The sequence below is a fragment of the Flavobacterium sp. ST-158 genome, from assembly GCF_058309975.1.
The window spans coordinates 173,015-403,700 of sequence record NZ_JBZEEN010000002.1 but is presented as its reverse complement, the minus strand read 5'-3'; the positions used below and the strand labels follow the sequence as shown (position 1 = coordinate 403,700).

Annotated in this window: 150 protein-coding genes, 1 tRNA gene and 1 other RNA gene; 56 read left to right on the top strand and 96 right to left on the bottom strand. The window is 33.8% G+C overall.

Annotation, left to right across the window (positions count from 1 at the left end):
* Positions 1–223 precede the first annotated feature (223 nt).
* The 25 genes from lacZ to AC4FRF_RS05855 all read right to left on the bottom strand — a co-directional run bounded on the left by lacZ (position 224) and on the right by AC4FRF_RS05855 (position 55,423).
* Positions 224–3,481, bottom strand: coding sequence for a beta-galactosidase, LacZ type (lacZ, locus tag AC4FRF_RS05975; protein ID WP_491158578.1), 3,258 nt, complete (start codon positions 3,479–3,481; stop codon positions 224–226).
* Between the two features lie 158 nt (positions 3,482–3,639).
* Positions 3,640–5,214, bottom strand: coding sequence for a glycoside hydrolase family 43 protein (locus AC4FRF_RS05970; RefSeq protein WP_491158577.1), 1,575 nt, complete (start codon positions 5,212–5,214; stop codon positions 3,640–3,642).
* 28 nt (positions 5,215–5,242) lie between these two features.
* Positions 5,243–7,444, bottom strand: coding sequence for a glycoside hydrolase family 3 C-terminal domain-containing protein (locus AC4FRF_RS05965; protein ID WP_491158576.1), 2,202 nt, complete (start codon positions 7,442–7,444; stop codon positions 5,243–5,245).
* A 46-nt stretch (positions 7,445–7,490) separates the two neighbouring features.
* Positions 7,491–9,569: a discoidin domain-containing protein gene (locus AC4FRF_RS05960; RefSeq protein ID WP_491158575.1), complete on the bottom strand. Its 2,079-nt coding sequence runs from the start codon at positions 9,567–9,569 to the stop codon at positions 7,491–7,493.
* 53 nt (positions 9,570–9,622) lie between these two features.
* Complete coding sequence (locus AC4FRF_RS05955; protein ID WP_491158574.1) at positions 9,623–11,608, bottom strand: retaining alpha-galactosidase; 1,986 nt, start codon at positions 11,606–11,608, stop codon at positions 9,623–9,625.
* A gap of 7 nt (positions 11,609–11,615) precedes the next feature.
* Positions 11,616–14,051 carry a glycoside hydrolase family 2 TIM barrel-domain containing protein gene (locus AC4FRF_RS05950; RefSeq protein WP_491158573.1) on the bottom strand — a complete coding sequence of 812 codons (2,436 nt, stop codon included), beginning with the start codon at positions 14,049–14,051 and terminating at the stop codon, positions 11,616–11,618.
* A 215-nt stretch (positions 14,052–14,266) separates the two neighbouring features.
* Positions 14,267–16,153, bottom strand: a complete 1,887-nt coding sequence (locus tag AC4FRF_RS05945; RefSeq protein ID WP_491158572.1) for a beta-L-arabinofuranosidase domain-containing protein — start codon at positions 16,151–16,153, stop codon at positions 14,267–14,269.
* 128 nt (positions 16,154–16,281) lie between these two features.
* The gene (locus AC4FRF_RS05940) at positions 16,282–17,907 is read right to left on the bottom strand and encodes an alpha-L-fucosidase (RefSeq protein ID WP_491158571.1); all 1,626 of its coding nucleotides are present in this window, start codon (positions 17,905–17,907) and stop codon (positions 16,282–16,284) included.
* A 43-nt stretch (positions 17,908–17,950) separates the two neighbouring features.
* Entirely contained in the window at positions 17,951–20,407 is a 2,457-nt protein-coding gene (gene galA / locus AC4FRF_RS05935; protein WP_491158570.1) for a beta-galactosidase GalA, read from the bottom strand.
* Positions 20,408–20,417: 10 nt separating this feature from the next.
* Positions 20,418–20,771 (bottom strand): L-rhamnose mutarotase, encoded by a 354-nt coding sequence (locus AC4FRF_RS05930; RefSeq protein ID WP_491158569.1) that lies wholly within the window; start codon positions 20,769–20,771, stop codon positions 20,418–20,420.
* Between the two features lie 11 nt (positions 20,772–20,782).
* A complete protein-coding gene (xyl3A, locus tag AC4FRF_RS05925) occupies positions 20,783–23,377 on the bottom strand; it encodes a xylan 1,4-beta-xylosidase (protein WP_491158568.1) in 2,595 nt (864 codons plus the stop codon).
* A gap of 490 nt (positions 23,378–23,867) precedes the next feature.
* A complete protein-coding gene (locus tag AC4FRF_RS05920; RefSeq protein WP_491158567.1) occupies positions 23,868–26,189 on the bottom strand; it encodes a glycoside hydrolase family 44 protein in 2,322 nt (773 codons plus the stop codon).
* Between the two features lie 305 nt (positions 26,190–26,494).
* Positions 26,495–27,748, bottom strand: coding sequence for a glycoside hydrolase family 5 protein (locus tag AC4FRF_RS05915; protein ID WP_491158566.1), 1,254 nt, complete (start codon positions 27,746–27,748; stop codon positions 26,495–26,497).
* Between the two features lie 363 nt (positions 27,749–28,111).
* Positions 28,112–29,605, bottom strand: coding sequence for a cellulase family glycosylhydrolase (locus AC4FRF_RS05910; RefSeq protein WP_491158565.1), 1,494 nt, complete (start codon positions 29,603–29,605; stop codon positions 28,112–28,114).
* Between the two features lie 103 nt (positions 29,606–29,708).
* Positions 29,709–31,229, bottom strand: coding sequence for a glycan-binding surface protein (locus AC4FRF_RS05905; RefSeq protein ID WP_491158564.1), 1,521 nt, complete (start codon positions 31,227–31,229; stop codon positions 29,709–29,711).
* A gap of 15 nt (positions 31,230–31,244) precedes the next feature.
* Positions 31,245–32,828, bottom strand: coding sequence for a RagB/SusD family nutrient uptake outer membrane protein (locus tag AC4FRF_RS05900; protein ID WP_491158563.1), 1,584 nt, complete (start codon positions 32,826–32,828; stop codon positions 31,245–31,247).
* A gap of 11 nt (positions 32,829–32,839) precedes the next feature.
* A complete protein-coding gene (locus tag AC4FRF_RS05895; RefSeq protein ID WP_491158562.1) occupies positions 32,840–36,115 on the bottom strand; it encodes a SusC/RagA family TonB-linked outer membrane protein in 3,276 nt (1,091 codons plus the stop codon).
* Between the two features lie 974 nt (positions 36,116–37,089).
* Positions 37,090–41,112, bottom strand: a complete 4,023-nt coding sequence (locus tag AC4FRF_RS05890) for a hybrid sensor histidine kinase/response regulator transcription factor (RefSeq protein ID WP_491158561.1) — start codon at positions 41,110–41,112, stop codon at positions 37,090–37,092.
* Positions 41,113–41,277: 165 nt separating this feature from the next.
* Complete coding sequence (locus AC4FRF_RS05885) at positions 41,278–43,296, bottom strand: beta-galactosidase (protein WP_491158560.1); 2,019 nt, start codon at positions 43,294–43,296, stop codon at positions 41,278–41,280.
* Between the two features lie 87 nt (positions 43,297–43,383).
* Positions 43,384–45,333, bottom strand: coding sequence for a sialate O-acetylesterase (locus AC4FRF_RS05880; protein WP_491158559.1), 1,950 nt, complete (start codon positions 45,331–45,333; stop codon positions 43,384–43,386).
* 85 nt (positions 45,334–45,418) lie between these two features.
* Positions 45,419–47,827 (bottom strand): glycoside hydrolase family 95 protein, encoded by a 2,409-nt coding sequence (locus AC4FRF_RS05875; protein WP_491158558.1) that lies wholly within the window; start codon positions 47,825–47,827, stop codon positions 45,419–45,421.
* Positions 47,828–47,919: 92 nt separating this feature from the next.
* On the bottom strand, positions 47,920–48,357 hold the full coding sequence (gene tnpA / locus AC4FRF_RS05870) for an IS200/IS605 family transposase (RefSeq protein ID WP_491158557.1): 438 nt from the start codon (positions 48,355–48,357) through the stop codon (positions 47,920–47,922).
* Between the two features lie 138 nt (positions 48,358–48,495).
* Positions 48,496–50,730 (bottom strand): glycoside hydrolase family 3 C-terminal domain-containing protein, encoded by a 2,235-nt coding sequence (locus tag AC4FRF_RS05865; RefSeq protein ID WP_491158556.1) that lies wholly within the window; start codon positions 50,728–50,730, stop codon positions 48,496–48,498.
* Between the two features lie 31 nt (positions 50,731–50,761).
* The gene (locus AC4FRF_RS05860) at positions 50,762–53,629 is read right to left on the bottom strand and encodes a TIM-barrel domain-containing protein (RefSeq protein ID WP_491158555.1); all 2,868 of its coding nucleotides are present in this window, start codon (positions 53,627–53,629) and stop codon (positions 50,762–50,764) included.
* A gap of 144 nt (positions 53,630–53,773) precedes the next feature.
* On the bottom strand, positions 53,774–55,423 hold the full coding sequence (locus AC4FRF_RS05855; RefSeq protein ID WP_491158554.1) for a GH39 family glycosyl hydrolase: 1,650 nt from the start codon (positions 55,421–55,423) through the stop codon (positions 53,774–53,776).
* A 492-nt stretch (positions 55,424–55,915) separates the two neighbouring features.
* Here AC4FRF_RS05855 and AC4FRF_RS05850 point away from each other — a divergent pair, with 492 nt between their 5' ends.
* Positions 55,916–56,071 carry an ATP-binding protein gene (locus tag AC4FRF_RS05850; protein WP_491158590.1) on the top strand — a complete coding sequence of 52 codons (156 nt, stop codon included), beginning with the start codon at positions 55,916–55,918 and terminating at the stop codon, positions 56,069–56,071.
* Between the two features lie 488 nt (positions 56,072–56,559).
* On the opposite strand, the gene AC4FRF_RS05845 is transcribed toward AC4FRF_RS05850, so the two are convergent.
* The 36 genes from AC4FRF_RS05845 to AC4FRF_RS05670 form a co-directional block, all read right to left on the bottom strand.
* Positions 56,560–59,775, bottom strand: a complete 3,216-nt coding sequence (locus AC4FRF_RS05845; protein ID WP_491158553.1) for an FIDD domain-containing protein — start codon at positions 59,773–59,775, stop codon at positions 56,560–56,562.
* Positions 59,776–59,875: 100 nt separating this feature from the next.
* Entirely contained in the window at positions 59,876–60,391 is a 516-nt protein-coding gene (locus AC4FRF_RS05840; RefSeq protein WP_491158552.1) for a cupin domain-containing protein, read from the bottom strand.
* Between the two features lie 2 nt (positions 60,392–60,393).
* Complete coding sequence (locus AC4FRF_RS05835) at positions 60,394–61,179, bottom strand: gluconate 5-dehydrogenase (protein WP_491158551.1); 786 nt, start codon at positions 61,177–61,179, stop codon at positions 60,394–60,396.
* 32 nt (positions 61,180–61,211) lie between these two features.
* Positions 61,212–62,537 carry a sugar porter family MFS transporter gene (locus AC4FRF_RS05830; RefSeq protein WP_491158550.1) on the bottom strand — a complete coding sequence of 442 codons (1,326 nt, stop codon included), beginning with the start codon at positions 62,535–62,537 and terminating at the stop codon, positions 61,212–61,214.
* Positions 62,538–62,567: 30 nt separating this feature from the next.
* Positions 62,568–63,812 carry a glycoside hydrolase family 88 protein gene (locus AC4FRF_RS05825; RefSeq protein ID WP_491158549.1) on the bottom strand — a complete coding sequence of 415 codons (1,245 nt, stop codon included), beginning with the start codon at positions 63,810–63,812 and terminating at the stop codon, positions 62,568–62,570.
* Between the two features lie 240 nt (positions 63,813–64,052).
* The gene (locus tag AC4FRF_RS05820; RefSeq protein WP_491158548.1) at positions 64,053–65,654 is read right to left on the bottom strand and encodes a hypothetical protein; all 1,602 of its coding nucleotides are present in this window, start codon (positions 65,652–65,654) and stop codon (positions 64,053–64,055) included.
* 11 nt (positions 65,655–65,665) lie between these two features.
* Entirely contained in the window at positions 65,666–67,615 is a 1,950-nt protein-coding gene (locus tag AC4FRF_RS05815; protein WP_491158547.1) for a glycoside hydrolase family 97 protein, read from the bottom strand.
* A 178-nt stretch (positions 67,616–67,793) separates the two neighbouring features.
* Positions 67,794–68,639 (bottom strand): hypothetical protein, encoded by an 846-nt coding sequence (locus AC4FRF_RS05810; protein ID WP_491158546.1) that lies wholly within the window; start codon positions 68,637–68,639, stop codon positions 67,794–67,796.
* Between the two features lie 26 nt (positions 68,640–68,665).
* Positions 68,666–69,217 carry a hypothetical protein gene (locus AC4FRF_RS05805; protein WP_491158545.1) on the bottom strand — a complete coding sequence of 184 codons (552 nt, stop codon included), beginning with the start codon at positions 69,215–69,217 and terminating at the stop codon, positions 68,666–68,668.
* A 10-nt stretch (positions 69,218–69,227) separates the two neighbouring features.
* Complete coding sequence (locus tag AC4FRF_RS05800; RefSeq protein WP_491158543.1) at positions 69,228–70,883, bottom strand: glycoside hydrolase family 43 protein; 1,656 nt, start codon at positions 70,881–70,883, stop codon at positions 69,228–69,230.
* A 27-nt stretch (positions 70,884–70,910) separates the two neighbouring features.
* Positions 70,911–72,113, bottom strand: a complete 1,203-nt coding sequence (locus AC4FRF_RS05795) for a BT3233 family polysaccharide utilization protein (protein ID WP_491158542.1) — start codon at positions 72,111–72,113, stop codon at positions 70,911–70,913.
* A gap of 10 nt (positions 72,114–72,123) precedes the next feature.
* Positions 72,124–73,566 carry a glycoside hydrolase family protein gene (locus tag AC4FRF_RS05790; protein ID WP_491158541.1) on the bottom strand — a complete coding sequence of 481 codons (1,443 nt, stop codon included), beginning with the start codon at positions 73,564–73,566 and terminating at the stop codon, positions 72,124–72,126.
* The gene (locus AC4FRF_RS05785) at positions 73,563–75,506 is read right to left on the bottom strand and encodes an alpha/beta fold hydrolase (RefSeq protein WP_491158540.1); all 1,944 of its coding nucleotides are present in this window, start codon (positions 75,504–75,506) and stop codon (positions 73,563–73,565) included. Before AC4FRF_RS05785 ends, AC4FRF_RS05790 begins: the two co-directional genes overlap by 4 nt.
* A complete protein-coding gene (locus tag AC4FRF_RS05780) occupies positions 75,503–78,292 on the bottom strand; it encodes an endo-acting ulvan lysase-like protein (RefSeq protein WP_491158539.1) in 2,790 nt (929 codons plus the stop codon). Before AC4FRF_RS05780 ends, AC4FRF_RS05785 begins: the two co-directional genes overlap by 4 nt.
* A 354-nt stretch (positions 78,293–78,646) precedes the next feature.
* On the bottom strand, positions 78,647–80,044 hold the full coding sequence (locus AC4FRF_RS05775) for a glycosyl hydrolase family 28 protein (protein ID WP_491158538.1): 1,398 nt from the start codon (positions 80,042–80,044) through the stop codon (positions 78,647–78,649).
* Positions 80,045–80,049: 5 nt separating this feature from the next.
* Positions 80,050–82,512 carry a glycoside hydrolase family 95 protein gene (locus AC4FRF_RS05770; protein ID WP_491158537.1) on the bottom strand — a complete coding sequence of 821 codons (2,463 nt, stop codon included), beginning with the start codon at positions 82,510–82,512 and terminating at the stop codon, positions 80,050–80,052.
* A 19-nt stretch (positions 82,513–82,531) separates the two neighbouring features.
* A complete protein-coding gene (locus AC4FRF_RS05765; protein ID WP_491158536.1) occupies positions 82,532–85,096 on the bottom strand; it encodes a glycoside hydrolase family 2 protein in 2,565 nt (854 codons plus the stop codon).
* Positions 85,097–85,262: 166 nt separating this feature from the next.
* A complete protein-coding gene (locus AC4FRF_RS05760) occupies positions 85,263–86,573 on the bottom strand; it encodes an alginate lyase family protein (protein WP_491158535.1) in 1,311 nt (436 codons plus the stop codon).
* A 260-nt stretch (positions 86,574–86,833) separates the two neighbouring features.
* On the bottom strand, positions 86,834–88,087 hold the full coding sequence (locus tag AC4FRF_RS05755; protein ID WP_491158534.1) for a DUF5013 domain-containing protein: 1,254 nt from the start codon (positions 88,085–88,087) through the stop codon (positions 86,834–86,836).
* 17 nt (positions 88,088–88,104) lie between these two features.
* Complete coding sequence (locus AC4FRF_RS05750; RefSeq protein ID WP_491158532.1) at positions 88,105–89,880, bottom strand: RagB/SusD family nutrient uptake outer membrane protein; 1,776 nt, start codon at positions 89,878–89,880, stop codon at positions 88,105–88,107.
* Between the two features lie 20 nt (positions 89,881–89,900).
* Positions 89,901–93,143 carry a SusC/RagA family TonB-linked outer membrane protein gene (locus AC4FRF_RS05745; protein ID WP_491158531.1) on the bottom strand — a complete coding sequence of 1,081 codons (3,243 nt, stop codon included), beginning with the start codon at positions 93,141–93,143 and terminating at the stop codon, positions 89,901–89,903.
* Positions 93,144–93,591: 448 nt separating this feature from the next.
* The gene (locus tag AC4FRF_RS05740) at positions 93,592–97,776 is read right to left on the bottom strand and encodes a two-component regulator propeller domain-containing protein (protein ID WP_491158530.1); all 4,185 of its coding nucleotides are present in this window, start codon (positions 97,774–97,776) and stop codon (positions 93,592–93,594) included.
* A gap of 1,183 nt (positions 97,777–98,959) precedes the next feature.
* A complete protein-coding gene (locus AC4FRF_RS05735; RefSeq protein ID WP_491158529.1) occupies positions 98,960–101,140 on the bottom strand; it encodes a glycoside hydrolase family 32 protein in 2,181 nt (726 codons plus the stop codon).
* Between the two features lie 31 nt (positions 101,141–101,171).
* Positions 101,172–102,068 (bottom strand): carbohydrate kinase family protein, encoded by an 897-nt coding sequence (locus AC4FRF_RS05730; protein ID WP_491158528.1) that lies wholly within the window; start codon positions 102,066–102,068, stop codon positions 101,172–101,174.
* 59 nt (positions 102,069–102,127) lie between these two features.
* On the bottom strand, positions 102,128–103,231 hold the full coding sequence (locus AC4FRF_RS05725; RefSeq protein ID WP_491158527.1) for an SGBP N-terminal domain-containing protein: 1,104 nt from the start codon (positions 103,229–103,231) through the stop codon (positions 102,128–102,130).
* Between the two features lie 10 nt (positions 103,232–103,241).
* Entirely contained in the window at positions 103,242–104,981 is a 1,740-nt protein-coding gene (locus AC4FRF_RS05720) for an SGBP N-terminal domain-containing protein (protein WP_491158526.1), read from the bottom strand.
* Positions 104,982–105,027: 46 nt separating this feature from the next.
* Positions 105,028–106,728 (bottom strand): RagB/SusD family nutrient uptake outer membrane protein, encoded by a 1,701-nt coding sequence (locus tag AC4FRF_RS05715; protein WP_491158525.1) that lies wholly within the window; start codon positions 106,726–106,728, stop codon positions 105,028–105,030.
* Positions 106,729–106,732: 4 nt separating this feature from the next.
* Positions 106,733–109,828 (bottom strand): SusC/RagA family TonB-linked outer membrane protein, encoded by a 3,096-nt coding sequence (locus AC4FRF_RS05710; RefSeq protein WP_491158524.1) that lies wholly within the window; start codon positions 109,826–109,828, stop codon positions 106,733–106,735.
* Between the two features lie 73 nt (positions 109,829–109,901).
* Positions 109,902–111,449: a glycoside hydrolase family 32 protein gene (locus AC4FRF_RS05705; RefSeq protein ID WP_491158523.1), complete on the bottom strand. Its 1,548-nt coding sequence runs from the start codon at positions 111,447–111,449 to the stop codon at positions 109,902–109,904.
* 50 nt (positions 111,450–111,499) lie between these two features.
* Positions 111,500–112,819 carry a sugar porter family MFS transporter gene (locus tag AC4FRF_RS05700; protein ID WP_491158522.1) on the bottom strand — a complete coding sequence of 440 codons (1,320 nt, stop codon included), beginning with the start codon at positions 112,817–112,819 and terminating at the stop codon, positions 111,500–111,502.
* Positions 112,820–113,353: 534 nt separating this feature from the next.
* A complete protein-coding gene (locus AC4FRF_RS05695) occupies positions 113,354–115,891 on the bottom strand; it encodes a glycoside hydrolase family 32 protein (protein WP_491158521.1) in 2,538 nt (845 codons plus the stop codon).
* 179 nt (positions 115,892–116,070) lie between these two features.
* A complete protein-coding gene (locus AC4FRF_RS05690) occupies positions 116,071–118,800 on the bottom strand; it encodes a substrate-binding domain-containing protein (RefSeq protein WP_491158520.1) in 2,730 nt (909 codons plus the stop codon).
* Positions 118,801–119,975: 1,175 nt separating this feature from the next.
* A complete protein-coding gene (locus AC4FRF_RS05685) occupies positions 119,976–120,428 on the bottom strand; it encodes an Lrp/AsnC family transcriptional regulator (RefSeq protein ID WP_491158519.1) in 453 nt (150 codons plus the stop codon).
* Between the two features lie 230 nt (positions 120,429–120,658).
* Positions 120,659–121,651, bottom strand: coding sequence for a bile acid:sodium symporter family protein (locus tag AC4FRF_RS05680; RefSeq protein WP_491158518.1), 993 nt, complete (start codon positions 121,649–121,651; stop codon positions 120,659–120,661).
* A gap of 59 nt (positions 121,652–121,710) precedes the next feature.
* Positions 121,711–122,742 (bottom strand): methionine synthase, encoded by a 1,032-nt coding sequence (locus tag AC4FRF_RS05675; RefSeq protein WP_491158517.1) that lies wholly within the window; start codon positions 122,740–122,742, stop codon positions 121,711–121,713.
* 30 nt (positions 122,743–122,772) lie between these two features.
* Positions 122,773–123,825 (bottom strand): DUF1852 domain-containing protein, encoded by a 1,053-nt coding sequence (locus AC4FRF_RS05670; RefSeq protein WP_491158516.1) that lies wholly within the window; start codon positions 123,823–123,825, stop codon positions 122,773–122,775.
* A gap of 268 nt (positions 123,826–124,093) precedes the next feature.
* On the opposite strand from AC4FRF_RS05670, the gene AC4FRF_RS05665 reads away from it, so the two are divergent.
* Positions 124,094–124,723, top strand: a complete 630-nt coding sequence (locus AC4FRF_RS05665) for a nitroreductase family protein (RefSeq protein ID WP_491158515.1) — start codon at positions 124,094–124,096, stop codon at positions 124,721–124,723.
* Between the two features lie 294 nt (positions 124,724–125,017).
* On the opposite strand, the gene lpdA is transcribed toward AC4FRF_RS05665, so the two are convergent.
* Together lpdA and AC4FRF_RS05655 are read right to left on the bottom strand one after the other, a co-directional pair.
* Entirely contained in the window at positions 125,018–126,421 is a 1,404-nt protein-coding gene (gene lpdA / locus AC4FRF_RS05660) for a dihydrolipoyl dehydrogenase (protein WP_491158514.1), read from the bottom strand.
* A 108-nt stretch (positions 126,422–126,529) separates the two neighbouring features.
* Complete coding sequence (locus AC4FRF_RS05655; RefSeq protein WP_491158589.1) at positions 126,530–127,129, bottom strand: murein L,D-transpeptidase catalytic domain-containing protein; 600 nt, start codon at positions 127,127–127,129, stop codon at positions 126,530–126,532.
* 177 nt (positions 127,130–127,306) lie between these two features.
* Here AC4FRF_RS05655 and AC4FRF_RS05650 point away from each other — a divergent pair, with 177 nt between their 5' ends.
* A complete protein-coding gene (locus AC4FRF_RS05650; protein ID WP_491158513.1) occupies positions 127,307–128,155 on the top strand; it encodes a tetratricopeptide repeat protein in 849 nt (282 codons plus the stop codon).
* A gap of 490 nt (positions 128,156–128,645) precedes the next feature.
* Here AC4FRF_RS05650 and AC4FRF_RS05645 read toward each other — a convergent pair whose 3' ends face one another.
* The 5 genes from AC4FRF_RS05645 to AC4FRF_RS05625 all read right to left on the bottom strand — a co-directional run bounded on the left by AC4FRF_RS05645 (position 128,646) and on the right by AC4FRF_RS05625 (position 135,514).
* Positions 128,646–128,909 carry a hypothetical protein gene (locus tag AC4FRF_RS05645; RefSeq protein ID WP_491158512.1) on the bottom strand — a complete coding sequence of 88 codons (264 nt, stop codon included), beginning with the start codon at positions 128,907–128,909 and terminating at the stop codon, positions 128,646–128,648.
* Positions 128,910–129,013: 104 nt separating this feature from the next.
* On the bottom strand, positions 129,014–129,505 hold the full coding sequence (locus AC4FRF_RS05640; protein ID WP_491158511.1) for a hypothetical protein: 492 nt from the start codon (positions 129,503–129,505) through the stop codon (positions 129,014–129,016).
* Positions 129,506–129,735: 230 nt separating this feature from the next.
* Positions 129,736–132,660, bottom strand: a complete 2,925-nt coding sequence (locus AC4FRF_RS05635; RefSeq protein WP_491158510.1) for an FAD-binding and (Fe-S)-binding domain-containing protein — start codon at positions 132,658–132,660, stop codon at positions 129,736–129,738.
* Between the two features lie 77 nt (positions 132,661–132,737).
* Positions 132,738–134,648 carry a glucosamine-6-phosphate deaminase gene (gene nagB, locus AC4FRF_RS05630; RefSeq protein ID WP_491158509.1) on the bottom strand — a complete coding sequence of 637 codons (1,911 nt, stop codon included), beginning with the start codon at positions 134,646–134,648 and terminating at the stop codon, positions 132,738–132,740.
* Between the two features lie 116 nt (positions 134,649–134,764).
* Positions 134,765–135,514 (bottom strand): DeoR/GlpR family DNA-binding transcription regulator, encoded by a 750-nt coding sequence (locus tag AC4FRF_RS05625; RefSeq protein WP_491158508.1) that lies wholly within the window; start codon positions 135,512–135,514, stop codon positions 134,765–134,767.
* 460 nt (positions 135,515–135,974) lie between these two features.
* Between AC4FRF_RS05625 and AC4FRF_RS05620 the strand changes: the two genes are divergently transcribed.
* From AC4FRF_RS05620 to AC4FRF_RS05520, 21 genes are all read left to right on the top strand, one after another.
* A complete protein-coding gene (locus tag AC4FRF_RS05620; protein ID WP_491158507.1) occupies positions 135,975–139,154 on the top strand; it encodes a SusC/RagA family TonB-linked outer membrane protein in 3,180 nt (1,059 codons plus the stop codon).
* Between the two features lie 13 nt (positions 139,155–139,167).
* Positions 139,168–140,658 (top strand): SusD/RagB family nutrient-binding outer membrane lipoprotein, encoded by a 1,491-nt coding sequence (locus AC4FRF_RS05615; protein WP_491158506.1) that lies wholly within the window; start codon positions 139,168–139,170, stop codon positions 140,656–140,658.
* Between the two features lie 181 nt (positions 140,659–140,839).
* Positions 140,840–142,033 carry an exo-beta-N-acetylmuramidase NamZ family protein gene (locus AC4FRF_RS05610; protein ID WP_491158505.1) on the top strand — a complete coding sequence of 398 codons (1,194 nt, stop codon included), beginning with the start codon at positions 140,840–140,842 and terminating at the stop codon, positions 142,031–142,033.
* Between the two features lie 52 nt (positions 142,034–142,085).
* Positions 142,086–142,907: an N-acetylmuramic acid 6-phosphate etherase gene (gene murQ, locus AC4FRF_RS05605; RefSeq protein WP_491158504.1), complete on the top strand. Its 822-nt coding sequence runs from the start codon at positions 142,086–142,088 to the stop codon at positions 142,905–142,907.
* A 23-nt stretch (positions 142,908–142,930) separates the two neighbouring features.
* Positions 142,931–144,436, top strand: a complete 1,506-nt coding sequence (locus AC4FRF_RS05600) for a sodium:solute symporter (protein ID WP_491158503.1) — start codon at positions 142,931–142,933, stop codon at positions 144,434–144,436.
* A gap of 71 nt (positions 144,437–144,507) precedes the next feature.
* Positions 144,508–147,507: a serine hydrolase domain-containing protein gene (locus AC4FRF_RS05595; RefSeq protein ID WP_491158502.1), complete on the top strand. Its 3,000-nt coding sequence runs from the start codon at positions 144,508–144,510 to the stop codon at positions 147,505–147,507.
* 33 nt (positions 147,508–147,540) lie between these two features.
* A complete protein-coding gene (locus AC4FRF_RS05590) occupies positions 147,541–148,749 on the top strand; it encodes an anhydro-N-acetylmuramic acid kinase (RefSeq protein WP_491158501.1) in 1,209 nt (402 codons plus the stop codon).
* Between the two features lie 46 nt (positions 148,750–148,795).
* Positions 148,796–150,067 (top strand): acyltransferase family protein, encoded by a 1,272-nt coding sequence (locus tag AC4FRF_RS05585; RefSeq protein ID WP_491158500.1) that lies wholly within the window; start codon positions 148,796–148,798, stop codon positions 150,065–150,067.
* 142 nt (positions 150,068–150,209) lie between these two features.
* On the top strand, positions 150,210–151,775 hold the full coding sequence (locus AC4FRF_RS05580) for a glycoside hydrolase family 10-like protein (RefSeq protein WP_491158499.1): 1,566 nt from the start codon (positions 150,210–150,212) through the stop codon (positions 151,773–151,775).
* Entirely contained in the window at positions 151,759–153,018 is a 1,260-nt protein-coding gene (locus AC4FRF_RS05575) for an MFS transporter (protein WP_491158498.1), read from the top strand. Before AC4FRF_RS05580 ends, AC4FRF_RS05575 begins: the two co-directional genes overlap by 17 nt.
* An 89-nt stretch (positions 153,019–153,107) precedes the next feature.
* On the top strand, positions 153,108–154,706 hold the full coding sequence (locus AC4FRF_RS05570; RefSeq protein ID WP_491158497.1) for a glycoside hydrolase family 3 protein: 1,599 nt from the start codon (positions 153,108–153,110) through the stop codon (positions 154,704–154,706).
* A gap of 133 nt (positions 154,707–154,839) precedes the next feature.
* Positions 154,840–155,478 carry a peroxiredoxin gene (locus AC4FRF_RS05565; protein WP_491158496.1) on the top strand — a complete coding sequence of 213 codons (639 nt, stop codon included), beginning with the start codon at positions 154,840–154,842 and terminating at the stop codon, positions 155,476–155,478.
* A 153-nt stretch (positions 155,479–155,631) separates the two neighbouring features.
* A complete protein-coding gene (locus AC4FRF_RS05560; RefSeq protein ID WP_491158495.1) occupies positions 155,632–155,940 on the top strand; it encodes a thioredoxin family protein in 309 nt (102 codons plus the stop codon).
* A 92-nt stretch (positions 155,941–156,032) separates the two neighbouring features.
* Positions 156,033–156,290 carry a DUF6952 family protein gene (locus tag AC4FRF_RS05555; protein ID WP_161644780.1) on the top strand — a complete coding sequence of 86 codons (258 nt, stop codon included), beginning with the start codon at positions 156,033–156,035 and terminating at the stop codon, positions 156,288–156,290.
* A 182-nt stretch (positions 156,291–156,472) separates the two neighbouring features.
* Positions 156,473–156,970, top strand: a complete 498-nt coding sequence (gene tpx / locus AC4FRF_RS05550; RefSeq protein ID WP_491158494.1) for a thiol peroxidase — start codon at positions 156,473–156,475, stop codon at positions 156,968–156,970.
* A 10-nt stretch (positions 156,971–156,980) separates the two neighbouring features.
* A complete protein-coding gene (locus AC4FRF_RS05545; RefSeq protein WP_491158493.1) occupies positions 156,981–157,355 on the top strand; it encodes a diacylglycerol kinase family protein in 375 nt (124 codons plus the stop codon).
* A 21-nt stretch (positions 157,356–157,376) separates the two neighbouring features.
* Positions 157,377–159,818, top strand: coding sequence for a DNA translocase FtsK (locus AC4FRF_RS05540; RefSeq protein WP_491158492.1), 2,442 nt, complete (start codon positions 157,377–157,379; stop codon positions 159,816–159,818).
* 4 nt (positions 159,819–159,822) lie between these two features.
* Complete coding sequence (lolA1, locus tag AC4FRF_RS05535; protein ID WP_491158491.1) at positions 159,823–160,464, top strand: outer membrane lipoprotein periplasmic chaperone LolA1; 642 nt, start codon at positions 159,823–159,825, stop codon at positions 160,462–160,464.
* Positions 160,465–160,472: 8 nt separating this feature from the next.
* The gene (locus AC4FRF_RS05530; protein ID WP_491158490.1) at positions 160,473–161,945 is read left to right on the top strand and encodes an LptF/LptG family permease; all 1,473 of its coding nucleotides are present in this window, start codon (positions 160,473–160,475) and stop codon (positions 161,943–161,945) included.
* Positions 161,932–163,065: a 3,4-dihydroxy-2-butanone-4-phosphate synthase gene (gene ribB, locus AC4FRF_RS05525; protein WP_491158489.1), complete on the top strand. Its 1,134-nt coding sequence runs from the start codon at positions 161,932–161,934 to the stop codon at positions 163,063–163,065. The genes AC4FRF_RS05530 and ribB overlap by 14 nt, the downstream gene beginning before the upstream one ends.
* Positions 163,066–163,231: 166 nt before the next feature.
* A tRNA-Ser gene (locus AC4FRF_RS05520) sits at positions 163,232–163,316 on the top strand.
* Positions 163,317–163,541: 225 nt separating this feature from the next.
* Here AC4FRF_RS05520 and AC4FRF_RS05515 read toward each other — a convergent pair.
* The gene (locus AC4FRF_RS05515) at positions 163,542–165,833 is read right to left on the bottom strand and encodes a DNA topoisomerase 3 (RefSeq protein WP_491158488.1); all 2,292 of its coding nucleotides are present in this window, start codon (positions 165,831–165,833) and stop codon (positions 163,542–163,544) included.
* Between the two features lie 222 nt (positions 165,834–166,055).
* On the opposite strand from AC4FRF_RS05515, the gene AC4FRF_RS05510 reads away from it, so the two are divergent.
* The 4 genes from AC4FRF_RS05510 (at position 166,056) to AC4FRF_RS05495 (ending at position 170,493) form a co-directional block, all read left to right on the top strand.
* Positions 166,056–166,532 carry a nuclear transport factor 2 family protein gene (locus AC4FRF_RS05510; RefSeq protein WP_491158487.1) on the top strand — a complete coding sequence of 159 codons (477 nt, stop codon included), beginning with the start codon at positions 166,056–166,058 and terminating at the stop codon, positions 166,530–166,532.
* Between the two features lie 130 nt (positions 166,533–166,662).
* The gene (locus AC4FRF_RS05505) at positions 166,663–168,405 is read left to right on the top strand and encodes an APC family permease (RefSeq protein WP_491158485.1); all 1,743 of its coding nucleotides are present in this window, start codon (positions 166,663–166,665) and stop codon (positions 168,403–168,405) included.
* 34 nt (positions 168,406–168,439) lie between these two features.
* Positions 168,440–169,258 (top strand): mechanosensitive ion channel family protein, encoded by an 819-nt coding sequence (locus AC4FRF_RS05500; protein ID WP_491158484.1) that lies wholly within the window; start codon positions 168,440–168,442, stop codon positions 169,256–169,258.
* A gap of 2 nt (positions 169,259–169,260) precedes the next feature.
* A complete protein-coding gene (locus AC4FRF_RS05495; protein ID WP_491158483.1) occupies positions 169,261–170,493 on the top strand; it encodes a cation:proton antiporter in 1,233 nt (410 codons plus the stop codon).
* Between the two features lie 14 nt (positions 170,494–170,507).
* Here the strand turns inward: AC4FRF_RS05495 and AC4FRF_RS05490 are convergent, their stop codons facing one another.
* A complete protein-coding gene (locus AC4FRF_RS05490; RefSeq protein WP_491158482.1) occupies positions 170,508–171,485 on the bottom strand; it encodes a GlxA family transcriptional regulator in 978 nt (325 codons plus the stop codon).
* Between the two features lie 191 nt (positions 171,486–171,676).
* Here AC4FRF_RS05490 and AC4FRF_RS05485 point away from each other — a divergent pair, with 191 nt between their 5' ends.
* From AC4FRF_RS05485 to AC4FRF_RS05460, 6 genes are all read left to right on the top strand, one after another.
* Positions 171,677–171,928, top strand: coding sequence for a hypothetical protein (locus AC4FRF_RS05485; RefSeq protein ID WP_491158480.1), 252 nt, complete (start codon positions 171,677–171,679; stop codon positions 171,926–171,928).
* 247 nt (positions 171,929–172,175) lie between these two features.
* The gene (locus tag AC4FRF_RS05480; RefSeq protein WP_491158479.1) at positions 172,176–172,613 is read left to right on the top strand and encodes a VOC family protein; all 438 of its coding nucleotides are present in this window, start codon (positions 172,176–172,178) and stop codon (positions 172,611–172,613) included.
* A 101-nt stretch (positions 172,614–172,714) separates the two neighbouring features.
* Positions 172,715–173,134, top strand: a complete 420-nt coding sequence (locus AC4FRF_RS05475; protein WP_491158478.1) for a VOC family protein — start codon at positions 172,715–172,717, stop codon at positions 173,132–173,134.
* Between the two features lie 3 nt (positions 173,135–173,137).
* Positions 173,138–173,689, top strand: coding sequence for a dihydrofolate reductase family protein (locus AC4FRF_RS05470; RefSeq protein ID WP_491158477.1), 552 nt, complete (start codon positions 173,138–173,140; stop codon positions 173,687–173,689).
* A 1-nt stretch (position 173,690) separates the two neighbouring features.
* The gene (locus AC4FRF_RS05465) at positions 173,691–174,071 is read left to right on the top strand and encodes a DoxX family protein (RefSeq protein WP_491158476.1); all 381 of its coding nucleotides are present in this window, start codon (positions 173,691–173,693) and stop codon (positions 174,069–174,071) included.
* A gap of 25 nt (positions 174,072–174,096) precedes the next feature.
* Positions 174,097–174,318, top strand: coding sequence for a hypothetical protein (locus AC4FRF_RS05460; RefSeq protein WP_491158475.1), 222 nt, complete (start codon positions 174,097–174,099; stop codon positions 174,316–174,318).
* An 11-nt stretch (positions 174,319–174,329) separates the two neighbouring features.
* On the opposite strand, the gene AC4FRF_RS05455 is transcribed toward AC4FRF_RS05460, so the two are convergent.
* The 6 genes from AC4FRF_RS05455 to AC4FRF_RS05430 form a co-directional block, all read right to left on the bottom strand.
* A complete protein-coding gene (locus AC4FRF_RS05455; RefSeq protein ID WP_491158474.1) occupies positions 174,330–175,376 on the bottom strand; it encodes an o-succinylbenzoate synthase in 1,047 nt (348 codons plus the stop codon).
* 105 nt (positions 175,377–175,481) lie between these two features.
* The gene (locus tag AC4FRF_RS05450; protein WP_491158473.1) at positions 175,482–176,078 is read right to left on the bottom strand and encodes a hypothetical protein; all 597 of its coding nucleotides are present in this window, start codon (positions 176,076–176,078) and stop codon (positions 175,482–175,484) included.
* Between the two features lie 110 nt (positions 176,079–176,188).
* Complete coding sequence (locus tag AC4FRF_RS05445; RefSeq protein ID WP_491158472.1) at positions 176,189–177,388, bottom strand: tetratricopeptide repeat protein; 1,200 nt, start codon at positions 177,386–177,388, stop codon at positions 176,189–176,191.
* Positions 177,389–177,511: 123 nt separating this feature from the next.
* On the bottom strand, positions 177,512–178,189 hold the full coding sequence (locus AC4FRF_RS05440; RefSeq protein ID WP_491158471.1) for a metal-dependent hydrolase: 678 nt from the start codon (positions 178,187–178,189) through the stop codon (positions 177,512–177,514).
* A gap of 90 nt (positions 178,190–178,279) precedes the next feature.
* Positions 178,280–179,242: a 1,4-dihydroxy-2-naphthoate octaprenyltransferase gene (menA, locus tag AC4FRF_RS05435; protein ID WP_491158470.1), complete on the bottom strand. Its 963-nt coding sequence runs from the start codon at positions 179,240–179,242 to the stop codon at positions 178,280–178,282.
* 112 nt (positions 179,243–179,354) lie between these two features.
* Positions 179,355–180,185, bottom strand: coding sequence for a 1,4-dihydroxy-2-naphthoyl-CoA synthase (locus AC4FRF_RS05430; RefSeq protein WP_439228843.1), 831 nt, complete (start codon positions 180,183–180,185; stop codon positions 179,355–179,357).
* A gap of 219 nt (positions 180,186–180,404) precedes the next feature.
* Here AC4FRF_RS05430 and AC4FRF_RS05425 point away from each other — a divergent pair, with 219 nt between their 5' ends.
* Positions 180,405–181,241: a hypothetical protein gene (locus tag AC4FRF_RS05425; RefSeq protein WP_491158469.1), complete on the top strand. Its 837-nt coding sequence runs from the start codon at positions 180,405–180,407 to the stop codon at positions 181,239–181,241.
* 644 nt (positions 181,242–181,885) lie between these two features.
* Here the strand turns inward: AC4FRF_RS05425 and AC4FRF_RS05420 are convergent.
* The 5 genes from AC4FRF_RS05420 to menD all read right to left on the bottom strand — a co-directional run bounded on the left by AC4FRF_RS05420 (position 181,886) and on the right by menD (position 189,593).
* Positions 181,886–182,740, bottom strand: coding sequence for a CvfB family protein (locus AC4FRF_RS05420; protein WP_491158468.1), 855 nt, complete (start codon positions 182,738–182,740; stop codon positions 181,886–181,888).
* 226 nt (positions 182,741–182,966) lie between these two features.
* Positions 182,967–184,574, bottom strand: coding sequence for a family 43 glycosylhydrolase (locus AC4FRF_RS05415; RefSeq protein WP_491158467.1), 1,608 nt, complete (start codon positions 184,572–184,574; stop codon positions 182,967–182,969).
* A gap of 160 nt (positions 184,575–184,734) precedes the next feature.
* Positions 184,735–185,076: a DUF2853 family protein gene (locus tag AC4FRF_RS05410; RefSeq protein ID WP_491158466.1), complete on the bottom strand. Its 342-nt coding sequence runs from the start codon at positions 185,074–185,076 to the stop codon at positions 184,735–184,737.
* A gap of 120 nt (positions 185,077–185,196) precedes the next feature.
* Entirely contained in the window at positions 185,197–187,632 is a 2,436-nt protein-coding gene (locus AC4FRF_RS05405; RefSeq protein ID WP_491158465.1) for a TonB-dependent receptor plug domain-containing protein, read from the bottom strand.
* A 299-nt stretch (positions 187,633–187,931) separates the two neighbouring features.
* Positions 187,932–189,593, bottom strand: a complete 1,662-nt coding sequence (gene menD, locus AC4FRF_RS05400) for a 2-succinyl-5-enolpyruvyl-6-hydroxy-3-cyclohexene-1-carboxylic-acid synthase (protein ID WP_491158464.1) — start codon at positions 189,591–189,593, stop codon at positions 187,932–187,934.
* Between the two features lie 114 nt (positions 189,594–189,707).
* Here menD and AC4FRF_RS05395 point away from each other — a divergent pair, with 114 nt between their 5' ends.
* Entirely contained in the window at positions 189,708–190,883 is a 1,176-nt protein-coding gene (locus AC4FRF_RS05395; RefSeq protein WP_491158463.1) for a thioredoxin family protein, read from the top strand.
* Positions 190,884–190,965: 82 nt separating this feature from the next.
* Here AC4FRF_RS05395 and AC4FRF_RS05390 read toward each other — a convergent pair whose 3' ends face one another.
* Positions 190,966–191,538: a glutathione peroxidase gene (locus tag AC4FRF_RS05390; RefSeq protein WP_491158462.1), complete on the bottom strand. Its 573-nt coding sequence runs from the start codon at positions 191,536–191,538 to the stop codon at positions 190,966–190,968.
* Positions 191,539–191,650: 112 nt separating this feature from the next.
* Positions 191,651–193,864, bottom strand: a complete 2,214-nt coding sequence (locus AC4FRF_RS05385) for a TonB-dependent receptor (protein ID WP_491158461.1) — start codon at positions 193,862–193,864, stop codon at positions 191,651–191,653.
* 242 nt (positions 193,865–194,106) lie between these two features.
* Here AC4FRF_RS05385 and AC4FRF_RS05380 point away from each other — a divergent pair, with 242 nt between their 5' ends.
* From AC4FRF_RS05380 to AC4FRF_RS05355, 6 genes are all read left to right on the top strand, one after another.
* The gene (locus AC4FRF_RS05380; protein ID WP_491158460.1) at positions 194,107–194,637 is read left to right on the top strand and encodes an RNA polymerase sigma factor; all 531 of its coding nucleotides are present in this window, start codon (positions 194,107–194,109) and stop codon (positions 194,635–194,637) included.
* 4 nt (positions 194,638–194,641) lie between these two features.
* Positions 194,642–195,427 carry an anti-sigma factor gene (locus tag AC4FRF_RS05375; protein WP_491158459.1) on the top strand — a complete coding sequence of 262 codons (786 nt, stop codon included), beginning with the start codon at positions 194,642–194,644 and terminating at the stop codon, positions 195,425–195,427.
* Positions 195,428–195,715: 288 nt separating this feature from the next.
* Positions 195,716–196,660: a tRNA dihydrouridine synthase gene (locus AC4FRF_RS05370; RefSeq protein WP_491158458.1), complete on the top strand. Its 945-nt coding sequence runs from the start codon at positions 195,716–195,718 to the stop codon at positions 196,658–196,660.
* Between the two features lie 461 nt (positions 196,661–197,121).
* Positions 197,122–200,640 (top strand): molybdopterin-dependent oxidoreductase, encoded by a 3,519-nt coding sequence (locus AC4FRF_RS05365; RefSeq protein WP_491158457.1) that lies wholly within the window; start codon positions 197,122–197,124, stop codon positions 200,638–200,640.
* Between the two features lie 86 nt (positions 200,641–200,726).
* On the top strand, positions 200,727–202,172 hold the full coding sequence (locus tag AC4FRF_RS05360; RefSeq protein ID WP_491158456.1) for a rubredoxin: 1,446 nt from the start codon (positions 200,727–200,729) through the stop codon (positions 202,170–202,172).
* Between the two features lie 28 nt (positions 202,173–202,200).
* Positions 202,201–202,752 carry an acyl-CoA thioesterase gene (locus AC4FRF_RS05355; RefSeq protein ID WP_491158455.1) on the top strand — a complete coding sequence of 184 codons (552 nt, stop codon included), beginning with the start codon at positions 202,201–202,203 and terminating at the stop codon, positions 202,750–202,752.
* 660 nt (positions 202,753–203,412) lie between these two features.
* Here AC4FRF_RS05355 and moaA read toward each other — a convergent pair.
* The 10 genes from moaA to rocD all read right to left on the bottom strand — a co-directional run bounded on the left by moaA (position 203,413) and on the right by rocD (position 212,135).
* Positions 203,413–204,420 (bottom strand): GTP 3',8-cyclase MoaA, encoded by a 1,008-nt coding sequence (gene moaA, locus AC4FRF_RS05350; protein WP_491158454.1) that lies wholly within the window; start codon positions 204,418–204,420, stop codon positions 203,413–203,415.
* Positions 204,407–205,321, bottom strand: a complete 915-nt coding sequence (gene moaCB / locus AC4FRF_RS05345) for a bifunctional molybdenum cofactor biosynthesis protein MoaC/MoaB (RefSeq protein WP_491158453.1) — start codon at positions 205,319–205,321, stop codon at positions 204,407–204,409. Before moaCB ends, moaA begins: the two co-directional genes overlap by 14 nt.
* Before the next feature lie 2 nt (positions 205,322–205,323).
* Entirely contained in the window at positions 205,324–205,755 is a 432-nt protein-coding gene (locus tag AC4FRF_RS05340) for a molybdenum cofactor biosynthesis protein MoaE (protein ID WP_439228846.1), read from the bottom strand.
* A gap of 56 nt (positions 205,756–205,811) precedes the next feature.
* Complete coding sequence (gene moeB, locus AC4FRF_RS05335; RefSeq protein WP_491158452.1) at positions 205,812–206,864, bottom strand: molybdopterin-synthase adenylyltransferase MoeB; 1,053 nt, start codon at positions 206,862–206,864, stop codon at positions 205,812–205,814.
* Positions 206,865–206,894: 30 nt separating this feature from the next.
* The gene (locus AC4FRF_RS05330) at positions 206,895–207,131 is read right to left on the bottom strand and encodes a MoaD/ThiS family protein (protein WP_439228848.1); all 237 of its coding nucleotides are present in this window, start codon (positions 207,129–207,131) and stop codon (positions 206,895–206,897) included.
* Positions 207,131–207,931 (bottom strand): uroporphyrinogen-III C-methyltransferase, encoded by an 801-nt coding sequence (gene cobA, locus AC4FRF_RS05325; RefSeq protein WP_491158451.1) that lies wholly within the window; start codon positions 207,929–207,931, stop codon positions 207,131–207,133. The genes AC4FRF_RS05330 and cobA overlap by 1 nt, the downstream gene beginning before the upstream one ends.
* Positions 207,932–207,936: 5 nt before the next feature.
* Positions 207,937–208,506, bottom strand: coding sequence for a molybdenum cofactor guanylyltransferase (locus AC4FRF_RS05320; RefSeq protein ID WP_491158450.1), 570 nt, complete (start codon positions 208,504–208,506; stop codon positions 207,937–207,939).
* A 7-nt stretch (positions 208,507–208,513) separates the two neighbouring features.
* On the bottom strand, positions 208,514–209,686 hold the full coding sequence (locus AC4FRF_RS05315) for a molybdopterin molybdotransferase MoeA (protein WP_491158449.1): 1,173 nt from the start codon (positions 209,684–209,686) through the stop codon (positions 208,514–208,516).
* A 229-nt stretch (positions 209,687–209,915) separates the two neighbouring features.
* On the bottom strand, positions 209,916–210,878 hold the full coding sequence (locus AC4FRF_RS05310) for an arginase (RefSeq protein ID WP_491158448.1): 963 nt from the start codon (positions 210,876–210,878) through the stop codon (positions 209,916–209,918).
* 6 nt (positions 210,879–210,884) lie between these two features.
* Positions 210,885–212,135, bottom strand: a complete 1,251-nt coding sequence (rocD, locus tag AC4FRF_RS05305; protein ID WP_491158447.1) for an ornithine--oxo-acid transaminase — start codon at positions 212,133–212,135, stop codon at positions 210,885–210,887.
* 227 nt (positions 212,136–212,362) lie between these two features.
* Between rocD and AC4FRF_RS05300 the strand changes: the two genes are divergently transcribed.
* From AC4FRF_RS05300 to AC4FRF_RS05280, 5 genes are all read left to right on the top strand, one after another.
* On the top strand, positions 212,363–213,379 hold the full coding sequence (locus AC4FRF_RS05300) for a M28 family peptidase (RefSeq protein WP_491158446.1): 1,017 nt from the start codon (positions 212,363–212,365) through the stop codon (positions 213,377–213,379).
* A 203-nt stretch (positions 213,380–213,582) separates the two neighbouring features.
* On the top strand, positions 213,583–214,230 hold the full coding sequence (locus tag AC4FRF_RS05295; RefSeq protein WP_491158445.1) for an HAD family hydrolase: 648 nt from the start codon (positions 213,583–213,585) through the stop codon (positions 214,228–214,230).
* Between the two features lie 16 nt (positions 214,231–214,246).
* Positions 214,247–214,882, top strand: a complete 636-nt coding sequence (locus AC4FRF_RS05290; protein WP_491158444.1) for an HAD family hydrolase — start codon at positions 214,247–214,249, stop codon at positions 214,880–214,882.
* Between the two features lie 16 nt (positions 214,883–214,898).
* A complete protein-coding gene (locus AC4FRF_RS05285) occupies positions 214,899–215,447 on the top strand; it encodes a DUF1697 domain-containing protein (protein WP_491158443.1) in 549 nt (182 codons plus the stop codon).
* Between the two features lie 200 nt (positions 215,448–215,647).
* Positions 215,648–216,346: a Crp/Fnr family transcriptional regulator gene (locus AC4FRF_RS05280; RefSeq protein WP_491158442.1), complete on the top strand. Its 699-nt coding sequence runs from the start codon at positions 215,648–215,650 to the stop codon at positions 216,344–216,346.
* 3 nt (positions 216,347–216,349) lie between these two features.
* Here the strand turns inward: AC4FRF_RS05280 and AC4FRF_RS05275 are convergent, their stop codons facing one another.
* Both AC4FRF_RS05275 and AC4FRF_RS05270 read right to left on the bottom strand, forming a co-directional pair.
* Positions 216,350–217,399 (bottom strand): AMP-binding protein, encoded by a 1,050-nt coding sequence (locus tag AC4FRF_RS05275; protein WP_491158441.1) that lies wholly within the window; start codon positions 217,397–217,399, stop codon positions 216,350–216,352.
* Between the two features lie 4 nt (positions 217,400–217,403).
* Positions 217,404–218,327 carry a CPBP family intramembrane glutamic endopeptidase gene (locus AC4FRF_RS05270; protein ID WP_491158440.1) on the bottom strand — a complete coding sequence of 308 codons (924 nt, stop codon included), beginning with the start codon at positions 218,325–218,327 and terminating at the stop codon, positions 217,404–217,406.
* Positions 218,328–218,424: 97 nt separating this feature from the next.
* Between AC4FRF_RS05270 and arsC the strand changes: the two genes are divergently transcribed.
* The 3 genes from arsC (at position 218,425) to fumC (ending at position 223,480) form a co-directional block, all read left to right on the top strand.
* Positions 218,425–218,775, top strand: a complete 351-nt coding sequence (gene arsC / locus AC4FRF_RS05265; protein ID WP_491158439.1) for an arsenate reductase (glutaredoxin) — start codon at positions 218,425–218,427, stop codon at positions 218,773–218,775.
* Positions 218,776–218,857: 82 nt separating this feature from the next.
* A complete protein-coding gene (locus AC4FRF_RS05260; protein ID WP_491158438.1) occupies positions 218,858–221,431 on the top strand; it encodes a TonB-dependent receptor in 2,574 nt (857 codons plus the stop codon).
* Between the two features lie 663 nt (positions 221,432–222,094).
* On the top strand, positions 222,095–223,480 hold the full coding sequence (gene fumC / locus AC4FRF_RS05255; RefSeq protein WP_491158437.1) for a class II fumarate hydratase: 1,386 nt from the start codon (positions 222,095–222,097) through the stop codon (positions 223,478–223,480).
* Between the two features lie 52 nt (positions 223,481–223,532).
* Here fumC and AC4FRF_RS05250 read toward each other — a convergent pair whose 3' ends face one another.
* Complete coding sequence (locus AC4FRF_RS05250; RefSeq protein ID WP_491158436.1) at positions 223,533–224,735, bottom strand: NAD(P)-dependent oxidoreductase; 1,203 nt, start codon at positions 224,733–224,735, stop codon at positions 223,533–223,535.
* A gap of 220 nt (positions 224,736–224,955) precedes the next feature.
* Here AC4FRF_RS05250 and AC4FRF_RS05245 point away from each other — a divergent pair, with 220 nt between their 5' ends.
* The 6 genes from AC4FRF_RS05245 to AC4FRF_RS05220 all read left to right on the top strand — a co-directional run bounded on the left by AC4FRF_RS05245 (position 224,956) and on the right by AC4FRF_RS05220 (position 230,625).
* Positions 224,956–226,167, top strand: a complete 1,212-nt coding sequence (locus AC4FRF_RS05245; protein WP_491158435.1) for a serine hydrolase domain-containing protein — start codon at positions 224,956–224,958, stop codon at positions 226,165–226,167.
* A gap of 97 nt (positions 226,168–226,264) precedes the next feature.
* Positions 226,265–226,662: a transfer-messenger RNA gene (gene ssrA, locus AC4FRF_RS05240) on the top strand.
* Positions 226,663–226,920: 258 nt separating this feature from the next.
* On the top strand, positions 226,921–228,141 hold the full coding sequence (locus AC4FRF_RS05235; RefSeq protein WP_491158433.1) for a site-specific integrase: 1,221 nt from the start codon (positions 226,921–226,923) through the stop codon (positions 228,139–228,141).
* Between the two features lie 81 nt (positions 228,142–228,222).
* Positions 228,223–229,080 (top strand): helix-turn-helix domain-containing protein, encoded by an 858-nt coding sequence (locus tag AC4FRF_RS05230; RefSeq protein WP_491158432.1) that lies wholly within the window; start codon positions 228,223–228,225, stop codon positions 229,078–229,080.
* Between the two features lie 89 nt (positions 229,081–229,169).
* A complete protein-coding gene (locus AC4FRF_RS05225) occupies positions 229,170–229,394 on the top strand; it encodes a hypothetical protein (RefSeq protein WP_491158431.1) in 225 nt (74 codons plus the stop codon).
* A gap of 319 nt (positions 229,395–229,713) precedes the next feature.
* Complete coding sequence (locus tag AC4FRF_RS05220) at positions 229,714–230,625, top strand: NAD(P)/FAD-dependent oxidoreductase (protein ID WP_491158430.1); 912 nt, start codon at positions 229,714–229,716, stop codon at positions 230,623–230,625.
* Positions 230,626–230,686: the final 61 nt, after the last annotated feature.

The window sequence follows — 230,686 nt, the reverse complement described above, 5'->3', positions numbered from 1 at the left end:
GTATTATTTTACTTAAAAATACAGTTGTCTGTATTTAATAGTTTATGCTTATACAATTATTTTAATGTAAAACAAATTAGACCGCTGTTGAAATAGAATTGATAACTTCAAAAAAAAACAACTCTAATACTACTGTATCAAAGTTGTTTTTATTTATCCTGAACGGTACTTTCTTATGGAAGTTCTATTATTTGAAATGAACCGATGTATTTTTAGTTGGTCACTAATTCCCCAGCTTCATTTTGGCTACATCGCCCATATCTCCGATATTACCAACATAAGGACGAATAGAAAACTTGAACGTAGCTTTTTCGGTTTTCAGCAAATATTTATCCATTGGACCCGGACCGCAACTACCACCGCCTAAGCCGTTGTGTTGCCAATCGACTGTCAATATTGTCTGCTTTCTACGGCTTAGTTCATAAGGATGGTTTGCTTTTTCTAAATCAAACGGCGTGTAATGCAACGCACTAAAATTCATCTTGCTGTCAGCCACAACCATCATTCCCACACCTTCATGATTACTGACGGCAAACCAATTCACATCGGAACGATTACCGCAATCCTGCGTACGCAAATAGGGTTCAAACATAGCGTCAACAGTGGTTTCATAACGACCAATAGCTGCCGAACGTAATCTATCGCGATAGTTTTCGTGTGGCCCTGCTCCATAGAAAGTCACGTCTTCAAAACCTTCTGGCATTTGTAACAGGAATCCGAGTTTAGGTAATGGATAATCCAGTTTATCAGGGTCAAAATCAGTAGTAACATCGATAAAGCCGTTTCCATAAATTTTCCAGATGCTATGTTGCCCAACGGCATAACCTTTGGGCGATTTCGAATTAAGAGTTACCTCAATTACAAGGGCATCTCCTTCTTTTTTTACCGAAATATTTTTTACTGTCGGTTTCATACTGTATAAAGCCGCTTCTCGCCATTTAGGCCCATAACCACCACCAAAAAAGTAATCATTATCCACCTGCGCACGGAACACATTCAGCATAGGTCCAGCCACACGAGCATTATTTGTAGTGTCTGTATAAATTGTTCTTGTTTCCACACGAACGCCATTTATAGCTTCCGGATTGGTTTGTAAAACAGCTGTACCAAAATAATCCAAATCGGTAATTGTACCTACTTTTTTATTGAACTTTAAGTTAAATGCTTTTCCTGAAACTTGGATCCAATCCTGATATTCACTATAAGTAAGTGAAGATAAAGTTTGCGGATGAACAGGTACAACGGCAGGTACTTTAAATGGTACAGCCATTTGTTCCCAAGCCACAACGTGACCAATTGACGCCCATTTTTCATCCGTATGCAGTTTGAAAATTACTTTCAGAAAATAGTCACCACCCGCTTTTAATTGCGGTTTAGCAAACGGAATGCTTACTTCTGTAGCTTTTCCTGGCTCAAGATTAAGTGGATTCATCATTCCCGCTTCAATCACGCTACCATCACAACTCAATTCCCAAACCAGATCAAACTGTTCCAGATTGATAAATTGGTATTTATTTTTAATGTTGACTCTTCCATTCAGTATATCCTGAGGTGTAATAGCAATGTACTGATACACTTTTTTTACTTCTTCTAATTTAGGTGTAATGGCACGATCGGGTGTAGTTAATCCGTTGGCACAGAAATTCCAATCGGTAGGACGATCTCCAAAATCGCCTCCATAAGCATAAAAATATTCTCCGGGTTTTCCTGGTATTTCTTTTTGCAATCCCTGATCTACCCAATCCCAGATGCAACCACCAATAAGACGTTTGTGTTTTTCAATTACATCCCAATATTCCTGCAGGTTTCCCACGGCATTTCCCATCGCGTGTGCATATTCGCACATTAAAAAGGGTTTTGGGTCGTTTCGGCTACCAATTTCATCAATATATTCTACACTTGGGTACATATTCGATTCGATATCGGCTACTTCATAGTAACCCTGATAATGAATGGGACGTGTTTTATCTAAATTAAGAACTGCCTTACGACAGGCTTCAAAGTTAACACCTTGCCCGGCTTCATTTCCGAGTGACCAAATGATGATGGCCGGATGATTTTTGAAAGCTTCGACCATTGAAACATTCCTGCTAACGTGTGCTTTCTCCCAACGAACATCATGACCGAGTCCTTCTTTTCCAAAGCCCATACCATGTGACTCCAAATCGGCTTCACTTATCATATAAATGCCGTAGCGATCACATAATTTGTAAAAATCAGGATGATTCGGGTAATGACTGGTACGAACGGTATTGATATTAAATTGTTTGAATAGCTTTACATCCTTTTCCATCATTTCATAGGAAACAGTACGTCCGTTTACTGGGTCAAGGTCATGACGGTTGACTCCTTTGAGCAACACACTTTTGCCGTTTACCCAAAGCTGTGAATCCTTGATCTCAATTTTGCGAAAACCAAATGGCGTGGCAAGTACTTCGAGAATTTCGCCCGAAGCGTTTTTCAAAACAAATACGCTCTGATATAAATTAGGTGTTTCTGCCGACCATAAAGCGGGATGATCCACTTTAGTATTGATAGACAGTTCAGATGTTTTTTTACTAACTTCGGAAGCAGTAAGTTGTTTTACGAAAATGGGTTTTTCACCTTGGTAATGGTGACCGTCTTTCAATAAATAACCTTCTACAGAAACAGCTCCTTTGTATCCTTTATTTGCAAAAGAAAGAACTGTATTAAGTGATGCCGAAGTAAAATCAGGATTCAAATCGGATTTTACAAAAAAATCGCTGATTTGAAATTTTGGTGTCGCATACAAAGCTACATCCCTGAAAATACCAGCCAAACGCCAGAAATCCTGATCTTCCAGATAACTGCCATCACTCCATTGATAGACCTCAACTGCCAATGTATTATTCCCTTTTTGGATGTAAGGAGAGATGTCAAATTCGGCAGGAGTCATTCCTTCCTGACTATAGCCTACTTTTTTACCATTTACCCAAACATACATTGCTGATTGTACTCCAGCAAAATTTAGAAAAATCTGGCGATCCTTCCAATTATCAGGAATTACAAAATTGCGTTTATAGGATCCTACCGGATTTGGCATTTCACTATTGGTCCAACCAGCGTATCCTGATCCCATGATATAAGGTGGATTTTTAGCAAAAGGATAGGTTATGTTGGTATAAATGGGTTTGCCGTAGCCTTTCATTTGCCAGTTAGACGGTACTTCAATATTGTCCCAATAATTAGTATCAAAATCATTTTTATAAAAATCTATTGGTCGCATTTCAGGCGATTTTACCCAGTTAAATTTCCATTTTCCGTTTAATGAGAGATAATATGGTGATTCAATAGCATAACCAGTCAGTGCCTGATTAATAGTAGCATAAGGTATGTAAACTGAATGTGCTGCTTCCTTGTTAATACCTATCACCTGCTCGTTTTCCCAGTCGTGCTGTTGCGCAGATATAGAGGTAATAGATAAAAATAGTATGCAAATTAAAAATTGTTTTGTGGTCATTATGTTTTTTTGTGGGTGGTTATTTGTTGATAGTTTTTTCCTTAAAGCTGCAAGTTTTAAAGTATAAACCTTGATAATAGTGACAATAGTCTTTTTGTAGCTATTAAATAAACTGTACTACTCATATTTTTTGACTTTATACTTGCTACTTATTAGGACTACTCTAAATTACCAGATTTATAAACAAACTGGTCAAAATCGGCATAGGCTTTTGTATTTTTACTTTGGGAGGCTGCATATAATCCTATATAAGTTCCTGTAAAACCTCCATTGGTCTCAGGACTCAAAAACCAGACATTTATCTTGTTTAAAAAATTAAATTGCTTACCATCTGTTGAATAATAAAAAGAATAAAAATCTTTATCACCTACCACTTTTAAATACATTTTATCACTGGAAATTTCAATTTCTTTAGCGATGTGATTTAAATTTCCCATATGGTAATTGACTACCAGTTTTTGTCTGCCTTTTTCTGCCTGTTTTAAAAAGATGTCATAATGCGCCTGACTGGTATAGAAAATGGTCATTCCCGCTTCGTCACTTTCCGTGGCATCATTTAATGACAACATAGTGGTGGTCGAAAAATTGATATGTTCTTGTCTTCTTCCTACAAAAGTAGGCGAATCATTATCACTCAAAGAAACAGGACTGGCTTTCAATCGTAAAGAACCTTTCTTTTCCGTTAGCGAATAATTGTTCATAAATGGGTTTCGAAGATAGTTCCAATCAACACCTAACTTCGTTTCATCAAAATCAGTAATAGGATTTTGTTGTTTTGCAGGTTGCAAAGGTAAAGTAGGTACATTCATATCTATATTCACTGTACCATTACCGTTAATCACAGGCCAGGCATTGGCATCCCACCTTACCGGAGCTAAAAATGTTTCACGACCCAAGAGGTGATGCAACAAACTTTGCGGACGGAAACCTAGGAAAACTACCCACCATGAACCGTCATGTGCCTGAACAAAATCGCCATGCCCAGTGGCCTGGATCGGATTGCTTTGTGCGTTTTCATTCATGTGTGTCAGAATCGGATTAGCAGGATTCGCTTCATAAGGTCCGTAAATAGATTTACTTCGGGCAATAGTCATTTTATGTCCATACTCTGTACCACCTTCAGAAATGAGCAAATAATACCATCCATCTTTTTTATAAATATGCGGTGCTTCCGGGTAGCGTCCTCCTGTACCACCCCACACAATTTTGCTTTCGGTAAGTTTTTTCCCTGTCTTTACATCTATTTCACAAATAGTAATACCTGCCCCATTAGACATAAAATAACATTTACCATCTTCAAAATACAAAGTAGGATCGATACCTCCCTGTTGTACAAAAATAGGTTCCGACCATTCCCCGGCAGGATTATCTGTAGAAACATAAAAATTTCCGCCACCGGATACATTTGTCGTAACCATATAAAAACGCCCCTCATGATAACGGATTGTAGGTGCATAAATACCCGAAGAAGGTTTGCATTTGTCCAGTTTAAGTTGGGAAGGACGCGTCAGACAATGTCCAATTTTTGTCCAGTTAATTAAGTCTTTACTGTGAAAGACCGGAACACCTGGAAAATATTCGAAACTACTGGTTACCAAATAATAATCATCACCCACTCTACACACACTTGGATCCGGATGAAAACCGGAAATAACAGGATTTTTATATCCCTGAGCATTTGAGTTGAGGGAAAACCCCAAAATGCAAGCTAAAAGAATAATTATTTTTTTCATATTTTTATTTAAAATCATTTATAATGTCTTATTTCAAAATAAAATCAACCGTGCCCTTGATATCCGTGGCTGAAGCTCCAATCATCACTTTGAATTTTCCCAGTTCAGCAATCCAGGCGCTTTTTTTGTCATCATAATACGAAAGATCCTCTTTTGTTAAGGTAAAACGCAGCATTTTTTCCTCTCCTGGCTCTAAATAAATTTTCTCAAATCCTTTCAATTCTTTAACTGGGCGAGGTAAACTCGATTTTTCATCGTTAAGATAGAGTTGAACCACTTCCTTTCCTGCCACTTTTCCTGTGTTTTTTACTGGAATTGTCACCACTACTGAATCGGCTGTTGTAATTGATTTTGAAGAAACTGTAGGTTTTCCATATTGGAATGTGGTATAACTCAATCCATATCCAAATGGGAAAAGCACAGGAATTTTTTTAGTGTCAAACCAACGGTATCCCACCAATATATCCTCTTTGTAATTCACGTTGACACCATCACCTGGATAACAGAGTTTGTCAAAGGCATGTGCCCCAACATCTTCCAGTTTTTTAGGAAATGAGATTGGGAGTTTCCCTGAAGGGTTTACGTCTCCAGAAATAATATCTGCCAAAGCATTTCCAGCCTCTGAGCCAAGATACCATCCTTGTACAACAGCCGGTACTTTATCCAACCAAGGCATCAAAACCGCATTTCCGCTTAGTAAAACTACGGCAACATTTTTATTGACTTTTTGTATCGCTTCAATTAATTTATCTTGTCCGAATGGTAAACTAAGTGATTTACGGTCACCACTTTCACAATCCTGAAAATAATTTTTATTCAAACCACCAACAAACAGCACCACATCGGCATGACGGGCAACGGCAACAGCTGCAGTTTGCAAGGAGTCTAAATTTAATTTAGAAGGTTCTTCAGCCCCATATAACGACGGACCCGAAGCATATCCCATACTGTATACAATATGATTTTCACCGTATTTTTTCTTTAATCCCTCTAATGGTGAAATTTCATAAGCAGCTTTCAACGACGTAGAACCTCCACCCACAACCAGACTACGGGAAGCATTTTCGCCTATCACGGCAATCGTTTTGTATTTGCCTTCAGGAATGGGTAAAAACTGTTTGTTATTTTTAAGGAGTACAATACCTTCATCTGCAATTTTTCGTGCTGCGGTACTGTGTTCGGGCGATACAAAACGTCCAAACGGACGATTAGCACTCATGGTAGTGCGAAAAATCATTCGCAAAATTCGGCTCGCTTTATCATCAAGCTTCGACATTTCGTATTTCCCAGATTTAATTCCTTTCAGGAACGGATTAGCCAAGAAATAGCTGGAAAAAGGAAAATGACCTTGTGTTGTCAATCCATTGGTATAGGTTCCCATCTCAATATCAAGTCCACCATTGACCGCTTCATCGGTATTATGAACACCGCCCCAGTCACTGACCACCACGCCATCGAACTTCCAATCATTTTTCAGAATTTTATTCAACAAAATGTCGTTGTGACAGCAATGTACACCCCATATTTTGTTATAGGCTCCCATGATTGACCATGCTTTTCCTTCCTGAACGGCAGCTTTAAAGGCAGGAAGATAAATCTCGTGCAATGCCCGGTCACTTACATTTACATTAATTTCGCCACGGGAAATTTCCTGATTGTTCAATGCAAAGTGCTTTACGCAAGCAGCAACTCCATTGGACTGTACTCCCTGAATGTATGGAACCACTATGCGTGAAGCCAAAAATGGATCTTCACCCATATATTCAAAATTCCGACCATTGAGTGGTGTACGATAAATATTAACTCCCGGTCCTAGTAACATGGTTTTGTTTCGGTATCGGGCTTCTTCTCCAATAGATTTACCGTAAAGCAACGATATATCTCGATTGAATGTTGCCGCAAGACAGGTCAATGCAGGAAAAGCGGTGCAAGAGTCATTCGTCCATTGCGCCCCACTCCATTCATCCCATAATTTCTCATCGCTCACACCATGAGATCCATCGGCAGACCATACATCTGGAATACCTAGACGAGGAACTCCCTTGGAACTGAATTTTGATTGGGCATGGCAAAGTGCCACTTTTTCTTCTAATGTCATTCGGGACAAGGCATCCTTTACACGAGCTTCTATGGGTTTACTTGTATCCAGGTAAACAGGCTCTTGTGCCCATCCGTTGACAGACAATAGCGTAAATAGTACTACTAAAACGCTAATTTTTCTTATTATCATGATATTGTTTTCTTCTCTATTGTTTATCAAACTGCTGTCCTGTTAATTATTTAGTAATCACATCCACTTCGGCATAACCAGCTACATTATCGCCATGGGTGTTTTTCAAAGCGCGCAACTTAATGTAACGCCCCATTACCGGAGTAAAATTTTTGATTTGCATCAAAGGGTTGTTTTTGATGTTGGAAAATTCTCCTTCGCTTACCAATTTCCAATCTATATTATCTGCTGAAACATAGAATTGATAAGTAGTGATGATACCGGAACTCCATTTATTCTGATCAGGTGTATATTTAAAGCCAACAAAACTTTTACTGTTTCCAAGATCAATCACTAAATCAATTGGCATTTTATTATCCTTCTGATGCCATACAGTAGCTGGATCACCATCAAATATCGCAGTAGCTTTATCATCATTTATCCCAACTAACTTCCAGTCTTTTTTAGAAATATCAAATTTTTCAACACCAACCGGACTGCTCTTACGCGACGTAGGATCATAAGAAATTGCTTTTATCTCTACTTTACCGTCTGCTACAAATGGACCTGTATATTTTTTTGAATTTGAAGTAGGTTCGCTACCGTCTAAAGTATAGTAAAAAATTGGCCCTATATCATTAGTCGATAGGGTTACTTCACCAGATTGATTTCGGATAATAGAAGGCGCATACAAGAATACCGGAGCATCATAAATCTCGATATTAGAAATAACAGGATTGCATTTTGAATCGGTAACATTGAAACGCAGCTGAGTTGCATTTACAGCAGGAAAACGAAGGATTCGTTTATAACCAATGGTAGTTCCTCTTGTTATTTCTTTCCAATTTCCATCCACAAGAGCTTCCACAGTAAAGGATTTCACACGTTGACCCAAACGGATGTATTCCTGTGCCATAAAACGGTTGAATAGGGTTGGCTTACCCAAATCAATTGTTAATGATCCAGTTTTTGTATTATCATCCGTAGACCAATAGGTATTTTTCTTTCCATCTACCGCTAATTTAGCAGCAAACTTTTTTGAATTATTACGCACACTTGAAGCTGTTGTTTTTTTGTTTTCGGCAAGGTTTACAGCAAAGGATTCTTTTACAGCTTTACCAAATTCAATGGCATTCTTTTCATCAGTTGGGTGAATCAAACCGTTTGGCATAATTGGAAAATTCAGCAACATAGTTCCGTTGCGTCCAATAGAGTTGTAATAAAGATCCATCAATTGAGGAACTGTTTTTACTTTATTATCTTCGTCAGGATGATAAAACCACTCTGGACGAATGGAAGTATTCACTTCAGCCATCACCCATTTATTCCCGTTTTCAACACCAAAATGCAAATTATTCCACGGAACATCACCCGTTGCGTTCAAAAGACTCCAGTTTGTTTCGCCTACAAAACCTTCCTCGGTTCCCACCCAGCGAAGGTCTCCTCTTTCACCACCATCGTTCCAAATCACACATTTAGGCTGTAATTTATGAATCAATGCGTAAGTGGTTTTCCAATCATAATAGGTTTTAGCATCTATTTTACGAACTTCATTTGCTCCACCATAATAACCATCTCCTCCATTGGCACCGTCAAACCATACCTCGAAAATTTCACCATAATTGGTAAGAAGCTCTGTCAATTGGTTTCTGAAATAGGTAATATATTCCGGTTTTCCATAATCTGGATGATTTCTGTCCCATGGTGAAAGGTAAATACCAAATTTCAAACCGTATTCTTTACAGGCATCGGCCATTTCACGAACCATATCGCCTTGTCCGTTTTTCCATGGAGCATTTTTAACTGAATATTCTGTGTATTTAGAAGGCCAAAGACAAAAACCACAATGGTGTTTTGCTGTAAGAATAACTCCTTTCAAACCAGCTTCTTTACAAATACGTGCCCATTGGCGACAATCTGACTTTTCAGGATTAAAAAGTTTAACATCTTCACTTCCAAATCCCCATGATTGATCTGTATAAGTATTTAACGAAAAATGTATAAAAGCATACGATTCCATTTCTTGCACTCTCATTTGGTTCTCCGATGGCGTTGGCCCACAAGCCTGAGGCGACTTGGACTGTGCATATGAAGCACTAACTAAAAGGGAAGAAAGTAGCATTCCCCAGAAAAATTTATTTATCATTTTATTTAATTTATTTATGTTATTAAGAGTATTTTAATTCGTGAATAATGCGTTTATTTTTCAGCACTAATTATGATTGCAAAACCACCACCATTAGCCATATTAACGGTTAGCTTATCGGTATTTGTAACATTAACTGTTTCGTGTTTATAGTCTGTGGCATCTTTGTTTGCGTTGACTCCATCTCTAAAAATCTCGGCAGAGTAGGTTCCTTTATCGAGGAACGATAGGTCTACTATCGTCTCCCTTGATGTCCAGTTAGTCAAACCGCCTACATACCATATATCACCCTTTCTTCTGGCAATGGCTACATATTCTCCCACTTTCCCATCAAGGGCAACCGTTTCATCAAAAGTAGTTGGAATTTGAGAAATAAAAGTGGTGCTTTCCTGCTCTTTCATATAAGCTGTAGGACTATCGGCCATCATTTGCAGTGGTGCTTCATAAACAACATACATTCCCAATTGATGACATCTGGTTCCCTGACTCATTGGCATAGAGTTGCTTGGATGAAAATCGGATCTTGTTGCATTACGCATGGCTCCAGGTGTATAATCCATAGGTCCCGCCAACATTCGGATAAAGGGAATACAAGTGGCATAATATGGCGTATCATCATTTGGTGTCCACTTAACGTTCTCCAAACCTTTAACCCCTTCAAAATTGACAATATTAGGGAAGGTTTTCTGAATACCAGTAGGTTTATACATCCCGTGGTAATCAATAATAAGTTGATAGGATGCTGCTTTATTAGCAATATTATACAATGATTTTACCATTTTTTGATCATCACGATCAATGAAATCTATTTTAAAACCTTTCACGCCCATTTGTGAATATTTAGAAAAAGCATCATCCAAAACCTGATTTATGGCATACCACGAAGCCCAAAGAATAATCCCTACATTTTTTTGTTTTCCGTAGTTAACAAGTTCTTTAACATCCATGTTTGGAGCAATTTTCATCATATCGGTTTCCTCACTCCAACCTTCATCTATCACCACATACTCAATATGATTTTTCGCAGCAAAATCAATATAATATTTATAGGTTTCCGTATTGATTCCTGCCTTAAAATCGACTTTCGAAATATTCCAGTCATTCCACCAATCCCATGCTACTTTACCTGGTTTTATCCAGCTTATATCATTAATCCTAGAAGGTGCTGCAAGCTTTTGTACCATATCATTGTTCAACAAGTCTTTATCGCTTTCACTAATTACGATTGCTCTCCATGGAAATTTACGGCTACCGTTCGTTTTTGCGATATACGATTCCCTTTTTACTACCATATAGTCCATGTTGTTATAGCCTCCCAAGCGCTCTTCCTTTGGGTAATGAGCAAAAACTCCTTGCAAACCTTGTTGTGTTTGAATTTTACGTGTTAAGAACATACCCGGATAATCCTCTAGGTCAGCTTCTATAATAGCTGCTTTTTTTCCATTTCCTAAATCAATAAGAAACGGCGAAATAGCAAGTGAATCTATCACAAATTTGGAAAGAGGAGTTTCAACATAGTCGCATTCAAAAGCAAATGAATACATATCATTTTCCCTTAAATCCCTAACGTAGGGAACATAGGCCTTGTAATCCTTGTTAAAGTTAAAATTTGCTTCTTCAGATTCAATAATAGTTTCTCCCTTCTTATTGGTAAAAAAACGGTAGGCAACACCATCATTATAAGCCCTTAAAATCAAACCAAAATTACCCTTAAAGTTTACTATGACCTGATTGTACTCGTCTATTACCGTTTTCTTTTTATAAATAGAGGTATCAAAAGCGGTATTTACTTTTGAATTTTTAGTACTAATCACTTTTGCATTATTTCCTAAAACCTCACCGTTACCCAGTGTTAACGAAATAGTGGAAGGAGCGATAACTGTTGTATTTTCATGTTTTACAGACCATGAAATTTTAGCTCCGTTTTCTAACGCCATGTCAATCTTACCATCAGGAGACTTTACATGGATGACCTGAGTAAAACCAACAGCTGTTGATAAAAAAATAAATAGGATTGTATTTAAAAGTATTCTTTTCATACCATTATTATTTAACCGATTTAATGTTTATTGCTGTTTCTTCCAAAGTCGGAGAACTAACTGTTATCCTAATATTTCCTGCTACATGAGTACTCTTTACCACCATCAATGCCTTCCCTTTCCAGGCTTTACGTGTATTGTCTACATAAGAGTCTGTATCTTTGATGTTGGCATTATCCACTCCTGCTATTACTCCCGGACCATCAATTTTAAAATGCAGGCGATTGGTAGCATCCGGTTGGATTATCCCGTCCTTATCCGTTATTTCAACAGTTATGTATGACAAGTCCTGTCCGTTGGCCAGTATTTCTTTTCGGTCGGCAGTAAGTTTTATTTTTGTAACATCGCCAGCAGTTTGAAGAATGGTTGATTCCATTTCCTTTCCTTTTTCTACTCCAACAGCTCTAAGCACTCCTGCAGCATATGGAACTGAAAAAGTAGCCTTAAATTCCTGTTCTAGGGTAGTTGGCTGTTCACCAATCAGCTTATTGTCCTGATAAAGTCTTACTATCGGATATTTAGAATATACCTCAACCTGAATCTTTTTACCTTCAAAACCTGGCCAAGTCCAGCTTTCCCAAGTGGGCCACACTGACCACCATGTTGTTTTGATTTCCAATGGTTCGGGTTCGGGTTCACGAACGGCCATGTATAGTTTTTCATTGTCGTTGTACAACATGCTTCGATAGTGCGAAATGGGTTTTCTCCATCCCATCAAATCAATATCGCCGCAATAGGCCGCATGAATAGGAAACATATCGTTATCCCAATTTTCACCGGGTGTTTCGCCCGAATAAAAAGTTCTACCAATACCGGATTCACCAAGATAATCTATCGCCGTCCAAACAAAATCACCAATTACGCAATTGTTTTCCTGTACCAATTTCCAATTAACAAAAGCATCTTTTGGATAGGATTCCGTGTGAACAATCATTCTTGAAGGCACTCTTTTATGATCGTCCGGAGCACTATGCAAGTGATAATTATATCCTGCCACATCGTGTACCGCCATAAGCGGATCAAAAACTGACCAATACTTACCATTATCCACAATAGCAGATGTTGCAGGACGTGTTGTATCCATTTTCTTTATACCGTTTATGAGCATTTTAGCGGTTTCAATCGCTTGTGGTTCTCCTCTTTCTGGTATTTCATTACCAATACTCCACATAAAAACCGAAGGATGATTGCGATCGCGTAATACCATGGCGTCCAAATCGCGTTGCCACCACTCATTGAAATACTTAGCATAATCATTACTATTCTTTCCAACATTCCAACAATCAAAAGATTCGTCCATAACCAGTAAACCCAATCGGTCACAAGCATTTAAAAATGCTTCGGAAGGAGGATTGTGTGAAGTACGAACGGCATTGAATCCGGCTGCTTTGAGCAATTCAATCTTGCGCTCTTCGGCGCGGTCATAAGCAGCAGCACCCAAGCAACCATTATCGTGATGCACACAACCTCCATTTATTTTTACCGTTTTTCCATTCAATTGAAATCCGTTATCAGCAGTAAATTTTATGGTACGAATGCCAAAATTGGTTTTAGTCTCATCCAATACTTTTTTATCTTTTACAACCTGAATTTGAGCCTGATATAAATTGGGCGTTTCTGGTGTCCAAAGCAACGGGTTTGACATATTTATGGTTTGAGTGATTTCCTTTTCGCTGTTAGCTGGAATCTCAATTTGTATCTGAGCCTTTCCTGTGTTTTTAAAATTCTTGTTCCAAAGAAGCGTTTTTACAAGAACACTCTGGGCAGATGCGGTTTCGTTTTTCACTAATGTTTTTAGCTGTACAGTAGCTTTTTTTGCAGACACTACTGGAGTTGTGATTGCTGTACCCCATTGTGCCACATGCACTGGATTAGTTACCATCATCCAAACATGACGATAGATTCCTGAACCACTGTACCAACGACTATTTACCTGCTGTGAATTATCAACCTTTACTGCAATAACATTTTCTTTTCCAAAATTCAAGTAAGGTGTTAGGTCGTAACTGAAAGAAGTGTAACCATACGGATGTACACCCAGCGATTTTCCGTTGATAAACACTTCAGAATTCATGTAAATACCTTCAAAATAGATTGCTATTTTTTCAGCTTTCCACTCTGCGGGTACATCAAATGTTTTCCGATACCAGCCAATCCCTGCGGGGAAATATCCTCCTGCTCCTTTTGTTGGATTTTTAGGATTTACTTGTCCTTCAATGCTCCAATCGTGAGGCAAGTCAAGTTTGCGCCAGCTCACATCATTAAAATCATTTGCTTTAGCTTCAGCAACATCTCCTAAAAAAAATTTCCAGTCATAATCAAACAGTTGTTTTCTTTCTGTACCATTTTGCGAATAGCCGGCAAAAGAGCTTAGAAATAGGATGAATACTAAGGCAGATTGTTTTATACAATGATTCTTTTTGTGTGAATTTAAGCTACGCATCTTGTCAATTTCTATTATTTCTATTTTATAAAATTATCTCTTTATTAAAGCCATTCACATCGGGATTTTCCCAATCGTTGAGCGTTTGTGCATCGAGCCGGGTAGCAGATGAAAGAATTGTAAGTATGAATAAAAACTTTTTTATCATGATCTTTCATTTTGTAATGGTGCGCCCCTATATGGCAAATACTTTTTGTTTTGATTATTCTTCAATTTTAATACTCATTCCTGATAGTTGCATACACCCCGTAGGAAGCATCCGTTACTTTGTAAAAAGGCACAAGCGTAAATTCTTTTCCATTATTTCTCAATATAAACGACATAGAATTCCCTTGTTTGGAGACATTTTTCAAAATATCTACCTCATTTCCTTTTAATATTGTTTCTTTATGAACCTGAAATGCCAATAAAACCGGGCCATAAAACAGTGCAATGACGTTCGGATTGTCGGGCATTGGTTTTAAATGAAATTGATAATTATAGCGTATTTCTATTTTGTCCCCGTTTTTCCATTTTCTGTCAATAGTAACATACGACATGGGTACAATTTTCCCTTCTACAGGCTTTCCGTTTACTAAAACCTGAGTTTGTTCATCAGCCCATGATGGAATAAATAATTTAAGTGCAAATGGTGTGCTTTTCTTAGCTGTTATATTAAATTTCACTACTGGACTATCTGTAAAATCAGACGACTGAGATAATGTAATACCTTTAGATTTCCAATTGACCGAGGAAGGAATGTACAGGTTTACCCAGAGATTATCGTTGTTATAAAAATAAATATTGGCATTCAAGTCGGTAAATGCTTCGATAGTTGTTCCGTTGCAACAAAAAAAGTCACTTGGTTTTGCAAAATTCTTTTTATTTGGCGAACCCAATGGCAAGGAATAAACATTGCATCCGGTTTCAGCATTTTGCAGTGCAAAAACGGAATTATAAAGCGTATTCATATATACATCGGCATACTCGGGTTGGGCAGTCCAACGAAACAAAGTACTTGTAATTTTTTGTGTGTTATGCGAAACACATGATTCGGAAGTTTTGTCTGTAAGTGTCGTACTTAAACCATCAGCTTTCCCCCAATGTTCTGAAGTTTGAGCGGCAGGAGTTGTGGCAATAGGTCTCGGACCACTACTCGAACCATTCGCATAGCAATGATGATGTTCAAGCATATCCCAGAAATGAGAAACCACATCGCGGTAATAGATATCTCCAGTATTTTCATACCGTTTAGCAAAGCCAATCACCAAAGGCAAGTGGGTATTAGAATGCAAACCTGATAAAATATCTTTTCCTTCATACAAGGGTTGACTGAACCATTTGCAATCAAAAAGACAAGCCAGTTTATAATGTGCTGAATCCTTGGAAACAGCAAATAAATTGTGCAGGACGTCGTTCATTCCTCCAGCTTCGTTTGCTGGATTTGCCTGGGGCGTGTACAGTATTTTCTCAATTGTTTCGGGCGAAAGTTTATCCATTCGTTCTTTTACATAAGCAGCCATACCTAACACAATTGAATATGCTTTTTTGTTTCCGGTAGCCGTATAAACATCAAGCATTCCCTGCATGATTTTGTGATAGGTATAATATGGAGCCCAAACACCACTAAATTTAGTTTCAAGTATAGTAAAATCACTTTCAGGAAATGCGCTCAGGTATTTGCCCCCCAATTTTTGCTGACAATCTCCAAGTACGTCAACCATATATTTTACACGTTTTTGAAGCAAAGTATCACCCGTTTTTTCAATCAAAGAAGCACAAGCTGATAAATAATGACCTACAAAATGCCCACGTAAACCCACGCCAGGGGACTCCCAACCTTCTAATGGTTTCGCTTTCGATTCAATTCCGGCATTAATTCTAAAATTGTGAAGCAGCCTGTCAGGCTCAAACTGATAAATATACCGTGTGTTAACAGCCTCTCGTTGCTTTACCCACGACTCGGACAAAACAACATCTTTAGTGGAAAACGCGATTGGACGTTTATCTTTAACAAGAAACGTGTTTTCCCAATCGGAAAGCGTTTGGGCACATAGAAAGTTTATTGAGAAAAATAAGATTCCCAACAAGAGTTTGATTGTAACATTATTTAATTTGTACATACTTTCTATTAATATTTTTGTTAGGGTTTAAAAACAAAATTCAGACCTTTATGTTTTGGAATAAACCTTTAACCCTATTCTTTCCTAGCTTGTTTATTAGATTAAACCAACAAAGTCTTGGTATAATTCTATTTTTCTTTTATTTTAAATACTAATGCAATATTATTTGGGATAATTTTCGGTTTTGTAATTACCAGTGAAGCATCATATTGTTTCCAAGAAAGTTTTTCTTTACTACCAAGCATCTCTATCTTTTTAATTCTAAATCTATTTTTATTCTTTCCAAGTGATTTTATGATAATATCTTCTTTTGGAACATTCATAACTGTAGCGTATAAAACATTTCCTTTTTGATTAAAACGAATATCTTTTTCGCTAAATCCAACCTTCCCTTCATTAAAACCGGCCGCATCTAATGGATTTTCGGAACTAACCGATGGTCCTTCACCAAAAATATTCCAAGGACGGGTATCAAATATACTTTCTTTATTGACATCCATCCAGGCAGCAATACCTTCCAGAACAGCAACCTCTTTGTCATCAATTGTACCATCGCCGCGAACGGGAATATTGAGTAATAAATTCCCATTTTTACTTACTATATCAATCAAAGTTCGAATAACCGTTGCAGCCGATTTATAGCGATTTTCATCATACACCTTTCTATTATAATGCCAATCACCAATACAGGTACAGGTTTGCCATGCTTTGGCCTGTGGCTTGTCAGGCGCTCCACGTTCTACATCCCATACCATACATTCTTTTTGTTGCTCGGTAAGTATTTTACCAAACATAACAGCATTTAATTTCCCTTTATGAGTAGCCATATTATGATTGTAATAATGAGTAGCCAATTTTAAACCTGCATCACTTATAGGATATAAAGGAAGTGTTGTGTCATCAAAATACAACAAATCAGGATTGAATTTATTAATCAACTCCATTGTCCTGTTATAAAATTTATCACAGTATTGCTGTGAAGGAACAGAGGCTCCACCACCCCAATTCCACCATTCTGAAAAATCAGTTATCTTACTTACCTTATGATTTTGGGCATATAGTTCCTGCGGATCTAGACCTTCCCACCAGGTTCCCTTTCCATCTTCTTTTGTAAGCTTGCCATCGTAAGTTACACCGGCAAATTCTCCTTTTTTATCAGCACTCTGGGCTAATTCATACCAAGTCCACGGACGAGAAGCATGAACACTTAATCCAAATGGTAGTTTGTATTTTTTTGCCGCCGCTGCCCAACCTGCCACAATATCCTTTTTGGGACCTACACGCGTTGAATTCCATTCTTGGTATTTGCTATCCCACAAATCCAAATTGTCATGATGGTTTGCCATAGCAAAGAAATATTGGGCTCCTACTCGTTTGTATAACTTTACCAATTCTTCAGGATTCCAATTTTGAGCTTTCCAGTCGTTTATTACTTCTTTAAAACCCGCTTTAGAAGGATGACCATAATTTTGCACATGCCATTTGTAGTAATCAGAACCTTCTTCATACATACCACGTGCATACCAGTCGCCCTGCTCGGGCTGGCATTGTGGTCCCCAATGTGCCCAGATACCAAACTTGGCATTACGAAACCAATCAGGAACTTTGTATTGACTAAGAGATTCCCATGTTGGTTGAAACTTACCAGAAGCAATGGGTTCTTTATCAGTATTGACAACTACAATTTTCTCATCCTGTGCATTTATATTTGATGACAGTAGAAAAAGGAAGATACTTAGAAATGTACTACGCATTACTTTTTGTTTTAATATTTATTTTTTGAGTTAAATACTTTATTTACTGAATAGTTTTAATTACAACTTCTGTACTTTTCAAACCATCAGATGATGCTTTTAATTTAATGCTCCCAATTGCCTTATCAGACTGAACCAATACCATACAATAACCATTAAAAGCCATACGTTCACTGGCTTTATCGCGTTCGTGACTATTCGGATTTCCATTGGCCACACCAATTATCTTTCCGGGTCCATCAATACTAAATTTCACCAGATTATCAGCTGTTGGTACAACGCGCCCTTTGGTATCTTTTATGGCAACCTTAATTATTGCTACATCACATCCATCCGCTTTTAAAGTATTTACATCACTGTCTAAATCCAACTGAGCAGGAGCTGTAGTAGTTTCTACAATATCTTTTGTTACCAGTTTTCCAGCTTTGTAGCCTTTGGCTTCTAATTTCCCTGGTTTATATACCAAATCCCAAATTAGTTTTTTATAAGGTTCAGCCTTTTTCTTAGCTATACTTTTCCCATTAAGGAATAATTCCACTTCATCACAATTGGTATAACAATGAACCTGAATAGAATCACCTTCTTTACCCGCCCAGTTCCAGTGTGGAAAAATGTGTACAGTCGGAATATCCGTCCAAGCAGCTTTATAGGCATAATAACCGTCTTTAGGGAAACCGCAAACATCCATGAATCCGAATTGAGAGGCCACACTAGGCCATGAAAAAGGCGTTGGTTCACCACGATAATCAAATGCTGTCCATACAAACAACCCTCCCAAATAAGGATACTTCACAATATCTGCCCAATCCTCTCCCGGATAAGGTCCCCAGCCCGGTTGCCATATCGTTGAGTTTGAACAAAGGTGTTTCCACCAACTATTTTCATATTCACCACGGGTCGAAACAAAGCTTGTACCTTCGGTACAAAACATCACACGATCCGGGTGATTCTCTTTATCTTTTACATAGGCTAGTTGTTTGTCGCCATAATTATATCCTACAACATCGAGTAAATCACTGTATCCCCCCTCGTTTCGGGCATGATTCATGGCAGCGGTTACTTTTCTTGACGGATCAATTCGGTGGCTGGTTTCTACCATAGTTTCTAAAATTCTGGCCCCCATTACTGTACCTTGCATTGCTTCTTCATTTTCTAAGCTCCACATAAATATTGACGGGTGGTTTCTGTCTCTGTATAACATAGTAGATAAATCTTCCAATCCATCTTTGGAACTTGACAAATGACGGTTCTCATCCAATACCAACATTCCTATACTATCGCACATATCAAGTACTTCCGGTGTAGGCATGTGATGTGTACAACGATAGGCATTACTTCCAGTTTCTTTCAATACTTTTATTTTGTACCAGTTTACTTTGTCTGGAACTGCCACTCCTATACCGGCAAAATCCTGATGGTTACAGGTTCCTTTTACCGGGTATAATTTACCGTTAAGGAATACACCATTTTTGTTAATATCGACAGTTCTAACACCAAAAGTAGTTTCATAAGTATCCACAATTTTTCCATTTTCAATAACTTCGGTAAGTATTTTATATAGGTTTGGAGTTTCGGGTGACCAAAGCTTAGGTGTTTTAATTGCACCTGTTTGAGATACTTCTAACTGATCAAATGGAGAGATTGACATAGTAGTAGTTTCAGTATCGATAACCATCCCTTTTTTATCAACTATTTTAGAAACAAGGGTAAGGTTTTTAGCCGTTTTGTATTCGTTTTTCAATGTTGTTTTAATACTCACAGCCGCTTCTTCATCAGAAATAGTAGGCGTGGTAATATAGGTACCAAATCTTGCAACATGCAACTTATCTGTTTTAATTAGCCATACGTGTCTGTAAATACCGCAGCCTTCATACCACCAGCCTTCTGGTTGTGTAGCATCAACCTTCACCAAAATGACATTTTTGCCTTCATTGCCATAACGAAGAAAATCAGTCAAATCATAGTTTGAGGGTGTATACCCACTAAGGTGATGACCAAGAAGGTGACCATTAACCCAAACGGTACTATTTCTGAATATTCCGTCAAATTCAATGGAGATTTTCTTTCCTTTGTCTGATTCTGGAATCTCAAATTCCTTTCTATAAACTCCTTTACCTACAGGTAAATATCCGCTAGCAGATGGCTGGCTTCCCAAATCATCGTCATGAACGAAGTCTCCTTCGATACACCAGTCGTGAGGAAGGTTAACCGTTTTCCAATCGGTTGGTAACATTGATAAACTGCTTCTAAAATTTGTATAGTCAATAACGGTATCTTTCTTCTGAATAATTGGGACATTAATATCAGTTATACCGCCTTGACCAACTCTAACAACAAGCTTCATCGCTATATCACCTTTGTGAAATTGCCAACTTTCATCAAAATTTATTTTTGAACGTTTGGATACGTTTGCTTTTGGATTTATTCCAGATACTTGTCCCAACAATATTCCATGCTGAATGCATACAAGCACTAATACTTTCAATAATTTATTTGTCATATTTAAAACTTTATTTATCTATTTTGTAAATTCTGTCCATCAATTGCCATTTCTGATCGGCTGTTGCTTCGGCAGAGCTATCCTGAAATTGTGACATGTGTGCTTCCCATTCGCTTTGACGTGGTTTAAGTGCCAATTCAGCCATTGCTTTGTCATGGTCGAAATCAGTAACAGTGTCCATAATCATAAAAAGTTTTGTGCCCAAAAGATAGATTTCCATATCTACTATACCCACTTCCTTCATTCCTTGGGTTATTTCCGGCCAGGCTGCACCTTTAGCATGGGCTTTTTTATAGGCTTCGATTAATACCGAATCGTTACGTAATTCCATTGTCTTACAGTAACGTTTAAATATTTTTTTCATTTTTATAATAATTATTGAATAGTGATTTTTGTTTTTTTCAAGTTCTTACTATCAGAACTATTCCCATAATAAACTTCATATTCACCCGGAGTCACCAACATTTTACGCTGACTCCAATCGAAAAATTCAAATGAAGAAGGATCAAGATCAATAGAAAGCTGTTGGGTTTTACCTGCTTGAATTTCCACACGTTGATATCCTCGTAAGGTTTTTAAAGGCCCTTCAATGTCGTTTACTTTTCGAATATAAACCTGCACCACCTCTACACCATCACGTTTACCTGTATTTGTTATTGGCACAGTCAATTGGATTGATTCATTTTCTTTGATAGTGGTTTTGCTTAATTTGGCATTTCCCATTTTGAATGAAGTATAACTTAATCCATATCCAAAAGGAAAAAGTGCATCATCAGTAAACCGATAAGTCCTTCCTTTCATGGAATAATCTTCAATATCCCCAAGTTTATCTGAATTCTTATAGAAAGTAACTGGTAATTTACCAGAAGGATTGTAATCTCCAAAAAGCACATCGGCAACGGCCTGACCACCAGATTGTCCACCATACCAAGCTTGAAGAATAGCATCGCAACTTTCAGTTTCAGGAGTTAAAGCCATAGCAGCTCCGGAACAGTTCACAAACACTATCTTTTTACCTGCTTTTTTCAATGCTTGCAAACATTTACGTTGCGATTGAGGAAGTTCAATATGAGTTCGGTCACCACCTTTGAAACCATTAAATTCTACCGGCATTTCTTCTCCTTCTAATCTTGGTGAAATTCCACCAACAAAAATTACCTCATCTATTCCTTTTAGTTTATCAACCAATGCATCATAATTAACCGGGATCTCCCTGCCAATATTTAACTTAAGGCTCGCCTCAACTCCATCGTTAACAGCTGCATACTTAACCTCAATCTTGTATTCTTTCCCTTTTTCAACCTTATAGGGAAGTCTGATTGGCGCTAATTGCCATAATTCTTTTGAAAACAAAGTTTTGTTGTTAATAATCACATCGCATTTTCCTCCAAATTCTAACCTGAAAACTATTTCCTCCGATTGACTAGCATGGTAAACCGTTTCAAATTTTCCAGAAAACCCTTTAAGATTTACGCCACGACTAAATTGGTTTTGCCCAGCAGTTGTTAATTGTATCGGATTTATGATTTGTTCAATTGTAACAATTTCTCCCTTAAATTCTTTATTATTCCAATAGCTTGCCTTCATCCCCGCTTTTCCTTCAAAAGAGCAGTTTTCGAAAAGACTTTGTGTAATCATGTCTTCGATTATGTCACAACCCTTATCGTAAAATATTTTATCCACAGGTAATTTTGTTTGAATTCCCTCCAAAATAGTAGTGATACTGGACGGAAACCCATTATAATTCCCTAACAACATCGTCTCATCGTCAGCATTAGGTCCTATTACAGCAATCTTTTTTACTGATTTAGACAATGGCAGGATATTGTTTTTGTTTTGAAGCAAAACCATTGATTCCTGAGCCATTTTTAGTGCTAATTCTTTATGCTCCTTAGAATCAATTACCGACGTAGGAATCTTTGACCAGGACACTAAGGAATCATCATCCATTTCACCTAAGTCAAAACGCCCAACCAAAACCCGTTCCAGGCGTTCATCGATATCCTTTTCATCAAGTAATCCTTTATCAACTGCCTGAGGTAATTTATTGTAAGCATAGCCCCAACCACATTCTACATCAGTACCTGAAAGTACTGCTTTGGCAGCTGCATGCTCTTCATCAGATGAAACCTTATGACTGCTATAAAAATCGGTAATCGCACCACAATCAGAAACAACAAGGTATTTGAATCCCCAATCGTTACGAAGGATTTTCTGAAGTAATCGGTTACTTCCACAACAAGGTTCGTCATCCAATCGCTGATAGGCACACATGACTTCGCGCACATCAGCCTGTTGCACCAGTGCTTTAAAGGCGGGCAAATAAGTTTCCCATAAATCACGTGGATTAACATTGTTCAGGTTCAATGAATGTCTGCTCCATTCCGGACCGGAATGCACAGCAAAATGTTTGGCACATGCCAATAGTTTTTTATATTTTGAATCGGCAGGTCCCTGAAGTCCATTGACCACGGAAATTCCAATACGGGTGGTTAAATAAGGATCTTCTCCATAGGTTTCCTGACCACGTCCCCAACGTGGGTCACGGAATATATTTATATTGGGAGTCCAAACCGACAAACTTACAAATTTACTATTCTCTTTTCCTTCTCTTCGAGCCTCATGGTATTTGGCACGGAATTCATCAGAAACAGCATCAAAAACCTGATAAACGAGTTTGTCGTCAAAGGATGCAGCCATCCCAATAGATTGAGGAAAAACAGATACATTATATCCATATCTAATGCCATGCAATCCTTCACTCCACCAATTGAATTTTTTTATTCCTAAACGAGGAATTGCTTCTGATTCATCAAGCATCAAAGACGCCTTTTCCTTCAACGTAAGACGGGATATTAAATCCTTGGCACGTTCTTGAGAACTTAATTTAGAATTTTGGAAAGGATATTCTTGTGCCCAAACTTGTGTAATGAGAAAAAAAGTTATAGTTACGAATACGGATCTTTTCATTTTTTATTTTTTGTATTTTTTATTATTACACAGAGAGTAGTCTTTCGTCAAAGAACCTCTCTCATTAGATTTAAATTTATTCTTTCTGCGAAAAAACAACTTTTACTTTTCATTTAATGGGCATTATGTTTCACAAACATTATCGAAATGTCTTATTGACAGTATTTCATCCTTTGAAAAAAAGCAAACAAGGATTTTTCTTAACAAAAATCAACTTCTATATCTAATCGTGAAACAAATATTTTTACCAGAGACTTACATTTGAATAATTAATCTTTGATTAACAGTAATATTTAAATATCTGTAAACTTTCCAAAATCTTTACGTTATGTTGCTATAAACCTAAATACTAAAAAGATCTAGAAAAAGAGCTTTCAGAAAAATAACCTCCATTAAGTTTAAAAATCATAGTATGGATATTTAATAATATTCATACTATGATTGCATTTGCCCTCTAATCATTTATAAAGAATCGGTAAAAAAAAATGCTTTATTTTTTTACAACTTTGAATTTCTTTAGCGTCCCTGTATGTACTCCTTCAACCTGAACTAAATACATTCCGGGCTTCAATAATGCCCCCATTGATAACTGATTGGAATCTGAAGATTGGGCTGTTTCTACTTTTCTTCCTAAAGTATCAAAAATGGTAACACGAACTGGTTCTCCTGATTTAGCTATTACAACCTTAAAATCATCAACAAATGGATTAGGTGAGAATTCTATTGAAAAATTCTGATCTTCTGAAGCAATTTCTTTAGAAGCAGAATCTATTCTTGCCGTTTGGGTGCTCCCAACAACATTAATTGACCATTGCTGATTATAACTGATTCCGTCACTCCATTGTCCTAAATCTGCTCCATTATTACTGCTTCCTAAACCATCAAGATACATCCCCGTGGCTTTATTTCTAAATTTAAAATAGCCGCCTCCCTGATCTTCCTGAATCCATTTTTGTGCATCACTTAAACTATGCGTCCAATGTCCAGCTATGGATGGATTGGCATTTCTCCACATTCCATCAATGTATATTCCACTAGCTCTGTTTTTAATCATTACATAATCATCTGTTCTCTCAAGTAACCACTGCTGAGCAATGCTTCCACTATTACTCCACTGCCCTACATTAGTATCACTTCCTCTCCACATACCGTCAATTAATAATCCTGTACTACGGTTGGTTAACGTAACATAATTAGTCGTAGTTGAATTAAGCAATACGGCAGTAGTTGACAAAGCCGGAACAGTTATGGTAAATGAGTTTGAATTGACTGATACCGAATTCTTTTTTAAAGCGTTATTGGTATGAGATACAAATGTTTCTGTTGCCGGTAACGAAGAAAGTTGCAAGGTTTCAGCTGAGCCGTTTTTAGCAGAGAAACCATTAATATTTACAGTTACGGTATGCGATGTATTCATATCCCTGTTTACAATCATAACAGTCATGGCATCTGATCCTTCGTTGACAGTAGTATAAGCTGAAACCGAGTTTTCAAGTGTAGAAGTACTGGCGACACTATAATTTTTAGCATAATCACTAAAAAGATGTAACGTTTCCCACATACCGGTATTCCAAATCCAAGGAGAAAATAATTCAACTCCATTATTAGCAAACGTGCCCAAATGAGAAGCGTATATAACCGATTCAATATTAGGGTTGCTGTTAGTTGTCATAGTACCCCATTCACTTAAACCACATGTTATTCCATGGTTTACCCCAAAATGCTCGTTTAACCAACCGTTAATACGTTTAAAAATATATTGCTTAGAAAGTGAAGCATCCCATCCTCCAGTACTTGTTTTAATGCCGTTTGAACCAAGATAATCATAGGTTTCATCATAATAAATTCGGTGTCCTTGCAAAGCCGCAGCATTATCTCCATTATACCAAGGATAATTGTGAATATCTAATACATCTACTAGTTTAATACCAGTTGCATTATACTCATCAGCAAGTCGCTTTATAAAATATTCAATCCAAGGATAATACCTGCCATTAACATATATATTTTCAGTTGACCATTTGTACCATTGCCATTCAGAAGTGGTTACCGGTCCGCACAATTTGATTCCCGGGTATATCGCTTTTGCTTTCTTGGCTAATTCTATGTAGCGATCCATAAAAGCAGAAGCCGATAGTTGTGTTGGCATTGCCCAATCGTGAGTGCCGCTCCATATATCCACTTCATTGTCCATACTCCAATACACAAACTTATCTTTGTTAAACCCTTTGCCACCAGTACCAAACCAATCATTTAGAATTCCTACGGAAGAATCTGCCGGCCATGGTTCACTAAACAAATTAATATTACCATCAACTAGGGCTGTACTACCTCCATTTAGATTTGGAGTTCCTCCTCCTGCCAAATTTTGTCCCGGTACCTGTAAACCATTATGAGTTTGACTAAACTCCCAATCATTAAAATTATTTGCCTTGGTGGATGCAGTCCTACCCAGTAATTGAAAGGCAAACATACTCTGCAAATTAGAAAAATTGTTATTAATTTTTTGAGCATAAACATCCCAGTCCGAATCATAAACATTGTTGTACCAATCAGGATGAACAGCTATTTTTTTTTGCCAGTTATAAGCTGACATATTATTACCCCCACCTACTCTTACAAATCTTAAACCTGCTTCTTTATAAAATTGATCCGAATTGTCAAAACTTTCATTTCGACCATAGATGTATGGTGATACCTTTTTTTTATTTACCGTAGCGTTTACCGTAATTTGAACAGTTTGAGCAAATGTTACTATACTGCAACAAAAGCAAAAAAGTAACGTTGCGAAAAAAAATAATTTTTTATTCATATTTTTAGATTAATTGTTAATCCTTATTTAAAGGTTTTTTTTAAGTAAAAAGCTGTGACTTTTATACTTTCTTTTTTTAACAAACATATTATTGCTAAAAATCTCATAGCTGCCAAAAAAACAAAATATATAATTCATTTACCTTTTAGAAAAGAACAGGAGAATTACGGATAACTTTTATTCTAAATTTCAGACCACTTAAACATTGTATTGCTTAAAGTGGTCAAAAATCTAATATTTCAAAATATATCCAACTTATTACAGACACAAAACAATAACTTTTCACTGTTTTGTGTCTCTGTATATTATTGACCTCCAGCTACAATAGCATTAATACTACGTTGATCTTTAACTGTATAATTACTTCTATCTAAAATACCTCCTGTATCCCAGTAAAAAGGCAATATCCCGTTTGCTAATGCTCTTTGTGTATTGAAAGTTATCCAATAATCTACGGATTCATTATGTTTTGCTAAATCTAAAGGGACGTTTGAACTACTTCCTCTTCTATATGCTCCATACTCACCCATAATTACCGGAATACCATGATCAACAAATTTTGTTTTCATTTTTTGAAATTCGGCTTCTATATAACTTTCTTCTCCCCAGGTTGCATTACGCTCAGGCTCAATAGTCGAATGATGTCCAGATCCCCAATAATAAAACATATTTCCCCATGAAGCATCACCATTCATAAGCGTAAATTGATATGGGGTATAGTTATGAATTTCTACCATAAAACGATTCGGGACAGTATCTGTAGGAAGGGTATTCATCAGATCATAAGCAAGTTCGGTACTTGTTGATGGCCCTTGTAAAACTAAAACACGATAGGCATTTTTACCTCCTGTAGATCTAACGGCGTTTACAAAAGTCTGGTGATATGACAATAAAACTGCCATTTGAGTTGCATCTTGCACATTAGGTTCATTGGCACTCGCAAACATTAAATGCTCATCAAAATCACGCATGGTTGTCGCGATTTGCTCCCATAAAGCTTTTTGTTTTGCATTGACTGCTGCTTGTGAAGCAGTTGTAACATTGTTTTCTAACCAACCACCATCCCAGTGTATATTAAGCAAAACATACATATCGTTCCTTACACAGTATCCAACTACTTCTTTTACTCTATTGAGCCAATTGGGATCTATTTGCTCAGTAGTTGCATTACTTAAATGATACCAATCCCAAGCACATGGAATACGTATTGCAGTAAAACCTTGCTGTTTAACAAATTTTATATAATCCTCGGTAATAACAGGACTACCCCATCCAGTTTCTCCGCCCGGAGCTTCAAAAGTGTTTCCCAGATTCCATCCAAGTCTAAATTTTGTTGCCAATTGAGCTGCTGTACTACTCATCCCTGTTGCATCAGCAGGTAAAGGTGAGGTATTATAAGAAGGATAGCTTACGGATTTTACTGGTTTTCCTCTTAAAGTCGGAGCGTTTGATTGCCCATTGTTTAAAGCAAGGTCTTGAATCTCATCACTACTGGAGCATGAGAAAAAAAATACACTAACGACAAGTATTACTACTTTGAAAAAATGTTTAAAATTCATAATTTAAATGGTTTTTGGTTGTTAATAAAAGACACATGATGATTAGTCCTCAAAGTTTGACTAACCATGGTTTAAAAATTATAAGTAAAAAATTTATTGGATTTTGCAAAGACTCTATAAGATGTCCTATTTACTAGAAATCTGAAATTGTACAACAGTAGTGTTGTTTACTATATCTGAAAAAACAAGTTAAATTCCCAACCGAATTATCTTCATTATACAATAATATTTGAATAAAGAGATTGTTTAATAATCTGGTTAAAATTATTAAAGAAAAAACATCAAATTATGTTTTCAATACTTTTTTGAATTAAAAAACCCGCTGGATAAATATATAATACCATCCAACGGGTAAAATTAACCTTAATTATGTCCAGCCATAATAGCATCTAATGCTCTTTGGTCATTTACAGTATTGGTTGCTCTATTAAAAAGTCCTCCTGTGTCCCAAATAAACGGAGCACCACCAATAGCTATACATTGTTTGGTATTAAAAGTCCACCAATCATCAACCGATTTATCGTGTTTTGCCTGATCTCCTGGTTTTAAATTAGTAGTTTGATTCCATCTTTGACAGCTATACTCTCCCATGATACAAGGAATCCCTTTATCAATAAATTTAGTTTTGATTTTATTGAAGCCTGCTAGTGCATCAGTTTCTTCACCATAACTACAGTTTCTGTCTATTCCAAATTCAAGACCGTCAACATGATTGGCTGCACTCCAGTAAAAACGTACATCGTCCCATCCTCCGTTTGCTTTATCTTTATTTAAAATAGTCATACTACTTGGCGTATAATTATGCCATTCAAATGCCAAACGGTTTGGTGTTGGGTCGTTTAGTGCTGTAAAATCCTCTGGAGCAATATAATCGTCATGACCTTGTAACACTAAAGTACGATAGGTGTTGCGTCCTCCTGTTGAACGCACCGCATCAATAAAAGTTTTATGATAACTCAATAATATCTCGGTACTTGCTCTATCACCAGCGTTAGGCTCATTAGCACTTGCAAATAGTAAATGTTCATCAAAATCTCGCAAGGCTGTAGCAATTTGTTCCCACAATGCTTTTTGTTTGGCATTGACTTCATCTTTCTTGTTTGCTGTAACATTATTTTCTAACCAACCATTATACTCAACAGGGTCAGTATTCGGAATAGGACTACCATCCCAGTGAATATTAACCAATACATACAAGTCGTTTTCTACACACCATTGCACTATTTGTTTTACCCTGGCAATATAAGAAGCATCAATTTTTGAAGCTGTAGATTTATAAGCCCCTCCAACAGAATTCCATCCACAAGGAAGACGAACAGCATTGAAGCCCATTTGTTTTATAAATTTGATATTCGCTTCTGTAGGGTCGGCATTGTTTCCCATAAGCTCCATGGTATTTCCTATATTTATACCCTGTTTTATTTTTGCAATAAGCTGTGTAGCAGTACTGTTCATCCCTGACATATCAGCCGGTTTCGGGGTTAAATTATAAGAAGGATATAAATTCCCTGTTTGTGTCACTTTTATACGTCTCGCCTTACCGTTTTTAGTTTCCAGATTAATAATAACCGAACGGGTAAATCCTGAACCGTTCTCATCTGCTGTCAATGTTACTGTGTTCTCTCCTGCATTTCCAGTTCCCTGACTTAAATGCAGCCAATCTGCACCATTTAAAAGAGTCCAATCACCATTAGTAGAAAATGTGATATCCGAAGAACCTCCTTCAGGCTCAAAGGAAACGTCAGTTGAGGGTACAATTAATTGTGCTATTTCAGCATCGTCTTTTGAACAAGAAACCGAAGCCAGCATAACAACAACTAACACCATTAGTGTCTTGTATAAATGTTTGTATTTCATATTGTTTTATTTAAAATTTATTTTTTCATATAAAACCTGCGGGAAATTCAAATCTTTTATAAATCCCGCAGATTATTCTAATCAGAAAGTTAAAACCGATATATTATTTTAATCTCACCACTCTTATATTATCAATAGCTCCATAAAAACCTGTTTTAGTTGGTGCATCACTGAAATTTTTAAGCGTAAGATTATAACTACTTGCCCCGGTAGTCCCTACTAAATTAATTAAACTTGGAAGTGAATTCCCTGTACCTAATACTCCATCAGCTTTTGATTTGAATGCTGTAAGAGGAAGGGTGACCGTTTGCCAACCATCTGTTTTAAAATCAACTGTTTTTACAGCAGAAATTTTCCATGGTTCATAACGAGCTACATAGGTATCCTCTGCAAATGCAGTTCTAAAATAAAGTGTACCACCATTCCATGGGGAGGCAACACTTATATCAAATTGAAGCCCCCAATTTTCAGCAGGGTCTTGAACATTTGCCGTAGGCACCCAGTGATTACCCGCATCAGAATTACCCAATGGACAGTATTTACTGGCTCCAGCTGCTAAAACAGGCGAATTAAAATGTACAAACTGACCTCCATTTGTTCCCATAGTACCATTAAAATCATTAGTTCCTCCCCAAGCGGGAGTACCATTGGTAAAAGTAATATCGCCCCACCAGGAATACCCTAAATAAGCACCCCATTCAAAATTGGCTAAAAGCCCTTCAGTAACACCATTTTGAGCGTTAACCGGATAAGGGGTAGTAGCCGTACCATAAGTACTCACAATAGTTACCGGCCCATTTTCGTAACTCCACGGGTCAGGTGCGGTAAACTCAACATAAAAGCCATCGGGATCTTCAGTATAATTTATGATATTTTTCTTACCAAACTTTACACTTGAAACATTATTTAAATTTTTACCATATACCCTAACAATATCACCCTGAGAAGGGTTTACATTAGAAACAGAAAAAATTACCGGTTCTACCGAAATAGTAAAATTATAAGTACCTGATTTTGCAACAACAACTGCATCCCAAGGTTGTGGTGCATTAATTTCAGGAAATACAAAGCCAATAGAACTACCGTCGCTTACCGTTTTAAGAGGTGCTATTTCTACACCTGCTATGGTTAGTTTTTCAATCAAGAACAAATTAGTACCATAAACAAAAATCGAATCTCCCGGAACATTACTAGCTAACAATGAATTACCTGTGATAGTAGCCGGAGGTACAGCTACATCAAATTTAAAAACAGTTGATCCCTCTGCAGTTTCATAACCTATAGTATTTAAGTCATCTGGATCAACATTGTTGTAAGGTATCGAGTTAGGAACTTGTACAACAGCTGTATTGTCTGAAAACAAACTTGGCTTTATATCAATAGGACTACCATTAATAGTAACCTTAATGGCACCTTTTAAATTATGTCCATGAAGTACAATCCATTGTCCCGGATTGATACTAGTCACTAATGTATCATTAGGAGCGGCTTCATAATTGCGTACCTCTGTAATCACAGGAGCGGCAACGTCTAAACTTTCACAAGAAGTAAATATTGTGATAAAAAACACCACACCTAAAAGCAGTACAGCGTTTAAGCATTTGAGTATTACATTCTTTTTCATATTTTTTGGTTTTTATTAGTTAAAATAAGGTACTGCAGGCTCTGTCAATAAAGGATTTGACGTTAACTCTGAAGTAGGTAATTGCAATGTAAATGTAGAAATTGAAGCAGGAGTAATAGCCCCAATAGGATCATTAGGAGTAGCAATACCGGTATCTTCATCATAACTAAACATTACTCTTTGCTGATCATTAATAATACCTATTGCTTTTTGGGGATTATAATACGAAAGTCTTACTAAATCATACCAAAAATGTCCTTCAAAAGCCAATTCAACTCTTCTTTCTTTAAAAATAATATCGGCATCTAGTACTGCAACAGTTGCAAGACCTGCACGCTCTCTTACTTTATTGAAATACAACAAAGCAGTTGCATCCGATGTAGAAGTATTATTACCTAAAACCGCTTCTGCATATATCAGATACACATCAGCCAATCTTAGTAATGAATTATGCTCTATGGATCCTAAATAAGTCATCCCTGGTGTGTTGTTATCAGCTTCATTACCAATGATGTGTTTCTTCATTGCTGGTCCACCTGCAGTATAACCTCCACCTGCTGCATTTAATTCAGGATAATAATCACCATTAATCATAAGAGTTGGTTTACGTCTTAAATCTACAGAATTATAAGACTTGTACAAATCATAACTAGGATTCAATGCTCCCCAGGCTCCTCCCTTTTCCGGATTAATTTCGTTACTTGGCGAAAATGTCAATAATTGGTTTCCTTTCAACCATCCTGATGTTGCAGACCATTGTAGCGCAAATAATGATTCCTGATTATCATTAAATTGTGTTTTGAAAAGATTAGCATAATCAGGAAGCAATTCCAAACCACTGTTTTCTATTACATCTAAGGCATTAGTTCTTGCCAAATCCAAATAACCTTGGTTACGAGTTCCACCACTTGTTTGTGCGAATCCTGCCAATGTTAGATACACTTTACTCAACATTCCTTTGGCGGACCATTTGGTAAGTCTTCCTTTTGAGTCTGTTAAAGGAAGATTTGCAGCAGCAAAAGTCAAATCGTTTACAATAAATTGAAAAACATCTTTCTGTATATTTTTCTTTACTAATGGGTTTATCAAAAGTTTCCTGTTATCTTCAATAATAGGCACTTCTCTCCACAACATCGTCAAATGATAATATGCCATAGCACGAATGAATTTAGCTTCGGCAATACCAGCATTCTTATCCGCATCTGCTACTGTAGCAGGAGTATTTTCTTCAATTCCTTTAATTGTCAAATTAGCGTTTGCTACAATATTAAACAATGCCTTCCATGTACCAATTACATAATCATTTGATCCCGAAAGTGTAAACGTATTGAGCTGCACTAAACCCGGCCCCTGATACTGCATAACACCATTTCCTGCTAAGATATCTCCAAGAGGGAGATAAGATGTATTATTCCACGGTGCCCATATCTCACCTCCATAAAGTGCCGCAGTGGCCAATCTGATTTCGTCTTTAGTTTGATAAAAGTTATCAGTACTTATCTGAGATTTGGAAGGACGATCCAAAAAATCATCCTGACATGCCGTTATGGTCAGCATTCCCAATACGGATAAAACAATTTTTTTATATATTGATTTCATAATATTTATTTTTATTTAGTTAAACCTACATTAATACCAAATGTAAAGGTTCTGGATTGTGGATAAAAACCACTATCAATTCCTGCTTGTAATGGATTCCAAGACCCTACCTCAGGATCCAATCCTTTGTATTTTGTTATTAGGAATGCGTTAGTAACTGTTGCATAAACACGTACAGATCCCAATCTAATTTTGTCAAGCAACTTCTCCGGTATTTTATAACCTAACGTAATGTTTTTACATCTGATAAATGAGCCATCCTCAAGATACCTGTCAGAAAAACGATTGTTTCTATTACTATCTCTGTTTCTAACCCCTACAATGTCAGTACCAGGATTGGTAACATAGAAATTATTAGAATTATTAGGATCAGCAGGATTATCAATACCAATAGGACTATTAGGATCAACTGGAATTGGATTAGGAACTAAAGCCACAACAGCATAATCTTTTAATGATGTTAAGAAGGCTTGGTTTGTTAAAGGATTATCTCCATTAATTCTCATTTGATTCAATACTTTATTCCCCACATTGGCACTAAAGAAAATATTGAAGTCAAAATTCTTATAGTTGAAGCTATTACCCAATCCTAATTGATATTTTGGAAGAGGAGAACCCAAAAATGTTTTATCTTTTTCAGTAATGACACCATCGCCATTAAGGTCTTTAAATTTACGGTCTCCTAACCATACACCACCAGAATTTGGCGTAACCGGTAAAACAGAACCATCTGAATTAGTTGGCATACCATAAGAACGGGTATTTCCATTTGGACCTATTGTAGCTGGATCAAAGAAATCACTACCCTCTGTAAATAATCCATCCACCTTGTAGCCATAAAACTGACCTATTGATCCTCCAACAGCTGTCATAGTAGCATTATCATCTCCAACCCATCCAGCTACTAAAGGAGCAGCCCCCTCAGAAGCCAGTTTCAATATTTTATTTTTGTTATGAGATAGTGTAAAATCGGTTCTCCATGAGAAGTTTTTAGTATCTATATTGGTTGAATTCAAATGAAGATCAAATCCTTTATTAGATACAGAACCCACATTAACAGAAGGAGCAGTTATAGAACCCGGATTATAGTCAGCCGATATACCAGTATAAAATGGTAATGGTGGCGCCAACAACAATCCGTCAGTTTGACGATCATAATAATCTATCGAAAAGCCCAAACGGTGGTTAAATAATCTTGCGTCAAGCCCCACATTAGCATAGTTTGTTTTCTCCCATTCTAATTCCATATTTCCTAAACTACCAGGAGCTTGAGCATTACTAGCCAATCCTGTTGAAATGGTCTTCAATAAAGTCAAATAACTACCCGTTACATTTTGATTGTTAGTCAACCCATAACCCGATCTTAACTTCAATTCATTAATAATTTTTGAGTTTTTCAAAAACGGTTCATTATGCAATTTCCAAGCAAATGCAAACGAAGAAGTCGTCACCCATCTGTTATCAGCTGGAAATCTTGAAGATCCATCGGAACGTAAATTAATTGTAAACAAATATTTATCGAAGAAACCAAGATTAACACGTCCAAAATAAGATTCCAACGAACCATCTCCCTTGCTTCCGGAATTAAGTGCCGTTTCTATGTCTCCACTACTGATGTTGTGAATACTATTTGAAATAAACTTACTTCTCGATGCACCAACATCTTCATTTTGGAACAACTGCGCCTCATGCCCCACCATAACATTAAGATTAATTTTGCTATCAAACTCTTTATTATAGGTCAAATAATTTCTCAAGGTAGTATTATAATCTTGAGAATAAGAATACTCCGCAACATTAATTAATCGCTCTGCATCTCCGAAATCATAAGTAGGAAGAAATTTATCTTGTGTTCTAAAAGAATAATTACCCGAAAGTTCATTTCTTAAAGTCAAATCTTTAGTAAAAAGTATTTCTGCATATAAATTAGCATACAATTGATTTCTCTTTTGATCGTTTTCGTTTAGCAAAGCAAGCGCATACGGATTCAAAAAAGTATTAATCCAAGGAGCTGTTTTAGTACCACTTCCAAAAGTTCCATCAGGATTTCGTGGTGAATTATCAGGTGTTTGGCTCAACGCCATACTAATAACACCAGTACTGCTTGAATTTAGATTTTCGTTAGTATGAGCTAACTGCAAACTAGTTCCTATTTTTAGCCATTTTGTAGTCTTGTTATCCAAATTAACTCTCAATGACAACCTATTGAAATCCGATCCCAAAGCAATACCTTCCTGATTAAAATAAGAAGCTGACAACAAATACTGAGTTTTGTCACTACCTCCACTTACAGTAAGTACATGATTACTCATAGGAGCTCTTCTAAATAATTCGGCTTGCCAGTCTGTTCCTTTACCTAAATACTGTGGATTCGCAAACTCTGGTCTTTCATCAAACCCCCAACCGATACCAGCATTTCTGGCATTAAGAAACGTAGCATATTCCTGCAAATTCATCGTTGGATATCGTTTCGTTATTTCCTGTAAACCAGTTGTAAATTCATACGAAACCCTTGCTGTCCCTTCTTTACCTCTTTTAGTAGTGACAACAATTACACCATTGGTAGCCTGAGAACCATAAATAGCTGTTGCTGATGCGTCTTTCAAAACATCAAGAGTTTCAATATCAGCAGGATTAATCGTTGCCAATGGATTAGATCCATCAGCACCTTGATAACTCTGTCCAATAATAACACCATCAATTACATATAAAGGAGAACTACTACCAAAAGAAGATAAACCACGTATTTGTATATTGACTCCCCCTCCCGGTTGTCCGGATGTTTGCTGAACCACTACACCTGCTACTTTACCCTGTAAAGCCTGATCAATAGTAGTTGGCTGTGTTTTACGAAGTTCATCGCCACTAATAGAGGAAATTGCTCCTGTAAGGTCTTTTCTTTTTGTTGTACCGTAACCAATAACTACTACATCTTTTAATAATGTTACATCATCTTTTAAACGAATAGTCATTTTTTTACCCTCAATTACTTTTATTCTTTGAGTTTCAAATCCAATACTAGTTACCACAAGCGTTTCACCTGTTTTTGCCTCAATAGTAAATTCACCATTAAGACCAGAAATGGCACTTTTCTTAGTCCCTTCAACCAAAAGATTCGCCCCCAAAACAGCTTCACCGCTTGTATCTTCTAAAATCACACCAGAAATCCTCCCATCGGAATTCTGGGCAAATGATTTACTAAACACACAAAGCATAATCAGAACAGCATAACTGCTAAAAAGCTTTTTTGCTTTTACAAAGCGTTGAATTACATCTTTTTCATTCATTGTTAAATTAATTTAAGTTAGTTAATGTGGTTTTAATTACACATAAAAAAAAACAATGTTTTAAAACTCATATATCTTCAAAAGACATATATCGTTTTCTAAACACTTTCTTCATGTTTCATTAAGAACAAATTAACAATAAATAAACAGTAAAGTATGGCTCTTTTTGTATCCAAATACAGTACCATTTGTTGCATAAAATAAGATTAACACAATGAATACCTTATTTTTATTACATTACCGCATTTTTAAATTAAAAAAAAAATGATTTATATAAAATTACAACACTAAAAAAAAACTCTACAAACATTTATTCAACTCTGTTTTTAACTGCTTAAAAAACTCATTTTTTAACATATGAACCTAAATTAACCTGCATAAGAAGAATCCAAACAACGAATTTATTTTATGAAAATGTACTGAGCATATCACTCCAAAAAAAGGATTGAAAATAAATCATCATGATGCGAAAAGCACAATTGTAAAAGCTGTAATTTCTGAAAAATTCAAAGCCATTTAAACGAATGGTTTTACAGAAAACAATGTAACCCTCTAATTAATATTGTTTTTTTTTTTTACAAAAAGTATCTTGTAAATATATGTTCAAGCAGGGCAAACGGACTAGTTTTAGAACTAAAAAAAAACAGCAACAAATTACACGAAATAACACAAATTGGAATGTTATTTTATTCCACAAATCTACCAAAGACAGACAAAAATTGATGTAATTTGTTTAAAATTAATATCATATGCATTACTTAGAATAATTCGTGGCAAAAATAAAACTCATGCGTTTGCCCTGCCTCTATTATTTTTCAAATCAAATTAAACTATTTGAATTCCTCAATAAAAAAAGTAGTAAACCTAAGCTTACTACTTTTTTAAAAGAATAATTGCATTTTTATATCCTGAATCGTTTTTCGAAACAGTATCTTTTTGACAACTACAACACCTCAAGATTAGAATTAATAATTTTATTGTTGCTTATATATACGTAAGTATTCTGATGGAGAAAGTCCAAATTCATCTCTAAAATACTTAGCAAATCTTTTAGGAGAATTGAAGCCTACTTCATAGGCTATTTCAGAAATTTGCATTTGGCTTTTTTCCAGTAATTGTCGTCCTCGTTTCAATCGGATGGTTCGGATAAATTCGGTCGGGCCTTTTCCGGTAATAGCTATCAACTTTTTGTACAAATGCCCACGGCTTAAACCTAAAGCAATACTAAGTGTTTCTACAGTAAAATCGGCATCTCCTATGGATTCTTCAACCACTTTAATTGCCTTGTCTATCAGAGATTCATCCAATGAAGTAATTGTTATCTCTGCCGGAGAGACATCTAACTTGTGACTAAAAGATGCATGATTTTTCTCGGTCCATTCTACAAATTTCTGAATGCGTAATTTTAGTATATCAAAATTAAACGGCTTTGTTATATAATCATCTGCACCGATTTCTAATCCTTCCATAATATATTCCTCAGCCGTACGGGCAGTAAGTAAAATAACCGGAATATGAGACCATTGAATATTTGTTTTTACATGCTTACAAAGCTCAATTCCGTTCATTACAGGCATCATTACATCACTCACAATAATAGTTACATCAAATTTAAGTAACAATTCTATAGCCTCTTGCCCATTGTTGGCAGTTATTACAGTATAAAGTTCTCCAAGATTATCCTTTATGAACTCACAAAAATCTTTATTATCATCAACAAATAATAATGTCTTTTTATCGGTAAGCAAATTAATTTTTCCCTCATTACCTAAGTCAAAATCGTTTAAAACATTCTCTGCTAAATATTTTTCCGCCGGAACAATATCAATTGCTTTTATTGGAATTTGGAAAGTAAAAATACTGCCATAAGGTACATTATCAGTAACATTTATAGTTCCTCCATGAAGATTAACATATTCATATACAATATGGAGCCCTATACCTGCGCCCGTTTTTTCCTGTTCTTGTTGGGATTGATAAAAACGTTCAAAAATATGCTCTTTTTCACTATTACTTATACCTGATCCGGAATCGGCAACACTAACAGCAACTTTATCCCCTTCTTGTTTTACATGAACATGAATGGTTCCTCCGTCTAAAGTGTATTTGAAGGCATTGGAAAGAATATTGGTAAGTATCTTTCTAATTTTATCCTGATCAAACTGCATTTCTAAACTCTCTATATCATTCTCCCAGGTGAAAGTAATGTTGCGTTCTTCTGCATAAACACAAAACGAATTATAAATTTCATTAATAAAAGCAACAAAATCACCCGATTTTATATTTAATCGTTCTACTCCTACATCCAATTTATGAAAATCAAGCAATGAATTTATTAATGCCATTAATTGCTGAGCATTTTTATACATCACAGCTAGTTTTTTTCGCATGCTTTCATTAGAGGCTTCTTTTAACAGAATCTGTAAAGGCGTAATAATGAGTGTCAATGGAGTTCGTAAATCATGACTGATATTAGTAAAGAACCGTAATTTCATCTCATTGATATGCATTTTTTTATCATGATCCATCTGAATGCGATGTTGTTCCAATTTAATAATTTGGCGTTCTCTTGTTTTATTAGCAAAAAAAACTAGTACAGTAATTATTAAAATTGTATACCCAATAAAAGCCCAGATTGAAAGATAAAAAGGAGGCATAACCGTTAGAGATAATGCTGTGGGAACACTATTCCAAACACCATCGCTGTTAGATGCTTTTATTAAAAGTTTATAATTACCTGTAGGCAGTGAGGAAATCTCTATATTATTTCCCTGAGTTGGCATCCATTGATTATTAAAACCTTCTATCTGATAAAGATATTTTACCTTATCGGCATTTAATAAATCTCCTGTAGTAAACTGTAAAGAAATAAGTTTATCATCATGCTTAAATTCTAATTCAGAAGTTAGCAGCATGGGACGCTCTAGTAACTTATTACCATTATAAAATGAGTCAACCTGGATAGAATTATTTCCTACACTCAAGTCTGTAAATATAACTTTAGCTTTAGACTGATCTTTCTCAAACATTTTATTTGGATTAAAAATAGTATATCCATCTACATTCCCCAGCAGAATATCACCATTTTGCAACTTACAAATTGCATGACTGTTAAAATAATTATCCATAAGACCATCTTTAATGGAATAATTTTTACTTGAAAAAGTAAGTTTCCCATTTGATAAAGACTTAACAGTAAGTATAGAAAGTCCATTGCTTGTGGTTACCCAAATATTATTAAGATTATCTTCTGTTATACCTCTTATGGAGTTATCGCATAAACCTTTATCTTTATTAAAGGAATAAAGTGTATCTTTTTTTTGATCCCAAATGGTTAATCCATCATTATTGCCTAACCATACAATACCACGTTTATCTCTGTAAACATTGGAAACCTGACTTTGAGAAAAATATTGACTGCCTTTTTTATTTCCCTGATATACAATTTTCTTGTCATTTGTAATATCAATTACTAAAAGTCCAAATACCGTTCCAATATACATTTTATCCCCACCATCATAAAACATATCCATCACATAAACAATATCATCAAAAGGTGTGAATACAGAGTTAAAACTATCAGCATCCGATTCTAACACCTGAATTTTTCCTCCTAATGCCCCTATCCATATATTACCATACCGATCTTCTTTTAAACTCCAGATATTGTTACTGGTTAGTTTGCTATTCTTTGTTGTATATTGTGTGATTTTGCCGTTTTCATAACAAAAAAGTCCTTTTTGATAAGTACCAATCCAAATACGTTTTTTTCTGTCTTCCAGAAGAGAAACGATTGCAATATTAGGTATAGCAAGTTTTCTGATAGTCTCCGTTTTTTTCTCTTTTACATATAATCCATTCCCGTCTGTACCCATCCATATATTCCCTTTAGAATCCTGAATTACTGTACTTATATCTCTACATTCTGTAGGTTGGTAATTGATAAAATTTCGAAAACTTTCATGATAATAGGACAGCCCTTTTTTACTGTGACCAATCCAGATGGTTTCATTATTATCCTTGTATAAATAATCGATGTTATTAGTTGGCAAACCTGTTTCTATCCATGGATTATATACAATATTTTTCACCAAATCTTTCCCTTTGTCGTAAATAAACAACCCTTTGTGATCCGTTCCTATCCAGATTTGCCCGGGCTGATTTTCTATAAAACTTGTTACCTTATTTGACTCCGTTTTTAAATCTGAGTTCAAGTTAAAGTTGTTCCATTCTTCAGCTGATTTTTTTTTATAGAAAAATTTTTCTAATCTGCTTGAATAAAGCCATAACCAATTACTACTGTCGGTATAAATTCTTAAAAATTCACTTGTACCAACTATATTTTTTGTTACTAAATCCGGTAATTTAACAACAGTCAAAACACCTGATTTTTTATTCAATTTCAAACAAATTTTCAAATCCTGAATGATATACAAAAACTCATTACTATCAGTAATTTCAGCTGTTGAAAACTCTTTTAATGGTGTTTTTAATTTAAAAACAGTAATTCTTTTTTTCTTAATATTATAAAAGAACACCATTTTCTTATTAAGAACCCACAGATTCTGTTTTTTATCAACATAAATTTTACCTTTATCATCCGACTCAATTCCAAATTTAGCTAACTTCTCTTTGGCTTCTAAAAAATTATCTTTTTCCCTATTATACACCATATAGGTATATCCTAAATCCACCCAAATATTGCCTAAACCATCTTCCTGCAATCCGGATATATCATTTGAATATAAGCTATTAGCAACACCAGGTCGCTTTGAATATACCTTAAACCCATATCCGTCATATCTATTTAAACCAGATTCTGTCCCTACCCAAAGAAAACCATAGCTATCTCTTAAAATTGCTTTCACATAGTTATTAGAAAGTCCATTACTTGTTTCCAAATGATGAAAAACATAGGGAGATTGAGCTGTAATACTTTGGAAAGTAACCATCAAAAGTACTATACTTAAATACAACAATCTTATATTTTTTTTCATATTAAATAGTTTATTTCAACTTTAAGAATAGTTCAAAATAATTAACTTCTCTTACACAAAAAAAGTACAAACAGATTAAATTTGTACTTTTTTATTAGAATTATTTATAGATAAATATACAATAATGATTTCATTATTTATCTTTTTTTATAAAACAAGCCTTCTTTAATGCTCAATTTCAACAAACTCCGGTTCATAAGGAGGAATGCTAAAATTACCATTATAATTTTTATCAAAAAGAATACTTGTGGATTTTCCTTTCATTGGTATCTCTTTTGTCTCACCACTCACATTTAAATAAAGAAAATGATTTTTATCAATTTGACGTGCCATTACACCTGAAGGTACATTAGGTCCTTTTTTAATTCTTAACTCATCTATAAGTTCATCTAACAATCGATTAAGTACGGCACCATCGGCTGGTAAACCAACATATATAGCTCTACCTCTACCATATTTGTTTGAAGTCATAATTGGATAATCTTTATCCAAACTGGTGATTTTTCCAATAACCTCAGCCCCTTTCGGTTCAATTACATCAAATCGCGTCGATTCGGTGTCAACTGCTTTCCCTTTATATGTAAATTCAAGTTTTCTACCCTTGTAAGCTTTACGGGATATTTCGTTAAATGGCTCTGTTTCTTCGAAACTTGCAACGCGAATTCCAAAAACATCACTCAACCGTCCTGGAAGAGTTGAGCTAAAGACCTGACCCGTTTCGTCCACAAGAGCTGAATTACTAGTCATAATAACTGTTCCGCCATTTTTTACAAACTCACGGATTTTAGTGGTAGTTGTTTCATCCATTACTGTCACCCCCGGAACAATGAGTAATTTATATTTTAATGCGCTTTTACTGATTTCCACAACATTGGCATCCATATTACGATAATAAAACAAGTTCCAGCAAGATTGTAGCTGCTCATCCTGCTGCATTGGGAAGGAACTGCTTGCCATCTGACTTGGGAAAGAAAAGGCCATACCAACTTCCGGTTGTGGCTTATATGGAAAATACTTTCCGATTTTATTAAATTCGGCTGCTATTTTCTTGTATTCGTCGTATTTGCGATTTGGAAGTCCGTCCCAATCCAGCATACCTTGCAAATACTGCTCTTCACCAGCCCACATACTTTGCCATGTCCAACCACACACCATTTGGTTTCCATACATAAGAGTGGCATAAGCCGATTTACGAATAGAATTTGGAACTGCTGTCATAGTGGTGAACTCGCTGCACCAAAAAGGATTTTTACTTTCAAATTGAATACGAGAAATTCCAAAAGCAGAGTTCATCACTCCCCAATTGGTCGTTAATGAATTTCCTGGATAAAAACCCGCACCATGGCGTGTCATTTTTCCTGAATAAGCAATATCTGAATAATCAAAGTACCTTAACGGACTGTAATACCAAGCGTTAGTATTGGTTAAAACCCCAGGAGCATTTGCATTTACCTGATCAAGGACTTTAAGCAAAAATGTATTGATTTCATCAGACTCAAAACGACGAAAATCGAGAACCCTTTCAGGAGCACCAACTATCGAACCAGACATAGGCAAACCTACTTCCTCAAAATCATTAATTCTACGAGACCAACGCTGACCAGCCCATGCTTTATTTAAATTCTCAGCAGTGGTATACTTTTTCTTTAACCAAAGTATAAATCTTTTTCTTGCACTTTCAGAATATGAAATCGGACCATCACCTGATTCATTATCGATTCCGAAAGCTAACAATGCAGGATGTTTTGCATAATGCTTTGTAAGAACATCAGTATAGCGCAGTGCATACTTTTGATAATTTGGGTCACCAATATCGTCCATATAACGATGATTTGGATAAAGTTTATTTCCATTTGGATCAACTACGTCAATAGCTGGAAATTTTTGATGCAGCCAGATTGGTGCTGGTCGAACAGCAATATCTAAAATTACTTTAATTCCGGATTTATGCATCAAATCCATCACGGTATCAAACCATTCAAAATCGAATTCACCTTCAACAGGTTCATAACTATCCCAAGCTAAATGTCCCATACGCACTGATTTGAAACCAGCTTCTTTCATTAACTGGATATCTTTTTTTATCTTTTCGATATTCTTATCGTCATGCGGGTGATAATTTGCTCCAACATATAATTCCTGAGCTTGGGATAAAAAACCAGCTAAGAAAAAAAAGCTTATCAAAAAAAATGCTTTATAAAATTTTGTTATCATATTTAATTTATTGCTACTGTTTTTAAACTTTTATTATTATGGAATTACACCAAAAACTTATTCTACATTGTATTTAATCCCTGCGGTTATCATATCCCAATTATCCGTTCTAAATGGTGTAGCCGGAAATTTTTCAACGTTATACAAATTGCAGTCACCAGCATCATCAGCCCAACCATAGTGTACTGCTACAGCTTGTGAAACTGCATCACTATATACTACTACTTTATCGCCGTTTATATAAGCTTTGGCATAATGAAAAACTTTATCTTTTCCTGCTACTTCAAAACCTTCCAGATAACCATATTTGTTTGGAGTCATTAATCCTGAACCAACACTACTAAAAGTCAGGATAATTTTATTATCCTTTATTTCCATTGATTCATATTTTGGACCGCTATAAATTACGTTCTTATTATAGTCTTTATTTAGCGCAATGGCTGCCAACCTTCTCCCTACATCCTGCTTATTTGTAGGATGGATATCTCTAGCATTACCTACATCTATAGTAACTGCCATACCTGTATTAGCAACCGTTTGTAAAGTATAACTTTGAGCTTCTCTAAGTTCAGCCCACTTACTCCCTCTATTACTATTGCCTCCAAATTCATCGAAAGTCGATAATTGTACAAAATAGAAAGGAAAATCACCTTGATTCCACTTTATTCTCCAATCATTAATCATCAAAGGGAATGCTTTTTTGTATTGTGCTGCACGATTAACATTGGCTTCACCCTGATACCATAAAACACCCTGTATAGCATAAGGTACTATTGGATTTATCATGGCATTATACAATAACGAAGGATAACTGTTAGGAGACACACCCACTTTAACATCAGTAACATTAAACTTCCATACACCTGCTAATGGAATAACTGAATGTGGCAAAACAAGTTTCAAATCTTCCTGATTACCCCAAATTCCCCCACCGCCACTATAATCTATAACCTTTACTGCAATTACATTAGTCCCTTCTTTTAAAACTCCTGCAGGAATTTTATAAATCCTTTTATCATCATATTTATTGGTCGTTCCTACTTCAACCCCATTGATATAAGTAACATCCTGATCGTCAATTTTTGACAATTCAATAAGTGCCTGTTTTTCTGCATCCTCCTTTGAAATAACAATTGATTTTCGAAACCAAACCACACCGTCTAAATTAGGCAATTGTTGATTTTCCCATAGTGATGGAATTTCCATTTGAGGCCAACTAGAATCATCGAAATTAGTTTCTTTAAATATTAGATCTGCATGAAGATCAATTTTTGAACCTTGAATTCTTTCTATTTTTTCGACAATATTTCTTCTTTCGCTCTCAACTAATGAATCCATATCTACATTAGGAACACTTTCAATCATTTTTTTAAACTCATTGCTACTTTCAAAAGCTTCCCTACTTGTCCAGGTTTCCACACAGGTCCCCCCCCAGGATGAATGTATGATTCCTACCGGAATTTTCAATTCATTATATAATTTTCTGGCGAAAAAATAACCAACAGCAGTAAAATTCCCTGCATTTGCAGGATTACACACTTCCCATTTAGCTGATTTCAGACACTCTTTAGGTATAGCGCTCATATCTTTTTCAACTAAAAATTGACGAATCAATGGAAAATTGGACGTATTAATTTCCTGTTCGGCATTCATTGCCTGTTTGAGTGTAAATTCCATATTAGATTGCCCACTACAAAGCCAAACTTCCCCTACTAAAACATCTTTTAGCGTAATGGTATTTTTCCCTTTTATAATTATTTCAAAAGGACCTCCAGCTACTTCCGGTTGTAGATGAATCATCCACTTTCCGTTTTTATCCGCTTTGGTTTTTACAATTTGTTTTTTAAATTGAACTTCAATTTTTTCACCAATATTAGCCCACCCCCAAACAGGAATTGGCTTATTACGCTGCAAAACCATCCCATCATTAAAGATCAATGGTAATTTTACATTAGCCATAGCGTAAAAACTAAAGCTTAAAAGTAGTAATACAAAGTATTTTTTCATTTTTATATTCTTAGATTATAGTGTTAAAGACTGTATTTTAATTGATCTTCAATTTTAGACTTCAAAAACAACTTTCCCCCTATTATTACCAATTCATTTCTAATTTTTGTCCTTTTTTCAATGTTATTGTTTTTTTTATAGCTCCATAAACAAGTGTAGTTTTTCCTCCCTTTTTAGAAAAAACACACACTTTTTTTAAAGTATTTGTATTCCATTCCATCGAAATTTCAAAACCACCTCTTGCACAAATTCCTTTTACGGAACCATTATCCCAAGCATCCGGTAAAGCAGGCAATAACCTGATTTCATTTTCATTGGATTGAACCAGCATTTCGGCTACAGCGGCAGCTCCACCGAAATTCCCGTCTATTTGAAACGGAGGGTGCGCATCAAATAAATTAGGATAGGTTCCTCCTCCTCTTCTTGGAGTATCTGTTTTTTTACCATCTGGATCCACATATTTCAGTAACTCTCTATACATTTTGTAAGCATGATTACCATCCCACAATCTTGCCCATAGATTAATACGCCAACCTTTTGACCAGCCCGTTGTTTCATCCCCTTTAATTTCCAAAGTCTTTTTACAGGCCTGAGCTAAGTCTGGTGTTTTATTCGGAGTAATTTGTTCCCCTGGAAAAAGTCCGAACAAATGGGATTGATGACGGTGTCTTGGATCTTCATCATTCCAATCAAAATACCATTCTTGCAAATTGCCTTTTTTCCCTATTTGATACGGATGGAATTTAGAGAGTGCCGTTTCCAGTTTTGCCCTGAATTCAGCATCTGTATTTAAAACTTTTGAAGCTTTGATTGTTTTATCAAAACATTCTCTAATCATTGCCAAATCAGCTGTTCCACCATACATTGTGGCTCCTATAAATCCATCCGGGGCAAGATACTTGTTTTCTGGAGAAGTGGATGGAGAAGTAATTAAATTGCCGTTTTTATCGGTAACCATCCATTCCAAAAAGAACTCAGAAGCTCCTTTCATAATAGGATAACCTTCCTCTTTTAAATATTTTTTATCTTGGGTAAAAACATAATGTTCCCAAATATGGGTACTTAACCATGCTCCGGCTGTATTCCAGCATGCCCACATGGGTTCCTCTTTTCCAAATTTCCCAACAGGATTAGTCATCGCCCAAATATCCGAGTTATGTGAGGCAGACCAACCTTCCTTTACGCCGTAAAAAGTATTAGCAGTTACCTTTCCGGTAACCGAAAGGTTTTTAATGAAACTCAAAAGTGGCAGGTGCATTTCGGAAAGATTGGTGTTTTCAGCAAGCCAATAATTCTCTTCCAGATTGATGTTCATGGTGTAATTACTTCTCCAGGGCGCATGAAGATGCGGATTCCATAAACCTTGTAAATTAGCAGGAACTCCCAATGTTCTCGAGCTGCTAATCAATAAATAACGACCGAAATTAAAATACAGAATTTCAAGATTTTTATCTTCTTTTCCATCCGAATAACGCAACAAACGTTCATCTGTAGCCAAATCCGGCGCGGAAGTTTTTCCTAAATTTAAATGTACACGATTATAAAATTTTTGATAATCGGCAATATGGGATTGTTTTAATTTGTCAAATGATTTTGCAAAAGCTTTGTCTAAATTAGCTGACGCTATAGCTTTGTCATTCAAACCAGCACTTGCAGGATTTTTATCGAAACCATTAAAACTGGTTGCAATTGACACATAAATTAAGGCTTCTGTGCCGTCTTTTAACCCCAAACTTGTATTAGAACTCACAATTGTTCCATCCGTGTTTTTAATTTTTATTAAAGTGGTAAATCGTGTTCCTCTTTCTTTTTCCAAAAGGAAAGAAGGCACAGCCTGATAACCTGACTGTTCATAAATAGGTGCAACTCCATTCATGCTAAGCAGATTGTTAGTTACTTCTATTTTGTATTTCAACAAACTGTTGGAATTAATATCAAAATTTAAGGCTCCTTTTTGACTACTTTTCAATTTAATCACCATAATTTGATCTGGTGCAGAAACAAGGTATTCACGGGTAAATTTTACCCCATCAACTTCATAAGTAACTTTAGAAATAGCATTAGAAATATCTAATTCTCTATAATAATTAGTAACATTTCCTGCATGATGATTCTTGATTTCCATTGTCCCCAATGGCTGGTAAGATTCTGAATTCTTTCCCTGAAGTTTTTTATTCAGCTCTTCAGCCAGTTTGTAATTTTCATTTTTCAATGCTTCTCGAACAGCAGCTAAATTTTTAAAGGCTTCCGGGTTCATATTGGCATTTACAGGTTCTCCTGACCAAAGCGTGATATCATTTAAATAAATTTTATCCGAATCGACACCACCAAAAACGGTAGCCCCCATTTTCCCGTTTCCTAAAACGAGGCATTCCTCAAAAAAATCGGCAGGTTGTTTGTACCAAAGAATATGATCTGATTGAGCATAAGTCACCTCAAAAAAAGAGGAAAAAACAAAAAACAAAAGTAGTTTATTCAAATAATTCAATTGCATAAAATTAATCCTTTAAATCTATAATACTAAACCACTCTGCACTGAAAGTGCAGAGGTTTGTTTGACGAGGGACTGAAAGTCCCTCATTTCTTTCATTCGAGAATGAAATTTGAATTATCATCATTATCTTTTCTTCTATGATGCTCCAAATATTCATTTACCATTTTATCAGTTATATTCCCAGTACTCCAAACCCCATAACCACTTGCCCAAAAATGTTGCCCCCAATACCGTTCTTTCAATTCAGGAAATTCCATCTGTAATTTTCGCGACGTTCTTCCTTTAAAACTTTTTAAAATTGAACTGACATTCTGTTTGGGAGCATATTCAATATGCATGTGAACATGATCAGAACTAACAACTCCTTTTAAAATTTCAATCCCTTCTGCTTCACATATCTGTATTAATATTTCACGACAACGCTTTTGAATATCTCCTTTTAAAACTTTAAACCTATATTTGGTAACCCACACTATGTGACAGGTTAATCTGCTTACTGTATGCGAACCTTTTCTTAAATCTGTACCCATATGTTAAAGATATAGATTTTTTCGCATTACTAAAGTACTGCAATAAATTGCAGGGTTTTTGACCCTGAACTGTGACCAATAAAATAGTAATTGACTCCGGTTTTAAAAACCAGAGCCAATTAAAAAAAGAAACCAAACCTATTTAATTTTTATCAGAATCTCTTTTTTAATATCGCGAGAAGAGCTTCCTAACTTCAAAGTGTAATTCCCTGATTCTACTTTCCATTTTTTAGCATCAACATCATAATAAGCTAATTCTTTAACTGGAACTTTAATCGTTAAAATTTCAGAATTTCCAGCTTCAACAAATACTTTCTGAAAACCTTTTAATTCCTGAGCAGCACGACTAATTTTAGAATCAGATTTAGAAGTATACATTTGTACCACTTCTTTTCCATTTACTTTTCCGGTGTTTTTAACAGTTACTGAAACGGCAATTGTTTCATCAGCTGCATATTCTTTTTTATCAGTTTTAATATCTTCGAAAGCAAAAGTAGTATAGGATAATCCATAGCCAAAAGGATAAAGAGGCTCTATTTTTTTAGTATCAAACCAACGGTATCCAACTAAAATTCCTTCTGAGTAATTCACTATTTTATCACCAGGAAAACTATAGGTTGCATGTGCGGGTGAATCTTCAATCTTTTTAGGCATAGTCCATGGTAATTTACCGGAAGGATTCACTTTTCCTAATAACACATCGGCTAAGGCATTTCCACCTTCCGAACCATTGAACCAACTCCAAACTAAAGCGGATGTATTATTTTTTATATCTTCAATATCAAAAGGAGCTCCGGCAATCATAACCACAATTGTATTAGGGTTTGCTTCTCTAACTTTATTTATTAATTCTTCCTGTCCAAAAGGTAATTTTAAGTTTCTACGATCTGATGCTTCCGTTTCGTAATCACGATTAGAACCAGCAAAAACAATGGCAATATCAGATTTTTTAGCAGCTTCAATAGCTTCTTTTAATTTAGCTGGATCCAATTGGTCAATAGTAACTGGACCACTTAGTGTAATATCTCCTAATTTACCCGTTTTCTTTTCTTCATAACGCTCTAAATAACCTTCGGCATAATTAATTTTGATAGAACTTGGCAGTCTGTTTTGTAAACCTTCTAAAGGCGTAATTTCTCTTTTGGTTTTCACCCCTGCTCCAAATCCGGCCAAAGCATTTTTCTTAGTGGCATTATTACCTATTACAGCAATAGATTTTATTCCATTTAATTGTAAAGGCAATACATTATTATCATTTTTCAACAGAACAATGTTTTCTGAAGCAATTTTGTAAGCATCCTGATAATGTGCTTCGGTAGCAATACTTCCCTTAACACGGTCTTGTCCTCCCATTGCTTTTACCTGAAATAAAACTCTTAAAATACGTTTCACGTGTTTGTTAATTTCATCTTCCGAAATTTTACCCGCTTTTGCATCTGCAATTAATTTATCTGCTAAGAAGAATTCGTTGAACGGTTTTGGGGTACCCATTTCAATATCCAAACCATTTTCTAGTGATTTGACTGTAGAATGAACTGCAGCCCAATCAGAAACAACAACTCCTTTAAATCCCCATTCGTCACGTAATACTTTATTGAGCATATAATCGTTCTCACATAAATATTCTCCTCTAAACTTGTTATAGGCTCCCATAATAGCATAAGCTTTTGCCTCTTTAACTGCTGCTTCAAATCCTGGTAAATAAATTTCACGCAGTGTACGTTCATCCATTTGAACATCATAAAAATCACGGTTGGTTTCCTGATTATTGGCTGCAAAATGTTTAACACAAGCCATTACATCATTATCCTGTAATCCCACAACCAAGGGTACTGCAATTTTTTTATTCAAAAAAGGATCCTCAGTCATATATTCATATGTTCTTCCTCCAAGTGGTGTTCTTACAATATTAATGGCAGGAGACAATAACATATCTTTTCCTCTTGCTCTTAATTCCTGCCCTACACTATTACCAAACATATATGCCATCTCAGTATTCCAAGTTGCTGCCAAAGCTCCAGAAGCTGGATAATAAGTAGCAAAATCGTTAGTCCAACCTGCTGCTGACCAGTTATCACGGGAAATTTCTTCACGAACTCCTAAAGGTCCATCTGCCATTTTTAATTCCGGTATACCTAATCCTTCTACACCACCAGTAGAAAACATACTATTACCGTGAAGCATACCTATTTTTTCCTCTAAAGTCAGTTGGGCTATTAATTTGTCAATTTTCGCATCAAACTCAGAACTAATTTCTTTTCCTTGGTATACTTTTGCCGCTTTTTCTTTTGTTGAAGAGATAACACCATTGCTACAGGAATTAAAGATAAATGATGAAAAGGCAAGAGATAAAATGATTAATTTATTTTTCATTTCGGTTGTTTTTTACTTTAAATTTTAGTGGTTATTTTAATGTAATAGTTTGCAAGTTTCCGTCATAATTGACTAGCTGTCCTTGAGCATCATACACAAATGCTTTAGGATTTTCTTTACTCACTGGAATAATTACAAATTTTCGGTTTTGCAACATCCCTTTAAATTCTCCTTTGCGCTCTCCAATAGTTAAAACACCTTTTGCTTCATTATAGCTGAATGGAATAGTGGAATGCAATCCTTTTTCATAATTATAATTCACACCTTCATCTTCATATAAATCAAAGCTTCCATTTTTTCCTTTATAGACATAAAGAGTGATTACATCAGCAGGTTTTTCATCGGTATATTGTATTTCCGGACCTACAGGAATAATAGCCCCTTCCGGAATAAATAATGGGATGCGTCCGTATGGTGCATCAACAGATACTGTTTGTCCTCCTTTGATATAATTTCCTGTATTAAAATCATACCAATTGGTTCCGGCTGGAAAATACACCTCTCTCTTACGTGCACCATATTTATAAACCGGACAAACCATAAAATCAGGACCAAACATAAATTGATCATTGATGTTCAGCACATTTTTATCATTTGAAAAATCCATCACTAAAGGACGCATAATAGTATAATCATCAAAATGAGTCATCCCTGCCATAGTGTAGATATAAGGCATTAATCGATAACGTAAATTATCGTAAAACAAAATGGACTCATATGCTGGATGCCCTTTAGGAGCTATATTCCATGGTTCACGATAAGGAAATTGTCCATGTGATCGATACAATGGTGCAAAAACTCCAAATTGATGCCAACGTGTGTTTAATTCTCTCCATTCTTTACTGTCGGCATTTTCTATTCTATTTTTGTCAAATTCTGTTTGAGCAGCCACATAACGATCTTCCACACAAAATCCACCAATATCCATAGTCCAATATGGAATACCACTGATTGCAAAGTTTAAACCTGCCGAAATTTGTGCTTTCAAATCTTCCCAGCGTGTTGCAATGTCGCCACTCCATGTCGCTGTTGAATAACGTTGTAATCCCGCAAAACCGGATCTGGTTAATAAAAACACACGTTTATTTGGAGCCACATTACGTTGTCCGTCGTAAATAGCTTCAGCATTCATCAAAGCATAGGTATTGAAATATTCTGCTGCCGGTCCTAAAGCCGTTGGTCCCTGCAGTTTTTTACGATACTCCATATCAGTACAATCTAATACATTGGGTTCACTGGCATCCATCCACCACGCATCAACTCCTTTTGGGTATAAATTTTCATAAATTTGTTTCCAAAACAATTTTCTGGCACCTTTTGAATAAGCATCATAAAAAGAACCAACATAACCAGGACCAACCCAGTCACGAACACTATCTTTTATAGCTTGCTGATACATCCATCCATTTTTGTCAAATTCTTTAAAATGTTCTGTTGTTCTATAAAACTTAGGCCATACCGAAATCATCATTTTTCCATTCATCGCATGGATAGAATCAACCATCCCTTTTGGATTAGGAAAACGTTGCGGATCAAATTTATGACTTCCCCAATCATCCTCTTTCCAATAGTTCCAATCCAATACAATATTATCAATAGGAATCTTACGATCTCTAAATTCTTTTAAATTACTTAAAATTTCATCTTGAGTTTTATACCTTTCACGACTTTGCCAATACCCCATTGCCCATTTTGGCATAATTTGGGCTTTCCCGGTTAACGTACGGTATCCTTTAACCACATCATCCATTGAATTACCATGAACAAAATAATAATCTATTTTTTTGTTCATTTCACTCCACCACACCTGATTGCTTTTTTCTTCTGTCAATTGAGGTGTTCTAACTCTTAACCCACAGTAAGATTTATCTCCGTTCGGTTTCCATTCTATTCGTAAAGGAACTCTTTTGCCTGCTTCTAAAGGCATTGAAAACTTATAACTATTAGGATTCCAAGCCGTTCGCCAACGCTCCGGAACCACTAATTGATTATTCAAATACACTTTAACATATCCAGAATAATATAATGTAAATTTATATTCTCCATTTTGTGGTGCTTCAATATCTCCTTCATAAGTAACATTAGCATTTTTGAGAGGGAAATTTTCAGGTAAGTTTTTAAAACTTTTTACATCTTCAAAGAAAATAGAGGCTTCTTTACGAACCAGTTTTCTATTTCCATTATCCGATGTAACATAAGTTCCCGTTAGATTATTGGGTTCGCCATTTTTATCGTATAATTTAAAAACAGTATTTAACTGTTCATAAGGACGACTGTCTCCAAAACGGCTTAACGAATAGCTGTCCCACAAAAGACCATAATTCTTATTAGAAACTATAAAGGGAACAGAAACTTTAGTGTTATATTGAAATAATTCTTCACTTTTATCTTTGTAATTAAACTCGTCTGATTGATGTTGTCCTAAACCATAAAAAGCTTCATCTTTTGGTGATTCAAAAATTTGACGAACAGAATACCCCTTAGTTCCTTCAACTTCTATTGGACTAAATGTTTTACCTCCTCCGGTACTTTCAGCCAAAATAATTTTACCTTTCCTATTTTTAAACTTAACTCCTCCATCTTTTGAAGAAACCATTACACTTAAAGTTTCGGTAGCTAACTGGATAGAATCATTAATTTCTGTAATTTTAAAAGGAACCTTTTTAATATTTGGCACAATAATTAAACTGGAATCTTTAGGAAATTCGTCATCTGGTGTTGCCGAGACATGTATTAAATCGTTCCCTAATACCTGTAAGCGCAACTTACTTAACATTTTGTCTTTAGCCTGACTTATATTTACAATTATACCATCATCCGTTTTTTCATATTGCTTTGTAGCACATGAAGCTAATACCAATCCTGTAATCAGACTTAAGTATATTTTATTTTTTTTCATTATCGTTTATTTAAAAAAATTTTAATAGATTACTCCATAACAAAAGCTTTTTTGTTAAAAAAGAAATGCGCAGTAATCAAAAATTACTTTGCAACTCTTCTTTTCTAGTAACCTATCCTATTTAATATTGCCGTTTAATACTAATTATATTTTAACAAGGTTTAATAAAAAAACATCATTTTCATTAATGTCAAAATCCTTGTTGTAATTTCCATCTGAACCAATTGTTATTATTTCTGTGGCAATTGGATCTCCGTTATTTTTTTCTTTAAGCATATTTACTTGCTGTTTTGTTAACTGGCTTGGTTTTCCCATTGCTAAGTAATCGGTGTAGGCATCGTTCACTTTATAGCCTACTTTGTATATTTCTAAATGGTAAGTACCTTTTTCAAGTCCTGCCAATTGCACCTTTACACTTCCTTTAGGTTTTGATGGTAAATCTTTTATATAATATTGTTGATTATTGGTATGCTCCGGCAGGGTATACGTAAAATCCCAAAACAAAAGCTGTACATTACCTTCTTTGTTTTTGGTTGCCCAAGACGAAGTGTCCGTATTTTGAAGTTCAGTGTTTCCTAATTTATTCAAAAAATCATACGAAAAATACGCTGCTTTTTTTATTCCTTGGGTATTCATTAATCCGAATCCTCCATGAAAAGGTGTAAATCTTGGTCCCGGTTCTTCAAAAATATCGGTAAAAACCCAATATGACATAGAATTTGCAGCATTCCCTACTTGTTTTAATTTTTGAAGAATATAAGCTGCCGAGTGGTAGCTATCGTGTAAGGGATCAGCCGGAGTGTATGATGAACTCCATTCGGTGTAATGCAATTCTAAATTAGGTTTGTCTGAAGAAGAAATTTGCTTACGCGAATTAATCACATCTCCACTCACACTCGACGCTTCTTTACTCAAAATAGTTCCAGCCCCACCAAATTCATCCAAAAACCCTTGTCCAACTCCGTAAGAATGTGTAGAGATGAAATCTATTGGCACATTATTTTTACTGCAAAATTCGATGGTTTCAGGAACCCAGGCTGCACCAGCAGTAGCAGGGCCTCCAACCTTATAGGCTGAATTTACACTTTTTACGGCTCGGGCGGTATACTCATATAATTTAAAATAGTCAGCTTGCGAACCAGTCCAAAAACCAGGAGACAAATTTGGTTCATTCCAAACTTCGAAATACCAAGTTTTAACTTCTTCCTCACCATAACGTTCTGTAAAATGTTGTGTTAGATTACGAATTAAATCTTCCCATTTTTTATAGTCTTTCGGCGGTGTAACATTTCCTTTCCACCAAAAAACAGTTTGGCTACCACTTGCTAACCTTGATGGCATAAACCCTAATTCTACAAATGGTTTCACGTTGATACTGAGCAAAAAATCATACAACGCATCAATATATTGATAACTGTACTGTGGATTACCTTTGTTGTCTTCGGTGTAAACCGCCATATCATCAGTCAATAAACCATGCATTCTAATATACTTGAAATCACAGTCTTTTTTTGCCTGAGTTAATTGTTGTTGCCAATCGGCACGTAATCCTTCGTTAGCTCTTCCCGCCCCGACACACTCCTTGAACATAGAATTCAATTCTCCAGCTGTTTTATTATAGTCTACTTTTATAATTCTATCTTTAGTAGCTGTTTTTCTAGCTTTCGTATTTTGCCCAAATGTCGTTACACTATGGAGACATAGTAGACTAATCAAGAATAAAAAGCTTTTTTTACTTTGGCTAAATAATGAGATTACAGTAAAACGTAAAACAGACATTATATTTTTTTGCATCATCTTTAATTTTTAATGGTTAAATAAACCAGGGAGACTATTAAAACTCCCCAGTCTACAAACTAACCAAGTTTATTATTTTATTGATTGTAACTTTAAATTGATTATTCAGCACCTAACCAATGAATTAATTAGTGTAGCTATTAAAAAAATCATTTTTTTTTTAATTATTAATAATATTCAAAAAAATTACAACTACAAATATCTTTAAAACCCCATTACTTTATGGTCTTCGTATGTATCAAAACACTGCTCCATTTGTTGCAATTATGACTTATAATTGTTCTCCAGAGACTATTTTAAATAAAAAACATAGAAAATTAATTGTAATCTGAGATGTAACTTTCTAAGGTTTAGTTAAAAATGATATTGTATTTAAATTAAAAAAAAGACTTGGTTTTATATAAATTAAAAAAACACACACTTTAACATTATAAAAAGTTAATAATTGATGGATGATATTTTTATACTCAGCCTGATAGTCACAATCAAATAACCATTTGTGAGATCATTGAAGACAGACATAATAACGATTCTGTAATTATAATATCTCAAATTCCAGTCCCAGGCTGTTATTATATCATTGGTGATAAAACCATAACTGATGTTATTTTGGACAGACTTTTACATCAATCCCACAGACTCTAATTATACGGAGAATCTTTAAGAAAAAAAGAAGTCTAAACAAGAGATACTTTTTAAATATATTTGAATGCTAATTAACAGATGAAAAAGAGTAGTTTTTAATAAAAACCGAGATGATCATTTTGAATTGGAATCAGATGGTCAATATCACTTGAATTTTCATTTTGCGAACATGAGCCCATTTTGACGTTTGGAAGTTCGGCAAAGGACGAAAATTTATTGATTTCAAAAGAAAATCTTTCCAAAATAAAACTGACTTTCTATAAAATTAAACGTGGAGATTCAATATAATATTCATTCTGAAATAGAACGGTTTTGCATGATCAATACCACATAAGAGTATGAAAAAGGCATAATCTCCCCGATAAAACTTAAATTAAAAAAAATAAAACGTTAAAAAACGCACTTATAAAAGATATTGGAATCACACTAATTATCTTTTAATAAGACGGTTATTTAAAGAAAACACTAATAAAAGTAGAGGTTTAAATTTATCTTTTCAGCGAAAAATGGCCTTTAATTTCAGGTTTATCTGCTTCTAATTTTATTACATACCAATAATCATTAGCCGGTAATGGAGTCCGGTTAAAAGTACCGTCCCAGTAAGGATTCAATTTGTTTAAAAATTTAATAAATTTCCCGTATCGATCAAAAATTTCTACGTAAGCTTCAGGATATTTCTCCATTCCCTTAATTCCCCAAAAATCATTATACGCATCATTATTAGGGGTAAAATATTTAGGAATTCCAACTACAGCCACAACTTTAGAAACTTGCCCACAACCATTTTTATCATTGATGAAAACTTCATGAATTCCAGCAGGAACATTGTTGAAAATATTAGAATCCTGCCAAAAATTACTGGAATCATCCAGACTGAATTCATAATCTCCCGGACCGCTTACGTTAACGGTTATCGAATTCATGTCAGCTAAATCAACAACGTCTATTGATTCAATGGTTGCAATATTTGAGGCATTTACGTTAATGGTTCTAATTCGGCTACATCCAAAATTATTTATGACTTCAACAGAATAATCTCCAACGCTGTTTACGTCTAAAGTGGAAGCATTATTGTTTAAATCTACACCGTCTTTTTTCCACACATAATTATAATTTGATGTTGGGCTATTGTCGGTAATACCGGCATTTAGAGTGACAAAAAAAGTAGGTATATTAGAGCAGATTAATTCATTGGCGTTTCCGTCTAAATTGATATCAATGTTGGGAACCGGGTGAATTATAAAATTCAATGTTGTTGAAGCTTTGCAGTTTGGATTATTTGGATTTTCGACCGTTGCAGTGATATTTTGAGTTTCAGTTACAAATGGGTTGGGTAGCGGACTAGGTAATAAAATTCCGTTTTGATCATAATATTTTACAATCATTCCAGTTTGTCCTCCCAGAATGGTAGTTTCGAAAGTCGAGGTGTCAAAGGCAAATTTTCCGTCTTGTTCTAATGGATTTACTTCATCATCACAAGTTGTTGTTAATGATGGAGAAACAGGAAAAGCTTCAGGGCTCTTATCAATAATGAATTCTATTGTAGTTTCGTCATAACATTGCGCAGGGGTATTATTTGTTACTACTGCTTTTATAGTTTGAGAAGTAATTGTGAAATTGGATGGAAAAGGACTTGTAATTAAAACGCCATTTACATCTCTTAAAGGATCGTTGTTCTGATCAAAATAAGTTACACTCACATTTGTTTGCCCATTTAATAAATCAGATTCTAAAGTTGAAGTAGTAAAGGTGAAAATTCCATCATTGTTGTCATCGCATTGTCTGGGAATAATAACGGTATTGGCAACTGCTAAGGTTTCTACTTTTAAAGTTAAATAAGGGCCAAGTCCATAACAGGCATTTTCTAGATTATTGTCAATACGTACCCAGATATCTTGTGTGTTTGGGTAGCCGATATTTCTGTAATTGGATATATTACTTATAACATTAATTTCTGCTAAAGCATCTGATTCGGTTCTGTAAAAATTAATGTCATATATTTCTGATGTAGGTAATAGTGTTTGGATTGTTGTTTTTGTTGTAGATAAATCAAAAGAAGCTATTCCGTCTCTGTCATTGTTATTAGTAGTGTTGTTGCCGTTAATATCTAATAAATCATCACAAACGATCAGTGTTGGTGCTTTATAATTAGCAGGGATATTTGTAGCAGATACTTTTAGAGTAATTTTAGCGACGCTGTAACATCCGGTAATATTATTGCTAACTCTGGTCCAAATGTCCATTTGGGTAGGAGTTGAGTTTTCAAATGCCGTTTGGTTGGATATTAGATCACTAGCTAAAGCGTTGTTGGCACCATTGTAAGTAGTGTAATAATTAAAAGTTTCGTTACTAAAATTGGCGGAAATCAATTCGTTGTTGACTGTTAAATTAAACAGTGTTTTTCCATCAGGTATTAAATCAGTATCACATTGAAAAATACTGATATCAGTAACAATTGGTAATGGATTAATGGTTGCAGTTACTGCTTTTCGTTCATTGATACACCCAGCATCTGTATAATAAGTTGTAGTGTTGGACAGAATTGGTGTTGTAAAACTATTTCCTGTAGCAATCGCAGTAGTGCTTGTTGGGCTGTCATACCAGTATGTTGTTCCATTTTCAACGGTTGCTTCAAGGGTAACAGAACCATTTCCACATCTGCTTGCAGCTGTAGTTCCTGTAATTTTTGCCATTCTAAGTGTTGTCGCTACCGAAAGTTGTAATATCGGATCACCAGACATTCCTCCATATTCAACAATATATCCTTTAGGATGATAATTGCCAGGAGGATCTCCGTCATTAGAGAGGTCGTTCCAAGCTCCAGATTTGCCAATTCCTGGTGCAGTAATATGAGCATAATGTTCACCTGTAGGTTTAAATGTCTTTATATCGTTATTGGGTTCCCCATTATTCCAATTAGCATAGTAATCAGGAGCAGTTTTTGTTCCACTTGCAGTTCCTATCCAAAAAATTCTTCCTTTTCCTCCATTTTCTAGGCCTTCAGGACCTGTAACCCATCTCCAAGTTCCTTCAACTTGTTGATCAGTACCGCCAATCCATCCGGTTCCAGGAGCTTGGGCACCAGCTAACTGTGCTTCATCATCTGAGGTTAAGGTGGCTAAGTACCCTTTTAGTCCATAGTAGTTTCTCGAAGCAGCAGCATCTCTGGCTTCTGTCCATTTGATTCCATAACTGTCTACATATTCGTAATAATGTCCGTTTCTTGGTAAGTAGCTAAGTTGCCCAATGCCTATACTTATCGAAAAATTTCTTGTACCGGTTGGAGAAGTAGATGAATTGTAAAATTCTACGGCTTCTATAGCGTCAACGAAGTCCTCATATGAAATTAAGCTTCCTGTTGCGCTATAAAGTATTAATTTTCCTTCTAAAGTTGAAAAGGAACTACTTATTGATGGATGTGTACTTACAAATGAGTCGTTCAATTTTAAAAAGTCCTGATCCTTTATATATCCTGAAGATATTTGAATATTAACAGTGGTTGTGCCCAAGTCAGAGGAGTCATGAGTGATGACAACGTTTTTTGCAATCTTTGAATAGTTTTGTACACAATAAGCTTCATAAGACTCTGCTGTTATTATCGGAGGGTCTATAGCAGTTAAAAAGTTGTTTGAATAAGCATAATTAGAGAAAAAAAACACCCACATTTTAATTTGTAAAATTTTATTAAATATTTTTAGCTTCATATAAAAATCTTTAAACTGAATCACTATAATTTTAATCAAAATTAAATTTCCCTAAACCCCTTATCTTATACCAAAAGTATTTTCTGCCTCTAATTACTAACTACCTTCCAAAATCGTCCTGCAATCTCACAATATCTTCTTCATCAGAAGGATTTAAATCATCAGTATGTTGCCATATTTCAGCAACCACACCCCATGAATCCAAGCCAATTAATCTATGGCGTTCTCCTTTATCCATTTGTATAAAATCACCAGGAGCAAGTTGTTGAATTTCCCCTTCTTGATCGGTTGGACTGGTTTTTACACCCACTATTCCTGCAACAATTTTCCAGATTTCAGCTCTTCTAAAGTGGTACTGCCATGACAATCTCTTCTGTGGAGCAACCACTAAAATTTTAGGACTTAATTTATTGGTGATTTTTATGGAATCCATCTCAAGATGTGGAAAATATTTAGCTGCAAAAACCGCTGCCTGTTCCTCATCAATTACAAAAAAACCACCCCAAGGACGAGTTGCATCTTTATTGACAACCGTAAAATTTTGCTTTTTTAATTCGGCTTCAATCTGACTAAAAATATGCTCTTTAGTATTTTTTTTATCTGTATTAATTTCCATTTTTATTCATTAGAAGGTTTCCCGATAGTAGCTAAAATACCACCATCCACATAAATCACCTGACCGTTTACAAAATTACTGGCATCAGATGCCAAGAAAACTGCTGTTCCGGCTAAATCTTCAGGATCCCCCCATCGGCCTGCAGGTGTTCTTCCAATGATAAATTCGTTAAACGGATGGCCGTCCACACGAATTGGAGCTGTTTGCGAAGTAGCAAAATATCCCGGTCCAATTGCATTAACCTGAACATTATATTTCGCCCATTCCGTCGCTAAGTTTCTGGTTAACATTTTCAATCCTCCTTTGGCAGAAGCATAAGCACTAACATTGTCGCGACCTAATTCGCTCATCATCGAACAAATATTAATAATCTTACCTGATTGACGTGCAATCATTCCTTTAGCTACCAATTTTGACATGATAAAAGGCCCCACTAAATCGACATCGATTACTTTACGGAAGTCTTCTACTTTCATATCAATGGCCAAAACACGCATGATAATCCCTGCATTATTAACTAAAATATCAATTTTACCATGATTGGCTTCTATTTCAGCTACTTTCTTTTCAGCGTCTACCTCATCGGTAACATCAAATACATAGCCTGTAGCTTTGAATCCTGCTTTCTTATATTGTTCTATAGCCGCGTCTAAAGGCTCCTGCACATTATTAGTAATAATTAACTCTGCTCCTGCTTTGGCTAAACCCTCTGCCATTGCCATTCCTAATCCATGTATTCCACCAGTAACCATAGCCGTTTTACCTTCAAGGCTAAATAAATTTGTCATCTTTGTTATATTTATTAGTTGTTAGTTTAATATTATTTTGTAGACAGACTTTCTGATAATTCTTCTAATGTTTTCCCTTTAGTTTCCGGCATTTTAAAGAATACCCAAAGTAATTGCCAAACCATCATTAGACAAAAGATAGCGAACACAGTAGTTGAACCAATTTCTTTAAACAAGAATGGTATAAAAGAAGGAATTAGCGCTGCTAAAACCCAATGAACAGAAGTACCAAATGAAGTTCCTGCAGCTCTCAATTTATTTGGGAATAATTCAGAAATGAACACCCAAATTACAGAACCCTGACCTACAGCATGAGAAGCGATAAATAAAAAGAAAAATACCGGGACTGCCATACCCTTCCATTCAAAATAAAAAGCCAGTGTTACTAATCCTAAGGACACAATATAGCCTACCGAACCTAAATACATTAATGTTTTTCTACCATACTTATCAATCAAAGAAATACCAATTAAGGTAAAAATCAAATTAACAATTCCAATTCCGATACTACTGAAAAAGGAAGCTGATTTTTCTAGCCCTGCCAATTCAAAAATACGTGGTGCGTAATATAAAAAGGCGTTTATTCCTGAAAACTGATTGAATAGCGCAATGAAAAATGCTAGCATCAACGGTTTGCGATATTTTTTCATAAAAATAGATTCATCCAATACTTCATGTTGCTTTTCGTGCTCCATGGCTTTTATTTCTTCAGCTACTTCTTCTTCTGTATTCACCAGACGTAAAATCTCAACTGCTTTTTCTTTGTCCTTTTTATATTGATAAATCCATCGTGGACTTTCTGGAATTCCAAAAACTAATATGGTATAAATTAAAGCCGGCGCCGACTGTACTCCTAACATCCAACGCCAAGAATTCTCACCTATATCCTGCAACAAATAATTGGATAAAAAAGCAATCAAAATACCAAATACAATATTAAATTGATAAAGAGCTACCAATTTCCCCCTGTCTTTTGCCGGAGCAATTTCAGAAACATAGGTTGGTGCTGCAATTGTTGATGCACCAATACCTAATCCTCCTAAAAATCTAAAAATTGAAAAGACAATTGAATCATTTGCAAATGCTGTCCCCACTGCTGAAAGGAAAAATAAAACACCTATCAAAATCAAAGTTTTCTTTCTACCTAATGCATTAGTAGGTATGGCACCGAAAATAGCTCCAATTACAGTTCCCCATAAAGCAGAAGACATTACTACCAGACCATGATATAAATCGGATGAATTCCATAATTGCTGTAGTTGCTTATCAGCACCTGAAATCACTACGGTATCAAAACCGAATAAAAAACCGGCCAAAGCCACAACTATCGACCAGTATATTATTTTTTTATTATTCATTTTATATTTTATTTTTTGATTGGTTATTTATTAATTGAATTTATAAGTTAGCAAAGGTTGTTCTCCTTCCTTCATTTTTTTATATCTCAATAGAGCTTCTACATAATAATAATCAGCGTAAATGATTGAGTAATCAATTTCTGACCCTGCCGGTTTATGCCCCGTAGAATGCAATAACAATGCGGTATTTTTATCTCTGCTTTGATAATGCTCTGATAGTTCTTTTAGCATCGCTTCGGCTTTATCAAAATATTCTTTTGCTAAAACAGCATCCTGCGTATAGGTCGATAATTCTAAAAGAGCCGATGCCACCACAGCTGCAGCTGAAGCATCACGAGGAGCCTTTGGAATCGTTGGATCATCAAAATCCCAATAAGGAATCAAATCTTTTGGTAAACGGTCTAAATATACTCGGGTCACTTTATGTGCAAAATCCAAAAATTTTGTGTCTTTAGTTTCACGATACACCATAGTATAACCATATATTGCCCATGCTTGTCCTCTGGCCCACATGCTACTATCGCTATATCCTTGATGTGTTACCGCTTTTATTTTTTTGCCGGTTTCTTTGTTATAAACTACTACATGATATGATGTATAATCTGGTCTGAATTGATTGTTCATCGTTACGGTCGCATGGCTTACCGCCATATCATATAATTTTTTACTCCCGCCGTTTTTAGAAGCCCAAAACAATAATTCCAAATTTATCATGTTATCCATAATAGTGTTGTGTTGAGGCCAATCCATATTAGGCACTTCCCTTGGCCAGGATAAAATAGTCCCTACTTTTGGATTAAACAAGGTAGCTAAAGTGTCTGCCGTTCTTAACAAAACCTTCTTATATTCAGGATTTTTAGTGATACGATATCCATTACCATAACTATTAAAAACCTGAAAGCCTAGGTCATGATCCAGTGCAGGTGTAACAGATAGCGGTTTTAAATAAGCAGAAAATTTATCTGCAGCTGTTTCCCATTTTTGATCCCCTGTAGTTTCATATAAATACCAAAGTTCACCAGGCCAAAAACCACTGGTCCAATCTGTATAATCTACATAACGCCATTGTTTGCTATCTGGAGCAATATTTCTGGGAATAGAAGAATCATTATTGGGTATTAATTTTAAAGCATCTGAAGATTGTTTTACACAATAAATTAATTGTTGATCAACGTCAAATCCTTTCTCTAAATTTCTAATTTCATATTTACTGCCACATCCTAATAAGAATGAAGAACTAATAAGGACGCCTATTATTTGTTTTTTTATATTCATATATTAGTAAAAATTATTCACATTATTAGGGTATATTTTATTAAATAAACTTTACCCCAATGTTAGCCAGAAAAATAATTTTAACAGATAAATTATGATGCAATCAGTATAAATTATAGTTCTTATACCCTATAAAATCCCGTAAATACAGTCCTTTACCAAGTAGTCCCTTTATTTCCATAAAAAAAGCAGTTAAGTTTTACCTCTTAACTGCTTCTCTTTTTTATATGTCTGAATCCTCTATTTTCTAATCCAAAAACTTCGCTCAACAGGGTCAGCTGATTGTAATTGACCTGCCATTCCGTATTGCCAAGCTACTACTGTTACTTTGATTGGGAAATGGGTTCGAGGTGGAATTTTAGTAAAATGCAGTATATTGTCATCAATATAAGCAGGGCCTTCTTTTACATAATAATTTACTTTTGTCCCTGTACTTGATTTTGCTTTTAATGCTATTTTTTTTATTCCAATTGCAACATCATTTATCGATGCAAAATCAATCTGTTGAGGTGTGTCATCTTGGTTTTTAATTGGAAATCGCAAATGCAACTGCTGTACGGCACTTTTATAAATGGCATCACCATCATTGTGTGCCAAAAGCCAAATATCACTGCTTCGTTTGCTATTATTAAAACCCAGTTTATCAAATCTGATTTGAAATGTGGAATCATTGATTTTTTTGACCGGGCCACAAATTCTATCAATTGAAAGTGGCGTTTTTGCAAAATCAGAAACCGGTTTTAACCTTAAGCTATCTGAAAAAAAAGCTTTTAAAGTAAACGAAATACCGTCTTGTAAAGGCTTAAACTTTAAAGCATAATTAGCATGACTCTTATCTGGCTGAACTATTTCTCCGTCTTGTATTAAACCAATGTATTGCATTTTCTTGCCTCTGGATTTCGCATAAAATTGTTCCGTATTTTTTGCCATATTCTTATCAAATACCCAGGAAGCGGTTCTTCGTTCTCCTTTAAAATGAGCAAATGAAGCGGCTTTTGATTGCGGAATAGAATCCTGCCTCCATTTGTCCATCAACCAGCCTGATCCAGGCTTTACAGGTTTTAGTTTTGGAACTTCGTTATATAAATTTTTAGCAGTAAGCCTTCTTTTAGTCGCTTCGCGAATATAATTGGCCACATATTTCACCATAGCATCCGAATAATCAAAATGACCATGACCGGCATCGGCAAATAGGGTAATTACACTTTGAGGATGTTTTACTATGTAAGAATAAGCAGGTTGTATCCTTTTCTCCCACCATTCGTATTCCCCCATGATGAATAAGGATGGAATTCCGTCAATGTTGTGATTTCCCCAATCGGGATTAGGTTTACCATTACCAGTTAGATTCGTTTGTGGCGCATCTCCATGGATTGAAACTAAAGCTAATGTACGGTTGGGATTGAAAGCAGCAAAATTCCAAGGAAAACTAGCCATAGCCGAATGTCCTATAGGGACAATTGGAGCATAGGCTAATTCCTGATAGCCTGAAACATTAGCCAAATCTTGGAACATATCGGAGATTATCTTGTCCTCTCCTTTCGTCGTATCATACATCCAGCTCACCACCGGGGTGACCCAAACTTCAGCAAAACCCAATTCTGCCATTACTTTTCTGAAATAGGCATGCTCCAGCATTCCTTCTTCGATCATATTGTGTTGACCAAAAACAATTCCTTTTACTTGTTTACAATTTTCGGGAATCCACAAATAAGCCTGTGGATGCTGTTTGGTTTCATCAGAAATTATTCCCTTTACCGGAGTACTCCATTCCCATACCTGAGCATAACTGTTAAGACAAAATAAACTGAAACAAAAAATGAGATAATATATTTTGTTCATCTTGACCATATTTACTTTTTAGAAACTTCAGAAATAATTAAAGCCACACCTCCGGAAGCTTTTAAATTAAAATTCAAAACTTCTCCTCCTTTAATCTTTTGTTCTGAAACAGCTACTTTGGTACGCGTTGCTACGTTGTCATCGTCCTGAAATGATTTCACTACATATTTTTTCCCTTTTACAAGAAAATCTGTTGGAATAGTTATTTTACGAGCCTCAGTATTCGTAATTGCACCTACAAACCATTCATTTCCACTTCTTCTGGCTACACTAATGTATTTTCCTATTTTGCCATTAAGCACTTTAGTTTCATCCCAAACCGCTTTTACTCGATCAAAAAACTCAATCTCCGGCTCTCCTTGATATGCAGAAGGCTGGTCGTACCAATACATAAATTGAATCGGACTATAATACACCGCTGCTAATGCCAATTGGTGGGCGTGCGTATTTTTTATACGTTGGTTGTAATACGCAATCGTATAATCAGCAGGACCTGCTAAGAAACGTGTAAAAGGCAAAATGGTATTATGATCTGCATCTGGCATTTCTTCGTTACCACGAATTCCCTCTTGTGTCATTAAATTAGGATAGGTACGACTAAAACCAGTAGGGCGGTATTCGTCATGTATATCCACCATTAAACCATAATCAGCACATTTTTTAACAGCTTCATGCATCCAGGTTGTCCAACGTTGATTGCCTACCTGAACAAAACCAAATTTAATTCCTTTAATACCCCATTTTTTATACAGAGGCAATATCGTGTCTAATTGTTGAATTAAAGCACGCTGATTGACATAGACCCATAGACCTATTCCTTTTGAAGCCGCATAGGCTGTTAACTCAGGAATATCAAGATTTTTGGTTTCAGAAACTTTGGTTGCATCCGAACTCATTTTCATTTCGGGACCGTACCAACCTGCGTCCAAATGCACGTATTGCAAACCTCTTTCGGCAGAAAAATCGATACATTTTTTAACCTCTTCTTGCTTTAATCCTGAACGAATTGCTTTACCGGGTTTAATCCAGGAAACGTCTTTAATTTGATTTTCTGGATTTAAGTTTAAAATAATCGTGTTATTTTTTATTAGGTCAATATCATTTTCTCCTGCTATAATCACACGCCAAGGGGTACTATAGGCAGGAATTACATCTACACTGCTGTATAATGAAGCCTGTAAGGTATTTGGTTTTGTTGCATTTAAACTAAATTTCATTCGCGCATAATCGGTCATTTGGGCCTCGGCAATGGCTACTGACAAACCATTTGTAAGTTTCATAGTCAAAGGGCGTTCACTTTGCCCTTTCCAATCTTTTAGAGGGAGTAATGAAAATGGTCCCTGTGCCCATGGCTCATAATAAGCCAAAGTGCCTTCAGGCATGGTAAACTGGGTTTGTTCCCCAACAATATGCAAAAATAAACCATTCGTTGGCTCCGGAAAATGATAACGAACCGCTACACCTTCATCATAAGCACGTACAACAACGTTCATGAAATAGCTTTTGTTCTTATCGTAACCATCAGTTAATTTTTGTTTATCCAAATCTCCCTTTCGAAAAGCGACGGTCATTTCATTATAATTATTGCTTATTGTCGAATTTTCACCATAAACTGGGGTCCAGTTTTCATTTACCTCATTACGTTGAATCCCTGTGAAATTTAAATTATCACCCCATACTTTGCAGCTATCATTTGGTATTCCAAGAGCAGACTCGAATGTATTATTTTCAATCAATACCCCTAGTTCTGACTCGAGTACTACTTTTTTTCCTTTAAATGCCAGACTGTAATACATTTGTTTTTCGCCTGCATTCCCCTTTTTTTGATAAAAAGTAAAATCATAAGCTCCATCAGGAGACTTTAGGTTTTGTACTGTTTCCTTTATGATCGTTTGTGCATTTATTGTTGCAATGGTACAAAGCATTACTCCAAAAGCATAAATTTCTTTTAATTTCATCATTTATTTTATTCTTATTTATTAATTTCTTTTTATCCACACAACTGTTAAAAAAATGCACCCCTCTTCATCGCAAATCCCCTTAGCATCAGACATATATAAAAAAGTTTTCATCTATAGCATGTCTTTAAAAATCGATTCCAAATCAATACTTTAAAAAACCATCCTATTTATCACTTTACTACCATTTTCCACTACCACTCATTATTTGTGTATCACTATTTTTTAATACTGGTGATACTGATGTAATATCAAGGGTTTTCGCTTCATCACTTGTTATTATCAGCTTATGCTCCAATTCATTTACCAATATTACATTTTCAGTTTCCATTGGTTGAATTATAGAACTCATTTCTGCATGAGCGGGCATTCCAAATCCAAGCATAATAGGTAAGGCCGGAACATTAAAATCTATATCATTTGTATAAAGTCTTACTCTGTGATTTTTACCAGCAATAGTTGCAATTGTATGTACTACTGTTTTAGGAACAGAAGGTATAAGTTCCAATTCGACATCAGCTCCTATAGTATTTTCGCGCAGATACAATAGTGGTCCATATTGTATATCAGCTCTACAATTCCTTACAAGCACATTTGATCCCAGTAAAAATGCTCTTTCTGCACCAATGGACTGACAACCATAAAGTTCTGTACGATTTACAGCATCGTTAGTACCCCCAATTTCGAAACCTGAACGCGTGTTTTTTGCAATACAATTACGAAGTGTCACTTTACCAACCCCTCCATAGGTACGAAAACCATCCTCACTCAATGATTTTGTATATCCAGGACTTATCAAATAATATCCATCACGGTTTTCATATACGCTGCGGTAATTTAACTTTTCTGCAAGCCCCCCTTTTTCAGCTAAAATATCATCTGTGGTTCGCATTGCCCCCTCCGCATAACAATCCTCCAAAACAATATCTCTTGTATCATGACCTTGGATTTGAATGTAAAAACAATGCCCAAATGCTCGGCTAAATACTTTACATCGCCTTAAAATATTGTTTTGACCGGCAACCATTATACCGCTTTGTTTTTGAAGTGTAGTCAGCACTGCCCTCCTTTTCCAAACAAATCACCATAACCGTAGGAAGAACCACTCACATACAACATAAAATCTTCAAGTAAGGTATCGTTACCAAAAATAGAGAGGATATTACCGTTACTACCAATGTCAGGAGATCCGGTATTTTTGATAGTTAAGCCTTTTAGCTTATTACCATTTCCGTCTATAAAAAGACAACGTGTATAACCATACGGTAATATTTTGTACAATTTAGTATCAATTTCTATTGTAACTCCTGTAAAGTCAAACGAATTATTGTTTCCACTAAACCTTAAAAACCATCGAGGCGGACGCTTTTGTTCCTCTGTTTGTACAGGGAGCTCTGTTAATAATTTAGCTATCCGCTCACTATTCATAAATTCGGCTAAATCATAGACTCCGGGTTTCATTCGAATTTGTTGTCCATTTTTAGACGCAAGCTGTACCAAAGCTTGGAGAGTTTCGATTTCTTTAATATTACTTTTTGCCTGAGCAATAATAAGACCAGAAAAAAACAACAAAACACATAAAACATCAATTCTTTTTAATTTCATTACTCCAATTTTATTTTGTTATTTTAAACCAGTCAAAATCGGCGTAGCCTCCCATTCTTACATTCGATTGGCTAAGAGCAAAAATTCCTATTTTAGCTGAAATCCATAAATCTTTTTCTGCAATTGCTTCTTTACCAAATTCAAAAAAATCAATTCCGTTTTCACTATAACTAAAACGACAGCTTGCGTTTGGAGCTGTGATTTTCATACGCAGTTGCACTTCGCTTGAAGATAAAGGCTTTTCTTCTATCAGTTGTTCCGCAGTTCCTTCATTAGCATTTACGCAACTAATTTGTTGCACCCAATATTTTCCATCATGATAAGCAATCGCAGCATAAGCATAGGATTTTCCCATTAATAACATGCCTGCTTTTTTTCCAGACGTTTCCCATTCGGTAGTCAATTTCACTTTGGTTGTTGCCGTAAAATTAGGAGCCGGTAATTTTTGTAATAATAGATTAGGTACATTCCAAAGATTGGGTTCTTCTTTCTGACTTATGGCAAATAACCGTAGATAATCAGAACCCGGAATTTGTGCACTCCACTTTACAGATGAATTAGCATACCATTGCCATTGCAAGCCCGGTTTTCCATTCTCAAATTCATCACTTTCAACAGGATGCATAATTGGTAAACTATTGTCGTTTACTGGTTTCACCCCAGAGAGTATCGGTTCTCCAACTCCGTTCCCATCAAAATCTTTTCCAATTAAAGGCCAATTGTCTTTCCATTGCATCGGTTGTAAATGCAACACACGTCCGTAAACACCCTGATCCTGAAAATGGATAAACCAGGAAGCATCATCAGGAGTCGTTACCCAAGCACCCTGATGGGGACCATTTATTATAGTACTTCCTTGTTCTAATACAATTTTATCTTCATAAGGCCCGTAAATATTTTTAGATCGCATCACTACCTGCCAGCCATTTTCTACACCTCCTGCCGGAGCAAAAATATAATAATAGCCGTCTTTTTTATACAATTTAGGCCCTTCCATAGTGTGATGATGGTCGTGTCCATCAAAAACATTTTGACCTTCATCAAGTACTTTTGTTCCTTCAGCATTCATTTTATTTATAGTCAATACACTATTAATTCCGGCACGACTACCTGCCCAGGCGTGAACTAAATAAGTATTTTCACCATCCCAGAGCGGACAGGGATCAATGATTCCTTTTCCTTCCATTACTAAAACTGGTACTGACCATTTACCATAAATGTTTTTGGTTTTAACCATATAGACACCAAAATCAGGATCGCCCCAGTAAATATAAAATTCTCCTTTATGATAACGAATACTAGGTGCCCAAACACCTTTGCTGTGTTGTGGAATATTAAAAACGGCTTCGGGAATTTGTTTTTCCAAAGCATAATTGATAATCTGCCAATTCACCAAATCCTTAGAATGTAAAATAGGCAAACCAGGAACACAGTTAAAACTACTGGCTGTCATATAATAATCCTCCCCTACCCGAATTACATCCGGATCGGAATAATCGGCATACAAAATTGGATTGGTGTACGTACCATCCCCCCTATCAGATTGCCAAACTTGAGAAATATAATTGCCTCCTTTTAGCTGTAATTCAGTTTTTTTTACCGATGTACAGGCACCTAAAGACAAGCCTAATACCAATAGTAATCTATATTTAATTTTAAAAATCATTCTCTTAATTTCTTACGAATTCCTTCCTTACTTTATTACCTTAACTTTTAAAGGACTAGCTATAATTTTTGCTTGTTTATCAAGCATTTCATCCCAGTCCATAACATCTCTAATCTGTTTACTTCCTGTCCAGGCAAAACCAGCATAATAAGTTATTTTATCGTCCGGATTAGTTAGTATTAACAAATTACTTTGATCAGCTGTTTTGGAATCATGAACAAAAGCAGTATCAATTAATTTTGGACTTAAGACAATACCTTCTCCAACAAATGCACTATCTATTGGTTCCCAATGACGAAACCATCCCTTGGGTTTATTGATATTCACTTCCCCTTTTTTATCATGAAGCGTAATACCAACTGTATAATTAGGAATCCTTTTATTTGAACGATAACTAATTTCAAATTTTGAAAAATTAGAATCCAAATCCAGTGAAATTCTTTTCACTTCCTGAATATCATAACTACTCCAAGGAGCATAAGTCAATTCAAAAACGGTTCGCAAAGGTCCTGTGGTTACAGTTTTGTAACTCACATAATTTTTAGATACTTGTAAACTATCTTTTTCCCACAATCCTGTTCCTCCAGTTCCGCGACTTGCCCCTACATGATAGGGATCATATCCTTCACCATGCTCAATATGATAATATCCCGGATTGGCTACATTTTTTTGATACCAACTGTCAATTATAGAATAGTCCACTTTTTTCAACCATAAATCGATCCCACTCGAAAGTGTTCCACCTTCTTTACCTTCTTCAACTAATTGTTGTGCGACAGGACCATAAGCTCTGAATGCCACTTTATTATTTTCCCAGGCGTAATCATCAATACGTTCCGGAACAAAACGGGAGTAGGTTTTCACCTTTGGTTCTTTTACGACTATGGTATCGATTAGAATCACATATTGGGCGGTGGAATGTGCCTTTAAATTAGCTTGAAACAACAATTCATCCCCTTTTCCATCCTTGTTGTAATCAATCCACTGAGTAGTAAGATATTCTTTAGTTCCTTGTTGTTTTAGTCGAATGTTCATTTCTACATTTTTTTCCAGAAGAGACTTTAATTTATTTCGTTGAAGACTAACAATTTCTTTTCTGTTAAAATCCGATGTGTTTTTAACTTCAACATTAATCTCAGCTACTTCATCTTTTTTTGTACATGCAGTTAAAGTTATCAACTGAAAAAAGCTTGCTACAAAAAGTGCTCTTTTGAAATACTTGTATCTCATAATATATATTTTAATTCGTTTTAAAAGTTATTCCCTCAATATGTTCTCCAACAAAAATGTTAGCCATATCGGAGGTTTTATACCACTTAGGTTTCCCTATCATATCATCAGAAATTAAAACCCCGTTTATTTTTAAGTTTTCAAAACTGATATTTTTAATTTTTCTGTTTTCGTTATAACCGGTAATTATAGAAGTATTTGCATTCTTTCCCTTGTATTCAATATTGCGAAAGACTACATTTTCTATTCCTAAACCGGGTGCTGTACAATACTTGGCGTTATAAAACACTCTCAAATTAAGCAATTGTCCTTCTCTGAAATCTTCTACTCTGATATTCTCAAAAAGCACGTTTTTAGCCAGATTATTATCTCCAACATTGATACTCATACACCCCTGATAATCCTGTTGTTTTTCTTTATGATCTAAAATATCAATATTTTGATAGTTTAGATTTTCCAGCACATCCGGCTTTTCACTATTACCATGTGTCCCAATTAAAATAGGGTGTCCCACATCGGCCCAAAGGGTAGCATTTTTCATGCTTATATTTTTAGCTCCTCCTTTAAACTCTTTACGAGTACCATAAACCGTAGTACAATCGTCAGAAGAACGAATGAAAACCCCATCAAACAAGACATTGCTAGCTGCCATTATATTCATACCATCACCCCAACCAAAAAAACTGATGGTTTTTACATTTTGAATAGTTACCTGATCCGATTCACCTGTGAAGCATTGCGAAGCGAAAATATTCTGAACAGTAATATTTTTAGAAAATGCTATTTTAATGCCCAGTCTGACTTCCTGATCAACTATTCCTCTGCCGCAAACTTTCACATTTTGAACATTGTCAATAAGTATTTGCCCCTTTACTACAGCACCTCCAGCCAAATAAACTGTTTTATTGGAAGGCACTATTAGTTTTTGATTAGGAAATTCATGAATTCCGGGACCGAAATAAATTACATTTTTATCTTTAGGATTGGGTTTGTTTTTTTCAATTGGGTTAGCAAATAAATGCAGATTATGAAAAATATCATCATTGATTTCTACCGATAGATTCGCAGGATTTGTTAAAGTAAAATACAAGATATTTTTGTCGATTTGAGTTTTAATTCCTTTCGATAGCGGACGAACTCTTGCTGAATTGATGTTTCCTTTATTTGAAGTCACAGCTACTTCAACCGTTCCGGAAAAATCAAAAGATGCCATCGAAGCATTTTGCACCGAATGTCCGGTACCAATTACCTGATCCACTTTTACATTATATTCAAATAAATCTTTCCACACTCCGCCCGGTTTTCTAACCTTTACTGAAAAGTCGTTATTGTGCATCGTTTTTATAATACCCTGAGATGGATTATAAACTACTACGCTGTCTTTGCTAACTGCAAAAGCATTAGAAACTACCAGACTAAATACAGCTAATATAAATCGTATATGAAATATCATTTTTTATAGTTTTTTAAAAATTCAAATACTAATCGATTAAAATCAATAGGATTTTCCAGATTACTCACATGACCTGCATTAGGTACAATTACTTGTTTTGCCAGCGGAATGCATTCTAATAACTTATTGCGATTATCTTTATCAGCTTCACCCGTTAAAACCATCACCGGCACCGATATTTTTTGATCCTTAAGCATAGAAATCACATCATTACCTAATACTAATCTAGGTTCTGCATGTAATGGCTGCCACTGATCCCATTTGTAAATCATATCCCAAACGGGCCTTCTTATTGCTTCTAAATCAGTCCCCCCTTTACGCATCAATGCATTTAACCACTCCCATTTTTGGTTCATCGTTCCTGCTTTTTTGATTTTTTCGATTTCTGCCCTTCGAATAGCTAATTGTTCTTTTGTCCAAGGTTCCGATGGTCCAAAAACCGGAAAAATATCACCACTAGCCATTGTAGCTGACAAAAGTCGGTCTTGATGCAAAGCCAAAAAATCTGCTGCTATAAATCCTCCCATCGAAAGTCCAACTAAATGAACCTTTTTGATTTTTAGATAATCTATTATTTTCAAAAGGTCTTCGGCATGTAAAAATTGCTCTCCTTCTTTTGGCATATCAGAATAACCATATCCTCTGCAATCGTATCGAATCACTCTGTATTTCTTAGCAAATTCAAAAAACTGAGGATCCCACTCACTATGATCAAATGAATGACCGTGAATAAAAATTAGTGGCTCTCCTTTTCCTAATTCTTCATAATACAATTTTGCATTGCCTACATCTACAAAACCAGTTTTTACGTCACTACTCAAAGCAGCATTTTTATATACATCCCGAACCATAATGGGCAAAACGGGACTATTATAAAAGGATGAGAATCCATCTTTATTTGCTTTTGCTACATCAACATGTGTCAGTAAAAAACCATAGGTACTGGTCGTTTTATCAATCCAGGGATAAGCACCTGCCCAACTGGGACTGCTGATTAAAACCGCTTTCCTATTAGAGTCCAACTCTTCTCTCCATTCTCCTAAGCCATAAATCCCATTATGCTTTTCAGCCCTTACTCTTTCCACATATTCGTGATTGGCAACTTTTGCATCTTTTATTTGATCAGCCTGCATCTCTGCAACAGATGCCGCGCTTAAAATTGGTTTACCTTTATAAATTCCATCATGACTGATCATTTCTAAAAAATGGGCATAATCATAAAGTGTACTTTTTGCTCCTCCACCCAACATTGGGCTATGCCCTCCACTATCATCCACAGGCACAAAATGCGTATTCTTCATTTCTAATGGAACTGCAATATTCTCTTGAAAAATAGTTTCAAAATCCTTACCCGTGGCCAGTTCTGCCATTCTTCCGGCTAGCTGCATTGCCAAACCACCATAATGAAAAACACTTCCTGGCTCGGCATCAGCGGGTAAATTCACTATGTGCTTTACCGATTCTTCTAATGTTTGGTAATTATCAGCAACTGAATCCTTAGGCTGATAATCCGGAAAACCGGAAGTATGTGAAAAAAGCTGTCTCAAAGTAGCTTCTCCTTTAACATCTTTAAATTCAGGCAACCATTTGTTCACCTTATCATCCCAGGAAAGATTGGTCTTTTCGACTACTGAAGCAATTGTTGCGGCAGCCAGCCATTTTCCGGCAGAGGCAATGAACACCTGAGTATTTTTATTATAATTTCCAAAATATTTTTCATATATAACCTTATCCTTTTGAGAAACTAAAATAGATGCTCCTGAATAATAACTGCTATCAACCCAAGTTTGGATTTTATGTTCAATTGCTGAAAAATCATAATCTCTGTGTTTTTTTTGTTGATGCCTTTGCCCAAATAAATTACTAAAAGCTGATAACAAAAGAATCAATATTGCAGCTTCATAAACTTTAACAAACATTTGATTTAGCACTTTCATCATTTCATATCAATTTTAATTTTTTGATACGATAATGAAGGCAACTTAAAACTTAGCGTTTTCTCCTTTTTATTATAAATCCCTTCATATTTTGTTCCAGCTGTATCGGTTAAAATTCCGTTTTTGATTTTTCCTTCTGCAACAATTGAAAGCGTTACAGCTACATCTGAACTAAAATACAAATCTCCGTTTTCATTTTTCAAAACAGCAGAAGCCACTTCATTGTCTAAATCCAATGAATATTTTCCATTTGAAATATTTTTTCCATTGCCTAGAAAAAGTGTAAAATCAGCTGCTTTTTTACTGATTATTCCATAAGTTCCCGTAACTGAAAATAAATTAAAATTCATTTTCTCATTGGCAGTAGTATTCGAAAAAATAAAATCTTCTTTTCCTGATTTATTAGTCACATGAATCCCTACAAACTCATTTCTTCCAAAATAATCCACTGACTGAATATTGGTTTCATTATTTAAAGCCGGTTCGTAAATAGCTACAAAAGGACGGTTCCATGCTTCACCATTTTGTCTTACGACTAAAGTTGGTATCGGACTTTTACAAATTTCATCCGGCAATAAGCCATGGGACAAGGCTGTTGACTTTGGCGAAAGTACTGAGAAAATTTCTCTGTCTGATTGACCTTGAAACCAAAGATTCATGTTTACGGTTTTATCTTTTAAAGCTAGATTAAATTTACCTTTAAAATCCTGAGATGTTTCCATTGATTTTTTATCCCACATGTAATCATAAGCCATCAAATCACCATCACCAAAAGCCAATTTTGTAGTTGGTTGCAAATTCAATGGAGCTCCATTTATTGCGGTCAATTCTAAATTTTGTCCCAGATTATGGAAGAAATATTCATTCTTTATGTTATTACCGTCTTTCTGATTGGAGCGAAAAATATCAATGTAATATCCATCCTCTTCACTATCTTTTACAATTCCCATAACTCTGCGCTGATCGCTATAAGTTTCAGGCTCTAAAAAAGAAACATCAGAAAAAATAATTCCCGGAACAATTCCTTTAGTAATACCACTTTTAGGATAGGCAGTATTCAAACTAAAGGCATGATTGCTCTTCATTTCGGGATACTTGGATTTTCCATTCACAATAACGGTATTATGGGCAGGAAACTGGGTATAATATTCGGCATATTCTATCGAAAAATAATTAGAACCGTGTCCCATTTCAGGGGCTAACGGCAAACCTTTACCATACAATTCCATCGCAATCCCATTAGAGTGCATGTGATTTCCTAAGGAACCTATCTGACTAATCATTAAAGCGGAATCCCCTTCGCCCTGACGTTGTACCAACCAACTGTTATGCGGTACATAAAATAAGGGTGTTGTAAAATCGGTTAATTTTCCGGCTGTTCTATTTTTATCAAATACTAATTTTTTTTCTACGAAAAGATCCTGAATATTTTTCCCAATAAATTTTCCTTCTCGGGCTTCGTCGCTATAAATCGTTTGATACATTTTGGTAAAATATTCCTCATCGGCTTTCTTACCATATTTCTGTGCGTTTTCGATACTATAAAGTAGCGGTTCTTTACGTAATTTATTGTAATGACCATCCCCAAAAGAAACCATAAATTTATTTGGATACAGGTATTGTACAGATGATTTTACTGCCTGATTTAATATTGGCATTTCTTTTAACAAATCAATATCAAAATTACGGTCGTAAAACTCGGCAAACGAAATAAAATCACTTAAAACATTCATGGAATAGCCTGGGCTTTCATTCCAAACCCCTGTAGTTTTATCGTAACCATAATCCATCAATTTATTCATCGACCATTGTCTGGTAGAGGTTTGATTCATGATTTGATCCAGATAGTACTGCGCCCCTTTTCCATTTTTATAAGCTGAATTGTTTTCTAAAACCAAAGCGATGCGCGAAATATGAGCCGCTTCTAACAAATTCCAGTTATTAAAACTCACTCCATTTTTAATTTGTAAGTCGGCCCATTTTTGTAAAGTTGCATCATAAATTGCTAAACTTTCCGGATTTTTATCCCGAATAAAATCATGTAAAAAATCATAACATTGTGTTATTTCATTTAAAATATGATCTTGGATAACTTCAAACTGGATGTAACTTACCAAAGTTTGATGATGCCCATGACTTAAATCAATAGGTTCTTTCAAATAGTAAACCCCTTTCAAATAAGTATCCAGCACATTGCCAGCTAAATTTGCGTAATCTTCATTTTTAGTAAACCAATACAAAAATGCTGCATCACGGGCAATAGTTAAAATTTGTCTATTGATTGAATTTACAATTCCAGATGTAGCAACAATAGGTCCCCATTCCCAAACATTAGTAGTGCTGTTTTGAAGATATAAACCTCTAGGATCATCCATATAAGGTTTAATATCTTCTAATTTTGGAGTTCTATAACTAGACGGCGTACCACGCCCGCCAATAAACTTTACCGTAGGAACCGGTGCTTCACCCTCAGCATGATCGTATTTTCCTCCATTAATGTACACCTGTGTTGATTTGGTTTTCCAATACATTTGTAATCTGGAAACCAGCCATGTTTTATCTTTTTTATAATACTCAAGATAAGGTGCAACATTATTTTTAGTTTTAGTAATTATTGCTACTGCCCAATCTTCCTTTTGCACCAGCTCTTTTAGCTGATTCAATGACATATCTTTCCCAAAAACACGAGGATGTTGTGAGCCTATATTTTGAGGAACAGGCAAATTTTGAGATTCCGCATTACTTAAAGAAAACAACAGAAAAAGAAACGACAGAATTTTATTTCGCATAGTAATTATTTTATATTCAAGTAAGTTATAAAAATTTGATTAAAGGTTGCTGAAAACCACCCAGCAACCTTAACTACAGTAACCAAACTAATTACAAACTAACCAAAATTTGTATTTTACACCACTCTTTTATTTTTCTGAATAAATTTAAACGTGGATTTTATTAACTTTTTTTAAACTCATTAAAACGTTTAGAAAGACTGGAAAATCTGTTTCTAAACTTTTTCAATATTAGTGATAATAGCGATTTTTCATGATAACTTATGGTGCATTTAGTATAAATTATCAACCAAAAAAGCCTGAAAAACCTAATTTAAACAGGCTTTTCAGGCTTTTGAATTTTCCAGATAAAATTTATTTTTGAAACACTAAATTTTGAACAAAATCTTTTACAAAAAAATTGGTTTTATTATTTTGAATTAACTCCCCATTAATTTTAAAATTATCAATGGTAATCCCTTCAATTGCTTTATCTTTTGAAAACCCCTCTATTAAAGATGGATTTACAGAACGCCCGGTATAATTAATGTTAGACAAGAATAAATTTTGAATTCCTTTACCAGGAGCATTACTGTATTTTTCATTAAAATAGACTCTAAAATTAAATAACTGTCCCTCCTGAATATCATCAATTCGAATGTTTTCATAGCGTATTTTTTTCACTAGGTTATTATCGCTGGCACTAATGGCTAAACATCCCTGATAATTTCGGTCGTCTTCGTCATGCTCCAGAATATCGATATTTGAGAATGTTATGTTTTCAATTACATCGCCCTTTCCTTCTGCATCTCCGTGAAGTCCAATATTTGTTGGGTGAGCCACATCTGCCCATAAAATAGAATTGTGAATCAAATAATTTCTTGCATCTCCGTAAAAATCCCAACGATGGCCATAAATAGCAATACAATCATCTGAATTACGCATAAAAACATCATCTATTTCAACATCTGAACAAGACATCAAATCAATACCATCACTCCAACCTTTACTACTAAATGATTTAATATTTCGAATAGTTAATCCTTGACTTTGTCCACCATAAACGGTGTAATGAGAGGGATTTATAAATGTTAGACCATCAATACTTACATTTTTGGAGTTCCGAATTTCTACTCCTCTTTCGGGCTGCATAATAATTCCTCTTCCACGAAGAGTAACATTATTGGCGTTGGCTATCAAAAACTTTGCTTTCACTATAGCACCTCCATCAATATATACTGTTTTTCCAGATGGAATATGATAAACTTCTCCCGGCTGATCATTGGGTTGGTGAACACCAGGACCAAAATAAATCACATTGGGATCCTTGGGATTTGGTTTATTTTTTTCAATGGCATTAGCAAAAAGATGCAAATTATGGAGTTTGTCACCGTCAATTTCTATCGATAATTTGGATGGTTTATCTAACGAAAAAGTTATTGTATTTCCTTTCACTGTTGGCTTAATTCCTAAAATTGCCGGACGGATATTTAGAGTATTGATTAATCCATTATTCTTCCTAATCATTACCTCTACTTTCTCTGAAAAATCAAAATAAACCATTGAAGCAATGGATTTAGTATCTAAATCTACTTCGACATTGTATTCAAACAAATCTTTCCATTCTCCTTTTGGGGTTCTTACCAAAACGGTAAAATCATCATTATGTGCCGAATATTGATAGCCTCCAGGTGCGTTGTAAGTGATTAATTCCTGAGCTGATAATTGAAAAAACATCAAAAATGCCAGAATTGTAAATTTTTTTTTTTTCATCCTAATTATTCTGCTTTTAAAAGATATATTTGGCTTTTATGGGTTGGAAAACGAAGTACATAACCATATTCATCTTTAATCACCTCTTCTTTTATCCCTTTAACTTTGAATGGTTGCGATGCTCTTAAAACACATATTTCTCCATTTATCGACTTAATTCTTGCCGATTTTAATTCTCCATTTGACCAATCTATAGCCAATTCGAAACCATTTCTAGCTCTTAAACCGGAAACTTTTCCATTTTTCCATTCCTGAGGTAAAGCTGGCAATAAATGAATGAAACCACTTTGACTTTGCAATAACATCTCGGTTATACCTGCGGTAGCACCAAAATTCCCATCAATTTGAAAAGGGGGATGAGCATCAAAAAAGTTGGGATAGGTTCCACCTCCTGTAACACCACTACCACTTTTATCAGTATATTGCAAAATATCCCGTATCATTTTATATGCATGATTTCCATCAAAAAGTCGAGCCCAAAAATTAATTTTCCATGCCTTACTCCAACCAGTCCCTTCGTCCCCTCTTAATTCTAAAGTTTTTTTACATGCTTCAGCAAAATTTGGAGTATTAATTGGTGATATTTCAGCTGCCGGATGCAAACCATATAAATGCGAAATATGACGTTGTTGAGGTGTTGCCTCTTCAAATTCTTTATTCCATTCCAATAATTGTCCTTTGCTTCCTATTTGTAATGGTAATAATTTAGCTTTTTTCAATTCTAAATCTTTACGGAAATTTTCATCTATATTCAAAATTTCTGATGCTTTGATAAGGTTACTAAATAAATCTCTGCAAATAGACATGTCCATTGTTGCCCCAACAGTTACTCCAAAATTTTTACCATTAACTCTTATTTCATTTTCTGGTGAAGTCGAAGGAGCGGTTATCAAATACCCATCTTTTTCCTGTAACCAATCAAAACAAAACAAAGCAGCTTCTTTCATCACTGGGTAAGCCAGCTTACGCAAAAATTCTGTATCACCTGTAAAGCTATAATGCTCCCAAAGATGTTGACACAACCAACTTCCTCCCATATACCAATTGGCCCAAGTTGGAGCACCGTCTCCTTTATTACCTACAGCATTACTTAACCCCCAAATATCCGAATTATGATGAGCTACCCAACCACGAGTATGATAATATTCTGAAGCAGTAATTTTTCCTGTTTTAGAAAGATTTTCTATCCAATCCAAAAGAGGTTGATGCATTTCTGATAAATTTGTCTGCTCAGCAGGCCAATAATTCATTTGAGTATTTATATTAATGGTATAATTAGAACTCCAAGGTGCTCGTAACTCCTTATTCCAAATTCCCTGCAAATTAGCAGGTTGTCCACCCGGACGTGATGAAGAAATTAATAGATAACGTCCATACTGATAAAATGTTTGTTCTAACTGACTATCTTTTCCTCCGCCAGTATATGCTTTTAAACGTTCATCCCATGGGAGTGTAGCAATAGCCACATTTGTTTTTTTCTCTCCTAAATCTAATTGAACCCTATTAAAATATTGTTGATAATCTGCTAAATGTTCTTTTTTAAGTGATTTATATTTTTGCACTATAGTTTTCTTTATAATACTATCAGTAATGGCTTTTTCGTCCCTACCCTGAGAATCAGGACATTTATCAAATCCATTAAAACTTGTAGCCGCCGTAAAATAAAGAATTACCTCTGTAGCTCCGGAAACATGAATTCCATCTGCATCCGTTTTTACAGTACCATCTTTAAGTGATGCTTTTAAATCCATTCTAAAACGCATTCCGTTACATCCAGTAGTATCTTCCATCACTATTGATTCTCTGTCTTTTTTATTATAATAACTCGGATCTACCCGGGCAGGTGCTTTTCCATCCAAAACAATTCGATCATTAGTCAAAATAGAAACCGTATTTGATAATGGACTTTTTAATTTTGCGTCAAAAGTTAATGCTCCTTTTTTCGAAGCACTAATTTTTACAATCATACAATTTTCTGGAGCAGAAGTAAATACTTCACGCAAATATTTTATTCCATTTATGGTAAAGCTTGTCGTCGCTACCGCTTGATTTAATTTCAGATCACGGTAATAATTTTGGGGCTTATCACTACCAAAATTCTGATGAATTAATAAATCTCCCATTGGCAGGAAACTTTCTGTAAAATAGCCTTGCATTTTACGACAAAGTTCAGTTGCTTTTTGAAAATCTTCAGCATACAAAGCTTCTCTTAGCGGTTGTAAATATTGATATGCATCTGGATTTACATTCTTTTTCATAGGGCCTCCTGACCACAAAGAACCTTCATTCAATTGTATTAATTCATCCTGAACACCTCCAAAAACCATAGCTCCAAGACGCCCGTTACCCAATGGTAAGGCTTCAATCCATTGTGAAGCTGGTTTATTATACCATAATTTAATATCTTTTTGAGCATGAATATTAATGCTAAAAATTAGCATTAACATATATACTAAATGTTTTTTCATTTTGTTTTTTTATTTTTTTCTATTCTACAACAGTACCTTCTATCTGAATTTCAGCTAACTTGGCGCTGTCGGCCTTTTCAAAACTTACCCGTACGGCTCCACCTATTACATCTTTTAAAGAAATGTCTTTTGAACTTATTTTTTCCTGATTATTACTGAAATCTCCAACCGTTTTCCAATCCTTCATATTTTCTGATACTTCTACCCGAAAACGAAAAACGGCAACTTCAGGAAAAGTGAGATTAATTTTTAACAATGATAATCTTTTTTCAGTATCAAGTATCAGATACGGTTTTTTATCAGTAGTTAAAGGCTGCCACCAACTTTTATCATTACCATCTGCAGCAAAACCTGTTGGATGGTTCATAATAAAAGAACTACCAAAAGTAGGATTGTTTTGACCAAATCGCTGTACTACATTCGACTTATTTCGTTTGTTAAAACGTAAATATGGACGCTCTGATACTTCTGGTGTTTTTCCTTCTATAAAAGGGACTTCCCCTTTAAAATCTATTGTTACTTCAGCAGACTGAAGTCCTGGGGAAGTGGCACGTATAATGGCTTTATTAGCATACCATGAACGACATTCGATTGCTGCCTGACCATCTAAAATTCGAATATCACTTTTCTCTTCAAATTTAATTGTCCTTCCCGTAGGAAACTCTGCTGAACCAGAAATAACTTTTAATTCTACTTGCGGATTATTACTAATTACTTTCCCATTGACATCTAAAACGCTTACTAACAAATGAACATCTTCAGTTCCATCTGTTTTTGAAGTTAATCGATCAGCCTCTAAGCGTAACTGAAATGGTACCCCTTCCTTCGTCCACTCCGGAGGTGGTATATGAGCATATTCATTTCGATACCAAAACCAGGCTCTCTTAGGGATACGAAAATAATCTACGAGTCCCATTTTTCCTAAACGCGATCCAGCAATAGAACCGTGATCAAATCCGCACCAAATAGCTTGTCCACTTCTCCATTTATATATCTCTTTTCCTTTTTCTTTGGATAAATCCCCCCAACCTGGATCGTAGTTCCCTGGTCGCTCTGCTGTCGTACTCCCATATTCTGAAACCAAAGATGGAAATCCCGGATTTTGAAATGCGGGTATTGTTCCGCCATCTCCATTATAACCTGCCACATCTCCAATGTTATCGATACGAGTTTCATCTAATGGTCGTTGAGCTCCTCCAATTGCAGCCACTCTCGTAGGATCGGCCTCATGGGAGATTGAAACCAATTCTTTAAGCAAATTACGAATAGCGGGAATTGTTTTTGTTGCAGTAAAAAAGGGTTCATTAGACATACTCCATGCAATAACAGATGGATTATTTCTATGAATTTTTATCATTTCCCTTAATTGTTGTTTGATACTTGCCTCAAAAGATTCAACATCATTTTGATTGATAGGATAAGCACTAGTATTCCAATACCCATCAGGTGTATTTGCACTACCTCCGATTCCCCAAAATGGACTTTCGGACCAAAATAACATCCCTAAACGGTCACATGCTTCGACAAAAGCCGGATCATGCGGATAATGTGATCCCCTTATAAAATTAAACCCAGCCTCTTTCATCATTTTTACATCTCTGTAAAATCCAGTATTTGTAACAGCATCACCCCAACCGGCATGATCCTGATGCACATTAGCTCCTAATAAATAAAGATGTTTTCCGTTAAGAAAAAAACCATTTTCGGCCGTCCATTTTATTGAACGAATTCCAAAATTTGTGTGGTATTCATCTTGTAATTTACCATTACTATAAACTCTTGAAACAGCGGTGTACAAATTAGGATTTTTAATATCCCAAAGTACAGGATTGGTCAGCATTTTAGACGTTTGATTAAACACTTCTGAAACACCTACAGCAATTTTCTTTGAAGAAACAAATGAAGTTATTTTCTTTCCTTTTGGAGAAATAATTAGGGTTTCCAATTTTACTATTGCTTCTGAAGTGCCACTATTATTTATTTCTGTTTTAATATTTACATTCGCTTTATCAGAACTAACAACTGGTGTAGTCACAAAAGTACCACACCAAGGAACATGTACAGGTGCAGTAGAAACTAAAAATACATCTCTGTATATACCTCCCGAAAAAACATGTTCCCCGGCACGAGGAGCTAAACCAGCATTCCATAAATTATTTAACCTTACTGCTAAAATATTTTTTCCAAGCTTAATTGCAGATGTAATATCTATTGAAAAACCGGTATACCCACCTTGATGTTTACCTACTTTTTTTCCATTTAAATAAATTTCAGCATCCTGAAAAGCTCCTTCAAATTCAACAAAAATATTTTTTCCCTGATAAGAAACAGGAATATCAAATTGTTTTCGATACCAGCCATAACCTACATAAAAATCAGGTGACATAAAATAAGGCATACTAAAAGAATGAGGTAAACCTATTTTTTGCCATTGATTATCATCATATTCAGGTGATTCAGCACCTTTATAATCTCCTAATTGAAATTTCCAGTCTCTATTAAAGTTTAATTTTCCCCGTTGTGTATTACTTTTCTGTCCAAAAAGAAGCACAGGAATCAGAAACAATAAAATCCATTTTTTCATTTATAACATTTTATTTAAAAAAATTTAATATCTAATACTTAATATTAGTTTGACTCAAATACTAAGAAAACAAACATTTTAACTAAAAAATAAAAAATACCCACAATCCTCTTTGTTATGCCAAAGATTGATTATGGGCATTACACATAAATATTAATCTATATTTCTATTCCAGACTAAATAATAAAGTCCCAAAACCTAATTGATCATAGCCACCACTATTACCTCCATAATCTCCACCTCCTCCTTCAGGTTGAACTGATGTCTTACCTAAACCTGTGTAATATACACTTGCTGCAGGAACTTTTTTTATTTTAGCATAATGATTGTAAATCATTGCCCACATTGGACGTCCACCCCCTCTACCTGAAGAACCTATAGCCGGTAATTCAGTCAACTTTACCCCACAACCATTCCATGGATCACCTTCGTGCCAACTATATACCGTATAAGGTACATCTAAATATGCCACATTATACTTTGCCACATATTCACTTGCTTTCAAAACAATATTATCTCTAAATCCCCATAAATCGTCGCCTTGTTTCCAAGCTATTTGACAAACTGTAGTTAATAAAGCCAAAGATAAGGTACAATGTCCCTGATCTCTGCCACTTTCCTGCATTTGAGCCATATTATTATTAGGAGCTGGAAATGGGTCAAAAACAGTCACAAAATTATTTCCACATCCTTTTCCTTTCTGATAATAATCAATCACATAATTATAAAGATTTCTATCATCCGTTAAAACTCCAATTGCCATAACTGAAGCCATATTACACAAATCCCAATTTGACCAGGCATGTTGTGGATGGCAACCAAAATGAGTTGACAACCAGCTGTAATTTAAATTATAAAATACGGTACGCATCCACTCTTTGTATTTAGTAAAATCAGCGGCTGCCCAGCCTGAATAATTTCGTAGTTGTTCTCCTGCTATAGCAAACTGATAACCATAAATTCCTGCTGCCAATGCTGAATTAGAATCTCCTGAAATTCTCTCACAAGTTGAAGCCCAGGCATTCAGAATATTTATAGCTGCTTGAGCATATGTTGCATCACCCGTTAATTTCCAACGAATTCCTAACTGATAAGCTGCTGCTACATCATTAAAAGCAGCTCCATAATTATCCGGATCCGGCTCTTCGGCACTTCCACCACCTCGTACTAATTTCACTACTGGGTGTGCAACGTAGGTTGATTGAGCATGTGAATTTGCTATTAATTTATTATAACCTGAAATCCATGGTTCTTCTTTAGCATCAATTTTAGCTTTTATTTTGGCAAATTCAGTATCTGTAACATATCCATCATGTTTCATTGGCACTGACGGATCTAATGTCTCAATTACTTCAACATTTACCGGTGGAGGAGTTGTAGTCTCTTCCTCTTTATCCCCACCATTAGAGGAACAACTTGTCAAAAGTATTGTTCCAATAAGAATTTTAAAAATTCTGTTTCTTTTTAATATTTTCATAATTTTAATTTATTTATTCGATTTTACATTAAAAATCAACTAAGCATTTTTAAATTTCAATTTCCTCTTCATTCTTTTCGGTACTCATCATTTCTATTTATTATTTATTATTTATTAAGTTAACAACAACGATAAAAATGAATTGAATATCAAAATTTTAGCTTATTTTAAAAAAGAGTCTTAATCTTAGACTGCACTTAAGACAAGACTCTTTTCAATTTAACTATTTCTCTTAGAAACAAATATCTCCTAACATTAGATTATGGAAGCAAATACAATTTCATGTAATTCATTCTTAAGTAAGAATTTGCTTTTAATGTAGCAACAAACCCCATGGAAACCTCTGTACTTGACGCTAATGTGAAAGTAATACTTTGTTTAACCGTGTTACCATAAGTAACACTATTATTGATTGCTGTACTTGCTAAAGACGTTGGTGCTGTACTTGTAGTTGTTAAATCAGGAATCGTGTTACCTGATACAGCCAATAAATAAACTGCACTTGAAGTCAAATAACTATTAAAACCACTTTCCATTACTTCAATTTCAAGTTTATAACTACCCGCAGGCAAAACAGCAGTTTGATACATTTTTCCATTAGTAACTACATTTGCAGTAGCATCACCCCATCCTGCCTGTAATGATAATTCACCTTTATTAGCCATATTTGGTTTACCATAATTAGCTCCACCACATCTTACTGTAGCCCCTGAATTTATTTGATTTTGTGCTGCAGAATTTATAGTCCAGTAATCAGGAGTTGCCCAATTTGTACCAGTAAATTTTTGTTCAGGAAGCATATTATTTGTTGTAAATGGTTGCATATAATTACGCAAAAATATTGTACTAACATCTCCGGGATTAAGAGCAGGTGCTAAAGAACTTCCATTAACTGTATAACTACCTTTAAAAGTAACATTTATATTTCCTGCAGTATATCCCGAAGGTGCTTTTACTTTTATAAGAGTAGAAGTTATCGAAATTACATCCGGAGCACTGGTCCCATTAAAATCTACCGCAACTTTAGCAGGGTCAGTTAAAAAGTTTTCTCCAGAAATCCACACCTCTTCTCCTGGTTGAGCTATGATAGTTGATACACTTCCTTTAGATACAACTGAGGTAATAATTGGTTGTTTATATACTGTAATAGTTCCAATTACACCAATATCATTTGTCCAAACACTCATAGAAATATCTCCCGAGGAAGCATCTGTTGGAACTTTCACCTTTATTTCATTATCAGTTACGCTTACAAAATTGGCTACGCCAGTCACTTTACCACTAAAGTACAGTTTAATTGCACCAGCAGCATCACCAAAATTTGAACCTGTAATTGTAATTACTTCACCTGGAAAACTATTATCTGTAGAAATAGCTGTTACAGTAGGTTCCGGATAAGTAAATTCTCTAAATTGCGGTCCCTCTTCATTACAAGAAGACAATAGAAAAACGACGAAAAGTACCAAAGAGATTAAACTTAAACCTCTATTATGTAAGACTTTATTTTTTTTCATAATTTAAATATTTAAAATTAATTATACCCCGGATTTTGAAGCAATTTTGAATTCAATCGAATTTGGCTTGTAGGAATTGGATATAAATAGTGTTTTCTTACAACGGAATGATTGACTTTACTATCAATAACCACACAATTTAATACTCCGGCAGGAGTCGCTACAGCTTCCTCACCAAAAACATAACTTTGAGGTTTATACGAACTGGTTGCATTTCCGCTTGCATCTTTATAACTTGTTGTATAAGAAGCCCCTCCTACAACTCTTCCTAGCCGTGATGGATTCAAAGATTCCTCCAGGATTCCCCAACGTTTTAAATCGTCAAAACGTTTTCCTTCACGATATAACTCTACAGCTCGCTCTCTTCTAATCTCCTCTTTCATGTTCAATCCATTTGCCGTTACTAATGCATTTGTTAAATGAGCTACTCCGGCACGATCTCTCAACTTATTGATGGAAGCATTTAACTGTGCATCCGTAATTGAACCATTTAATTCATATAATGCTTCTGCGTACATTAAATATACCTCTGCTAAACGTATAATTGACCAGTTTGCTGACTCAGTATTATCTAATCTACGTGTTCCATATCCATATACTGCATATTTACTATTAGAATAACCACTAAACCCTAAGGTTCCAAACTCTAAAGTAGGAACTCCGGTAACCGTATTAGAAGCATACAAATAATTCAACAATCTTAAATCACGATTCTTAAATTCATCACTGGCAGCATGATACCCTTGAAAAAGTGGCGATTTATCTGCAGGAAGTCCGTCTGTACAAACCGGCATATCAACAAACTTACGACTTGGATACTGCTGCCCTACTGTCCAAGTTATATTAATATTTGATTTTCTATAGACATAATCATACACACTATATAAAATAAATTCTTTATTTGTCGATTTATCATATCCACCTGGATTAGAACCTGAATCTTCTAGGTTAAACAGATACCACATACTTTTATTCCCCATGGTAGCATCACTATTCTTATTCCAAAGTTCATATCCTCCATTGTTCATAATTTCTTCACAGGAAGCTATTACATCGGCTAAATATTTATCTCTATTAGAAGCGTCATAAGCAGCGGTTCCACCACCTATTGTCACTCCATCACCATCTAAATCCTGACCATTGTATTTTTCCCAAGTTGCTTCATACAATTCTACCTGTGCTTTAAACGCCATAGCTGCCCATTTACTTATCTTCCCTTTATCAGTACTGGCAATATTTTGTTCGATTGGTAATTTAGATATTGCCTGTTCTAAATCAGACAAAATCAAATTAACTACTTCGTATCTACTATTACGTGGACCATACAATTCAGGTGAATCGACATCTAAAACAGTTGTAACAATAGGAACTCCTCCAAAACTTTTTAATAAACCAAAATAGTTATAGGCACGGAAAAAATAGGCTTCTCCTACATACTGACTGATATCTCCTGCACCTGAATAAGAATTTGCATTTGAAAGTAATATGTTACAGCTTCTGATACCTCCATATCCCCATCCTGTACTATTTACATCTATTGTTCCATGTCCTAAATCAACGCCTTCACCTTTTATATTAGCAGATAAATCAGTATTATTGTCCATATTACCAAAACTCCAACCCTGTAACTGACCATAAAATCCTGCTGTAAAAGCCTTAAAATCACTTGGTGTTTTAAAATAAACATTATCCTGAAAACTTCCGGTAGGTTCCAGGTCAATAAAATCTTTTTCGCAGGAAGCCATTCCCAGGCAAATCCCCCCAATAATTATATATTTAAATATACTTTTCATTTTTTTAAACTTTTAAATTATTAAAAACCAACATTTACTCCAAAAGACCAGGTTCTTGCAAAAGGATATCCACTATTAATGGATGCCTCTCCCATTTCAGGGTCAAAACCATCCTTTATAGATGTTGACTCCCAAAGATCATTTCCGGAAAAATATACTCTGATTTTACTCAAGTGTAATTTACTTACTACAGTTTGAGGAAGTGTATAACCAAATATTAATGTTTTTAAACGAATATATCGGTTGTTTTGCAACATAAAATCATTATTGGCATAATTCCATTTTGCGCGCGTAGTATTCACTGTCAAACGAGGAAAAATAGCATCCGGATTTTCTTCAGTCCAGGTTTTCCCTAAAAAGGCAGGGTTTTGATTCGTATAAATTGCTGAAAAAGGATAAGCCATATATCCATTACGCATTACATTTTGTTTCAATTGTCCCTGAAAAGTAGTTCCTAAATCAAAACCTTTCCAGGAAACATTAGTATTAAGACCAAAAGTAAAATGAGGTGTTCCGTCTCCGGCATATACTAACGAACTCTTTTCATTTCCTGATGAGGTAATATTACCTGTTCCAGCTACATCCACCTTTTTAGTATCTCCTGGACGTAATCTCACTCCGGCATTGTTTTCTGGTAATGAAGCTAAATCAACACTATTCCCATAAACTGCATAATAGGCATCTACATCTGCCTGGTCTTTAAAATAACCATCTGTTTTATAAACAAACCAGGATTGAAAAGGACGTCCATTAACAATATTATTTCTACCTGCCCCGTAACTATCTGCATTTTCCACTCCATCAACCATTGTTCTGGTATCACCAATGTTAAACGACACATTATAATTAAAATCCTTTACAGCATCTTTCCATCCTATAGTCATTTCCCACCCTTTTGTATTAAAATGTCCACTATTAGTTTTAGGTGCACTTCCCCCTAAAACAGAAGGATATGTCACATTACTTAACATTCCATTATTGTCGTTTTCGAATACATCAAACTGAGTTGTTAATCGATTACTTAAAAAATTCAACTCAAGTCCTAAGTTTTTTTTCTGTACACGTTCCCAAGTTCTTGTTTTACTAATCAAACCATTATTAGCCAGACTACTGGTTCCTTGTAAAGCCGGAGTAGATCCGAAAGCAAAACTTCCCAAATTAATTCCTGTCAAGTAATCAAACTCACCAATACCAACATCATTCCCAGATACAGCAATAGAAGCCCTAATCTTAGCAAAACTAATCACCGAACTTAAACTCTCAAAAAACTTTTCTTTGCTCAATACCCAACCTAACTCAGCCGATCCAAAATTTTTAAACTTAAATCCTTGAGCAAATCGGGAATTTCCATCTCTTCTTCCTGAGAGTGTCAACAAATACTTTTCATCATAATCATAATTAAACCTCCCGATATAAGAATATCTACCATTTTGAGATTTAAAACCATCATTAGATTGATTTTCCGTTGAAGCCACATTAATATCATATACGCCTAAATCATCAAAGCCAATTCGAGTTGCTCTTAACCATTGGTAATTTGATTTTTCAGCATTAACACCTGCCATTGCCGAAATATGATGTTTATCTTGTAATGTTTTATTATAATTTAATTGAGCACCATAGTATTCATAATTTGATTTCCATTGATAGGTTTCATACTTATTATTCGTTCCACCTGTCTTAAAACCAATTCCTGTCTGTACCCCGTACCAGTTGTATAATGGTACTGGTACTACATAAGTTTCCTGATCGTGTCTTTCATTTTGAATCGAAGCAATACCCTCTAATTTTAAATCTTTGGTAATATCATACGTAAGCTTAATATCAGCTCGACCAGTTAATTTATTTATATCATTTCTACCTCCGTCACTAGTCATTGCCACTGCGTTACGAATGGCTCCTCCATCGATACCATTAAAGGTTGCGAACCACTGACCATAAGGGTTTTTAGCCGGATAAAAAGGCATATCGAAAGCATACAAAGTTTCATCAAGTCCTACCGAAGGAGTACTTGTTTTAGCATTAATGATACTTAAATTAGTAGATAAATTTAATTTATCAGACAGCTTATAATCATACTTAAATCGGGCATTTAATTGTTTTTGTCCGTCATAAGCTGTTGCCAAATTTCCCTGATTATCAGCATAACCAAAAGACAAGCGATAAGAGGATTTGTCGGAACTGTTTGATAGACTTAAATTGTGTTGATACGAATAACGTCTGGCAAACATCTCACTAATTCTATTGGCATTATAAATATAGAAATCTGTTCCAAAAAGATCATACTTTCCTTCTATACCCTGTTGCATTTTTAATAAATTCGCTTCAGATCCCCAAACCCAATAATTTGGATTTGTTTCTTCTTTATTTGCTTCCAACCACATAGTGGCATATTCAGACATAGTTGGAGAATAACTAGTGATACCTGTAGTTGTAAAACGTAGATTTGAATTATAATCTACTTTTAACTTTCCCTTCCCACTTTTAGTAGTTACTAAAATCACACCATTAGCAGAACGAGAACCATAAATAGCAGCTGAACCATCTTTCAATACCGAAATACTTTCAATATCATCACTATTCAAATTAAGGAATGAATCTGAATTAATAGTTGGAACTCCATCCACTACTATTAAAGGCGATCCTCCATTAACAGAAATATTTCCTCTAATTTTAAAAGCAATCCCCTCATTACCAGGACGAGGTGAACTTCTTGTTACCACCAATCCTGGTGTTTGCCCTTGTAAAGCCAATCCTATGTTTGTTACCGCGCGACTTTCAAATGTTTTTGATGATATTGTTTCAACTGCACCTGTTAATGTTGCTTTTTTTTGCGTACCATAAGCCACAACTACCACCTCATTTAAAGTAGATACATCTTCACTTAAAGAAACATTTATTGTTCTTTGACTTCCTACTTTAATCTCCTGAGTTTTCATCCCTACAGCACTGAATACTAAAACTGCATTTGCAGAAGAAACATTTATAGTATAATTACCATCGATATCGGTACTAATTCCCCCCTTCTCTCCTTTTACATTTACATTCACTCCCGGAATTCCCATATTATCTACAGTAGAAACTACCTTTCCTTTTATTGTAATTTGTTGTTGAGCGGCATTTAAAGCATATTTTTCAGCCAGATTTGATTTCCCATTAGTTTCTGCAAACGACTGGGAAGAAACACAAACCAGAAAAGACAAAACCAAGGATGGTTTCAGCCTGTTCCATAATTCGGTTTTATTCAACGCATTTATTCTCATAATGAATTGTTTTTTTCGTTATTAATTAATTGATTTAGTTATTAGATTTTTTTGAATCACGTTTTAAATTAGTGAATCGAAATTGGTAATGAAATTTAGTTCTTTTTACATTTAATTATTTTTTGAAGGTTGATAATTTTAATACTCATAATTTTTAATCATTAATTTTATCATAATGATGATAATAGCATTACAATATTATAGATTAAAACAAAAGCAGTGTATAAGCTATGATTCAAACAGTATAACTTATCGACCATTTTCTAATTTTCCCTTATTTAACAAGGCTTTGAGACAACATTTAAATCTAAAAAAAATCTAAAATATTTTTTAAAAAATTTTAAAAATTAAAAACTACCAACCCAAATCCTCCCAACAAACCATTAAAAAAGGCTCCGTTTCAACAGAAAAAACGGAGCCTTTTTAGCAAAATATTATGTTAAAAAATCTATTCTTCAGTAGTTTCTTCCAAGTCCTTTTGATCCTGAATATACTGTGTAGGGGTTACTCTAAAAACTTCTTTAAAGGTTTTTGTAAAATAAGCAGTAGAATTAAATCCGCAATTCAATGCCACTTCTTTAATAGAATATTTATTAGTCAACAACATCTCTGAGGCATATTTTAATCGAATGGTACGAATAAAATTACTTGGGTTTTGCCCGGTTAGGGAATTGATTTTTCTGTAAAACTGTGAACGTCCCATTCCCAAATTCCCTAATAAATCATCCAATGTAAAATCAATATTGCTAACATTGTCAACTACAACTTTTGTGGCTTTATCCAAAAAGTGTTCATCTAATGAGTTAATCGTAATTTCAGAGGCAGCTACAATTCCTCCAATAGCAGCAAAGCGATCTCTGGATCTTTTTCTGGATTCCAGCAAATTATCAATTCGGGTTTTCAGTACCGCCATATTAAATGGTTTAGACAAATAAGCATCGGCTCCTGTTTGATAACCTCGAATCATGTCTTCATCTAAATTTCGAGCCGTTAATAGTAAAATAGGTATATGACTGATTTCAAAATCATTTTTAAGCTGTTGACAGAGCTCAAAACCATCCATCTTTGGCATCATCACATCACTAATTACCATATTTGGCTGGTATTTTCTGATTTTCTCCAAACCTTCTACTCCATTTGTGGCCTCTTTTACCTGATAATATTCTTTCAATTCACTTTTTAAATGATTGCGAAGCACCTTATTATCTTCTACAATAAGAATCAGTGGTTTATTTTCACTTTCAGAAGCCAGTAAATCCGGTTTCATTTTTTCGTCTGAAATAGCAATTTCATATTCTGCCGATTGGATAGCATTCATTTCCTTACCTTGTGTACTCCAGTTATCCGACTGCTTTTGTTTTACTACCGCTTTTAATTCAGCAGGAAGTGTAATAGAAAAAGTCGTTCCTTTTTTATACTGACTTTCAACAGTAATATTTCCTTTATGCAATTCAACAAGACTCTTGGTGTAATTTAATCCAATACCTGTACCTGTTTTGGATGCATCGGCGTGAAAAAATCGTTGAAACACTTCTTTTAATTGTTTTTTCTTGAAACCAATACCCGTATCACTAACCTGAATTTGAATTCCCTTAATCTGAGTAGTCGGGCTGAAAAACAACTTTTTATATTTCTTTTCGGAGATTACCACTTCTGACAAAGAAAGTGTTATTATCCCCCCATTATCCGTAAATTTAATCGCGTTTGATAACAAATTGGCCAACATCTTCTCTATTTTGTCGGGATCAAATTGTCCGTAATATTCTTTTAAGGCGGATTTAAAAACAAACCGTATCTCTTTCTTTTTAGCTAAATCTTCAAAAAGCGAAAAAGTATCTCTGGCAAAAGCAACTATATCCATATTTGAAAGTTCTAAACGGGATTTACCCAAATCCATCTTTCTTAAATCTAATAGTTGGTCTACTAAATATAATAATCGTTTACTACTCTTTTGAATAATCAAGGCCGACTTTTGAACCTCTTCTGCATCATTAAAATGAGACAATATCTTCTCGACCGGATTCAAAATTAAAGTAAGCGGAGTTCTGAATTCATGAGAAACATTGATAAAGAAACGCAATTTCATTTGATCCAATTCATGTTCTTTCTCTTCATTAATTTTATTGGTATAATATTCCAATCCAAACCATATTAAAGCAACAAGAAATGCAAAATATAAAAGATATGCCCACCATGTTTTCCAAAAAGGCGGAAGTACCCGAACCAAAATACTGGTTTTACCGGCATTCTTCCACTGCCCATCTACAGATGCCATAACTTCGAAAGTGTAAAGCCCAGGAGCCAAATTAGCATAATTAGCAACTCTGTTATTATCTACATTAACATAATCATTATCTAATCCGCTCATTTTATAAGCGTATTTTACGCGTTCCGGATTTTGATAATTCAAAGCTACAAATCCAAATGATATATAACCTTCGTTGTATTTTAATTCAATTTCTTTAACATTTGAAATTGCTTCGTTGTACAGCACCCTTCCGTTTACAGAATCACCAGCATTTACTCTTTTATTGAATAATTTAATATCTGTAATTATTGGCTGTACTTTGCCTCCATTCAACGCAATATCATTTGGATAAAATATATTAAATCCATTAATACCTCCTACAATGATTCGACCATCAAAAGTTTTAGCAATCGATTTACTCTGAAATTCCAATCCTTGTAATCCATCATGAACATTAAAGTTCTTAATATTCTTTGTTTTAGGATTTAATAAAGACAAACCGCTTTTGGTACTTACCCAAATATTTTTATTATTATCTTCCTGAATTCCAACTACCAGATTATTTGGAAGACCATTTTTCGATGAATAGGCTTGTTTTAATTTTAAGTCAGTATCTAATTGATACAATCCCATATCAGTAGCCACCCAAATATTGCCTTTATAATCTTCCGTTACTTGATTAACCCTGTTACCCTGTATGTTTTTTAATTTTATTTCTTCAAAATTGATATTTTTAGGAATCCTGCTTCCCAAATAATTGAGCTTTACATAACACAAGCCTAAAGAAGTTCCCACCCAAAGCCTTCGTTTAGAATCAATAAACAAGGAAAAAACAAAATTGCTTATCAGACTTTTAGAACTATTAAGTTGGTTTTTATACTGGTAAAACTTATCTGATTGGATATCCAAAAGATTTAATCCGGCTGTAGAAGTACCTACCCAAAGTCTTTTTTGATTGTCCTGAACTGCACACCAAACTGTATTTTGACCGATAGAAAAAGGATTTTTAATATCATTTTCATAACGCTTTACCGTTCCGGATTCCGTATCAAATCTATTAAGTCCACCATCCCAGGTACATACCCATAATTGATTATTATCTCCGGTAGCCAAATATAAAACTTTATTAGAACTTAAAGTATTTGCAGCACCAGAAACCGATTTGAAATGCTTAAAAGTTTCCGTTTTACTATCAAATAAGTCTAAGCCTCCTCCGTCAGTACCAATCCAAATGCGTTGTTTACTATCTTCTATCACCGATTGGGCAATTTTAGTACTCAGACCTTTATTGCCACTATTCGGTTTATAAAAATGATGTCCAAAAGATGATTTAAACAAAGCCAACTTATTGATTCCCTTATTATAACTGGCAATCCAATAAACACCATCTTTATCTTCTAACACATTTGAAGGCTGGTTATTAGGCAGAGAAAAAGGATCATCCTGATTTTGTGTCAAATGCCGTATAACCCCTTTGTTTTTGTCTAGTAAATAAAGTCCACTACCGTCAGTTGCTGCCCAAACTGTTCCTTTTTTATCCTGATATAAATGAAAAACCGGGGTACTTTGACCAACGGGTGCTATTTTCTTAGTCGTTTTAGTAAATGGATTAAACAAATAAAGATGTGACAAGTCGTTGCCAATCCAAAAATAACCCGAATTATCTAAAAGAATCTGTTTCGGTAAATGATCCAGATATTGACGCGCTTCAAAAGCGATGTTAACTCTTTGAAATGTATTTGTCTTAAAATTATACTTATGTAAATTATTCCCTTCAGTCCCTATCCAAACATTCCCTTTTTTATCTTGTAAAACACTGCTTACGTTATTATTATCAATTGATTTTAAATCTTGTGGTTTGTTAATATAACGGTTAAAACGAAAATCTTTAAATAAAGAATAGTCTACCGATTTTAAACTTATTTTTACCAATCCATTTTTAGTTCCCACCCATAGCAATCTGTTTTTTTTATCAAACAACAAACTATTTATCTCTTCCCTTACATTGACATCTTTATTTTTATAAAGATTGATTCGGTAAAATTTTTGTGATTTTTTATCAAAAACATTCAATCCATTGCTCGTACCTACCCATAAATAACCTTTATCATCCTGAGTGATGGCATTAATCCTGTTATTACTTATAGAATGAATATCATTAATAATTGGACGGTAAATTTCAAATTCATAGCCATTATATTTATTCAAGCCATCGATAGTACCAAACCATAAAAACCCATCATTATCCTGAAAAATTTCCACACTTGTACTACTGGAGAGTCCTTTATTAGTATCAAAATTTTCAAATTTAAGATTGGAATATTGCGAATAACTCAAATGACTGACAAATAATAACACCACCCAAATGATGATTGATTTTTTCATTAATCCAGAATATTTAGATTGATTTAGAAAGTAATTCTTGAAGGCTTCAAATTTATAAATTAAAATTTAAAAGCAACTGTTTTTATACTTTAGAATTAAATTCTGTTAATTTTTAATAGCTACAAACAATAAAAAATAAAAACAATTAACTTCATTGTTCTTTATTTTACTATTATCAATATATCTCTTTTATCTATTTTTCTAATTTCTCCTTTTTTAAAAATCGCAATCAAAGCGGTCTCTCTATGGCCGCTAGCTTTGTTCCGATTGGCTGCTCCAGTCGCCCCCATGCTTCCATTTCGCAGTCCGTCATCTATCTAAAAACAATCAACTGTATAAAAAACAAAGGTGTTCGATAGTCGAACACCTCAAGACATTTTGAATGAAACAATTTGTAATTCAAAAATCTATATTTTCAAAATTAAATTTAAAAAAATCGTAATTATCATTAAAAAAAGAAATACAAAAACAATATAAAAAAATTAAAAATGCCCAATAATCATAAATCTTTACAAACTATTTCCCTAAGTTATCCAAGAACATTAACACAGGAATAAGGTGTTCGATTGTAATCCCCTCTACTCCACTTGAACACCTAATTTATTTAATTTTTTGCCCTTTTAAATTAACTAAATAATTCCTAAAATTAGATTTTAATATATCCGAAATTGGCATTTTATATCACTATTCCATACTAGCTAATTTTTTTAAATCATGTAAAAAATAGTTTGAAATTTGTATCGTGGGGGTCACAAAAATAAAAAGCTCATTTCAAAAGAAATGAGCTTTTTTTATAACTTCCCCTTCTTTTTTATAAGTTTAAACATACGAAATCAAGTGATTTGGAAGTCCTGCCAGGGTGACACAACAGGATTCAAACCATTCACCCATAGAAGAATTCTATTTTACTAACTCAATTCCTATTTGATAATTCAACCCTATATCTGCTAATTTTACATAAACATCACCTTATTTTTCATCCCAACAATATGAAATCTAATTATTTACTGAATCTCTGTTTTTTAAGTAAAATTTCTCTTTTTTCTTTCTTAATTTTTAATGCGTTAACCAATACTTTTTAGGTTTACAATTTACATCATAGATTCTCTTTTTTACTCAAAAAATGATCAGTCTGAAATCATAGAGTTTTTAAATTCAACGGATTAATCCTGCAACCACCACTTTAAAAATCAGTCAAATTATTACTTGCTTTTAGATACCAAAAATTCAATTTATTTATTACGATTGATTCATTCTCTGAAAAAAACTCAACTTCATTACTATTAAAACATTTCGGAAAAATTCTCGTTGTAAAGGCTTCTTTATCATTGATAAATCCTTCAATCACTGAACCATCAATAAACAAATGGATCTTTATCCTTTTACTATTTTTAAGATTCATTTCTCCTGTTTCAATTCTTTTAGGAACTAATTCCGTTTGACTTGATTTAGATTGATCTATTACTAATTGATTCTTTTTTAAATCAAAACATAATTTTGTTGCTTCTCCATTTTTTTGATTTTTACCAATATAGAATCCAAATTTACTTGATTGTTTTGGTAAAATTTCAGCAATTATTTCTATTTGATGACCACGACCTAGTTTTAAATTAGCTGCCGGATTTACGCTCACTTTTTCAAAAATTTTTAAAGAATCTCTGAGTTTAGTTAATGCAGGATGTGGTGTTTGGTAAATTTCACCATTTTTCAATTTCCAAATTCTAGGAATACTATACAAATGTGCCCAACCGTGTTGTAAATGCAATTCACTTGGAATTAAATCCGGAATAATTGCAATTGCAGTGGTATTGCCATCTTTATCGAAAGCAACTGAAGGGGAAAGTAACCGGTTTATTACTTCTAACTTTTTAGGTAACTTAGTATCAGGAACAAATTTTTCGTTTACAAAATCACCAGTCCAATATAAATTTATTGCCGGTTTACCGTCATGCGGTGTAGGATTAACTGCCAATACATATTTATCTTTCATTTTCCAAAAAACAGGCATTTCCCAAAAAATACCTGAATCATCAACTTTTGGATTCCCTTTAAACAAAAGATGTAAATACGTCCATTTTTTTAAATCTGTTGATTTATATAATAGTAAAGCTCCTTTCTCAACTCCATTTTCTACAATCCCATATCCTACAGTCATGTACCAGTACTGTTTTTCTTTCCAAATATAGGGATCCCTTAAATCGGTACGACTGTATTGTTTTGGTGGTCCTTTTACAACCGGATTTTCTTTAAACTTTTTCCAATTGATTAAATTATCATCCTCCGGAAAAGCAAGACACATTCCGTTTAATTTTTCATTTCCACCTGTATAAACAATCAACGGGATTCCTTGGTCATCTTTAACAACATGTCCTGACCAAATACCAATTTGATCATAAGCTTCCTCAGGAGATAAGGCTGGTTTGTGCTCGGTCCACTGTACTAAATCCGGACTGCTAAAATGTCCCCAATTTATTTGACCTAAAAATACATTTGCACCATTCTTTTGATTAAAAATATGGTATTTGCCTTTGTAATATACCAAACCATGTGTTTCATTTGTCCAATTTGCTACAGGGAGTAAATGGTATTTTGGACGATTGAAATCCTTTTTAAATCGGGACTTAGGAATTGCTAATACCACTTTCTCATTCGTTCTATCAGCAATTTCAAAGTCTTTAAAATAGTTAGCTTCTAAAGATGTATTCCATATTTTAACCTCATCTATAATACCGTTAATATGGGTTAAAGGATAAACATTATCTAAATATTTTTCTTTTGCATTGGCTCCAATTGTCAATTCTTTAAATCTTGTTTGACTATTCAAACCACTTACTAAAACATTTAGACAATTAACCCCATTCATAAACAATTGCAGCTTATCCTCATTTATAGTCATAGATACATTGAACCACTTAAATTTTGGAAAAAATTGTTTTGAAAAATAATGTTTTTCATTTCCTTTAATGGATACAGTTATTACTGCTTTACCAAATTGATTTAATCCAGCTGAAATCCAATTTTGATTATTATTTTCTTCTATAAGTGAAAAAAAACTGGCAACGCCGTTGGGATAGGTTTCTAAAGCTACCCATGCGCTGATTGTTACAGGTAACTTTAACGGTGCTGGCAGTGAACCCTCAATGTATGTAGAATAACCGTCAAATCGTAAGCCAGTATTTTCAATTCCATTTACAAATTCCGGAGTCTCAAAATTACTATGGATTTTATAAACCGTTTTTGTATTTTTTACAATGGTTAATTTTAGTTTATTAGTATTAAAAGACCATTGGTAAAGAGGTTTTGATTCTTTAGTACAGGAAACAAGCAAAATTTGAATTAACAAAACAGTTACTATTCTTATCATTTTTGTCAGGTTTAAATTTGAAAACAAAACATTAAATCATCATGAATTTCTTAATCTCTTTTTCAGATATTTTAGGATTTGCTCCTTCGCTGGCCGCTACTAAAGCACCAATTGCGCAGGCATAATTCAACGATTTTTGAGGAGATTTCCCTCTGAGTAAACGGATAATTAATGTTGCCAAAAAAGAATCTCCTGCTCCTACAGTATCCACAACATTTACAAAATAACCACTATTATAATAAAATTTCCCATTGCAAAAGAGAACCGCTCCAAAAGCCCCTTTAGTTACACAAATTTGATCTGTATTGGTTTTTTCGGCTATGAACTTAATATTCTGTTCAAAAGAATTATAAGGAGAATCCATTTTTTTACTTATTTCAAATAACTCTTCATCATTTAACTTAATAAAATCGGCTTTATTCATTAATTCAATTAACACATCAGTTGTGTAATATGGCGCTCTTAAATTTGCATCTAAAATTTTATATTTTGCCTTATCTAAAAGAGCAAACAAACTTGCTCTTGAAATTTCATCTCTGCAAATTAAACTTCCATAAACGAAAGCATCAGCTTCACTAACCTGCTGTAACATTTTTTCATTAATCGCGATTTTATCCCAGGCCGATGGATAATGGATATCATAAGAAGCATTCCCTTTTTCATTAATCATTACGTGAACAACACCTGTTTTATACTCTGAATCTTCCTGAATTAATTCAGAACTAATATTATGATTATGAATATATTGAACTATTTCTTTACCGTTTTCGTCATTCCCAATTTTACTGATAATAGACGAATTAACCCCTAAAGATCTCATCCTTAAAGCAACATTTAAAGGAGCCCCTCCAATTTTTTTATGTGTTGGAAAAACATCCCACAAAATTTCCCCAAAACAAACTACACTTAATTTATATCTTTTTTCCATAATTTTAAATTAAAGGGCAGGTAAACCCTGCCCAATAAAACCACTAGTTAACCAAACTACTATTTAGAGCCTAAATAATCAATTGAATTTTTGTAAATCGTTCTTACATTATTTGCATACGGATTTACTCTATTATCATTCATGTGCCATTCCATTCCACCAATTCCTAAAGCGATAATATGTCCCATAAATCTACCACTAGGTTTCCAATATACAATTCCTCCAAATCCTTGTCCGTCAACGGCCCAATCCCATGCTCCAATTACCTCAGCATCATAAAGGTTTGTAAAACTTACAAATTTTGGATCATCCAAAGAACCTAAATTCCAAAGTCCATTATGGTCTTCTTTATAACCTGAATTAATAACATAAACCATTCTATTTGCATAAAATTGACAACCTTGAGAGATAATATTCCCTAATTCTGAATTTGCAAAACCTACACCCCAGGTATCCGGATTTGCTCCTCCTGTACCTGAGCCCAAAATATTTCGAAGACCTGAAGTATCTCTACCTAATTCTTCAACAAGACCAGTACCATGGCCACCAGCAACAATTTTACCTCCCTGAACAAAGAATTTAGAAATCACATTAAGATGTTCCAAAAGAGCGGCAGGTTGCGCAGTAGAACCTACGTTATCATACATATAAAACAATACATTAACACCATCCAATGATCCTTCAGTCAACTGATTGTATGGGAGATATATAAATTTATCACCATAAACTTGTTGTGCCCAGAGTCCAGCCTCTTTAACATCATCATCTGAAATATCATTAAGAGTTGCTCCATCCCCTAAAAATGCAATTTTAGAAGGAAGTAATTTAGCTGAAATCAAATAATGTCTTGTAGTAACTCCATTACTAACAGCTAAATCTACAGGACTTGACAAATCCAGAGTTGTACCTGTTTCAGGCATAACGGTCACTCCATTTGGAAAAACAGCATCAAATGCCACATTACTTAAATCGGTATCACCAGCTAAACTTACTGTAATACTTCCCTTTAGATGATTTACTTCTGCATCTTTACCATTAAGTTGCACTGCAGAAACAATATCTAACACCTTAGGTCCATCTGTATAATTTTCTCGTTCATCACATGATTGCAACCCTAGAAACAGGGTTACAATCATTAATGATTTTATAAATATTTTTTTCATAATTAGTCTATTATTTACTTAATAAATATTCAATTGCATTTTTATGTAAACGATAAATATTACTTTGGAAATCATTCACTGCTCCATTGTTATCGGCCATACTCCATTCTAACCAACCTCCTGTATTAACAATCATGGTTCCTTGGTACACTCCTTGTGGCTTGAACTCAGCTAAACCGATTCCACATCCTCTGGCATCTAACCACTCATACCATCTTATCAAAACACTGTTTGTAGCAGCTTCAAATTCTAAAGCTCTGTCTTCTGAACATTGCGATTTTGTAAATGCACTATCATAAGGTCCAAAATCAATTCCAAAATTTCTATCTTCTTTATATTTAGCATTGTTCATTGGATAATAATCAGTCGTCCCTTTAGTTAAACCGACTAATAAAGGATGGTTGGCAGAAGCACTTGGTGAAGAAGTTGAATAAGAACCTCTTAATCCCCAGGCATCCAGATTTTGTCCACCTACAACTCCTGTATTTCCTCCATTATTGGCAAAAACAGTACTTCCAATTTTGATTCGACCAATTTCATCCAAAAGGTTGATTCCGAAACCTTCTACAATTAATCCTCCTCCAGCTTTATAGTAATCATTGATGATGTTAATCTGATCTGAAGTTATTCCTGATTGAGTGTCTGGCATATTTTGAGTTCCTACATTATCCCAATACAATAACACGACTTTAGTACTAGCCAAAGATTGCGCAGTCAAATTACTAGCTTGTATATATACAAAGTCTTCGGCATAATTTTGTTTCAACCATAATGCCGCTGCCTTAGTATCTGGTTCACTGATACTTTCAACACAACTGGCACCACTAATAAAGGCAATCTTTTTTGTTGAGTTGATAATTCTAGCCGTAACTGCATAAGTTTTAGTTAATCCCTCAACGTTTGTAACCGTATAATTTATTGGGCCGTTAGCGAAGTTTTGAACCACAGCTGTATTAGGAGAAATTGTCGATCCCTCTGTAACTGTAATAATCGGTGTTATCGTTGATAAATTTGATCCGGAAGGGAAATCCATAATAATAGTTGATGCATCATTATCTACAATTCCGGTAACACTGCAAATATCTGTTCCTGTTTTAAAACTTGTAACAAATGGAGCTGGTAATTGTTTTACTTTCACATAATAACTTTTCCCTGTAAATCCATCATTAGAAACAATTGTGTATTTAACCGGATTGGTAAAATCCTGAGCTATACCTGATTGAGGTGTAGATGTCGTTCCTTTTGGAATAATGTAACTAGGTACTAATTTTTTAATATCTTCAGTACTACCTACAGTCACATCAATAGTTCCTTTGTCTTCATCGATAACACCTACATTTGTTCCAATGGAGAAAGACAACATTTTTGGATCTCCATAAGCAGCCACATTTGCTGTATATTCTCTGGAAATACCATTATTTGTAATTGTAAATATCACCGGCCCTCCAGAAAAATCAACTACACTTCCAGATGCAGGTTCCACAGTTGCACCATCAGGCAAACTCATTTCAACAGGCACTGCAGTTAAATCTGTTCCTGCTGGCAGCGTAAAAGTAATAACTGCATTGGTATGACTTATATTGGCAGATTGACCGTTAACTTTAAAATCTCTGATTATGGAATAGGTATAATCAGGAATATTATCATTGAATTTAATATTGTCTTCACAACTAACAGTTGTAAACAAGACACATGCAATTCCCAAAAACAATAAAGGAATCATTTTAATCATTTTGGATATATTTTTCATATTATTTTCTTTTAGTTTAATAACAAATAATTTATTAATGTGGTTTTTAATAGCCTGTTCTTTGTTTATACACACCACCAGAGGCATCTATCTCGATTTGTGGAATTGGCAGGTATTCATCTCTGCCTTCTGTAAACGACGCTCCACTATAATATTTGCGTTTAGCACTTTCCTTAAGCATATAATCATTTATCCAGATTGACGCGATACCCCATCGTACTAAATCATAAAAATGATGTCCCTCATTATGAAGCTCTAATCTTCTTTCCATTCGCAAAGCTTTAGTAGCATAGGCTTTAGATACTCCTGTGGTAGGATATAAACCAATGGAATAATTTGCCGCATTATTGGCATGATTATTAAAATCATATACATATGGTGCATTCTTAGCTCTGTTTCGAATTTGATTGATAATCGTCATTCCTGTTTCAATATCATTCAATTCAATTGAAGCTTCGGCTTTCCATAGCATTACATCACTTATTTTTATTATTGGCCAATCTAAAGCTCCTTTTGCCCAAGGGAAACCTCCGGAAGCTCTCAAATCAGAGTAAGGATCTATCTGGTTTTTCTTTCTTAGATATAAGCCATAGGTAGCTGGGTCTCTGCTCCAATTGGTTTGTTGTGGCATCCCTTGCCATTTTTTCCAAGTGATTCCAGGGCGACCTATAGAATGATCTAGTCTAGGATCTACTGCAGTTGTTACATCTGTAGGAGCTAAATCTGAATTATTATATGAATCTAATAATGGTAAACCCACATTATCCACTTTGAACGCATTTACGATATTTTGAGTTGGTTTATCAAAATCGTCTCCGTTTAAGTAAGGATGATTAGGGTCATCTGATGGAGAATCAGGAGAATTAATTAAATCTCCAAAATTTAAATTTCCAAATTCTGATCCGTCATTAACAGAATATTGAATTGCAAATACATTTTCCGGATTACCATAGCCTGGAGAGGAATATAATTTTTCTAAATCACTCACTAAACTATAAGGCCCTTCGATAACCTTGTCAGCATTTATAATGACCTGATCCCATTTTTTTTGAAACAAATTGGCTTTTGCTAAAAAAGCATAAGCAACCAATTTATTTACACGACCTAACTCCGTTTGTGTAGGTGGTAATACCGGAATTGCATCTGTTAAATCTTTCTCAATTTTTCCCCACAAAAATGCAGTATCAAACGAATTTTCGACACTAGTAACTTTATCGATTGGCGTATTTTCATCGATATAAGCAAATGAGCCGAAATTTTTCATTAACTCAAAATAAAAGTGAGCTCGCAACACTTTCATTTCGGCAATTCTTAGGTCTTTATTTTCAAAATCAGAATTGTTTTTTAATGCTATAATAGCACTATTTACTCTGTTTATTGAAAAATAAAGTGCTCTCCAAAGGTTATACACATTTTCGGAAGAAGAAAATACCTGCTGGATTTCAAGGCCGTGCATTCCTCCTCCAGGATTATCCCCTACACCTCCTCCTCCTTTATAAGAATCTCCGCTTCTAATATCAGAAAAACACCAGTTTGAAGGAGCATGGTCAAATGGCCAGTTATCTCTAAATTCCCCTGTATTAAATCGGTAATCTAAAGTACTATAAGCACTTACAACTAATTGTTCTAGGTCTAGATTATTCTCGGAAATAACATTTTCCGGAGCTACATCTAAAAAATCTGTCTGACAGGAGCCTACACCAAGTGAAAGCCCGACAATTGCTATATAAATTTTTATTTTTTTCATCTTCTTAAAATTGTAAGTTAAATCCAAAACTGAATGTTTTAGTATGCGGATAAACTCCCATACCGGCAATACCAATACCTGTTCTGCTCAATCCAGGCACTTCATAATCAAATCCAGAGAATGGGGTAATTGTAAAAATATTTTCTGCCTGTAAATAAACTTTCGCAGAGGATAATCCAATCGATTTTATTTTTGTTTGATTGAAATTATAAGCTAGATTGATATTCTTCAATCGGAAAAAAGAACCGTCTTCAATGAAATAAGTAGATGCCCTTTTTTGATCATTGGTATCTGTCGTACTTAATGCTGGAATATTTGAATTAGCATTCTCCGGTGACCACGCATCAAGAGTATTCTTACCATGATTAAATCCGAAGTAGGCAAAATCTAACATCTCTCTCTGGGCATTGTACATATCATTTCCTTGAACACCATCAAAGAATAAATTCAAATCCCATTGTTTGTAACTGGCTGATAAATTTATCCCATAAGTAAAATCTGGATGTGGATTTCCAATAATAGTTCTGTCATCCTGATTGATTACCCCATCACCATTTAAATCTCTATATCTGATGTTACCAAGCGCCTTTCCTGTTTGCTCAGCATGTACCGCCACTTCTTCCGGAGTTCTAAAAATTCCATCAGCAACATAGCCATAATAAGAACCGATAGGATGACCAATTCCTGTGTATGAAATACCATTTAAAATAAAATTATCCGAATTATTTAATCTTGTGATTTTGTTTTTATATCTGGAAAATGTTACTGTAGCACCGTATTTAAAATCATTTTGAGATTTTGAATTGTAGCCTAACACCATATCAATTCCGCGGTTCGTCATATCACCGGCATTGAAGAATAAAGTTTTTCCGGCTTCACCTAAAACACTAGGCTGTACTATTTGCAATAACAAATCAGAAGTTTTCTTTTCATAGACGTCAACTACAAAATTGAGTCGCTTATTAAAAAGATCTAAATCCAAACCTAGGTTTGTTTGATAAGATTGCTCCCATTTTAGATTCGGATTACCAACCTGATTTGCAGAAACACCAGTACTAATAGGTCCGCTACCTCCACCATTCAAATCATAATTACTATTTTCAAGTGCATTATTAAAAATAGAATATTGGGCATATTCAAGGATATCAGCATTACCATTTCCTCCCCAGGAAGCTCTTAATTTCAAATTATCAATGATAGAAGAATTTTCTAAGAACTTTTCATTGCTTAATGTCCAACCAGCAGAAGCAGTAGGAAAAACAGCATAACGATTATTTTTACCAAAACGTGAAGAGCCATCTCGACGAACACTGGCTGATACATAATATTTACTTGCAAAATCGTAATTCACTTTTGCAAACATGGATTCTCTTCTGCTATCAGGACCTATACCATAGGCATCCAGAATACTAGAGTCGGCAATAATGTCGTATTGCTTATAATTTTCAAAATCCACTTTAGTACCATAAGGAACCTGAAGACGATTATAATTATTGTTCTGGTCTTTTTTGTACACCTCATGCCCTGCAAAGGCATTCAAAGAATGCTCTCCAAACTTAGCCGTGTAGTTCACTAAATTTGTCAATATAAATGTATCCGAATTATTTCTGTTTCTGGCATATCGGGCAAATTCTTCTCCGCCTAACAGTACTCTGTTTCCTAAAATACTTCCGTTTTGATTGAAAGCCGCTGTATGTTCATCATACTTGTATCTGTTGATATCGAAGTTTAATTTTGAACTAAAAGTTAAACCATTCACTATATTCAAATCCGCATACACATTACCAAAAGATCTCCATGTTTTTTGTACATTATCTTTATTAATATACAAAATAGCCAACGGATTCCATTTATCCTGTAAACCGCTACCAGTAGGTCCACCCCAGGTTCCATCTTCACCGTAAACAGGAATTAAAGGATTTTGCAATAATGCATCTTCCATCGAATTCCCTTTCACTTCCTGAAAATTTACAACCGTTAAGTTTTCACCAATAGTCAATTTGTCTTTAAACAATTTAACACTTGAATTTAATCTGAAATTAGCTCTTTCATAATAAGTGTATCTAATTACACCATCATCTTTGGCATATCCTAAACCAGTAAATATTTTCCATTTATTATTAGCAAACGAATACCCAAAATCAGTAGTTGTAGAAATAGAATTTCTCGAAATTACATCAACCCAATTGGTATTAGATAATCTTAAATTTTGATTAGCATCTAAAAATTCAGGAAGCGAATTTCCTGGTGAATAAGCAAAGTTACCTGCTGCTACCGGCACATTTCCCTGAGCTCTATAACGAACATCCAACCATTCCTGACCACTTAACACATTGAAATTATCTCTTATTTTATTGACAGTAAAACGGCTATCCAAAGTAATTTTTTGTACACCGGCTTTGGCTTGTTTAGTAGTTACGATAATCACCCCTTTGGCAGCCTCAGTACCATAAATACCCGCTGAAGCAGCGTCTTTCAATACTTGAATACTTTCAATATCATTAGGGTTTAATCCTGCAGGTGTACTAGTTTGAACTCCATCAATAACCCATAATGGTCCGGTTCCACCAAATACGGAAGTCAGTCCCCTAATCGATATTTGTGTATCATTACCTCCAGGTACCCCTGAGGAAGTAAAAGTCAAACCAGGTACTCTGGATTGTAATTTACTAATTACATTGGGTGAGGCTACTTTATCTAAATCGCCCACAGCAACAATAGAAACGGCACCGGTAATATCTTTCTTTTTCTCTTTAGAATATCCTGTAACCACCACTTCGTTTAGATCGTTTGCCGTAGATTTTAAAGTGATTATATAGCTTTTTTTAGAGGAAACAACAATTTTTCCATCTGTAAATCCAATAAAAGAGACTACCATTGTTTGTCCTGTACTAGCTTTTATTTGAAACTTACCATCAAAGTCAGTCACCACACTTTGGGACGTTTCCTTTATCAGAACTGTAGCGCCCGGTAAAGGTTGGCCATCATCAGCTAACACCGTCCCGCTTATTTGGGATTGTTGCGCTGAAACAAGAAGCCCAAAGAAAAATAAACACAATGTGATTATGTTTTTCTTGGTTTTAAAATACTTGATTTTCATACTTTTAATTGTTTTGGTTTTTAGTTAATTTGATTCGCTTTTTAGTTGTTTTTAGTTTGCTTGTTTTTATTCATTACTTAAATTGGTTTATGATTACGTTGTTTAGTTCAAAAATTGAATTTGTTTTAACAACCGAAAGCGATTCCATTGGAAAATCCGGAAAAAATATTTCAGTCATTACTGTTGTTCCATTATCATAGAAAATCTCAATGGAAGTTTTATCAATGATTAATCTCACTTGAATGGAAGAGAAATCAGTTGTTATGGGTGCAGTAGAAATTTTACTGGCAAACTCATCAGAAAACACCTTCTGGCTTACCTTTTTTCTGTCAATATAGAAGACCTTCTCCTTTTTATTAATTCCAAACTGAAGGGTATTATTTTGGCTATTGGAAAGAACAAAATCATACTTACCATCTGCTTTCATATTGTTTATGGTAAAACTAATATCGAGTTTAGCCATATCTGCATCTGATTTATCAGCAATCAACCGCTTATTATTTACAATAATTGTCTTTTTCTTGATGGTTTTTGAAACATATTTATCCAATTCTTTCACTGGTATAGAAACCATTCGATAATGACCATCATTGTGAATTAGTTTTAACTCTCTGGCTATTGTCATGGCGCTTCTCCATGCTTTCGTAGGAACAGCTTGGGCATATTGCCAATTACTCATCCACCCGATAAATAATTTTCTCCCATCACTATCTGGAATATTGGACCAGGTTACACCAGCATAATTATCTTTGCCAAAATCTATCCAAAATGCCTCGTATTGTTTTAAATCATTGTAAAAGCTACTATCCACTGTAAAAGTTTTACCATCAAAATCCCCTACAAAATATTGGGTCGCTGATCCCCCATTTGGGCCACCTGGATTAATACTTTGTAACAAAACCCATTTTGATTCATTAGTACCTTCTACTTTTATTGGAAAAAAATCAGGACATTCCCATGGTGCACCGTGAACACCTAAGTCTTTTCCAAAGGCAGATGCTAATTCCCAATCAATCAAATTGGCGGATCTGTAAATTTTAGTTTCAATATCAGCAGCTATTACAACAATCCATTGATTATGAATTTCATCCCAAATCATCTTTGGATCTCTGAAATGTTTTAGGTTAGGGTTTTTAATAACTGGATTTTTATCATACTTTGTCCAAGTCATTCCTTCATCAAGTGAATAGGCAATTGACTGTGTTTGATAATCAATATTTCCTTCCTTTTCACTTTTTGCATCATGATTGGTATACATTGCCACAATAGGTGGATTTTCTAAACTTCCCAATCCGGAGGTGTTTTTGCTATCAACAACGGCACTTCCTGAAAATATATAGCCGTTTTCATCCGGATAAAGTCCAATTTTTTCTTCTTTCCAAGAGATCATATCTTGACTGGTTGCATGTCCCCAATGCATAGGTCCCCAAACAGTATCATCAGGATAATATTGAAAAAACAAATGATATAAACCTTTGTAAAAAAACATTCCGTTGGGATCGTTCATCCATCCACTTTTAGGAGTAAAATGGAAATTTGGTCGGTACAATTCTTCATTTGAAATTGTGACGTCTTTTTTAACTTGAGTAGTTTTACAACCAAGCATTGTCGTTAATAGCATAAGGCAACAGATTTTTCTTAAATTTTCATTTACTCCCATCTCACAAAAAATTATTTATTAATTAATCCCTCACTAACTTCTTCTAAAGAAATCCCTTTTGTTTCGGGCATCATAAAAAGAACAAAGAGTAATTGGAATACCATCATTATAGCAAAAAACAAAAACACGTTCCCTACACCAAAATTGGTAAACAAGATTGGTATCATTGAAGGAATAATTGCTGCTAATACCCAGTGTACAGAACTTCCGAAGGATTGACCTGAAGCTCTCAAATGATTTGGGAAAATTTCAGAAATAAATACCCAAATTACAGCCCCTTGTCCAATTGCATGAGCTGCAATAAAAGCAAAAAGAAAAATTGGAACTGCCATACCTGTCCATCCAAAGTAGAATGAAGCCGCTACCATCGATAAGGAAAAAATATACCCAATAGAACCAAAGAGCATTAGTTTTTTTCTTCCCAGTCTATCGATAAGATAAACTCCTATTAGCGTAAAAATTAAATTGACAAAGCCAATACCAATACTACTCATTAAAGCCGTTTTGGCTCCTAAACCTGCTTCTTCAAAAATTCTTGGGGCGTAATATAAAAATGCGTTAATCCCTGATAATTGATTAAAAGCGGCAATTAAGAATACCAAAATCAATTGAAAGCGATATTTTTTGATAAAAATATTCTCATGCGAAGCCGTATTGACACTATTCTTTTGTAATTCGTCCATGATGGATTGAACATCTTCCTTCGAACCAATTTTATCAAAAATAAGTCGAGCCTCCTCTGCCCTGTTTTTAGTAAACAACCATCTTGGACTTTCAGGAATTGTAAATGCCATTATCGAATACAATAGAGATGGAAATATCTGTACTCCCAGCATCCATCGCCAGGCATTCACTCCCACATCGCTTAATAAATAATTTGATAAGAAAGCACAAAGAATTCCCAGTACAATATTAAACTGATATAATCCCACTAATGTTCCTCTATCCTTGGCAGGAGAAATTTCAGATATATAGGCCGGAGCAGCAATAGTAGAAACACCAATACCTAAACCACCTACAAACCTAAAAAAGGCAAACACAAATGGATCATTGGACAAGGCCGTTCCGGCTGCCGAAATTGAAAATAGAATACCTATTAATAATAAGGTTTTCTTCCTTCCCAATTGATTAGTCGGGATTCCACCAAAAATAGCACCTATAACAGTACCCCACAATGCCATTGCCATTACAACGGACCCATGAAAAAAATCGCTCGAATGCCATAACTCCTGTAATGTTTTATCGGCACCTGATATCACTACTGTATCAAAACCAAATAAAAATCCTGCAAAGGATGCAATAATAGACCACTTAAATATTTTCTTGTTCATATTCAGATATTTTAATAATCCAAATATCCGAATCAATTACAAGTAAGCATTTTTGATTTGTTGCATATTCCTTCGTTATTGTATCCTAAGGCACAATCCCTTTATTTACAAGGCTTAAAGCCAATAAAAAAATAAATCTAAAAATCAAAATTCTAATATTGATACCAAAAATTATAATTTTTGAACCATTATCTGATAATATAAAAACATTATTAAAAATTAATATTCAGATAAATTTCAGATATTATTTTTTAATCCTTAATTTTTTCCATATTTAGTCATAAAGTGTTTCTGAAACTGTTAGAAATAAAGCCCAAAAACAGCATCATAACCTCATTTTTAACCATTTTTGTCATTGATTTGGACTTATTTTGGGTTCTGAATACATAGTTAACTTATATCATCAACTATCAAATCAACTCCATAAAAAAAAAGCAGACTATAGCTCGTATAATCTGCCTTCTCTAAACACCTAACTATTACTAAATACTAATTCACTTTAAAAACTTTCTTTAATACTAAAGAATAAAAATTTTAATTGATGATAATTTTTGCTTCAAAAAGTTCATTCCCTAAAAAACCTTTCATTAAATAAACTCCTTCCTTGGCTTTAACTCCATTATCCATGACGCCATCCCATTTTACAATATCATTTTCTTGGCTAAGTATTTTATTTATTTTTTTTACTGGAAAGCCATTAATATCAAAGATATAAGCAGCAACAAATATTCCTTCTTGAACCGTATTAAATTTAAAGTTAAAATCACTCGAAGAAGGATTTGGATATACCACCGGATGTAAAATAGCATCCTTAGATGCATCCCATTTTGCAACTGAAGCAGTACCGCCCCCCTGAATATTATATATTTTTAAATCTTTAGCTACTGCCGTTCCGCCTTGGGCATATAAATCTATTTGATTACTTCCCTCAGAAGGAAATGCACGAGTTGCAAAAGCCAATTCCTCATTTACAAACACCTCTATAACAGATGCGTCCACAAAAATTCGCCATCTGATATCGCCAGCGGGTAATTCATAATTGGAACTTTGAATAGTTTTTGGCACATCAGTCAGATTGGAAGATTTACTTCTGTCTACAACAAAACTTTTACTAGTAAGGTCATAATAAACCAATGTTTGCTCATTGACACTTAAATTAGAAAGCAATGAAAAACCAACTTTTGTAGCTGTTCCCGGATCCATTGTGGCTACAATTTCATATTGCGTACCACTAGCTCCATTCAAAACATTTGAACTATTTTGATTAAAAGAAATATTGGTAAAATTCTTAGAAGTTCCTCTTAAATTTAACACATTAGGATGAGGTACCTGAACAATTTTACCATTTACAAGGGTCCAAACTCGTGGCAAACTAAAAACATGTGCCCAGCCCTGTTGTTTGTTTTTTTCAGATGAAACATGGTCAGGAATTATTCCAATAGCTGTTAATTTCCCACTTGCATCAGGACAAATAGAAGGAGACAATAAATGGTTGATAACATCTAATTTTTGAGGGACTGCATTGTCCTTAATGAATTTAGAACCATCAAAAGTTCCTGTCCAATACAAGGCATTAGCACTTGGTAATTTATTTACCAGTAACACTGACTTCGAACCAAAATTATAATACACAGGCATTTCCCAAAAATCTCCCGTACCATCTACAGTAGGATTTCCTTCTAACATGGTTCCTTGTTGCACCCATTGCTTGAAATCATCAGAAACTGATTTATACAAGAATAGTCCACCTCTGGCAGTTCCGTTTCTTAATCCAGTACCTACCATCATATACCAATCGGAATTATTTTGAAAAACAAAAGGATCTCTAAAATCAGCATTGGCAATATTAGACGGCACTCCCGAAACAACTGGAATTCCGTTCTTAGTCCAGTTGTCATAAGGCGTGGTAGAAGTAGCCAGACCTATCGCTGCTTTTGCCTTATTAACACCTGTATAAAAGATATAGGGTGCTCCATTTTTTACAACTGCATGACCTGACCAAATACCTACTTCATCAAATCCTGGTTGCGGCCATAAAACTTGTGTTTTTTCCTCCCAGGACACTAAATCACTACTCACATAATGACCCCAGTTGATATGCTCTAAGTAGGGTCCATTATAATTACGCTGACTAAAAATATGGTATTTACCTCCTACATACATTAGTCCATGAGATTCATTGGTCCATCCGGCTGAAGGTACCAAATGATATTTAGGTCTGTGATTATCATTAGCATAACGTTCGGCAATTGGAATTCGTAAATCCGGATCTGAAACGGTCATTTTTTTATATTCATTCACAATTTCAGTATCCGTTAAATCTTTATTCCATAAAGCGACCTGATCAATTGCACCAGTCAGTCCATTGGTATCAAAACCGGCAACAGTTTTTGTTTTAGATCCTTTTCCTAAAAATACAGTGGCATTTTTATCCCACGCGAGATTACCAAAAGCAACAGCCATTGTTTTAATTTTAGTTCCATTCAAATAAAGTGAAGCTGAGCCAGCAAGTGTATTGATATTTAATGCAATAAAACTCCATTTTTTTAGCGGAATTTGTTGTTCTGAAATAATCTGAATTAACTCGGTACCTACTTTAAATTGCCCAATAATTCTTCCCCATTGATCAATTCCTAATGCTAGTCCCGAATTGTTCAAAGGATTTATATTTGAAAAAATGGAAGCATTCGTGTTTTCTGATAATTCATCTAAATCTTTTCTTTGCACAGGAAATGCCGCTGGCGCTACCCAACCGCTAACACAAACCTTGTTAGTAGGGAATGTTACATTTACTTTCCCTGAAGCCCAACCATAGAAACCATTAGTCCGCAAAGCCTTTCCTTCTAAACCGTTTATTCGCTCCGCCGAACCTGTTGGCCCATTTATACTGAAGGAGGCGTTTGTTTTACTTTCCGCTATAGTTTGTCCTGAGCTCTCATTAAATTTAAATAATAACATCTCGCTAGTAGTATTGGCAGGAGGTGTAACAGGAGGCTCTGTCGTAGTGTCTCTTTTTGATTTACATCCAAAAATAAAAATGGATATCAATACGGTTAAAATATACTTTTTCATATTAATTTTTTTAATAAAATTAACGAAGAAGTAGATTGCCGTATTTAAGTTTTGTTACTGAAATAAAAAAATAAAACAACAACAACAAAACCTTATATACCAGCAACTTAACGCAAAAAAATTTCATTTAATTAACCAAAAAAGAAATACTTTATAATATTGTTACATTAAAAAACCACTCATTTTTCACTTCTAAAATCTTTGGGACTTATAGCGTATTTGTTTTTAAAAGAGGTTGAAAAATAATTAGGTGAGGCAAAACCACAAGAATACGCAATTTCAGAAATATTCAAAGAAGTGGTTTTTAATAATTCTTTGGATTTTTCAAGTCTGAAATTAGTGATGTAATCACCTATTCCAATTCCTAATACAGCTTTCACTTTTCGGTACAACTGAACTCTTGAAATATTCAAACAACTTGCTAATTCCTCCACTGAAAAAGTAGAATTATCGAGATTCTTCTCTAATAGAATATTTATCTTACTTAAAAACTCCTTCTCAATTACTCCTAGCGAACCTACTTCAATTTCATCAATATTATTGGTATAATAATAACGTAATTTCTCGCGATTATACAATAATCCTTTTATTGATTCCATTAAAACCTTAAGATTAAATGGTTTCGTTAGAAATAGATCCGCTCCGGCTTCCAAGGATTTGATGTAGGTATTCTGATCGTCAGAGGCGGTTAAAATAATCGTTGGAATATGGGAAGTTAGCACATTCATTTTTAAGGTCTGACAAATTTCAAATCCACTTTTTTCCGGCAGGTTTAAATCACACAAAATAATATCAGGCATCACTTCTAAAGCTTTTTCGATAGCATAATAGCCATCACTTTTTACCACCTTATAGTCAACACTTAATTTAGAACTAACAAATTCTAAAAGATCAACATTATCCTCAATAACTAAAATGGTGTTTTTCTTCTCTGATAATTCTTCTGTAATTTCCTGGGCTTCTACATCTTCTTCAAAAACATAATTATCTTCTAAATTATCGTCCTCATAATTGTCGATAATTTGTTTCTTGTTTAGGTGTTCTGTTCCTAAGGGTAAGGTAATAGTAAATTCTGTACCAACATTCGAATAAACCTCAATGGTTCCTTTATGCAAGTCAATAAAACTTTTTGACAAGTTCAAACCGATCCCTGATCCATTTTTATAGTTGTTTGAACCTTTAAAAAAAGGATTAAAAATCTCTTTAATTTCGTTTTCAGGAATACCAATCCCGGAATCTTTGAATTTTATTATTACGGTGTTGTTTTCAATGTTTTTTTGAATCGCAATTTCAATGCTTCCACCATCCGGCGTGAATTTAAAGCTATTAGATAACAAATTATAATATACTTTATCCATTAAGTTTTTATCTAGATAGACTTCAATATTTTCATCATTTGTTGTAATTATATAATTGATTCTTCTCTTTCTGGCTTCTCTCTCAAACTCTTTGAAAATGCTCTTTGAAAACAACATTAAATTGGTTTTAGAAACTTTGATATTAAATTTTTTATCTTCAATTTTTCTAAAATCTAACAATTGGTTAATCAGACGCAATAATCGCATCGAATTATTATGCATGATGTCTAAATCTCTTTTTACATCCGTGTTTTTAGTCTTAAATTCTTCTTTCAAAGACTCTACACAACTTAAGATTAGTGTTAGAGGTGTTTTAAATTCATGTGATATTCCTGTAAAAAAATTGATTTTACCTTCGTTACTGATTTTTAGTTTTTCTGCAAATTTTTCAATTTGATTCCTCTGATTATCAATTTTTTTATTGGTAATCTCTAATTGTCTTTTCTTTTTTCGAATAGAAATAATGGAATAGGTACTAAAGATTGCCAAACAAAAAATAATCACCGAAAAAAATCCTAATAACTTCATTAAATTATAAAGTGTAATATATTTTTTTTCCTGACTATCAATCACATTTAACTGTGTTTCTATATTGGTTTGCTGTTCCGTTATCTTATCAAATTGGTTGCTCATTATATCAGCATTTAATGAGTCAATTAATACCGTGGCCAATTTATTATTTTTTGGAACTTCCTGTTTATTTGCAATTTTAATTGCCAACCTGATGGCTTCACTCCCACCTGTAGGATATAAAATGGTGGCTTTTAACTTCCCTTCTTTTACAGCCTGAATACCTCCGTCAGGCCCGTTTAAACCGTCAATACCAATAAATTTGATACTCTTTTCTTTTCCTTTTTGTTTCGCCACTTCCCATGCCTGAAGTGCCATAATATCATTAAAAGCAAAAACGTATTCTAAATTGGGTATACTATCTAATGCATTACTAAATTTATCGTTCAAAGAGCCTAAATTTTCTGCAGTAATACTTGTCTTTTTTATGTTAGGATATTGATTAATTATTTGCTTGAAGCCTAAACTTCTTTCCACACCCGGAGAAATATCGGTTGTGGCTTTAATTTCGAGAATATTCCCTTTGGCCTTAGCCATAGAAACAATATATTTTCCTGCTATTCGGCCTACTTCAACATTGTCAGCTCCTAAAAAAGCCGTAAAACTAGAAGTATTAACTTTTCTGTCTACAATAATAACAGGAATTGCCTTTTTATTTGCTTTTTCTAAAACAGGAACAATCGAGTCAGAACCATACGGCGCAACAATAATAACATCATAGTTATTATTAATCATTTTTTCAATATCCCTAATTTGATTTTTAGTACTATTATTGGCATTATAAACTGTTAAATCTACCTCCGGATGAAGAGAAGCTTCAACCCTCATGGTATTATCCATTGATTTTCTCCAACTATCATCTTCAGAAATACTCTGAGAAAAACCAATAGAAATTTGCCTCTTATCTTCTGAGTAATGGCTACACGAAAAGAATAATGCAATAAAACCTAATAAGAGTAGTAGTTTACTTTTTGTTAGCATACTAATTTAAAGCTGAATTAAAAGTTATTCTTGAACTAAAAATTGAATTTTCAAATTTATAGTTATTATTCCTTTAAAGTTACTTATTGTATTTTAATAATGATACAATTCTTTTGATTATGTTACCTCTTTTTAGCAAAACTTGTAAATGAAAGAATAAATATAACTATTTGCCTTTTTTAATAAATTTTGAATTATATACCCTATCAGTATACATAGGAAACACCTATTTTTTTTATATCCTGGTATATTTTTTTTTTTAAAATAATTGGACTAGGTCATTCATTAGGGAAGTTTTCATAGTTAATTAAAGTTGTTGAAATTTTAGTATTAAGTTATAAACAACCTCTTTAACATATAATACTAAGTCATCATTCCATCTTACTTCATATCTTTAATTTAAAAAGACTGTGCATTTATTCACTGTCTTTTCCTGTTCAAAAGAAAGTCTACCGTATTGACAAATTTATTAAGTGTTATGTACAAATAACACCAAGTACATTTTACTTTTATATAGATTTCATAACTGAATACATATAAAAACAAAGGTGTTCGATAGTAGAACACCTCAAGACATTTTGAATGAAACAATTTGCAATTCAGAAATCTATATTTTCAAAATCAAATTTAAAAAACTCGTAATTATCATTAAGAAAAGAAAAACAGAAACAACATAAAATGCTTCAAAAACATCAATAAACATAAGGTTTCACAAGCTATTTATCTAAGTTATATAAGGACATTAAAATAGGTATAAGGTGTTCGATTGTAATACCGATGGCTCCCTTTGAAACAAAGCCACAGTCCATTTGGAAATAAATTTTAATTTTTAACATTTTTACCTCAACAAGACATTAAACCAGTTTTATCAAATTTCAAAAATAATCTTACATGTTTATTTCAAAAACAGGCTAATTTCTTTAAATCCTGCATAAAATGGTTTGAAATTTGTATCGTAGGGGTCACAAGAAAAGATAACTATCATATAGTTGTCTCTTTTTTTCATACTCTAATATGTAGATTTTTCAAGCCTATACAACCTAGATAAAGAGTTTTTTTCTATTTTGGTTTATCGCAGGTTTTGATGTTAAATATAAAATAATTCCAAAATAGACTTAATACATTTTCTTTCACAAAAGCTAAGGCGAATTTCAAATAAATAAGCCATCGCAGAACTATCCATACATATTTTTTATCTCCGACATAACAAAGGTACTTTGGGTACTTCCTATACTTTCAACTGATCCTAATTTATTAAACACAAAATCTTGATAATGCTTCATATCTTTGACAGAAACTTTCATTAAAAAATCATAATCTCCTGAAATATTGTAGCATTCCACAATTTCTTCTATTTTCATAATATCGCTAACAAACTGATTCCCAATATTACGATCGTGCTGTTTAAGTTTGATATTACAGAAAACTATAAATCCTCGATTTAATTTTTCTTCATCAAGGAGTGCTATATACTTCTTAATATAACCATTGTTTTCCAATCTTTTAATTCGCTCAAAAACAGGCGATGCCGAAAGATTTACCATTTTAGCAAGCTCTTTTACAGTATATTTAGAATTATCATGAAGTATATTTAATAACTGAAGATCAATATTGTCTATTTGTTCCATAGAATATTTTATTTTAAAAAGGTCTAATTTATCCCTAAAAATAGAATAAAATTCTCCAAATATAACCAAAAACAATACAGAAATCTTATTTTACACAATTTAAAAACATAACATACTGCATCATTTATCTTCACAGTATAAAAATCTAAAAAGGCATTATTTTATAGCAGGGAGCGTTATCCTTGATACCCTTTATCGAAAAAAGATAAAGGGTCACATCATAAATCAAATTATACTTCTTTTCGTCGAGCCATACCTTGAGCAATGATGCTGGCGGCAATCAACTGCAAAGCATGGTAAAGCATGAGTGGCAGCAATACGATGCCGATGATAGTACTGTGCTGAAAAAGTATTTTTGACATAACGGTGCCGTGTACCAATGACTTTTTAGACCCGCAGAATAAGACAGTAATATGATCTTCATCTGAAAAACCAAGCAGGCGGCTGAGTAATCCGACACAAAAGAATACGGCAAAAAACAACGCCATCATCCCTACGGCGAGTCCAGCAAGTTCAAGGGCGCTGAAACCTTCAAAAAGATGTTCAGAAAATGACTTGCAAAACGACGTGTAAATAATAGTTAGAATAACTGCCTGATCAAAATATTTGAGCTGTTTCTTGTATTTTTCGGCAATGGCGCCGAAACGGGAATTGAGGCTTATGCCGATGATGACAGGCAGCAAGACTTGCAGAATTAACTTAATACCGATTTGAGTGACATCAAAATCGCCTGTTGCAGAAGCTATAAACAGCCCAACCCAGATCGGCGTAACCACTACTCCAATCAAACTGGAAATACTCGCATTGAAAATGGCTGCGGGAATGTTTCCCTTGGCGATGGAAACCATGACCACCGAAGAGGATACTGTAGACGGTAATGCTGCCAGAAAAAATACACCCAGCCAAAGCAGCTCAAAGCCGTTATTGACAAACAACGGGCGAAATGCCAAAACAATAAGCGGAAAAAATAAAAAGGTTGTCAACTGGACAACAATGTGCATTTTCCAGTTGGAAAGTCCAGCTTTTAGTTTTTCAACACTCAGTCGCATACCATAAAACAAGAAAATCAAGGAAACGCCAGCATTGGCAATCTCCTCCAGCGAAACAGGTTTTTTGACCATGCCTGGCTTTGGCAAAAAATAAGCCATCAAAATCATGGTGGCTATCATTAACAGGAAACCGTCGAAACCTGCTTTTTTTAATACTTCTGATAATTTCTTCAATGTGTTATAAATATTATTCCTCCGTGGAGGCACGGACTTCATTATTAATATATTTGAGACTAAATTCCAAGTTCTTTGCGTATAATTTCTGCTCCTGCACTTAAAGCACTTAACTTGCCTCTAGCTACTTTTCGAGATAGCGGGGCCATACCGCAGTTTGTAGAAGGGTAAAGATTTTCGGCATCGACAAACTCAAGAGCTTTACGCAGGGTATCAGCTACTTCTTCTGGTGTTTCGATAGTGTTGCTTGCCACATCAATGGCACCGACCATTACTTTTTTACCGCGAACAAGTTCCATTAAATTTAAAGGCACATTGGAGTTATGACATTCTAAAGACACCACATCAATTTTAGATTTTTGAATTTTCGGAAAAATTTCTTCGTATTGTCTCCATTCAGAACCTAATGTCTTTTTCCAATCATTATTTGCTTGTATTCCATAACCATAGCAAATATGAACCGCAGTTTGACAGTGTAAACCTTCAATGGCTCTTTCTAATGCTGCCATTCCCCAATCGTTTACTTCATCAAAGAACACATTAAAGGCAGGTTCATCAAACTGGATAATATCTACCCCCGCGTCTTGAAGTTCTCTTGCTTCTTCATTAAGTGCTTTCGCAAATTCCCACGCTAATTTTTCTCGGCTTTTATAATGGTCGTCGTACAAGGTATCCACCATTGTCAGTGGACCTGGCAATGCCCATTTTATAGGCTTATTAGTCTGTTTACGTAAGAATTTAGCATCTTCAACAAAAACTGCTTTTTGACGTATAACCTCGCCTACAACCACAGGAACACTCGCGTCATAACGGTTACGGATTTTTACTGTTTTACGATTTTCAAAATCTACACCGCTTAAATGTTCGATAAAAGTCGTCACAAAATGCTGGCGTGTCTGCTCGCCGTCACAAATGATATCTAGATCTGCCAATTGTTGTTCCTGCAGAGAAATGCGCAGCGCATCTTGTTTCCCTTCAAGCAGCTGATCACCTTCTAATTTCCATGGTGACCAGAGTTTTTCGGGTGGTGCAAGCCAGGCAGGTTTAGGCAAACTTCCAACAATAGAGGTGGGTAATAATAATTTTTTCATAGTAGTATAATATTAATGCGTTGCAATAAATTAAAGGATAAAATTAGCAGACCATTGTTCCAGGAGACTTTTGTAAGGCTTAATAAAATGCTCTTCGGCATATTTACCCTGTTCAACAGCCAGTCGGCTGCGCTCTTCGCGGTCATAAACCACGCGGGTCAGTGAATAATCTTCGTGTTTAAGATTAGGTTGATAGATTTTCCCAGCCACTGAATTTGCATTGTAAATTTCAGGGCGGTAAATCTTTTGAAAAGTTTCCATCGTGCTGATTGAGCTGATTAATCCAAGATCAGTATAATCAGTAAGTAGATCTCCGGAATGATAAAAAGCCATCGGTGCCACACTATTCGGAGGCATGAAAAAACGAACTTTTAAGCCCATTTTAGAGAAATATTCATCAGTGAGAGAATACTGATTTTGCAAATACTCAAAACCCAAAACCGGATGCTGATACTCAGTGCGAGTATAACTTTTGTTACTCGATACACTTAGACAAATAATCGGTGACATCTTAAAATGCTCTTTATAAGTGTCTGAACTCACAAAGCATTTATAAAGTTTTCCGTGCAAATCACCAAAGTTTTCAGGAATACAAAAATTAGATTTATTTTTATTGTGCTCGATCAATAAAATACTGAAATCATAATCACGAACATAAGAAGAAAAATTATTTCCAGCAATACCTTCGATACGCTGGCTAGTCTTGTGGTCGAAAATATTCGTTTTTAAAACTTCAATCAACGGCAGATTGTTAATACCATTCTTATCATCAATATTCATCGTTACTGTGATGATTTCAAGTTCTACAAGGTAGCGATCAGCTGTTGGATTATCTAAATGAGCCAATGCATTGAATCGATTGTTAATCATATTTAAGGCATTACGTAAGTTTTGTTGGCGATTATCTCCTCTAGCTAAGTTTGCAAAATTGGTTGTCAAACGCGTTTCACTTGAGGGGTGATAGTTTTCATCTAAACTAGTGCTCTTTAGAGTGAATGCAAAATCATTCGGGATTGTATTCTGAGTGTTTTCAATATGCTGCTTTTTGTCTATTCTCCTATCTTCTTGTATGTTCGCTCTCATCTGATGATAATTTTTAGTTTTTTTACCCTGCAAATTTGAATATAAAAGATTAAATATTTTTATTTATACTCAAATTAAGTTAATTATTCTTTTAAATTGTATTTAAAAAGATTATTAATCTTTAATAAAATATAATAATGAATGAAAACAGATAAATATTCTTTAGAGAACTAGGATATGACTGATTTGAAGTTTTCCATAGCCATTCAAGCCTCGAAAAACAAAACAAATAAATTTATATTTGTCAAAATTTAAGATAAACATAGTAATGAATTTGATAGAAAATTTAAAATGGCGCTACGCCACAAAAGCTTACAATAACATTAAAGTAAAAGAAGAAAAAGTCGATCAGATCTTAGAGGCTATAAATCTTTCAGCATCTTCTTGTGGTCTGCAATCTTATCGTGTTTTTGTTGTAAGCAATCCAGAAATCCAAAAGAAATTAGGTGCTGATTCGTTTAATGGACAGATTAGCTCTTGTTCTCATTTGTTGGTTTTTGCTGCATTCACTGATATAACTTCGAGTTATATTGACGATTACATGGCAATGACAGAAAAACAAAGAGGTCTTGATACTGGTGCCTTATCAGGATTTAAAAATGGACTTCATTCCTATTTCAGCGCTATTAACGCAGAACAAAAAGCCCTTTGGGCGGCCAAACAGGCTTATATTGCACTAGGAACTGCACTTATTGCTGCGGCAGAATTGAAAGTGGACGCCACTCCTATCGAAGGATTTAATGCCGCCACTATCGATGCCGTTTTGGGTTTGAAAGAAAAAGGGTTGCATTCTACAGTTATCCTAGCTCTAGGATATCGGGATTCGGAGAAAGACTATATGGCAGCTACGAAAAAAGTTCGTTTGCCTATAGATGAAATGATAACTAAAGTTTATTAATGTTATTAGATATGTTAATTATTACAATAAAAGTATACGTTCAAGCTTATAGACTTGATACTTTTTCTGCCACAAAAAGCTCAGGCAACTTATACAGTTTTTATCCTGCATAAGTTTTGTAACAGAATCATGGCGTATTGCATTATAAAAATTTAAAAGAGAATCTATGAGATAAGAGATAAAACAATTTTAAATTCACATAATAAATTATTTAAAATAAATAACTAAAACCAAAGCATAAAAAAACCCGTCTCTATTGAAACGGGTTTTTACTTTATATAAAAAGACTAATTCTTATACGTGTAATGCTCTATTATCAGTAGCTGCTAATGCTGCTTCTTTTACCGCTTCCGCAAATGTAGGATGCGCATGAGACATTCTTGAAATATCTTCAGCAGAAGCTTTATATTCCATAGCTACAACCGCTTCAGCAATTAAATCAGCTGTTCTAGCACCAATCATATGAACTCCTAAAACTTCATCCGTTTTAGCATCGGCTAAGATTTTCACAAATCCATCTAAGTCAGCACTTGCTCTTGCACGTCCTAAAGCTTTGAATGGAAAACTTCCTGATTTGTAAGCTACTCCAGCCGCTTTTAACTGCTCTTCTGTTTGTCCAACAGCTGCAACCTCTGGCCAAGTATATACTACTCCAGGAATTAAGTTGTAATCAATATGTGGTTTTTGACCTGCTAAGATTTCAGCAACCATAGTTCCTTCTTCTTCCGCTTTGTGAGCCAACATCGCACCACGAACAACATCACCAATTGCGTAAATATTAGGAACATTAGTTTGTAAATGATCGTTTACTTCTACTTGTCCTCTTTCAGTCAATTTAACACCAGCTGCTTCAGCATTTAATCCATCTGTGTACGGACGACGTCCTACAGAAACTAAGGAATAATCTCCTTCAAGAGTGATTACTTCCCCTTTAGCATTTTCTGCTTTTACAGTCACCACATCACCAGCTCTTTCAACTGATTGTACTTTGTGAGAGGTGTAGAATTTCATTCCTTGTTTTTTCAGAACTTTTGTCAATTCTTTAGACAAAGAAGCATCCATTCCTGGAATAATTCTGTCCATGAATTCCACAACCGAAACCTGAGATCCAAGACGTAAATACACTTGCCCTAATTCGATACCAATAACTCCACCACCAATGATTACCAAGTGTTTTGGTACTTCAGGTAATTTTAAAGCTTCAGTAGAAGTAATGATTCTTTCTTTGTCTATTTTAATAAAAGGCAAAGAAGAAGGTTTAGAACCTGTAGCAATAATTACATTTTTAGCTTCGATAGTTTCAGAAGTTCCATCAGCTTTTGCAACAGCAACATGAGTAGCATCTACAAAAGATCCCAATCCTTCCAGAACTGTAATATTATTTTTGTCCATCAAATACTTTACTCCACCAGAAGTTTGGTCTACAACGGCTTGCTTACGAGCAATCATTTTCTCTAAATTTACTTTCACTTCTCCAGAAAGTTCAATTCCGTAATCCTCAAAATGCTTAATTTCAGCATAATGATGAGAAGAAGACAACAAAGCTTTTGAAGGAATACATCCTACATTTAAACATGTCCCTCCAAGAGTGGAATATTTTTCGATAATGGCTGTTTTGAAACCCAATTGTGCACAACGAATAGCTGATACATATCCGCCTGGTCCTGAACCAATGATGACAACGTCAAATGAACTCATAGTATATTTTTTATGTATATTATTATTTTTTGCGATTACAAAATTAAGGAATTAAGTTTTGTTTAAAGTTCAAAAAATAAGATATTTTGTTAGGTTTTTACAACCAAATTATAACTGTGATTTAATAACCCAGAATAAAACTTTTTTATTTTTTTGTAAAACAGAATCAATTTTTATCATACTCTCATTAGACACAGCAGGACATCCCCAACCTTCTGGAGTTCCATTTGGATATACTTCACCATCAGGAACTTCTTCCCAGGAATGCAGTACAATAGCACGTTTTAATGCATTAGAATTGCTTGTATCTTTTCCTTCTAGCAAATAGTTTACCTTAATTCCCCATTGGCTTACGCCTCTATTCAAAACAATATATTTACCAATAGAGGAACAATGAGAATCTACTTGATTGCTAACCGCTGCATCCTCTCTGGTATATGTTGCGCCCCAAACGGAGTCCCCGCAACCATGACTCACCAAGAACGATTGTAACCGTTTTTTATCCTTGAAATCATAAATAAAAAATCTTTTTAAGCCCGAATGTAAACCTAAATCAACGAGAATAAACAACTCTTGATTGAGATTCATTTCCATGCAGTATTGCTGGGCTTCCTTGAAATATGCAGTGTAATCAATACTTTTTCTATGCTCAATTATCTTTTGCGGTTTCTGTTTAACTTCCGCTTTCTGTTTTTGACAACTAAGCATCATCAGTATTCCTGTTATAAAAAATATAATCTTTTTCAACATATATTTTAGTTTCTATTTAGAATTACGTTTTAGTACTCACACCAATAGAAAGCAATTTACATTTTTAATTTATAATTTTCTTACATATTTTTAATATATTTATCCTGTTTAAAAAACAAGTAAACATAAAAAACCATGAAATATTTTTTACTATTATTTACTTTAATTACCTCAAACTTACAAGCACAAGACATTCTAAAATTTGACAAAAGAAATGTAGAATGCGAAGACAAATGGGTAGCCTATCCCCTAGACAAAGAAGGTGCTTATAATTTTGGCTTTATCTATTTTGATACTCAAGCTGGATTAACCCTAAACTACGGCGGAAAATTTAAAATCGATGAAAATGGTAAATTTAATCTTGTTGCCAGCCAAAAAAATCAAACTAATGAAATGAAGATTAGGTTGAATCCTGACCGATTGGCCATTGCCGAAATTCCCGAAGAAAAACTCAAAGAACTTGCTGTTGAAAAAACACCAAAATGGCTAAGTATTTATAAAGGAGATGAAAATTCCATCAATAGATTGTACCGCCGCGGATTCATGTATAATGCCGGAAACGAATGCGAAACAGCATTAACTTATTTAGTGAAGGCAGATAAAATTGATCCCAACTTTAGCGGATTACAAACCGAATTAGCTTTTTCATACAATGCTTTAGGCAAATATAATCAAGCCGAAAGCTGTCTTAAAAAAGCCATAGCGCAGAATCCTAAAGATTGTTACACTTACAAAGAATTAGCTTATGCCTATACCAAACAATTTAAAATAGATAAGGCTATTGAAACCTTCAACAGCATGAGCAGCCTTTGTGCCGAGAAAAACTATATTGGAGAAACGGCTTATAATCTGGCTTATATCTATTTTACAAATAAAGACAAAAGCAATTTTGCCAAATGGAAATTAGAAACCGAAAAATGGTCCAAACCAGAAGACCAAATAGCTAAAAATCTTGTACAATTAGAAACTGAAATCAATAAGTAAAGTGGAAAAGATAATTCCAATTTTATATCTGTATCGCTCAAAAAGTTGATACCCTAAATAAAAATAATTTAACCATCAACGAAATTCACTTTTCAATCAATTCAAAAACAAATCAAATTCCTTTAATCAACAAAACTTTTGAAAAACCCAACAAAATTGAAGATTACTTTTTTGAGATGGATAATCTAATGGAAAAAAAACACAGCTACAAAAAAGGATTGTTACTTTATATCAGCAATAACACAATAGATTCTTTTGAGATTACTGGAAACATATATGTATTTACTTCAAAAAATATAAAGATTAGTAACCAAATTTATAGTTTAAAAAGATAATTTCCAATTAGTTATACTAATCGAAAAGATTCCGAAATCAAACTAAATTATGAGAATTGCGATTGCTACTTTTTAATTAAATACAACAATAAAAACATGATTACAAAAATAGGACTCTATCAACCATAAGAATATATTTTGAAAATACATATTAATCATTTTTTATTTATCTTTTTGACAATTTTATATATTAAAAAGACAATGAAAACTGCATTAATCAATTGCCATAAATTAAAACTAATGTAATTTACTTTTTGCCAAAAAGTCATGCTTCCCAAACTCCAATATGCCCCCTTACTTTCTTCATAGGAATCTTCATAGCTCATTAACATCAACCCTAGAAAAATATAGACAACCAAATCAAAGACAATTAATCCAATTCCGATTAGTACATTTTTTAATGTGAAAAAGTGTTTCATTACTAATTAGGTCTAATTGTTTTGGAATTTTTTATGGCTACAATCTCGCCATTTAATGAGACTGTACTATTGATTATGCTAAACATTGCGGTAAAGTATTTTCCTTATTTGCTGCCTTTTAATGGATCATTGCTTGTAAATTTAGTTTCGACAAATGTTACAATTTCCGGATCATATTTTGTTAAGTCTTTTTCTCCCCATTTTGGATTCAACCAACTCAACCCCGATATTAATTCTTGAACAACTAAATAAATTGTAATAATTTCAATTTCCTTTATCTCAATAAACAATACCATTACTTTACCAGTGTAATAAAAAATTAATGCTAAGAATAAGTTGTAAAGAGATTTGAATATTACAAGCAAATAACCCTGAGTAAAGTAATACATCCCATTACTATTGACAAACTTTTTATGGATAACAATTTTCGTTACCTCACGATATTGGCGTATTTTTTTTAGTCTTTTACTAAAGTCGGTAATAAATTCATAGGATTTTCGACCAAACCATAACAGCAAAGCAAATATTGCACTTCCCAATATTCCTTGTAAAATTGGATTTAACTCTTTTGTCCATTCTGAAATATTTTCTAACATTCTATGTTCTCTTTACGGTTGTTTTAAATAGCTACGAAATAATTTATATGTAAAATTAATTAATACTGTTTGTTTCCAAAAAATATGTTATGTACTTATTTATTTCTATACTTAAATATTATTATTTCAAACACAAGAGCAAATTTAAAGATATTTCTTAAACAAAAAAGAGCTAAACTCCTTAAATGAAGAATAGCTCTTTTTACTATTGCAATTGTATTTTGATTTATTTATCTCAAACAACTCTTTAAAATAGAAACAGGATGCTGTGCCTTTCGGCTGGTTCCGTCAAAAATTTGATGACGGCATGAGGTTCCTGCTGCTGCAATGGCTACGTTTTCATCTGTTGCTCTAACTTTTGGAAATAAAGTATCCTCTCCCATTTTCATACTAATATCATAATGCTCTTCTTCATAGCCAAAAGAACCGGCCATTCCACAACAACCCGAATTATAAATAGTCACCGTATTATTTTTAGGTACATTCAACATTGTAAAAGTAGCTTCCACCGCACTCAGCGATTTTTGATGACAATGTCCATGAATTTTTATCTGCTTTTCGTTGGTAGAAAATTGTCCCGCATGAATGTGTCCTACCGTGATTTCTTTCTTAAAAAACTCTTCAATAGTCAAGACGTTTTTAGCTAGTTTTTGAGCTGCTGGTTTATCTTCAGCCAAACGCAAATATTCGTCTCTAAAAGTCAATATAGCCGAAGGTTCAATCCCTATTAACTGACAATCATCGGTAATTATTGGTGCAAAAGTCGCCACATTTTTCACAGCTAACATTTTAGCTTCTTCCAGAAAACCTTTTGATAAATAAGCCCTTCCACTCTCTTCGTGCTCTACCGTAATGACCTCATAACCTAAGGCAGTCAACAATTCGAAAGCATCAATCCCTACATTTACATCATAATAATTAGTAAACTCATCGCAAAACAACACCACTTTTCCATTTGGATAGCTTCCGTGTTTCGGTTTATTTTGACTTAACCACTTTCTAAATGTTTGTTTAGCCAAATGAGGTACTGTTCGTTCCGGAGCAATTCCCATGGCTTTTTTAACCAGCGGAAGATTCGAAATCGTATTGGTCAGCGACGGAAAAAGACTTCCCATTTTATTCATTTTAGCATTATTGGCAAAGAGTTTATTGCGCAATGAAAAACCATTAGCTTTTTGGTATTGATACAAAAACTCGGCTTTTAAGGTAGCCACATCCACATTGGAAGGACATTCACTGGCACAAGCTTTACAACTTACACACAACTCAAAAACCTCATATAATTCCTTATGATTGAATTTATTTTCTTTATCCGAATGCGTTAAATATTCACGCAACGCATTCGCACGGGCTCGAGTCGTGTCTTTTTCATCACGGGTAGCGCGATAACTTGGACACAGGGTTCCTCCTGCTGAAGGCAATTTTCTACAGTCCCCAGAGCCATTACATTTTTCGGCTGCTCTTAAAATTCCCAAACTATCCGAGAAATCCTGAATGGTTTTGATATCGGGTTCTACCCTGCCCGCTTCAAAACGGAAATTTTCATCCATTTTTAAAGCATTCACAATTTTCCCCATATTCAAAACTGAATTAGGGTCAAATGCCAATTTAAGTCTTTTGAGCAATTCATAGTTTTTTTCGCCAATCATAAAAGGCAAAAACTCTCCTCTTACAATTCCGTCTCCATGTTCCCCACTCAATGAACCGCGGTATTTTTTAACTAAATGTGCAACCTCCGTAGCAATATTTCTAAATTGGTAAACGCCTTCTTTAGTCTTTAAATTCAACACCGGACGCAGGTGTAATTCTCCCGCACCGGCATGAGCATAATAAATCGCTGACTGTCCGTGACGCTCCATCATAGCCGAAAAATCAGCTATATAATTTGGTAAATCGCTCAACTCTACTGCAGTATCTTCAATGGAGTCGGCTGCTTTATCATCGCCCACAATACTTCCTAAAAGTCCCAATCCTGCCTTGCGCAATTCGTTTACTTTTTCAATATCAGCCCCATATAATTTTACCGAAGCATAACCAAAACGGGCGGCTTCTAAATCTCTAATTAAGTCATTTGCCTGTTTTTCGGCTTCGTCCATACTGATGTAGGAAGCTAATTCAAACAGCATAATCGCTTTAGGCTCACCCTGAATAAAAAAACGGTTTTTACTCTGTTCTTTATTCTGTTTGGTACAATCTAAAATAGTATCGTCAATCATTTCACAGGTGTACAAATGGTGTTTCATAGCCACCATAACTGCTTCTAAACTTTCCTGAATACTATCAAAGTGTGTTACCACCATAATCGAATTCGACGGTGGTAAATCATCTACTTTTAGGGTCACTTCTGTAGTAATAGCCAAAGTTCCTTCACTTCCGCAAAGTAATTTTCCCACATTAATTGTTGGTTCAGTTCCGCCAAACAAATCTGATTTTAATAAAATATCTACTGCATAACCAGTATTACGTCGGTGAATTTCAGGTTTTGGAAACTCTTTTACAATTTCCTGTTGGTTGGCTTCATTAGACAATTCTTCGTAAAGCTTTCTGTAAATGGCACTTTCTAGAGAGTCACCTTTCGTTTTTTCGATGAATTCCGCTGAACTGATTGTATTAAAAACCGCTTTGGATCCATCAGCTAGGACAGCTTTAATTTCCACAATTTTATCGCGGGTTACCCCGTAACGAATAGAAGTAGTTCCCGATGAATTATTTCCTACCATTCCACCAATCATACAACGATTAGAGGTCGAAGTATTAGGTCCAAAAAAGACGCCGTATGGTTTGAGATACAAATTCAATTCGTCGCGAATTACTCCCGGTTGTACAGTAACCGTTTTTGCATCAGCATCATAACCTAAAATGCTTGTAAAATATTTAGACACATCTACTACGATTCCATCCCCAATGGTTTGTCCGGCCAAGGAAGTTCCAGCCGTTCTGGGAATTAAAGTAGTTTTGTTTTCGTTGGCATATTTAACCAATCGAACAATATCTTCCACCGATTTAGGCAAGGCCACTGCCAAAGGAACAATACGATAAGCCGAAGCATCCGTAGCATATAAGGTTTTATGAAGATTATCAAATAAAAGTGTTCCTTCTAAGGATTCAGCAAGCTTTATTAAATGTTGATTCAATGCCATGTTATCTAGATTCATCCGTTAAAAACGAATATCATTTTTTTATTAAGTAAAACAAAAATACAGCAATTAGTTCTTCTTTTTCAATTTATCATTTAAAAAAAATAGCGCTTAAATGCTTCCATAGCCGCATATTGTGTAAGTCCTAAATCTCTAAATTTTGTTGCTGTTGTTTTGTTTCTATCTTCAACACGAACCCAAAATTCTCTAGAATCGTCACCTTGAAACATAACTCCGTCTTTTTGTGATTGATGGTAAAAAATAGCTGTTCTTTTTCTAATAACTTGACTTGGACTCATAGGAACAGCCATTTCAATGTCATGCATATCCCATTCGTGCCAAGCACCTCTGTACAACCAAACCCAACAATCATTCATATAAGGAAGTTTTTTCATTTTTTCTAAAGAAATGAATAATGAATCCAAACAAACCTTATGTGTACCATGTGGATCGGCTAAATCTCCTGCTGCATAAATTTGATGTGGTTTTATTTGTTCGATACAATTCATCATAATATCGATATCAGCATCAGAAAGTGCATTCTTTTTAATGGTGCCTGTTTCATAAAAAGGCAAATTCAAGAAATGGATATTTTCATCTGGAACGTTAAAATAACGGGTTGCTCCTAAAGATTCTTTTTGCCTTATTAGTCCTTTTAATTTTCGAAGTTCAGGAATATCAGCTACATTTTTACTGCCTGATTTTATAAAATCTATTATTTTTTTATAATAATCGCTTTCAGGGTTAATCTCTAAGCCCATTTCAGCAAATTTTATTGCTTCATCATTAGAAACAGCGATATTTCCAGAAGTTTGATACGCAACATGTACCTCATGTCCCTGAGAGACTAATCGATCAAAGGTACCTCCCATAGAAATCACATCATCATCTGGATGGGGACTAAAAATCAAAACTCTCTTTTTTACAGGGGTAGAACGTTCCGGTCTTTTTTCAAATTCGGAATTAGGTTTTCCTCCTGGCCAACCAGTAATTGTATGTTGCAATTTATTAAAAATACGAATATTTAAATCGTAAGCAGATTCATCGTTCTCTATTAAACTTTCCATTCCATGTTCATGATAATCTTTATCTGAAAGTTCTAAAATTGTTTTAGAGGTTTTCTCGCAAAGCCAAAACACTGCTTTGTTAGTTAATTCTTCATTCCAATTGCAATTGTCTACTAACCAAGGAGTATTGATACGAGTTAATAAAGAAGAGGCTTCCGTATCTAATACAATAGTTGTAGCATTATGCTGTTGTAAATAAGTAGCCGGTTTTTTTGCAGTAACCTCACCTTCAATAGTATCTTTTACAATTTCTGATTTGTTTTGTCCCCAGGCTAAAAGCACAATTCTTTTGGCTTCAAAAATAGTTGAAATCCCCATAGTAATTGCTTTCTTAGGAACATTATCGATTGACAAAAAGGCTTCAGCAGCATCTCTACGGGTAATATAATCTAAAGTAACCATTCGGGTACTGGAGTTAAAATGAGAACCTGGTTCATTAAATCCAATATGTCCTGTTCTGCCTATACCCAATAACTGAAAATCAATTCCGCCATAACTTTTAATTTTTTCATCATAATTAATGCAGAAAGCTGCACTTTCTTCAACTGATAAATTTCCTTTTGGGATATTAATATTTTCAGGCAGGATATCAATATGATTAAAAAGATATTCGTGCATAAAATAATAATAACTCTGATAATTATCCGGATCCATCGGAAAATATTCATCTAAGTTGAATGTTACTACATTCTTAAAACTTAAATTTTCTTGTTCATGTAATCGGATTAATTCTTCATATACCTTAATAGGTGAAGAACCAGTTGCTAATCCTAAAATAAAGAACTCGCCTTTTTTTTGTTTTTCACGAATTAAGGCTGCTATTTCATTTGCAACGGCTTTAGAACCAGCAGTTGAATTTTCGAAAATTACATTATCTATTTTTTCAAATCTTGTATTCTCTAATTTCCCCGGCTTATTGTAAGAAGTACTAATATTCATGTTATCTGTTTTTATAAAATTTGCCTACAAATATAAAAACATTTTCTAATATGTTGCGTAAATTTGCATTTTTATCGTTATAAATAATTAAAAACGCATAAAAACGCATTTTTATTTTAAATTATAGTGACACCAGCTTCGATAAAATTTTTAATTTTTGGACTTTTAGAATTCATATCAGTAACTATAACATCCAGTTTATCTAATCCGCAAACTTGGTGCGGCATGCTTCTATTAATTTTATCAGAGGTTGCCATAGCAACAATTTTATCAGAAACACGGATCATTTCTTTTTTAACAACCGAAACTTCATAACCAATTTCAGTAAGACCGTGATCTACATCCAAACTACTTACCCCTAAAAAACAAACATCGGCTTTAATTTTTGACAAAACCTGAACTACATCAATACCAACAGTTACCATTGCTTTTTTTTGCAATTTACCTCCTATAAAAAATAAATCTATGTTTGGATGCTGTGATAACTGCATAGCAATAGGCAAACTATAGGTATATATAGTAGCTGAAAAATCAGAAGGAATCATTTTGCAGAATGATAAATTTGTTGTTCCCCCTGACATAATAACTACCTGACCTTCTTTTAGCAGTGCAAGAGCTTTTTGGGCAACAATATTTTTCTTATCCTCATTAATAATATTAAAATCAAATACATTATTAGATTTTTCTTTAACTAAAAACGCACCACCATAAACCTTATTTATCAAACCTTTATTATTTAGTTCTATAAAGTCCCTCCTAATTGTGTCTTCAGAAATTCCTAATTCATTTGCAATGTCATTTGTATAGATTTTTTCAACTTCATTGAATCTATTCATTATAAATTGATGTCTCTCCTTTTTAAGCATAGTATAATTTTTTACACAAATATAGAACAGAATGCAGTATTATGCATTTTTAAAAAGCTTTTTTTTGAATAATTAAATATTTTATTCAATATTCAATCTTTCGCTATCAATTATTTTTTATGCTCTTTTTAAAATTAAAAATTGTTCATTTATAAATTAAAAACTGATTGATTGAGCTATTTTAAGCTGTACTTTTTTTATTCTTTCCAAAAAAAAAGTTAATTCATTACTTTATAGTAACTACCTAATAGTTATTTATTTTTTTAGATATCGCATCACAAACTTCTATTATATTAGTATTTAAAACTTTGGTTACCCCCTAATGCAGAAGCTAATTTTTTATTTAAAAAATGCATTTTTATGCATTTTTAACACAAAATTAATACAAAGTTGCACAAAATTGAGTTTTATTGAAAAATTATATATATGTTTGTAAAATAAACCTAAAAACTAAATAAATATGAAAAAATCATTCTTCATTTCATTGTTGTTTCTGGTTGTTCAAGTGGCATTTGGACAGACAGCATCAATAACGGGAGTTATTTTGTCAAAATCGGACAACATGCCTTTACCCGGAGCTATTATTTCCATAATAGGGACAAAAAATGCTGCAATAACAGATTTTGATGGAAAATTCAAACTCTCAGTAAAAAGCGGGACTGAAGGCACATTGCAAGTTAGCTACATGGGATTCAAAACAGCCACAATGAAGCTAACTGGGAAAAACCAAGAAATTAATATTAGTCTAATTGCTGAAGACAACACCTTAGACGAAGTTGTAGTTACTGCTTTGGGTATTAAAAAAGAATCCAAATCATTAGGATATTCTATAACAGAAGTCAAAGGGGAAGATTTAAACCAAGTTAAAACAGTAAGTGCAATAAATTCATTACAAGGAAAAGTTGCCGGATTAAACATATCTACAAGTAGTTCAGGAGCTGCTGGATCAAGCAGAGTAATTATTCGTGGAGCAAGTTCATTAACAGGTAATAATCAACCTTTATATGTTGTTGATGGTATTCCTATTATTAATGAAACAAAAGGTTCAGTTGTAGGACCATTTGGCGGTGAATATGGAGATGGTGGTGATGATATTTCAACAATTAACCCTGATGATATTGAATCGGTATCTGTACTTAAAGGAAGTTCGGCAGCTGCTTTATATGGATCTTTAGCATCAAATGGTGTTATAATGATTACTACAAAATCTGGAAAAGGAAAACAAAATTTTGGAATTGAATATTCTACTTCTTTAACATTTGAAAAAGTAAATACCAGTTTACTTGATTTTCAAAAAGAATATGGCCAAGGTAATAACAGAATAAAACCAGGTTATGATTTTGATACTTCAGGAGCTGTTATTGCAATTCCAGATGAAGAAACAGCCATTAATAATGCTTACAATAGTACATTGCAGTCTTGGGGAGACAAATTGGATGGTTCACTAGTTTATAACTGGGATGGAAAAAAAAGACCTTATTCTTATACAGGGAATAATTTAGATAAATTTTACCAAACAGGAATTACTAAAATAAATTCGGTAGCTGTTTCAAAAGGAAATGAAAATTCAAATTATCGTTTATCATTTTCAGATTTAGATAATGATGATATTTTTCCAAATACCACTTTGAATAGAAAATCAATAGGGTTGAATGCAATGTCTAAAATAAGTCCAAAATTAACTTCAACAATTAATGCAAAATATGTAATTGAAAAAGTTCATAATAGAGTTACAATTGGTGATACTCCAGGAAACGCAAATACTGTTGCTTTTTTATTACCAAGCAGTCTTGACATAACGGATTTAAAACCTGGATACAATGAAAATGATACTGAACTATTATTTCAACCAAGTCAATTTATTCAAAATCCATATTGGGCCACTGAAAGATTTAAAAATGATGACAAAAAGAATCGATTAACAGCTTCTACTACTTTAAAATACGATATCACAAAATGGTTGTATTTAAATGGTAGAGCAGGTATAGATACTTATGATCTAGCCAGAAAACAGGTTACACCATACGGAACAGCTTATAGACCAGCCGGAGTTTTAATACAAAATAAATCATCCTACAGTTTATTTGATGCTGATTTAATGTTGGGAATTAAAAAAGAGTTAACTTCTAAAATATCGACAAATTCTATTTTAGGAGCTAATACTAAAACATCCACTTTTGATGCCTTAAGTGCTACAGGAAGCCAATTTGTTGTTGTTGGATTAGAAGATTTAAATAATACTACACTACCTGTTCCAACAAGTAATTATTATAAAACAAAAACAAACTCTCTTTACGGTTCTATTCAAACTGATTATGATGATTACTTATTTTTAACCTTCACCGGAAGAAATGAATGGTATTCTACCCTTTCTTTTCCTGGAAAAGAAACACCAAACAACGATTTTTATTGGTCTTTAAGCAGTAGTTTTTTATTAAACAAAGCGTTCAAATTACCTCGTGTTATAGATTATGCTAAAGTGAGAGCCAGTTATGCTCAAGTGGCAGGAGGTGCAAATAATGCTTATGCCCTTAATTTAAATTATGCGGTATTAGGTTCTTTTCAAGGTAATTCATTCGGAAACATCAATGGTACTTCAATACCAAATCCTAATTTAGTTCCTTTTCAAAAGGATGAATTTGAAGTTGGTTTGGATTTAAGAATGTTTAAAAGCCGATTCAATATTGATGCCGCTTATTACCAAAACAAAACAACAAGCGATATCGTAAGAGCCTCTGCATCATTAACTTCAGGTTATAGCTCAGCTATTTTAAATATTGGTGAATTAGAGAATAAAGGTTTAGAATTATTAATTAGCGGCTATCCTGTTAAAGGTAAAAACTTCTCTTGGAATACATCGTTTAACGTAGGTTACAACGACAGTAAAATTGTTCATACAGATGAAGCAAATACACCTATAAACGTTGATGGAAGTCTTTCTAGAGATAAAAATGCCATTATATCTCACATTGTTGGAGAACATTACGGTGTAATTTATGGTTCTTCATACAAAAGAGATGAAAATGGGAATATTTTATATGATATAAAAAGTTCTGTACCAAAACCTATCAGAGGAGATAATAAGATTTTAGGTCAAGGAGTTGCTCCTTACACACTAGGTTTTACAAATACATTCAAATATAAGAATGTTAGCGTTAGCTTTTTAATTGATGCAAAATACGGTGGTTCTGTTTATTCAGGAACAAATGCCGATTTAACCTTAACCGGTTTACATAAAAAAACACTGGAAGGACGTGAAAACGGATTAGTAATTTCAGGAATTGACAATGACACATCATTACCATTTACTAAAACTGTTGCCCCAAAAGATTTAAGAATATACTATGGTAATCTAGGAGCTGAAAGTACTGGAATTGCTGAAGAGTTTATATACTCAACTGATTTTATAAAATTCAGAGAGTTTAGCATAGGTTATAACTTACCTTCAAATGTTTTAAAAAACTTGTTTATTAGCGATTTGCGCTTTTCATTAATTGGAAGAAATTTATTTTACATTTCTAAAAAAATTGAAAATGTTGACCCCGAAGCATCATTAAACAACTTGAATTCACAAGGAATTGAGCGTTTTGGTATTCCTGCCTCTCGCAGTTTAGGTTTCAGTGTAAATGTTAAATTTTAATACTTATTAAATTATGAAAAAATTAATCTTATTCCTTATTGCAATATTTACATTTGGATCATGTGATGATGGTTTTGAAGACATAAATGTAAATCCTACCAAACCGACCCAATTATCGCCAGCAACTAAATTAACATATATTCAATTATATACTGGTGGAAGTAACTATGTTGCTACTTTATTTTATGATATTGCTCATTTAATGAGTAATGTACAACAACTAAATACAACAACTTATAATAACTCATTTTCTTATCAGGTTAATAGAACCAATGATTTATTTGACGAGCAATTTCCAACGAATGTTAAAAACATTGTTGATTTGGTTGCTCAATTAGAAAAAAGTACCGCATCGACAGCTGAAGCAGATTTAGCTATTGCCAACATTCAAAAAGTACTTATTTTCAGCAGACTGACTGATGCTTATGGAGATATTCCTTATAGCGAAGCTGGAAAAGGATTTTTAGAAGGAATTCGCTACCCTAAATACGACAAGCAAAGTGACATTTATGCTGATATGTTGTCATTATTAGAAAAATCATCTGACGTTTTAAGTAATCCTAGTAATTTAAATTCATACGGAAATGCCGATTTATTTTTTGCCGGGAACAATGCAAAATGGAAAAAATTTGCCAATTCCTTAATGCTAAGATTAGCATTACGAATGGTAAAAGTTGATGATGTAAATGCTAAAGCATGGGCTACAAAAGCAATTGCCGGAGGTGTTATGACAAGTAATAGTGACATTGCTTTTATTAAGTACGAAAATAATTCTAATGATGGAGGTCCAAATGTGAATCCGTTTACTAAATCTCTTTCCTCTCGAGGAACCAACCAAATTAAAATATCTAAAACCTTTTTGGATTATTTAATTGCTACAAACGATCCAAGAATTTCTGTTCTTTGTTCCACTTCTACTGGAGTAACAACTCCATCGTTACAAATGGGACAGGATATTAATGTATTCACCTCTACTTCGGCAAACTCTAAACCTAATATTAATATTTTTGGAGGATCCGGAAAACTTATTTATGATGCTCCTTTCTTTTTCCAAACTTATGCTGAAGTTGAGCTAATGTTAGCCGAAGCTTCTTTCCGTTGGGGATTAGCTGACGGAGATACTGCAGGACACTATAATAAAGGAGTACGTGCTGCAATGAGCTATTTAGCAATGTACGGAACAGCTGGTGTAATTTCGACTACAGCAATAGACAATTACCTTACAGCTAACCCATTTGATTCCTCAAAAGCACTTCAAATGATTAATGAACAATATTGGGTAGCTACTTTTGGTAACGGAATTGAATCTTTCTCAAACTGGAAAAGAACTGGATTTCCTGTATTAGTACCATTAAATCTATCTTCTACATTAACTGGAGGACAAATACCTAGACGTTTTGTATATACTTCTACAGAAAAATTGAATAACCCGGACAATGTTTCGGCAGCAATAGAAAGACAAGGTGGCGATACTGTAACTACACGTATGTGGTGGGACCAATAATTTTCTTGAATTAATTAGTCAAGGACAAACAAAATTTACGTCTAATTGTACCTATAATTAATTGTGTAATTTTATAGAATCACTTTAGAAATCTCTAGAGTGATTCTATATCTTACTTTCTTACTTTCAAAACAAAACCATTTAACTATATTTAATTCAAACATTTAAACTCAAGTTGATCATGACAAAAAGTTTGAAAAGAATTACTATTTCATTATTATTTATTTTCAATGTATCAAGTTCAAATGCATCGAAAATATGTAAAAATGATGGTCTCATGAATCGTCTTACAGAAATTACAACTGGAGCCTATAATTTTAAAAAATACCTCCCTTTATTAAAAAATAAAAAAATTGGAATTGTCACAAATCAAACGGGTATTCTGACAAACAAGCTTCATTTAGTTGATTTTTTAATAGCAGAAAAAATAAATATAAAAACAATTTTTGCACCCGAACATGGATTTAGGGGAACGGCAGATGCAGGAGAAAAAATTGTAGATGGTAAAGATTCTAAAACAGGACTTCCTATTGTTTCGCTTTATGGAGCAAATAAAAAACCCACAAAAGAGCAATTATCCCAAATCAACATAATGGTTTTTGACTTACAAGATGTAGGAGCCCGATTTTATACTTATATCTCTTCCTTGCACTACGTTATGGAAGCCTGTGCAGAAAACAATATTCCACTTTTAATTTTGGACAGACCAAATCCAAACGGAGGGATTGTTGATGGTCCTTTACTGGAGAAAGAATTTTCAAGTTTTGTAGGTATGCATCCTGTGCCTATTTTACACGGAATGACAATTGGAGAATATGCACAAATGATAAATGGTGAAAAATGGCTTAAAAACGGAATTACTTGCAAATTGACTATCATTCCTTGTTCTAATTACAAAAGAGAAATGGCCTATAGTCTTCCTGTAAAACCATCGCCTAATCTCCCAAATGATCAAGCTATTAATCTCTATGCCAGTTTGTGTCTTTTTGAAGGAACAACTATAAGTGTGGGGCGCGGAACTGAAAAACAATTTCAAATTTATGGTTCTCCATTTTTACCAAAAGAATCGTTTTCATTTATTCCTAAACCTAATTTTGGAGCAAAAAATCCTCTTTATAACAATGAAAAATGTTTTGGCGAAGATTTAACATCCTACCCTAGAGTAACAAAATTAGAATTAAAATGGTTGATTAAAGCCTATCAAAACACAACTGACAAAACATCATTTTTTAATCCATTTTTCACAAAATTAGCTGGTACAAAAAAACTACAACAACAAATAGAGGCAAATGTTTCTGAAAAAGAAATCAGACAAAGTTGGAAAAGTGATCTGGAAAATTTTAAAAAAATCAGAAAAAAATACCTCATTTATTAAATCAACTCTGGTTGAGTCCCAAAATCTATAAAACTCAAAAAAAAAAAAAAAAATGAAACATAAAAATCCAGAAACAGAACAAGAATCTTTATACAAAGATTTAGATAAAATGACTGTTAAAGAGCTTCTCACGAACATCAATACCGAAGACCAAAAAGTAGCTGCGATTGTAAAGCAACAAATTCCGAAAATTGAAAAATTAGTCAAAAAAATTGTCAAAAACATGCAACTTGGAGGAAGATTGTTTTATATAGGTGCCGGTACTTCTGGACGAATAGGTATCTTAGATGCTTCAGAATGTCCTCCTACATTTGGTGTGTCACATGAGATGATAATTGGTATTATTGCCGGTGGAGATACCGCTATTAGAAAAGCGGTGGAAAATGCAGAAGATGATACAGAACAGGCTTGGAAAGATTTGTCCGAATTTCAAATTTCAAGTTTAGATTTTGTCATCGGAATTGCTGCTTCCGGAAATACACCTTATGTATTGGGTGGTCTAAAAAAAGCAAAAGAAAACAATATAAAAACAGCTAGTATTTCCTGTAACAGCAATGGATTAATTGCACAAGTTGCCGATTTTCCTATTGAATTAGTCGTTGGACCAGAATTTCTTACCGGAAGTACGCGTATGAAAGCCGGAACTGCACAAAAATTGACTTTAAACATGATTTCTACTTCAGTAATGATTAAACTTGGAAAAGTAAAAGGAAATAAAATGGTGGATATGCAATTGTCTAATGAAAAATTAGTAAAACGTGGAATCAAAATGATTATGGAAGAATTAGCTATTGATTATGATTCTGCAAATGTACTTTTACAAAAATATAAAAGTGTCCGAGCTGTATTGTTGGAATTTTCAACTAATAATTAATTAAACAACTTATCTAAAACCTAATGTCTGCAAGTACCATTTTAATTTTCATCTTTGTTTATTTTAGCCTTTTATTAGTTATCTCTAGCGTAATTAGTAAAAAAGGTCACGATAATGATTCCTTTTTCAAAGCAAATAGAAATTCAAAATGGTACTTAGTTGCATTTGGAATGATTGGTACGGCACTTTCCGGAGTAACATTTATATCAGTTCCCGGAGAAGTTGGCTCCCCAAACGGAGAGCAATTCAAATATTTTCAATTTGTTCTTGGAAATGCTATTGGTTTTATAATCATTGCAAAAGTTTTGCTTCCATTGTACTATCGAATGAACCTCACTTCTATTTATAGTTACATAGAAAAAAGAATGGGAATTAACAGCTACAAAACTGCTGCTTCCATTTTTCTCGTTAGTAGAACCATTAGTTCAGCATTTAGACTTTATTTGGTTATAATTGTTTTGCAACGGTATGTGTTTGACTTTTTCAATATTCCATTTCCAATAACAGTATTAATAGCACTAACATTAATATTTTTATATACTTACAAAAGTGGACTAAAAACAATTATTATAACAGATACTTTACAAACTTTCTTTTTAGTGAGTTCGGTACTTATCACTATTTATTTTGTTTGTGATAGTTTGAATCTAACAGTTATAGAATCTATCAGTACAATTCAGAAAAGTAATTATTCCAAAGTTTTTTTCTTTGATAATTTCTTGACTAATAAGTTTCATTTTGTCAAACAAATTCTTGGAGGAATGTTTGTAACAATTGCTATGGTAGGCTTAGACCAAGATTTAATGCAAAAGAATCTTAGTTGCAAAAACATCAAAGAAGCTCAAAAAAATATGTTTACATTCACAGGAATCTTTGTGCTAATTAATATTATCTTTTTAAGTCTGGGTGCCCTTTTATATATTTATGCAAACAAAAATGGTATTGCAACACCACTGGATTTTGTTAGCAATAAACCCAGAACCGATTTACTTTTTCCTGAAATAGCCTTAAATCATTTATCCATTATTCCTGCCTTTGTATTTTTATTAGGGATAATAGCAGCCACATTTGCCACAACCGATTCGGCTTTAACAGCACTAACCACTTCTTTTTGTGTCGATTTTTTAGGTATGGACAAGTCCGAAAACATATCAAATCCTAAAAACATCAAGAAAAGACATTTGATTCATTTAGCTTTTTCGTTTGTTTTCTTTTTGGTTGTAGTCATTATGAATTCTTTTAACGATAGCTCCGTAGTTACATTGATATTTAGAGTTGCATCTTACACCTATGGTCCCCTATTAGGATTGTATGCCTTTGGATTATTGCAAAAATCCAGAAAAGTAAACGACAAACTAATACCTTTTATCGCTATAATGGCTCCTATATTCACTTATTTTTTAAGCGAAAATTCATCTCAATTACTAGGATACACTTTTGATAACGAACTCATCATCATTAACGGATTATTTACCTATATAGCAATTTATAGTAGCAGTAAAAAATCTACTGAAAACATGCTATTTTAACAAATCATAATCTATTGCAATAATCTAATAACTCAACTTTTGATTTTATTTTTTATTGCTAATACTATTAAATGAAAAATTATATTTTAAAAATAGGCTTCCTTTTTACGCTACTTTTTTTAATTAGCAATTGTGCTGTTTCTAAAAAAAACAATACACTTGCTAGATTAGAAAATGCAAAAACTACAGATACCATACAACCTTATATTTTAAAAGACAAAGGAGCAAGAAAAACTTTTTTTAAAGATTCTGATTTAGAAAACAATTGGGTTGATAGTATCTATTCCCAATTGAGTTTAGAAGAAAAATTGGGACAACTTTTTTTTGTTTCTGCTTTTTCTAATAAAGATACTGTACACGAAAACAAAATAAAATCATTAATTGAGCACTATAAAATAGGGGGATTGATTTTCTTTCAAGGAGGACCTGTTCGACAAGCAAGATTAACGAATTATTATCAATCTAAATCTAAAATTCCATTATTTATTGGTCTTGATGCTGAATGGGGTTTAAGTATGAGATTAGACTCAACATATACTTATCCTTGGAACATGACATTAGGAGCTATTCAAGATTTAGCTTTAATTGAAAATATGGGTAAAAATATGGGGGCAGAATGCAAACGCATGGGAATTCATTTCAACTTTGCTCCTGTTCTTGATATCAATACTAATCCGCTAAATCCAATTATTGGAAATCGTTCTTTTGGAGAAAATCAATATAATGTGGCTAATAAAGCCGTTGCTTTAATGAAAGGAATTCAAAGCCAAGGTGTTTTCTGTACCGGTAAACATTTTCCGGGACATGGCGATACTTCCTCTGATTCTCATAAAACTTTACCTATGGTTTCGTTTACTAAAGACCGTATTGATAAAGTAGAATTATATCCATATAAAAAAATGTTTGATGAAGGTTTAGTCTCAGTAATGGTGGGACATCTTAACATTCCAAGCTTGGAATCAAGACCAAACTATCCTTCATCAGCTTCTTATAATGTGGTAACTAATTTACTTCAAAAACAACTTGGCTTTGAAGGTTTGATTTTTACAGATGGTTTGGGTATGAAAGGAGCCAGCGAATTTAAAGGTGTTGGAGACCTTGAATTAACGGTATTACAAGCTGGAAATGATATTTTTCTTTGTCCTGATAATGTTCCTTTAGCCATTGAAAAATTAAAACTATTTTATACTAACGGTGAAATTTCGGAAGCACGTTTATCCCACTCAGTAAAAAAAATACTCCATTATAAATTTAAAGCAGGTTTAAACAAATACAAACCTATTTCTCTTAACAATTTAGTCCAAGATATCAATGGTTCTCAAAATGATGCTTTACAATATAAATTATATGAAAACGCGATTACTGTTTTAAAAAATGAGAAAGAAATTCTTCCTATCAAAACACTCAAGCAAAAAATTGCTTACGTAAAATTAGGAGATGATGTCAATAGCGATTTTGTAACCACTTTAAAAAAATATACCGAAGTTACTGAGGTTTTCAGTTCAAATATAGACTCTTTAAATACTGCATTAAATAAATACAATACTATTATTATTGGTTTTCATAAGCTAAATAAAACATGGCAAGATCAAAATTTTACAGAAACCGAATTAGATTGCTTGCAAAAAATAGCTAAAAAACACAGTGTAATTTTAGATATATTTGCTAAACCTTATTCATTACTACCCATCAATAATTTTAAGAATATTGAAGGTTTGATAGTCTCGTATCAAAACTCCAAAATTTCACAAATTGTATCGGCCGAAATAATTTTTGGAGCAAAAGAAGCAAAAGGAAAATTAGCTGTTTCAATTAATAATAACTTTAACGTAAATGAAGGATTAGCTACTCAAAAAATAAATCGATTAGGATTTGAAACTCCTGAAAATGTTGGAATGAGCTCTCTCATTTTATCCAAAATTGATTCGATTGCTAAAAAAGCTATTGATGGTAAAATGACTCCTGGAATGCAAATTTTGGTTGCCCGACAAGGAAATGTAGTCTTCCAGAAATCTTATGGCTATCATACATATACAAAAGATGTAAAAGTTTCTAATACCGATTTATATGATGTTGCTTCTATTTCAAAAATGATTTCTACCTTACCAAACATCATGCAATTGTATGATAATAAAAAAGTTTTTTTAGATACTAAATTAGGAGAAATGCTTCCCATGTTTAAAAATTCAAATAAAAAAGACATCAGTTTTAAAGCTTTATTAAATCATTATGCAGGACTGATTGCATGGAGTCCTTTTTATAAAAAAACGATTGATTCTATTGGTTTCCCTTTAAGTAAATATTATCGAAATAATTCTGAACCTAAATTTTCAACTAAAGTAGCCGATAATCTTTTTATTCGAAATGATTATCATGATACCATTATGAAATTCATTGTCGACTCTCCCCTCTCTGAAAAAATAACATACCGATACAGTGATTTTACTTTTATGATTTTAAAAGAATATCTGGAAAAAATAACACACAAAAAATTAGAATTTTTAAGTCAGGAACATTTCTACAATTCTCTTGGGATGAATTATACCCTATACAATCCTCTGCAAAAATTTGACAAAAACGCAATTGCTCCAACCGAAATAGACACTTATTTCAGACATCAACTCATTCAAGGCTATGTACACGATATGGCAGCCGCAATGGAAGGCGGTATTGCGGGTCATGCTGGAATTTTCTCTAACGCCATGGACGTTGCTAAAATGATGCAACTTTTTTTACAAAAAGGAAACTATGGCAATCAACGTTATTTTTCTTCCGAAACCTTTGACACTTTTAACACTTGCTTTTATTGTGCCGAAGGAGTACAAAGAGGTCTTGGTTTCGATAAAAGAATAGGAAATGATAGTACTACCTGTCAATGTATTTCTGAATCAAGTTTTGGTCACACTGGCTTTACAGGAAATATTGCCTGGGTAGATCCAAAAACTGAAATTGTTTATGTCTTTTTATCAAACAGAACCTATCCTGAAATAGGAGAAGATGGAAATAAATTAGCCAATGAAAAAATTCGTGAAGATATCCAACAAATAATCCAAGAATCAATCATAAAGTAAAAAGAAGTTATTCTCTTTATAAATATAATTTTTATGAACAAAAACATAAGTAGACTTTATCAAATAGCTCAAAAAGAAACTCGAAAAATAATTGGGCTGATGTCTGGTACATCATTAGATGGACTCGATATTGTACTATGCGAAATAACTGGTTCAGGAGAAGCTACTCAAGTAAAAATAATTGAATTTGAAACTATCGATTATAGTGAAGATACAAAAAATGAAGTTCGTAAAGTTTTTGCTCAAAAGACTATCCTGTTTCAGCATTTAGTTTTACTCAATGAATGGATTGGAATTTTACATGCTCAAATGATAAATAATTGTCTTAAAAAATGGAATATTTCCAAGGATGCAATTGATTTGATTGCTTCTCATGGTCAAACCGTTTTACATAGCCCTAAATTTTTACACAAACAAGAGCAATACCCTAATGGAACATTACAAATTGGTGATGGAGATCATATTGCGGTAAAAACCGGCATCATCACTATATCCGATTTTAGACAAAAACATATTGCTGCTGGTGGCGAAGGTGCTCCATTAGCAGTTTATGGAGATTATTTTTTATTTGGTAAAAAAAATGAAAACCGAATTATGCTCAATATAGGCGGAATTGCAAACTTCACCTATTTACCAGCATCTTTAAATCCTGAGGAAACTTTTGTAAGCGATACCGGAACAGGAAATACCTTAATTGATCGCTTTGTAAAACATTATTTTCCCGAAAAAAGTTTTGACAAAGATGCTGAAATAGCCCAAAAAGGAACTGTGAATCAAGTACTCTTAGACAATTTGAAAGACAACTTCTTTTTCAAAAAAGAATTCCCTAAAACAATTGGTCAAGAACTCTTTGATGCTAATTATGTAAATAATGCACTGGAAAAAAGTGGAATTAAAAATATTTCCTGTGCCGATTTATTAGCTACATTAACTCGTTTTACAGCTGAAACTATTGCAGAAGCAATTAAATGCCTAGCCGATAAAACAGCTGATTCAATAGAAAACTTCCATATTTATATGTCTGGAGGAGGAACTAAAAATCCCTTATTAGTGCAATGGTTGAAAGAACTATTGCCATGCCCGTTTTATAAAAGTGATGATTTAGGAATTTCAACTGATGCCAAAGAAGCTGTTTTATTTGCTGTTTTAGCCAATGAGACAATAGCAGGTGGAACATTTAATTTTGGATTAAACTCAAAAATACCATCTGTAACAATGGGAAAAATTTCATTACCAAATTAAAATATACAATTTTACTATAAAAAGAACCGCTAAAACTAAAATAGCAATGAAAAAAGAACGTTTAATTTCTCTCGATGTATTCAGGGGTTTTACCATGTTATTTATGACAATTGTAAATAATCCAGGAAGTTGGAATTCTATTTACAGCCCTTTGGAACATGCACAATGGCATGGCTGTACTCCTACTGATTTGGTATTTCCTTTCTTTATTTTTATTATGGGTACTGCAATTCCATTTGCTATACCTACAAAACAATTGGACTTTGTTGTTTTCAATAAAATTGTTGTGCGTTCCTTACGCATATTTTGTTTGGGTTTATTTTTAAACTATTTCAGTAACATCCAATTACTTGGTTTAGAAGGATTCTCATTATTAACATTCCGATTAATTATTACTTTAGGAGTTGCTTATGCGCTTCTAGGCAACTTTAGTTTAAAAACTAAAACCTATCTTGTTTTTGTAATTTTTGTAATCCTAATTCTTCTTGCATACAGCCCAATAAAAGGATTTCAAGAAGTAAGACTTCCCGGAGTTTTACAACGTATTGCTATTGTCTATTTTTTAATTTCTATATTGTATTTAAAATCAAATTTAAAAACGCAATTAGTTGTTGCTGCTTCTATTATATTTATTTATTGGATGCTAATGGCCTTTGTTCCTGTACCAGAATTTGGTCCAGCTAATTTTGAAAAAAATACCAATCTGGCTGCTTGGTTAGATAATTTAGTCCTAAAAGGACATTTATGGAGTGTTTCAAAAACATGGGATCCGGAAGGTATATTGAGTACATTACCTGCCATCACAACGGGAATTTTTGGAATGTTTATTGGACAATTATTAAACTTGCCTATTCCAAAAATTCAAATCGTAAAGAAAACCGTAATCGTAGGGATTGTATTGGTATTTGCAGGATTGCTATGGAACTTTATCTTTCCTATAAACAAATCTCTTTGGACTAGTTCTTATGTGCTATATACAGCAGGTTTAGCAACAATATGCTTAACTCTGTTATATTTTGTAATAGATTGTGCAAACTATAAAAAGTGGACTCCATTATTTTTAATTTGGGGAGTAAACCCGATGATTGTATTTTTCTTATCAGGAATTATTCCACGGGTTTTAACTGCAATCAACATTCAAAATCCAAGTATTCCTTCTGAGCAAATTGATGTAAAAAGTTTTTTATATGAATTTTATATTGTCCCTCATTTTAGTAATCCCATGAACGCTTCATTAGCATTTGCCTTAATATATAGTGTTTTATGGTCTTTAATTCTATGGTGGTTTTATACTAAAAAAATGATTTTTAAAGTTTAATTCAAAAAGAAGCTGCCCATATTTACTTTTCACAATCAATAATAGTAATTTGGCAAAGAAATTGCGACCAAAATGATCGAATTTTTAATTAATACTATTTTATAAAAAACTAATTTTAATTTCTATAAAAACACTCCAATCAATGAACCCAAAAAATTTCATTTTATTATTGCTTCCCTTGTTTCTGTTTTCATTTTTTAATGCAAATGCACAACTAAAATCTCAAAATCCTAAAAATGAATTCAGAGCCGTTTGGATTGCAACCGTTGCCAATATTGATTGGCCTGTAAAAAATACCGACTCTGTTGCCAAACAAAAAGCCGATTTTATTGAAATTTTAGATACTTATAAAAAACTAAATTACAATGTGATTATTGTACAAATTCGCTGTGCAGGAGACGCTATGTATCCAAGTAATTTAGCTCCTTGGTCTAAATATTTAACGGGGAAACAAGGACTGGCTCCCTATCCTTTTTATGACCCTTTGGATTGGATGATTACCGAAGCTCACAATCGTGGCTTTGAATTTCATGCCTGGTTTAATCCGTATCGTGCTACAATGGATTTAAATATCTCTGAATTAAGTAAGAATCACGATGTCATCCAGCATCCAGATTGGATGATAAAATATGGCGGTAAATACTATTACAATCCGGCACTTCCAGAAGTTCAGGAACATTTGATTAATGTGGTAAACGAAGTAGTTACTAAATACGATATAGATGCGGTACATTTTGACGATTATTTTTATCCATACCGCATAAAAGGCGAAGAATTTAACGATACTGCTTCTTATAAAAAATACGGTAAAGGAATGAATCGCGAAGACTGGCGACGCGATAACGTAAATACTTATCTAAAAAACACCTATACATCAATTAAAAAGTTAAAACCTTGGGTACAATTTGGAATTAGTCCGTTTGGAGTTTGGAGAAATAAATCGGTTGATCCAAAAGGTTCAGACACTCAGGCAGGACAAACCAACTATGATGATTTGTATGCCGACCCAATGGCCTGGATGGAAGGAAATTATATTGATTATCTATTGCCACAATTGTATTGGAGTATTGATCACAAAACTGCTTCTTATGCTAAATTGAGCAAATGGTGGTCAGAAAACACTAATAAAAATACCGCACTTTACATTGGAAACGGAAGCTATAAAATCAATGCCGATTCAGATAAAAAATGGTTTAATCCAAATGAGATTCCAAATCAAATTGATTTAACGCGTACTTATAACAACATTAACGGAAATGCATTTTTTAGTGCCAAATGGTTTGTAAACAAGAACAAAGCCGTAACACAATTGCTTAAAGACAATCAATATCAATATCCAGCTTTGCCGTATGTAGTTCCTAATGCTAAAAGAGAAGTTTTGGACATACCATGTGTAACCAACATTAATAATCAAACAGCTACTACTGTTGTAACCTTAGATTTTCCAACGCAAAGCAAAATTCGTTATGTAATGATTTACGGTGCTACCAATAAAAATTTAATAGACATTAATAATCCAAGTCAGATAATTGACAAAGTTGCTATTCAAGAAACCAAAGACACTATTGCCATTAGCATTCCTAAACTATACTTAGAAAGACACAACAATTGTGCTGTAACCTTTGTGGATTATTTTGGTAACGAAAGCCAAGCCACCTTATTAAAAGCTAACAACCAAAACACCACCGCAGATGAAAACAGAAAATAAACCTTGGTATTGGATTCCTTTATTAAATTTTGCTTCGGGATTTCCATACGTTATTATCATTTCGGTTTCCGTTTTAATGTATAAAAATCTTGGCATTAGTAACGAAGATATTGGTTTATACACCAGTTTATTATACTTGCCTTGGGTTATCAAACCATTATGGAGTCCATTTATTGATTTACATAGCACCAAACGAAAATGGTTTTTAACGATGCAATTATTCATTTCTATTGCTTTTTTAATTGTGGGATTCATCATTCCTACAAGCCAATTTTTCATATTGAGCTTGGCTCTATTTTGGGTAGCCGCTTTTGCTTCTGCTTCTAATGATGTAGCTAGCGATGGCTTCTATTTATTAGCATTGACTAAAGATCAACAATCTTTCTTTTTAGGAATTCGAAGCACTTTTTATAGAGCTTCTATGCTTACTGGAAACGGACTAATTATTTTATTAGCCGGTTATTTAGAAAAGCAATATGGCGACAATCAAAAAGCTTGGTCTTATACTATGATTTTTGTTGGACTAATCATGTCTTTTTTGACCATTTACAACTATTTTGCCACTCCAAAAGCCGAATTACCTATTACAGCAGCTGGGAAAGAAAACAAAAATTTCGCTACCGTTTTCGCTAGTTTTTTTAAGAAAAAACAAATCGGATTAGCACTGGCCTTCATCCTGCTATTTCGTCTTGGAGAATCACAATTATTAAAAATGCTTACTCCTTTTTTAGTTGATAAAACAGAAGTTGGAGGAATGGGATTAGCTACTGAAGACATTGGAATTATATACGGAACTTTTGGATTAATAGCGCTTACTATTGGGGGAATTCTGGGCGGAATTGCCATCTCTAAACAAGGATTAGGCAAATGGATGCTTCCTATGATTTTAACCATGCACCTGCCTATTATTGGTTTTATACTATTGGGACATTTTCATCCTACTTCTATCTATTATATTTATATAGTCGTTATTTTAGAACAATTTGGCTATGGATTTGGTTTTGCAGCCTTTATGATGTATTTAATTTATGTTGCCGAAGGCGAATCGAAAACAGCACATTATGCTATTGCCACAGGATTTATGGCATTAGGAATGATGCTTCCAGGAATGTTGAGCGGATACATTCAGGAATATTTGGGTTATGGAAATTTCTTTATATGGGTGTTAATAGCAACCATTCCAGGATTGATTTTATCAAGATTCTTAGAATTTCCAAAAGACTTTGGGAAAAAAACGGATTAAATGGAAATTTATAATTTATATAATCTATCGTTTAAAACAATCTTTCAATCTTTTAGTTACAAAAAACATTATTGTTTAATTAAAAAAATATGACACTCGAACAAAAAATAGGACAATTCTTTTTCCCTGCTGTTTTTATAAATGATACAGAAGAAAACATTCAAGCAACCGAAGAATTAATAAAAAAATACAATATTGGCGGTTTGACTTTTTTCCACAGTCGTGCCAGTGCTGCCACCAATTTTGAGAGCAAGAAAAAAGTCACTTTCAATGACGATAGTTACATTCGTCTAAAAGAATTAGTCGAACGTTATCAAAAATGTGCACCTACTCCATTATTAATGAGTATTGATGCTGAATGGGGATTAGCCATGCGCATCGAAAAAACTCCACAATATCCGTATGCCATTACACTTGGAGCTTTGCCTGATGACAAAAAAGAATTAGTGTATGAAGTAGGAAAACAAATTGCATCCGATTTAAAATCAGCTGGAATTTTATACAATTTGGCTCCTTTGGCTGATATCAATAATAATCCAAATAATCCCGTTATAGGTTATCGTTCTTTTGGTGAAAACAAAGAAAAGGTTGCCAATTTCTCCATAGAATATTTACGTGGAATGGCTGACGAGAAGGTTTTAGGTTGTCTAAAACATTTTCCAGGACATGGAAATACCAATGTCGATTCGCACTTAGGACTGCCTATTTTAGATGAAAACTTAGAACAATTATTAAGCAACGAATTGCGTCCATTTATCAAAGGAATCGAAAATAATGTCGATTCAATTATGATAGGACATTTGGCAGTTCCTGCTTTAAACGAAGGAAAAAACACTTCGGCAACCTTGTCTCAAAATATTATTCAGAAACTACTAAGAGAGCAATTAGGCTATGATGGTTTGGTTATTTCTGATGCGTTGAACATGCATAGTGTTTCTAAATTATACGATGTGAAAGGCCAACTGGAATGGGAAGCTTTCAATGCTGGAAATGATGTGTTGTGTTTTGCCGAAAATATTCCCGAAGGTATTCAAGCTATTTTAGAAAATGCTTCGGAAGAACGTATTAATGAAAGCTTTAACAGAATTTGGCAATGCAAAGAAAAAGTAGGCTTATTCAATACTGCTGTATCAAATAGCTCCACTTTAAATTTTGAGCAAGCAGCAAATCTTAATTCGCAAATTGCTAAAAACAGTATTACCAAAGTAATTGACAACATCGATTTTGAAAGTCTAAAAAAAGCTAATCAAGAGCAAAAAGTAGCCCAACTCTCTTTATACAAATCGGTTGAAAATGATTTTTTAAAAACGATTAATACTGAATGGAATTGCCCGCAATTTGCCATTGAATCTGTTGATGATTTTGACTTGGTAGCTTTCGAAAAAAAAATGGCTGCTTTTGATTATATACTAATTTCTTTGTTTGTTCCAAAGGCAAAACCACTACACAAATTTGAAATTGACGATGCCATTTTTGATTTGCTAGAAAAACTATTGGAAAACAAAAAATGTCTAATCTACGTTTTTGGAAATCCTTATGCATTACCGCTAATCCCTAATTTAAATAAGGCTTCGAGAGTCATTCAGGTTTATCAGGATTTCAGCGAATTTCAAATCAATGCCGCACAACAATTTTTATTAAATTACGGATGTAGTGGCAAACTACCCGTTACAATTGATATTCAGTAATTTAAAACAGCTTTTTTGTTTATCATAACCAAAAATTATTATTAAATAAATATTAATAATCAACTACTATTACCATAAACCTTTTATATAACTTATTTTTGCGGCAACAAATAATAACTTTAAAACAAATAATATGTCATTAGTAGGAAAAAAATTCCCAAGTATTGCGGTAGACGCCATTTCTGAAATGGGTGATAACTTAAAAATCAACATCTTTGAAGAAGCAGTAAACAACAAAAAAAAAGTACTTTTATTTTGGTACCCAAAAGATTTTACTTTTGTTTGTCCAACAGAATTACACGCTTTTCAAGCTGCTTTACCTGAATTTGAAAAAAGAAACACAATTGTAATTGGAGCTTCTTGCGATACTAACGAAGTACACTTTGCTTGGTTAAACACTGCAAAAAATAACGGTGGAATTGAAGGTGTAACTTACCCACTTCTAGCAGATACTACAAGAAATTTATCTGCTGCTTTAGGAATTTTAGATGCTGAAGCTGGTGTATACAATGAAGATGCTGATACTTATTTAGTAGAAGGTTCTAACGTAACTTACAGAGCTACTTATTTAATTGACGAAACTGGAAAAATTTTCCACGAAAGCGTAAACGATATGCCATTAGGTCGTAACGTAAACGAATATTTACGTTTAGTAGATGCTTATACACACGTACAAACAAAAGGTGAAGTTTGTCCAGCTAACTGGGAAGAGGGAAAAGAAGCAATGTCAGCTGATAGAAACAGTACTGCTGCTTACTTGAGCGCTAACTAGTTTTTTATAAGGTTTCTAAGGTTCTGAGTTCCTAAGTCTCTAAGATTTAAACCAGAATAGAATAGAAATTTTAAAATTAAATCTTTAATAACAAGTCACAAGGTTCTAAGATCAAAAACTTAGAACCTTAGCGACTTAGAAACTCAAAGAAAAATGTTAATAGAATTAAACGAAGATACTTTAGCCAATTTAGTGGCTGAAAACGAAAAAGTAGTGGTTCAATTTTCGGCATCATGGTGTGGTAACTGCCGTATTATGAAACCAAAATTTAAAAAATTAGCTAATGAGAACGAAGCAATGACCTTTGTTTTAGTTGATGCGGAAAACAATCCAGAATCAAGAAAACTGGCTAATGTAAGTAACTTACCAACTTTTGCAACGTTTGTAAACGGAAAATTGGTAAACGAAACACAAACCAACAAACAGGAAGTACTCATTGATTTAGTAAACGAAATTGTCTAATTAGGTTATTTGTTAATTTGGTAATTGTTTTGAATTAACGATTGTCCTTCAAATAAACACATCAACAAATAACCAAATACACACCTAAAAAAATGAAACTACCTGTAATAAAACAACTTACTCAGTTCATCGAAGAAAACGATCAAGATTACATCATTGAAACTATCGAAGTATTGGAAGCAATGACTGAGATTTCTTCTCTTAAAGATGAAGAACTAGATGTTATAGGCGAATTAATTTCGAATATGTACGGTGCTCTTGAAGTACATAAACTTGTTCAAAACGGAACTGACAAAAAAGAAGCCTTGAATACTTTTATGAAAAGAGTATTAGGTTCTATAGACAAATAATACTTTTCTACCTAAAAGTATCTCTAAAATGCATCTCCAACAGTTGCATTTTTTTGCATTTACTCTTATTTCTCAATTATTCATTGCGTTACAATCATTCCTTTTTGATTTAAAATCTTAAATCAGAAATCCTAATTCTTAAATAATTTTCATACTTTTGAACCTCATTAAAAAATTTAATTATGGCTTCAATTACATTAGGAGGAAATCCAATAAACACTGCAGGAGAATTACCAAAAGTAGGTTCAAAACTTGCCGATTTTAAATTAGTAAAAAACGATCTTTCTATTGCTTCTTTAAGCGATTTTAGTGGAAAGAAATTAGTTCTAAATATTTTCCCAAGTATTGATACAGGAACTTGTGCTACATCTGTTAGAAAATTCAATGAGGCTGCTGCTCAATTAGAAAACACTGCTGTTTTATGTATTTCAAGAGATTTACCATTTGCTCAAAAACGTTTTTGTGGTGCAGAAGGAATTGAAAATGTAGAAAATTTATCTGATTTTCAAGAAGGAAGCTTTGGTAAAGCAAACGGATTAGAAATTGTAGACGGTCCTTTAAAAGGTTTACATTCAAGAGCGTTAATTGTTGCAGATGCAGATGGTACTATTTTACACACTGAACAAGTAAGCGAAATTGCAAACGAACCAAATTATGAAGCTGCATTAGCAGTACTTTAATCTTTATTTGATGGCATTTCAAAAAGACGAAACCTTTGTAACTGGAAGGTTTAAAAGTGTAGGCTTTGCTTTAAAAGGCGCTATTAAACTTATTACTACAGAACATAGTGTGATGGTGCAAACATCCCTAGGAGTTCTATTAACAGTAGCTGGATTTATTATAGGAATTTCACAAACTGAATGGCTTTTTCAAACTTTAGCAATAGGTTTAGTATTAAGTATTGAGGGGTTAAATACTGCAATAGAAAAAGTAGCCGATTTTATTCATCCAGATTACCACGAAAGAATTGGTTTTATAAAAGATATTGCTGCCGGAGCTGTTTTTTTTGCAGCAATTACAGCAATAATAATTGGTTTAATCATATACGTACCTCACTTTATTTAGAGGATTAGTTACATTTATAGAATGGCAAAAACAACAAAAAAAGAGACTTTAGACCCGAAAAACAATTCAAAAACTAAAGTTTTTAAATCATGGAAAATATCTAAACAGCATAAAACAATTTTAGGCTGTCTACTCATCTTATTTTCTATTGCTTTATTAGTTGCTTTTGTTTCTTTCTATATATATGGACAAGAAGATCAAAGTGCTGTACTGGAATTAACAAACAGAACTGAAACAGTAAAAAATTGGCTAGGAAAGTTTGGCGCTTTCTTAGCCAATTTAATAGTTTACAAAGGCTTCGGTTTGGCTTCTTTCTTATTTGTTCGTTTGTTATTCTTAACCGGAATCTTTTTAATACTTGGTATTTCTAACCAAAAATTAAAAAACATCTGGTTTTGGGATTTGTTTGTCATGATTAATTTATCGGTTTTATTTGGCTTCTTTGCCACTTCATTACCAGAATTAGGCGGAACAATTGGCTATGAACTTAATTTATTTCTACAAGATTATATTGGAAAAACAGGTACGCTTTTGTTGTTAATCTTCGGATTGATTGTTTATGTTATTTTCAAAATGAGATTATCTCCTGAAAAGATTCAAGCTTTTTTTGAAAGCAGCAAAAAAGAAATCATTCCTGCTGAAAACAACGAGACTACTCCTAAAAATGAAAGTGCTTATAACCTTGAAGAATTTGCCATATCAGAAGACGAAGAGCCTGAATTAAAAGTAGTTCCTCAGCCAAAAGCTTCTCAATTTGAAATCAACAAAGAAGCACTTAAACCTACTATTAGTCATGCTTCTGAAATTAATTTAGACCCCATTTCAAAACCACTTTCTGTTGAAAAAGCAGCTCCTGTTGTAGCAGCAATCAATGACGATTTTGTAATTGAAACAGCTGCAGAAGAAGAAGTTGTTGAAGAAAATCTAGCTGCTCGATTGGTATCAGACTTTGGATTATTTGACCCTACTTTGGATTTATCCAATTATAAATTCCCAACAATTGATCTATTAAAAGAATATTCAACAGGCGGAATTACCATCAATCAAGAAGAATTAGAAGAAAACAAAAACCGAATTGTAGATACGCTTCGCAATTATAAAATTGAAATTGCGCAAATTAAAGCTACTGTAGGACCTTCGGTAACCTTATACGAAATTGTACCAGAAGCTGGAATTCGAATCTCTAAAATTAAAAGCTTAGAAGACGATATTGCCTTGTCTCTTTCGGCACTTGGAATTCGTATCATTGCTCCTATCCCTGGAAAAGGAACTATTGGTATCGAGGTTCCTAACAAGAATCCTACTATGGTTTCGATGAAATCAGTTATAGGTTCTACCAAATTTCAAGAAGCAGAAATGGAATTACCTATAGCATTAGGAAAAACCATTTCTAACGAAACTTTTGTGGTTGATTTAGCCAAAATGCCTCACCTTTTAATGGCAGGAGCTACAGGACAAGGAAAATCTGTTGGTTTAAATGCCGTTTTAACTTCGCTTTTGTACAAAAAACATCCAGCCGAAGTAAAATTTGTTTTGGTTGACCCTAAAAAAGTAGAACTTACGCTTTTCAATAAGATTGAAAGACATTATTTAGCCAAACTTCCTGATGTGGAAGATGCTATCATTACCGATAACGCCAAAGTGGTCAATACTTTAAATTCGCTTTGTGTAGAAATGGACAACCGTTATTCTTTATTGAAAGATGCGATGGTTAGAAACATTAAAGAATACAACGAAAAATTCAAATCCAGAAAATTAAATCCAGAAAACGGACACCGCTTTTTACCTTACATCATTTTAGTAGTCGATGAGTTTGCCGACTTGATTATGACAGCTGGTAAAGAAGTTGAAGTTCCTATTGCTCGTTTGGCTCAATTAGCTCGTGCTATTGGTATTCACTTGATTATTGCAACACAAAGACCTTCGGTAAACGTAATTACTGGTTTAATTAAAGCCAATTTCCCTGCCCGAATTGCTTTTAGAGTAACATCTAAAATTGATTCCAGAACTATCCTAGACACTCAAGGAGCAGATCAGCTAATTGGACGAGGAGATTTATTATACACAAATGGAAACGATGTAGTTCGTGTTCAATGTGCTTTTATCGATACTCCAGAAGTAGAAAAAATTACAGATTTTATTGGTTCACAAAAAGCCTATGCTACCGCTTACCTCCTTCCAGAATACGTGGGAGAAGAAAATGGCATCAATCTTGATATGGATATCTCTGAAAGAGATACATTGTTCAGGGAAGCGGCAGAAATTATAGTCAACGCACAACAAGGATCGGCCTCTTTATTGCAGCGAAAACTAAAATTAGGTTATAATAGAGCTGGTCGATTAATTGATCAATTAGAAGCTGCCGGCATAGTAGGTCCTTTTGAAGGAAGTAAAGCTCGTAGTGTAAATATTCCAGACATGCATGCACTTGATCAATTTTTTAATAATGAAGAAAACAACTAACACAATGAAAAAGATTATCCAAATTACATTTATCTTATTAATTTGTTTTACAACCCAAGCACAAGACAAAAGAGCTAAAAGTCTTTTAGATCAAGTAACTGCAAAAGTAAAAAGCTATAATAATATTGTAATCGATTTTAAATATTCACTTAATAATAGTAAAGAAAACATTAATCAAGATAGTAAAGGAAATGTTACCTTAAAAGGAAACCAATATGTGTTAAACTTTATGGGTATGACTAAAATATTTGACGGAAAAAAAACCTATACTATTGTTCCTGAAGACGAAGAAATTAATATTTCATCAGTGAATGAAAAAGATGACAGCGCAGTAACACCTTCTAAAATGCTAACGTTTTTCAATAGTGGTTATAAATATTCTATGGATATTTTACAAAATGTTAGAGGTAGAAAAATTCAATACATCAAACTAATTCCGACAGACTCTAAAGATCAGAGAAAAGAAATTTTACTTGGAATTGATGTGCAAACCAAACACATTTACAATTTGATTGAAACTGGTAAAAAAGGAACAAAAACAACTTTAACCGTTAATTCTTTTAAAACCAATCAACCTTTGTCAAAAAATCAATTTACCTTTGTAGCTAATAAATATCCAAATTACTACATCAATAAATTAGATTAATTCATTACGTGAAAATCCTCGACAAATACTTATTAAAAACATTCACGATTACATTTGCTACGGTATTTGTAATCTTGTTTTTTATATTCATACTTCAAACTATTTGGTTATTTATCGCTGAGCTAGCTGGAAAAGATTTAGATGTACCACTAATTATAAAATTCCTGCTATTTTCTATGCCTAGAATTATTCCGTTAGTACTTCCGCTCTCTATTCTATTATCGTCTATTATGACGTTTGGAAATTTAGCCGAAAACTACGAATTTGCAGCAATGAAATCTTCTGGGATTTCTTTACAAAGAGCCATGCGAAGTCTTACTATATTTATTTTCTTATTAAGTATTGTTGCCTTCTTTTTTGCCAATAATGTAATTCCTTATGCTGAGTACAAATTCATTAACTTTAGAAAAAACATTGCCCAGCTAAAACCCGCAATGGCTATAACTGAAGGACAATTTAGTGATGTAGGTTATTACAACATTAAGGTCAATAAAAAATCAGGAGAAAACGGAAACAAATTAACCGGTATTACAATCCATAAAAAATCTATTAATGGAGATGGAAGCAAAACCGTAATTAAAGCTAAAAATGGAGAATTAATTAGTAGTGAACAATCTAGTATTTTACAACTTGTATTAAACAATGGTAACTACTATGAAGACATTACTCCTAAAAAATATACTGATAGAAAAAAATTTCCATTTGCAAAAAGTTCGTTTAAAAAATACCTTATCAACATTGATTTGTCACAACTTAACAACGTAGACGTCGATGATGAAAAAGTAAGCAATTCTAATACAATGCTAACTGTAAACGAATTGAACTACACTTTAGATTCCCTTCAAACAAACTATAAAACAGAGATTGCTTCTTATTCGGAAAACATCAATTTAAGAACCGTTATTTCAAACAAAACATTTAACGACCTAGCTGATAAAGAATTGGTTAAAAAAAGAAAAACACTTCCTACTGATATTTTATCTTTATACGATACTCGTAAAAAAGCAGAAATATTAAAAACCGCTAGTAGTAACCTCAGTAGTATTGGGTACAGCATAGATGGAAGCCGAACTAACTTAGAAGCCAAACGAAAGAATATTAATAATCATTTATTAGCTTTATATGACAAATTTGTCATTGCATACGCATGCTTTATGATGTTTTTTATTGGTGCTCCATTAGGTGCAATTATCCGTAAAGGAGGGCTTGGATTACCAATTATTTTTGCGGTATTAATCTTTATCACTTTCCATTTTATCAATACATTTGGAAAAAGATTTGCTCAAGAAAATGGAATGACACCTTTTATGGGATCCTGGATGTCATCAATTGTATTAACTCCATTAGCAATATTACTAACATACAGAGCTACAAACGATATAGGATTAATTAATATGGATGTTATTTTAGCTCCATTACAAAAAATCATACAAAAAATATTACCTAATAAGAATAAAATAACCGAAGATGGTCAAAGATAAAATACAACTCCACACAATTGAAGAAGCAATAGAAGATATCCGTCAAGGAAAAATCATCTTAGTTGTGGATGATGAAAACCGAGAAAATGAAGGCGATTTTTTAGCTGCTGCCGAAAAAGCAACACCTGAAATGATTAATTTCATGGCTACTCATGGACGTGGTTTAATTTGTGCTCCATTAACGGAAAGTCGTTGCAAAGAATTAGGTCTCCACGTGATGGTAGGCAACAACACTGATCCTATGGAAACTGCCTTCACCGTTTCAGTTGATTTAAGAGGAAAAGGGGTTACAACAGGAATTTCGGCATCAGACAGAGCGGAAACAATCTTAGCATTAACAGATCCTACTACTAAACCACATGATTTAGCTAGACCAGGGCACGTTTTCCCTTTAATTGCAAAAGAAGGTGGTGTTTTAAGAAGAACGGGGCATACTGAAGCCGCTATTGACTTTGCTAGATTAGCTGGATTCAAACCTGCAGGTGTTATCGTCGAGGTAATGAACGAAGACGGTACAATGGCTCGTTTACCTCAATTAGTAAAAATTGCTAAAAAATTTGATATAAAAGTCGTTTCAATTGAAGCGCTTGTTGCTTATAGAATGCAACACGATAGTATCATTGTTAAAAAAGAAGATTTTGATATCAATACTCGTTTTGGAACTTTTCGTTTAAGAGCTTACGAACAAATTACAAACAAACAAATTCATATTGCTTTAACTAAGGGAAACTGGAATTTAGGAGAACCTATTTTAACAAGAATTCATTCCTCTCAAGTAAACAATGATTTATTAGGGACTTTAACTAATAATGTGGACCAACAATTGGATGCTATGTTTAAAATAATTAACGAAAATGGTCGCGGTGCTGTAATTTTCATTAATCAAGACATGACAGCGGTTAATTTATTAAATCGTATTTCTGAATTAAAAGCTCTTCAAGCCCAAGGAACAATGAAAGCTCCAAAAGTTGTTATCGACACTAAAGATTACGGAATTGGAGCACAAATATTACATGATATTGATATTTCTAAAATACGTTTAGTATCAAATTCAGAGCAAACCAAACGTGTTGGAATGATAGGATATGGTCTGGAAATTACTGAATACGTCAATTATTAGTTCTTTCTTAAATCCTTTCTTAATTTTTTATTTTCTTAAAGTATAGAAAATGAAACAATTAAAAAATAAATTTAAAAAAAGTATATTTTTTAATTAAAATAAGCTTTAAAAACCAAAAAAGGAACTTATATTTGCACTCGCAATCACAAAATGATAGCGACATATTGGAGAAATGGCAGAGCGGTCGAATGCGGCAGTCTTGAAAACTGTTGACTGTAACAGGTCCGGGGGTTCGAATCCCTCTTTCTCCGCGAGCTGAAAAGCAAAACTAAAACCCACCAAATTCAATGATTTAGTGGGTTTTTCATTTTTAACTCAATCAAAGTTTTGAGCTATCTTCTAAACCCTAACTAAAATCTAATATCATCCCCTTAATTCGATTTAACAGCATGATATTAATTTTCTCAAAAGTTACACAAAAAACAAAAGCCAAATCTTAAAATTGACTTGGCTTTGACAAACATAATAGCTCATGCTTATAGGCTTTCTTTCAAAATAGTATAAACTAATTCTTTAGTAGCTTTTTGATCTTTTAATTTTTCTCTGACAATATCAAAACTAACTTTAAAATCGCATCCAGATTTATAATCGCTGCAACCATAAGCGGTATTTCCTTTAATAACGGTACCCCTTTGACATTTAGGACAAGCTAATACATCCGAAACTAATTTTTTTTCTGTTTTTTTAGGTTCTAATTTTAAATTGAATTCTTCATCAAAACGCAACAAACCTTCTACCGTGCCAGAATCAATTTTAAAATCTTTTAAATTAACTGTAGACCCTTTTTGAAGCAACCGTAAATACTGATTATCGGAAATCTTTTTATCTGCAAAAATAAAAGGCAATAACAGATTACACCCCGCTTTGTAATTACTACAGCCGTAAGCCGATTTTCCTTTTATAAGATTACCTTTTTTACATTTGGGACAAACTTCGGTAGTAATGCCAACTGCTTTCTTCTGTTTAACTTTGACATCTTCTTTTTGGCTGTTGCCAATATGCGAAATGTTTGCACGAACACTTTCACTTCTCACTTCGTAAACCAAAGCATCCACCATACGTTTCATATTATTGATGAAAGCCGAAGCAGTGAAAGTTCCTTTTTCAATGTCTTTTAATTGTTTTTCCCAAGACCCCGTTAATTCAGCTGATTTTATTAACTCATTCTGAATCGTATCAATCAATTGAATTCCAGTTGGCGTAGGCAATACTTGTTTTTTGTTTCGAACGATATATTGACGTTTGAAAAGTGTTTCGATGATATTAGCTCGTGTAGAAGGTCGACCAATACCATTTTCTTTCATTAACTCGCGTAAATCTTCATCGTCAACTTGTTTTCCAGCCGTTTCCATCGCTCGCAGTAAAGAAGCTTCGGTAAATTGATTGGGCGGTTTAGTTTCTTTTTCTAAAAATGAAGGTTGGTGTGGCCCTTTTTCACCTACCACAAAATTGGGCAATACGTCGGCTTCTTTTTCTTTGGCATTTGGATCTTCAAAAACTATGCGCCATCCTTTTTTTAGAATTACTTTTCCAGTAGTTTTAAAAGTAACATCTGCTGCTTTTCCAATAACGTTGGTATTAGCAACCAAACAATCATCATAAAAAACAGCAATAAATCGCTTGGTAATGATGTCATACACTTGTTGTTGATTGTATTGCAAATTAGATTCTATTCCGGTGGGAATAATAGCGTGGTGATCGGTTACTTTTTTATCATTAAAAACCTTAGTTGATTTTTTGATTTTTTTACCTAAAAGCGGCTCCGTTAACTCGGCATATTTGCTCAATTTTTGCAGAATTCCTGATACTTTTGGATAGATATCATTTGGTAAAAAAGTAGTATCAACTCTAGGATAAGTCACCACTTTTTGTTCGTATAAGGTTTGAACAATCTTCAAAGTTTCATCGGCTGAAAAACCAAATTTCGTATTGCAATACACTTGCAATCCTGTTAAATCAAATAACTTGGGAGCAAATTCATTTCCATTTTTCTTATCAATAGAAACAATTTCAAAATCACTTTCTTTGACTTTATTTGCCAAAAGTTCCCCGTCTTCTTTCTTTAAAAAACGACCTTCTTCATAACTAAAAAGCGTATCACGATATAAGGTTTGCAATTCCCAATACGGTTGCGGCACAAAATTTTCAATTTCTTTAAATCGATCCACCACCATCGCTAATGTTGGTGTTTGCACACGTCCAATAGATAAAACTTGTTTGTAGCCTCCGTGTTTTACAGTGTACAAACGCGTTGCATTCATTCCTAAAAGCCAATCTCCAATTGCTCTAGAAAAACCGGCATAATACAAATTATCGTAATTAGCAGCTGGTTTTAAGTTTTCAAAACCTTCTTTGATGGCTTCGGTAGTCAAGGATGAAATCCACAAGCGTTTTACTTCGCCTTTATAATTGGCTTCATTCATAACCCAACGCTGAATCAATTCTCCTTCTTGTCCCGCATCCCCACAATTAATCACTAATTCAGCTTTGTCAAAAAGACTTTTTACAATTTTAAATTGCTTTTGAATCCCTGAATTCTCCACAACCTTAGTTTCAAATTTTTCAGGAAGCATAGGTAAATTATTCAAGTCCCAACTTTTCCAATACGGTCTGTAATCGTTAGGTTCTTTTAAAGTACACAAATGCCCAAAGGTATAAGTAACCTGATAACCATTGCCTTCATAATACCCATCGTGCTTGGTGTTAGCCCCCAGAACGGTAGCAATTTCACGTGCGACACTTGGTTTTTCGGCAATACATACTTTCATTTTACTCGTCTAATTTAAAGGCGCAAATTAGGAATTTAGAAATTGGTTTTAAAAAGAAATCTTCAAGAGTTATAAACGATATTAAATTTAAAACTAAATCGTCCCTTTTTTAGAGAAACATTAAATTTAATGTTTCTCTAAAAAAAACAATTTAAAACAAAATAAATTCTTACATTTAACTTCGTTTAAAAAAATAAAAAACTATCCTTTTGTCTATCAATCATGACTACATCAGAACAAACAATTCATCAATTATATAACGCATTAACTGATGGTGAAATTTCAAAAATAGATAGCTGTTATGCTACAACAGTAAAGTTTCATGATCCTATTTTTGGTGTTTTAAACAACGATGAAGTTCCAGCTATGTGGAAAATGCTGATTGAAAGAAGCAACCGAAATCTTAAAATACAATACAACATTATTACTATAAATGAATATACAGCCACAGTAGAATGGAAAGCAAACTATACTTTTGGGAAAAAGAAAAGAAACATTGAAAACCAAATACGTTCGCATTTTCATTTTAAAGAAGGCTTAATCATCAAGCAAAATGATGATTTTAACATCTGGAATTGGTGCAAGCAAGCTTTTGGTGGCTATGGTTTCTTTTTGGGATGGACTGGCTATATGCAACATAAAATTCAAGTTAAAGCTTTATCTTCTTTAAAAAAATATATCGAAAATAAAAGCAACTAAAAATAGCTCATTTTTTTTTAGTTTTTCAATTCTTCCAAAAATAAATAACAAAAGGATTAAAATCTTTTATTGGGATTTTTTGTTCAAATGTCTATCTTTAAAAAATTAAGAATTTAGATTACTATTTAAAATGAAAGAAACTGTACACAAAAAACTAAATGAATTACAAGCCACTGCAATTTGCGGAAATGACATTAGTTCTTCCTGTCTTTATGTATCGGCTTTAACGATTATGTATGCTGGTCAATATGCTTGGATTTCCTTGTTAATTGTAGCAATTGTACTGTATCTTTTTAGAAAAATATATGGAGAAGTGGTTGGTGCGATTCCGCTAAACGGTGGAGCTTACAATGTATTACTAAACACTTCATCCAAAAAAATGGCCTCGCTGGCGGCAACCCTAACCGTTTTGTCTTATATGGCTACAGCTGTTATTTCGGCCTCAGAAGGAATGCATTATCTTCATGGTATTTTTTCTGTAATTAATGTACATATAGCTACCATTGTAGTACTGCTTGCCTTTACTTATTTGGCCATTTTGGGAATTGGTGAATCAGCATTTGTAGCCGTTATAATTTTTATTATACACTTGGTTACATTAAGTTTATTGGTTTTTGCTTCAGCTTGGTTTTTAATTAATAATGGTTTTGAAATCTTTCATTTAAACTGGAATTTACCCATTACTTCCAAAGGAATATCTCATGCCCTTTTTTTAGGTTTTGCCGCAGCAATGTTGGGAATTTCTGGTTTTGAAAGTTCGGCTAATTTTGTGGAAGAACAAGAGCAGGGTGTTTTTCCAAAAACACTGCGCAATATGTGGGGAATTGTTAGTTTTTTCAACCCTATATTGGCATTACTAATTATTTGTATTATTCCATTAACCGAAGTAGGCGCCCACAAAGAATCTCTTTTAGCCTTTTTAGGACATACGACAGGTGGTTCTTGGCTTGCATATCTTATTTCCATTGATGCTGTTTTAGTACTTTGTGGTGCAGTTTTAACTTCATTTGTGGGAGTTTCCGGATTATTAAACCGAATGACTTTAGACCGCATTTTACCTAATTACTTTTTAAAACAAAACAAGAGAGGCTCTAATTACCGAATTATTATTAGTTTCTTAATCCTTTGTGTATCCGTGTTGATTGTAACCGAAGGTAATATTGTAGTTCTAGCGGGTGTTTATACTTTTTCCTTTTTAGCCGTTATGGGCTTGTTTGGAATTGGAAACTTATTATTAAAATTCAAACGAAAAAAATTACCACGTCCTGAAAAAGCCAGAGGAATTGCTGTTGTAGCTGCTGTGAGTTTAGTAATTACTGCTTTTATAGGTAATATTGAATTAAATGTAGATTCCTTTTATACTTTTTTACAATACCTTGTCCCAGCACTTGTGTTTATTGGTATTATGCTAAATCGTTCTTTTCTAATTCTTGTTTTGATTCAAGCCTTAGAATACTTCTACAATCCACTACGAAAAATGGTGATTTTTAGCAACCGCTATTTGAACAAAATGAACTCAAAAATAACTTCACAAGAATTTGTATTTTTTACCAAAGGTGATGATGTTGCTATTTTAAACAAAGTAATGCAGTATGTACAGAATAACGAAACCACTAGGAAATTAAAAATTGTAAACATTAAATTAGAAGGTGCTGATAACCAATCTCTAATTCTTGATTTAAAAGTTTTAGACCGTGCTTATCCAGAAATTGATATTGAATTTATAGAATTGGAAGGTGTTTTTGGTCCTGAAATCATTGACGATTTATCTAAAAAATGGAATATCCCTAAAAACTTCATGTTTATTGGCTCTCCAGGTGATCGTTTTACCTATCGAATATCTGAACTTGGTGGCGTTCGATTAATTATGTAATATAATAACCAATAGTTTTATCAATACATTTAATATGAAAGAAATCTTTAATTATACCTTATTTGAAGATAATGGCTTTACTATTAAAGTAATTAGTATTATCAAATTAATTCTATTTATATTCTTAGTTCTTCTAGTTTTAAAAATTATTAGAAAAACAATCTACCGAATTGATAAAATTGATACTGCTAAAAAATACTCTCTATATAGTCTAGTACGCTATCTGGTTATATTTATTTCCATTATAGTTGGCTTACAATTATTTGGTTTTAACTTATCGGTACTTGTAGCAGGTTCAGCTGCCCTTTTAGTAGGTATTGGTTTGGGATTACAAAACCTTTTTAGCGACTTTATTTCTGGAATAATTTTACTTGTAGATTCTTCTATAAAAGTTAACGATGTCATCCAAATAAAAGATATTGTATGTATTGTACAGGAAATTAACCTAAGAACAACAACCGTTTTAACTCGAGATGATAAATACATTATTTTACCCAATACCGATTTAACCAGAAACCAACTCATTAACTGGACCCACAGTAAGCGTTCGTCTCGTTTTGACATTAGTATTGGTGTTGATTATTCTTCCAATGTTCCTCTTGTAATGCAATTACTCAAACAAGCAGTAGACAGTCATCCAGATGTGCTAAAACAACCTAGTGCCTTTGTTCGCTTTACGGATTTTGCTGATTCATCTTTAAATTTTTCTGTAATATTTTGGTCGGAAGAATTATTTAGAGTGGAAAATATCAAAAGCGAAATACGCCTAACAATACTTGATTTATTTAATCAAAATAGCATCTCCATTCCTTTTCCACAAAGAGTCATTCATCATATCAATAACGAAAAATAATTATGGATTTATTTCATCTGTTTTCTATTTTAATCGTATTATCAGCCGTTTTTGCCTACATTAATTTTCGATATTTAAAACTGCCTAATACCATAGGTTTAATGCTGGTTTCTTTAGTTTTCTCATTATTCATTCTTGCATTTGGCGGTTATTTCCCTGCTTTTACAAAAGACATTACAACCACAATGTACAACATCAATTTTAGTGAATTACTTTTAGAAGGCATGCTGAGTTTTATGCTTTTTGCAGGAGCCATTCACATTAAATTCAAAGATTTAAACAATGAAAAGTTAAGCATACTCTTATTTTCTACTATTAGTGTTTTGATTAGTACTTTTATGATTGGATTTGCCTCCTTTTATGTGTTGACTTTTATGGGCTTCAAAGTCCAATTGATACACGCCATGTTGTTTGGTGCATTAATCTCTCCTACTGATCCTATTTCGGTATTGAGCATTTTAAAAAGTGCTGGTGTTTCAAAATCCTTAGAAACAATAATTGCTGGTGAATCCTTATTTAATGACGGTGTGGCAGTAGTTGTTTTTATCACTTTACTAAAATTAGCTAGCCCTGGAGCCAATTTAGATGCTACAAGTATTCTGATGTTGTTTAGCCAAGAAGCCATTGGCGGTATCGTCATTGGTCTTATCATTGGATTTATAGGATTTAAATTCATAGCTAGTATTGATAATTACCAAGTGGAAGTTTTAATCACTTTAGCCATTGTTATGGGAGGTTACACATTAGCGCATTACCTCCATGTTTCTGGACCACTTGCTATGGTAGTTGCGGGATTAATAACAGGAAACCAAAGTAAAACACTAGGAATGTCTGACATTACGGCTAGGTATGTGGATGGTTTTTGGGAATTAATAGACGAAATACTCAACGCGCTTCTTTTTGTATTAATAGGATTAGAACTGTTAGTAATCCAAACAGATAGAAAAATAATCTTGGTAGCCATAATCATTTTAGGAATCACAATCATTACACGTTATATCTCTATTTTTATTCCTTCAATTTCGGTACGACTCAAAGAAAGAATCACTCAAAAAACAAGACTCATTTTAACTTGGGGCGGACTTAGAGGTGGTATTTCTATTGCGTTAGCATTATCAATAAACCCCGAATTTAACAAAGAAATTTGGGTAACCATAACTTACGTTATTGTTTGCTTTTCTATCTTAGTACAAGGACTGACAATTGGTAAACTGGCTAAAAAAATGCAACTGTAATAAAAAAACAAACCTTAATTCATCAATACTTTATTGTATTTATTACGGTATTCAATAGGCGTCAAACCTGTTACTTTTTTGAAAATAGTTCGAAAAGATTTGGTATCATTATATCCTATTTCAAACATCACTTCATTGATATTCTTGCGACTATTTTCAAAATTTCGCTTGGCAAATTCGATTTTTACTCGGTTAATGTATTCAAGAACAGAATTATTAGTTACTGATTTAAAGCGTCTTTCAAAACTACGACGACCTAAGCCTACATGAATAGCTAATTCATCAATAGAAATGCGCTCTTCTATATTATTTTCAATAAAATCTTGTGCCTTTTTTATGGCTTCATCGGTATGATTTTTTTGTCCTTGAAACAAGGAAAAAGCGGCCTGACTTTCTCTATCTATATCTATGGCAAAATATTTTGAAGCCAAAATTGCTGTGGCTCTATCGGTATATTTTTCTACCAAATGCAATAATAAATTCCAATAGGAATTAGCGCCTCCACTGGAATAAATCCGAGATTCCTCGGTAAGAATACTTCCCTCCACCACTTCTACTTTTGGGAACATAGCTCTAAATTCATTTTGAAATCCCCAATGTGTTGAACATTTTTTTCCATCTAATAATCCTGTAGCAGCTAATAAAAAGGCACCCACACAAAGTGAAGCTACTTCTGCTCCTTTTTTATACTGCTCTTGAATCCAAGGTAACACTTCACTATTTGCTTTAATAGCAGCTTGCATATCACCAAATAAAGCTGGAATGATAATCAAATCCGTACTTTTTACCTCACTAATCAATTGGGTTGGATTTACTGTATACAAACCACTATTGAGCTTAATTTCAGACTTTATCCCCACCAATTGTACATCAAACAAAGGCTGCATTTTGGCTACAGCTAAAAATTGATTCACCGTAGCAAACAAATATTGTGGATCAGCTATAGCTTGTAAAACCGATGATTCAGGAACTAAAATACTAATATGCTTCATTATATTCATTTTATATTCAACAATCAAAAATACTTTTTTTTGAGATGAATCCTTCTTTTACTGCAATCAAAAATACAAGTCATATAAAACCAATTAATACTAAAAACAAACATTAGTAATAATACTTTTATTACAATCAATTAAATTTAGTATATTGTAAATTAATAATTTACCAACTTAAAACCAATAGAATGAAAAAAATAACGATGCTTTTAGGACTATTGACCGTTTTGACAATTGTTTCTTGTAGAGACAAAAAAGAAATACCACCACCAACTGAACCAACAACAGCAGAAACATCTACTGAAGAATCTAATAAAGAAGCAGATGGTACATCGGTTAGTATTGGTTCTGATGGAGTTGATGTCCAAACTAAAGATGGAAATAAAGAAACCAATGTAAAAGTTGGAGATGGAGAAGCTAATGTAGAAATTAAAAAATAATTCTCTCTTTCAACAAAACTTAAAGCCAACACCAATGTGTTGTTTTTTTTTATTTCTTTAAAAACAGATATTAACTTTTTATAAATATTTTTTTACGTTTAATTTTAGTATTCCTTTTTTATATAATTTTATATAGCAAACATGTATTTGACGTAAATGCCCTTTTTGTTGTCATTATTACACATTAGAATTTACGTCTAAATCATGGAACTTTGTATTGTTATTAATCATTTAAAATTGAAATAAAATGGCAAAAGTATCTATCTATCTTAATTTTCAAGGCAACACTGAGGAAGCTTTTAATTTTTACAAAAAGGTATTTAATTCTGAATTTATAGCTCCTATCATGTACATGAAAGATGTCCCAACCCAAGAAGGACAACCACCTCTTTCAGAAGAAGATGGCAATAAAGTAATGCATGTATGCATGCCTATTTTAGGAGGAACACAAATTATGGCCACAGATATGTTAGAATCCATGGGGCACAAACTTACCATAGGAAACAACACCACCATCAACCTAGAACCCGATACCAGAGAAGAAACGGAACGGTTATTTAATGCCTTATCCGAAGGTGCTACTGATATTGCTCCTCTACAAGATATGTTTTGGGGTGATTATTGGGGCTGTTGTTTAGATCGTTTTGGTATCCGATGGATGTTTAATCATCATGTAGCAAAATAAAATTCATTGGTTCCTTACAGATTTGTAATTTTTCAATCAATATTATTTTCTAAAAAAGTGTTTTAGCACGCAACCTTCATTCGAAAAAACAATCTATTTCTATGAAATCATTATATCCTTGTTTATGGTTTGATGGTCAAGCCAAAGCAGCAGCCGAATATTATTGTTCTATTTTTCCGAATTCGAAAATTACTAACGAAAACCCAATGGTGGTTCGTTTTGAATTGAATGGATTTCAATTTATGGGATTAAATGGTGGACCACAATACCAATTCTCTGCAGCTAATTCTTATGTTATTGAATGTGATACTCAAGAAGAAATTAACCTTTACTGGGAAAAACTGGGAACTAACGGCTCCTACAATCAATGCGGTTGGCTAGACGATCAATTTGGGGTTTCATGGCAAATAGTTCCGGCTGTTTTAGAGAAATTAATGGCCGATCCAGAAAAAGCGCCACGAGTAATACATGCATTTATGCAAATGAGCAAATTTGATATTGAAACTTTAATGAATGCTTAAATAATGGGAAAACTGAATTCATTTACATTTATCACTTTGGATGGTTATTACAAAAACACCATGAATAATACTAGCTGGCATCATCACAGCGAAGAGGCTGCCCAATTTTCTGAAGAAAGCTTAGCATCTGGAAACACCTTGCTTTTTGGTAGAAAAACATACGAAATGATGGCTGGATTCTGGCCTACTCCAATGGCGAATGTATCTTTTCCAAAAGTAGCTGAAAGAATGAATCTTGCTAATAAATTAGTAGTTTCAAATAGCTTAAACCAAACGAATTGGAACAACACTCAATTGCTTCCCAATGATTGGTTAGCAGAAATCAAAAAACTAAAAGAAAATGCAAATATTACGCTTTTAGGTAGTGGTAGTATTTTAAAACAACTGGCTGAAGCCCAATTAATTGATGAATTTCAATTTCTAATTGATCCTATTGTTATCGGAAATGGCTTTTCTATATTCAAAGACATAATGGATCCAATCCATTTCAGCTTATTAGATTCAAAAATATTTCGTGATGGCTCAATATTAATCACTTATTCTAAAAAACAATAAAATGACAACAACAAAAACCAATAAAATTATCTTTTGGACTGCAACAATTTTAATTTTCTTATTTGAAGGTGTTATGCCTGCGCTAACGTATCAATCAGAAATGGCAAAAGAAGGCATCAAACATTTAGGCTATCCCGAATATTTTGGGAACGCATTAGTGGTATTCAAAATTCTAGGAGTTATTACTTTAGTGATTCCGCAAATACCAAAACGATTAAAAGAATGGGCTTATGCAGGTTTTGTATTTGACTTTCTTTTTGCAGCCATCAGCCATTATGCTATAGACGGAATGGGTTTTGAAGCATTCTTTCCATTTATTGTATTGACAGTTTTGATGGTTTCCTATGTGTATTATCACAAAATCAATTCGGTCAATTCTTGAGAAATATGTCTTAATCAGCTCTAAAATGATAGAAGTTTTTTGCACCAATATCACTTGTAAAAATCAGGCAGCTTTAATTTTACAAAAGCTGTCTGAAACTTTTGCAAATTGTTACTTCAATTTTGATTTAGAAGACTGTGATAATATCTTAAGAGTTGAAAGCAAAAAACACCATTTAAATGTTGATTCTATCCAAAATTTGGTTCGTGATTTAGGCTATCAAATCAGCGTTTTAGAAGATATTTAAAAGCTATTTTTTTAGTCTAATTGACAAAAATCAAAACACCATTCTAATCCTTTTTTATACCATAATTCGCCCTGAGAAACTTCGAGCGGACAATCAAAATTATTGGTATAAAGTGCTCCTGTTCCTAAACCTTGTGGCATCGGATTTTGTAATAAATAAGTCCATTGTGCAATGGCATTTAGACCAATATTACTCTCTAAAGCGGAGGTAATCCACCAATCAATTTGATGTTTTTCGGCTAAAGAAATCCACTCTTGCGTTCCTTTAAAACCACCTACAAAACTTGGTTTTAAAATAATATATTGGGGTTTGATTTTTTGCAATAATTCTTCTTTTTCTGCCAAGGTAAAGACTCCTATTAACTCTTCGTCTAAGGCAATAGGAAAAGGAGTGCTTTTACACAACTCTGCCATCCTGTCAGTGTTGTTTTTTTGAATCGGTTGTTCAATACTATGTAACTTAAAACCAGTTAATTGATTTAATTTAATTAAAGCTTCATTCAAACCAAAAGCTCCGTTAGCATCTACCCTAATCTCCACTTGCTCAGCGGTAAAATGAGACCGTATAAAGCGCAATAATTCCAATTCTTTATCGAAATCTATAGCGCCTATCTTGAGTTTTACACATCGAAAACCTTGAGCTAATTTCTCTTCGATTTGCTGTTTCATAAAAGCAGGTTCTCCCATCCAAATCAAGCCGTTAATTTCAATAGATTTTTTGCCTTCGGTAAAAGCAGAAGGAAAGAGCAAAAAAGGTGCTTCACTCTCTAAAGACTGAAAAGCCATTTCTACCCCAAATTGTATCGAAGGAAATTCTATTAAAGCTTCCCAAAGAACTTCTTTTCCTAACTGAATATTAGTGCAAGTCCACAGTAATTTTTCTTCATAATCCGGACGGTCATCTGCACTTAAACCTCTGAGAATTCCGCACTCTCCTATTCCTTGTTTTCCGTCTTTTTCCAAAACTAAAAACCAGGTTTCTTTTTCAGTCATCACACCACGGGAAGTTCCCGATGGACGTTTGAAATTAAGAATGTATTTATGATAAGTTGCTTTCATTTTTTTCTAACCATATTTTTTTTACCGCAAAGATTCGCAAAGTTTTGAGCAAAGGCTCGCTAAAATTTTTAAAAAGTTTCCAACTTCACCCTAACTATCTTAACATCAGTCTGTAACTATCAAATTAATATTGTTTGGTAGATTTTTTAACATTTTTTTCTCTGACTTACTAATCTCATCATTTAAAAAATTAGAGAAATCAGTCCATTCACCAACAATTTCACCATTTTTACGAATTGAAATTATTTTATTTTCACCATAAAAATAACCTACATTCTCATCATAATTATAACTTGAACCTCCAAAATAAAAATATGATTTATCAACTTTATATTCATCTATCCAACGAGTATTTGCTGTTTCCAAACTATGGCACTGCAAAAAACTTCTTGTCAAAGACGGAATTATTCCATACAATGATATATCATACAAAAAACATCCATTAATATTTTCTAAAAACTCTCGATAAAAAGCAGGAATAATAATTTTACTATCGTATTGAAACTCACATAACACTTCTTTACTAGCTCTTTTATAAATCATTAAACCCCAATTTAAAGGTGCTACCCAAGGTCTATGGAGAATATTCATTCTTCCTATTTCATCTATATTCGAATTATTAAAAAGATATTTATACGCTTGCTTTTTTATTGCAATATATTTATCTGGATATGAATCGATAACTTTAATTACGTCTTGCATTAAATTACTTCCATTTTTTTAACAACTAGTCACCGCTAAGTTTTTTATTAAAAAGTTCTCAACTTCGCTCAAACTCACAAACTTTCAAACCTAAATCTTTTCTCTTTATTCTATTTAACCAACTTCAAAACCCTTTCAAAATCTTCATTTTGAATTCCCGCTTTCGCAAAAGTCTGATAATCGGTCTTGATTTTTTGGGTCCAACCTACATTTTCAGTTACGTTTTGATTTTGATATTCTTTGTAAATTGCTTTCGCTTTTGAATATTCACCGTTTAATAAATAGGCATGCGCCAAATTCAATTTAACCAACAACTCAGCATCATCCAGTTTTTCGCCTTCTTTAAGTGATTTAATGGCTTTTCCGTACTGTTTGGTTATAAGATAAACATAACCCAAATTAGCATAATCTAAAGCAGTTGCTTTATGTTGATTTACAATTTCGTTGTAATTTTTAATTGCAGCGCCATAATCTCCTTTTAAAATGCTATTTGAAGCTTTTGTTCTCAAATCATTAAAAACAGTGTTTGCAATTCCGGTTTCTTCAAAACAGTTTGCTCCAAAATCCTTATATGCTTTTGCCTGTTCCATAGGCAGCAGTTTTTGAAATTCCTGAAAAGTATATTTTTTTTGAATCTTTTCACCAATACAAACGCAGAAATCATCTGAATTTGCCATTTTTCTTGCCAATGCCGAAGTTTTGCATTGGCTAATTATGTTTTTCCTGTTTTCTAATGTCCATCCTCGGCTTAATTTAGCATCCACCCAAGGCACAACTTCCAAAATGATTTTTTGCTTCATAAACCAATTAGAACTTTCGAAACCAAAATATAATTTGGTAGTATTGGATTTTATACAAGCAGATTTATCGATAGAAAGTCGTTTCGCATCTTTGCTTACAGCAGTATTCTGAGCCAGACAAGCCTCAGCCATTTCTCCTTTTGAACTATAGACTTTTGCCAATTCATTCGTGGAAAAAATAGCGTATTTGCATTTGTCGTCTCCTGAGATTTTAGACATCAAGAAAACCGCACCAGCCGAACCCTGACTAATTCCTGTAGGATCTGGAATAGATTTCAGAACAGAAACCAAACTTCCCGCCATTTGCTGGTTATCATCCAAAAGCGTGATTCTATAAATCAATTCGGTGGTTCCTGATGGAAAATCATCAGTTTCTACAATGATTCTGTCTCTGGCTGAAACAACAACTTCTTTGTAAGTAGCTCTTTCTTTGTCCCAGTAGCCAGATTTCTGAGCAGAAATAGTCTGGTAAAAAATGCTAATAAATAGCACTAAAATTGTTTTTTTCACTGATGTTAGTTTATTAACGATACGAAACTAGCCCTGATAGTAGCGAAAATCCTTAGGTGGCGGGGTTCGCTGCCTAAGATTGTAGTGGATAGCAGGAAATAGCTCCAGCCACGTTCTTCGCAATTACAATTCAATACTATCGCCTATTTCCAGCAGCATCAAATCTTTGCCTTTATCAAAAAACTGCTGAATGGCTTTTTTATGATCAATTTTGATGTATCCAAAAGTATCGTAATGATACCCTAAAACCTTATCGCATTCCACAAAATCAGATGCCAGAATTGCATCTTGAACATCCATAGTGAAATTATCGCCTATTGGGAAAATAGCCAAATCCAGTTTGGTACGCATTGGGATTAACTTCATATCCATAGTCAAAGCGGTATCTCCGGCAATGTAAATATTTTTATGTTCCCCTTCAATAACAAAACCACCCGGATTCCCTCCGTTAGTGCCATCAGGAAAAGTACTGGAATGAATCGCATTTACATATTTTACTTTTCCAAAGTCGAAATTCCAACTTCCACCGTGATTCATAGGATGTGCCTGAAAACCTTTAGCAGCATAATAACCTGCAATCTCAGCATTAGAAACAATCACCGCTCCAGTGCGTTTGGCAATAGATTCAACATCTAAAACGTGATCTCCATGCGCATGAGTTAGCAAAATATAATCGGCTTTTAATTCATCAATATCGATATGTTCTGCTAATGGATTTGCCGAAATAAAAGGATCTACAATAAGATGTTTTCCACCCACTTTAATTCCTAAAGCAGCGTGTCCGTAATAGGTTATTTTCATATTTTTTTTTTTAAGTGATTAGTAAAAAGTAATTAGTCATCTATTAACTTTTGACTAATCACTAATTACTCTTAACTAGTTACTACTAAATTATCTTCCGCCTAAAAGCGTATTAACAACTATATCTGAAAAGAAGTAAATCATGCTCAATGACAATAAAACTGAAAGTGCAAAAGTACTTAATGCTAATTTTTTTAACTCAGGATCTAATGCTCTAGGCTCTTGATTTTTAGAAACCGTAATTAAATGTTTAGTTAAAGGAATATAAGCCAATAAAAACAGGTATTGATCAAACTTAAATTCGCTAATAACGGCAAATACCAAAGTCAAAACCATAGCGCCACCAATTAAAAAGTAATGGTATTTTTTAGCTTTTTCTCCTCCGATTTTCACTACAATAGTATTCTTCCCTACTTTTTTATCAGAAGCTTCATCGCGCATATTATTTAAGTTTAAAACACCAACGCTTAAAAATCCTATTGCCATGGCAGGTAAAATCAATTCGAAATCGACTTGTTTTGAATATAAAAAGTTCACTCCTAAAGTACTTACTAATCCAAAAAAAACAAATACAAACAAATCACCATAACCGCGATAGCCATAAGCTGTATTTCCAACCGTATATCTAATTGCCGATAAAATAGCTAAGATTCCTAAAATAAGATAGAAAACGGAGTAATAGATATTTGTATCACCAAATGCGTAATAAATCAACGCAATTGCCGAAAGCAACGTCAAAAATGAAGTTATTATAATAGCCCTTTTCATGGCAGCAGGTGTAATCACACCACTTTGAATGGCGCGTTTGGGTCCAATTCTATCCTCATTATCGGTTCCTTTCATTCCGTCACCATAATCATTGGCAAAATTAGAAAGGATTTGCAATCCTAAAGTAGTTAGAATGGCAAAGCCAAAAAGTCTCCAGTTAAAAACTTCGGTTGGTGTTAAAATTTCATCAGTAGGGTGCGCTAAAGCGTACATACTTCCTACTATAATTCCTGATACAGACAAAGGTAAGGTGCGCAATCTTGCGGCTTCAATCCAGTGTTTCATTTTGTTTTATTTAGTTGCTAAGAAACTAAGGTTCTAAGTTACAAAGCATTTATATTTTTTGTAGTTACTTTTTCTAAATCTGCTCATTGAGTACTGTGTACTACTTACTGAACTATGGTAACCATTTCTTTTCAAAATTAGGCTTTCTCTTTTCCAGGAAAGCATTTCTTCCTTCTTTAGCCTCTTCGGTCATGTAAGCCAAACGAGTCGCTTCTCCGGCAAAAACCTGTTGTCCTACCATACCATCATCGGTAAGGTTCATGGCAAATTTTAGCATTTTTATCGATGTTGGTGATTTAGCCAAAATTTCCTGAGCCCATTCGTAAGCCGTAGCTTCTAATTCGTCATGAGGAACAACTGCGTTTACCATTCCCATTTCAAAAGCTTCCTGAGCAGAATAATTACGCCCTAAAAAGAAAATTTCGCGGGCTTTTTTCTGTCCCACCATTTTAGCTAAATAAGCGGAACCATAACCTCCGTCAAAACTAGTAACATCGGCATCGGTTTGTTTAAAAATAGCGTGTTCTTTACTCGCGAGAGTCATATCACAAACCACGTGCAAACTATGTCCACCACCCACAGCCCAACCTGGAACTACAGCAATAACGGCTTTTGGCATAAAACGAATCATACGCTGAACATCTAAAATATTCAAACGATGGTAACCATCTTCTCCCACATATCCTTGGTGCCCACGTGCTTTTTGATCTCCACCACTACAAAATGACCAAATTCCGTCTTTTGTACTTGGCCCTTCAGCAGAAAGCAAGACCACTCCGATTGAAGTGTCTTCCTGAGCATCGTGAAAAGCGTCTAAAAGTTCTGAGGTTGTTTTGGGTCTGAAAGCGTTTCTAACATTTGGTCTATTGAAAGCAATTCTGGCAACACCGTTGCATTTTTTATAAGTGATATCTTCGTATTCTTTTGCAGTGATCCAATCCATTTTAATGGGTTTAAATTATTATAGCGTAAAATTAAAGCATTTTTTACACTTTATCTATCCTAGTCTTTTATTTAGCCTTAAAAAAAGAATAACTTACTCAAAATCAAAACTCATTCACTTAATTATTATTTTACAATTCAGAAACTTTAAACAAGTATTTTATTACTTTATTTTTTTTATATTTACAGTAATTCCTAATATACAAAATACAATTTGATTATGAAAATATGGAATAACTACACTTCAATCATTAGGAAAAACACCTTAGTTGCTTCGGAGGAAACTAAAGATTTAAAATATTGGCGAGACGACATGTTTACTAATACCATAATATACGTCATCCCTTTGAGCATGATTGCCTTAATTCCTTCATTAATTTGGGCCTTTGAGGCAAAGCTTTATAGCATGTTTACGATTGACCTTCTATCGGTTGCAGTTGTTGTACTCATCGGAATCAAAAAAGGGATTAAAATAAAGAAACGCAAACTCTTATTTATAAGCACTTTATACACACTAAGTTCTTTTCTTATCTATTATGTAGGCTTAAACAGTACTCTTTATTTACTTGCGGCTTGTTTTGTAACCACATTTATATATACTTTTAAAAACCAATACACTCCAGCTTTAATCAACATATATATTTCTATTCTATACATTTCCCTATATTATCTTGATTTAACTCCTATTCATAATATTAATTTTAAATCCAGTGAGCTATTTGCCGTTTTTTCAAATTTGATTTTTTTAAGTTTTTTAGTTTGCTCCTTAGTACCTAAATTATTTAACGGTCTTGATGACAGTTTTAAAAACAGTATCCTTCACACCAAGGAAATAGAAAAACAAAATGAGGTTTTAAAAGAAATTACTTGGATACAATCGCATGTGGTAAGAACTCCTCTTTCGCGCTTAATGGCTATTACCCAACTTTTAAAAGAAAATGATAATACAGAGGAAGAAAAAATTTTTCTCATTGAAAGTATGATTATTTCCAGCAATGAATTGGACGACATTATCAAAGAAATTGTATCTAAATCGGAAAAAGTACGTTCCATTTAAAAAACAAATAAAACACTCTGAAACAACAACTTAAGCTCATCGTTTATTTTTTATTTTAAATATTTCACAGCTCAGTAATCCTTATCCCGTTAATCCGTTTAAAATGTTAAAAATTGACAAAAAAATGTTTTTTTTCTATTTCTTAAAACTTTTTTTTATTACTTTTAGACATAGTTAGTTCTGGGATTGGTGGAAATATTTACAATACAAACTAGCTACAAGAGTTCTTCACTGATTTATTAACTTAAAAAAAGAATATTGAAACAAACAACAAGCTTTATCACTCTTTTTAGTACGTTATTAAATTTAGACTACAGAAGAAAAGAGCCTCAAGGGGAAACACTAAATTCTATTAGAATTTGCTCAAAGTAGCACCAAGGGTTAACATTTTGGATTACTATACAAAAATGAAAAAATCATTAAAATGAATGCGTAAAATCCAAAGAAACATTAATGAAACCAACGGTTTTAATGCCAAATGAGATTCCAAATAGCATTTAGACGTTTAAAAAGATAAAGAAAAGAACGGTTAACGTGAAACTGAAATTACAGTTTCCAATTGTAAAATACATTATAGCTTGTCCAAAAATAAGAGAGGCTATAAAAAGAGAAAGACTAACCATCAGGATTAGTCTTTCTTTTTTTTATTCCTTAACAAGATAAATTCCGTCGTCTTTAATTTCAATTAATTTATCTTTATACAAAGCTCCAATAGCTTTCTTAAAAGTCTTTTTACTCATCTTAAGAACTGTTTTGATATCTTCAGGATGGGAATTGTCATTTAATCTTAAAAAGCCTCTACTTGCTCTTAATTCGTTCAAAATTTTCTCGGCGTTAGGCTCGATACTTTCGTAACCTTGTTTTTGCAAGGAAACATCTATCTTATTATCAGGTCGAATATTTTTAATGTAACCTCGCATTCTGTCGCCTGTGCGGATGCTATCATCATAAACCTCATCTTTATACAAAAGACCTTTGTGCTTTTCGTTTATGATGACATTGATTCCTATTTCGGTAATATGCGAAACAATCAATTCAACCTCTTCGTTTTTCTCAACAGTAAGTTCATCATTATTAAGAAATTGATTGGTCTTACTTGAAGCTACTAATCTATTGGTTTTTTCATCCATGTACAGGTAAACTAAATAACGTTTTCCTTTTTCCATGGGTCTCGCTTGTTCTTTAAATGGAACTAGAATGTCTTTTTCCATTCCCCAATCCATGAACGCCCCCACTTGATTGATGTAATTGACACGTAAAAGTGCAAATTCATTCAATAAAATATAAGGTTCTAATGTGGTAGCCACTGGACGTTGTTCGTGATCTAAATACACAAAAACTATAAGCTCCTCGCCTATTTCAAATTCGTTAGGGACATATTTATTAGGCAGCAACACATCGTGAATTCCTTCAGGATCTTTTTCTGGATTCCCCAAAAACAAACCAACTTTGGTATCACGTAATATTGTTAAGCTATTGTATTTTCCTATTTTAAGCATTTTCTTCAATTTTCTAAGCCGCAAAGGTACTAAGAAATTATTACGCAAAGTTTCACAAAGAGACACAAAGTTGCGCAAAGTTGTTTTTACCTTAAAATACGTCGTAAAATAATGGCACACAGATAAAACGTATTAAACAGATTATCACTGATTTTTTTAATCTTGGTGATCGTGATCTTAGCAAAAAACTTTAAAATCTTTGCGGTTTAATGAATAAAAACAGCTTTTATTGTTTCACCAAAACAACATCATCAACCAAACAAAAGGCGTTAGCCGTTCCGTCAGCATAAAATCCAATGCTTATTTTTCCGTTTTTTATAAAAATGTCCGAAATACGAATGCTTGTCCAAGAAGCATTTTCTTTTTCGACAGTAATTTTATAATCAATACCACCAGTATTTGCATACATTTTAAGTTGGTTAAAACCTGCACTATTTTTGACTTTAGCAGTCAAGGAATACAAGCCATCTTCTAAAGTTACATAAGGTGAAGAGCTAATTTGCTGACTTATCTCTCTGGTAAAATCTATTGTATCAGAGATATTTAAACTTTTTTCGCCAATGACTTCTTTTCGATCATTTTCCGAATTAAAATAATTCAACACTGGCGATGTTTGGCTTTTTACTGCTATGGCATTTCCTTTGATTACTGTGGTTTTCCAACCTAATAACTGCTCTTGAACTGGTTTAAAATCACTTGGTATTTTATTCCTATCGGCCTCAAAACTGCCATTTTTCACATAATTATTATCGGAACCAACAGTCCAATTAGCTGTTTTTTCATCCAAATTCCAAGAGCTTAACGAATTAAAATAAGGAGTGGCGCCGTCAAAGGAAAGTGGAAACCATTGATTATATCCTAATCCATTACCAGCAAAATCAGACCAACGATCACCGCAATACAATACGGTTTCTTTGTCATTTCTTTTTATCGTATAAAAAAATCCAGTTTGGGTTACATGTGCATAATCTTCCTCTGCCCCCTTCATAATTTGCATATCATCAGCTGGAAAATAAGGACCTCTAATGTTATTGGAAACCAAATAATAGGCAAAAGAAGCGTCCCAGCCATAAATATTTGAAGCAGCCATATAGTACTTATTTTTGTATTTAAACATACAATTTCCTTCCCTGCTTTCTCCTTGAAAAACTTTGGTACAATCTAAAATAGTGACCTTTCCTTTTTTTACTCCTATTTCAGAAACATATATTTTGTTGCGCCCTTTTCCGTAGGAATAAATCAAATAGGATTTCCCATCATCATCCGTAAAAACCGTTTGATCTCCTGTATTGGTTGTTCCTATCCAAGGTTCCATATTGATTTTTTGGTGCCAAATAAATTCAGACGTAGGAGAATCTGCCAGAGCCACCAAAACCTGATTTCCATGTTGTACAAAGAGTGCATATTGATTCATTTCCTTTACATAAGCCACTCCCAAACGCCCTACCCAAGTTTTCCAAGTTTCTGGAGTAGCGGTATTATTTGTTAGAACATCTGCTTCAAAAGTCCAATTGACCAAATCAGTAGAACTATAGCAGCTAACTGATTTAAAAGTACAATGATCGTATTTTTTTACAGGATCTTTTCGATATTTTTCTGCTTCTTCATAATGCACTCCATACCAATAATATTTTTCAACTCCCGTTTTCAAATCTTTGAACTTAAAAACACCTCCACCTTGACTGTAAATAGGAAATCCTTCTTTAGTATCCCAAAAAACATCGTTTTTAATGTTTTGAAATTGTGCCGTTACTTGTAGCGTAAAGCAGAAAAAAAGCATTCCAATTAACAAAAATTGGTGACTAATCTGGACCGAACTATTCTTTATCATCATTTGAGGAAATTTTAAAATGCTAATTTAAGTTAGATAAAATATAAAATCATCCTGTACTGTCCCGAATAAAAAACTCCCAAGCTAAATCATTAAGATTCTGCTTGGGAGCTTGATAAATTATTTGACTTTAAATGATGCATTTAAAAGCCATTATGAAACATTAATTATAAACACTCTCTTTTTTAAAGTGAACTGCTAATAAATAATAAATGACAACTCTATATTTAGATTTGTTAGAACGACCATATTTTTCAATAACAGCATCAATGGCTGCGTCCAATTCTGGTCCATCCGCTAGACCTAATTTTTTAATTAGGAAATTGTTTTTTACCGTATCCAATTCTGATTGCTGACTTCCCGCAACAGTAGAAGAATCGGCATTATAGATTGACGGCCCACAACCGATAGTTACTTTAGTCAATAAATCCATGTCCGGAGTTACACCGCATTTTTCTTTTAAATCGGCAGCATACTTTACAATTAATTCATCTCTTGCACTCATAATTTTTTATATAATTAAAGTTAATAAATGTATCGCTATCCTCAAATATAAGGTTTTATATAAAAAAAATCTCCTTTTTAATGTAAAAAAAATGCTAACTTTTGATAAAACATTCTTATTTTACTTTTTCACCATATAATAAGTGTTTTTAACCACAGGAATTCCGCTACCTGTAATACCTTCCAGAGCAACTTTTACTTTAGTCTCTACCTTTGTATTAAAATAGTTTACTGTAACATTTCCTGTTTTATCTGGATGAACATACGGATTCCAATACAATGTATTTCTCACAGCCGCTTGAGTATCTAACTCGGGATTTGGTTTTTCAGGATTTGGTGAATAAAAAACTCGTGAGTTATAATAGCCTTCTAGTTCTCTTTTAATTGAGTGAAAAACTTCTTTTGCCTTATGCTGCCCTGTATTTTGCTTAGTAAAAATAGATATAATTCCATTTGATGCCTCATCTCCATAATAGGCAGTTGCTTGAGCACCTTTTACAACATCTATCCTTAAAACATCTTCTGGTTCAATAAAACTTACCTGTCCTCTATCAGTTGCAGTAAACCCATCTATTATAAAAAGTGGTGATCCCGAAAAACGTGTAAAACGTACCGAATCGTCAGAAGCTACTACACCTGGAATTGTTTGTTCTATAAGTTGAAAAATATCAGTAAACGTTTTAGTATTTTCATCCGGAAGATAACTAAACTCTGGAATTCCATAAGTTGTCACTAGTTTCTTTTTCGTGTTGGAAACGATACTAACTTCTTCCAAAATATTTTCTGGTTTTATACCAAAAGCTACAAATTTCTTGAAAACATTATCAACTATTGATTGTGTTCCTGATGAAAAAACCAATGGTTCATGACTGAAAGAAATAAAAGGAGGAGCTAAATCGGTAGGATCCAATAACAACTCTCCTCTAAACTTTCCTTTTACATTTCTAGAATTTAAAAACATATTCGTTTTCCCTGAAAACATTAAATCTTCAAATTTAAACTTCCCTAAAGAATCTGTAACTGCATTAAAAATATTAAAATTCTTTTTGTTCATCAAAGCTAATGTCATCGTATTACTTACCAATGCTTTTTCTCCTAGAAGTTGTTTAACCCTACCTGAAATAGTAAAACCTTTTTCAACGGTATAATTAATGGTATCACTTACTTTGGACAATGATTTCCAAACAAAATCACGCCATCCTTGGGTTAATAATAAGTCGTCTAGATGATCCAATCGCTTTACATTATTGACATCAAAATAATAAGACGGATTATATACTTTCCCTCTAATATCAGACTCCATCAAGAAATAAGAACTAATAGTAGTTCCATAATCTTTATCCTCTAGTGCGCCATTCATATCCGTTACACTTAATGAGAAACTTGCTGCTTTAGCTGCACCTTCATTAGATTTAGAAGTTACATTTATAGCCACTTTTTCATTTGGTTTGTAGATGGTTTTATCTGTTGTAATTTGAACCAAGAAATCTTTTTCCTTTTCAACAAAAACCAAACGTTCACTCTGTGGCACCTTATTTTTATCAAATAAGGTAATTTGACTAATTCCATCTGGAGTTTTATCCTTAGGCAATTCAAAAGAATAAGAAGTAGTGGTTAGAGTTTCTGTAGTTTCTAAATAGGATATCCCTCTGGCTTTACAAACAATAGTTAAAGCCGCATTAGGGTTTTGAGCTAAGGTAGCTTCATTGGTATTGATGCTAACAATATTTCTTCCTTTAAAAGCTCTAAAACTTATTGAATAGCCTTGTTTAATTGCTTTAGGTAAATCTTGACGCAAGGCTGTTCCTTCAAGACTACTTATTTTAGCATAATAACTTTTTCCTGCTGTAGGTAACATTAGTAATTTTCCCATCCCATCATGTGAACTTGCAAAACTGGTTATCAATTCGTTATCCGAATCGTAAATATCTCCCTTAACATTTACAGGATTTCCAGTTTCATCAACCGCTTTAAAAGCAACAACACTAGCCACATTTTCTAACAGCGAACCTCCTTCTGGAAAGAAATCTATGGTGAAATTAGTTTGTTTATTTGTACCACTTGCAGTGGTTTTCATTTCTACAGTATAATTTTGTGATTTTTTTGCTTTAGAATGGGATTCAAAAACATCTATGATTTCAATTTCTTTTTTGAAAATAAAATCTTCACCAAAATTCCTATCCCAATTGGTATACGCACGTAATTGGTAAACTCCCGTTTTTAAATTCAAAGAATCTGCTAATTTAAAATCACCATAACCTAAACCCATTTCGATATTAGTCTTGTTTTTTGCAACTATCTTAGAGTCAGGAGCAATTAATTCTACATACAAAACATTACTATTATCAAAAAGTATATTATTGTAAGCCCTTACGTTATAAGCTTTGTACCATAAATCTTCACCAATATAATACCTTGATCGGTCAGTATGAAGGTAAATTTTCTCAATATTAGCTATCGTTTTTTTTTCTTGCGCCTGCAAAAAAAACAATGAAGCTACCAACCAAAAGAAAAAAATTAAAAAGCAATTTTTATTGCTAAGGACAGCTTTAGTCATATAAAACTCAGAATTTATATTAATACAAAATAATACTTCTTTTAATTTCTCTACGTCATAAGTATGAAAACACTTAGACAATCAAATATTAAGATAAGTAAAATTTTACTAAAATATATACTTAAAACAAATTAACTAACCTGTACTATCCTGTAAAATTGATACTAAAACTTCGTCACTAATAAATTTTAAAAAATCATTCATTTTCTAAACAAAAAATCAGAAATAAAAAATGCTTTTTTGTAGCAAACACAAACATTTACCACAAAAAAGCATTCTCAGAATAATTTTATTTTTTTCTAAACTAAGGCTTTAAAAAACTGTTTTAAAATAACATCATTTTCAAGTGTTGGTGTAAAGATTTCTAAAATACTTGGTTTATCATTCTGAGCGAATAAATCAAATAAAGCATTGTCTAGACTTTCTTTATCAGAAGCTGTGCTATAATTAAATCCATACATTTTAGCTAAATGTTCAGCAGTTAAATGATGTGAAGTTTCAAAAAAAGTATTAAAGACTGCATTTTCTTCATGTCCCGGTAAAATTCTAAAAATCCCACCGCCACCATTATTGATTAGGACAATTTTAAAATTATTAGGAGTATAAGCATTCCACAAGGCATTACTATCGTATAGGAAACTTACATCGCCAGTAACAAAGGTGGTTTGCTTGTTATTAACTAAAGCTGCGCCAATAGCTGTGGATGTACTGCCGTCAATTCCGCTAGTTCCACGATTACAAAATACTTCAACCGAAGGATCAATAGTCATTAATTGCGCATAACGAATAGCCGAACTATTGCTAATTTGTAACTGACTATTTTTAGGCAAACTTTTAATTACAGTATCAAAAACTACAAAATCTGAAAAAGCAACTTTTTGTAAATAGGCAGCTTGTTTTTCCTTTCTGTGAGATCTAACTGCATCCATTTGGGCAAAATATTCACTTTTAACCTTTTGTGTCAAAGGCAAAAAACTTTCGAAAAAAGTACTAGGATTCGCTTCAAAATGTTTGCTTAAAACTCCAAAAGTATCGTAAGCACGTAACGAATCGATGTGCCAATGTTGTTTGGGTTTATACTTGCGTAAAAAAGCCTTGATACGTTTAGAAACAATCATTCCTCCAAAAGTGATTAGAATTTCTGGACAGAAATCTTCAAAATCTTCATTGGTAAAAGGCGTTATTATGGTATCTATATTTGAAATAAAACTAGGATGATGCAAATTAGATGTGGTCTCCGTCATCACCACAACCGATTCATCTTGCGCTAATGTTTCTAGAGTGGAATCCGAAATTAAACTAGGATCATTTACTCCTACCAATACTAATTTCTTAGTGGATTGATTCCAAATATCCGCAAAAGCTGTTAAATCTTCTAAAGGAGTTATGGGATTCAAACTGGCAAAATTATGAGTCATTACATCAACTGAAAGTTCAGAAACAGTTTCGTACAAAGGTTCTTCAAAAGGAGCGTTAATATGAACAGGACCTTTTTTATAGAAAGCTGTATCAATGGCATCGTTTATTTTATGGTCATTCACTTTTGAAGCTTCTTCTGTTAAATTAGCATTGTACAAAGAATGATTAGCAAAAACATTTTCCTGACGAATGGTTTGTCCATCGCCAATATCAATCTTATTTTGCGGTCTATCAGCCGAAATAACAATCAAAGGAATCTGACTGTAAAAAGCTTCGGCAACAGCAGGATAATAATTCAACAAAGCCGAACCTGAAGTACAAACTACTGCTACAGGACGTTTGATTTGTTGGGCAATTCCTAATGCAAAAAAAGCAGCTGAACGTTCGTCGGCAATACTGTAACATTTAAAATCAGGATTGGAGGCAAAACCTATGGTTAAAGGGGCATTTCTAGAACCTGGAGAAATGACGATATCATGTATTCCTTTGGCCAAACAAATTTGAATAATCTTTTGCGCTAAAGGTATTTTGGGGTAAATCATTGTTTTTATTTCAAAAAGAACAAAGATACAAACTTGCTCGTTTATTCCGTATTCCAAATTAGTTTTATTATTTTTGATTTTACCGCAAAAAAGCATTTTAAACCTAAAGAAACTATGCGTTTTATTTATTCCTTATTTCTTTTTACTTTTTTTCAATTCTCATGGAGTCAAAATGATTGGGCTCCAAATGAAATCAGCTACAAAGACGCTCTTATTCAGGCAAAAAAAGAAAGCAAACCCCTTTTCATCATGCTATATGCAACTTGGTGTCCGCATTGTAATAAAATGAAAACTACTGTTTTTAATGACAATAACGTACTTGAATTTTTAAATAAGAATTACATCTGTGTTTGGAAAGACATTGAAAAAGAAGAAGGAAAAACAATCAAAGAAAAGTTCAACACCAGCGGGTTGCCTATTTTTTTATTTATTGATGCAAATGAAACACTGTTATATTCCATAAAAGGTGAAATGAATACGGATAAATTTATGGAAGAAGCCCAGAATGCTTTAAATCCAAAATTGCAGTTGCCCTACTTAGAAAAACAGTTTTTAGCAGATCCCAGTAATTCGACCAAATGCTTAGACTATTTAATGATTTTAAGAAAAGGAGCTGATAGAAAAATTTTATCTAAACCAACTCACATTTATCTGGAAACACAAAGTAATCAAGAACTAGTTTCAGAGGTAAATTGGCGAATTATTTCAAATGGTGTGACCGACATTCAATCGAGGGAGTTTCAATATGTTTTAAATCATAAAGCAGATTTTGAAAAAGCTACTTCTCCCATTCGAGTAGAAAGAAAAATTGTCAATATCGTATCCGAATTATTAGAGCTTTATACTTTAACACTAGATAGTATTGGATATTTTAAAGACAGGGAAATTGCTAAAACCATACATCTTCAAAAAACAGATTCCTTAATTTTTAGCTATGATTTAACTTTGGCTGAGCGCAGTTCTAATTGGGGATTTTATAAAAAAGCGAGTTTAGATGGAACTGAAAAATACGTTTGGCACACTGATAGCAAACTAAAAGAAATAGCGCAGGTTTATCTTAAAGAAATCAATGATACCAATGCTTTAAAAAAAGCAATTGATTGGACTAAAAGAGCACTCGTTTTAAATAACTCTGCAGATGGAAACCTATTATTGGCTCGATTATATTGGAAAATAAAAGATACGAAATCAGCGATAGAATATGCGAAAGACGCAAAAGATATTATTACCGAAATGGGCTGGAATACTAAAGATGTGGATACTTTATTAAAGGAATTAAATGCTAAATAATTTGTACGATTCTTGAAAAAAAAAAAAAAAAAAAAACGACTTTCAATGTTGAAAGTCGTTTTTTTATAAGTTATATTTAAAACTATTGCTTAATCCAGTTTACAATTTCTGGAGCATCTGGTTTTGTTTTAGAATAATAGACTTCAACTAAATGTCCTTTTTCATCAATTAAATACTTTTGGAAGTTCCATTTTACCTCTGAATCTTTGACTCCATTTTTCTCTTTTTGAGTTAAAAATTGGTAAATCGGACTCATATCAGCTCCTTTTACGGAGATTTTAGCCATCATAGGAAAAGTTACTCCGTAGTTTAATTTACAAAAACTCTCAATTTCTTCGTTTGTTCCTGGTTCCTGAGCGTTAAAATTATTCGCAGGAAAACCAATAACAGTAAAACCTTTGTCTTTGTATTCCTTATAAATTGCTTCAAGTTGTTCGTATTGCGGTGTAAAACCACATTTGGAAGCCGTATTTACAATCAGTACTTTTTTTCCTTTTAAAGTCGAAAAATCAAAAACATCACCGTTTAATTCTTCCACTTTATTAAATTGATAAATACTTTGGGGATCCATAGGTTTTAATTTTTTATTTTGTGCTTGAGTAAGTCCGCTAAAAAGCAACATGGCGCTACAAGCCATCAATACTATATTTTTCATAAATTTATTTTTTTATAAAATTAATCAAATTCAACATATTGACATTCATTTCATCAACTAATTTCAATTCAACAAAGGTTAAATAAAACCCAACAAATCACCGTTTCATATTTTAAAATCTATAAATGATTTTTGCTTTTAAATTAAAAGGAGTTCCAGGTGTAAAATGAATTTCATCCACAGGATTTGGCTCATCTTTCAATCTAGATTCAGTAGCAAACTGTGTTTCATTCCATTTGGTATCAAATAAATTTTGGATTATGATTCCGAAACTGATGTTTTTTATATCGTAATTCAAATTAAAATCGTTTACAAAATAACCTTTGGCAACAATAGAATAATCTTCATTTGCTGGACGATTTTTAATATATCGGCAACGGACACCTCCTGAAAAACGATGCCAATTTTGAAAACTTATTCCTCCAGCTGTTGTAAAATCGGGAGCTAATGGGATATAATCAGCGTCTTTAGGTTCGTCCATACTTCTTGCAAACGTATAATTCGCATCTGAATAGATATACAACATTTCGTTTAGATGATAACGAATTCCAAAATCGGCTCCCATACGTTTGGTTTTTCCGCTTGGTTCAATAATTCCACCATCGCCAGAATACACAAACTCTTGTTGCAAGTACATGTACCACAAAGCCGAATTAATAATTAAGTTGTGAGAAGGTTTCCAAATTGCCCCAAAATCAGTTCCAATTGCCATAGGCAAAGTTTTCTTTGTATTATCTTGAACCACCACACGAGTATCATTAGAATGAAAACCCATTCCTGATTTTACAAAAAACTGCAGACTGTTATTCTGCGAGTAAATAAAGTTCAATTTTGGAGAAACTTTAGTTTCCGTTTTTGATTGATTGGTATAAATTTCACTTAGTTTATCTTGGTAATTGAATTTAAAATAATCCAAACGCAATCCTGGATTAATCATTAATTTATCAAATACAAATTCCGAATTCAAATAGGCATAATTGTTACTTTCGTCAATATCACCTAATTTTATATTTTCTAATGTTGTTCTTCGGTTTAAGGTATGTGATAATTCACTGTCTTTAGTGGCATCGGCTCTAAAACCAACTCCCAATTGATAATTAATATCCCAAATACCACTTTTAATTTTCTTATTGATTTCAGCACTCATTCCAAAAACTGTTCGGTTTTCTTTTTGTCTAATTTGGTCACCGTTAACAGGATCATTTAAGAAAAAAGTAAAATTAGAATACAATTCGAAGTCATATTTACTAAAAAAAGTATTGACTTTTATGAAAGTATTTTTATCTATTGGTTTAACCAAAGAAGCAATAATATTAGTTCTTGAAGTATTTCCTCCTTCGGTATCGTCTACTGCTCCAAATCTAGAAATAATACCAGCATCAACTAACCTTTGTGGAATTTGTCCCGAAGCATCCCATTTGCTAGAAAAATGAGAAGCTGAAATAGAGAATTTACTATTAATCCCTAACAAATAAGTATATTTCCCTAACAAATTAAAGCGATTAAAATTTTGAGGAGATTCAAACGGGCCATCTGTTACAAAATATTCTGTAGCAATGTAAGCCCTTTGATTTTTAGTATTATCCAAAAGTTTAAACAATCCTACAGTTCTTTGCGTGTTAAACTGCCCTGCTTCTACACTTATACTACTATAATCTAGTTTTTCTTTAGTTTGAAAACCCACATAAGCTGCAGTAGCAAAATCACCTTTATTAGCATAATAAGTTCCTTTGCCATAATCAATTTTATCTACTGTTTCTGGAATTACAAAATGTAAATCGGCATAACCTTGTCCATGAGCATGAGAAACCATATTTACAGGCATTCCATCAACTGAAATAGCCACATCGGTTCCATGATCTATATCAAAACCTCTTAAAAACATCTGCTCCCCTTTTCCTCCACCAGCATGTTGACCAATAAATAAACCAGGCACTTTTTGTAATAAATCTTGAGAAGTATTTACGGGAGAAGTTTGTAAATCAATTTTTGAAATTAAATTCATTGCTGAAAGCTTAGATTGAATTACTACATCATTTAATTTTAAAACGGCATCCTCTAAAACAATTTTATTTTCGCCATTACTAACCGTATAATTTTTATTTTTAAACCCCAAAGCTGTAATTCTTAAAACATCGCCTACATTGGTTTTCTCAATAATAAAATCCCCTGATTCATCGGTATGAGAATGAGCTTCGGAAACAGGATTAATCAAGAAAGCGTTAATTATTGCATTTCCATATTCGTCATAAACGACTCCTTTTTGAGTTTGAGAAAAACCATAAAAACTAATAAAAACAGTTAGTACTGTTAAAAGCTGCTTCATGAAAACTATACTATTTGGATTGAAGATTGTATCATTTATAGAGGTCAAATATAGAGTATGAACTTTTTAGTAGTATCCTGCTTTCAAATAAAATATACCATTTTTACAAAAAGAAAATAGCTGATTGCTTTTGGATTCCAATTCTAATTATCAAAAAAATAAGATTTTTATTCCCTAAATGAATAAAAACTATACAAATTTGAATAAGTTTGTATAAGTTTGTAATGCAAAACATAAAAACTATGAGCCAAGACGAATTATTAGTTTTAATCTACAAAAAGGATGAAAAAGCCTTTACGTATCTCTATGATATGTATGCAAAAAGTTTGTTCTCTGTAATTAGCGTTCTCATTAAAAATACAGAAGAAGCTGAAGATGTGCTTCAAGAAGTATTTGTTAAAATATGGAAAAACCTAGACAGTTATAACGAAAGCAAAGGTCGTTTTTACACCTGGATTCTTAATATTGCTCGTAATACTTCTATTGATAAATTGCGTTCTAAAAACTTTAACAACAGTCAAAAAAACCTATCTAGTGATAATTTCGTAAATCTATTAGAAGACAGTAACAAATTGGCTAACAAAGTGGATGGAATTGGAATGCAAGATTTCATCAAAAGGTTAAAACCGAAGTGTATCCAAATAATAGATTTATTGTTCTTTAAAGGTTATACCCAACAAGAAGCTGCGGAAGAACTAGAAATCCCATTAGGGACGGTTAAAACGCACAACAGAAACTGTATTAATGATTTAAGAAACTATTTGAAAGTATAGTACAATGGAAACGAAAGAATATATAGAATCAGGTATATTAGAACTTTATGTTTACGGCTCATTAACTGAAACCGAAAGCGAAGAAGTAGCTGCAATGGCTAAAAAACATCCGGAAATTAATACTGAAATTATAAAAATTGAAAAATCAATTGTGTCATTATCTTCCAGTTTTTCACCATTTCAATCAGCTGAGAATTATGCTAAGATTAAAGAAAAATTAGGTTTAAAAACCGCCGAAGTAATACCACTGGCTCCTAAGAGAAATTGGTCACAATACATTGGTTGGGCTGCGGCAATTCTATTATTAGCTGGAATTGGTTTTCAATACATTCAATTAGAGCAAACCAATAACCAAGTGGTCAATGCGAACATTGAAAAAGCTAAAATTGAAAAAGAACGCAATGAGTTGGTACTTAAAAAAGCCGCTATTGAAACTACTTTAGCCATAATAAAAGACGAGAAAAATACCGTTGTTGCTCTTGGTGGTCAAGCTGTAGCTCCAGAATCTTCAGCTAAAGTATATTGGAACCAAGAAACCCAAGTGGTTTATGTAGATGCTTCTGGATTACCAGAACCGCCTAAAGGAATGGTGTACCAAGTCTGGGCTTTAAAACTGAATCCTTTAACGCCTACAAGCATTGGATTATTGGATAATTTTGACAAAAATGAGCAACACTTTTTTGCGGTTAACAGTACTGCTGATGCAGAGGCATTTGGAATCACCTTGGAACCAGCTGGCGGAAGTTTGACTCCAACAATGGAACAGTTGTACACCTTAGGAAAAGTATAATTCAATTTGAAATTTAAATACTAAAAAGGCTTTCTCACGAAAGTCTTTTTTGGTTTTATACTGAAATCAAAAATAAAAAAACCACGAATGGAACGAAATAACACAAATTTGTATACGAAACTATTCTACGAATTAGTCAAAGTCAGATAAAAATTTGTGTTATCCATTTTTCATCATTAAAATTTGAGGAAATTAGTGTAATTGGTCGCAAAAATAAAACTACTTCGTTTTTCCTAATTTCGCACAGTTGTGGTTTGCATTGATTATATTTGCACAATTATAATATTCATGAGCTATACCCTTCTTTCCTCTCCTCTTCAAGGATTTACCGATTTTCGTTTTAGAAATGCACAAAATAAATACTTTGGAGGAATTGATACTTTTTATTCTCCCTACATTCGCTTAAATGGAAAACTAGTTATAAAAAACTCCTACCAACGCGATTTGCTTCCTGAGAACAATACCGATTTAGAAGTGATTCCGCAAATCATTACTAATGATGCCGAGGAGTTTTTATTTGTTTCCAAATACGTTCAGGAATTAGGTTATAAAGAACTCAATTGGAATTTAGGCTGTCCTTATCCGATGGTAACCAAGTCTGGAATGGGTTCGGGATTGATTTGTCAAACTCAAAAAATAGACCAAATTCTAGAAAGAGTTCACGCCGAATCAGATATTCTTGTTTCGATGAAAATGCGCTTAGGTTATGACAATGCCGAAGAAATTCTGGATGTTTTACCGTTGTTAGAAAAATATCCCATTAAAAATGTGGCCATTCATGCGCGCATTGGAAAACAACTGTACAATGGAGGAGTGAATTTAGATGGTTTCCAACAATGTGTAGACAACACTAAATTAAAGTTGTATTACAATGGCGATATCACTTCGGTGGCGCAATTCCATAAAATGCAAGAACGCTTCCCAACTATTGACCACTGGATGATAGGTCGCGGTTTGATTGCCGATCCTTTTTTGCCGTCTATGATTAAAAAAAACAACACCGAATATCCTTCGAACAAAATGGAATTATTCAGTGATTTTCACGACACTTTGTACGCTGGTTATAGTGAATCCTTATCGGGAGCCACTCATATTTTATTAAAAATGCACCATTTATGGGAGTACTTTTCGGTTATTTTTTCGAATCCACACAAAATACATAAAAAAATAAAAAAGTCTAAGAGTATTCGGAATTACGAGCAGGCTGTTAGGGAGATTATCAAAGAAGGATAGGTTTTGTAATGAATTAAAGACAATTTCCTTCTAATTTGTAAAAAAAAAAATATTAATACAGTATCATGTTTGTAATACCTATAAAAAGGTCAAGATAACTGTATTTTCAATAATTTTTTTTCCTTAGTTTGTACTAAAGCCCCCTGTGTTTTAGTGAAATAATCCACTATTTTAAATAGTTTTCCATCTAAAAACCACAGATCTTAGCTTCCAACCTCCTAAATCCCTCCAAATATTGGCAAAAACTGTTGCCAACAAACAATCTGTTTTTAATTAATACTTATTTTTCGAGCCAAAAAAAAGATAAAAAGCATTATTTTAGACTTCTTTTATCTTTTTATCAAACTTGCGATTTTTTTTAAAAAAATACGTATTTATACGTAATTAATACTTATTTTTACAGTATCAAATTTAACTTAAAGTTTGAAAAAAGTAGTTCGCCATTAAAAACACAAATGAAAATGCAAAATTCAGAAATCAAAACAACGTGTTCATATTGTGGAGTAGGATGTGGAATCATTGTTAGCAAAGATTCCAGCAATGGAGTGATGGTCAAAGGGGATCCTGATCATCCAGTAAACAGAGGAATGCTTTGTTCTAAAGGAATGAATCTACATTATGTTGCCAACGATACTTCTGATCGAATTCTTTTTCCTGAAATGCGTTGGAGTAAATCACATCCCATGGAACGTGTTAGCTGGGATGAAGGTCTGGATCGTGCAGCCGCAGTATTCTCTGCTATTATAAAAAAACACGGTCCTGATAGTGTGGGATTTTATATTTCAGGCCAATGTTTAACTGAAGAATATTATTTAGTAAATAAATTGGTAAAAGGTTTTTTAAAAACCAATAATATAGATACCAACTCTCGCCTTTGTATGAGTTCAGCAGTAGCTGGTTACAAAAAAACATTTGGAGAAGACTCAGTTCCCATTGCTTATGATGATATAGAATTAGCCGATACTTTTTTAATTACAGGAGCTAATCCAGCTTGGTGCCACCCTATTCTATTTAGACGTTTAGAGAAACACCGCGAGAAAAACCCAAAAGTAAAAGTTATTGTAATTGATCCTAGAAAGACGGATACTGCCTTGACTGCCGATTTGCATTTGCAAATTCTACCAGGAAGCGATATTATTTTATACCATGCTATTGCCAAAAGAATTATCGAAAAAGGCTATACCGACAATCAGTTTATAAACAAGCACACCGAAAATTTTGAGGCTTATAAAAATTTAGTCTTATCTACTTCATTAGAAAAAGCCTCTCAACTATGCGGAATTTCTATTAAAGAAATTGATATGGCGGTGGATTTAATTGGTAAAGCCGAAGGTTTTCTTTCACTTTGGGCTATGGGATTGAATCAAAGTGCTGTGGGAGTTGATAAAAATACGGCCTTATTGAATATTTCATTACTTACTGGACATGTCGGTAAACCAGGTTCTGGTCCTTTCTCTTTAACAGGTCAACCTAACGCCATGGGCGGAAGAGAAGTAGGCGGAATGGCTAATTTATTAGCGGTTCACAGAGATCTAGCTAATCCTGAACACCGTCAAGAAGTAGCTGAATTTTGGGGAGTAGATACTATTTCTGAAAAACCAGGATTAACTGCTACGGAAATGTTTGAAGCTTTAGAATCAGGAAAAATGAAAGCCATTTGGATTATTTGTACCAATCCAATGGTGAGTTTACCCGATTCAAGACGTGTAGAAAAAGCCTTGAAGAATGCCAAATTTGTGGTAGTTCAAGAGATTTCACATAATGCCGATACAGCTAAATTTGCCGATTTATTGCTTCCAGCAGCAGGATGGTTAGAGAAAGAAGGTACCATGACCAATTCGGAAAGACGAATTTCATACCTTCCTAAAGGAATCAACGCTCCTGGTGAAGCCCTCCCCGATTTTGAAATCCTAACTCGTTTTGCTAAAAAAATGGGATTCAGCGGATTCAATTTCAATACCGCTGAAGAAGTGTACAAAGAATATTGTCAAATGACAAAAAATACCAACATTGACATTTCGTACCTTAATTACAACCGTTTAAAACACGAAGGAACTTTTCAATGGCCTGTTCCTGATTATGGACACCCAGGAACAGCTAGACTTTTTACCGATAAAAAATTCTATACGCCTTCTCAAAAAGCCATTTTCAATTTGCCAACCTCAATTGAAAATACATCAGTAGAACCAGATGACAACTTCCCGCTGATTCTTACTACAGGACGCATTAGAGATCAATGGCATACGATGACTAAAACAGGAAAAGTGTCCCGATTGTTATCTCATATACCAAATCCTTACTTGGAAATCAATCCTATCGATGCTTTTAAAACCAATATCGAAAATGGAGATATCGTAATGGTCAGCAGCCGAAATGGAGAAGTAAGAGTAAAAGCAAATGTTACCGATACTATCAAAGAAGGTGTCGTATTTTTGCCAATGCACTGGGGAAAACAATTAGAAAATGATTTAAACCGAGCCAACAATCTTACCAATACTCTTGTAGATCCTGTTTCTAAAGAACCTGATTTTAAATACACTGCAGTATCCGTAAAAAAATACGAAAAACCATTCCAGAAAATTGCTATTGTAGGCGCTGGAGCAGCTGCTTTTAGATTTATACAAAACTATAGAGAACTCAACAGTACCGATGAAATTGTGGTTTTCTCTAATGAAGCCAATCCTTTTTACAACCGTGTATTATTACCAGAATATGTAACCAACGAATTGTCTTGGGAGAACTTATTAAAAATTAAAAATGACGATGGTTTAAGCAAACTGAACATTAGCTTAAAACCTTCTGTGGGAATAGACAACATCAACACCACAAACAAAACAATTACTGATAGCCGTGGCGAAACCCATACTTTTGACCGACTGATTTTAGCTACCGGTAGCCGTCCATTTATTCCTGAAAATGCCCAATTGCATCTGCCGGGCCGCTTCACGATGCGCCGAAAAGAAGATGCTGATAAATTGAAAAATTATTTGGATCAAACTAATTTGGCTCCGGAAGAGCAACATGTTGTGATTGTAGGTGGTGGTTTATTAGGATTAGAATTGGCCGCAGCCTTAAAACATAAAAAAGTAAAAATTACCATTATTCAGCGAGCTTCAAGATTAATGGAACGCCAATTGGATCGTATTTCCTGTAAATTATTAGCCGAGGAAGTACAGCTTCGTGATATTCAAATTTATTTTGATAATGAAGTCAGCACTGTTTTCGAATCAGACAATGCAAATGAATTAGAGATAGCACTAAAAAGTGGTCGAATATTAACCGCAAATGCTATTGTTTACGCAATTGGAACTATTCCGAACATAGAAATAGCTAAAGAAGCTGGAATTGTTTGCGGACGTGGAGTAAAAGTAAATCAATATTTACAATCATCCAATCCTGATGTTTATGCCATTGGAGAAATTGCTGAATTCCAAGGTAAATTATTCGGAATTACTTCTGCTGCCGAAGAACAAGCCGATATTTTAGCCAATTATTTTGCCGGAGATATCAGTAGCTATTACAAAGGCTCCATTTTGATGAATATTTTAAAATTAGAAGATATAAATCTGTGTAGTATTGGCGAACTAAGCATTCCTGAAAACGATGACAGCTATGAAGAAATCATCTTTTCAGATATGAAAAAACGATATTACAAAAAATGTATTGTCAAAGATGATTTGTTAGTAGGTGCCATTTTGATGGGAGACAAAAATGAGTTTGCCGAATTCAAAACTATGATTGAAAGCAAAATCGAATTGTCTGACAAAAGAAATCAATTGCTAAGAGGAAGCGGTGCTGCCGCCAAACCTGTTATAGGAAAATTAGTTTGTTCTTGTAGCCAGGTAGGAAGTGGAAACATCGAAGAAGCCATCAAAGCAGGTACAACGAATTTCACAGAATTATGCAAATCAACCGGTGCAGGTTTAGGCTGTGGTAGTTGCAAAACCGAAGTAAAAGAACTATTAGCGAAATGTAAATAAGTTGAAGAGTACTTAGTACTTAGTCCCTAGTTATTCAAACAACTAAGGACTATAAGCTAAGGACTAAAGACTAAAAAAACAAAAACATGGAATTAACACGATTAATAGTAAAAGGAGGCGTTATTTCGCCAGGCGAATTACGTAACATTGTTAACATGAGTTTAGCACAAGGACTAAAAGACATTTCTTTTGGTTCCAGACAAGATATCATTTTCCCTAATGGATTTGAATATTCAGAAACAGAAAACAATGGTAAATTTCACATTGTATATCCTAATGAGCAAAGCGGAAACAACATCGTTTCTTCTTATGTTTCAACCGATATTTTTAGAAATACATCTTGGCTAACTGGAAATAAATTCTTGTATGTTTTAGAACAATTTAAAGAACAGCCAGTATTAAAAGTAAACATCACCGACCCAAAGCAACAGCTAGTTCCTTTGTTTACAGGACATATTAACTTTATAGCTTCGGAACACGAAGATTATTGGTATTTATACATCAGATTGCCCAAATGGCAACGCATGGAAGTATATCCTGCCTTAATTTACAGCTGGGATATTGCCAAAATTTATTACGAAATTGAACGTATCGTGAGCGAAGAAACTGTTGGAATTGACATGATTTTTAACCTTGTAAGTGAAAATATTGATAGCAACAACCGAACTATAGACAAACAATTGAACATTCCTTTTTACCCATTCCCTTATTACGAAGGAATGAACCGTTTAGGGATTGACCAATATTGGTTAGGCTTGTATTGGAGAAACAACCTTTACGACTTAGAATTCTTGAAGGAAATGTGCGATTTGTGTTTTGATTGTAAAATTGGAAAAATATGTATCACCCCTTGGAAATCCTTTATTGTAAAAGGAATCCCAAAAGACCGAAAATTAGATTGGGAAAAATTCCTTGGCAAAAAAGGAATCAATGTACGCCATTCTCTTTTGGAATTAAATTGGCATTTGCCTGTTGCAACAGAGTGGTCTCTAAACTTGAAAACCTTTTTAGTTAGAACCTTAGATCAATTTGACATCAGTACATACGGACTTACATTTGGTATCTCCGATTACAATCGCGAAGGTCATTATTTTACCTCTATTGTTATTGAAAAAAACAAAATGCCTAAAGATTTGGAGTCTATCAAAATTAGAGATACTTACAATGTTTTGTATGCCAAAAATTTTGACCCTAATACTCGTGAATACATCATTCACACTCAAGATATTGACAAACTAGAATTGCCAAGTATTTTAATCGAATTGAGTAAAAAATATTTTAATGAATTAGGTACTAGTACCAACCTAGAAAATGAATCGGCTAACAAGGCTCCTAAAAAAGAAAAATTAGAACAGGACGTTTACCAATGTTCAGAATGTTTAACCATTTACAACTCTGAATACGGAGACGAAATACAAGGAATTCAAAAAGGCGTTTTATTCAGTGATTTACCCGAAGATTATTGCTGTTCGTTATGTGAAGCACCAAAAAGTAATTTTGTACTTTTAACAGCTGAAAAACAAGACATTTAATTTAAAACTATCTAAAAAGAAACTACATATGAGTATCGAATATAAAACTGTCGATTCTTCGAAAATAACCATATCCGAATTAATGCTGCCATCTCACACTAATTTTAGTGGAAAAATTCATGGTGGCTATATTTTATCCTTAATGGACCAAATTGCCTTTGCTTGTGGTTCAAAATTCTCCGGAAATTATTGTGTAACTGCTTCGGTGGATACGGTAAACTTTTTAATGCCTATTGAAGTAGGTGAGTTAGTAACCATGAAAGCCAGTGTCAATTATGTGGGGAACAGCTCCATGATTATAGGTATTCGGGTAGAAGCCGAAAACATTCAAACCGGCGTGATTAAACATTGTAATTCATCCTATTTTACAATGGTTGCCAAAGATAAAGAAGGCAAAAACGTAGCTGTTCCAGGGCTTATCCTGACTACACTTAAAGAAGTGAGTCGTTTTGAGCATGGCATCAGGCAAATTGCTTTGAAAAAAGAGAAAGAATATCAAAAAACCATTGCCACTTTTGGTTCTATAGAAAGTATTTTGAAATCCAATAAGTACAAAGTTAAAGTGGATTTTGAACAATAAAGAGTTGAATAGACCCGACCGTTTGCTAAAACGGCCGTATCTAAAACAACATCTAAAAAGCAAAAAGCACAGCGTTACACTGTGCTTTTTGTATTCACTACTACTTATTAATTTGAGTTTCTCACGAAGGAGGAATATCCGTTACTTAAGTCACTTGATGTGATTCTTCCTTCGTCGGAATTGACAAACCAAGCATTGAAATCACAAAAAAAAAATAATTTTATGTAAATTTATTTTTTTTAATATTCCTAATTAAAAGATTCAAAAGATTAAGCAAAACAACGAAAGGGAAATAATAAAAAGCACCAATTACAAAATAAGAATATCCTACCCCAATTATTATCTCTGTCATACTATTTCCACTTGAACCATCTGCACTTCCATAAACAGTAATGTCAATTATTTTTATAATCGTAAGAAATAAAATAGATAAAATTCCATAATAAACAAGTGTCCAATTAAATACTATTACTAGTTTATTAATGGTAAACTGTATAAATGTTCGTTTTTTTATAGTCAACAAAAGTAATGGAATTACAAAAAGTAAAATTGATATTATTGCTACATAAAGACTTAAGTAATTACTGAAATACATTGTTTTATTTATTCATTAATACCAACAAAAATAATATTCAAAATCATTTAATTTTTCAATAAAAACTACCCCCCAATCGCAATCATAGAGCGATTGTCCTGATTTAAAAGAGGATTATCAACGTCCTGAAGTGTTGTCATTCCTGCTCTTACTTTCTTTTTGTTTTTAATAGCTAAAGCAATCACATTTTCTATCGCTTCACCATTTCTAAAAGGAGTCAATAAATCAGTTTCTGAATTGGAAAACAAGCAATTCTTGATTTTACCATTTGCCGTAAGGCGAATTCTGTTACAACCGTCACAAAACGGATTTGTAATAGAACTAATGATGCCAAAGCTTCCGAAATAATTTTTTATCTTAAATTCCCTGGCTGTGAAGTTTTTTTCATCTTCTAATTTCTCTAAATTGGATTCCGAAAAATGAGCCGAAAGTTTGTCTAGAATTTCTGATTGAGAAACCATTTTACTCCTATCCCACTCGTTTCCCGCAAAAGGCATGAATTCTATAAAACGGATGGAAATCGGTAAAAATTGGGTTAGATTTATAAAATCAATGATTTCATTATCGTTAAATCCTTTAATCAAAACCACATTAATTTTCACCTTAAATTCGTTGTTTAAAAGTAAATGCAAATTATCAATTACTTTTTCAAACTGATTGCGAAGCGTAATCGTATTGAATTTGGTTGAAACTAAAGTATCTAAACTCAAATTGATTTTCTTGATATTAAATTGCTTTAAAACATCAATATGTCGATCAATTAGAATTCCGTTTGTAGTAATGGAAATTTCGGTTTCTAATTGAGCTAGTTTTTCAATAATTTCAGGAAAATCTTTTCGCAACAGTGGTTCGCCTCCCGTCAATCTAATTTTGTTAACACCATTATTTACAAATGTTTGGGCAATAGCAAAAACCTCGTCGGCGGTCATTAAATCCTTTTTAGGAGATAATGCAATTCCCTCAGCAGGCATGCAATACGTACAACGTAAATTGCATTTCTCTATTAAAGAAATACGCAAATAGTTGTGATTACGTCCAAAATCATCCGTTAATATGGTATTATTTGGTATCATGATTACTCCCTTTTAGGATATGAAAAACATGCAGAACATGTGGAAAAACAGCATCCATAGATTCTTTGGCACCATTAGCCGAACCTGGCAATGCCAAAACTAAGCTATCACCAATAGTTCCCGCCACCGAACGAGAAAGCATAGCATACGGCATTCTGTCCTGTCCGTAATTGCGAATGGCTTCTTCTATTCCTGGAATTCTGTTTTCTAGCAAAGGTTCTAAAGCTTCAGGCGTAACATCTCTTGGCGAAAGTCCTGTGCCTCCTGTAAATATCACCAATTGGTTCTCGGCTGCATATTTCTTAGTTCTGTCTTGAATAAAATCAATTTCGTCCGGAATAATTTCGTAATGCGAAGTAGCTACACCGTAAGATTCCAATTTTTCAACAATAATTCTACCGGAACGATCTTCTTTCTCTCCAGCAAAAATAGAATCCGAACAAACAAAAACAGCTGCTTGCAATACATCACGGAACTTATTTTTATACGATGATTTTCCACCTTTTTTCTCTACTAATTTAATAGTTGATATTTCGATATTTTTATCAATCGGTTTCAACATATCATACATGGTCAAAGCTACAATTGATGCACCGTGCATGGCTTCGACCTCAACACCTGTTTTATAAACAGTTTTTACCGTAAACAAAATATCAATTGTTAAATCCTTGATTTCATAAGCCACTGCCGTGTATTCAATAGGCAACGGATGACAATCCGGAATGGATAAATGGGTGTTTTTAACCGCAAATAAACCCGCAGTTTTAGCCATTTCAAGCACATTGCCTTTGGGAACTAAATTTTTCTCAATAGCTTCAATCGTTTCCGGCAAACTCACTTTGACTGTTGCCATGGCTGTTGCCGAACGTAACGTACTTATTTTATGGGTAATATCAACCATTATTATTTATTTTGTTTCCAAATGAAATCTTCATTCTCAAATATTTCTTTCCCAAAGATAGGTACTTCCGTTTTAATCCAGTTGACGATTGCTTCTGTAGCCTCATAAACCTGAGTTCTATGTCCCGCAGAAACAAAAACAAACAAGCAAATTTCGCCAGCTTTAACCACACCTAAACTGTGATAAATATGCATGCAAACCAAATCAAATTCAGCAAAAGCTCTTTCTCTAATTACCGACAGAGCATCGTTAGCCATTTCTTCGTAAGCGGTATATTCAATTGCTTTAACTACATTTTCTTCATGAATATCAGCGCGAACCTGACCTAAGAAAATATTATGCGCACCAATGCTATGCTTGCCCTGATGTTTGACAATGGAATCAGCTATAAATTCCGGAGAAATTGCTCCTTCTATGAAAACTTTTTTACTCATTTTTTTATATTTTCACCGCAGATTCGCAGATTTTTAAACAATATAATTGGTGATTTTTAAATTGAAATAGCACTATTAGCTATAGCTTCTTGTAATTTTAAAGCTCCACCTGCAATGCTTTGTACTTTTGGGAAAGCATATTTTTTAAGAAGCTCAACTGCTGCTTTACTTCTTATTCCCGATTGGCAATACACCAATATCGTTTTGTTTAAATCTAATTTTTCTAAATTATTTTCTAAATCAGAAAGTGGAATTTGGATACTATCCCAACTCATTTTTGGCAATTCGGTTTCATTGCGAACATCCAGGAGAAGAACATTTGGATTTTCTATTTGTTCCAAAGCTTCTTTAGCTGAAATTTCTAAAACAGAATTGTATTTATTCTCAAAATCCAATCGACTGATTGAAGACACTTCCGTTCTGTTCAAATCAAATTTTTGCTGGTCGTTGTTCAGCATATTGTAAATCAACAATTCTCCTGAAAGTACTTTTCCTGTTTCGAGAACCATTTTCAAAACTTCATTTGCCTGAAACATTCCAATAATTCCCACCGAAATCCCCATAACTCCGGCGTCTACACAATTTTGACTGTGCGCAGCTTCATTTGGAAAAAGACAACGATACGTAGGTCCGTTTTGATAATTAAAAACCGAAACCTGCCCTTGGAACTTATAAACTGAACCGTAAACAAATGGTTTATTGGTTACCACACAAGCGTCATTAATTAAATATTTGGTGTGCAAATTATCAGTTGCATCCACCATAATATCATAATATTCAAATAAAGAAATCGCGTTTTTAGCGTTTAAAGTATCGGTAATGGCATTAATTTGAATACTCGGATTTAAAGATTCCGCCATCGCTTTAGCCTCTAGTACTTTGGATTTTCCAATAGCAGTACTTTTATAAATAACCTGACGTTGTAAATTGCTAATATCAATAGTATCATCATCAATAATACCTATTTCTCCAATTCCGGCTGCTGCTAAATACGGTAAAATTGCCGTGCCCAAACCACCAGCACCAATGATTAAAACCTTGGCTTGGTTTAATTTTTCCTGGCCTTTTTCGCCTACTTCAGGAAGTATAATTTGTCTATTGTATCGCATAATTGTTACCCAATTAGAAAATTGTGCTTTTTAACCTCCTGCAAATGGAGGCAACAAAGCTACAACATCATTACTCATTAACATGTAACTGTTTTTGTCCTGAACCAATTTTTGATTGACTGCAATACTATAAGAAAGCGAAGTCAAATCGTATTTTTGTTCCAACTCATCCACTAATTCCTGCAAGGATAAATTAGACAAAGGAAGCGTTTCTCCTAAAACTTGTGTTTTCTCGGCAACTGCGCCAAAATATTTTACATTTAGCATTATTCCGTTACGTTTAGATTTTGAAAAATAAATTCGTCATCGCTATAAGTTTCTTTTGTAAAAACAGCCAATTCAGAAGCGTGTTTTACCACCTCGCCTATTACAATAATTGCAGGTGATGACAATTGGTGTTCAGCCACTAATTTACTTATAGAACTTACCGTTCCTATTACTTTTTTCTGTGTGTCTTTTGTCCCGTTTTGAATAATAGCTACCGGCAAATCATCAGTTCTGTTGTTTTGATAGATAGCCACAATTTCGTCTAATTTATGCATCCCCATCAAAATCACTACAGTTGCAGATGATTGAGAGGCTAAACTAACATCTGTAGATAATTTATGTGCCGAAGTAGTTCCGGTAATCACCCAAAAACTTTCTGAAATTCCGCGTTGTGTTAAACTAATTCCATTAGAAGCAGGAACTCCTAAAGAAGAAGAAATCCCTGGAACAATAGCTGTTAACAAACCGTGTTTTTGAGCAAATTCAATTTCTTCACTTCCTCTGCCAAAAACAAATGGATCTCCACCTTTTAATCGTACTACATGACCGTGTTTCTTACCCATCACTACAATCAATTCATTGATTTGATCCTGAGTATACGCATGACAACCAAAACGCTTCCCTACAAAAACAATCTCTGTTCCTGCAGCCGCATATTGCAATAAATCCTCATTTACTAATGCATCATAAAGGATTACATCAGCATCTCCAATGGCTTTTATGGCTTTTATGGTAATCAATTCCACATCGCCAGGACCAGCTCCTACAATTGTCAACCTTGGTGTGTTAGCATTTTTCATAATCTTCAATTTTTGGTATTCAATTCCTTTAATTCCGCGAGCGAGTTCACATTTTTAAACTGCTCACTTCGTTCTCCTGCAACTTTTATTATCTGATGATTCACTTTTTCTAATAAGCGCATCATTTTTAAATCATTCTCTTCAATGGCCTTTTTCAAAATTGGAACTATTCTTTTCGAATACATTCCAATCAAAGGATGAATTTTATTGGCATCTGAAAAAACAGAAACTTCAAAATTCGATTGATTCTTTGTTATCAATTCAGATAACAATTCCTTTGAAATCAGCGGAATATCGCAACTTAATATTAAATTATTTTCTGAATCTGAGTGAACCAAAGCCGAATAAATTCCGCCAACCGGTCCTTTATCTAATTCAATATCTTTTATTTTTTTATAGGACAAATAATCATAATGAGATGTATTGGTCACTAATTGTATTTCATCAACAAGAGGCAAAGCCGCTTTAATAATATGCTCAATAAATGGTGTTCCCTTAAAAAGCACCAATCCTTTTTCCGATTGCATTCGGCTACTTTTACCGCCACAAAGAATGGATAAGGTTAGTTTTTCCATTTTTAAATCAATTAAAAGGCAAAACCGTTACTTCATCATTGGCTTCAATTGCAGTTACATTCTCCGGAACCACTATCAAGCCATTGGCAATAGAAAAAGTATTTAGCATTGCTGAACTTTGACTTTCTAAAACCGTTACTTTTTCATCATCATACAAGGCCTTTAAAAACAAAGTCTTTCCGGATGTATTCTTAAAAGCTGTATTTATTTTTCTTTTTGTTTCCGGCAAATGCACTGCTTCAAATCCCATTAACTTTTTTAAAGCCGGTATAGCATACACATAAAAACAAGTCAATGACGAAGCTGGATTTCCAGGTAAAGCAAACACTAATTTGTTTTCTTTCCGACCAAAAAACAAAGGTTTCCCTGGTTTTTGATTGATTTTATAAAACAACTCGGTTACACCATTTTTCAATAAAGCTTCTTTGACATAATCGTAATCCCCTACCGAAATTCCTCCTGAAATCAAGACTACATCAAAATTAGAAAGACAACTTTCAATAACCATTTTTGTCTTTTTCAAACTATCTTTAACTTTAAAAACCGTGGTCTTTTTAATTCCGATTGTTTTTAAAGCCGCTTCCAGCATTACCGAATTGCTTTCATAAATTTTACCTTTCGGTAATTTTTTCCCGGCTGAAACCAATTCGTTTCCGGTAACCAAAATGGCTACTTTAGGCTTTTCATATACTTTGATTTTAGTAATCCCCAAACAGGCTAAAAAACCAATAGCTGCAGGAGTAATTACGGTATTAGCATCAAGTACTAACTCGCCTTTTTTAATTTGCTCGCCCTTAGCTCTTACATTAGCACCAGGCAATGGCATTTTTTCAATTTGTAACAAATTATCGGTTACTCTTGTATGCTCCTGCATGACCACAGTATCTGTATCATCAGGAACAAAAGCGCCTGTAAAAATGCGAACCGCTTGATTTTTTTGGATTTTATCCTCTAAAAAATCGCCTGCTTGGGACGTATTTACCACTTCAAATTGTTTCAATTCACTGTGAATAAACGCGTATCCATCCATAGCCGACTGACGGAAAGGAGGCATATTTATGGGAGCATAAATAGCTTCAGCCAAAACATAACCAAGTGATTTACTCACTTTGATTTTTGAGATGGGCATTTGAACACTATTCTCTCCTATTATTTTTAATGCTTCGGCTACTTCAATCATAAAACCTAATTTTAAAACTAAGTAAAAATACTTATACAAATATACGTAATTATATAAAGTACGTATCGAAATTAATACTTAAAATGCTAGAAATATACAATTTGTGATTAACAGCCTATAAATTGCGAAAAAACAAATATTTTACTGTTTTTTGTTATAATCTACTAAAGCTAAATCAGCCATTAGAACACAAAATACGATTATTTGCTATACAAAAACTGCTAAAACCCTATTCAAAAGGCAAAATCAAAGTTGATGTTATCTGTTCCAAAACTTCAAAAGCAGTCTCTGCCATCTTGTTTCCTTTAGTATCCAAAAGCGGATTGATTTCGCATAACTCTACACAAACCACTTTCCCCGAAGCAATAATTTGATTAATAATGGCTATTACCTCATATTGGTCAAAACCTTTAGAAACTGGTGTCCCGGTTCCATTAGAAATTAAGTCACAATCCAGCGAATCCACATCAAAAGAAATATAAATCATATCACAATTTGCTAATTGTGTCAAAGCTCTTTCTACACAAAGTTCTAATCCTTTATAACGAACTTCGTCTACTCTGAAATTTTTTATAGCCATTTCGGCCATTTGTTTGTCTTCGGCTTCTTCAGTATCTCGGACACCAAAATAGATTAAATGTTCCGAATCTATCTTAGCACCTTCAATACCAATATTTTTCATTTCTTCCCAATGTTGTTGGGTTTCAGGAATGACTTCATTGATTTGGCACTTTAAATTATCCAAACCAAGTGCTGCCGCTAAGGGCATTCCGTGAATATTTCCTGAAGGAGAAGTATAAGGCGAATGTAAATCGGCATGGGCATCAATCCAAACCACTCCCAAAGTTTTATGCGGATACATGGCTTTGATTCCACTAATAGTTCCCAAAGCAGAAGAATGATCTCCAGACAAAACAATAGGTAAAAAATGGGCTTCTAAATTACGCTTGACGGTATAAGAAACACGAGTACATTGCTCTAAAACAAATTCAATTCGCTTAGCAAAAGTATTTCGGTTTTTATCATAAATAGTTTCGTTATGCGTTTTTACATCTTCAAAAGTAAACGCATTAAAATACTCACTTCCACGATTGATTGCTGCAACTTCTAAGGCATCAACCCCTAAATCAGAACCACGCGTTCCTCCACCAATATCAGAACGGTTTTTGATTAATTTAACAGCTCGATCCATAAAATTTTATTTAAAATCGTTTAATGCTTTTTCAATAATAGAAAGACAATCCTGTATTTGATTTTCGGTGATCACTAATGGCGGAGCTAAACGGATTTTGTTTCCATGAGTTGGTTTTGCTAACAAACCATAATCACGGAATTTTAAACAAATTTCCCAAGCTAAATCCGATTCTTCATCACAATCAATCACAATTGCATTCAATAATCCTTTTCCTCTTACTAAGGTTATCAAAGGATTTTTAGCAGCAATTTCGTTTAAGCCTTTTCTCAAAATTACTCCTAAACGCTCAGCATTTTCGGCTAATTTTTCTTCTTTTATGACTTCTAATGCTGCAATAGCAACCGCCGCAGCTACAGGATTTCCTCCAAAAGTAGATCCGTGCTGCCCTGGTTTAATAACATCCATAATATTATTATTGGCTAAAACAGCCGAAACCGGATACACACCACCCGACAAGGCTTTTCCTAAAATGAGGATGTCTGGCTGAACATTTTCATGATGAACTGCTAATAATTTTCCTGTACGTGCAATACCTGTTTGTACCTCATCGGCAATAAATAAAACATTGTGTTTGTCGCACAAGGCTTTGGCTTTTGCCAAAAAACCTTCGCTAGGCACATAAACTCCAGCTTCCCCCTGAATTGGTTCTACCAAGAATCCCGCAATATTTTTAGAGGATTCTAATACTTTTTCTAAAGCATCCAGATTATCATATTCAATTTTTATAAAACCTTCGGTAAAAGGTCCGAAACTCTTGCGAGCCGTTTCATCATTAGAAAAAGAAATAATTGTGGTTGTTCTACCGTGGAAATTATTTTCACAAACAATAATTTGAGCTTGATTTTCGGCAATTCCTTTTACCTCATAAGCCCATTTTCTACACAATTTTAAAGCGGTTTCAACAGCTTCTGCACCAGTATTCATTGGCAAAATCTTATCAAAACCAAAATACTTAGTAACATATTCTTCGTAAACTCCCAATTGGTCATTATAAAAAGCTCGAGACGTTAAAGTTAGCTTTTGCGCCTGCTCCACCATTGCACTAACAATCTTAGGATGACAATGCCCTTGATTTACTGCTGAATAGGCCGATAAAAAATCATAATATTTTTTTCCGTCTACATCCCAAACAAACACTCCTTCTCCTTTTTCAAGAACTACTGGTAATGGATGGTAATTATGAGCACCATAATTATTTTCTTTATTGATTAAGGCTTCTGATTTTGAAGATAGTATTTGTTGCATTTGTTCCATGTTATGTATATTATATTCTAAGTTTACAAAATTACGCATATTTTATTGCCTATCAAAACCTTATCCTAAGAGCAAAATCAGCTAAAATTACTTCGCAAAGCACGGATTTGTAAACATCCTGAAACAACAAATTGAAGTTTTTTTAAGTAGAAAAATAAACCGTATCATTATTTAATTAATTTTCAGATATTTGTAATAAGACCGATTTAATGGCTCGCATTTATATCATGAAAAAAACATTACTCCTTCTTGTCTTTAGTTGTTTGGCTTCATGCCAGGGAACAAAAGAAATAAGCTCTAAAAACATTTACAAACCAACAAAATACACGAATAGCATTACCGCTGATGAATTAAAAACACATCTATACATTGTCGCTAATGATTCTATGGAAGGACGAGAAACAGGATCTATTGGACAAAAAAGAGCCGGAAAATATCTCATTAGTCAATATCAAAAAGATAAAATTACATTTCCAAAAGGAGCTAAAAATTATTACCAACACATTCCGGCAGCATTTTTGAATGCGAAGAAAAACGAAAATCTTCCCGATTCTGAAAATATCTGGGCTTATATTGAAGGAACAGAAAAACCCGATGAAATAATTGTGATTTCCGCGCATTACGATCATGTAGGAACAAAAAACGGAGCCATTTTTAATGGCGCCGATGATGATGGTTCCGGAACCGTAGCCTTATTGGAAATTGCACAAGCCTTTCAACTAGCTAAAAAAAACGGACATGGGCCTAAGCGTTCCGTTTTATTCCTTCATGTTACAGGTGAAGAACACGGTTTGCACGGTTCGAGATATTATAGTGAAAACCCATTGTTTCCCATAAAAAATACCGTTGCCGATGTTAATATTGACATGATTGGTCGCCGTGACGATGCCCATGCTAATTCCAATAATTACGTGTACCTCATTGGTGCCGATAGACTTTCGAGTGAATTGGATGAAATTTGCAAAACCGTAAACGAAAAATACGTTCATTTGGACTTGGATTACAAATACAATGCATTAAACGACCCGAACAATTTCTACCGTCGTTCTGACCATTACAATTTTGCAGCACTTGGCATTCCATCCGTTTTTATTTTTAATGGTACACATGCCGATTACCATCGAAAAACAGATACTCCCGATAAAATTGAATACGATGCTTTAGCAAAAAGAGCTCAACTCGCTTTCAATATTGTTTGGGAATTAGCGAATAGAGAAAACCGAATTGTGGTGGATAAAAAGTAAACTTACGTTTTCACACAAATTACACTAATTTACACGAAATATTTTTAGCTTTAATTGCACAAATCTCCCAAATACAGAAAAAATTGGTGAAATTGGTGTAGAACTTTTTTATTTTAAACTTAACGAACTTTGTGAAAAACTTTGCGAACTTTGCGCTTAAAATTATTCCTTAACATCAATACACATTGATACTAAATAAAAAAATGAAATTTAAAGCAGTACTATTCGACCTTGATGGAACACTTGTAAATTCACTAATTGACATTGCCGATTCTATAAATAAGGTACTTCAAGAAAATCAGTTACCAACTCATAGTTATGAAGTGATTAATAATTTTATAGGCAGTGGTCTTCGAGTTTTAGTAACCAAAGCGCTTCCGGAATCACATAGAAATGAAGAAAATATCGAAAAGTTTTTTCAAGCCATGATGCTTCACTATAGAAATAATTGTACTAATAAAACGATTCTTTATGACGGAATTGTCGAACTTTTAGAAGAATTAAAATCCCGAAACATCAAAATGGCCATCTTGTCAAATAAAGCAGATGAATTGACCAAAAAAATTGGTCTTACTTTATTTCCTGATTATTTTGAAATAGTAATGGGATTAAAAAGCGAAGCAACTAAAAAACCAAATCCTGGTGCAGCTATAGAAATCAGTCAAGATTTAGGATTTTCTCCTGAAGAAGTACTTTATGTAGGTGATTCCGGAATTGATATGCAAACCGCCAAAAATGCGAATATGTATGCCTTAGGTGTTTCTTGGGGATATAGACCAAAAGAAGAATTAGTCACCGAAGGTGCTCAATCCATAATCAATCATCCATTAGAATTAATTGCCCTTTTATAATTTGAATTCGAAAAAAATGAAATACAAATGCATCATTTTTGATTGTGATGGCGTGCTGGTAGACAGCGAAGCTATTTCTATTGGCACCCTAGTTAGCATGGCAAAATCACATGGCGCAATCCTAGATGAAACGGAAGCACATCAATTATTCTTAGGGAAATCGCTGGAATTTTGTTTTGATTACATCGCTGATTTAGCCAAAAAAAAATTACCTGACACTTTTGAAGAAGAATTCAGAGCAAGTACTTTCGAATCTTTTCAAAAAGAATTACAACCTATAAAAGGAATTCACGAACTATTAGCTAAAATTGATGTTCCAATAGCTGTAGCCTCTAATGGTCCCGCCGATAAAATAAGACTGAACTTAACCACCACAAAATTGATTGATCAATTTGAAGGTGCTATTTTTAGTGCTTACGATATTAACAGCTGGAAACCCAATCCCGAATTGTATTTGCATGCAGCTAAAACAATGGGATTTGGAGTAAAAGACTGCGTGGTTATAGAAGATAGTCCGGCGGGAGTTCAAGCGGCTTTAGCAGGAGGTTTTGACGTTTTTGGTTTTACTAATCATGCTAATTTAGATGCTTTACAGCAAATGAATATTTCGTTATTTGATGATATGAGCCAACTTGATTTACTTTTATTATAATATTTAAAACATAAAAATGACAACACATCTGGCTTTACTTCGCGGTATTAACGTTTCAGGACACAACATGATGAAAATGGATGCGCTCCAAAAAATGTTGGAAAATGTTGGTTTTACCAATGTAACCACTTATATCCAAACCGGAAATGTATTTGTAACTACCGAAGAAGAAAACCCTGCTGCTGTAGGTTTTAAAATAAAACAAGAAATTTTTAAGACTTTTGGACATGATGTGCCTGTGTTAGTTATCAATAAAAATGTTTTAATAGCTTGCCAACAAAACAATCCTTTTCTAAAAACAGCCGATGTAGAGACTAAAAAACTCTATGTTGCCTTTGTCTCAATGGAGCTTCACAAAGACCGCATTCACGACCTCAAAATGAGTGCTGTAAAACCCGATGAAGTCCACATTGACCAGAATAAAATTTTTATCAAATATGCCGTTTCTGCTGGAAAAACGAGGTTGGACCAAAAATACATAGAAAAAAGACTAAACCTTACGGCAACAATCAGAAACTGGAATACAGTAACACATTTGCTAAAAATGTATGAGGAATTCGAATAAAAAAACAACCCAATAAGAATCTGATTGATTTTTATTCAAAAAAATAAGATTCTAACAAAAAGTAGCGCTTCAATTTCTAAATCCATAAAAGGAACTAAAACTAAGTAATTTACGTTTTAAAAATACGTATTAATACTTATTTTTTAAGTACATTTGTTCATATTCTAAATTGAGTTCAACTCATCTAAATAAAAGAACAAATGAGAGGAATTACTACTGATTGTGCTAACTGTATCAACACCAATTGTTTTATCAAGAAACATTTGCATCTGGAAAAGATGCAAGATTTTGTATTGGAAAAAACCAATTATACTTGTAAAAAAGGCCAACAATTTATGATTGAAGGCGCTCCTATTCAAGGCTTGTATTTTATTTACAAAGGAAAAGTAAAGGTTTTAAAAACAGGTATTTATGGCAAAGAACAAATAGTTCGCCTTACAACAGATGGAGATACATTAGGTTTTAGGGGTTTTGGAACCAGCAACCGCTACTTGATTGCTGCTTCGGCAATTGAAGATACTGTTTTATGTAATTTTAGTAATGATATCATGCATGCCATTCTAAAATCGATTCCTGAATTCACCTATGACATGATGCTTTTTTATGCTGAAGAATTGAACAAAAGCGAAAACAGAGTCAAAAAAATTGCACAAATGAATGTACGCGAACGTGTAATTGACATTTTATTGTACTTACTTAAAAAATTTGGTCATACGAACAATTTACTCAATATCAATCTTTCAAGAAAAGAAATTGCCGATTTTGCCGGAACTACCGATGAACAAGTAACCCGCATACTTTCAAGTCTAAAAAAAGAAGGAGTTATTAAAATAGTCAATAAAAAAATAGGAGTCCTACAGGTAGACAAGCTAAAAGCCGAAATTATAGAGCACAAATAATTACTATTCTAAGGACTTCAAAATCTCTTTTCTTTTTATTTTTCCACTCTCTGTAGTTTCAAATTCTGGAACAAAATAAACAGCTTTTGGTTTTTCAAATTTATCTAAAACAGCAAACACAGAACCGTCTAATTCATATTTTGTTCCTTCGATAACAATTATTAACTTTTCTCCCAAAACAGCATCCGGCAAACCACCTACAAAAAAACGAGTTGGTATGTCTGCGGCTATTTTTTGTTCAATTTGCTCCGGAATAAGTTTAATTCCTCCGCTATTTACCACATTATCAATACGCCCCAAAAGCACAAATTGATGGTCATTAAGCAATTCTACCAAATCATTAGTTATCAAAACTTCATCGTTAACTAAAGGCGCATTAATTAGCAAACAGCCTTTTTCGTTTTTAGAAATATTTACATTTGGTAAAATTGAAAAAGCCTGTTCTCCTACTTTCTTGGCAGCAATATGCGTAATAGTTTCGGTCATACCATAGGTTTCATAAACTTTAGTTTTAATCCCTTGAAGTTTTTGCTCTAAACTAGGCTCCATTTTAACTCCACCAATGATGAGTTTTTTTATTTTCTGTAATTTGTCAACAGAATTTTGTACTTGCAAAGGAACCATTGCCACAAAATCGTATTCTTTATTTACTTTAATCAAAGGATTTGAACTAGGTTCTACAACATCAAGTTCTAAACCTAAAATAAAACTTCTAACCAACATCATTTTACCAGCAATAAACTGAACCGGTAAACAACACAAAGCAGTATCTCCGGGCTTTAATGCGAAAAAATCTCCTGTAGCCAAAGCTGAATTCACCATTGCCTGTTTGCTTTTTCTAATAATCTTAGGCGTACCAGTAGTCCCTGATGTTCGCAAGTTGATATACGATTTTTCGTCAAACCAATCGAGTAAAAAATCTCCAACGGCTTTTTCATGCTCATTCCCTTCTTTAATCAAGTAATAAGCAGCTATACGCAAACCTTTACTATCAAAATGAACTCCGTTGAATTTAAAAAAATTATGAATATTTTTATAAGTAACTTTTCTCATACACCTAGTCGTTTACATTCAATTTTCCCGTTAATTTTTCTTTCCAATCTGTCCATTGGTATTTTCTACTAAAGATAAATAAAAGTACAGGATAAACCAAGACTACTGGCAACACTACATCAAATCCAGCTTGTGGTTCAGATATATCTTTAAAAATAGAATGGGTTTGAAAAGCGGACCAATCCGAAGTAATCAATAAAGCACCAATAAGATTATTGGCGGCATGAAAACCCAAAGCCAATTCCATTCCTTCGTCCATTAAAGTAAGTATTCCTAAAAGCAATCCGGTTCCTATATAATACACAAAAATAATGTTTCCCATTTTAGTTACTTCGGGATTAAAAAAGTGCATCCCTCCAAAAATAATAGAGGTCATCAACAATGGAAACCATTTATTTAGTGCTAAATTTCCAAAACCCTGCATCAAATAGCCTCTAAAAACATATTCTTCGGTGCTGGTTTGAATAGGCACTAAAAGTACCGCAATTACTAATAAAATAGCAAAAGGAATAGGTTTAAAATCTAAAATATACAAATCAGGGTTTAAAAAATAATACACTAAAGTTGACACAATAGAAAAAATAGACCACAATCCAAAAGCAAAACAAATTCTGCTCCAATCGACTTTTTTTCTAGAAGTAGTAACCGAAAGGAAGCTTTGTTTGTGCAAAAAATTCACCACAAAATAGATCCCGCCTAATGCAAATACAAAGGAAATAAGCATTAAAAAGAGGGTGGTATTGGATTCTAAAAAATGCATCATCTCATCATTGGTTTGCGGATAACTTTCCCCTGTCATAATAGATTTAGCTACAACAGCAACTAACAAAGGAATTTGCCCCACAAATGAAGCAAAAATAATCAGTACGGAACCCAGTACATATTTCCAAAATTTATTTTCCTTACGAATACCTTGTTCTATAAACATTGATTTAATTGATTTAAAGTAGTACTAATTCACTTTCAAAAGCTATTTTTGTCCCTTCGAAAATACCTTTTTTATTTTAAACTATAAAAATAAACTCATGATTGAAGTATATCATAATCCGCGATGTGGAAAATCAAGAAATTGTTTGGCCTTTTTAGAAAACTCAAATCAAGAATATAAAATTATTAAGTACCTAGAGGAAATACCTAGTAAAGAAGAACTTAAGTCTTTATTACAAAAATTAAATAGCAAGCCAATTGATATAGTTCGCCAGAAAGAGAAAGTTTGGATTGAAAATTATAAGAATAAAAATTTAAGTGATGAGGAGATTATTCAAGCTTTAATTACACATCCTATTTTGATTGAAAGACCCATCATCATCAAAGGCAATAAAGCTATTATAGCCCGAGAAATGGATAAAATAGAAGCCTTTTTTAATAAGCAATAGTCTTTTTAACATTTATTTAATAAATCGATATTAAACCAAATCTCTTTTTGAGATTCCAAAGAAAAACATAAAATAAAAAAAAATGCGACAAACATTAAGATTTTTTTTAAGTCTCACCTTACTTTTTACCTTCTTGAGCGGTTTTGCTTCCATTGGAGATCCAGTAATAGATCCAGCTAAAGAAAGAGTAAAAATTTCTGGAACGGTAATTGAAAAAACTACAAAACAGCCCCTAGAATATGCAACAGTAACTATTACAGATTCCAAAAATCCAAAAGCCATTACAGGCGGAATTACCAATGCTAAAGGAGGTTTTACTATAGAAGTTGCACCTGGTACATACAATATCAAAATAGAATTCATCTCTTTTAAAGCCATAGAATACAACCAACGTAATTTGCAAAAAAACACCGATTTAGGTACTATTGCCTTAGTAGAAGATGCTGCACAATTAAACGAAGTAGTGGTTCGCGCTGAAAAATCAACTGTTGAAATTAAATTAGATAAAAAAGTCTACAATGTAGGTCAAGACATGATTGTAAAAGGAGGAACAGTAAGTGATGTACTTGAAAATGTCCCTTCAGTAACAGTTGACGTGGAAGGAAATGTAAGTTTGCGTGGAAACGAAAACGTACGCATTTTTATTGACGGACGCCCTTCTAACTCTTTAAATATGGCTGAGGCTTTACGCCAAATTCCTGCTGATGCCATTGATAAAGTAGAAGTTATTACCAATCCATCGGCGCGATATGATGCCGAAGGTGGTGCGGGAATCCTAAACATCGTTTTGAAAAAAGGAAAAAACCTTGGTTTCAACGGAAGTTTTATTGCATCAACAGGAATCCCGGAAACTTATGGTCTAAGTGCCAACTTGAACTACAAAACCGAAAAATTAAACTTTTTTACGTCTACGGGATACAACTACAGAACTAGTCAAGGAGGTGGTTTGACTAATAGTGCTAACGGTACTAATCTAGATACAGATAATGGGATTATATCAGGTTATACTAATGAAAAAAGAAAAACTGAACGTATAAGAAAAGGTATTTCTACTAAAACAGGAGTAGAATGGACAGTGGCTCCAAATACGTATTGGACTAACTCCATTAGTTATAGAGACAACAGCGGTACTAATGATGATAAAGTAAATTTCAAAAATTTTGATGAAAATCATATTCCTACCTCTAGTCGTTACCGTAGCAGTTTTGGAGATGATACTGGAAAAGATATAGAATATGCTTCAAATTTCTTGAAAAACTTCAATGATAAAGGACATAAATTAACCGTTGATTTTTCGTATGCTTCTAATAAAGATACTGAAAATGCACTCATTAGCGGTCAAACTATTGGAAGTAACGAAGATCCAACTGAAGACTTTACTTTTAACAACCAAAAGCAAAATCAAGTTCAAGTACAAACCGATTATGTGTTGCCTTTTGAAAATGGAAGCCAATTTGAAGCGGGTTATAAAGGAAACTTTAACAACTTAGACAACACATACAGTGTAAATAGAGATCTTAATGGAAATCCAATTGATGGTTTTGTACCTAATACCCTGGAATACAATGAGCGCATTAATGCTTTATATACGCAATATGGTTTTAAATTAAATAAATTCTCTTACTTATTTGGTTTGCGTTGGGAAGACACCCAAATTGACATCAACTTATTAGACACAAATAATTTCAATACTAAGAAATACAACAATTTTTTCCCTAGTGCCTTTGTAAATTATGAAATATCCGATGAAAGTAGTGTTTCTTTAAGTTATAGTAAACGTTTGTCTAGACCTAGAGGACGTTACTTAAACCCAGCTACTAACTATTCTAGTAACATCAATTTATTTCAAGGTAATCCTGATTTAAATCCTTCATTTACTGATAAATTTGATTTAGGATATCTAAAAAAATGGGATAAAGTAACTTTTAGTACTTCGATGTATTTTGAAAGTACTAGAGATGTGTTCTCTTTTGTTCGTACCGAAACAGGAGAATATGTAACTACTCAAGTTGCTAATCCAGATTATGATTCAAATGATCCTGATAGCCCAGAATTTTTTGAAACAAACAACCCTGTAATTTTAAGTAAACCAATCAACTTAGCCAAAGAGCAACAATTTGGTTTCGAATTCACATTGAACTACAGTCCATTCAAAATTTGGAAAATAAACAGTAGTTTCAACCTATCGGATACAAAAACAACTGGAACATACACCTATACACCAGCTGTAGGAGACAATGATATTACACAAGATTTAAATAACGAAACATTTTCTTGGTTTTCTAGGATAAACTCTCGTTTGACACTTCCATACAAAATTGACTGGCAATTATCAGGAATGTATTTTAGCCCTAGAAATACAGCCCAAGGGAAAAGCCTAGGTAATTATGTAATAAATACTGCATTTAGTAAAGATATTTTAAAAGACAAAGCAACAATTTCATTAAACGTGAGCGATATTTTCAATTCTAGAAGAATGAAATCAGAAGTTAATTTACCAAGTGTAAATTCTTATAGTGAATATCAATGGAGAAAAAGACAAATTAACCTATCGTTTACATACCGTTTGAATATGAAAAAAACAGACAGAGATAAAAACATGCCAAAAAACAATAATGATGGCGGCGGTGAAGGCGGTGGAGAATTCCCAGGATAAAATAAAAAAGGACTCGTGAAAACGGGTCCTTTTTATTTACATCAAATCAACTTTTTTAGCCATCTAAGTCATTGAAGTTCTTTTTAAAAGCTTTTTGAAATAAAGTTTATTAAAGACCATATAAGAGAATCTAATAAACCTTTATCATAACTTATCTTAATACCTTAATGGTAAAATTCAAAAGTAGTCATAAAAAAAGGATTCGTATTACGAATCCTTTTTTATTAAAAATCTCAATTATAGAGATTCTTGTTTTTTTGCTCTCTTTTCTTTGAATCTTTCCCAAGTAGCACCTCCTACCCAATAGGATACGAAACTAACTAGAAAGAACATTAACCAAAATCCCATTGTAAGGATGGTTAAGAAAAGTAAAAAGCCTAAATACTGTGAAAATTCAAACATGTTTTCCGGAATTTTGAATGTAGCCACAAATGTAGCAGTTAATTTTTTTCTTAGCAATAAAAACAACACTCAATTTTCATAAAAATACATTTATCCGTACATTTAAGCTTGATTTTAATTTACAGAAGCTTTTTCCTGCTATACGCTACAATCTTTTATCTCTAAAAAAAGAGATAAAAGGATTTTCGCTGCTATCAGGGCTAGGACAGCAGTTTTCAAAAAAACGTTTAAAAAAAAAAAAACAGCTAATATCATAACATTATGAAATTCCGAATTGAAAAAGATACCATGGGCGAAGTCCAAGTTCCAGCCGCTAAATATTGGGGAGCACAAACCGAACGTTCTAGAAATAATTTCAAAATAGGAACTTCGGCATCTATGCCTTTCGCCATTATCGAGGGTTTTGCTTATTTAAAAAAAGCTGCTGCTTTTGCTAATTGTGATTTGGGTGTTTTAAATTCTGAAAAAAGAGATGCCATTGCCACTGTTTGTGATGAAATTTTAGATGGGAAGTTAGATGATCAATTTCCATTGGTCATTTGGCAAACCGGTTCCGGTACCCAAAGCAACATGAATGTAAATGAAGTGATTGCTAACAGAGCTCAAGTAATCAAAGGATTTGAAATTAGTCAAGGAGAACCATTTATAAAAGCCAATGATGATGTGAATAAATCACAATCTTCTAATGACACTTTCCCTACTGCCATGCACATTGCGGCTTACAAAGCAATTGTAGACACAACCATTCCCGGAGTTGAAAAATTGCGAAATACATTAGACGCTAAAGCAAAAGAATTTAAAAATGTCGTAAAAATTGGTCGCACGCACTTGATGGATGCCACTCCACTCACTTTAGGACAAGAACTTTCAGGTTATGTGGCACAGTTGAATCATGGATTAAAGGCACTCAAAAATACCTTAGCTCATTTATCAGAAATTGCTTTGGGAGGAACTGCCGTAGGAACAGGATTGAACACCCCTGAAGGATACGACGTAAAAGTAGCCGAATATATTGCTCAGTTTACAGGATTACCATTTGTAACCGCCGAGAATAAATTTGAAGCCTTAGCCGCTCATGATGCCATTGTGGAATCACATGGCGCCTTGAAACAACTGGCCGTTTCTTTGAATAAAATAGCCAATGATATTCGAATGCTGGCTTCGGGACCACGATCTGGAATTGGCGAAATCCTCATTCCGGAAAACGAACCCGGTTCTTCGATTATGCCTGGCAAAGTAAACCCTACGCAATGCGAAGCTTTAACAATGGTTTGTGCTCAGGTGATGGGAAATGATGTTGCCATAAGCGTTGGCGGAATGCAAGGACAATATGAACTGAATGTTTTCAAACCAATGATGGCTGCCAACTTCCTGCAATCGGCGCGATTATTAGGAGATGCCTGCTGTTCTTTTGACGAACATTGTGCCCAAGGAATCGAACCTAATTACAAACGTATTGAAGAATTGGTTGCTAATTCGCTAATGTTAGTTACCGCTTTAAACACTAAAATTGGTTATTACAAAGCCGCCGAAATAGCGCAAACTGCCCATAAAAACGGAACCACTCTCAAAGAAGAAGCGGTTCGTTTGGGTTATCTCACTCCTGAAGAATTTGATACTTGGGTAAGGCCCGAAGAGATGGTATAGAAAAAGTTATGAGTTATCTGTTTACATCTGGTAATCAACTCACAGCCCACAACTACTCACCATCAACATAATCCTGTAAATAAGAAAATCTTGCCGTTAACTTTCCGTTTTCGGTAATTTTTGCACGAGCTAAAATACCATCTTTGTCACCATTAAAAAAAGCAGGCATTACTTTTTCAATAAACATTTCACCAAAACCTTCGCTGGCATCCTTGGGTAATTCGCAAGGCAAATTATCCACGGCCATCACCACAATAGCTGCGGGATGAAACACATCTACTTCTTTATTTTCTAAAGGTAAATACCCATAAAAAGGTTCTTCAATAGTCGAGGAACGCAACGTACACGCAATTGGTCCGTTAATATCACAAGAAATATCAGCTACGACTTTTATTTTACAATCTTTGGCCTTTAGCATTTCCTGAGTTAGAATATCAGGAGCTGCATTAGCATGAAAATGTCCTGAAATTACAATATCTGAAACTTTAGTAAAACGTTCAAAATCACTTTCGTAATCTTGTGGATTTTGGAAAAAATCGCTAATTTCTAATTCAGCTCCGTCTTTACGTTTATTATAGTCTAAAGCATCGATTTGGACATAAACCGGCTGTGCATATTTTTTAGTCAAATAGTTCTCTATTGTAACCGATTTTACTTTGATAGCATCCAAAATTTCTTTTACTCCTCCTCCTACTTTACCAGTTCCTGTCACCACAAATTTAATGGGCGGAAGCACCAGTCTTTTTAAATGACGAATTAAATCTTCTTTCCCAGAAAGGGTTTCGGCTTTAGGTAATTTGAATAATTCAAACTTAATCCCAAAAGCACGAATACTGTTGTAAGCCCCCACCATTCCAGCATAACACCCAAAACCTATTAAACGATTATTATTGGTATCAATTAAAGTTTCATGATCATAGAAATCAATATTTTTCTCTAATAAGGCTTGTAATAATCTTCTATTGTATACTTGCTTTTTTATAGTATGCGAAAAAAAGAAATAGGATTTATTAGGAATTAAGTTTTCAACAGGAACTTCTTTTACACCAACTAAAACATCACAATCGCTAACATCTGAAACAACCTCAATACCTAAACTTTTATAATCAATGTCACTAAATACTCTTATATCCGAACTTTCTACCTTAACACTAAGCTCGGGATAAAGTGTTTTTAATTTTACTAATTCATTAGGAGAAAATACCACTCTTCTATCAGGCGGATTTTTTCTTTCTTTAATTATTCCAAATTTCATATTGTGTATGGTATTATTCCTTAAACTTCTAAGTAATTCTATTTTTTTACAAAAAACAGATTTATTTTACAAAAAAATAGCCGAAAATCATTAAAAACTGAAAGCCAAAAACATAGAAAAAAGTCATTTAAATAACTTTCAAAAAATTCTGTTAACATGAAAAAAAACGACTCTCAAACGCATTTGATTCTATATATTTGCCGATATAGCCCTAAGACAAATGATTTTCATAAAAAAAACAAATATACTACAATTACTCCTGCTTATTTTAGTTTTGGGTTCTTGTGGACAAAAGAATAAAGAGGATTCACTTGAGGAAAACCAAACTCCAAAAGATACAATGCCTCATATGGAGCCAAATACACAAAAATTACCAAAACTATCGGCTCAGTATATCCAAACAAAAAAAAATGCAATCGAACATTTTTACAATAAAAACTGGCCTAACAACAGTATGAATGGCGGTTTTCTTGTAGCTCAAAATGGACAAATCATCTTCGAAAAATACGAAGGTATGGCTAATTTTAGAGACAAGAGACCCATGACTGCTACTACTCCGCTTCATTTAGCATCAGTAAGTAAAGTACTAACAGCAACAGCAATCTTAAAATTAATTGATGCAAATAGAATTGGTTTAGACCAAAAAGTAAATACTATACTTCCTAACTTTCCTTTTCCTGAAGTAACAGTTAAAACACTTTTAAATCACCGCAGTGGGATGCGTAATTATGCCTATTTTACAGATAAAAAAGACGGTATTTGGGACAGACACAATATTCTAAGTAATAAAGATATTGTCAATTTAATGGCTACTAAAGATATCGGTTTAGAATCCAGAACCGACAGTCGTTTTAGTTATTGCAATACCAATTATGCTGTTTTAGCACTTATCATCGAAAAGAAAACGGGTCTTAGTTATAAAAAAGCAATGGAACGCATGATTTTTAAACCATTAGGAATGAACCATACTTATGTTTTTGATTACGTAAAAGACAAAGACACTGCTGTAACATCCTATAAAGGTAATAAGGTCGAAATAGGAAAAGATTATCTGGATGCTATTTATGGTGACAAAAATATTTATTCTACGCCAAGAGATTTATTGAAATTTGACATGGCTCGCAATGCTCCAGGTTTTCTTAGTCCAAAATTATTAAAATTGGTTTATACTCCTTTTAGTAACGAACGCAAAGGAGAAAGAAACTATGGTCTTGGAATCCGAATGATTAATTGGGAAACAGGGCAGAATTTCTATTTCCACAACGGATGGTGGCACGGAAATACTTCTTCTTATGTGACCTTGCAAAAAGAACATGTCACCATTATTGCCTTATCCAATAAGTTTACTACAAAAACCTATCAGGTTCGAAAAATATCGCCTTTATTTGGAGATTATCCGTTTAAATTGGATAAGGATGAAAAAGAGGAATAATTTTTGCTTCAACTATGAATGCGAAATAGTAATATTAAACTAGAATATTGTATATTCGCGCTCTCAAATTTAACTCGTTTGAGCAGAAAATAAAACTGGGGTCGACTGGTTTTGACAGCAAGTCGAATTGAACAGTAAGCACGTCGAGCATTGAGACCTTGCTCGTAAATATAAGATCTTACACTTTTACACGGCGAAAATAACTACGCTTTAGCTGCATAATCCGAATTATAGTACGATTACGCCACGTCCCTACAAGGTAGGGAAGCTGGATTCTCCTTGAAAGCCTTGGTTTGTGGCGGTCAGTACAGGGGAACCGTAAAAATAGACCTAGATTTCCATAAGCTTCGGGTGGTTATCGAAAATTAAGAAGCTAAGTAGTATGTGGCTGTTTCTGGCCTAGCATCCTATCGAAAATTCAATCAGGAAATAAGCGTGTAGAAAGCTCTTTAATTGCTTGTTTGGACGGGAGTTCGATTCTCCCCGACTCCACAAAAACAAATTCAAATTGGTTCAAAAGCCTGTAAATCGTATGATTTACAGGCTTTTTTGTTTTTGATGCTATTCAAATTATCTATTAAATCTCAAACCATTGGTGTTAAAATCGGTTACCCTAAAAAACGTAAAAACAGGGTAACCGAATTTCTCGCAAAGCCAGTGATAGCAAGCAGTTCAAAAGATGAACATCTTGACAAATGAGTATTAAATAATTAATTTGAATAACATTTAAGTCACCACAAAATGAAACACAAAATGTCAATACTTTTCTACGTGAAAAGTTCTAAAGTATCAAAAAACGGCCTACTTCCCATTTATCAGAGAATAACAATCAACGGCACTCGTATTGAATTAAGCACCTCTAAATTTGTAGAAAAATCAAAATGGAATACAGCGGCAGGCAAAATCAAAGGAAATTCAGAAGAAGCTAGACTATTAAACAGTTACCTTGATATTCTTAAAAACAAAGCCTATGAAATCGAAAAATGGATGGTAAATAACAACCAGGAAATTAATGCCCAAACTTTCAAGAATAAGCTTTTAGGTATTGAAGAAAAACAAAGAAAATTAATTATCATTTTTGAAGATCACAATAAACGCATGAAAGAGCTAATCGGTAAAGAATTTTCGATTAACACCTATAAAAAATATGAAACATCCCTAAGTCACACGAAAGAATTTCTAAAGTATCAATATTCCGTTAATGATATTTCAATAAAACAAGTTGATATCGCTTTTATCAATGATTTTGATTTTTACTTAAGAAACACTAAAAACTGCAATAACAACTCAACAATAAAATATGTTAGAAACTTTGGCAAAATAGTAAAGCAGTGCTATATTAATGGATGGATTGAAAAAGATCCGTTTCTTAATTACAAAGGAAAAGTAAAAGAAACGGAAAGAACCTATCTCACTGAAAATGAAATTACTTCATTACTGAATAAAACCTTTAAAATAAAGCGCTTAGAATTAGTTCGAGATATGTTTATTTTTTCCTGTTTTACAGGTCTTGCTTATATTGATGTTTTCAATTTAACAAAATTCAATATTGTGCTTGGTATTGATGGTGAAAAATGGATTTCAACTCACAGACAAAAAACAGAATCAGCTTCTAAAATCCCAATCCTTCCGGTAACGCAAATGATTATTGACAAATACGAAAATCATCCACAATGTAATAATGAAAACAAGTTACTCCCTATTCTATCCAATCAAAAGATGAATGCTTATTTAAAAGAGTTAGCTGATATTTGTGAAATAGACAAAGAACTAACATTCCACATTGCTAGGCATACTTTTGCAACCACTGTAACGCTTACCAATGGTGTTCCAATTGAAAGTGTAAGTAAAATGCTAGGACATAAAAATTTGAGAACAACTCAGCACTACGCTAAAGTTTTGGACAGAAAAGTAAGTGAGGATATGAAAGCGTTAAAAGAAAAAATTAAACTTAAAATTAAAAAATCTAGTTAGTAGTGCCTTTTATTGATGAGCTTTATGGCTCTATATTATTTCGTAATTTTGTCTTTAAAATATAAATTCGAGTTGGATTAAATGAAAGATATACCAATAAAACATATTAACAATCAAGAATCTAATTTAACGGAAGATTTTAAAATTAGACGTATCGAAGATATAATTTTTGAAAATGACTTAAATGAAGATCTTCACAGACATGATTTTTTCTTGTTCCTTTTTCTATCTAAAGGAAAAGGTTTTCACGAAATAGATTTTAATAATCACGTTATTAATGATTACTCTCTTTTTTTAATAAGACCGGGGCAAGTTCATAAACTACATATTAAAAAAGGAAGTATTGGATATATAATGCAATTCAAGAAAGATTTTCTATACTCTCACAATAATATTTCCCAAAATCATTTAACTAAGTTAATACAACACAACATCTATAATCTTGAGAAGGAAGGAATAAAAAAAATTGAAACAATTCTGAATGAAGTATATAAAGAATATACCCTAAAAGCAAAAGGCTATCAAGAAGTGCTTAAAGCAAATTTGAGTATTTTCCTTATTGAATTACTCCGACAACGAAAGAATAAACCAACTACAACAGCATCCGGGACTCCATACGCTCAAGAAAAACTTGAGCAGTTTTTAGAATTAGTAGAATCAAATAGCAACACACTTAAGCAAGTATCTCAATACGTCGATTTATTGAATCTATCCTCTTATCAGCTTAATTCAATTACTAAAAAATTATTAGATAAAACTCCTTCAGATATAATAAATGATTATATCATTTTGGAAGCAAAAAGACAATTATTAGCTACTTCAAAACAAGTTAGTCAGATTGCATATCATCTGGGATATGATGATGTATCTTATTTTATACGCTTCTTTAAAAAACATACAGCCTTATCACCTGAATCATTTAGACAAAACTCTAAATAAATCCTATTCATACTAATTTTTGTCCTATCGATTAGATTTTCATGCGAAGTAATTTTGTCCTAATAAATCACTTCAAAAAATTATTCGATATGAAAACAAAAATGAAACTAATGGCATCCTTAAAAATTTGGCTTGCCATTTACCCATCCATCACATTTTTTTTATTCCTGTTTGGTAAAACATTGAACAACATTGAATTATACCAAAGAACCTTTATTTTAACCATAGTCTTAGTACCCTGGATTGTTTTCATCGGTGTTCCTTTTATAGACTTTCTTATGCGTCAATTTAATTCAGGAAAAAAGAATAGTTAGCTAAATCTGATTTTCTGATAGTGGTATTAATTGAGAATGATACCCTATTTACTATGATTTCATATTCCCCCAGCAATTAGTTTCGGCACAGCAATTTAAAACTACCAAACACTAATTTCTTTTTCCTCAAATTATTTTCATTCATATTATGTGCGGATTCAGATTATGTCTCACGCCAATAATTGTAAAAAAACTACATAAATCAAGTAAGATATCCCCCATGACTAAAACTGATAACTTACCAAGACGAAAATTTATAAAACAAACAGCACTGGGTATGTTAACATTAAATTATCCATTACTATTAAAAACATTAGATATGATAACAGATACTAAACAATTTGACGTAATAATTATTGGTGGAAGCTATTCAGGCTTAGCTGCTGGAATGGCTCTGGGAAGAGCATTAAAAAAAGTTTTAATTATAGACAGTGGAAAGCCTTGCAATGCACAAACTCCTCACTCTCATAATTTCCTCACCCAGGATGGTAATACCCCTAAAGGTATTGCTTCATTAGGAAAAGAACAATTATCATTATATGCAAACGTAAGTTTTTATAATGGTCTCGCAATAACCGGAAGTAAAATTGAAAATGGATTTGAAATAACAGTCGAAGAAGGAGAAAAATTTCAAGCTACAAAATTAATCTTTGCTACAGGTATTAGAGATATAATGCCTAAGATTGACGGTTTTGCAGAGTGCTGGGGCATCTCAGTGATACATTGCCCATACTGTCATGGATATGAAGTCAGAAATAAAAAAACCGGAATACTCGGCAATGGAGACTTCGCTTTTGAACTTTCCAAAATGATTATAAACTGGACTTCAGATCTTACTATTTATACCAATGGAAAATCAACATTAAGTATTGAACAAGTAAAAAAATTGAAGTCACATAACATTCAGATTGTCGAAAAAGAGATTGACAAATTGGATCATAGCAATGGATACATTCAAAACATAATATTCAAAGATGGATCGAAATCTCCTTTAACTGCTTTGTATGCTCCTCGCCCATTTGAGCAACATTCCAATATTCCGGAAAAATTAGGATGTTCACTAAATGAAGAAGGCTATATAATAGTGAATGCCTTTCAGGAAACATCAGTTGAAGGAATTTATGCATCTGGTGATAATGCAACCCGGATGAGAACCGTAGCCAATGCGGTTGCTATGGGTACTACAGCGGGAATGTCGGCAAGTAAAAAATTAATTATAGAGCAATTTTAAAACGAATTTAAAATATGTCCTATCTAACCTAAAGATTGTCCTGCAATACAGAAAACATCCC

What these genes read in the sequence shown, in the direction of transcription:
- lacZ (WP_491158578.1), bottom strand. Translation starts at nt 3,481, where the DNA reads ATGACCACAAAACAATTTTTAATTTGCATACTATTTTTATCTATTACC.
- AC4FRF_RS05970 (WP_491158577.1), bottom strand. Translation starts at nt 5,214, where the DNA reads ATGAAAAAAATAATTATTCTTTTAGCTTGCATTTTGGGGTTTTCCCTC.
- AC4FRF_RS05965 (WP_491158576.1), bottom strand. Translation starts at nt 7,444, where the DNA reads ATGATAATAAGAAAAATTAGCGTTTTAGTAGTACTATTTACGCTATTG.
- AC4FRF_RS05960 (WP_491158575.1), bottom strand. Translation starts at nt 9,569, where the DNA reads ATGATAAATAAATTTTTCTGGGGAATGCTACTTTCTTCCCTTTTAGTT.
- AC4FRF_RS05955 (WP_491158574.1), bottom strand. Translation starts at nt 11,608, where the DNA reads ATGAAAAGAATACTTTTAAATACAATCCTATTTATTTTTTTATCAACA.
- AC4FRF_RS05950 (WP_491158573.1), bottom strand. Translation starts at nt 14,051, where the DNA reads ATGCGTAGCTTAAATTCACACAAAAAGAATCATTGTATAAAACAATCT.
- AC4FRF_RS05945 (WP_491158572.1), bottom strand. Translation starts at nt 16,153, where the DNA reads ATGTACAAATTAAATAATGTTACAATCAAACTCTTGTTGGGAATCTTA.
- AC4FRF_RS05940 (WP_491158571.1), bottom strand. Translation starts at nt 17,907, where the DNA reads ATGCGTAGTACATTTCTAAGTATCTTCCTTTTTCTACTGTCATCAAAT.
- galA (WP_491158570.1), bottom strand. Translation starts at nt 20,407, where the DNA reads ATGACAAATAAATTATTGAAAGTATTAGTGCTTGTATGCATTCAGCAT.
- AC4FRF_RS05930 (WP_491158569.1), bottom strand. Translation starts at nt 20,771, where the DNA reads ATGAAAAAAATATTTAAACGTTACTGTAAGACAATGGAATTACGTAAC.
- xyl3A (WP_491158568.1), bottom strand. Translation starts at nt 23,377, where the DNA reads ATGAAAAGATCCGTATTCGTAACTATAACTTTTTTTCTCATTACACAA.
- AC4FRF_RS05920 (WP_491158567.1), bottom strand. Translation starts at nt 26,189, where the DNA reads ATGAATAAAAAATTATTTTTTTTCGCAACGTTACTTTTTTGCTTTTGT.
- AC4FRF_RS05915 (WP_491158566.1), bottom strand. Translation starts at nt 27,748, where the DNA reads ATGAATTTTAAACATTTTTTCAAAGTAGTAATACTTGTCGTTAGTGTA.
- AC4FRF_RS05910 (WP_491158565.1), bottom strand. Translation starts at nt 29,605, where the DNA reads ATGAAATACAAACATTTATACAAGACACTAATGGTGTTAGTTGTTGTT.
- AC4FRF_RS05905 (WP_491158564.1), bottom strand. Translation starts at nt 31,229, where the DNA reads ATGAAAAAGAATGTAATACTCAAATGCTTAAACGCTGTACTGCTTTTA.
- AC4FRF_RS05900 (WP_491158563.1), bottom strand. Translation starts at nt 32,828, where the DNA reads ATGAAATCAATATATAAAAAAATTGTTTTATCCGTATTGGGAATGCTG.
- AC4FRF_RS05895 (WP_491158562.1), bottom strand. Translation starts at nt 36,115, where the DNA reads ATGAATGAAAAAGATGTAATTCAACGCTTTGTAAAAGCAAAAAAGCTT.
- AC4FRF_RS05890 (WP_491158561.1), bottom strand. Translation starts at nt 41,112, where the DNA reads ATGAAAAAAAATATAAGATTGTTGTATTTAAGTATAGTACTTTTGATG.
- AC4FRF_RS05880 (WP_491158559.1), bottom strand. Translation starts at nt 45,333, where the DNA reads ATGAAAAAATACTTTGTATTACTACTTTTAAGCTTTAGTTTTTACGCT.
- AC4FRF_RS05875 (WP_491158558.1), bottom strand. Translation starts at nt 47,827, where the DNA reads ATGCAATTGAATTATTTGAATAAACTACTTTTGTTTTTTGTTTTTTCC.
- tnpA (WP_491158557.1), bottom strand. Translation starts at nt 48,357, where the DNA reads ATGGGTACAGATTTAAGAAAAGGTTCGCATACAGTAAGCAGATTAACC.
- AC4FRF_RS05865 (WP_491158556.1), bottom strand. Translation starts at nt 50,730, where the DNA reads ATGAAAAATAAATTAATCATTTTATCTCTTGCCTTTTCATCATTTATC.
- AC4FRF_RS05860 (WP_491158555.1), bottom strand. Translation starts at nt 53,629, where the DNA reads ATGAAAAAAAATAAAATATACTTAAGTCTGATTACAGGATTGGTATTA.
- AC4FRF_RS05855 (WP_491158554.1), bottom strand. Translation starts at nt 55,423, where the DNA reads ATGCAAAAAAATATAATGTCTGTTTTACGTTTTACTGTAATCTCATTA.
- AC4FRF_RS05845 (WP_491158553.1), bottom strand. Translation starts at nt 59,775, where the DNA reads ATGAAGCTAAAAATATTTAATAAAATTTTACAAATTAAAATGTGGGTG.
- AC4FRF_RS05840 (WP_491158552.1), bottom strand. Translation starts at nt 60,391, where the DNA reads ATGGAAATTAATACAGATAAAAAAAATACTAAAGAGCATATTTTTAGT.
- AC4FRF_RS05835 (WP_491158551.1), bottom strand. Translation starts at nt 61,179, where the DNA reads ATGACAAATTTATTTAGCCTTGAAGGTAAAACGGCTATGGTTACTGGT.
- AC4FRF_RS05830 (WP_491158550.1), bottom strand. Translation starts at nt 62,537, where the DNA reads ATGAATAATAAAAAAATAATATACTGGTCGATAGTTGTGGCTTTGGCC.
- AC4FRF_RS05825 (WP_491158549.1), bottom strand. Translation starts at nt 63,812, where the DNA reads ATGAATATAAAAAAACAAATAATAGGCGTCCTTATTAGTTCTTCATTC.
- AC4FRF_RS05820 (WP_491158548.1), bottom strand. Translation starts at nt 65,654, where the DNA reads ATGAACAAAATATATTATCTCATTTTTTGTTTCAGTTTATTTTGTCTT.
- AC4FRF_RS05815 (WP_491158547.1), bottom strand. Translation starts at nt 67,615, where the DNA reads ATGATGAAATTAAAAGAAATTTATGCTTTTGGAGTAATGCTTTGTACC.
- AC4FRF_RS05810 (WP_491158546.1), bottom strand. Translation starts at nt 68,639, where the DNA reads ATGGTTGCCGGTCAAAACAATATTTTAAGGCGATGTAAAGTATTTAGC.
- AC4FRF_RS05805 (WP_491158545.1), bottom strand. Translation starts at nt 69,217, where the DNA reads ATGAAATTAAAAAGAATTGATGTTTTATGTGTTTTGTTGTTTTTTTCT.
- AC4FRF_RS05800 (WP_491158543.1), bottom strand. Translation starts at nt 70,883, where the DNA reads ATGATTTTTAAAATTAAATATAGATTACTATTGGTATTAGGCTTGTCT.
- AC4FRF_RS05795 (WP_491158542.1), bottom strand. Translation starts at nt 72,113, where the DNA reads ATGAGATACAAGTATTTCAAAAGAGCACTTTTTGTAGCAAGCTTTTTT.
- AC4FRF_RS05790 (WP_491158541.1), bottom strand. Translation starts at nt 73,566, where the DNA reads ATGATATTTCATATACGATTTATATTAGCTGTATTTAGTCTGGTAGTT.
- AC4FRF_RS05785 (WP_491158540.1), bottom strand. Translation starts at nt 75,506, where the DNA reads ATGATGAAAGTGCTAAATCAAATGTTTGTTAAAGTTTATGAAGCTGCA.
- AC4FRF_RS05780 (WP_491158539.1), bottom strand. Translation starts at nt 78,292, where the DNA reads ATGCGAAATAAAATTCTGTCGTTTCTTTTTCTGTTGTTTTCTTTAAGT.
- AC4FRF_RS05775 (WP_491158538.1), bottom strand. Translation starts at nt 80,044, where the DNA reads ATGAAAAAAAAAAAATTTACAATTCTGGCATTTTTGATGTTTTTTCAA.
- AC4FRF_RS05770 (WP_491158537.1), bottom strand. Translation starts at nt 82,512, where the DNA reads ATGAAAAAACATTTAGTATATATGTTAATGCTAATTTTTAGCATTAAT.
- AC4FRF_RS05765 (WP_491158536.1), bottom strand. Translation starts at nt 85,096, where the DNA reads ATGAAAAAATGGATTTTATTGTTTCTGATTCCTGTGCTTCTTTTTGGA.
- AC4FRF_RS05760 (WP_491158535.1), bottom strand. Translation starts at nt 86,573, where the DNA reads ATGAAAATATTAAAAAGAAACAGAATTTTTAAAATTCTTATTGGAACA.
- AC4FRF_RS05755 (WP_491158534.1), bottom strand. Translation starts at nt 88,087, where the DNA reads ATGAAAAAAAATAAAGTCTTACATAATAGAGGTTTAAGTTTAATCTCT.
- AC4FRF_RS05750 (WP_491158532.1), bottom strand. Translation starts at nt 89,880, where the DNA reads ATGAAAAGTATATTTAAATATATAATTATTGGGGGGATTTGCCTGGGA.
- AC4FRF_RS05745 (WP_491158531.1), bottom strand. Translation starts at nt 93,143, where the DNA reads ATGAGAATAAATGCGTTGAATAAAACCGAATTATGGAACAGGCTGAAA.
- AC4FRF_RS05740 (WP_491158530.1), bottom strand. Translation starts at nt 97,776, where the DNA reads ATGAAAAAATCAATCATCATTTGGGTGGTGTTATTATTTGTCAGTCAT.
- AC4FRF_RS05735 (WP_491158529.1), bottom strand. Translation starts at nt 101,140, where the DNA reads ATGATAAGAATAGTAACTGTTTTGTTAATTCAAATTTTGCTTGTTTCC.
- AC4FRF_RS05730 (WP_491158528.1), bottom strand. Translation starts at nt 102,068, where the DNA reads ATGGAAAAAAGATATAAATTAAGTGTAGTTTGTTTTGGGGAAATTTTG.
- AC4FRF_RS05725 (WP_491158527.1), bottom strand. Translation starts at nt 103,231, where the DNA reads ATGAAAAAAATATTTATAAAATCATTAATGATTGTAACCCTGTTTCTA.
- AC4FRF_RS05720 (WP_491158526.1), bottom strand. Translation starts at nt 104,981, where the DNA reads ATGAAAAATATATCCAAAATGATTAAAATGATTCCTTTATTGTTTTTG.
- AC4FRF_RS05715 (WP_491158525.1), bottom strand. Translation starts at nt 106,728, where the DNA reads ATGAAAAAAATAAAAATTTATATAGCAATTGTCGGGCTTTCACTTGGT.
- AC4FRF_RS05710 (WP_491158524.1), bottom strand. Translation starts at nt 109,828, where the DNA reads ATGAAAATCAAGTATTTTAAAACCAAGAAAAACATAATCACATTGTGT.
- AC4FRF_RS05705 (WP_491158523.1), bottom strand. Translation starts at nt 111,449, where the DNA reads ATGCTATTAACGACAATGCTTGGTTGTAAAACTACTCAAGTTAAAAAA.
- AC4FRF_RS05700 (WP_491158522.1), bottom strand. Translation starts at nt 112,819, where the DNA reads ATGAACAAGAAAATATTTAAGTGGTCTATTATTGCATCCTTTGCAGGA.
- AC4FRF_RS05695 (WP_491158521.1), bottom strand. Translation starts at nt 115,891, where the DNA reads ATGAAAAAGTATATTTTAACCGTATTGATATCCATTTTTATTTTTGGA.
- AC4FRF_RS05690 (WP_491158520.1), bottom strand. Translation starts at nt 118,800, where the DNA reads ATGCTAACAAAAAGTAAACTACTACTCTTATTAGGTTTTATTGCATTA.
- AC4FRF_RS05685 (WP_491158519.1), bottom strand. Translation starts at nt 120,428, where the DNA reads ATGGAACAAATAGACAATATTGATCTTCAGTTATTAAATATACTTCAT.
- AC4FRF_RS05675 (WP_491158517.1), bottom strand. Translation starts at nt 122,742, where the DNA reads ATGAAAAAATTATTATTACCCACCTCTATTGTTGGAAGTTTGCCTAAA.
- AC4FRF_RS05670 (WP_491158516.1), bottom strand. Translation starts at nt 123,825, where the DNA reads ATGAGAGCGAACATACAAGAAGATAGGAGAATAGACAAAAAGCAGCAT.
- AC4FRF_RS05665 (WP_491158515.1), top strand. Translation starts at nt 124,094, where the DNA reads ATGAATTTGATAGAAAATTTAAAATGGCGCTACGCCACAAAAGCTTAC.
- lpdA (WP_491158514.1), bottom strand. Translation starts at nt 126,421, where the DNA reads ATGAGTTCATTTGACGTTGTCATCATTGGTTCAGGACCAGGCGGATAT.
- AC4FRF_RS05655 (WP_491158589.1), bottom strand. Translation starts at nt 127,129, where the DNA reads ATGCTTAGTTGTCAAAAACAGAAAGCGGAAGTTAAACAGAAACCGCAA.
- AC4FRF_RS05650 (WP_491158513.1), top strand. Translation starts at nt 127,307, where the DNA reads ATGAAATATTTTTTACTATTATTTACTTTAATTACCTCAAACTTACAA.
- AC4FRF_RS05645 (WP_491158512.1), bottom strand. Translation starts at nt 128,909, where the DNA reads ATGAAACACTTTTTCACATTAAAAAATGTACTAATCGGAATTGGATTA.
- AC4FRF_RS05640 (WP_491158511.1), bottom strand. Translation starts at nt 129,505, where the DNA reads ATGTTAGAAAATATTTCAGAATGGACAAAAGAGTTAAATCCAATTTTA.
- AC4FRF_RS05635 (WP_491158510.1), bottom strand. Translation starts at nt 132,660, where the DNA reads ATGAATCTAGATAACATGGCATTGAATCAACATTTAATAAAGCTTGCT.
- nagB (WP_491158509.1), bottom strand. Translation starts at nt 134,648, where the DNA reads ATGAATATTAGTACTTCTTACAATAAGCCGGGGAAATTAGAGAATACA.
- AC4FRF_RS05625 (WP_491158508.1), bottom strand. Translation starts at nt 135,514, where the DNA reads ATGCTTAAAAAGGAGAGACATCAATTTATAATGAATAGATTCAATGAA.
- AC4FRF_RS05620 (WP_491158507.1), top strand. Translation starts at nt 135,975, where the DNA reads ATGAAAAAATCATTCTTCATTTCATTGTTGTTTCTGGTTGTTCAAGTG.
- AC4FRF_RS05615 (WP_491158506.1), top strand. Translation starts at nt 139,168, where the DNA reads ATGAAAAAATTAATCTTATTCCTTATTGCAATATTTACATTTGGATCA.
- AC4FRF_RS05610 (WP_491158505.1), top strand. Translation starts at nt 140,840, where the DNA reads ATGACAAAAAGTTTGAAAAGAATTACTATTTCATTATTATTTATTTTC.
- murQ (WP_491158504.1), top strand. Translation starts at nt 142,086, where the DNA reads ATGAAACATAAAAATCCAGAAACAGAACAAGAATCTTTATACAAAGAT.
- AC4FRF_RS05600 (WP_491158503.1), top strand. Translation starts at nt 142,931, where the DNA reads ATGTCTGCAAGTACCATTTTAATTTTCATCTTTGTTTATTTTAGCCTT.
- AC4FRF_RS05595 (WP_491158502.1), top strand. Translation starts at nt 144,508, where the DNA reads ATGAAAAATTATATTTTAAAAATAGGCTTCCTTTTTACGCTACTTTTT.
- AC4FRF_RS05590 (WP_491158501.1), top strand. Translation starts at nt 147,541, where the DNA reads ATGAACAAAAACATAAGTAGACTTTATCAAATAGCTCAAAAAGAAACT.
- AC4FRF_RS05585 (WP_491158500.1), top strand. Translation starts at nt 148,796, where the DNA reads ATGAAAAAAGAACGTTTAATTTCTCTCGATGTATTCAGGGGTTTTACC.
- AC4FRF_RS05580 (WP_491158499.1), top strand. Translation starts at nt 150,210, where the DNA reads ATGAACCCAAAAAATTTCATTTTATTATTGCTTCCCTTGTTTCTGTTT.
- AC4FRF_RS05575 (WP_491158498.1), top strand. Translation starts at nt 151,759, where the DNA reads ATGAAAACAGAAAATAAACCTTGGTATTGGATTCCTTTATTAAATTTT.
- AC4FRF_RS05570 (WP_491158497.1), top strand. Translation starts at nt 153,108, where the DNA reads ATGACACTCGAACAAAAAATAGGACAATTCTTTTTCCCTGCTGTTTTT.
- AC4FRF_RS05565 (WP_491158496.1), top strand. Translation starts at nt 154,840, where the DNA reads ATGTCATTAGTAGGAAAAAAATTCCCAAGTATTGCGGTAGACGCCATT.
- AC4FRF_RS05560 (WP_491158495.1), top strand. Translation starts at nt 155,632, where the DNA reads ATGTTAATAGAATTAAACGAAGATACTTTAGCCAATTTAGTGGCTGAA.
- AC4FRF_RS05555 (WP_161644780.1), top strand. Translation starts at nt 156,033, where the DNA reads ATGAAACTACCTGTAATAAAACAACTTACTCAGTTCATCGAAGAAAAC.
- tpx (WP_491158494.1), top strand. Translation starts at nt 156,473, where the DNA reads ATGGCTTCAATTACATTAGGAGGAAATCCAATAAACACTGCAGGAGAA.
- AC4FRF_RS05545 (WP_491158493.1), top strand. Translation starts at nt 156,981, where the DNA reads ATGGCATTTCAAAAAGACGAAACCTTTGTAACTGGAAGGTTTAAAAGT.
- AC4FRF_RS05540 (WP_491158492.1), top strand. Translation starts at nt 157,377, where the DNA reads ATGGCAAAAACAACAAAAAAAGAGACTTTAGACCCGAAAAACAATTCA.
- lolA1 (WP_491158491.1), top strand. Translation starts at nt 159,823, where the DNA reads ATGAAAAAGATTATCCAAATTACATTTATCTTATTAATTTGTTTTACA.
- ribB (WP_491158489.1), top strand. Translation starts at nt 161,932, where the DNA reads ATGGTCAAAGATAAAATACAACTCCACACAATTGAAGAAGCAATAGAA.
- AC4FRF_RS05515 (WP_491158488.1), bottom strand. Translation starts at nt 165,833, where the DNA reads ATGAAAGTATGTATTGCCGAAAAACCAAGTGTCGCACGTGAAATTGCT.
- AC4FRF_RS05510 (WP_491158487.1), top strand. Translation starts at nt 166,056, where the DNA reads ATGACTACATCAGAACAAACAATTCATCAATTATATAACGCATTAACT.
- AC4FRF_RS05505 (WP_491158485.1), top strand. Translation starts at nt 166,663, where the DNA reads ATGAAAGAAACTGTACACAAAAAACTAAATGAATTACAAGCCACTGCA.
- AC4FRF_RS05500 (WP_491158484.1), top strand. Translation starts at nt 168,440, where the DNA reads ATGAAAGAAATCTTTAATTATACCTTATTTGAAGATAATGGCTTTACT.
- AC4FRF_RS05495 (WP_491158483.1), top strand. Translation starts at nt 169,261, where the DNA reads ATGGATTTATTTCATCTGTTTTCTATTTTAATCGTATTATCAGCCGTT.
- AC4FRF_RS05490 (WP_491158482.1), bottom strand. Translation starts at nt 171,485, where the DNA reads ATGAAGCATATTAGTATTTTAGTTCCTGAATCATCGGTTTTACAAGCT.
- AC4FRF_RS05485 (WP_491158480.1), top strand. Translation starts at nt 171,677, where the DNA reads ATGAAAAAAATAACGATGCTTTTAGGACTATTGACCGTTTTGACAATT.
- AC4FRF_RS05480 (WP_491158479.1), top strand. Translation starts at nt 172,176, where the DNA reads ATGGCAAAAGTATCTATCTATCTTAATTTTCAAGGCAACACTGAGGAA.
- AC4FRF_RS05475 (WP_491158478.1), top strand. Translation starts at nt 172,715, where the DNA reads ATGAAATCATTATATCCTTGTTTATGGTTTGATGGTCAAGCCAAAGCA.
- AC4FRF_RS05470 (WP_491158477.1), top strand. Translation starts at nt 173,138, where the DNA reads ATGGGAAAACTGAATTCATTTACATTTATCACTTTGGATGGTTATTAC.
- AC4FRF_RS05465 (WP_491158476.1), top strand. Translation starts at nt 173,691, where the DNA reads ATGACAACAACAAAAACCAATAAAATTATCTTTTGGACTGCAACAATT.
- AC4FRF_RS05460 (WP_491158475.1), top strand. Translation starts at nt 174,097, where the DNA reads ATGATAGAAGTTTTTTGCACCAATATCACTTGTAAAAATCAGGCAGCT.
- AC4FRF_RS05455 (WP_491158474.1), bottom strand. Translation starts at nt 175,376, where the DNA reads ATGAAAGCAACTTATCATAAATACATTCTTAATTTCAAACGTCCATCG.
- AC4FRF_RS05450 (WP_491158473.1), bottom strand. Translation starts at nt 176,078, where the DNA reads ATGCAAGACGTAATTAAAGTTATCGATTCATATCCAGATAAATATATT.
- AC4FRF_RS05440 (WP_491158471.1), bottom strand. Translation starts at nt 178,189, where the DNA reads ATGAAAATAACCTATTACGGACACGCTGCTTTAGGAATTAAAGTGGGT.
- menA (WP_491158470.1), bottom strand. Translation starts at nt 179,242, where the DNA reads ATGAAACACTGGATTGAAGCCGCAAGATTGCGCACCTTACCTTTGTCT.
- AC4FRF_RS05430 (WP_439228843.1), bottom strand. Translation starts at nt 180,185, where the DNA reads ATGGATTGGATCACTGCAAAAGAATACGAAGATATCACTTATAAAAAA.
- AC4FRF_RS05425 (WP_491158469.1), top strand. Translation starts at nt 180,405, where the DNA reads ATGAAAATATGGAATAACTACACTTCAATCATTAGGAAAAACACCTTA.
- AC4FRF_RS05420 (WP_491158468.1), bottom strand. Translation starts at nt 182,740, where the DNA reads ATGCTTAAAATAGGAAAATACAATAGCTTAACAATATTACGTGATACC.
- AC4FRF_RS05415 (WP_491158467.1), bottom strand. Translation starts at nt 184,574, where the DNA reads ATGATGATAAAGAATAGTTCGGTCCAGATTAGTCACCAATTTTTGTTA.
- AC4FRF_RS05410 (WP_491158466.1), bottom strand. Translation starts at nt 185,076, where the DNA reads ATGAGTGCAAGAGATGAATTAATTGTAAAGTATGCTGCCGATTTAAAA.
- AC4FRF_RS05405 (WP_491158465.1), bottom strand. Translation starts at nt 187,632, where the DNA reads ATGACTAAAGCTGTCCTTAGCAATAAAAATTGCTTTTTAATTTTTTTC.
- menD (WP_491158464.1), bottom strand. Translation starts at nt 189,593, where the DNA reads ATGATTTACCCCAAAATACCTTTAGCGCAAAAGATTATTCAAATTTGT.
- AC4FRF_RS05395 (WP_491158463.1), top strand. Translation starts at nt 189,708, where the DNA reads ATGCGTTTTATTTATTCCTTATTTCTTTTTACTTTTTTTCAATTCTCA.
- AC4FRF_RS05390 (WP_491158462.1), bottom strand. Translation starts at nt 191,538, where the DNA reads ATGAAAAATATAGTATTGATGGCTTGTAGCGCCATGTTGCTTTTTAGC.
- AC4FRF_RS05385 (WP_491158461.1), bottom strand. Translation starts at nt 193,864, where the DNA reads ATGAAGCAGCTTTTAACAGTACTAACTGTTTTTATTAGTTTTTATGGT.
- AC4FRF_RS05380 (WP_491158460.1), top strand. Translation starts at nt 194,107, where the DNA reads ATGAGCCAAGACGAATTATTAGTTTTAATCTACAAAAAGGATGAAAAA.
- AC4FRF_RS05375 (WP_491158459.1), top strand. Translation starts at nt 194,642, where the DNA reads ATGGAAACGAAAGAATATATAGAATCAGGTATATTAGAACTTTATGTT.
- AC4FRF_RS05370 (WP_491158458.1), top strand. Translation starts at nt 195,716, where the DNA reads ATGAGCTATACCCTTCTTTCCTCTCCTCTTCAAGGATTTACCGATTTT.
- AC4FRF_RS05365 (WP_491158457.1), top strand. Translation starts at nt 197,122, where the DNA reads ATGCAAAATTCAGAAATCAAAACAACGTGTTCATATTGTGGAGTAGGA.
- AC4FRF_RS05360 (WP_491158456.1), top strand. Translation starts at nt 200,727, where the DNA reads ATGGAATTAACACGATTAATAGTAAAAGGAGGCGTTATTTCGCCAGGC.
- AC4FRF_RS05355 (WP_491158455.1), top strand. Translation starts at nt 202,201, where the DNA reads ATGAGTATCGAATATAAAACTGTCGATTCTTCGAAAATAACCATATCC.
- moaA (WP_491158454.1), bottom strand. Translation starts at nt 204,420, where the DNA reads ATGATACCAAATAATACCATATTAACGGATGATTTTGGACGTAATCAC.
- moaCB (WP_491158453.1), bottom strand. Translation starts at nt 205,321, where the DNA reads ATGGTTGATATTACCCATAAAATAAGTACGTTACGTTCGGCAACAGCC.
- AC4FRF_RS05340 (WP_439228846.1), bottom strand. Translation starts at nt 205,755, where the DNA reads ATGAGTAAAAAAGTTTTCATAGAAGGAGCAATTTCTCCGGAATTTATA.
- moeB (WP_491158452.1), bottom strand. Translation starts at nt 206,864, where the DNA reads ATGCGATACAATAGACAAATTATACTTCCTGAAGTAGGCGAAAAAGGC.
- AC4FRF_RS05330 (WP_439228848.1), bottom strand. Translation starts at nt 207,131, where the DNA reads ATGCTAAATGTAAAATATTTTGGCGCAGTTGCCGAGAAAACACAAGTT.
- cobA (WP_491158451.1), bottom strand. Translation starts at nt 207,931, where the DNA reads ATGAAAAATGCTAACACACCAAGGTTGACAATTGTAGGAGCTGGTCCT.
- AC4FRF_RS05320 (WP_491158450.1), bottom strand. Translation starts at nt 208,506, where the DNA reads ATGGAAAAACTAACCTTATCCATTCTTTGTGGCGGTAAAAGTAGCCGA.
- AC4FRF_RS05315 (WP_491158449.1), bottom strand. Translation starts at nt 209,686, where the DNA reads ATGATTGAAGTAGCCGAAGCATTAAAAATAATAGGAGAGAATAGTGTT.
- AC4FRF_RS05310 (WP_491158448.1), bottom strand. Translation starts at nt 210,878, where the DNA reads ATGGATCGAGCTGTTAAATTAATCAAAAACCGTTCTGATATTGGTGGA.
- rocD (WP_491158447.1), bottom strand. Translation starts at nt 212,135, where the DNA reads ATGGAACAAATGCAACAAATACTATCTTCAAAATCAGAAGCCTTAATC.
- AC4FRF_RS05300 (WP_491158446.1), top strand. Translation starts at nt 212,363, where the DNA reads ATGAAAAAAACATTACTCCTTCTTGTCTTTAGTTGTTTGGCTTCATGC.
- AC4FRF_RS05295 (WP_491158445.1), top strand. Translation starts at nt 213,583, where the DNA reads ATGAAATTTAAAGCAGTACTATTCGACCTTGATGGAACACTTGTAAAT.
- AC4FRF_RS05290 (WP_491158444.1), top strand. Translation starts at nt 214,247, where the DNA reads ATGAAATACAAATGCATCATTTTTGATTGTGATGGCGTGCTGGTAGAC.
- AC4FRF_RS05285 (WP_491158443.1), top strand. Translation starts at nt 214,899, where the DNA reads ATGACAACACATCTGGCTTTACTTCGCGGTATTAACGTTTCAGGACAC.
- AC4FRF_RS05280 (WP_491158442.1), top strand. Translation starts at nt 215,648, where the DNA reads ATGAGAGGAATTACTACTGATTGTGCTAACTGTATCAACACCAATTGT.
- AC4FRF_RS05275 (WP_491158441.1), bottom strand. Translation starts at nt 217,399, where the DNA reads ATGAGAAAAGTTACTTATAAAAATATTCATAATTTTTTTAAATTCAAC.
- AC4FRF_RS05270 (WP_491158440.1), bottom strand. Translation starts at nt 218,327, where the DNA reads ATGTTTATAGAACAAGGTATTCGTAAGGAAAATAAATTTTGGAAATAT.
- arsC (WP_491158439.1), top strand. Translation starts at nt 218,425, where the DNA reads ATGATTGAAGTATATCATAATCCGCGATGTGGAAAATCAAGAAATTGT.
- AC4FRF_RS05260 (WP_491158438.1), top strand. Translation starts at nt 218,858, where the DNA reads ATGCGACAAACATTAAGATTTTTTTTAAGTCTCACCTTACTTTTTACC.
- fumC (WP_491158437.1), top strand. Translation starts at nt 222,095, where the DNA reads ATGAAATTCCGAATTGAAAAAGATACCATGGGCGAAGTCCAAGTTCCA.
- AC4FRF_RS05250 (WP_491158436.1), bottom strand. Translation starts at nt 224,735, where the DNA reads ATGAAATTTGGAATAATTAAAGAAAGAAAAAATCCGCCTGATAGAAGA.
- AC4FRF_RS05245 (WP_491158435.1), top strand. Translation starts at nt 224,956, where the DNA reads ATGATTTTCATAAAAAAAACAAATATACTACAATTACTCCTGCTTATT.
- AC4FRF_RS05235 (WP_491158433.1), top strand. Translation starts at nt 226,921, where the DNA reads ATGTCAATACTTTTCTACGTGAAAAGTTCTAAAGTATCAAAAAACGGC.
- AC4FRF_RS05230 (WP_491158432.1), top strand. Translation starts at nt 228,223, where the DNA reads ATGAAAGATATACCAATAAAACATATTAACAATCAAGAATCTAATTTA.
- AC4FRF_RS05225 (WP_491158431.1), top strand. Translation starts at nt 229,170, where the DNA reads ATGAAAACAAAAATGAAACTAATGGCATCCTTAAAAATTTGGCTTGCC.
- AC4FRF_RS05220 (WP_491158430.1), top strand. Translation starts at nt 229,714, where the DNA reads ATGATAACAGATACTAAACAATTTGACGTAATAATTATTGGTGGAAGC.